Below are 230,686 nucleotides of genomic sequence, written 5' to 3'. Positions count from 1 at the left end.
GATCGAACGGCATTCCCGTAATTTTCTCAATAATGGCCGCCAATACGCAGTAGTTGGTGTTGCTGTAGCTGAACGTACGGCCCGGTACGTTGTAACGCTGGGGCGTCGGGTGGACATGGGCAAACCAGTGCATGATTTCGGCATTGGTCGGATACGGTTTTTCGAACTTGTAAAAGTTAGTCCGCATACTGTCTTCAAACGCATAGGCGTAATTGGGCAGACCGCTCCGGTGCGACAGCAGGTTTTCAATGGAAATACCGGGGTACGGAAAATCCGGAAAAAACTTCTGAACCGTATCTTTCAGACTCAGTTTTCCGGCTTCGATGAGCTTTAGCGTAGCAACAGCCGTGAAGGTTTTGGAAAGCGACGCCAGTTGAAACTTGGAATTTTCGTTGAGTGAATCGCGGGAAGAGCGTTCGAGATGCGCCAGACCAAACGAATTTTTGTAGAGGATAACACCCTTCTGCGCAATCAGTACATTGCCGTTGAAACCCGCCCGAACTTTGCCCCGGATGATGGCGTCGATTTTTCGGATCTTTTCGTCGGCACCAATTTCCTGTCGGATGGCCTGTTCTTCGGCAGCGGTCAACTTCTGTCCTTCGGCACAATTGTACATGGCCTTCGCCGAACGCTTCAATTTTCTGTCTTCACTCGAATCGCACCCGACGATGATCAAAATGGCAATGATTCCAGCCCAAATTCCCGAAACTCTCATTCCTGACGTTGATAGTACTAACTCAATATTACATACGGCTCTGCCGACAAAAATACATTTTTTATAACGCCACCAAAGGCTTTTTTAGCCAATCGTCAGTATTTGTAATTTGTCAGTTCTTCCCGTTCTACCTTCCCAAACGCTTTCTGCATCTTGGTCCGGTCGAACTCGTTTTCGTTATTGGCGATAAAAATCGTCGCCACGGTATTGCCGATGATGTTGGTAATCGAACGGGCTTCCGACATAAACCGATCCACGCCCAGCAGCAGCGCCAGCCCCTCAACCGGAATCACGTGAATAGCCGCCAGCGTGGATGCCAGCACAATAAAGCCGCTGCCCGTCACACCCGCGGCTCCTTTGGAGGTGATCATCAGAATACCGATAATCGTCAGTTCCTGCCCTATCGTCAGATCGATGTTGAACACCTGCGCCAGAAAGATCGTCGCCATCGACAGGTAGATGGTGGTGCCATCCAGGTTAAACGAATAACCCGCCGGAATCACCAGCCCCACCACCGAACGCGAGCAGCCCATGCTTTCGAGCTTGTCCATCACCTGCGGCAGAGCCGACTCGGAGGACGAGGTTCCGAGAACAATCAGCAACTCCTCCTTAATGTATTTCAAAACCGACCACAGACTAATCCGGTAATACCGCAGAATCAGGTTCAATACCACGAAAATGAACAGAAACATGGTCGCGTAAACCGTTCCCATCAGTTTCGCCAGCGGAAAAAGGGTAGCCAATCCGTATTTACCAATCGTGAAGGCCATACCGCCAAAAGCACCCAGCGGAGCCAGAACCATGACCACGTTCAGGATGTTGAAAAATACCCGCGACAGCTTCTCGAACGTCTGAATGAGCGAATGGCCCCGGTCGCCCATGCGCGTCAGGCCGATGCCAAACAGGACCGAAAACACCAGCACTTGCAGGATTTCGCCCTCGGCAAAAGACCGGATGGCGTTGTCGGGCACGATATGCAGAAAGAACTTGACCCAATCCATCTCTTTACCCTGGGAAGTATACGCCGACACATCCCCGCCCTGCACAGCCCCCGTCTGCACGCCCTCGCCGGGCTTGATAACATTGGCAATCACAATTCCGATAACCAAGGCCAGCGTCGTTACAATTTCAAAGTACAGCAGCGCCTTCCCCCCTACCCGGCCTACTTTTTTCAAATCACCCATATTACTGATTCCCAACACAATGGTCAGGAAAATAATGGGTGCGATCACCATCTTGATCAGGTTGATAAACAGGTCGCCGAGCGGTTTGAGCTTAGCCGCCGTTGCCGGAGAAAAATGACCAACGATAATACCGAGCGTAATAGCGACAAGTACGCGGAAGGTTAAATTATTCAGAAGTTTACGCACGGGTTAGGCGAGTTTCAGGATTACGAATTACGACTTAAAGCTGTTGTTTCTGAAGGACCGGTTCCAGCACTTTCCAGACGTTTTCGGCTACAATTTTGTGACCTTCTGCGGTGGGATGAATACCGTCGGGCTGGTTAAGTTTCCGGATGCCGCCCACGTTTTCAAGCAGAAAAGGAATCAGGGTAAGCTTGTTTTTATCGGCCAGATCAGTGTACATCGTCTTAAACTGCTCCGAGTAGTCGGGACCGAGGTTTGGCGGAATCTGCATACCGGCCAGCACAATCTGTGCCTGCGGACTTTTCTGCCGGACGGTATCAATAATGGCTTGCAGGTTCTTTTGTGAATCCTTGATGGGAATTCCGCGCAGACCGTCGTTTCCGCCGAGTTCGAGCACAAATACGTCAACGGGTTTGCGCAGCACCCAGCTAATCCGGCTTTTGCCCCCCGCCGTTGTCTCCCCGCTCGACCCCGCATTCACCACCTGATAATCATAACCCGCAGCTTTGGCTTTCTCACCAACCAGCGCCGGAAATGCCTCGGCGGGGTCCAGACCGTAGCCCGCCGTCAGGCTGTTGCCGAAGAACAAAATGGTCTTTTTCTTCTCACTGGCCGGTTTTTCCGATTGACTGGCTGTTGCCTCCGGTTTTTCTTCCTGCGCCTGATTGGTTTCCGTTTTGGAGTTACACCCCGCCATACTACTCACCAGCAGCCATGCGCCCAGCAAAACCTTGTGAGACAACTTATTTTTAAGTAAATTCATTGATTACCCAATTTTTATACTCGTAATAAAGTCTGTTTCAAACAAAAATAACGGTATTTTATCCATTTAGCCCCATTTCTGGCCCTTTATCAAATAAACCGTTCGTCGTGGTGAATAAAATGACAACGAATTGGTTATCTACTTATTCCGTTAAGCTATTCACTTATGAGCATTTTGCGTGCTGAGAACCTGACGAAAACCTACCAGAGCGCAGGTCGTACCCTAACCGTTTTAAATTCCGTCAGTTTTGATATCCAGGCCGGTGATACATTTTCCATCGTGGGACCGTCGGGAAGCGGCAAAACCACGCTGCTGGGCCTGTGTGCCGGGCTGGACCGGGCCTCGTCGGGCAGTATTTACCTCAATAACATCAAACTGGACACGCTCAGCGAAGACCAGCGGGCGGCTGTCCGGAACCAATACGTCGGTTTTATTTTTCAGAATTTCCAGTTGCTGCCTACCCTGACGGCCCTGGAAAATGTGATGGTACCGCTGGAGTTGCGGGGTGAAAGGCGCGTGGAAAAAACCGCGCAGGAGTTGCTGGAGCGCGTCGGTTTGGGGCAACGCGGGCACCACTACCCAACACAGCTTTCGGGTGGGGAGCAGCAACGGGTTTCGCTGGCGCGGGCCTTTGCCAACCGGCCCAAAATCCTGTTTGCCGACGAACCCACCGGAAACCTGGATGCCGACACCAGCGCCACCGTTGTTGATCTGATTTTTGAACTGAACCGCGAAGCCGGAACCACCCTCGTGCTGGTGACGCACGACCTTGAACTGGCCGCCCGAACACAACGCATCATTCGCATCAAAGGCGGAAATCTGGTTTCGGACACCCTCACCGAAAACCGCATCATTACCAACTAATGGACCGTGAACTTCCCCAACTAAAACCGCAAGCCGCATCGATTTTCGATTCGTGGCTGTGGAAAATGGCGTGGCGCGATAGCCGCCGGAGCCGGAAACGGCTTTTTCTGTTTATGTCGGCCATTGTGCTGGGCATTGCGGCTCTGGTTGCTATCAATTCGTTCGGCGATAACCTGTCGCGGAGCGTCGATGAGCAGGCCCGCGAGCTGATCGGTGCCGATCTGGTGCTGACCACCAACAAAGAAATCAGCAAAAAAACGGAAGCGTTTTTGGCGGGCATCAGTCCGGAACGCAGCCAGGAAGTGGCGTTTCCGTCGATGGTGATGTTTCCGCGCTCGGGCGGGGTCCGGCTGGCGCAGGTGAAAGCCCTACAGGGGAAATTCCCGTATTACGGCGACTGGGAAACCCAGCCAACCCAGGCCGTGGCACAGTTCCGGAAAGCAAATGAAAACCGTCAGCGCATTGCGCTGGTGGATGATGCGCTGCTGGTGCAGCTGAACGCCCGACCCGGTGATTCGGTAAAAGTTGGCAAACTGATGTTTTACGTGGCCGGTCGGGTCATGAAAATTCCGGGTCAGACAGCGGTGAGTACCACCGTAGCGCCGACGGTTTTTATTCCGCGCGTTTTTCTGGCGGAAACGGGTTTGCTAGAACGCGGCAGCCGGGTGACATACCGCTCCTACTACCAGTTTGAACCCGGAACGGACGTGGATAAATACGTCAAAAATATTTCGCCCCGACTCGACAAGTTAGGCATCAACTCGGATACAGTCACGGAACGCAAGCAGCAAACTGGCCGCGCTTTCGCTGACCTGACCAAGTTTCTGAATCTGGTTGCGTTTGTGGCCCTGCTGCTGGGCTGCGTGGGCGTGGCCAGCGCGGTCCATCTGTACGTGAAAGAGAAAATTGCTTCGGTGGCGGTGTTGCGGTGTCTGGGTGCCAGCGGTCAGCAGGCGTTTCTGATTTACCTCATTCAGACGTCGCTGATGGGCTTTATCGGCGCCCTGATCGGGGCCGCCCTGGGGACGGTTTTGCAGTTAGTCTTGCCCGCAGTTTTCGGCAGTTTCTTACCGGTCGAAGTGGTGACGACGGTTTCGTGGAAAGCCGTGGCGCAGGGCATCGGCGCAGGTTTGGTCATTGCCATTCTGTTTGCGTTGCTGCCGTTGCTGGTCATTCGGAAAATTGCTCCGCTTCGCACCCTCCGCAGCTCCTACGACGATGACGTGACGGGCCGTGATCCGCTTCAGTGGGCGGTCTATCTGGTCATTGCGGTTTCCATATTCGGTTTTGCCTACTGGCAGATTCGGGACTGGAAAACAGCGCTTGGTTTCACGGCGGGGCTGGCGTTTGCCTTCGGTGTTTTAACCGCGATGGGCCAGTTGCTGATGGTGCTGGTCCGGCGGTTTTTCCCGGTTTCGTGGAGCTACATCTGGCGGCAGAGTCTGGCCAATCTGTACCGTCCGCAGAATCAGACGCTTATTCTGGTTATTTCGATTGGTTTGGGCGCCTTTCTGATTGCGACGCTATACTTGACGCAAACGTTATTACTGAGTCGGGTGCAGCTTTCGGCCAGCGGTAATCAGGCCAACATGGTCTTGTTCGATATTCAGAATGAGCAGAAAGCGGGCGTTCAGCAACTGGCCCAGCAACACCGGCTGCCGGTTCTGCAAACTGTTCCGGTGGTAACGATGCGGCTGGCCGAAATCAACGGGCGAACCGTGGATGCTATTCAGAAAGACACCAGTGCCAACGTGCCCGACTGGGCGCTGACCCGCGAATACCGGGTGACATACCGCGATACGCTGATCAGTTCGGAAAAACTAACCGCCGGAAAAGCACCGTATCAGGCCGACGGCAACGTTTACATTTCAGTGGAGAAAGGGTATCTGGAACGAACAAAATTAAAGCTGGGCGATACGCTGACGTTCAATGTACAGGGGCTGCTCATTCCGACGATTGTAGCCGGAACCCGTGACGTAGACTGGAACCGTATTCAAACCAATTTCCTGATCGTGTTTCCTAACGGTGTGCTCGAACAGGCTCCGCAGTTTCACGTCCTGCTGACGCGGGTTGGCGACACGCAGCAATCCGCCCGGTTCCAGCGCGATCTGGTACTCCGGTATCCGAACGTATCGGCTATTGATCTCGGCCTGATTCTGCAAACCATCGACGAAGTACTGGAAAAAGTCTCGTTCGTCATTCAGTTTATGGCCTTATTCAGCATCATAACGGGTCTATTGGTCTTGAGCAGTTCGGTGATTATCAGCAAATACCAGCGGATTCAGGAAAGTGTGTTGCTGAGAACACTGGGCGCTAACCGCCGTCAGATTTTGCTCATTACGCTCATCGAATACTTATTTCTGGGGCTGATCGCGGCTTTTTCAGGGATTGTGCTGTCGCTGTTCGCGAGTTGGGGGCTGGCGTATTTCGTTTTTGAAATACCGTTTATGCCCAACTTTGCTCCGCTGCTGGCGGTTATCGGCGTAGTTACCGGCTTAACCATTCTCATCGGTCTGTTCAACAGCCGTGGGGTACTGGTACGCCCACCGCTGGAGGTGCTGCGTGCGGAAGCGTAAAATATGTCGAATAAAAAGGTTACTAAATCCCCGCCCAATCGCCATAAATACAAAGTCGGACACCTTACGGCATCCGGCTTTGTACTCAATAAACAGTGCGGATAGATTTAAATTATTTTGCAACCATAACTTTGACGGTTTTCTGAACCGCTTCGCCTTTCAGGGAGCAGAAGTACAGCCCTGCGGCCAGGTCCTGTAATGCTACTTTAAGGTAATATTTCCCAATAGGATGATGCCTACGCGGCACAATCGTCTGCACCGTCCGGCCCTGCTCATCCACCAGCTCAATACCGGCATTACCGGCCGTCAGCAATTGATACCGAACGACTAACTCGACCGTGGCCGGATTGGGGGTCACTACCAGTTGTTCCGCTCCCAGCAGGTCCGGATCATTGGAGTTGGTCATGCCTACGGTTTGGGCATTCGTGGGTGATTTGATCGCGGCAGTAGGGTCAACGAGGGTCGTTTTTTTAAACTCAATTTTTTTCTGAACGTCGTTTTTACAATAAAGCTGCTCGGCCCGCACAAAGGCTTTGACGGGCGACTGGATAGAGATTTCATTGCTGATGTTACCGCCGAATTTGCTCAAAATCTCCTTCTGAACCTTTTCTCCGGTATCGACAATTCTGACGGTTCCTTCCTTCGCCGTTGATGGAAACGAAAATAAAGGTACGGGTTCACCCGCCGTGACGGCCCCAATGTCAATTGCCTGCGGAGCCATACCCACCTGATGAACGGCAATCCCTTCGAGCGACGCCAGGGGCGACATGGCCTTTGAGGTAAACAGGTCATTATCAAAAACGAAATCCTGCCAGCTGCCGTTGATGTTCGTAATTTCCAGCTTCGAATCCTGACCCGAACCGGTTTCCGGCGCCGTGAAACCGTCGGGTGTCACGATGGTAAACTGGCCCGTTACCAACCGGTGTGTACTCGATATGGAAGGAACATACCAGGCCGTGATGCGTTGGCTGGCTTTATCATAGGTAAGACGAAAGTCAACGGCCTGATTCTTTACATTTTTCTGGGTGCATTGCGCCAGTGCAGCGCTGGTCACCCATAGTCCTGATCCCAGAACCAGAGAAACGTTTCGCAGAACCGCTGTCAGGCGCGTAGTGATTTTCATAGGCTGTCTCCCGTAAATAATATGATTGTACAAGCGTACTACTTTAGAAGAATTTCGTTTCTGAAAGTCACTTTCGGCAGCCAAAATGTCTCACCCGAAAATCTATACCTTGGGTAGGTTCCAGTTGCTGTGGTAGTGCGCTCTGGCCAGCTCAGCGGCTTTTTCGTTACCAATAATCCGGCGTTTTTCGGCATCCCAAACCAGTTTATCTCCCGTTCGGTACGCAATATTGCCCAGATGTGCGTGCAGGGCCACATCCCGGCCTGCCTCCGCCGGGCAGTTTGGCTTTTGCCGACTCCGGACGCAGGTAACGAAGTTGAGCGTATGATTATCCAGATCCCGGCCAGTGCCGAATTTCGGCGGCTGGGCCGGAACCAGGTAATTGCCCCCGTCCACTTCCGGAAACAATTCCCACTTGGAGCGATCAACCACCACCGTTCCCAGGTTGCCGATGAAAGCCACCCCGTGTTCGCGGTCGAAAGGACCACGGCCCGTGCCGAGAGACTGCTCCCAGAGAATCGTGAAATTACCGTAGTCGTACACCACCTGTAGGGTATCGGGTGTTTCACTGGCGTGATCCGGAAAACCGTATTTGCCCCCCAGCGCCACGACAGTTTTGGGAGCCGTCACGTTCATTCCCGCCAGGGCTATATCAATCATGTGGGCACCCCAGTCGGTCATCAAACCACCGGCATAATCCCAGAAATACCGGAAGCTACCGTGGAACCGGTTCGGGTTGAAGGGCCGTTTGGGAGCCGGACCCAGCCACATATCGTAGTCAACGCCCGCCGGAACGGCTGCGTCCGGCTTGGCCGGAAATGTTTTCCCGTAGGGCATAAACGCCCAGGTTTTCACCGAGCGAATCCGACCGATTTTGCCGGAGCGCACAAAATTCAGGGCCGCGTTCCAGTGCGGACCGCTGCGTTGCCACTGCCCGACCTGCACGATGCGGTTGTGTTTCCGGGCGGCTTCCACCATCAGATTGCACTCTTCGATAGAATTAGCCATCGGTTTTTCGACGTACACATCTTTTCCTGCCTGACAGGCGTAGACGGTTTGCAGGCAATGCCAGTGGTCGGGTGTGCCGATGATGACGGCGTCGATGTCTTTGTTTTCCAGCAATTTCCGGAAATCACTGTACAAAACCGGCTTCTTCCCGGACGTTTTCTCCAGCTCGGACGCCCGTTTGTTCAGCACATTGCTGTCGACATCGCAGAGGGCCAGGCAGCGGACGCCCGGATGTTTGAGCATGGAGTTCAGGTCGGTCCAGCCCATGCTGTTACAGCCAATCAAACCTACCCGGATCTCATCGCCGGGAGCGGTTGGGGGTTGAGAAGCCAGTAAATCAGCCGGGAGGGTCGTTGCCAAACCAACGCCGGTAGCCAATTGGGAAGATTGCCGGAGAAAATTTCTGCGGGAAGTTGTCATGAGGGTTCAGGAATAATCAGGATGATTTTGAATCGGCAGAATCCAAGATAATCCCGCCATAATTTCATACTAACTTACAACCTTCCGCCAGCTTTTCAATATCGAACTTCTTATAATATATACAACCGCCTAAGCGATATGATTGCATTTCTCCTCTACGAGTTTTATTCCACAGTTCTAAACGGCTAATATTTAGCAAGCTGATGACTTCACGGCGGGACAGATAAAGATCCTGCCAAGTTGTAACGGGTATATGGTGCTTCGCCATTTGAGGTGAATTTTGGTGAAGCACAAAAGAATATAAAGAATTTTTTGAAAAATAACTGTCGCGGTAACCGAGACACCATCACAACCAAAACGCTGACAATCAATATATTAGCTTATAGCCTAAATTATATTAAAACACAACATCCTAATAGTCAACCTATTAGTTAAAAAAAGGGGACTCGAACGGAAATCTATAAGGTGCACATTATCAGTTAATTACAATGATTTCCAACTTTTAGATGCTCAATAAAGATTTTTATGGGTTTAACTTTTTTAGAATAATATCCATCTTCTTCATTGTCTATAAGTTGACGAAAATATTGTTTCAACGTTCTTTTATTATATGCTTCTTGTTTTGCATTTTGAAAATAATATGCGATAGCCTCTACCATATTTCCTATGGTATCATAATATCTGTAAAGATAAAATTTTTCGAAGTTCAATTGATATACTAAAAATGCAAGTTCAGTTGCTGATTTAAGCCAAGTTATTTTTATATGTATATCATACCCATGCAAAAAATAATAAAATGGTATCAAATCAGAAGGTTTGAAGTAATTATTACTTAATAAATATAGAGATAGAATCCTATCCTGCTCCTCGGAAAGATAGGGGTCCCTAATAAAATTCATGGTACCATGAAAACCCTTTATATAGTTATAACAATCAAAAAAATATCGTTTTCGAGCTAGTAAAAATGTAAAAAGTTTTTCTTGAGTGTTCCATTGGCTTTTTCTTACAGGTAGAGTATCTGACCAATCAAGTTTAAAACTTACATCTTTGTTTGTAGCTTCTATCAGCACTTTTTTCATCGTATGGAAAGATGTTGAGAAAAACTCCATCGGTGGAGAAGAGTATATATACGTTCTAAAACAGCCCTCAGCCGTGCTCTTAAGCAGACCTTTCAAGCTTTCATACTCTACATATAGTCCTCGATAATTATCTAGATATCTCGAAATTTCATCGTGATTATTTAGCTGTTTTAGCTCCTCAAAAACACTATTACGTGTTGTATTAATAACTGAATATTTATCTAGACACAGATCAATTTGAGCCTTGAACCTTTGAAAAGCTTCTTTGGATAGACTCTTGGCTAATTTAATAATTCGACGACGTTGATGCGGCTTAAAAGTAAGTTTACACTGTACTCCCTGAAAATGATGTAGGTTTTCAATAAAGTCAAAATGAATTTCTGACTCATGTAATTGATAAGACATACTGTTTTACACTATATGATAAAGCCCCTATGAATGTACTATAAAAGGTGTTTCAACGTACAGTCTTACAAACTACTTTCTAGCAAAACCATCACACGGTCGGAAGCGTACGGATACTTCTCCCGAATTTTCCGGGCATCGGGCATTTTTATGAAAACCGGGTATTGGTCACCCACGGCTGCGGGCGGTTTCGGGAATACAGCCTGTGGCCGATCCCTTCTTGATGCCAGTACCGCGCATAAATACCTAATTTTGGCTTAGCTGGCAGGATTTTAATGGTAAGTTTTGGAGTCATTTCACAAAAAGTCAACCCCAAGAATGACGCTTTCTACCTGTATCTGGCCGTTTATCCAAAATCTGCGGGGCTTACGCAATGAAACTGATTCAGAAATTGTTACTATTCTATGGCGTAAACCCCTAATTTTGCAGAACTTTATTGAAACTTTCGTTTAATAGATATTTAGAATGATTAACCTCATAACCAAGGGCATTACCAAACTCTTCGGTACCAAGTCGGATCGGGATATTCGCGAATTGCTACCGTATGTCGATAAAGTAAACGCTGAGTTTCAAAAATTACAGTCTCTTTCCAACGATCAACTCCGGAATGCAACGCTTGAACTCAAGCAGGTTATTGCGCAACGGTTGCAGCCGATTGATACCCAGCTTGCCGATCTTCAGAAGCAGGTAGCCGATCAACCCGATCTGGACGTGGATGCTAAACAGCGCATCTTTAACCAGATCGATAAACTGGAGGCCGACCGGAACAAGGAACTGGAAGTGGTATTGCTCGATATTCTGCCGCAGGCCTTTGCCGTGGTGAAAGAAACAGCGAAACGTTTTAAAGAAAACGAACAGCTGGAGGTAACGGCCACTGACTTCGACCGCGAATTTGCCGTCCGCAAAAAACATATTACCATCACCGGCGACAAGGCCTACTGGGCCAATAGCTGGGATGCCGCCGGAAGCCAGATCAAGTGGGACATGGTCCACTACGATGTGCAGATTATCGGGGGTACGGTATTGCACCAGGGTAAGATTGCAGAGATGGCGACCGGGGAAGGTAAAACGCTGGTAGCGACCTTTCCGGCTTACCTGAACGCTCTGGCCGGCCGCGGAGTGCATATTGTAACCGTCAACGACTACCTGGCCAAACGGGACTCCGAGTGGATGGCGCCGTTGTTTGAATTCCACGGTATGCGGGTGGATTGTATTGATAAGCACCAGCCGAACTCCTTTTCGCGGAAACAGGCGTATCTGGCCGATATTACCTACGGTACCAACAACGAATTTGGTTTTGACTACCTGCGTGATAACATGTCGCGGGGCGTAGACGAACTGGTGCAGCGCAAGCACCACTACGCGATGGTCGATGAGGTTGACTCCGTCCTGATCGATGATGCCCGGACGCCGTTGATTATTTCCGGTCCGGTGCCGCGCGGTGACGAACAGGAGTTTGCCGAACTCAAACCGCGTATCGCCCGTGTGGCCGAAGTACAGCGGAAACTGGTTCAGGACCTGCTGAACGAAGCCAAAAAGAAAATTACCGCCGGAGACGAAAAAGAAGGCGGTCTGGCCCTGTTCCGGGCCCACCGGGGTCTGCCAAAATACAAGCCGTTGATCAAATACCTGAGCGAAACGGGTATTAAGGCCATCCTTCAGAAAACCGAGTCCATCTACCTGGCGGAAAACCAGAAGCTGATGCCCGAAGCCGATGCGCCGTTGTATTTTACCATCGACGAGCGGCACAACAGCATCGACCTGACGGAAAAAGGAATTGACTACATCACCGGCTCCGGCGAAGATCCCAACTTCTTTATCCTGCCCGACCTGTCAATCGATATGAACGCGATTGACAAAAGCACGGAGCTGGATGAGAAGGAGAAGATTCTCCATAAAGAAGCCCTGATCCGGGATTATTCAGTAAAAACCCAGCGGATCAATACCGTTAACCAATTGCTGAAAGCCTACTGTCTGTTTGAACTCAACGTCGATTACGTCATCATGGATGGCAAAATCAAAATCGTTGATGAGCAGACGGGCCGGATCATGGAAGGCCGCCGGTGGTCCGACGGTTTGCACCAGGCTGTTGAAGCGAAAGAAGGCGTCAAAGTAGAAGATGCCACGCAGACTTACGCAACGGTTACGCTGCAAAATTACTTCCGGATGTACCACAAGCTGGCCGGTATGACCGGTACTGCCGAAACGGAAGCATCGGAATTCTGGACGATTTACAAACTGGATGTAGTCGTCATTCCGACAAACCGGAGCATCGTTCGGAAAGATGAGGAAGATAAAGTATACCGTTCGGTACGGGAGAAATATAATGCCGTGGTTGATGAGATCGTCAGTCTCGTTGAGAAAGGCCGTCCGGTGCTGGTAGGTACCACCTCGGTGGAAAACTCCGAGTTATTAAGCCGGATGCTGTCGCTGCGGAAAATTGCGCACCAGGTTCTGAATGCCAAGCAACACCAGCGTGAGGCCGAAATTGTGGCCGAAGCCGGTAAGCCCGGAACCGTAACGATTGCCACGAACATGGCCGGTCGGGGTACGGACATCAAGCTGACGCCGGAGTCAAAGGCGGCTGGTGGTCTGGCCATCGTCGGTACCGAACGGCACGAATCCCGGCGCGTTGACCGCCAGTTACGTGGTCGGGCGGGTCGTCAGGGAGACCCCGGTACGACGCAGTTCTTCGTGTCGCTGGAAGACAGCCTGATGCGGCTTTTCGGTTCCGACCGGATTGCCAAAGTTATGGACCGCATGGGACTGGAAGAAGGCGAAGTGATTCAGCACTCGATGATTACCAAATCCATCGAACGGGCGCAGAAGAAAGTCGAAGAAAACAACTTCGGCATTCGGAAACGCCTGCTGGAATACGATGATGTGATGAACTATCAGCGGGAAGCCATTTACAAACGCCGTCGCAACGCCCTGTTCGGCGATCGTCTGGCTCTCGACATTGCCAACACAATGTACGACGTCTGTGAAGATCTGGCGAACAACAACGAAGGCAATTACGACGAATTTGCGCTCCAGACGCTGACAGCCCTCGGTTTCGAGACGGCCATCAGCCGCGAAGAATTCAGCCGTCACAAACCCAAGGAACTGGCGCAGAAACTGTACGAAGAAGCTGATCGGCATTACCACGATAAAAATAATGCCATCCGCGAGAAATCAGGTCCGGTTCTGCAATCGATCTTTGCCGAGCGGGGTGACACCATTCAGGACATTGTGGTTCCGTTCTCCGACGGTCTGCGTGAACTGACCGTCGTTGCCAACCTCCGTAAAACCGTTGAAACGGAAGGCCGCGAACTGATTACCGAAATGGAAAAAGCCGTTTCGCTGTCCGTAATCGACCAGGAGTGGAAGGAACACCTGCGCGAAATGGACGACCTGAAACAGTCGGTACAGAATGCCGTTTTTGAGCAGAAAGACCCGTTGCTGGTTTACAAATTCGAATCGGTAGAATTGTTTAAACGGTTTTTGAGCAAGGTCAATTTCGACACGATCAGCTTCCTGACCAAAACCGATATTCCCGGACAGGAAGCCGAGGAGGTACAACAGGAAGTTCGGCAGGCTCCGGCCCAGCGCCGTCCGGAACCACAGCCGGAGTTGCACACCAACAAAGAAGACCACGACGAACCCGTTGCCGGTGGACCCCAGGAGTACGCCCGTAAGATGGCAACCGCCGAGAAGCAAGCTCCGGTGCGATCGGTTAAAGTGGCAAACCGGAATGAGAAAGTGAGCGTTCAGTATATGGACGGCACCATCAAACGGGACGTTAAATACAAAGTGGTCGAAAACGACCTGCAAAGTGGCCGTGCGGTTTTGATTGACTAACCGGTTCTAGACAAGGGCAAAGAGTAAGAGCGTGGGATTCACTATTTTCAATCCACGTTCTTACTCTTCTGCCCTTTTGCTTATTACGCTAAAAGGCCCGACGCAGGTCTGCCCAGCCCAAACCGTAGTATACGGCGGAAACCTATCTGGAACCCGAGCGAAAAGCGAGTATTTCAAAGGCGAAATCTTCGCGATGACAGGCGCGTCCCGTAACCACAATTAAATTTCTGAAATTGCATTAACAACTAATCCATAAAGAAAGGAAGATGTTATGGTATTGTTCTAATTTTTAATACTATGCTTTCCCGGAAATACTTAATTTTCGGCGTGGAATCACGTAAGCGGATTCCTTTCTTTCATTCCGTATGATGTATATTCATGCAGTTAGCCACTACATTCCTAGCGAAGTAGTTGGCAACGAACACTTTACCAAGCTCAACGGTTTATCGAGCGATTGGATTATCGAACGGACCGGTATTCGCGAACGTCGCAAAGCAGCACCGGACGAAAATACAAACACGATGGCTCTGGAAGCCGTCCGGCGTCTGTTCGAGCAAACGACAATTGTTCCTTCTCAGATCGACCTCATCGTAGGTGCAACCTACACGCCATACGATACCATTGTTACACTGGCCCACGTTGTCCAGCACAACTTGGGCGTAGCCGATATTCCGGTCATTTCGATCTCAACGGCCTGCTCGTCGCTGATCAACGCCATCGAAGTCGTAGAAGGTTATTTTGCGATGAATAAAGCCTCGCTGGCAGTGGTGGTGGTTTCGGAGCACAATACGGCTTATAATAACGAATCAGATACCGTATCGGGCCATTTGTGGGGCGATGGAGCAGCCGCCCTGCTGATCTCGAAAGAACGCATCAGCGAGGATGACATGACGATTCATACAATCATTACGGGAGGGGCCGCCACCAGCGGAAAAGCCACCACCGGCGTGATGCTGAAACCGTTGGAGAAAGGCGTTATCATGCCCCACGGTCGCGACGTGTTTATTCATGCCTGCCAGTATATGCCCAAAGTAAGTTTGCAGGTGCTGGAAAAACACAACCTGACGATTGATGATGTGGCGTACCTGATTCCGCACCAGGCCAATCTGCGCATCAGCCTGAACGTGATCAATACGCTGAAACTGCCCGAATCGAAGCTGCTTTCCAACATTCAGAAGCTGGGTAATACAGGTTGCTCCGGTTGCGCCATTGCCCTCTCCGAAAACCGCTCCATGTTCAAAAAAGGCGAAAACATCGTCCTGACGGTATTTGGTGGCGGTTATTCGTTTGGTGCGATGCTTGTTGAAGCATAACCATAAAGAAAGAAGCGGGCAAGGTAGTCTTGCCCGCTTCTTTCTTTATCTAGTTAGCCGTCGAACTGGAAGGCGCATTGGTGTTCTTCCACGTATTGTTGCGCGGATTAATATCCGGCAGTTTCTCGTCGGGGTCGATGGTTACTGACCGGATTGGTGCCGTGGTCGGCTGTTTGAAGCTCCAGGAACCGCCCCGCTGCCAGATTTCAACCGGCAGGTTGACGCGTGTCTTTTTACCGCCCACTTCTTCCACCTCGACCGTTACCGGCATCGCCCATTTCTCCAGATTCTCAATGGTGATCACCGAGCCCTTCTGCGGGTCCTGCTCCACATACCGTACGTCTTTCACGGCCTGATCCAGCTTCCAGGTTTCAAAGAAGTACCCGCGCCAGAACCAGCCCAAATCCTCTCCGGCGGCATCTTCGATGGTCCGGAAAAAATCGTACGGTGTTGGGTGCTTGAAAGCCCAGCGTTGCACGTACGTTTTAAAAGCATAATCGAAGCGTTTCGGCCCCAGCACCACGTCGCGCAGCAGTTTCAGTCCCATGCCGGGTTTATAATATCCCATGATGCCCAGATGCAGCGGTTGCAATACGTCCGGAATCGTCATGATGGGTTCGTCGATGTTAAACAGGGCCGGAGCCAGGTCGTGCATCGTTCCTTTCGGACGGTTATATTCCCCATTGTTAAAGTTTTCTGTGGAAAGAATGTTGATGAACGTATTGAATCCCTCGTCCATCCAGGCGTATTTGCGTTCGTTGTTGCCCACGATCATCGGAAACCAGTTGTGGCCAAATTCGTGGTCCGTAACGCCCCAGAGCGATTCTTTTTTATCGCGCCGGTCACAAAACACAATACCGGGGTATTCCATCCCACCCACAATTCCGGCCACGTTCGTTGCCACCGGATAGGTGTACTCCGCCAGGTAATTGGAATAAAACTCGATACACCCCTTTACGTATTCCGTCGAGCGGTTCCAGGAGTCATCCGTGGCGCTTTCAATCGGGTAAGCCGACATGGCCAGGGCTTTTTTGCCGCTCGGCAGATTGATCCGGGCCGCATCCCACACAAACGCTTTGGAGGTGGCCCAGGCTACATCGCGGGCATTCTGGCAGCGAAACCGCCACGTCAGCCGACCCGATTGCTTCGGACGGCTTTGCGGGCTGTTCACCTCATCTTTGGAACGCAGCAATACCGTCTTATCGCTGGTTCGCGCCTGCGCAAGCCGCCGTTGCTGCTCGGCGGTCAGCACCTCCTGCGGGTTCAGCAGTTCGCCGGAGCCAACGACAATGTGATTCCAGGGTACATCAATGGCGTATTCGAAATCGCCGTATTCCAGATAAAACTCGCCCGCGCCCAGGTACGGCAGGACGTTCCAACCCTCAATGTCGTCGTACACGCACATCCGCGGATACCACTGTGCCATTTCGTAGATGAGTCCGTTGCGGGTCTGCGACGTTCCCATGCGGTCGGAACCGTAGCTGGGAATCTTAAACGAATACTCTACTTTCAGCTTAATTACGCCCCCCTCCGCTTTCAAGGGTTCGGCCAGCCGGACCTGCATCCGCGTATCCGTAATCAGATAATCGGCGGCCTTGCCTTTCCCCTGATCAACCGTTACCGCCTGAATTTCGAACCCTCCGGCAAATCCCGTATTTCCGTAACGGCCACCGCGCACGGGCGTCGTTTTGGCGGCTCGGGACGTATCCGAAAAAGCGTTCTGATCCAGTTGCAGCCACAGAAACGATAAGGCTTCGGGGCTGTTGTTTTTATACGTAATCTCCACATCCCCGCTCAGGACGTTTTTCTCTTCGTCCAGGTGAACATTGATTTTATAATCGGCCCGGTTTTGCCAGTAGCGCGGCCCCGGAGTACCACTGCTGGACCGATAGTCGTTGCCGGGCTGCATATTAAAAAGTGGATGAAAAAGCTCATGCGGGTCGAAGTTTGATGCGCTTCTTGACTGCGCCCGAACCTCTATCAGCGAAAAAAGGACACCAATAAAAAAAAGGAGTTTGTTCATGAAGTTGCCTATTGATACGCTTTATTATAACGTTTTAAACTCATCACTCGACTTGCTGGATACTACATTTTAAACCAGTCGCGCAGACTGCCGGGCCGCTGTCCGAGACAACTATACCCAACGGCCAGTACTATATTAACGCTTATTCCACTGCCAAGGGCTGCGATTCTGCCCCAGTAGTTCGATGAAAGAAAAAACACCACACCGGTCGTTAGCCAGGTAACAACCATCAACACCACCACCAGCACTTTCAGGGCTTTTACCATTTTACCGGAACAACGGAACGTCCGCTTGCTTCGACAACACTTCTGACCTCCGGCAGAAAAGCCGTAAAACACGATGACCAGCGAAATACCGTTGCCTATCGCTGGCCATCAGGATGACGTTGACATTCCGTTCTTTTAGATGAACGTCAGAAATCGGTATTTGGTTGGTACGATTCTCCCAGCGGTCCGATCCGTTCGTTTATCATTCCTGGGTAACCAACGCTTCGTAAAGAATTTCTGCCGGATGTTTGGCCTTGCGCCCGGTACCATCCTTAATCTGGTGGCGGCAACTGGTTCCGGCTGCGGCCACAATAACGTCGTCGGGCTGCTGCCGTACCGTGGGGAACAGCACCAGTTCGCCAATTTTCATCGAAACGTCGTAGTGTTCGGCTTCGTAGCCAAATGATCCGGCCATTCCGCAGCAACCCGACGGAATCAGCTGAACGGTATAGTTTTCGGGCAGTGACAGCATTTTTTTCGACGGAACCAGCGACGATACGGCTTTCTGCTGACAGTGACCGTGCAGCTTGATCAAGCGTTTCTCGGTTGTGAAAGCACTTTTCGGAATGGCTCCCTTGTCGATCTCCCGGGCGATGAACTCCTCAAAGGTCAGGGCACTTTCAGCAATCCGCCGGGCGTGGGGCAGCAACGACTCATCGACCAGATCGGGGTACTCATCCCGGAACGTCAGAATAGCCGACGGTTCAATGCCCACCAGCGGGGTTTCAATCGTGATCAGGTCTTTCAGCATCCGGACGTTCTTTTCCGCCAGCCGTTTGGCCTGCCGCAGCAAGCCCTTCGACAAAGCCGCCCGACCACTCTCGCCGTGCTCCGGAATAATTACCTCATAACCGAGCTTTTTCAGCAAGAGAACGGCTTTTTTGCCCACCTCTACGTCGTTGAAGTTTGTAAACTCATCGCAGAACAGGTAAACTTTAGAAGAATGGGCTTTCCCGCTTTTCACCGTCGCCCCCGACTCCAGACTCTTCACCCATTTCCGCAGGGTGGTCGAATGCAGTAGCGGCATGGTCCGGTCGGGGTGAAAACCGATCACGCGGTTGGCCACCCGCCGGAGCGATTCGGTACCCAAAACGGCGTTGTAAGCCCAGGGAACCCACGACGCCAGCCCGGACAGACTGGCAAAGTTTGCCACCAGCCGACTGCGGAACGGCACCCCGTTGGCATCCTGATAATGCTGCAAGAACTCCATTTTCAGCTTGGCCACATCCACATTCGACGGGCATTCGGCCTTACAGCCTTTGCAAGCCAGACAGAGGTCGTATACCTCCTTGATTTCCTTATTATCGAAACGGTTTTCTTTCGGCGAAAGCGTCAGCATTTCCCGCAGAATATTAGCCCGCCCCCGCGTCGTTTCTTTTTCGTTGCGGGTCGCCATGTAACTGGGGCACATCGTCCCGCCCGACAGGTGGGTTTTCCGGCAATCACCGGAGCCGTTACACTGTTCGGCATGTTGCAGGATGCTTTGGTCATGAAACCGGAAAAACGTCTTGAACTCCGGCGTCTGCTGCCCGGCCTGGTAGCGCAGAAACGTGTCCATCGGGGGCGTTTCCACGATTTTGCCGGGGTTGAAAATACCGTACGGGTCCCAGGTCTGCTTGACCTCCCGCATCAGTTCGTAATTTTTCGGCCCCACCATCTGCGGGATAAACTCACCCCGCAACCGGCCATCACCGTGTTCACCGGAAAGCGAACCGTCGTATTTTTTGACCAGCCTGGCAATTTCTTCCGCAATGATCCGGTATTGCTGGTGGCCCTCTTCCGTTTTCAGGTTGATGATGGGCCGCAGGTGCAGTTCACCCGAACCGGCGTGGGCGTAATGCACCGACGACATGCCGTATTTGTGCAGAATCTCGTTGAAATCCCGGATGTAATCGGGTAAATCATGTACGTCAACCGCCGTATCTTCAATAACCGCCACGGCTTTTTCGTCGCCCGGCATATTGCCTAAAAGACCCAGCCCGGCTTTGCGTAAGGCCCAGATTTTTTTGCCGTCCTCGCCATAAATGACGGGATAGTGATAGCCAAGACCAGCCTCGCGGAGTTCCACTTCCATAGCCGCAGCCCGCCCGGCAATTTCGTCGCGGTCATCGCTGCCCAGTTCGGCTACCAGAATAGCGCCCGGATCACCCTGCACAAAGAAGCGGTATTGACGGTAGAGAATGTTGTCTTTGGTACAATCCAGAATATAATGATCGATCAGTTCAACCGCTGTCGGCTGATACTTCAGGGCGATCAGGTTGGCGCGTAAGGCTTCGTCGACGCTGTGGCAGTGAATACAGACCTTGCCTGATTCTTTGGGCGGCAGGGGCACGACATTCAGCTTGATTTCGGTTAGAAAACAGAGCGTCCCTTCCGAACCGGCAATCAGTTTACAGAAGTTGAACGCATCAGCCCCTTCCGTAAACGGCGCGGTTTCCAGCAGTTCGTCCAGGGCATAACCGGTGTTGCGCCGTTCGATGCTTCGTTTGGGGAATTGCCGCCGGATTTCCGTCTGATTGTCCGGACTGGACAAAATTTCGTTGGTTTTCAGGTAGATTTTATCGAGGAGCGACGCGCTGCCGTTCTTCTGTGTCCCGGCGTCGATCAACCGGTCAAACTCGCTGGTTCTGACCTCTCCAAACTCCGCTTCACTGCCGTCGGACAGCAGGGCTTTCACCGATAGCAAATGTTCCCGGGTGGACCGGTAAACCACGGAGTTGGAACCGCAGGAATTGTTCCCGACCATCCCGCCGATCATCGCCCGGTTGGCCGTCGACGTTTCCGGACCAAAATACAGGCCGTAGGGTTTCAGAAACAGGTTCAGTTCGTCGCGTACCACACCGGGCTGAACACGAACCCAGCGTTCCTGTTCGTTCAGCTCCAGAATTTTCGTGAAGTACTTCGACACATCCACCACAATACCGCTCCCGACGACCTGCCCGGCCAGCGAAGTCCCGGCGGTCCGCGGAATGAGGGATGTACCGTGCTCACGGGCGAACGCAATCAACCGTTTTAAATCATTTACTGACTTAGGGACGGCAACCGCCAGCGGCATTTCGCGATAAGCCGATGCGTCCGTTGCATATAAAGTACGTTGAGTATTGTCGGTATGAAATTCGCCTTCTAATTGATTGGCGAGTTGTTGCAGCGTCTCCTGATTGACCATACGAGCCTTCGTCAAAGACCGAACCAAAACTGGTTCTGAAAAATTAATGTGTTGTGACCCCAAATGTACAAATTTATCCACTAATCGGCCCTAAAAAAAGTAAAGCTGAATGAAAAGCATATATCAAAAAAATACAATTTACCGGCAACCTTGTTTAACCAAAAACACGTTCGTTATTAACTGCTTATCATTTAGGCGTAGCCCTTATTTTACCCTCATGTACCTCCTTTATACCAAACCCCCTTTTCACACACCAAATTATTAATACGGTACAATAAATTCGACAAACAATTTTAGTATTCAACGGGTTGTATTATAAAGCCCAATTATTGTAATTTGCCAGATCAGAACAGTATTATGTTCTATTAAATCTTAAGAAGGTTCCAGGAAATACGACAAACTATTTATCACATGATTCTTAGCGACCCGATAGACAACAACCTGCTTGCCTTTCGGCTTTGTCATGTCCGAATTCAACTGAAGTTTTAGTATACATACCTGCTGATTCTGAAGTACGCGCTCATTTCACAAACTAATCTTATCTTGTTAACCTATGATGAATCCTTCTATTAGATTCAATCATGAACGTATGGTAAACCAACCGGGGCATGCCCGGGTAGCTCAAGGCCAGCATAAAGGCTTCATGGCTGCCTTTATGTTGGCTCTTACGTTTATTCTCTGCCTGACCCAATTGCAGGCATTTGCGCAGGGCCGGACCATATCCGGAACCGTCAGGTCTGCTGAAGACAATTCTGCGCTCCCGGGCGTAACCGTTCAGATTAAGGGCACCAATCGCGGGGGAACAACCGATGCCGAGGGAAAGTACACCTTGGCCAACGTCCCCGATAACGCTACGTTGGTGTTTAGTTTCATTGGTATGATCTCGCAGGAAACGGCGGTGGGCAATCGCTCAACGGTTGATGTTACCCTCAAAGGGGATCAGCAGCAATTGCAGGAAGTGGTTGTAGTGGGCTACGGTACGCAGCGGGTAAAAGACGCAACCGGTAGTGTGGTTGCACTGGGCACCCAGGACTTCAACAAAGGGGTTATTGCCTCGCCGGAGCAATTGCTTCAGGGTCGCGCTGCCGGTATTCAGGTCACACCAGCCAGTGGTGAACCCGGGGCTGGCGTTAACATCCGGATTCGGGGTACTACGTCGGTGCGCAGTAACAACAATCCGCTGTTTGTGATTGATGGGGTCCCGCTGGACGGGGGTGACGTATCGGACGGTGGGCGTGATTACGGCGCTGGAACCCAGGCCGCCCGCAACCCGCTGAACTTCCTGAACCCGGAAGATATCGAAAACATCTCCGTTCTGAAAGATGCCTCGGCGGCTGCTATCTACGGTGCCCGCGGTGCCAACGGTGTGGTGCTGATTACCACCAAAAAAGGAAAAGCCGGTCAGAAGTCGTTCAACATCAGTGCCAACACCAGCATCGGTTCTACACTGAGACGGTATGACCTGCTGTCTGCAGGTGAATACGCAAACGCTGTAAAAACAGCAGGTGGCGACCCCAGCTCACCGGCGGTAAATGCCGGGGCTTCAACCGACTGGCAGAAAGAAATTTTCCGCACCTCGATCTCGCAGAACTATAATCTGAGCTACGGCGGTGGTAATGATGATACCCGTTATTATATGTCGCTCGGTTATTCGGACATTCAGGGGGTTGTTAAAAAATCAGACCTGAGACGGATCACGGGCCGTATTAATGCCACGCACGAACTGTTCAACGATAAAGTTGTGCTTGACCTGCAACTGACTACTTCGGGCGTTAATGACGTTTACGTTCCTAACAGCGATAACGCCGGTTTTGAAGGAAACCTGATTGCCGCAGCTATTCAATCGAACCCAACCTATCCGGTACGCGATGCGCAGGGACGCTTCTTTACCCCGGAAGGCTATAATGCGCAGGGCCAGCCGCAGGGCAACGCGTTCCGTAACCCGGTTTCGCTGCTGGAGATGATCGACGACCAGGGCCGTACGCGTCGTACGCTGGGAAATCTTGGGGCAACCTGGCGCATTATCGAAGGGCTGTCGTACAAATTTAACCTCGGTCTCGACAACTCCGTATCGGAACGCCGGACCTCGATCCGCCGGAACATTCCGGGTTTTGATATTCCAAACAAAGCCGGACGGGCTATTATTCAGAACCGCGACCGGAGTTCAACGCTGCTGGAGCACACCCTGAATTATAACCGAAAACTGGGACCGGGTAACTTCGACGGTTTGGTGGGCTTTGCCTACCAGAAGTTTCAGAACCGGGGCGCTTTCATTCAGGCGGAGCAATTCCTGCCCGAAGCCGACGAATTTTTCCCGTATGCCAATAACATCGGCGCCGTTAACAACCAGGGAAGCACGAAAGCTTATTTTGCCGGATCAGACCGTAACCAGAGTGAATTGCAGTCGTATTTTGGTCGGGTCAATTATAATATCAACGACCGGTATTTGCTGACGGCTACGGTTCGGGTTGACGGATCATCAAAGTTTGGGCCTAACAACAAATACGGTGCGTTTCCGTCGTTTGCCGGAGCCTGGCGGGTGTCGGATGAATCGTTCTTGGCCGGTAAGGGGGTTGACCTGAAACTGCGCGCGAACTGGGGCCGGACCGGTAACCAGGAGTTTCCGCCGAACCTGACGCAGTTCCGCCGGGGCTTCGATCCGAACAACGCAGCTTCATCGCCCGATATTACGCCGAACCCCAACCTGCGCTGGGAATCAACCCGTCAGTGGGGCATTGGTGCAGACCTGGGCTTCCTGAAGGGCCGTCTGACTGCCACAATCGACTTCTTTAATAAGAACACGAGCGACCTGCTTTTCGAAGCACTGTATGCCCAACCCGCTCCGGCCCGTTCGCGCTGGATCAACCTTGACGCCAACGTCATCAACCGCGGTATCGAGTTAGGCATCAATTACGACGTTTTGACGGGTCAGGATTTCACCTGGTCGATCTCCGCGAACGGTACGTACCTGAAGAATGAGGTCACCAACTTCAGCGGTCTTTACAACACAGGTGCCATCAACGGACAGGGTCTGTCGGGAGCGTATGCACAGCGCATCGTTGGAGGCCGTCCGCTGTTCTCTTTCTTTATGCCGAGCTTCACCGGGTACGACGATCAGGGATTTGGTGCGTACACCGATCCGTCTCTGGGCCTGAGCTATCAGGGAACCGCGATTCCGAACTACAACTGGGGTCTGACCAACACCTTTGGCTATAAAAACTGGGGCCTGATGATGTTCTGGGCCGGAGCGGGCGGCAACTACATCTACAACAACACGGCGAACGCAATTTTCACGAAAGGAAACCTGCGCAACGGTCGTAACGTAACGAAGGATGCCGCTTCCAGCCCTGAAAATGCCGTCAACCCGCCCCTGGTCTCAACCCGTTTCCTGGAAAAAGGCGATTTTGGCCGTCTGTCCAATTTAGTAGTTAGCTATAACCTGCCCCTGCCCAAGAGCAGCGCAATCCGTTCACTGCGGTTCTCGCTAACGGGCCAGAACCTGCTGCTGATCACGGGTTATTCGGGCCTTGATCCGGAAGTAAACACCAATAAAGCAATTGACGGAATCCCGTCATTGGGAATTGACTACACGTCATATCCGTCTCAGCGCGTGTTTACGTTTGGCATCAATGCCGGGTTCTAAACCGTTAAACTGGCTGGTTTTTAACTCTTTAACATCTGACACAACCAATGAATATATCAATAAAAATACCTTTTGCCATAGTTTGTACAGGGACGATGCTGGTCATTGGCTGTACGAATCTGGAAGATAAGGTGCTGGACCGATCAACTTCGCTGCCATCGGCTGATGCAGGGAATCTGGAGAGCTTACTGAATGGGGTGTATGCACAGTTGAATTCCATTACGGATCAGGCCAATGCGTACGCACTGCTGGAACACCCGTCGGACGAAATGATGGGGCCAACCCGCGGAACCGACTGGGATGACTTTGGCCGCTGGCGCCGGCTACACCAGCACACCTGGGACGCTACGACGGTTGACGTAATCGGTTCGTGGAACCAGCTTAACTCGGGTGTGTTCCGGGCAACACAGGCGGCTGCGGCTGCCGGTTCCAATACCAACGTTCAGGCGCAGGCGCGTTTCCTGCGGGCGTTCTTCATGTACCACATTGTCGATTTGTATGGTCAGGTACCTTTCCGGGAAGCCGACGCCAGCTTCGACGACAATCCGCGCGTCATGACGCGTTCGGAAGCCACGGCTTACATGATTGATGACTTAAACTACGCCATTCAGAACCTGCCGGCAACACTGAACCCGGGTCGGGCCAACCGCGATGCCGCGCAATTCCTGATGGCCAAAATTTACCTGAACCGGGCGGTATTTACGCAGGACCCGGCTTCTCCGTCGGGACCCTTTACGTTTACCAAAGCGGACATGGATCAGGTGATTGCCAATTGCGATGCCATCATCAACTCGAACCGCTACGCACTGGAACCCAAAGGAGAATACTTCGATAACTTCCACTGGGACAACAGTACGCTGTCGAAAGAGCTGATTTTCGTTATTGCCAACGAAAAAGGCGCTGCGGTTGGTAACACGCAGAACCGCTACCGGATGTCGCTGCACTACAACCAGCGCCCCGACGGCTGGAACGGTTTTACGACCCTGGCGGATTTTTACAACAGCTTTGATGCCGCCGACGAACGGCGCGGAAAAGCCATTCCGGTCATGACCGACAGCCTGGGGCTTCGGGCGGGTTTCCTGGCGGGTCAGCAGTTCGGCCCCGGTGGTCGCCCCTTAACCGACCGCGCCGGTGCTCCGCTGACGTTTACCCCGCAGCTTAACCTGCTGTATTCGCGAGAAGCGGACGGCATCCGGGTTGTTAAATACCTGCCCGATCCAAGCCGTCTGGACAACGGTGGAAACGACTACGTTTTCTTCCGGTATGCCGACGTGCTGCTGATGAAAGCCGAAGCCATTCACCGGGGCGGAGCCGCAACCGGGGGCGCAACGGCTCTGTCGCTGGTAAATCAGCTTCGCACAACCCGTGGCACCACGGCTCTGGCGACCGTGAACGACGCGGCTTTGCTGGCCGAACGCGGTCGTGAGCTGTACTGGGAGGGCTGGCGCCGGAACGACATGATCCGGTTTGGTACGTTCCTGAATCCGATGGACCAGAAACCCAACCAGTCGGAAGCCTTCCGAACCGTTTTCCCGATTCCGCAGCAGGCACTGGATACCAACCCGAACCTGAAGCAGAATATTGGTTATTAGCCATAAATTTCATAATATTAATACCCGGAACAGCAGCCTACCACGGGCTGCTGTTCCGTTTGTTATGATAGGTCAGCAATGCAGTGTGGTTTTGCGCGAGGATTCTTTTTACATGAAATTCGGGTACCTTTTTATCCTTATCCTCAGTCTCGGGCTGAGCGCCTGCCAGTCCGACCAGCCGTTGTTTCAAAAGCTTGATGCTGGCCAAACCGGCGTTCACTTCATCAACCAGTTACAGGAAACCGAACAGGAAAATATTCTGGCCTTCGAGTATTTCTACAACGGGGGCGGCATTGCGGTCGGCGATCTGAACAACGATGGTCTGCCCGACCTCTTTTTTACCGGCAATCAGGTTGAAAACAGGCTTTACGTCAACAAAGGTGATTTTGCCTTTGAGGACGTCACCCGAAAGGCCGGTGTGGCTGGCCGTCCAAACGGCTGGAAAACCGGCGTGACACTGGTGGACATTAACGCCGACGGCTGGCTCGATATTTACGTCTGTTACTCCGGTCAGCGCCCCGATGCCCTGCGGAAAAATCAGCTTTTCATCAACAACCACGATCTGACTTTTTCGGATCAGGCCGAACGGTATGGACTGGCTGATTCCGGCTATTCGGTACAGGCCGGTTTCTTTGATTACGACCGCGACGGCGATCTGGATTGTTTTCTGATCAACCACAATCTGAAAGATTATCAGCGGAAAGAAGCCGCCGTTATGCGGACCGAGCGGGATTATAACGCCGGTGACAAACTGTTCCGCAACGATGGCAACGGGCATTTTACGGACGTTTCCGAGCCGGCCGGCATCAAAGGCAATCCGCTGGGCTTTGGGCTGGGCCTTTCCATCTCTGATCTGAATCAGGACGGCTATCCGGATATTTACGTGACCAACGATTTTGTGGAGGATGATTATCTCTACATCAACCAGCGTGACGGCACCTTCCGCGACGAAATGCGGGATCGCATTGAGCATACCTCCTACTCGTCGATGGGCGTCGATGTAGCGGATGTCAACAACGATGGGTTGCCCGATATTTTTACACTGGACATGCTGCCCGAAAGCAACGCCCGCCAGAAATTACTCCCCTGGCCCGATAGCTGGAACGTGTATCAAGCACAGCTTCTGAACGGTTTCTGGCATCAGAATATGCGTAACATGCTGCAAATCCAGCAATCCAACGGACAGTTTGCCGAGATTGGCCAACTGGCGGGCGTTTCGAATACCGACTGGAGTTGGGGCACACTGCTCGCGGATTTTGATCTGGACGGTTACAAGGATGTTTTTGTCAGCAACGGCATGGTGCGGGATTTTACGAACGGCGACTTTGTCAAGTATTCGGATGAAGCCGAAGCTGGCCAACGCTCCCCGATTGAACTGATCCGGCAAATGCCCTCAACCCGCACGAAAAACTATATTTTCAGGAACAACCGTAACCTGACTTTCAGCAACCAGCAACAGACCTGGGGATTCGACGAGACGGCTACCTCCAACGGCTGCGCCTATGCCGATCTGGACAACGATGGTGATCTGGACCTGATTACTAACAACCTAAACGAAACCGCACGAATTTATAAGAACCAGAGCCGTGAACAAACCCAATCGTCGTACATCGGCATCCGTTTCAACGGACCGGCGACCAACCCGTTCGGCATTGGCGCTACCGTAACCGTGCAAACCGATAGCCTGACGCAAACGCAGGAATGGCATCCCACACGCGGTTTTCAGTCGTGCAGCCACGGCGATCTGCGGTTTGGGCTGGGCCCGCAAGCGGCTACGGTTCGGGTAACGGTGCAGTGGCCGGACGGAAAACGGCAAGAGATCAATGGGGCAAATCTGAATCAGGTGTTGACGCTGGATTATCGTCAGGCATCTGAACGGAGTGAAACCCCAAAGCCCAGTGCCAAACCGTTCTTTGAGGAAGTAACGGCCCCGGCGTTTACCCACACCATCGAACCGACCAACAACTTCGACCGGCAGTTGCTGCTGCCCATGCAGTATTCGTATGCGGGTCCGCGCATGGCCGTGGGTGACATCAATGCCGACGGGCAGCCAGACGTTTTTGTGTGCGGTACAACCCAGCAACCCGGTCGTTTTTTCCGACAAACCTCCGCAGGGTTTACGCCCCTGCTGCTCACTGGCGCCGAAGCAGGAAAAAATACCGATGCCGTTCTGGCGGATTTCAACGGCGATCAGCGTCCCGACTTATACGTGGTCAACGGCGGTTACGAAGTGCGGGAAACGGCCCTTTTGCAGGATCAACTATGGCTGAACGACGGAAAAGGCGGCTTTACCCCCCAACCACTCCCCACCGAAACCGACAACGGTAGTTGTGTTACGGCGCTGGATTATGACCGCGACGGCGATCTGGACCTGTTTGTGGGTGGCCATATCAAACCGAGTCGTTTTCCGGCTGCCGACGAATCGTTTTTGTTGCGCAACGACGGCAAGGCCCATTTTACCCGCGTTTCGCTCGGCAAGCTGGGTCTGGTGACCGATGCCGTTCCGCTCGACCTCAACCACGACGGCTGGCCGGACCTGGTGCTGGTCGGCGAATGGATGCCGGTAACGGTTCTGATGAATCAGAAAGGCGTTTTCTCTGCTGAAAAGCCCCGGACGTACGAAACGCTGGCCGGTTGGTGGAACCGCATCGAAAAGGCGGATTTGGACGGTGATGGCGACGATGATCTGGTGATTGGCAACCTGGGTCTAAATTCCCAAATCCGGACCTCAACGGAGCAACCGGCGACGCTGGTATACGAAGATTTCGACCAGAACGGCACCATCGACTGCTTTATGAATTACTACATTCAGGGCAAGTCGTACCCGGCTTATTCACGCGATGAAATTGGCGAACAAATGCCTAGTCTGCGGAAAATTTTCACGAACTACCAGACGTATTCCGACGCCACCATCGACCAGTTTTTCGCACCGGACGTGCTGCAAAAAGCGCAGAAGAAAACCATCAACGAAGTCAAAACCCTGGTGCTGGAAAACCGCGACGGCGAATTAGTGCCCCGGCCCCTACCCTTGCAGGCTCAGTATGCGCCCGTATACGGTATCTTGGCCCACGATTTTGACCGGGATGGCCGACCCGATTTGCTCTTGATGGGCAACAACTCGACCATGCGTCTGCGGATTGGTAAAATCGATGCCAACCACGGCGTTTTGCTCAATAACCGCGGCAACTGGCAGTTTATGCCGGTTTCGTCCACCACATCCGGTATTTTTGTCAAAGGTGATGTCCGGGATGTAAAAATGGTGGGCGATTATGTGCTGGTGGGCGTCAACAACCGTCCGCTACGCGTTTTCCGCCGATCCCGTTAACCAAGTACTCGATCAATCATGGCACTCATAAAATGGATAGGAATTGCCAGTCTGCTGTTGCTGGCAACCTGCAAACCGGATTCAAAACCGTTGTTTGAGGAGCTTGCAGCTTCCCAAACCGGGATTGACTTCATCAACCGGAGCCTCGACAAAAAGGATTTTAATATTTTCAATTACCGCAACTTCTACAACGGTACGGGGGTAGCCATCGGCGACGTCAACAACGACGGCCTGCCGGACCTGTTTTTTACGTCCAACTTTGAAGAAAATAAACTTTACCTGAACAAAGGAAACTGGCAGTTTGAAGACGTTACGCAGCAGGCCGGTATTACGGGTAAGAAGTTCTGGTCGACGGGTGTGACAATGGCCGACGTCAACGGCGACGGTCTGCTGGATATTTACGTTTGTAACTCGGGTAGCCGCGACGCCCGCGGTAACCAGCTCTACATCAACCAGGGCGTTAAAAACCGTACGAACCTGCCGGGACTGCCAACCTACCGGGAACAGGCCAGCCGCTACGGGCTGGTCGACGGCGGTTTTTCGACCCACGCGGCTTTTTTTGATTACGACCGCGACGGCGACCTGGATATGTATCTGCTCAACAACAGCTTTACGCCGATGGACCGCCTGGGCTACCAGAACATGCGCGAAATTCGCGACCATCTGGGCGGGCAGAAACTGTTCCGGAACATGACCAAAGAGCGGGAACAGCCCGGCAAGACCGACCCAAACGCCCCCATTTTTGCTGATGTCAGCGCGGAAGCCGGGATTTACGGCAGCCTGATCGGTTTTGGGCTGGGCATTACTGTCGGCGATGTGAATAATGACAACTGGCTGGACATCTACATCTCCAATGATTTCTATGAGCGGGATTACCTGTATATCAATCAGAAAGACGGCACCTTTAAAGAGTCGATCAAGGATCATATGGGGCACATCAGCCTGACCTCGATGGGGGCCGATATTGCGGACATGAACAACGACGGTAATCTGGACATTTTTGTTACGGACATGATGCCCGACGATGATTACCGCCTGAAAACCACCGGTTCGTTTGAGAACTACGAGCTTTACCAGTTGAAGCTGTCGCGCGATTTTTACCACCAGGACCCGCGCAACATGCTTCAACTCAACAACGGCGCAGGCCCGACCGGGCAGGTAACGTTTTCGGAAATCGGGCGGCTTTCGGGCACCTTCGCTACCGACTGGAGCTGGGGCGCCCTGCTGTTCGATATGGATATGGACGGGCACAAAGACATTTTCGTGACCAACGGGATTCTGAAAGACCTCACCGATCAGGATTTTGTCAATTATCTTTCCGACAACCCGGATATCCAATTGATGATCGAAGGCAAAAAGAATTTTGATTACAAAGAATACGTCGATAAAATGCCGTCGACGCCTTTGTCAAACTACGCCTTCCAAAATAACGGCAACGGTTTGCAGTACACCAACAAGGCCGCCGACTGGGGACTGGCGACGCCGGGCTTTTCAAACGGGGCCGCATACGGCGATCTGGACAACGACGGCGATATGGATCTGGTCGTCAACAACAACAACGCCCCGGCTTCAATCTACCGAAATACGGCCGTGGAAGACCAAAAACAAGCTTTTCTGCGTGTGCAATTCCGCGGTTATCAGCAAAATCAGAACGCCATCGGGACCAAAGTGTACGTTCACCAGCAAGGCCACACGCAATATTTGCAGCAGATGCCCAACCGGGGTTTTCAGTCTTCGGTTGATCTGACACTGGTGTTTGGGCTCGGGAAAAATCCGGCAATCGACTCGCTGACGGTGATCTGGCCCGACGACCGCAAACAGGTAATTCGTCAACCGAAAGCCAATCAAACCGTGTTGCTCGACTACCGGAACGCCCATCAGACGGTTTCTACGCAGCCTATCCAAACTGCCAAACCGGTTTTGCTGGCTGATGTAACCCAGCAAGTTAAGCTGAGTTATCAACATACTGAAAACGATTTTGTGGATTACGACCGCGATGGCCTGCTGAAACAGATGCTCTCCCGCGAAGGTCCGGCGCTGGCGGCTGGCGATGTCAACGGCGACGGTCTGGATGATCTGTTCTTCGGTGGGGCCGCCAACATGCCGCGCTCGCTTTATTTTCAGCAAGCAGACGGCAGCTATGTTTTACAAAAACAGCCGTTTTTGCTCGACGCCATGTATACCGAAGACGTAGCGGCCACCTTTTTTGACGCCGACGGCGACCGGGATATGGACTTGTATGTAGCCACGGGTGGTAATGAATTTGATGACCGAACGTTATTATTCGACCGGTTTTATCGCAACGACGGCAAGGGCAATCTGGTTTGGGACAAAACCATGCCCCGCGTGCTGGAGAGCAGTTCGTGCGTGGCGGCCTGTGACTTTGACCGTGACGGCGATCTGGACCTGTTTGTGGGGGGGCGTCTGGTGCCGGGGCAATATGGCCGTAATCCGGAACAAACGATTTTGATCAACGACGGGAAAGGCAATTTTCGGAAAGCAACCCGTGAATTAATGCCGTTTTCGGGCGAAATTGGAATGGTTACTGACGCGGTCTGGACCGATGTGGACCAGGACCAATACCCCGATCTGGTGCTGGTTGGCGACTGGATGCCGATCACCGTCCTGAAAAATAAGCAGGGCAAGGGGTTTGAACGGCTGGAAGGCCCTACGCTCGCCAAAAGCGGGGGCTGGTGGAACACCATCCGAACCGCCGATCTGGATGGCGACGGTGATGCCGATTTTGTGGTTGGCAACCTGGGCCTAAACAGCCGTCTGACCGCATCGGAGCAGGAACCGGCGCACCTGTACGGCAACGACTTCGACCGCAACGGCTCCTACGACCCGATCATAACCTGTTACCGTCAGGGCCGCGAATGCGTGATGGTTCAGAAACCGGATTTGCAAAAGCGGATTCCGGCCATCAAAAAGAAGTATCTCAAGCATACGGATTACGCCAAAGCCGGTTTCGAAGATTTGTTTACCGAAGAACAGCGGGAAGGCACCGAAGTCAAAACCGTACAAACCGCCCAGACGGCGGTATTGCTCAATGAAGGTCCCGGTGCTGACGGCAAACCCCGGTTTACGCTTCGCTCGTTGCCCTTGCAGGCGCAACTATCCCCCGTTCGTAGTATTTTGATCGATGATTACAATGACGACGGCAAGGCCGATATTCTGCTGGCGGGCAATTTTTTCGATGTATTGAACGAAATTGGGCGCTATGACGCCAGTTATGGCCTGCTGCTGACGGGTAACGGACGCGGTCAGTTCACGGCGATCCCGTCTGCCCAATCGGGTTTTTCGGTATTGGGCCAAGTGCGTGCCATACGGGAAGTGCAGGGACCAAACGGCAGCAAACGAATTGTATTGGCCAAAAACAACGATCAGGCTCAGGTTTTTGAGGTCAAAAAAACAAAAACGGGCCGACAAAATGAACTGGTTCGGAAGTAACCTATGATCAAATACACTAGTCTTTTCCTGGTAGTCGGAATCCTGGCGGTTTGGGGCTGTCACTCAGGCTCACAGTCCGAAAAACCGCTCTTCCAGTCGCTGGACTCCACCCAAACCGGCGTTGGTTTTGTCAATCGGGTACAGAATACCGCACATTTTAACATCATCGATTACCTGTACTTCTACAACGGCGCGGGGGTGGCCGCCGGTGATATTAACAACGATGGCCTGACGGATTTGTATTTTGTCTCGAATCAGGGCAAAAATAAACTTTACCTCAACAAAGGCGGCTTCAAATTCGACGATATTACCCAGAAAGCGGGCGTTGAAGGGGCCGCCGACTGGCAGACGGGCGTGACGATGGCCGATGTCAACGGCGACGGCTGGCTGGACATTTACGTTTGCGCCGTCAGTAATTTCAAAGGTCAGCAGGGCGCCAACGAGCTGTACATCAATAACCAGGATGGCACATTTTCCGAAAAAGCCGCTGAATATGGTTTAAACTTCAGCGGTTTTTCGACCCAGGCGGCCTTTTTCGATTACGATCACGACGGCGATCTGGATATGTACCTGCTCAACCACGCCGTTCACACCTCCCGCAGTTACGACCGCGTTTCGGCCCGGAACCTTCGTCAGAATGAATCCGGTGATTACCTGTTTCGGAACGACATGGTACGAGGCCCTAAAAATTCCAGCCCTTCTCCTGCCGCCAAACCGCATTTTACCAACGTCAGCGAGCAAGCCGGAATCTATGGCGCGGCTATGGGCTACGGGTTGGGCATTTCGGTAGCCGATCTGAACAACGACGGCTGGGAAGATATTTACGTCTCCAACGACTTCCACGAGGACGATTATTATTACGTCAACAACGGCAAAGGCGGTTTTACGGAAAGCGTCCGCACGGCGTTTGCCCACGTCAGCCGGTTTTCGATGGGTAATGACATTGCCGATGTGAACAACGACGGTTTTCAGGATGTGATGACGCTGGATATGTATCCCGAAGACGAAACCGTCGAAAAAATGTCGTTGGGTGAAGAGCCGCTGGATATCTACATCTACAAGCTCACCTTCGGGTATATGAACCAGTACAGCCGCAACTGTTTACAGATCAACCAGTCGGGCCGAAAATTCATGGATGTAGGCGCGATGGCCGGGGTAGCGGCTACCGACTGGAGTTGGGCACCGCTGCTGGCCGACTACGACAACGACGGCATTAAAGACCTTTTTGTAGCCAACGGCATTGTCCGACGGCCCAATGATCTGGATTACGTCAAGTTCACCTCCGACAACTCGATGCGGTCGACCATCGAAACCTCGAATGTGCTGGACGAAAAAGCGATCGCCATGATGCCCGAGGGCAAGGTGCATAATTACCTGTTTCAAGGCTCGGCGGAGTTGAAATTTACGGATAAATCGCGGGCCTGGGGTTTTGAAAAGCCGACGTTTTCGAGCGGGGCAATTTATGCCGATCTGGACAACGACGGTGATCTGGACCTCGTCACCAACGACATCAACGACCCCGCCGGAATCCATCAGAATCAGGCAGATAGACTCTTCCCCACACGTCACTGGCTCAAAGTCAAGCTTCAGGGAGAGGCCGCTAACGGTTTTGGCATCGGTGCCAAAGTGGTGTTAAAAACTAAAAGCGGTTTGCAGCTTCAGCAACTCATCCCGACGCGCGGTTTTCAGTCGTCCGTAGAACCGGTTTTAACGTTCGGTCTGGGTGAACTCAATACCGTTGATTCGCTGATTGTGATCTGGCCCAACCAAAAAATGGAAATTCAGCAGGCGGTCAAATCCAACCAGACATTGACATTCAAACAAATAGGAGCCCAACAGGACGTCGGTGACTTTCGGTTTACCGCTCCCGATCCAGAACCGCTGCTGGAAGAACGAACCGGCCAGAACCCGATTGCCTACCAGCATCAGGAGAATACCTATTTCGATTTTGTGCGGGAGTCGATGATGCCGTTCAAGGTTTCAACGGAGGGGCCCAAACTGGCCGTTGGCGACGTCAACGGCGACGGTCTGGAGGACTTTTACGCGGCTGGCGCCAAATGGCAGGCTGGCAGTTTACAGATTCAGCAACCCAATGGCCGTTTTGCAGCGAGCCGTCAGCCCGCTTTCCGGGCCGATTCAACCTTTGAAGATGTGGATGCGGTTTTCTTTGATGCCGACGGCGACAAGGATCTGGATTTATACGTGGTGTCGGGTGGCAACGAGTTTTTCGAAAAGATGCCTGAACAATTCGACCGGCTTTATCTAAACGACGGCAAAGGTAATTTCACCCGCTCGAACGGGTTGCCACCGATGTACGATAACAAAAGCTGCGTTCGTCCGGTGGATTTCGACGGCGACGGCGATCTGGATTTGTTTGTGGGCGGCCGAGTGGTGGCGTTTGCCTACGGTAAAATTCCAAATTCGTATTTGCTCATTAACGACGGCAACGGACGGTTTACGGACCAAACCGACCGGCTAGCCCCGGAGCTTCGGAAAGCGGGGATGGTTACCGATGCCGTCTGGATGGACTACGATCAGGACAAAGACCTCGATCTGGTGGTTGCAGGCGACTGGATGCCTATTCGCGTTTTCGCTAAGCAAAACGGCAAACTGGCAGCCGTAAAAGACATTACAGACGAGAATACCGCCCTGAACGGTTTCTGGCAATGCCTGACAGCCGCCGACTTCGATGGTGACGGTGATGTGGATCTGGTAGCCGGAAATCTCGGCCTGAATACCAAGTTTATCAAGCAGCCCGATCCGCGGCTAAAAATGTGGGTGAAGGATTTCGACAAAAACGGCAGCACCGATCAGGTTCTGGCGTATCAGCGCAACGGAAAAGAATGGTATCCCGTCAATTTTAAGGATGAACTGGGAAAACAGATGCCCAGCATTATCAACAAACGGTTTACCAATTACACCACCTTCGCCGGAAAGCCGCTTGAAAAGGTATTTGAAGAGCAGGAACTGGAAGATGCCGCTGAATACGAAGTCAATCAGTTTGCGTCCGTATTTCTGGAAAACCGGGGTAACGGAAAATTCACCGTTCACCCGATGCCCATGCTGGCGCAGGTGTCCAAGTTATTTGCCCTGCGAACGGCGGATATTGACAACGACGGTTTTCCAGATGTCCTGGCGGGTGGTAACTTCTACGGGGTCAGTACGTATCAGGGGCGTTACGATGCCAATTATGGGCTGGTTCTCAAAAACCGGGGCCACAAAACCGATAACAAGGCTCGCTTTGCCGCGCTTTCGCCTTTTGACAGCGGTTTTCTGCTCGAAGGCGAAGTACGGGACATCAAGCCTATTCGTGTAGCCAATGTTCCTCTCTGGCTGGTTGCCCGGAACGATACGACGATTCAAATTTTTCAGAAGGCAAAGTCAACCGTACCGACTGGTTTAGCAAGGATGCCATAATTAATACAGACACGTACAAGATGTGCTTTTTTTAAGGTAAATTTGTAGTCCTCTTGTACTTATCTTGATCAGGATTACTCATGAAGAATCCAATAGCGTACCTCATCGTACTTGGCGGGCTATGGTTTCTGGCCAGTTGCCAACCGAAAGCCACTCCGGAAGAATACAACGCCAAAGCCGCCGAACCGGAGCGATACCATCAATGTGTTAAGCAATTAACGGATGTGATCATCCACGATATTTTTTCCCCACCGGTCGCCAGTCGAATTTACGGCTATGCTACGCTGGCGGGCTACGAAGCGCTGGTTCCCGGTCAGCCGGGTTACGAATCGCTGGCCGGGAAGCTCCGGAAATTCACGGCTCCCCCCAAACCCGAACCGGGTCAGGAATATTGCTTTCCACTGGCCAGTACCCGGGCTTTTCTAACCGTCAGCCGTAACCTGACCTTCTCCGGTGATATGTTCGATAAGTTTGAGAAAGACTTTTACGAGCAGTACAAGGAAATCGGCGTACCTGAGGAGGTCATCGAGCGTTCGATGGCTTATGGGGAAGCCGTTGCCAAGCATATCATGGAGTTTGCAGGGAAGGATTCGTATAAACAAACGCGCGGTTTCAAACATACCGTTACAAACGCGGAAGGAACGTGGGTGCCAACGCCCCCGGCCTATATGGAAGCTGCCGAGCCCAAATGGATGCAAATTCGCTGCTGGGTGATGGATACGTGTTCACAGTTTATGCCGCCCGAAGCCGCTCCTTATGACATGACCAAGGGCAGCCCATTCTATAAACTGGTTGATGAGGTTTATCAACTGGGCATTCACCAGACCGAGGAACAGCGCAGAACGGCTTTCTTCTGGGATGATAACGCCTTTGTGATGAACGTAGCGGGCCACGTTTCATACGCATCTAAAAAAATGACGCCCGGCGGCCACTGGCTGGCGATTGCGGCCACGATTGCCCGTCAGCAGAAAGCGGATTTTGCCAAAAGCGTTCAAGCCTATACATTGACTTCCTTTGCGGTAGCCGACGGTTTTATCAGTTGCTGGGACGAAAAATATCGGAGTAACCGCATCCGGCCCGAAACCGTCATCAATAAATACATTGATCCAAAGTGGACGCCTTATCTGCAAACCCCTCCATTTCCGGAGTATACCAGCGGACACAGTGTCATTTCGGCGGCTGCGGCTGAAGTGCTGACGTTGCTTTACGGCGATAACGTTGCCTTTACGGACTCAACGGAGCATCCGTATGGTCATGGTGTGCGGTCTTTTAAGTCCTTCCGGGATGCAGCCATCGAAGCATCCTACAGCCGCTTGTACGGCGGTATCCATTTCCGGGATGCGCTGGAGTTGGGTAACATTCAGGGCAGAAAAGTCGGCGAATACGTGATCGAGAAACTAGCGAAGAAGGATGCTGTTGTGGCTACCCGCTGATGCTTACTGTCCGGAATTTTCGAAAAGCTTATCAGGATCGGCTGGTGCTGGACATTTCCCGCGCCGATTTTCCGGCGGGTGTTCACTGGATAAAAGGCCGTAACGGTTCGGGCAAAACAACTTTCTTCCGTTCGGTAGCGGGCCTGTTACCATTCGGGGGGAATCTGATCCTGGAAAACCGGTATGATCTGCGAAAACATCCCGTCGAATACCGGCTTCGGGTTAATTACGGGGAAGCCGAGCCAATCTACCCGGCTTTTCTGACAGCCTGGGAACTGATCCGTTGGGTGGGTGCTACCAAGCAAGCCCCACTCGGGCAGGCGGATGAACTCATTGATCGGTTCGGGATTCGGGATTTTATGAAAGCGCCCCTTGGCACCTATTCAAGTGGGATGCTCAAAAAGACGTCTCTGGTGCTGGCCTTTCTGGGCAATCCAACGCTCATTCTGCTCGACGAGCCACTCATTACGCTCGATCAGGCAACCACCCGGACCGTGCTTGATTCCATTCGCCAAAGCCGCCAGCAGGGGATTAGCTTTCTGTTATCAACGCATCAGGATGTTGACCCTGTTGACTTACCCATTGATTTTACCTGGATGGTTGGACAACAGACTTTGGCGCCCTTTCCACAACCGGCTGACCAATGAAAGCCCTCTGGACCGTTCCGGAGAAAATAATCGTCCGGCAATTTTATCTGCAAAATACCGGGTTGTTTCTGGTTATCCTGTTGCTGGGCTTTGGCTTTTTAAGCTCGAACGAACACATTGCGCTGGCCACTTACGCGCTGCATGACGGCTTTTTTCTGGCTGGCTATGTCGCGCTTTGGCTCCTGTATACCCTTTATACGATTCGTTTCAACTCGCAGGTTATCCAAACCACCGATCTGCTCCAGTTTTTCAGGCTTATTCCGGCCGCCAAGCGTCTTTTAATCTTTTATCTGCTCAATTTGCAGTTACTGGCTCCCGTGCTTTTATACGCCGGTTTTATGCTTTGGGTAGGTACACAGCAGCACACGGTTTCAGCAAACGGCATCCTCGTCCTGGTGATTGGCTCGCTGTCTGTTTTGCCACTACCGTTTATTGAACGTGCTTTACAAAAACCGAATCCGGAACACGTTAGCAGTCGTCTAGGTAGCTGGCTCCGACACCATCTGACCACTCCCTATGGCTTTTTCTTTATCCGTTACCTGTTTCGCGAGCAACCCATTACCCTGTTTCTAACCAAAACAGGCTCGTGTCTGCTTACCATTGGTATAATCCTGCTTTATCCCACCGACGATTACGATATCCGGTTACTGTCTCTGGGCATCTTGTTATCGGCGGCTTTCCATGCCGGTGTTGTTTTCGAATTATACCAATTTGAAGCCACGCACTTGTTGCTGCTGCGTAATTTACCGGTATCCCTTTTCAGGCGCTGGCTATTGTATGGCGGAATTATAGCCCTATTAATGAGTCCGGAAATGCTATTGTTATTGTATAGACGGCCCGAGGCTGTTTCCACGCTGAACATTGCAGGCGTATGGCTTTTAGGCTTCAGTATTCTTTTGCTGGAATTCACGGCTTTGCTCACCCGCCACCAATCCCGCGACCGTTTTATGGCTACCTTATTCTGGCCTATTATTGCTTACTTTCTGCTGATTATGTACCGACTGCCCGCGTGGGGCCTGGCGTTTGCAGGTCTTACGATAGCTACTATGCTGTTCATTCGTAATTTTTACCGTTCCACCTGGGAGTCGGAGGAAGAGTAAAAGAACACCCACGGCCTGACCTTCCAGCAGTTCCAGAAAAAATCCGCTAACCATCTTTATCTAGCTAGCGGATTATGCATAAGAAGTAGATTTTTTACCAGTATCTGGAAGGCACTCCGGTTGAGTGTAAATCCAGCGATACATCAGCCGACTGAACCGCCATTCGGTTTAAACCCGTATAAATAACACGCACCGCTTCTTCAATCCGCTGCCAGCCTTCTTCGGTAGCCAGATCAATACCGACAAACGTACGATTGTTTTTTGATAGCAGGGTTAAATTAGCCATTGCACCAGCCATAATAGCCGATATAGCCTTGAAATCAGCGCCTTTTACAAATGAAAGCTGCTCAACCAGACGCGTAAGTTCCTCATCAAAGGCTTTGCTTACTTCATCAGCCAGGGGGCTATCCTCCGTAACGGTCGCTTTTACAATTTGATAAGCCGCTGGAAACTGGCGGAAGAAGCGAAAGGAATGAACCAATTGTTTATACCACAATTTGGCTAAGTCGTTTTCATGAACCGGCCGCAATTGTTCTAATGTAACCGGACTCAGTAATGGAAACAAACGCCCCATCTTAACGTAATAGCTTAGCAACCCGTCGAGTCCGCCGAAATAGCGGTAGATGAGCACTTTACTGACGCCAGCTTTCTCAGAGATACGGTTAATACCAATGCCGTCAATCCCTTTTTCCGCTATAACCTCTTCAAGAGCGTTGATGATTCTTTGTGAAGTCTGCGCGCGATTCCGTTTTACTTTTTCCATAGGTAGGATAAATAATTGTTAGTCATCAGTTACTAATCAGACGCAGAACGCAGGGAAAAGTCACATAGAGGTTACAATTATCTTCAATATTTCATTAAAAGAGGAATATAACTTATTTCTCGGCGGCCTTTATCACGGAGAAGGTGGCTGTAGCACAACAAAAAAAGGAACCCCGGTTGAGGTTCCTTTTTACTTATTGTTTATACCGGATTAAACCGTTTCTCGTTTTTTGGTCCGTGTAAACTTCTCACGGGTTTCAACAAACGACTCGTATTCTTCTTTCGAATTGACGATAATGTTGTTGTACCGCCGTGCTCCCGTACCAGCCGGGATCAGGTGTCCTACCAACACGTTTTCTTTCAATCCTTCCAGATAGTCAGCCTTACCGCGGATCGAAGCCTCGCTCAAGACCTTGGTCGTTTCCTGGAATGAAGCCGCCGACAGGAAGCTTTCCGTACCCAGTGAAGCCTGCGTAATACCCTGTAGGGTCGGTTGCGAAACCGCCGGCATGGCATCCCGCACTTCAACAAGCTTCATATCCCGGCGTTTCAGGCTTGAGTTTTCATCGCGCAGACGACGTACCGAAATAATCTGACCGGCTTTCAGGGTATCTGAATCGCCCGCATCCGTCACGACTTTCATGTTCATGATCTTGTCGTTTTCGTTCCGGAACGTCCATTTATCCACCGATTGCATATCCAGGAAGATAGTATCACCCGCATCCATGATCTCAACTTTCTGCATCATCTGGCGAACAATCGCTTCAATGTGCTTATCGTTGATTTTCACACCTTGCAGACGGTATACTTCCTGAATTTCGTTCACCAGGTATTCCTGCACTGCGGTCGGACCTTTGATCGACAGAATGTCTGACGGCGTAATGGCACCATCCGACAGCGGATCACCCGCCCGTACGAAGTCGTTATCCTGTACCAGAATGTGTTTCGACAGCGGTACCAGGTATTTTTTCTTCGTGCCGTCTTTCGACTCGATAAAGATTTCGCGGTTACCCCGTTTGATCGTACCGTACGTAACAACACCGTCGATTTCGCTGACAACCGCCGGGTTCGACGGGTTCCGCGCTTCGAACAATTCCGTTACCCGGGGCAGACCACCCGTAATATCGCGGGTTTTACCAACGTTACGCGGGATCTTCGCAACCGGCTGACCGGCTTTGATATCCTGACCGTTTTTCACAACCAGACGCGCACTCACCGGCAGGTTATACCCTTTCTCCGTGGTGTCTTCCAGCAGTGTGCTGGTTCCTTTGACAACAATGGCCGGGTTTTTGGTTTTATCACGGCTTTCGATGATCACCATTTCCTGGAAGCCGGTTTGTTCGTCAAACTCTTCGCGGTAGGTAATGGCTTCTTCGATCGCTTCAAATTCTACTTTACCCGTCAACTCGGACAAGATAACGGCGTTGTACGGATCCCAGGCGCAAAGTTCATCACCCTTCTTAACAGGTTGATTCTCTTTTACACGGAGGAAAGCACCGTACGGTACGTTGTTGCTGATCAGAACCAGATTCGGGTTGGCCGGATCAACGATCTTGACCTCACCGGAACGACCCATCACAACCGTAATCGGATTGCCTTCGTTATCAACGGATTCAACCGTCCGCATTTCTTCGAACTGAACAATACCGTCGAATTTAGCCCGGATTGAAGCATCAACTGCAATGTTGGAAGCCGTACCACCCACGTGGAAAGTACGAAGCGTCAACTGCGTTCCCGGCTCACCGATGGATTGCGAAGCAATTACACCCACAGCTTCACCGATGTCGACCATCCGGCCCGTTGCCAGGTTCCGACCGTAACATTTCGCACAAACCCCTTTCTTGGATTCACACGTCAGTACCGACCGGATTTCAACGGTTTCGATGCTGGTTTCGTCGATAGCGGCAGCAATCTCTTCGTTGATTTCGCTACCACCGGCAACAATCAGTTGTTTCGTCAGCGGATTGTATACATCGTGAACCGTTACCCGGCCCAGAATCCGCTCTGACAGCGGTTCAACGATATCTTCGTTGTCTTTCAGCGCCGAGATTTGCAGGCCCCGGAGCGTTCCGCAATCGTCTTCGGTAATAATTACATCCTGCGCAACGTCGTGCAGACGGCGGGTCAGGTAACCGGCATCGGCCGTTTTCAAAGCCGTATCGGCCAGACCTTTCCGGGCACCGTGCGTCGAGATGAAGTATTCCAATACGTCCAGACCTTCTTTAAAGTTCGACAGAATCGGGTTTTCGATGATCTCACCGACCGAACCTTGCAGGTTCTTCTGCGGCTTGGCCATCAGACCCCGCATACCGCCCAACTGACGAATCTGCTCACGTGAACCCCGTGCACCGGAGTGCATCATCATGAAGATCGAGTTAAAGCCTTGCTGATCGGCTTCCAGCTGCTTCATCAGGGTTTCCGTAATCCGGCTGTTTACGCGCGTCCAGATATCAATTACCTGGTTGTAGCGTTCGTTTTCCGTAATCAGACCCATCAGGTAGTTATTCCAAACGCCTTCTACTTCCTGCTTGGCCTCTTCGATCAGTTTTTCTTTTGCATCCGGGACTTTAACGTCGCTCAGACCAATTGACAAACCGCCTTTGAAAGCCATCTGGAAACCAAGTTCCTTGATATCGTCGAGGAACTGAGCCGTTTTGGAACCACCGGAAATTTTGAAAATATGGGCAATGATCTGCTGCAGTTTCTTTTTCGTCAGCAGTTCATTAATGTAACCAACTTCCGTCGGAACCGACTGGTTGAACAGCACCCGGCCCGCTACGGTTTCGATCAGTTTCGTTTCAAGCTCACCTTTCTCGTTCCGAACCTGCGTCCGAACTTTGATATTGGCGTGCTTCGAAACTTTCTTTTCGTTGATGGCAATAATGACTTCCTCCGGTCCGTAGAACGTCATGCCTTCGCCCACAATCGGATATTCCGGTGTGCTCCGGCGACCTTTCGTTACGTAGTATAAGCCCAACACCATGTCCTGCGACGGTACGGTAATTGGCGCTCCGTTGGCCGGGTTCAGAATGTTGTGCGACGCCAGCATCAGCATCGACGCTTCCAGGATGGCTTCCTGTCCCAGCGGAACGTGAACGGCCATCTGGTCACCGTCAAAGTCGGCGTTGAAAGCCGTACAGACGAGTGGGTGCAGCTGGATCGCTTTTCCTTCGATCAGTTTCGGCTGGAAAGCCTGAATACCCAAACGGTGCAGCGTTGGAGCCCGGTTCAGCAGAACGGGGTGGCCTTTCAAAACGTTTTCCAGAATATCCCAGATAATCGGGTCTTTCCGGTCAACGATTTTCTTCGCTGATTTGACGGTTTTAACAATACCGCGCTCGATCAACTTCCGGATAATAAACGGCTTGAACAACTCAGCCGCCATATCTTTTGGCAGACCGCACTCGTGCAGTTTCAATTCCGGACCTACTACGATTACCGAACGACCGGAGTAGTCAACCCGTTTACCGAGCAGGTTTTGACGGAAACGTCCCTGCTTTCCTTTCAGCATATCAGAAAGGGATTTCAGAGCCCGGTTTCCTTCCGAACGAACGGCGTTTACTTTCCGCGAGTTGTCAAACAATGAGTCGACAGCTTCCTGCAACATCCGTTTTTCGTTCCGCAGAATTACCTCCGGTGCTTTGATTTCGATCAGACGCTTCAGACGGTTATTCCGGATAATTACCCGGCGATACAGGTCGTTCAGGTCGGACGTTGCAAAACGGCCACCATCCAGGGGGACGAGCGGACGCAGTTCCGGCGGAATAACCGGCACCATCCGGATCACCATCCATTCCGGACGGTTTTCAACACGGGTGTTGGCATCCCGGAAGGCTTCAACCACTTTCAGCCGTTTCAGAGCCTCGGCTTTCCGTTGTTGTGAGGTATCCGTAGCCGCAGCGTGACGCAGGTTATACGACAATTCGTCGAGATCTACCCGTGACAGCAACAGTTCGAGTGCTTCAGCACCCATTTTAGCAATAAACTTCTGCGGATCAGAATCCGGCAGCAGTTGGTTGCCACTTGGCAGTTTATCAACAATATCCAGGTATTCGTCTTCCGTCAGGAAATCCAGTTCCTGAACACCGTCTTCTCCTTTAATACCGGGTTGAACGACAACATAGCGTTCGTAATAGATAATCTGATCGAGCTTCTTGGTAGAAAGACCGAGCAGGTATCCAATTTTATTGGGAAGGCTCCGGAAATACCAGATGTGTGCCACCGGAACAACCAGTTCAATGTGACCCATCCGTTCCCGACGCACTTTCTTCTCCGTCACTTCGACCCCACAGCGATCGCAGATAATGCCTTTGTAGCGAATACGTTTGTATTTACCGCAATGACACTCCCAGTCTTTAACCGGGCCGAAGATCCGCTCACAGAACAAACCGCCCATTTCAGGCTTGTATGTCCGGTAGTTGATCGTCTCCGGTTGCGTCACTTCACCATACGAACTCTCCAGAATGGACTCGGGCGAGGCCAGGCTGATCAGCACTCTGGAAAAGTCGCTGTTGAGCTTCTTATTCTTTTTGAATGACATTGGATGGAGTTTTATTGGGTGAAAATATTCTTGTAGCCGTTTTCCCCTGCCGGCCTGTTAACCCGCAGGGGAAATCGACTGTTTTTAATCCATTGTAACCTCAAGGGCCAGACCGCGCAATTCGTGTACCAACACGTTGAACGATTCCGGAATGTTAGGTTTCGGCAGGTTTTCGCCTTTTACAATGGCTTCGTAGGCTTTAGCCCGGCCCACTACGTCATCGGATTTTACGGTCAGGATCTCCTGGAGAATGTGTGAAGCACCAAAGGCTTCAAGCGCCCATACTTCCATTTCTCCGAATCGCTGACCACCGAACTGCGCCTTACCACCCAGCGGCTGTTGCGTAATGAGTGAGTACGGTCCAATTGAACGAGCGTGCATTTTATCGTCAACCAAGTGACCCAGCTTCAGCATGTAGATCACGCCGACGGTAACAGGTTGATCGAACCGCTCACCCGACAGACCGTCGTACAGGTACGTCCGGCCAAACGATGGCAAACCAGCCGCGTCCAGCTCAGCCACTACCTGTTCTTCGGTGGCTCCGTCAAAAATTGGCGTCGCATATTTGCGGCCCAATTTCAAACCGGCCCAGCCTAAAACGGTTTCGTAAATCTGACCGAGGTTCATCCGGGAAGGTACACCCAACGGGTTCAGTACGATATCAACCGGCGTTCCGTCTTCCAGGAATGGCATATCTTCATCCCGAACGATACGAGCCACGACCCCTTTGTTTCCGTGACGACCGGCCATTTTGTCACCCACTTTCAGCTTCCGCTTCTTGGCAACATATACCTTCGCCAGTTTCACAATACCCGCCGGCAGTTCATCACCGACTTCGAGGGTAAACCGTTCGCGTTTGAAACGGCCTGTGATTTCGTTCCGACGGTTGTTATAGTTCTTGACCATCTGGGTCAACAACTTGTTGGTATGCGGATCATCCGTCCAGCCTTCGATCAGCAGGTCGCCCAGCAGGTTGACTTCTTCTGATACAGAATAGCTACTTTCGTCGCGATACGGGTTTTTGTCCGGGAACAGGTTATCCGTAATATTTTTACGGGTAAACTTAACGCCCTTGCTCGTGATATTGTCGCCGAACTTGTGGTTGATGCCCTGAGAGGTTTTGCCTTCCAGCAGTGCCGTCATCTTGTTGATCATCTTCTCACGAACACCGATCAACTCCCGGCTATAGCGTTTCATCAACGCTTTGATCTCTTCTTTGTGTTTCGAACGCTCGTCTTTGTTCGGACGTGAGAACAGCTTCGTATCGATCACGACCCCTTTCAGCGACGGCGGTGCTTTTTTGGAAGCATCTTTCACGTCACCGGCTTTGTCACCAAAGATGGCGCGGAGCAGTTTTTCTTCCGGCGTCGGATCGCTTTCTCCCTTCGGCGTAATTTTACCGATCAGGATATCGCCTTCCTTCACCTCCGTACCGACACGGACAATACCGTTCTCATCCAGGTTACGGACGGTTTCTTCCGAAACGTTTGGAATTTCCGCCGTCAACTCCTCTTCACCACGCTTGGTATCCCGTACTTCGAGTTCAAACTCTTCAATGTGAATTGACGTAAAGATGTCTTCACGAACAACCCGCTCCGAGATCACAATGGCATCCTCAAAGTTATAACCCTGCCAGGGCATGAAAGCGACTTTCATGTTCCGACCCAGAGCCAGCTCACCACCTTCCGTTGCATATCCTTCGCAAAGCGGCTCACCTTTCTTCACTTTCTGACCTTTCAGCACCATCGGCTTCAGGTTGATGCACGTATCCTGGTTCGTCCGGCGGAACTTGATCAGGTCATAGGTTTTCAGATCGTCGTCGAAGCTCACCAGGCGTTGATCTTCCGCCAGGTCATAGCGAACAACAATCTTGGTTGAATCAACGAATTCGATTACACCGTCCTCTTCTGCAATCACCAGCGCCCGTGAGTCGATCGCAACACGTCCTTCCAGACCCGTTCCGACGATTGGAGCCTGTGGCCGCAGTAGCGGAACAGCCTGACGTTGCATGTTCGATCCCATCAAGGCCCGGTTAGCATCATCGTGTTCCAGGAACGGAATCATCGAAGCGGCCACCGAAACGATCTGGTTCGGCGCAATATCCATGTAGGTTACGCTCGTCGGCTCCGACATCGGGAAGTCCCCTTCAAAACGAGACTTGATGCGGTCGCCAATCAGGACACCACCATCGACCTGCGTATTAGCCTGTGCGATGTAGTGCGTATCTTCTTCTTCAGCCGTCAGGTACTTCACCGGCTGATCTTCGGCCACCTGTCCGCTTTCAATAATCCGGTATGGCGTTTCGATAAAGCCCATGCTGTTTACTTTCGCGTAAACGCAGAGGGAAGAAATCAAACCAATGTTCGGACCTTCCGGTGTTTCAATTGTACACAGACGCCCGTAGTGCGTGTAGTGAACGTCACGAACCTCAAAACCGGCCCGTTCGCGTGACAGACCACCGGGCCCGAGCGCCGACATCCGACGCTTGTGCGTCACCTCGGCCAACGGGTTCGTCTGGTCCATAAACTGCGACAACTGGTTTGTTCCGAAGAACGAATTGATTACCGAAGACAGCGTCCGGGCGTTAATCAGATCGACCGGTTTGAAATCTTCGTTATCACGAACGTTCATCCGTTCCTTGATGGTCCGGGCCATCCGCGCCAGACCGACACCAAACTGGGCATATAACTGCTCACCTACAGTCCGGACGCGCCGGTTGCTCAGGTGGTCAATATCATCGACAACGGCTTTAGAGTTGATCAGACCGATCAGGTACTTCACAATGGAAACGATATCTTCCGTTGTCAGAACCTTCGTGTCAGCCGCTACATCCAGACCCAATTTCTTGTTAATCCGGTAACGGCCTACATCACCCAGGTCATAGCGTTTGTCCGAGAAGAACAAGCTCTGAATAATTTCACGGGCGGTTTGCTCATCCGGTGCTTCCGTATTCCGAAGCTGACGATAGATCTGCTCAACAGCTTCCTTCTCTGAGTTGGAGCTATCTTTTTGCAGCGTATTATAAATGATATTATAATCCGCCACGTTCATATCTTCCTTATGCAGGATGATCGACTTCTGGCCGGAATCCGTAATCGTATCAATATGGTCGGACGTGACAACGGAGTCACGTTCCATCAGAACCTCGTTCCGGCTAATGGATACGACTTCACCCGTATCTTCGTCCACAAAGTCTTCCGTCCAGGTCCGCAGAACCCGTGCTGCCAACCGACGACCGACTATCTTCTTCAGGTTTGCCGGAGTGGCCGGTATTTCTTCGGATAAACCGAACAGGTCGAGAATTTCTTTATCGGAACCGAAGCCAATAGCACGTAGCAGCGTCGTTACCGGAAATTTTTTCTTCCGGTCAATGTACGCATACATGACATTGTTAACGTCGGTCGAGAACTCAATCCACGACCCTTTGAACGGAATGATCCGTGCTGAATACAGTTTCGTTCCATTGGTGTGCTTACTCATTGAGAAGAACACACCCGGTGAACGGTGCAATTGGGAAACAATTACCCGTTCTGCCCCGTTAATGACAAACGAGCCTTTCGCTGTCATGTACGGAATGTTGCCTAAAAATACTTCCTGCTCAATCGTCTCGAAGTCTTCGTTATCGGCATCGTTGCATGAAAGCCGTAATTTAGCTTTCAACGGGACAGAATAGGTCAGACCCCGATCGATACATTCATCGACGGAGTATTTAGGGGGGTCAACCGAATAATCAATAAATTCCAGCACGAAATTTTCGCGGGAATCCGATATCGGAAAATTTTCCTGAAAAACTTTAAACAAACCTTCTTTCGAACGATTATCAGAAGGGGTGTCTAACTGAAAAAAATCTTGGAAAGATTGTATCTGAACATCCAAAAAATCCGGATATTCGATCACTGGTTTGATTTTCGCAAAGCTTATACGCGCAGTTGTTTTCGTAGCCAAGACTTCGTTGCGTTTAGTTGTAGTGATCGATAATAACTCGTCCGCTTACATATATATTGAATATACAAAGAGGCATAAACGGACAACGTAATTTACGGGGAAATAGTTTGCTTCCCTGTCTGTACAGCGCAAAACTCCCCAAACAGGAAAAGACCTGACATATGCCAGGCCTATTCCCGGGGGAGAGAGTAAATCCCTAAGCAGGGTTATTTTACTTCAACTTCTGCTCCGGCCTCTTCCAATTGCTTCCGCAGGGCTTCAGCTTCGTCTTTAGCAACGCCTTCTTTTACCGGTTTCGGTGCGCCGTCAACCAGTTCTTTCGCTTCTTTCAGACCCAGACCTGTCAGATCTTTTACCAGCTTCACAACGGCCAGTTTGCTAGCACCAGCTGATTTCAGGATCACGTCGAATGACGTTTTTTCAGGAGCAGCAGCAGCATCATCGCCACCACCTGCTGCACCACCAGCTACCATTACCGGAGCGGCAGCAGCCGGCTCAATACCGTATTCGTCTTTCAGAATAGCAGCCAGTTCGTTAACTTCTTTTACCGTCAGGTTGACAAGCTGCTCTGCGAACGCTTTCAAATCTGCCATTTTCGTATTCTTGATTAGATTGTTACAAAATTGATTAAAAAATGTACTTGCAAGCCGGATAGCGAACGGTTAAGCCGCTTCGCGTTCCGACAGTGTTTTGAGGATACCGGCCAGTTTGTTGCCACCACCTTGCAGACCAGAAATAACATTCTTGGCGGGCGATTGCAACAGGGCGATAACGTCGGCAATAAGTTCGTTTTTGCTTTTCAGCGTCAACAGCGTATCCAGTTGGTCAGCACCAACGAACAGGCTATAATCAACCGAAGCGCCTTTCAGCTTCAGCTTATCATTACCCGCTTCTTTGCGGTAATCTTTGATGAGCTTCGCAGCAACTTTGCCGGATTCAGCATGAAACATCACGCCCGAGAATCCTTTTAATACCGTACCATCAAAAGCCGAATAATCGGTATCCAGCGTTTCCAGCGCTTTCCGGATCAGCGTGTTTTTTACGACCAGGTATTCAATACCACGGTCAAAACACATCCGGCGCAGCTGATTTACTTCGGCAACCGTCATGCCACTGGCATCGGTGATGTAGAAGTAGGGAACTGCTTTGAACTTCTCGCTCAGTTCCTCAATGATCGCTCCTTTTTCTTCCCGTGTCATGTTACAGTCCTGCTACCGTCGTTTTATCAATTACTACACTCGGACTCATTGTGCTCGACAAATGAATCGTTCTTACATAGGTACCTTTTGAAGACGAAGGTTTCAGCCGCAGCAGTGTCGCAATAATTTCCTGCGCGTTTTCAGCTAATTTATCCGGGCCAAACGATACTTTACCAATGCTAGTGTGGATGATACCGAATTTATCAACTTTGAAGTCGATTTTACCGGCTTTCACTTCACGAACCGCTTTGCCCACCTCTGGTGTTACCGTACCCGATTTCGGGTTTGGCATCAAACCACGTGGACCCAGCACCCGACCTAGCTTACCAACTTTTGCCATGACGTTCGGCATTGTGATAATTACATCAATGTCCGTCCAGCCTTGTTCAATTTTGGTAATGTATTCATCGAGACCTACATAATCAGCACCTGCTTCTTTTGCTTCGGCTTCTTTATCCGGTGTACATAGTACCAGCACCCGAACGGTTTTACCCGTACCGTGTGGCAAGGTAGCTACACCCCGTACCATTTGATCGGCTTTCCGCGGATCAACGCCCAAACGAACATCGATATCAACGGAAGCATCAAACTTCGTATAAGAGATTGTCTTTAAAATCTCGGCTGCCTGCGCCAATGAGTACTCTTTCGCAACGTCATATTTGCCCAGAGCCTCTTTCTGTTTTTTAGTCAGTTTTCCCATGATCTTCTCTGAATTTGACTGCTGAAATTAATTTTCCCAGGGAGCTTTCCCCGATACCGTGATCCCCATACTCCGGGCGGTACCGGCAATCATCTTCATTGCAGCTTCAACGGTGAAAGCGTTCAAATCCGGCATCTTCGTCTCAGCGATTTGCTGTACTTGATCCCAGGATACTGAACCAACTTTATTCCGGTTAGGCTGAGCCGATGCGGTTTTCACCTTAGCGGCTTCCATCAACAGGATGGGTGCAGGCGGTGTTTTGATGACAAAATCAAATGATTTGTCTTTGTAGTACGTGATCAGTACGGGGAGAACCATGCCCATCTTGTCCTGCGTCCGTCCATTGAACTGCTTGCAGAATTCCATGATATTTAAACCCTTGGAACCCAGCGCCGGTCCAATCGGAGGAGAGGGATTGGCTTGTCCACCCTTCACCTGCAATTTCACGTAGCCAGCTACTTCTTTTGCCATTGCTTCTGGTTTGTTACGCTAAGCCCTGCAAATGACTAGCCGTCCAGTGGGAAGCATACGACGGCATTGTCTCGGGCATAGCCAGTTTTTATATTTCCTTTTCTACTTGTGCGTAACTCAATTCTACAGGGGTATTTCTACCAAAAATTTTGACAACGACATTCAGCTTTTTCCGTTCGTCGAACACTTCCTCGACGGTTCCGATAAAGCCGCTGAATGGGCCATCAACTACTTTAACCGATTCTCCTTTCAGGAATGAAACTGTGGGTGTTGCTACTTCCTGCGCTACCTCATCAACTTTACCTAAAATGCGGTTCACTTCTGCCTGACGTAACGGTACGGGAATTTTCGTCGGCCCGTTGGCATTTCCCAGAAAGCCCAAAACGCCGGGCATACTGGTAATCAGGTGCGTCACTTCCCCGTTAGACAGATCAGCTGAAATTAAAATATAACCTGGAAAGAACGTTTTCTCACGAACCCGTTTCTTCCCATTGCGCATTTCGTATACCTTTTCAGAAGGAATCAGAATCTGTGGAACAAAGTCACCCAAACCTTGTCTGGCAATTTCATTTTCCAGATACGATTTGACTTTCTTTTCCTGACCAGAAACGGCCCGGACAACATACCATTTAATTCCGCTTTCCATCGTGAAATAATTACGATTTTAACTGCTACTGTATGATTATTACTACCCAATCACACAGGGGCAATTCTGACCTGGCATCAGAACGATTGATAAAAAAGAGTCAATGCGTTCTCAAATAAAAAGTCGATGCCTCCTACCAGCAATGCAAAGATCAATGAAGCTACCAGTACCAGCGTGGAGCTGGCTTGCAGATCAGTAAACTTTGGCCATGTAACATTATGCTGAACCTCCTCCCAGGAGTCTTTCAGAAATGAGGAAACCTTGTCCATCTGTGATGTGATTGGCACGGGTGGAGAGATTCGAACTCCCATCAACGGTTTTGGAGACCGCTATTCTACCCTTGAACTACACCCGTGTTTAGTAGAAGAAAGAGAAAAGAGGTAAGACAAAAGATTTGAAGTCCAGTCTTTTATCTTATTTCTTTTCTCTTCATCCTTTGTTGCCCGCCGAAACGGACTGCAAAGTTACTAGATATTTAGAAAAAAACAAGTGCATCCCCCGAAAGAAATGCACTTGTTTGCAGCGTTCGACTTAGTCGAGGATTTCGGTTACCTGACCAGCACCAACCGTCCGGCCGCCTTCGCGAATAGCGAAACGCAGACCTTTCTCCATGGCGATCTTGTTGATCAGTTGAACTTCAATCGTGATGTTATCACCCGGCATAACCATCTCAACGTTTTCTGGCAGAGAGATTTCGCCTGTTACGTCCGTCGTACGGAAGTAGAACTGCGGGCGGTATTTGTTAAAGAACGGCGTGTGACGGCCTCCTTCTTCTTTTGACAGAACGTAAACCTCAGCTTTGAATTTAGCGTGGGGTTTTACGGAGCCTGGCTTACAGATTACCATACCACGACGGATATCGGTTTTCTCAATACCACGCAACAGCAAACCTACGTTGTCACCAGCTTCGCCACGGTCCAGAATTTTCCGGAACATTTCAACACCCGTTACAACAGACTTCAGGTTTTCTGCACCCATACCCAGGATCTCAACCGGCTCACCAGAGTTGATGATACCCCGCTCGATACGACCCGTAGCTACCGTACCACGACCTGTGATCGAGAAAACGTCTTCTACCGGCATCAGGAACGGCAGATCCGTTTGACGCGGAGGCAGCGGAATGTAGCTGTCAACGCTTTCCATCAGATCTTCAATGGTTTTTACCCATTTAGCGTCGCCGTTCAGACCACCCAGAGCAGAACCCTGAATAACCGGAATATTGTCGCCGTCGTATTCATAGAAGCTCAACAGTTCGCGGATTTCCATTTCAACGAGTTCCAGCAATTCTGGATCGTCGACCATGTCCACTTTGTTCATGAACACCACCAGCTGAGGAACGCCTACCTGACGAGCCAGCAGGATGTGCTCACGAGTCTGAGGCATTGGGCCGTCAGTAGCAGCTACAACCAGGATAGCACCGTCCATCTGAGCAGCACCCGTAACCATGTTTTTCACATAGTCAGCGTGGCCCGGGCAGTCGACGTGTGCATAGTGACGGTTTGCCGTCTGATATTCTACGTGTGAGGTATTGATCGTAATACCCCGCTCTCTTTCTTCCGGTGCGTTGTCGATTGACGAGAAATCGCGTTTTTCAGCCAGACCTTTTTCTGACAACACTTTTGTGATGGCAGCGGTCAGCGTCGTTTTACCGTGGTCAACGTGACCAATCGTACCAATATTGACGTGCGGCTTGGAACGGTCAAAATTTTCTTTAGCCATTGTTGGAAAAGCTTAAATTGAACTGGTTATTAATTATTTGAAATTTAGCCGTTTCTGAGCCGTTGAGGGGATTTGAACCCCTGACCTCTTCCTTACCAAGGAAGTGCTCTACCCCTGAGCTACAACGGCTTTTGTACTGCTTTACTACGAAAATGAATAGTGTAAAAATGAAAATGATTGACTCGTCACATTCACCATACACTATTCATTATCTGGAGCGGGAGACGGGGCTCGAACCCGCCACCTGAAGCTTGGAAGGCTACCGCTCTACCAAATGAGCTACTCCCGCTTTTTTGCTTAAAGTATGTCGACTTATACCTTAAACTTTTTACTGTGGGGAGTGGAGGATTCGAACCTCCGAAGGCGTTCGCCAGCAGATTTACAGTCTGATCCATTTGGCCACTCTGGAAACTCCCCTTATTAGCCTAAAAACACACTTTTTATCGTGTCCCCGCTGGCACATCGGCCAATGGAGTTGCAAAATTACATCCTTTTTTTGCTAAGTCAACTATTACCTTAAAATAAATTTAGATTTCTATTCGAATTGACAAAAAAGAACCGCACCCGATTACTTCGGATGCGGCTAAAAATAGAGAGAAATTTATAAACCAATGCCAAAACTTAGCGCCCGAACGTCTGGACCTTTCCCAGCCTGAAATAATGGATTTAAATCGTATTTGAAGAAAAAGTTGGTACGGGCTATACCCAGATGGGCAATCAAACCATATCGAAAATCATTCAGGTAAAAATTAGAATGCTGCCGTTCCTTGTTGCCGTCCTGCTCCTTAATTTTTGTATAGCTATCGACCCGGTATCCACCATAGACCCCGAAGCCTAAATGTCCTAATTTACGCCCACTACTGTTATAAAAGCTGAGCCGAGGCACGACCGGTAGGTTTACAGAACAAACCGTCAGCTTGCTTTTTTGCAGGTTCCTTCCGGCATCGCTGAACTGCACCCCATCCGTGGCTTTCTGGACAATTACATCATTCTCAAACATGTAATTATTCCAGGATACCTCCACGCCATAAAACAGCTTGAAGGAAACGTGCTGGCTTCGGGCAATGGTTGGCGCCTGACTAAGAGCCAGACTGATATAACGGGATCCCAGCGGTCGAAGCTGATAATTTTCGGTTGGATAATTTGCCGTGGTTTTTTTCTGCACCAGCGTATTCAGCCCGAGCCCGTTCCCCCCTACTCCAATATCCCAACTGTCTTTTTTACGACGGCGACTCCGACTGCGGCTGGACCAATTTGAGTCTTCGTCATCATTGGAGCGATCATAATTTCTGCCTTCCGATTCTTTTATGGTTACCCGTACCTCGCCGTCTTTCTGCGTTACAACCAGTACGGTATCCTGCAAATACCGCTGCACCTTGTTTTCATCAATCACGATAAACGTTTCGCCTGCCCGTGCCGAATCCAGTTTCAGACCCATATCACGAATGATCTTGTTTATATCATAATTGGACAACTGCCGGATTCCTTCTTTATCGCTGGAGTGTATCACTAATCGGGTTTTATTACCAAATAAAATAACCAGCGAATCAGCTTTTAAACTTTCGGGCGCAGCCCAGGCCAGACTTCCGAACAGGATTAGTAGGGTGGTGAATACGGATTTCATCGTTCTATTTGTTGTTTGAGTTTTTTCGAAATGTGTTATACCGCAGGTTATCGTAGGAGTCGGAAAGTTTTTCTTTACCCTCCTGCACTTTTTCACTTGCCCGAGCCATCAATGTCCCCGGCTGAATACCTACTTCTCTCCACTCGACGGGTTCACCGGCTTTCAGCTTGTTTAATTGCCGCAGCACCCGTCCAATCCGGAAGCGCTTTTTCCTGGGTTGTTCTTCATCGGTTTCATTTAAATCGGAAGCCTGTGGCTCTGTTGTCGCTACTAGTTCATTCGCTTCAATTGCCGGCGTTGCAATTTTAACGACCAGTGTTCGCTCAGACTCCTTTTTGTCTACCTCCGCAATCTGTACGTCAGGCGTTGGCTGATCTTCTACTGCAACCGTTGGAACGGGTGCCTCTATTGCCTGAGGTCTTTCGATCGCTTGAATCGGCTGACGAGAGGCTTTTGTTGCTGTAGTTCTGCGAACAACGGGTTTATTAGAAGCGATAACGGGTTCTTCAGCCGGTTCGATGACCGCTGTTTGCGGAGCTGGCCCAATCGTTATTTTATCTGGTCTTGCCTTTTTAATTACCTGTTGCGCCATTTGGTTGGTACCCGTATTTGTTTCGACAGGCCCGTTTCCTGACCACATCCACCACGACACCAGCAGTACGGTAGCCACACTGGCAGCTGAAGCGTACCACCAGACAAACGACGAATGGCGTGCTTCTTTGGCATTCATGCGACGTTGCAACTCTTCCCACGTTGCTCTTTCCGGCTTTAAACCGTGCTCTCTTAGCTGCCTGGCAAACAGATCGTCAATAGGATGCTTGCTCATAACTTATCGATTTTTTTTTTACTTCTGCCTGCGCTACCAACCTTTGCAAAAGTGCCCGGGCGCGGTGCAGTTGTGACTTGGATGTGCTTTCCGTTATCCCCAGCACGTCGGCTATTTCGGCGTGGCTATAGCCTTCAATGGCATACAGGTTAAATACGGTTTTATAACCGGCTGGTAATTCTTCAAGCAGATTCAGGAGGTCTTCGGCCAATAAATTTTGATCGGCATATACAGGATCAGCATCGGCAGGCGCATCATCCAGCGCAACCTCGGCCCGCCATTGTTTGTTTCGGCGCAAATACATCAGAGACTCATTCACCATGACCCGTCGAATCCACCCCTCAAAACTACCTTCGTTCTTATATTGGCCTATTTTTTCAAAAACCCGCATAAAACCGTCCATTAGTATTTCTTCCGCTTCGTAGCGATTGGATACATACCGGACACATACCGTCAGCATCTTTGATGCATACCGATCATACAACGTCTTCTGCGCCCGGCTATCCGCCCGTTGCAGTGCCGCTACCAGCTGCGTTTCCGTTGTGTATCCCAGTAATCGTCGAATCATGCTGGTCAATAACCGTTTTCAATAACAAGATGCAAACCGGTCCTCCGCAGGTTGCACGGTCTCCAAAATTTTTCCAAAAAAATAAGCCCGACCAAATGGCCGGGCCTGAAACCGTTAAAATTCTGTTCGTTTTTCGGGATCGTATGAAATTCCGGATACATAGTGTAGCCAAAGAATTCGAGAAAGACGAAAGTTCATTGGCGTAATTAAGACCAGCAGAGGACAAATGATCAGCACGTATGTCCAGCCATCGGGGTCGTTGAGTCCATAAAAAATTAAGAAACCCGCTACCAGCGCAACTGCTCCCGATAACGCATAACTGACAAACATGGCTCCCCAGAAATATCCCGGCTCAATTTCGTAACGTAATCCGCAGTTTGGACAGTGCTCGTACATTTCATCGAAACGCCGGATGTTGTATAACGAATATTTGAAGATTTTACCCTGTCTACATCGAGGACATAGCCCGGCGGACACGGCTTGAGATTTCGAGACGTTTGCCATGTTCTTTTTTGCTGGTTCTAATCCATAAGAAAATAATAACGGCGACCAGCAGATACGGCGTTACAAATAAATACAGAATGCCTGTATTCAAACCGACAGCAACCTGATTTCGCCCGTTACTCATTGTGCTTTCTACCGTACCCCGGCACATGGCGCATTGAGCTAACGTATCTGCTATGGTTAAAAAATATACGATCCCGAGCGCCAGAAAACCTTTCCAACTTTTCATATCCCAGAGATTAATGTCGATAATAAGGGGCTATCATAAAGTAAACGATTACACCCGTAATACTGACATACAGCCAGATGGGGTATGCCCACCGTACAACGGCTTTGTGTTTTGCAATCTGGCCGCTCAACGCAAAATAAACCGCACGAAGTACAAACCAAACCACAACAACCGATAATATGATATGGCTAATTAGTAAAAAGTAATAAACCGGCCGAACGATCCCCTGCCCGCCAAAGGGCGTTGAGTCATTTGACAGGTGATAGAGAACATAGCTAACCAGAAACAAAGAGCCCAGCGTAAAGGCCAGCAGCATGGCATTCCGGTGTGCGCTGATGTTTTTCTGCTTAATAAAGTAAAGCCCGGCCAGCAGAAGCCCGGTCGTTAAGGAATTGATAACGGCATTAATATGCGGTAAATAGGTCGTCCACGCACCCAAATCTACTTTCTGCCTGATGCCCAGCAGGACCGCAACGACCACCGGAATGACAACGGCCAGCACGTTGATCAGCCGATTGTATTTTTTATTTTGTTCAATTTGCAAGGTTACCATGTACAGCTGAGCTTATCACTTTGAAATGATATCTAATAAAACCCGCGTTTCCAGTACCAACCGATCGATATCCTCTTTATCGGTACCGTTATAAAAACCCCGGATGTGCCCTTCGGGATCTATTAATACCAACCCCTCATATAACGTAAAAGTTTCGTTCTTCCGACCAGTCATCGGGCGTTGTTTGATCCGGTAATATTGCTCCGCAATAAATGTCGTTTCCAGGGTATCTGGTTTAGCAATCAGCCATTTATCAGGCTGCACTTCATACGACTTCCTAAGGTGCTCCGCTACCGAATCACGATCAACGTACGAAAGCAACATTACTTCGGGCCGTTCGGCGAAAATATCCTGAACGCGGTTTAATTGCGCAGCCACTTTTGAACAGGTCGTATCACAGTCTAATCCAATAAAGGACGCGATATACGGTTTACCCTTCAGTAGATTTGTGGAGAAACCCTTTTGATCCGGCAGGGTACCAGCAATCTCGGGTATGGCATAAAATACCGTATCCTGCGCCTTACTGCCAAAAAAAGTGTTCTGGGCAGGCCGGGTTTCAATCTTGCCCGTTTTTGCATCGATAACAGGAAAAAACGTTTGTAGCGTAAACTGGTTTTCCCCGAATATCTTCAGAAATAAAAAAATAAAAGCCGGAACCACCAACAGGAGCAGGAGGGTTCCGGCCTTTAAAAGACGCGCCATATTATTTTGCGATGTAGATGAAACCGCCCTCCATTAGCAGGGCAAGCATCAGCCAGACGACGAAAATGCAGGGCAGAATGATCGCCCAGATAAGTGACTTAGTTTCGTGCTTCAAGTGCATAAACTCTCCAACAATGTAGAAAGCTTTTACAATGGTCATCAAAACGAAAATCGACGTTTTTAAGAACCCGGCATTAAGGGTAAACGCAATTAAAAATTCAAAAGCCGTCAGCACAGAAAGAATAATGAACGTCTTCCAGATGCCTTTGGTTTGCGGCTCAGCAATGACGCCGTGTTCGTGATCGTGGTGATGTGAGCTATGATCTGCCATGACTTTATATCATTGAAAAGGTTAAACCAGATAGAAGAACGTAAAGACAAATACCCAGACCAGATCGACAAAGTGCCAGTACAGACCTACCTTCTCTACCATTTCATAATGGCCCCGACGCTCATACAAACCGAAAGAAGTCCGGTAGAAAATCAGAATGTTCAGGACAACACCACTCAATACGTGTGTTCCGTGGAAGCCGGTGATGAAAAAGAACAGATCCGCAAAAGCCGGCGGCCCATATTGGTTTTCAACCAGGTTGGCCCCAAAGATGGTACGCTCTACCCATTGCCCATTGACAATCTCCCGGATAACCGTTCCTTCATCTGTTCCATGAATAAAGTGTGACCATTCCCAGGCCTGGCTGCCTAAGAAAGTGATTCCACCCAAAATCGTCCAAAGCATGTACTTTTCAACAGCGGCCCGATCCATCCGGTGACCAGCCTCAACGGCTAATACCATCGTTACAGACGAGAAGATCAGGATAAACGTCATGATACCGACGAATACCAGCGGCAATTCCATGCCATGCAGGAAAGGAACGGCTTCATACACTTTTTCCGGAATAGGCCAGTAGAGGTTTGAGAAGTGGAACTCCCCATGAACAGCGGGGTCATACGCCGGATAACTGAAGCGAATTAGCCCGTAGGTAACCAATAAAGCCGAAAAAGTGAAAGTATCCGAAATCAGGAAGAACCACATCATGAGCTTACCGTAGCTCGCTTTCATCGGTTCTACCCCACCCATCCAGGTCTTCTTGTCAAATACTGGAGCGTCGGTTGTTGCAGTAGCAGCCATGCTTTACAGAAATTGAATCAATTAAAATACAATAAAAAGCCAAATAAATAAACCCACAGAACATCCAGAAAATGCCAGTAAGTCGCACAAATTTCAATCTGGTTCAGGTTTTTGGCATGGATTTTCAGCTTGAAAGCGGCCCGTAATGCAAATAAAATTATAATAAGACCGCTAATAAGGTGAAAAGCATGGAGACCGGTAAAAACGTACATAAACGATCCGGCAGGATTGCCGACAAAAAATACGTTTTGAGCTACCAGATCCTGCCAACCCAAGAATTGCATAACCAAAAAGGCCAATCCAAACGCAAAAGTAATAGAAATTGCTGTTCTCAATACCCCGAAATCATCTTTTTTTGCCGCTTTATATGCCCAATGCATAGAAACGCTGCTGATAAGGAGAACTACCGTGCTGTACCAAAAAATAGACGGTATTTCAAACTCCAGCCAGTTACCTTCCGCCCGTCGAACAAGGTAAGCACTTGTCATGGCCGCAAATAGCATTACAATACTCACAACGAAGAGCCATAGGATGAACTTTTTAGGGTTCATCGACAAGGTTTCCTCGGGCTCCTCCGCCACTGCCATAATTTTAACCGTTTCGCTCATAGTTTGTTATAATTTGTCCAACAGGAACGCAATCTGGACAATCGGCAAATACAGAAATGATCCAAACATAATCTGCAAAGCCGCTTTGTCCGTTCGCTTTCTCATTAAATAGAACGTCTGAGCTAAAAATAGAATTCCGCAAACTGTCGCTACCACCGCTGAATTTATACCGGTCATGCCCAGTTCGTAAGGCAGCCACCCCACGGGTAAGAGACATAACGTACAAATCATAATCTGTAACGCTGTACTCTCATCTTTACCTCCTACAGAGGGCAGCAGTTTAAAACCAGCTTTTTTATAATCATTGTCTGCAACCCAGGCAATAGCCCAGAAATGTGGAAACTGCCAGAAGAATTGGATTGCAAACAGGATGCCGGGCTCCAAACCGTAATGATTCGTTGCCGCAACCCAACCAATCATGGGAGGGAATGCTCCGGGCAAAGCTCCTACAAATACCGCAATAGGCCCCACACGCTTCAAGGGAGTATACACAAACCCATATAAAAGCAGCGACAGGACGGACAAGGCACAAGCCCGTAGGTTAAAGAAAGCGATGAATAAGTAACAGGCAATTACAAACAGCACAAAGGCGTAAATCGCAGCCTCCTGAACGCTCAAACGCCCCATTGGAAGCGGCCGCCCCGCCGTTCGTTTCATTAACTTATCATACTCTTTTTCAATAATCTGATTAATGATATTTGCGGCTCCTGTCATAGCCAGTGACGCAATGAACAGCATTCCTAATTTCAGCCAGTCGATGCGGTGTACAGCTAAGCTATAACCAAACATCCCGGATAGCGCTACGAAAGCCGACAAACGAAACTTTAATAATTCAAAATAGGCTTTGCTTTTTAAAGCAAATGAACCGATTCCAACGCTTTTAGTTTGTTGCATTCTATACTTTTGAATAATGAGGCAGATGAACCGCCTGATTCTTAATTAATCGATCGGCATTTAACAGTAGCAACGCCGTGAATTGTATCCCCAAAATAACAATCGCCAACGTCAAGTGAATCGGTTGTGCAATGGCTGGAACTGCAAAATAAGCCAACACCATGCCAGATAGAATCTCTATGACAACTAATGCAATTAGAGCGTTTGTCAGCCTAGACAGCAGCCCCGTCTCTCTCGAATGTTTCCTTAATTGGTAAATGGCGGCTAAATGAAAGGCTAAGATAATCAATGAGAAGGTGCGATGGATGTAGAAACGATAATCCAGGCTATCAATCCACCGATGCCGTTCAGTGTAACCAATCCGCTGAATGACTTCATCAATTGCTTCGCGAACCTGGGTTCCTATTAACACCTGAATTACTGACAGGATCATAGTCCAGAGCAAAATCTGATTGACCCATGCTTTGCTTCCGGTGATTGGCTCAATCTTAATATGTCCACCGTAAGAAACCGTCATGACATAGAGAAGAGCAAAAACAACCAGAATGGCCAGCAGCATGTGCAGTGTCACCAGATACGGAGCTAACTCCGTTGCGACAACACGCGACCCCAGCCAGCCATTTAAGCCGATCAATATAAAAGATAACAGGCTTCCATAGAAAACCCGTTTATCCTTCTTTAAATATGAAATGGACGTGATCAGCAGGGCAAACACCAGCAAGCCAGAAAACGCACCCACTAACCGGTTTACATATTCAATCCAGGTCTTGGCTGCGTTAAATTCTATTTCGCCCTTCAGTTTGGCTCCGTAGATTTCCTGATAATTAGGCGGCAACTGAGATGCTTCTGTGGGTGGTATCCATCTTCCAAAACATCTCGGCCAATCTGGACAGCCCATTCCGGAGCCCGTACTTCTAACAATACCACCTGCAATAATAACCAGATAGATGGTGATAACCGTTAGTAAGGCCAGACGCCGGAACAGGTGTTCACGTTTATTAGTGAGGCTGTTTGAACTGGTCATTATAGTTCTGTGCCTCGATCTCTTTTTCCAGGGCAATCAGAGCATTCTCATGCGGCAGATTGGATTCCGGAGTTTGAGAATAAGGAACGTTCTGCGGGATAAAATCGTCGTTTGCTCCCGGTTTGCTGTAATCATATGGCCAGCGATAAACTGCCGGAATTTCGCCCGGCCAGTTGCCGTGTCCCGGATTTACCGGAGTTGTCCACTCCAACGTATTTGAACGCCATGGATTCTGAGGAGCTTTTCTTCCACGGAAAATGCTGTAGAAGAAGTTCCAAAGAAATAGAAACTGCGCTGCGAAGGTAAAGATGGCCGCTATACTTACGAACATATTCAAATCTCCAAACGTCCGGAAGGCTTCATACGAGGTGAATGAATAATACCGACGAGGGAAACCGGCAATACCGATATAGTGCATTGGGAAGAACACCAGATAGATTCCGACGAAAGTGAACCAGAAGTGAATATAACCCAACGTTTTATTCATCATGCGTCCGAAGAACTTCGGGAACCAGTGGTATACCCCGGCCAGGAAGCCAAACGCTGATGCGGCTCCCATTACTAAGTGGAAGTGAGCCACAACGAAGTACGTATCGTGCAGCTGAATATCCAGTGCACTGTTTCCAAGGATAATACCCGTCAAACCACCAGAGATAAAGAAGGATACCAGACCGATGGAGAAAAGCATGGCGGGGGTAAACACAATGTTACCGCGCCATAGCGTCGTAATATAGTTGAACGCTTTCACCGCCGATGGAACAGCGATAATCAGCGTCAGGAACATAAAGATCGAGCCCAGGAACGGGTTCATACCGGTTACGAACATATGGTGCGCCCATACAATAAATGCCAGGAAGGCAATACCGATCATGGAGGCAATCATGGCCCGATAACCAAATATGGGTTTACGGGAGTTCGTAGCGATGATTTCAGACGTAATTCCCAGTGCTGGCAAAAGGACGATATACACTTCCGGGTGCCCCAGGAACCAGAATAAGTGCTGGAACAGGATTGGGCTACCACCTACGTTAGGCAGCGCTTCACCACCAATGTAAATTTCTGACAGGTAGAAGCTGGTTCCCATGCTCCGGTCAAAAATCAGCAAAAGAGCAGCTGACAAAAGAACCGGGAACGAAATCAACCCTAAAACAGCCGTCAGCAGGAACGCCCATATCGTCAGGGGCATCTTGCTAAATGACATCCCCCGGGTCCGCAGGTTGATAACGGTAGTAATGTAGTTAATACCGCCCAGCAATTGCGAAACAATAAACAAGGCCATAGAGATCAGCCACAGGCTCATCCCAAGCCCTGAACCGGACATAGCTTGTGGTAAAGCACTCAACGGAGGATAAATTACCCACCCTCCTGATGCCGGACCTGTTTCAATAAACAGTGACCCAAACATGATAACACTGGATAAGAAGAAGAACCAGTATGAAAGCATGTTTAAGAAGCCAGATGCCATATCGCGTGCACCAACTTGCAGAGGAATCAAGAAGTTACTGAATGTTCCACTCAACCCGGCTGTTAACACAAAAAATACCATGATGGTACCGTGCATGGTAACCAGTGCCAGATAGAATTCTTTATCCAGCTTTCCAGAGTCGTCAATCCAGTTTCCAAGGATTGGACGGAGCCATTCCAGGTTCAAATTGGGGAAACCCAATTGTAAACGGAACAGAATGGACAGCGAAGCTCCAATAATGGCCCAGAAAACACCTGAGAACATATATTGCTTCGCAATTACCTTGTGGTCCTCCGAGAAAATATATTTCCTGATAAAACTTAGCTCTTCGTGGTGATCATGTTCTTCAACATGAGCCGCGGCTGCTGCGTTCGTTTCAACGGATGCCATAATATCTAATTTTATAAGGTCGCTATGCTTGAGTTAATCGATTATCGCAGCGCTGCACTCGGTGCTGCTCCGGCACCTTCTTCAGCTGGTGCCGCTGTACTGTCGGACGGTGCTTGAGCCCCTGCGTCTGCCGGTATGTATTTAGCGGCTTTTGCTTTCAGCTTATCCGGAACCCGGGCCAGATAATCCGGGTTCTTTGTCAACCACGGTTTCTGTTGGGCCATCCATTTGTTATACGATTCTTCGTCTTCTACAACCAGTGTAGTCCGCATGGAGAAGTGCCCCTGTCCACAAACTTCTGTACAGGCAATTTCATATTTGAAATCTGGATTGCCGGTTTCGTTGCGCATCTCATCCGTCGTTTTATCGGCAATAAACCAGAACCGTGTTGGCATACCCGGTACCGCATCCATTTTTACGCGCATGTGCGGAATAAAAACGCTGTGCAGAACATCTCTGGCACGGATCTTTAATAACACAGGCCGGTTCACGGGAATATGCATCTCCGTTGATGTAGTAACATCATCAAAAGAGGCTTCGTCCTCCAGATCAAGACCTATAACATTGTTGGCATCAATCAATTTGTAATTGTAGTTACCCAACTTGTTATTATCGACGCCTGGATACCGCATTTCCCAGTTGAATTGTCTTCCAACAATTTCAATGTTCAATGCATTTTCGGGCGCTTCGCTTGTAATATCGCGCCATGCCCGCCAGCCTGTAAATACCAGCAACGCCATAACGACAGCCGGAATAACCGTCCAGATCAACTCCAGTTTATGGTTTTCCGGATAATACGTTGCTTTATGACCCTTACGGTATTGATATTTATAAGCAAAGAAGAACAAAAGCGCATTCGTTACAACAAAGGCAATCGTAATAATTGCCATTACCAGCCAGAACAGGCCATCGGTATGACGACCATGAGGAGAAGAGGCCTCGGGCAGGAAATACTGCCGAGCATGTAAAAACGACCAGGCAACAGCTATAGCTCCTACAACAAAAAAGCCAATAAACAAAAATGCGTTAACACGATTGCCAGTTCCTCCGATACGTTCAATTTCTTCGGTAGTATCACCAGCATTGACGCCTTTTAGAATAGAGGTCAATCGCGTCAGTACCAGAATAGCCAGTACCAGAAATACTAACGACAACAGTCCTACAACGTAAACCATAGTAATCTGAGAATGAATATGAATACAAAAAGTACTGGTTTCTAAATATCGTGGTGCAATGATTCTTCCAACATCGGGTGATTTTTCGGAATCAGGTTTGCCTTCGCTAATTGAGTTGAAACAGACCAGATAAAGGCACAGGCAAAAATCAGAATCATTCCGAACTCAATTGGCCCAAAGCCTCCATGCTCACCCACCGTACCCGGCATGATGTTCGTATAGAAGTCAAAATAGTGCCCCACAATAATCCCCCAACAGGCAATCTTCAGAATAATCGGCGTCCGTTTGGCATCGCGCGTCATCAGCACCAGGAAGGGGAACACAAAACATAGCAACAAATTAATAAAGAATGGAGCTTTGTAGATACCTCCATAACCACTAAAGCGTTCCCGGTAGTAAATAGTTTCTTCCGGAAGGTTAGCGTAATAAATGAGCATAAACTGAGCAAACCATACATAAGCCCAGAAAATACTGAAGGCAAACATGAATTTACCTAAATCATGTAAATGGCTCGCATTTACGGCTTTTAACAAGCCTTTTTCTTTTAGATTTACGATAATTAACGTAATAATCGCCAATCCCGTTACGTGCCAGCTTGCCAGCGTATACCAACCAAACATGGTACTGAACCAGTGGGTGTCAATCGACATCACCAGATCCCAGGCCGACGTTGATGAGGTTACGGCAAATACAACTAAAAAGGCCGTTCCGTACTTGATGCTCTTCTCATAGTACTCCGTTCCTCCTTCGAGGTCTTCCTTCAACGAGTAGTTACGGACAACACGCCATAACCAGTACCAGGCTACGAAGTATATAACCAATCGAATAACGAAAAACGGTGTATTTAAAAAGCCTTTCTTTCCTGCAATGATTGGATCATATTCTGGCCCGCCGACTTCGTATAGCCCTTCATGAGTCCAGTGGAATAGATCGTGTCCAGCCACAAAGAAAGTAATTAGCATAACAACGCCGATTACTGGTAAAAAGGCAGGCAGTGCTTCGGGCACCCGTTTGAATACAGCCGACCACCCAGCCTGAGCCAGGTAGTTGTAAGCAATAAAGAACATTCCAATGACAGATGCACCCAGGAAGTAAACGCTGTTTACCCAAACGTTTGCCCACAAACGGGTCGTCCATTTATAGTGATGTCCTTCGGCAGCAGCGGCCCCGTGGGCCGCTTCGTGACCATGAGCCGCAGCGCCATGAGTAGCTGCTGCGTGTTCATGTCCCCCCACGCCTTTTGCGGCCAGGAAAGCACCAATACCAACCAGCACGACGCCAGCAACGATGCCGATGGTCAGATTTCGCTTGCTTTCGGCTGTAAATTCAAATTGTTCGTCGACAGACGGGATTGAATGTGTATGAGCCATTCTTTTTTTGAACTATAATGATTCTTCCAATAGACTATTATCCGCCCGTTTGCAGTTTACGAACGTAATGCACAATTTTCCAGCGATCTTCTGGCGTTATCTGTGATCCATGAGGCCACATACGACCACGCCCATGAGTGATTACGTGAAAAATATGCCCTTCTTTCATGCCAGACATACCTCCATAATTGGGAACGCCTTTGTATTGAGCAGCTACCAGACCGTCGCCTTTACCCGTTTCGCCGTGGCAATGCTGGCAAAAACGCGTATAATATTCTTTACCTTCGGCCAGAGTCTTTTCGGTTAACGGAACTGGATTAACCAGAGCACGTTCTGAGATTTCAATACTATCCGCCGGGATGTTATAAATCATCAGGTCTTTAGTGGTGGTATCCCCTTCTCCGAACCCAGTATTATAATTACGACGGGATACGGTTCCTTTTACAGGTAACCATAAAGCCGTACCCTTAGTACCTTTGTCAGTATAAGGAGTTTTGAACCCTTCCTCTTGCTTGTATGGCTCGTAACCAACAGGCTCGTACATATTCGGGGCATATTGCGTACCCGGATTATCGTGCCCCCGCTTGCAGGCGGTTATCGTTAGCATGGCGGCTGCCATCAACAGAAGAGAGCGGTTCAGTCGCGTAAACTTCATGTGTCGTCAGTCGGATTAAAATTGTTTTACATTTACTTCAGCAGCGCCGGAAGCCCGCAAAACGCTAGCAATCTCTGTTTCGGACTGCTTGTTTTTGCTTAGGTCGATCGCCATCACAAACTTGTTATCCGTACTGCGAAGATCGAACATCAAGGGTTTCGTCGTGGGCCCTAAGCCGTTGGATATCAAAAACGTACCCACCATACCTAAAGCTGTAAACAGAACCGTGAACTCAAACATGACAGGGATATATGCTGGATAAGCATAGTGATCCTTACCGCCAATAATCATTGGCCAGTCATAGCCCATGGTATAATACGTTAACGCTACCATGCAAAGGAACCCTGTCAAACCAAACAGGAACGCGGCAATACCTATACGAGTCCGGGGATGGCCTAAGGCGACGTCAAGTCCGTGGATAGGAAATGGGGTGTAAACTTCGTGGATTCTCACCCCTGCGCTTTTAACCTCAGTAACAGCTTTCAGGACGACTTCATCATCATCGTAAACGCCGACTAGAAATTTTGCGCTATCGTTATGTTGAGACATGCTTATAGTGAAATTTTAAACCGGTTCTTTCGGGTAAGTGAGCTGATCAATTACTCGACGTCTTTGTTATAAGTCGGACTTGTCACATTTTCTCCTTTTGCCACACCTGATACAGACGCTGGCAGTCTTTCAGAAGCTGAACGGATGATGGCTTTCACCTCGAACATGTTGATTACCGGCAAGAACTTGGCAAACAGCAGGAACAGGGTAAAGAATAATCCGAAAGAGAAAATATAGTCACCAATGTCAAACATCGTCGGTGAGAACATGGCCCAGCTTGATGGGAGGTAGTCACGGTGCAGGGATGTTACGATAATAACAAACCGCTCGAACCACATACCAATGTTTACGATAACCGATAGCACAAACGTCCAGGTAATGCTCCGGCGAATCCGCCGTGACCAGAACAACTGTGGAGAAATTACGTTACAAGTCATCATCGCCCAGTATGCCCACCAGTATGGGCCAAACGCCCGGTTAATGAAGGCGTACCGCTCATAGTCAACCCCTGAATACCAGGCAATAAAGAACTCCGTAATGTAAGCAACACCAACAATTGAACCCGTCAGCGTGATGATTTTATTCATCGACTCGATGTGCTCAAAGGTAATGTAGTCTTCCAGTTTGAACACCACCCGTGTGATCAGCATTAGGTTCTGCACCATGGCAAAGCCCGAGAAGATTGCACCCGCAACAAAGTAAGGAGGGAAAATGGTGGTGTGCCAGCCCGGAATTACCGAGGTTGCAAAGTCAAATGATACAATTGTGTGAACGGAAAGTACGAGGGGTGTTGAGATACCGGCCAGAATCAAGCTGATGTATTCATAACGAGCCCAGGTTTTGGCTCCACCATTCCAGCCCAGCGAAAACGCACCGTAGATATACCGTGAAACTTTGCTGGTCGCCCGGTCGCGGATGGTTGCCAGGTCAGGCACCAGACCCATATACCAGAAAACAAGTGATACGGTAAAATATGTACTGATGGCAAATACGTCCCAAACCAGTGGAGAGTTGAAATTCACCCACAACGAACCGAATGTGTTTGGCAACGGCAGCGCCCAGTGAGCCAGCCAGGGACGGCCCATGTGCATCAGAATGAAACTGGCGGCACAAAGTACGGCGAAGATGGTCATGGCTTCAGCCGCCCGGTTGATGGATGTACGGTATTTCATCCGGAACAGCAGCAGAATGGCAGAGATCAGCGTACCAGCGTGACCGATACCAACCCACCACACGAAGTTGGTAATATCCCAGGCCCAACCGATGGTTTTATTCAAACCCCATACGCCCAGCCCTTCCCACCAGGTCCAGAAGACACAACAGGTACCGTAAATCAGGACGACAAACGAAATGACAAAGGCAATGGTCCAGGCCCGGGTTGGTTTCCCTTCAACCTGCTTGCAGATGTCTTCTGTCACGTCGGCATATGTCTTACCCCCGGTTACCAGTGGGGTTCTCACGGGTGATGTAACGTGCATGGTAGTTAATTTTGAATGCTAATAAGTTACGAACTAGAAATTACTCAGCGTGTTCCGCTGCGGCAGCGGCTGGTTTGGCGACTTCGTCTTTATTCCGAATCTTCGTCAGGTATGAAATCTGCGGTCTAACGTTGATTTCTTCCAGTACCTGGAAAGCCCGGGCATCGTGCTCTTCCTTCAGTATTTTTGAGATCGTGCTCTCTGGATCGTTCATGTCTCCAAAGATGATCCCACCTGTTGGGCAAGCCTGCGCACAAGCCACCTGAATCTCATCCGGTTTTGGTCTTCTGCGTTCTTTCTTGGCCGTCAACTTACCCTCCTGGATCCGTTGTACGCAGAAAGAGCATTTTTCAATAACACCCCGCGAACGAACGGTTACATCAGGATTGATGACCATTTTGCCGAGATCGTTGTTGAAATGATAATCGAAGTTGTCGTTATCAAAATACTTGAACCAGTTGAACCGCCGAACTTTATACGGACAGTTGTTGGCGCAATAACGCGTTCCAACACACCGGTTGTACGTCATCTGGTTCAATCCTTCCGTACTGTGCGTCGTTGCCAATACCGGACATACCGTTTCGCAAGGTGCATTCGTACAGTGCTGGCAAAGCATGGGTTGGAATACGACCTCCGGATTAGCGGCAGCCACTTCAAGCCCTTTCCGATCATCCGGTTCGGCATCGCTGCTGTAATAGCGGTCGATCCGAATCCAGTGCATCTCACGACGGTTGATCACTTCCTGACGGCCTACTACCGGAATGTTGTTTTCAGCCTGGCAGCTAACGACGCAGGCCGCACAACCCGTACAGGAGTTCAGGTCGATAACCATACCCCATGAATGGTTCGGCTTTTCGTAACCGTTCCAGAGCGTAAGGTCAGCAGCCGGAACCGGCCCTTCAGATGTTTCAACTTTCGGGAAGAACCGACCCGCTTTCGAATCTTTTTTATAAGCTGACAGAATCGTTTCCTGAATAACCGACCGACGCCCCATAACGGTATCATGAGTCTGCGTCTGAGCGATCGTACGGGATCCGCCTGCTTTATTAATTTTTACATCGGTAGCCGTAAACAAAACAGAATTGCCTGAAACGGTAGCCAGCGGGTAGACGTTTTTACCAACGCCATCGGCTGATTTACCAGCTTTTTCGCGACCGTATCCAATAGCAATGGAAACCGTTCCATCCGCCTGGCCGGGCTGGATGAGGACTGGCAACTCGATAGACGGTTTGCCAGCTACTTCAACAGTAACCAGATCATGCTGATTTACACCCAGTTCGCTAGCCGTTTTCTGCGATACACAAGCGTAATTGTCCCAGCAGGCTTTCGAAACCGGATCGGGCAATTCCTGTAACCAGGGGTTGTTGGCCAGAGAGCCTGTACCAATCCCTACTTTTTCGTAAAGTGCCAGTTCAAGACCCGTAGCATTGGGTTTATAGCGTTGGGCAATACCAGCGGCAGCCGTTGCAACCGCTCCGGCGTTGAACGTTCCGGCAGAACCGGTCGAAGCAGACCGCAGTTCGACCACGCCATCGTGCAGTGACTGAATCCAGAATTGTTCGAAGGATTTACCGCCACCTGCCTGCGGATAAATATTTGTGCGCCAGTAGCTCTTTATAAAAGCCTCGTAGTTTGAATTCAAACCTGCCCATTTCAACAGAGAAACCTGCGGTTGACGGGTTTTGAAAATCGTATTAATCGTAGGCTGCGTGAGGCTATAGAAACCGGCTTTGGGAGAAGCATCATCCCAAGACTCCAGATAGTGAGAGCCCGGACAGATATACTTACAGAGAGAAGCCGTTTCATCAGCCCGGTCGGCAAACGAAACCGATAAGCCAACGCGTGGCAAGGCTTCTTTCAATTCCGCTCCACGCGGGTGGTCATACACCGGGTTAGCAGCGTAGAAAATCACACCCTGAACCCGACCAGCCTTTACGTCACTAATGAAACCGTTCATAGCGGCATCATTTCCCTGACGGTAATTGGCAGGACGGCTTAAATCAATAGTTGTACCGTAGCTACCCAACAGGTTGTTCAGAGCATTAACCAAGACCTGAACATTGGCATCATTTGAACCAGATACAACGAGTGCCGCACCCCGTGAAGCAGCCAGTTCATTAGCGGCTTTGTCGAGGTAAGGAACATCAATAGAGGCCGTACTAACTGGGGTTCCGCCCAGTTTAGCCGCTACTTTATTGTATAAAGCCGCTACCACCAGTCCTTCCTGTGACGGTTTGATGGGCGTCCGGTAGTCGGCGTTGGAACCGGTCATCGACAAACCCGTCTCAAACTGGTAATGCCGTGACATCTCCTTTTTATTGCCACCATTGGCACCCACCTTACGCGTCGAAACGTATTGGTCTGTATATTCTAAGGGAGCAATCCAGCTACCCAGAAAATCAGCACCGATACTAACAATCGTTTTGGCTTTGCTAAAATCGTATGAAGGGACAACCGCTTGTCCAAACGACAATTGGTTTGCCTGAACTAATCCAGATGCTGAATTAGCATCGTATTGAATATGGGTAGCCCCTGGGTATTTGGCGGTGAAAGCCGCAATAACACTTTTGGTAGAAGGGCTCAGTAAGGTTGATGAAACAATCCGGACAGCACCGCCCCGTTGCAAGAGGCCCATGATTTCCTGATCAACCGTGCCCCACTCGGCATCCGCTTCTCCTTTTTTCGGCCCTTTTAATTTGTCGTTATCATACAGCGACAAAACCGAAGCCTGTACACGGGCGGACGTTCCTCCTTTGGTTATGCTTGATGACGTATTACCTTCAATTTTAATGGGCCGACCTTCGCGGGTTTTCACCAAAACCGGCACATAATCCCCTCCTTCGCTGAAGGTTGAAGCGTAATAATCGGCAATGCCCGGAAATGTACTTTCCGGCTTATTAATATAAGGTATTGCCTTGTGAACCGGCGTTTCGCAGGCTGCCAGTGAAACGGCTGCCATACCAAAACCCAAAACTTTTAAGAAATCCCGACGATCACTGCTAATACCGTCGACAATACTTCCTGATTCGGCAGGTGTAGCATCGGTAGGTTCTGAGAACTCTTTATACGCGTTTTTTACAAAGGATTCGTCGTTGCGTAGTTCTTCCAGCCCCCTCCAATACCGTTTATTTGTACTTTCCATACAGTCCTAGTAGTTCGTTAACTGTTAAGTAGGATTTGATGTGTGATTAAAAATGGCACTTTGAACATTCCAGACCACCAATATTAGCCACACGTAACGGCTCCTTACTTCCCTTTTTATGGAGGGCAACTAATTTATCGTAGTAAGCATTGTCTTTCGTAGCAACTTCCGTTTTCCGGTGGCAGTCAATACACCAACCCATGGTCAGTGACGACCGTTGTTCCATTACTTCCATTTTTTCAACTTCCCCGTGGCACGTTTGGCACTGAACCTGACCTACGTTAGTGTGTTGAGCATGGTTAAAATACGCCAGATCAGGCAGGTTATGAACCCGTACCCATTCAATTGGCGTATCAGTTTCAATGGCCTTATAGATCTTCTGAATTTCCGGTGACTCCCGTTTGATCTCACCGTGGCAATTCATACAGATGTTTGCCGAAGGAATGGTTGCCAGCTTTCCTTTGTAAACGGCCGTATGGCAGTAATTACAGTTAACCTGGTATTGACCGGCATGCAACTTATGAGAAAAAGCGATGGGTTGCTTCGGGGCATAACCCTGCGAAACACCAACGCTATACAGTCCGTCGAAGGTCTGTTTAATGACAACAAAGACAAATAGCCACAAGACAATGGACCGTAGGGCACTGTTTCCAGTGATGTCTTTCAGCCGTTGCGAGAATGATTTTGTCTGCTCCGTTGTCTCAACGCCCGGTGCCGGAGCAACCGCTTTCGACAGAATCGTTACCAGAACCAGCAAAACGCCCAGTACCAGCAGCATAACTACTAATAAGGCAACCAGTACGACCGTAAACAAGCCGGATGGACTTTCGCTGGCAGCAGCCTGAGCACCCCCACCCGCTTGAGCTCCTACCCCAGGTGCATCTCCTCCTGCCGGAGCAGCATTTGCGGCTTCTACGTGTGCCAGGATGTTTTTGATATCATCATCTGACAAATCCGGGAAGCTCTGCATCACCACCGGCTGGTATTTTGCATAAAGGGCGGTTGCGTAAGCATCACCGCTCGAGATCATCGCTTGTGGGTTCTTAATCCACTTGATAAGCCATGCCTCATCCCGACGCTGGTTGATACCTTTTAGGCCGGGGCCGATTACTTTTTCATCCGTGACGGCATGGCACTGCTGGCACAAAGTTGAGTACAACTCCTTTCCTTTTGCCGCATCCTGCGCCTGTGAGCGATAGCTTCCTAATAGGATGATTAGTACAATTACTACCCTATTTATTGCAGTTCGCGAGTACATTTTAAGCGATGAGAAACCAATAAAATCAGTATGCATACCTACTAATTATTTTCCATTAACGCACAAAAGTAGTACAGGAACGGTTTTAATCAAACACTTGCGGTTTGATATTTTGGAGCACTTTTTTATTTATACTTTGTCTAAGTAACCAATTTTTTGGCCACTTTTCAGGCAATAAAACCTCATTTAAATACAACAAAAAACCATCTGCCTAACAGGTCAGATGGTTTTTTGTTTTCTACTATGTAGATGTATTTAGGCAATACATCCGGGGAGGTCCCGAGCGGGTTCGAACCGCTGTAAAAGGTTTTGCAGACCTCTGCCTAGCCACTCGGCCACAGGACCATTTAGAAGTAAAGCTGAGAAACCGGCGTATGAAAAACTTTATTGAAACGAGCCTAACAAACACCAATTTCCCAACTCCTCTTCTTACTATGCTGCCACAAACTTACTACAAAATTTGTCGGCAATCTAACATTTTAGCGACTTATTCGCCTTTCGCACGGCCTTCCATCTGTTCTTTCAGGGCCGCCAGTGCATCCAGGTCTCCAAGAGTAGCACGCTCTGGCTCTTTGCTGGACGTCGGAGCTTTTGCAGTAGCTGCTTTTTTCTCCGGCTTCCGGTCTTCACCTTTCTCCTGCCACGTTTTAGTGTGCGACAGCATGATGCGTTTTTCCTCTTTCGAGAATTCGGTCACCTTGAACTCCAGCGTTTCGCCTACTTCAGCCCAGGAACTATCTTCTTTTTGCAGACTTTTCAGGGCAGCGAAGCCTTCAATACCGTAGGGTAATTCGAGCGTAGCCAGCTTGTCGTTTTTCGCCAGGATCGTGCAACGGTGAACTGAACCCGGTACGAATACGCTTTCGAACGTATCCCATGGGTTTTCTTCCAGTTGTTTGTGACCCAGCGCCAGACGACGGTTTTCAACATCAAGTTCCAGAACGATTACTTCCAGTTCATCGCCTACTTTAATAAAGTCAGACGGATGTTTGATTTTCTTCGTCCATGACAAGTCTGATACGTGTACCAGACCATCGATGCCTTCTTCCAGTTCAAGGAACAGACCAAAGTTGGTCAGGTTCCGAACAATACCTTTATGTTTGGTACCTACGGCATATTTTCCAACCAATTCCGCACGTGACCAGGGGTCAGCCGTCAGTTGTTTGATACCGAGGGACATCTTACGATCGTTGCGATCCAGCGTCAGCACAACGGCTTCTACCTCGTCACCCACTTTCAGGAAGTCCTGTGGGTTGCGCAGGTGCTGCGACCACGACATCTCAGATACGTGGATCAGCCCTTCAACACCCGGCATGATTTCCAGGAAGGCACCGTAATCAGCCACATTAACAATACGGCCTTTCACTTTCGAACCAACCTGAATATCTCCTTCCAGAGAATCCCACGGGTGTGCCTGCAGTTGCTTCATACCCAATGAAATCCGCTTTTTGTCTTCGTCGAAGTCAAGAACAACAACGTTGACTTTCTGGTCAAGGTGCAGCAATTCGGACGGGTGGCTGATGCGGCCCCACGAAATATCCGTAATGTGCAACAGACCATCAACACCACCGAGGTCGATAAACACCCCGAAGTTGGTCATGTTTTTGATCACACCTTCCAGCACCTGACCTTTTTGCAGGTTGTTCAGGATTTGCTGACGTTGTGCTTCCAGATCTTTTTCGATCAGGACTTTGTGTGAAACAACTACGTTATCGTTGGCGTAATTGATTTTCACCACTTTCACTTCCATTTTCTTGCCGACAAAAACGTCGAAATCACGGATCGGCTTCACGTCGATCTGCGAACCGGGCAAGAAAGCTTCAATGCTATAAATATCGACAATCAGACCACCTTTGGTCCGGCGTTTCACGAAACCTTCGATAACCAAATCTTCGTCCAGGGCACGCTGAATTTTCTGCCAAGCCGTAATGACTTTAGCTTTCTTGCGTGACAACACCAGTTGACCGTTAGGGTCTTCCTGATTCTCTACGTATACTTCTACTTCATCACCAATTTTCAAGTCGGGCAGATCGCGGAATTCCGATGCCGGAACCAGTCCATCCGATTTGAAACCAATGTTTAAGATAACTTCCCGGTCGGTAATGCCGACTACGGTTCCGGTCACTACTTCTTTCTCGTTTACTTGCGCCAGGGTATTATCGTACAGCTCGGCCAGGCGATCACGTTCTGCCGCTGAGTAGCCGCTGCCAAAACCCCGGTTGTCTGCCTTATCCCAATCAAAATCAGGCAGTGTTTGCGTTTTGCTCATAAAAGTTTAGTTGTGGCCCATGATACATCAGCCCCCGGGCCTTCCTGGCTGATTTTTAGTTGATATAAGGAGACACTGCTCCAAAAATAGAGGTGCAAAAATAGTAAGATTTTCTGAAAATACATTCGTTACACAAAAAAAGTGTTTTTTGCGTAGGCAGGCGCCCAAGAAGAAACTAAGTCAATATAATTTCTCACGTTTCGCCAGAAACGGCATCCACGTTTCTTCTACGGATCCCGAAAAATCCCGCAGAAAGACCAGAAAAGAAGGTTTAAATGGTTTTTGGTACGGTTTCATACCCGCTTCTTCCGGTGTCAGGTCGCCTTTTTGCGAATTACACCGTTTGCAGGCAGTAATGAGGTTATCCCAGTTGGTTTTCCCTCCGCGCGATTTGGGCATAACGTGGTCCAGCGTCAGATCCTCGTGCTTACCGCAGTACTGGCAACGGTTGCCATCGCGCTTGAAAATATTCTGCCGGTTAAGCATGACGCCCTTGTAGGGCAAATGAATGTAGCGGTGAAGACGGATGACAGTCGGAGATGGGTATTCGTCGTCTACTGTTCGCAGGACGAAGGCTTCGGATTGAGCAACCAGTTCCGCTTTGTTCAGGTAGACTAACAAGAACGCTTTTGGTACAGAACAGATGCCTAGTGCGCTATAATCTTGATTTAGTATCAGGACTTTCCTACCCATAAACAATGTATCAGACTCCTTTCTTTCCTAAGCAAGTTAATGAAATATCATTATAAATAACAGGTAATAGATGAATAATTCACATTTTTTAAAATTGGCTGACCCATTGAGAATCAGCTTTTCAGGCTAATATTGCTCGCGGCTCATCTCACGGGAAACATCACGCTCTTTAATAGAATCGCGTTTATCATACAGTTTTTTCCCTTTAGCCAGGGCAATTTCCAGCTTCGCAAACCCCCGGTCATTAATAAAGAGCTTGGTCGGAATGATGGTCAGCCCCTGATCGGTTAGTTTATTGACCAATCGTTTAAGTTCCCGCTTTTGCAATAGCAATTTCCGATCCCGCAGGGGTTCGTGGTTATTGTAGGTTCCTTCCGTATACTGAGAAATATGCATCTGCCGCACATACAGTTCTTCATTCAGGAATAGGCAATAAGCATCGCCCAGGTTTACCTTGCCCTGCCGCACCGACTTAATTTCCGTGCCCGTCAGCATAATACCGGCCACGAATGTTTCCAGAAAAAAATATTCAAAAGAGGCTCGCCGGTTCCGAATCTCAATGTGCTTTGCAAGTGTTGTATTCGCCATAAGTAATTTAGTACGCCTTCCGTCGGTAATAACACGGTTTTGCTACAAACATTCACGTCAAAAGTACCGAATTGTAAACAAAAATACCCCGAAGTGTTCTCCGGGGTATCAAACGGGTGGATATAGTCATTTCTGACTTTCCTGGCGAAGCCGGTGTTTTTACCCTACAACATGTAGAGAAGTACAGCCGAATCACAGCCTCACGACTCTTCTGTACACACCGACATTCTCCAGGATATTTTAAGCACTATCCTAACGGTATAGTGGATTCGTATTTCGGGAGTTTAACTTATTGATACAAACTGCAAAAATCATTATTTGTTTGGCTTAACAATTAATTCGTTCAATTTGCAAATTCTGTGCCGGAGTTGGCTTGTTCATAAAAAAACAGGATTCACCGCATTGAGCGGTGAATCCTGAAAACAGTATTAGAAACCGTATTATTTCTTAGGTTGCTGTTTCTGCTGATACTCCTTATTTAAACCGGCAATTACCGCTTTAGTAGCATCAAGCGTGCTATCCGCAAACAAAATACCGCCCCCTTTTGAGTAGCCCATTACAAAATCATACTGATTCTGCTTATTCACTTTTTTCAGATAATCATGAATCTGGTTGTACAGCTCCTCGTTTTTCTTTTGCTCTTCTTCCGCCAACTGCTGAACAACACGATCACGATAGGCCATCAGATCCTGCTGTTTTTTCTGTAGAGCTGCTTCGGTAGCCCGGCCCTGCTCCATCGTCATGGTTTGGGCCCGCTGCTGGAAAAAGGCCACTTCATTTTGCAGAGAGCGCCCTTTGTTGTTCAATTCGTTATCGAGTTGGAAGCGTTTGCTTTCGAGAACTTTCCGGGTATCCTTAAAGTATTCGTAATTGGTCAGTAACGAATCCACATTCACATAAACCGTCTTGCGGGCAGGTGTCGATTTGGTTGTACTGGCCGCTGCCGGTTCAGCGGTTTGTTTTTCCGAGAAGTGCAAATAATACAAGACCGCTACAGCTACCGCCAGTACAGCGTTCAAAACAAGAGATGCGTTTTTCACAAGAAACAGTTAATTAATAGTTTAATGATTCTACAAAGGTACGATTTACTGCTTACGTCGCAATTCAAACCCGCTTGAGAGTTGATGAACGGTTGGCTGCCAATACCGTTCTTACCTGCTGACCCGCCAAACCGGCGAATCCACCGACCAGACCGCCTACCAGGGGGGCCAGCAGAAGCAGGGGGATTGATGAGCGAGTTTTAAGAAGAAGACCGGCCATCCGGGCCGTCAAAATACCGTCGGTTTGCAGGTGGATAACCAGCGCATAAAAAAACCAGATGACGGCAACGCCCAGAAAACCGTTACCGAATGCCCGCCAACCCGTTTGGCTGCGCCAGAAACACACACCAAATGCAACGGCGGCAATGCTCCACCAGGGCAGAAAAAATTGTAGGACCGCGCTCAACAAAGCGATTACTATAAAAGGTAGCATAATTCTAACGCGTGAGTGTAAGCGTGGACTGAATACGCGGGTGTTTTTGGGGAACTGATTGAAGATACAGCAATTCGTACAACTCCCCCTTCCGCCAGGTTTCGAGCATATTCAGGTAATACGGGCTGCCCGGATTGCCGGACTGGCCCCCGGGCAGCACCCCGTAGGCCCGGACCTGCGGACCCGTTTGCACTACCATCCGCCACGACGGCCCGGCCCGCCGACCAGCCGCATTGACAATACCGCTTCCTCCACCAACCTGAACATTCAGGGCACTGAACGCGTCCAGACCGGGAATCAGGTGCCGTACTCCCGTCTTTTTATGGTCGGCCCACGCCCAGGTTTTTCCCAGCGGACCGTGCTGCTTCGCCAGTGAATCAACCGTATGCTGAAAACTGACTGTCACGGCATCCTGAATTGTTTCGTGGCGGTTTGCCGTCCGAACATCATCAAACCACCGGGAGTCAGGCTCCTCGGAGAGCAATTGCAGGGTTCGGCTGGCATTCGGAAACCGCATGGGCCTTCCGGGGCTTTCCGGAAGGTCGTCACCCCAGATAGCGCGCTCCAGATGCCCCATCCATTCCATAAAGATAGTACCCGCAACCGTGGCCGTATCCTGCTGGTAATTCCATTGACGAACGGTTTGGAGCGCCCGCTTCTGATTTTCCGACAGGTCATTTTCACGAATGCGGGGCAGCAAAACGGGCAGAAACGTGGATGCCTGGTGGTTGTATACATCGTTTTGCAACCGACGCATACTATCCACCGTTACCCGTTGCATGGCGGCCAGCCGCTGATTGATGCGCATTCCCCGGTCGGGCGTTTCAAACTCCCAATTAATATAATAAGGATAAGTAGGGTCGGTAGAAAACTGGTTGGCCGAACTGACAAAACCCCTCGGCGGATTTTTAACGCGCGGATTATGCCCGGCCGGAATCCAGCCCTGCCAGTCGTTGGCGGCTTTGGTACCATCCAGCAGAAACTTGCCCTGAGCACGCCATTTGAGCGGAAACCGTCCGTTGGGCGATATCGCAATATCTTTGGCGGCATTGGCAAAAACAAAATTCTGGGCTGGAGCCGCGTAAAACGACAAAGCCGTTACGTAATCGTCGTAGGTTTTGGCGCGGTTCAGCAGATAAAACGTTTTCAACCCATTGTCTACTTCGTGGGCAATCCAGCGCACGGCGTATCCCGTGGGAATGTTGGCCAGAAACGGTTTTTCGTCCGGCAGATACGCCACCGGACCGTGGTGGGTATACAAAACTGTATCCACTACATCGGGCTGTCCTTTCACTTTGATGCGTTCAATGCGCCGACGAACGGGTTTCCACTTGTCATCGTGCCAGTATTCCTGTTGCCGGTTATCCCGAAACCGGATTCTGTAAAAGTCCAGCACATCGGCCCCGACGTTGGTAACGCCCCAGGCGACCTCTTTATTAAAACCGATAACAACTCCCGGCGCACCCGGCAACGAAACGCCGTAAACGTTTAAAGTAGGCGTAACCAGTTGAATCTGATACCAGATAGAAGGCAAACTAAGCGTCAGGTGCGGGTCATTTGCCAGAATCGGATAGCCGGTCGCTGATTTCTCCGGCCCTACAGCCCAGTTGTTGCTGCCGATGGCCGGATCGTGCCGGGGCCAGTTCAAAGCAAAGCTGCTGTCTGTTTCCGTGCTGGCAGGCATCGACGGTATTTTAACGGGTTTAAAATCCCAGCGCGTACCGACCGGAATAATGGGGTCCTCTTTAAAAGGATAGTCGGGAAACAAATTAGCCGTCAGCTCCGCCCCCAGCTTCTGACGTACGTTGGTCATCAGCAGATCGTCGGCCCCGGCGGCCAGGGTCTGTGTCATTTGTTTGAGAAGAAAAGCGCATTTTAGCGGTGTCCACGGTTCGGGTGCATAACCCAGCAACTTGTATTCGATGGGGTAACGAGCCGGTTTCAATTGGGCGATGTAGGCGTTAATGCCCGCCGTGTACGCTTCCAGCACTAACCGGGTTGCAGAATCAGCCAGCATTCCGGCCAGTGATTTCTCGGCCCCATACGCCATGCCAAGGCGTCGTTTATCGCGGTCGAGTTCGAGAGCACGTTCCCCAATCACCTCCGACAGACGTCCGGCGGCTGCGTGGGTCTGAAACTCCATTTGCCACAGCCGGTCTTGGGCCGTTACGTAGCCCTGGGCAAAATAAGCATCGTAATCGTTCCGGGCGAAAATATGCGGTACGTGCAGGTCATCGAACAAAACCGTCACCTCGTCCCGCGTACCTTTAATTGATATATGTTGTTCGGAAGCGGCATCTTTCGTTTCAGCGTTTTGCCAGAAGCCTTCAAACGGACTGAGCAACCGCCCAAACGCCGGAACAACCCCCCACTGCCGATTCAACGAAACCGTTAACCCAATAGAAATGAGACAACAAAGAAAGGCTATTGCTATTTTCATATTGGCATCAGTGGTTTTCGGGACTTTTACAAAGAAAATTTATTCTCGCTTTTATACCAATTTTAGGCACAAAAAGCATTAGAATGGTATTATTTTTCATTTTTACGGAAAATAATGTCAACGAACAATATCGTTGTTCCTCAGGTTATGAAACAAAGCCTCTTCTAAATACAACATTTTTAGTAAGTTTGACCTGGATTTAGCTCTCCTCGTATGACCCTGCTGAATACGACACTGAAATGGCTGCTGCAACGACGTGTACCACGCATCGAAGCGATGATGGCGCGGCCCGGTGAAATGCAGCAGCGCGTTTTTCAACAATTGATCAGCAAAGGGCGGCATACCCACTGGGGGCAGCAGCACCGGTACGATTCAATTCGTAGTGTGCGTGACTTTCAGGAGCGCGTACCGGTTTCGTCGTACGAGGATCTGTTTCCCTACATTGAACGCACGATGAAAGGCGAGCAAAAACTGCTCTGGCCCTCCCGTATTCACTGGTTTTCCAAGTCGTCGGGCACCACCAACGCCCGTAGTAAGTTTATTCCCATCTCGCAGGAATCGCTGGACGAAAGCCATTTCAAAGGCGGGAAAGATATGATGGCGCTCTACATCGCCAACCGCCCGGAAAGCAAAGCCTTTGAAGGCAAGGGGTTGTCGATTGGCGGCAGCTTACACGAAAACCCGTATAGCCAGCACGGTTTTGCAGGCGACGTATCGGCGGTTGTCATGAAAAATCTGCCTTCCTGGGCGCAGTATATCCGGACACCGGCCATCGAGGTGGCGCTCATGGATAAATGGGAGGCTAAAATTGACCGGATGGCCGAAATCACCTCCCGCGAGAATGTGACGAGCATCCTGGGCGTGCCAACCTGGGCGCTGGTGCTGCTGGAAAAAGTTCTGGCCTTAACGGGCAAACAAAACATTCTGGAGGTATGGCCGAATTTTGAGGTCTTTATCCACGGAGCGGTGGCGTTCCAGCCTTATCGGGAATTGTTTGCCAACGAAGTTTTCCCGTCGGCCAACATCAACTACCTCGAAATCTACAACGCATCGGAGGGCTTTTTCGCCATTCAGGACGACCTGAAACGGGTTGGCGAAATGCTGCTTATGCTGGATTACGGTATATTTTACGAGTTTGTACCCATCGAAGAAGCCGATAAGCCGTTCCCGAAAGCACTCACCATCGAGGAGGTGGAACTAAATAAAAATTATGCCCTCGTTATCTCAACAAATGGCGGGCTGTGGCGCTACCGGATTGGCGATACCGTCCGGTTTACCTCATGCTATCCATTCCGGTTGCGCGTAAGCGGACGAACCAAGCATTTCATCAATGCATTCGGCGAGGAAGTAATCATTGAAAATGCTGAAACGGCCATTACGCGGGCTTGTGAAGCAACCGGCGCCACCGTAAGCGACTATACCGCCGGGCCGGTGTACATGGGCAGCGGAACCAACGGCTGCCACGAATGGATCATCGAGTTTTCCAGCGAACCGGATAACTTCGCGGCCTTCTGCACTACACTTGATCAGACGCTCCGGCACGTAAATTCCGATTACGACGCCAAACGGTATAACGATATGGTGTTGCAGCCCCCCATCGTCCATGCCGTTCCACGCGGGACGTTTTATGAATGGATGAAAACCCGTGGTAAACTGGGTGGACAGCATAAAGTGCCGCGCCTGAGCAACAGCCGGGAATACCTCGATGATATTCTGGGCCGGTTAACCACCTTCTCCTGAACAACAACGGTATTTTACCGAACGAAGCCCTTCTGTCCATTGTTCTACAAAGGAAGTCCGTTTAATTTTGCTCAATGAAATCCTTCAATATTCCGGAGTATTACCGTAGCCACATCATCAGTCCGCTGAAAGAACTTCGGCGGAAGCGTGATAAACTCAAACGGGATTTTACGCCCACACTGCTTGATTTTGGTCCGGTCCGGTTTTTGGTCGCCCGGCATTTTGGTTTTTGCTACGGGGTTGAAAACGCCATTGAGATTGCCTACAAAGCCATCTCCGAAAATCCCGACAAACGCATTTTCCTCCTGAGTGAAATGATCCATAACCCGGATGTAAACCGGGATTTGCAGGAACGTGGGGTTCGGTTTCTGATGGAAACGTCGGGTAAGCAAATCGTTCCGTGGGAGGAGTTGCGGCCCGACGATGTGGTCGTGATTCCGGCTTTTGGAACCACCATCGAGATTCAGCAGAAACTGGCCGAAATCGGTTTAAACGTCGAACAGTACGATACGACCTGCCCCTTCGTCGAAAAGGTCTGGAACAAAGCCACGCAGATTGGTCAGAAGGATTATACCGTGGTGGTTCACGGCAAACCGTCGCATGAAGAAACCCGGGCTACGTTTTCGCACAGCAAGGAGTCGGCCCCAACCGTGGTGGTAAAAGATATGGCCCAGGCGCAGCGTCTGGCTACTTACCTTACCGGCGAGTCGGCCAAAGAGCCGTTTTATACAGAATTTAAAGGGCAGTTTTCGGAAGGTTTCGATCCTGAACGCGATTTGCAGCGCATCGGCGTCGTAAACCAGACGACCATGCTTGCGTCGGATACGCAGCAGATTGCCGACTTCCTGAAAACCGTCATGATCCGGCATCACCACCTCATGCCGGACGAAGTGGAAACGCGTTTCGCCAACACCCGCGACACCCTTTGCTACGCAACCAACGATAACCAGGATTCGACCTACGCCCTGCTGAAAAACCCCGCCGATTTTGCCCTGGTGGCCGGTGGTTACAACAGTTCCAACACCCTGCACCTGGTGGAATTATGCCAGGTGAAACTACCGACGTACTTTATTGAAACCGAGCAGAAGATTTTGTCGCGGGAGTTGATTCGGCACTTCGCTATTCACACCAAAGAGGAGGTTGTCACGGAACATTTTCTGCCCGATCACGAACCGGTAACGGTTTTGCTGACGTGTGGAGCCTCCTGCCCCGATGCGGTGGTAGAAGGCATTCTCCTCAAAATTGTTTCCTTCTTTCCGGCGGCCCGGCCTGTAGATGAGGTAATGGCGGAAGTGGGTCAGCGGTTTGGCTCCTGAAATTCGGTAGGAAAACTTCATAAATGTCACCCCCTGGCAGTAAAAAGTCGGGTCAGGGTTCTTTGTTTCCTCGGAAAGCACAAGCTGCGAGCGGTTCCTTTTAACGAGTAGAGTAAAAAAACTGCCGCAGCCAAGACTGGACTTAACACAATCTATACGCATGTACACCATCGGGATTAACACGTTTCTGTTTACGTCGCCCTTCACGAACGAGAGTGTGAAGTGGTTTTCAAAATTTGCTGAATGGGGTTTCGATACCGTAGAGATCGGGCTGGAAGATCCCGCGAACATTGATCCGCAGGTGGTTAAACAAGCCCTGGCTGATGCCAAGCTGGGCTGTAAGACGGTTTGCGCAGCCATGAGTCTCGACCGCGACTTCCGGGGCGATGAAGAACAGCAGCAAAATGCCATGACGTACCTGAAAGGCCTGCTGGATGTAATGGAGATAATTGGAGCTGAAATGCTGGTTGGCCCGCTGTATTCGAGCGTTGGCCGGGCCGAAGCAACCCCCAAAGACGTTTATGCCGAACAACAGAAAGCCGTTGTCAAGAACTTAAAAGAACTGGCCGACTACGCTGCCAGCAAAGGCTTGAAAATTGCCCTCGAACCGCTGAACCGCTTCGAAACCGACTTCATCAATACCGTCGATCAGGCGATTGAACTGGCCGATCTGGTGGGCAACGATGCGGTCCGGCTGCACCTGGATACGTTCCACATGAACATCGAACAGAAGTCTCAGGCCGACGCCATTCGTAAAGCCGGATCGCGGCTGGAACTGCTGCACACCTGCGGCTGCGACCGGGGTATTCCCGGCAATGACCACATCGACTGGGATTCCATCCGGCAGGCGCTGAAAGACATTGATTTTAAAGGTCAGTTGGTGATCGAATCGTTTACACCCGACGTAAAAGCTATTGCCAAAGCCGCAGCCATCTGGCGCGACATCGAATCTTCCGGTGAAGACATTGCCGTAAAAGGACTCGCTTTTTTAAAGACGGTGTAAGAGTATAAAGACAAGAGAGGTTAGACAAGAGATGAAAGACTTATACTAAAGTCTATTGTCTTCTGTCTAACCTCTCTTGTCTTTTATCACTGCTCCGGCACCCGGACATGGACCTGAATAGGAACGCTTTCGTTATGCAGCCGGTCAAAAGAGCTAACGGCATACACATACCGTTTATCCGGCTCGGCTGTGCGGTCGATGAAGCGGGTTGTATGTTCTCCCACGCAAATGGCGACGATATGGGTTGGGTCGTCCATTGATATCTTATCTTTCCGGTCAAAACGGTACACAACGTAATATTGGGCCTTATCGCCATCCGGTGCGGGGGCGGGTTCCTGCCAGAACAGCTCCACTCCCTCTGGCGTTGGCGTGGCCTTCAAATCTTTCGGCGAAAGCGGTGGCTCAGGATCTTTCCAGGGCATCGGCGGTATGAGGGCCGGATAGCGATAAAAATTCGTCAGCAGTGTATCCCGCACCCCATTGAGGTTAGCCGTCAGCGATTTGGAACTAAAGAAAATACTGCCGTGAATCTGACTAAACTGCCGGTTGTAGATTAGCTGGGTTGACATTTCGTTCGGGTCGTTCCAGGCCCGGTCGCGGGGAGTTGAGCGGTTGATTCGAAACGCACCCTGTCCAATGTAGAGATGCCGATTAAAACCGTTTTTGACCCACCAATCGACCAGCAATCGATACGGTACTTTCTGAAAATCCGTACTGAAATAGACCTGCGGGGCGATGTAATCAATCCAGCCTTCCCGAATCCACTTGCGCGTATCGGCGTATAAATCAAAATACGATGTCAGGCCCCCCGTTGTTTCCGACCCATCCGGATCCTGGCTACGGTTTTTCCAGACCCCGAACGGACTCACGCCAAATTTCACATACGGTTTGATGGTCTGAATCGAATCGTGTAATTGGCGAATCAGTTGATTGACGTTTTCCCGGCGCCAGTTATCCCGGTTCATACCGTTGCCGTAGGTTTTGAACGTCACCTCATCCCGAACCACCTGCCCGGCAATACCGTACGGATAAAAGTAGTCGTCGAAGTGAATACCGTCCACGTCATAATTCCGGATAATATTGGTAACAACGCCGGTTACATAATTGCGCACTTCGGGCAACCCCAGGTTAAAAAGTTTGCGGCCACCATAGTGCAGCATCCATTCCGGCCGAAGATTGCTGATGTGATCAGGGGTTACACTGGATAGTTTACTAAACGTGGCGCGGTCGAGGTTAAACCAGGCGTGAAATTCCATGCCGCGGTCGTGGGCTTCCCGGATCATAAACTCCAGCGGATCGTAGAACGGCTCCGGCGCACGGCCCTGCTGCCCCGTCAGCCAGAACGACCAGGGTTCCGAACCTTTGGCATAGAACGCATCAGCAGCCGCCCGAATCTGTACGACTACGGCATTGATGCCCGCCCGCTGGTGCTGATCAAGTAGATTAATAAACTCCGCCCGCTGATTATCGGACGATAGACCCCGCACGCTTGGCCAATCAATGTTATCGACTGTTGCAATCCAAACCGCCCGAAATTCGCGTTTGGGAGGAGTTTGGGCACTGACAACTCCCGTTATCCGGAGAAAGAGCAAGAAACTAAAAAGAAGCCGGTAAGGACAGCGCATGCGCAAACGGTTGATCAACAAAAAGAATAGCCAAAGATACAGAAGATTCCTGTCACCTTTTCAACTGTCTTAGGCTACGGTTTATTGTATTTCTCCAATTGGCCTTGTTCGCACTCTTCAAGCAAGTTTTTGTACTTTATGAAGGATTGCAATCTTCCATCCGGGCTAATCCAGCCAAATAAGCCGCTTTAATACAGAATTTTATTTGGAAAAAAATTAAGAAAGGAAAATTTCAATGGTAAACGGTGTTTGGTATAACTATTGTTTACAGTAATTTTGAGCCAACTATTACGCCGTAAAACCAATCATTATTTTACTTTTTAGTAAAAAATCCATATTTTTTTATAAAAATGTAAGGATTATGTTTAGTTTTGCGCGATCTTCTATTGGTTGGATGAAGCTTTTAAGTTAACACTATCATGTCAGGAATCAAGCTCGATCAAATTGATCGTAAAGTATTAGAAATTTTACAGACGAACGCTAAAATTACAAACGCACAATTATCGAAAGAAATTGGCTTATCACCCGCTCCGACACTGGAGCGTGTAAAAAAATTAGAAACTTCGGGAATCATTCAAAGCTACCACGCACAACTGAATCGGGATCGTGTTGGCCTGGGTGTTACCACGTTCGTACAGGTATCGCTGGTCGGTCACAAAAAGCAGGTAACCGAGTCGTTTGTCAACGCCGTGAAAAATATTCCGGAGATTATTGAGTGCCATCACATTACCGGCTCTGGCGATTTTCTGCTGAAAGTCATTGCCAAGGATATTTCCTCTTACCAGGTTCTGATGCTGGAAAAAATCAACGAAATTGAAGAAGTTGCCAGCACGCAGACGATGGTAATTCTCTCAACATTCAAGGAAAGCAAAGTGCTGCCTATTCCCTGAAGCCGTTAAGAATGAAGAGTTGCGCTGCCTCAATTAATGCGTCAGCCAACTCTTCACTCTTAATTCATCACTCCTACTTCTTCCGCGCTTTCCGGCGCTCTTCACGCCGTAATTTTTTCAGGTTGTCCAGCCCTTCTTTGGCTTCCTTGTGCTGGCTGGATTTGCGGTCGGCTTTGTCGATTACTTCCTTATAATAGGTCTGCGCCTGATCGTAGTTCTTCTCGGCCGCAGCAATTTTTCCCAGATTTAGTACCGACGCCCAATAATAAGCCGCATCGAACGAATTGGTTTGTTTGGCAAAGTCGATGGTTTTCTGATAATACTGCTTGGCTTTCGCCATATCGCGGGTATAATGGTGGTTGGCATAAGCCAGTATATAAGCCGCTGTTCGCCCACCAACGCCTTCGTAACCGTCCATTCCCCGTTCAATTTTACCTAAAATGCTGTTGGAAGCCGCGATTGCTTCGTTGTTGTACCCACGCACAAAAGCCGTTCGGGCGTAATACCGTTCGAAGTACGGGTTATCCGGATATTGCTGCCACATATACTTGGCCAGATCGTACGCTTTGTCGTACTGATTTTCCATGCTGTAAATCTGGAGCAGAAAATACCGGGCTTCCGTACGGGTGTAAAAGGCATTGTTGGCGGTTAGCTCCAACTGCCGGATTCCTTCCGCTTTATTACCCTTGGGGAAGAACATCAGAATGGGTTTCAGGGCCGGATAATTCTTGGGAATCCACTGCGCGTAGTAATTATACAACCCATCACCAAACAGCAATTCGGGTGTCAGATCGCCGTTGCCTTTGCACTTCTCGAAGTATTTCAGTGCATTCTTGCCAGCCCAGGTCGCTTTGGCCCATTTTTTTCGCTCCGAAAACAGTCTCCCTTTAAAACCGTAACCAGCCGCCAGAAAAAATGACGGTTCTACTTTATTGTCTTTGCTGTCGTAGAGCTTTTCGGCCTTGGTGATTGTCGTGTCCAGGTACGCGTGGCACTTATCGTCGAAATCGGTATTTTCGGTATTCGGCACGATTTTCCACCACTCGGCCAGTGCCATCAGAAAGTACGGCATCGGATGCTCCGGATAACGCATCCGCAGCCACCGGAACTCTTTGTCCGCTTCGTAAAATTTGTAATTATACAAGTTGTTGATAGCCTCCGCCGACTCAATCTGTACGCCGGGATGCTTCAGCAACATATCGTATTTCTTGTCAAATTCCGCCAGTGAATAGACCTGAGCCCGCACCGTAAAGGTCACCAACAAGCCTATTACAACAAGAATATTTTTTTTCATTTTTACAGGACACTAGTATCGTCTCCTATCAACGAAGTTTTTCAAATTCCAGTTTACGCAACGAAAAGTTTTTAGAACCCGCCGGATGCCGTACCTTTGGGTTTTGCGTCAACTAGCCCCATATGCTGACCATCAAAGACAAGAACTTTGTCCCCTTCATCGATCAAAACAAGCTGAAAAACCGCATTGTTCAGCTCGCCGACCAAATCAACCACGACTATCGGGATAAAGAACCCCTGCTTGTTGTGGTGTTGAATGGCGCCTTTATCTTTGCCGCCGAGCTGATGACCCACCTGACCATTCCGTGCCGGGTTACGTTTATTCGGGTAAGCTCGTACCAGCAAACGGCTTCAACGGGCGTTGTCCGCGAGTTGCTTGGGTTAAGTGAGTCCATCGCCGGTCAGGATGTCATTCTGATCGAGGATATTATTGATACGGGTTTGACCATTCAGGAAGTTTCGCGGCAACTGATGCAGCAACAACCGACTTCGCTCGAAATTGCCACGATGCTGTTCAAGCCGGAAGCCCTGAAAGTTGAGGTGGATATTAAGTACATCGGTTTTGAAATCGAAAATCAGTTTGTCGTCGGCTACGGGCTGGATTACGACGGTTTTGGCCGAAACGCGAAGGAAATATTCGTGCTGGCCTAACGGTCCACTTCGCCCATTACCACATCGATTGAGCCGATAATGGCCACCAAATCCGCAATCATGGCGCCTTTGGATATCTCGCTGATGACGGACAGGTTGTGATACGAACACGAACGCGCCCGGCAGCGGAATGGTACATCCGACCGGCCATCGGCCCGGAAAAAGAAGCCCAGTTCACCCTTCGAAATTTCGCCCCGAATGTAAAACTCCTGCGCTTTTGGCCGGATTTTCTTCGGCACCATCGCCTGCGGATCAAAATCGCGGGTACGCTTCAGATCGCCCGTTAGTTGCACCAGACACTGCTCGGCAATCTTGACCGATTCCCAGCATTCCAGCACCCGCACGTAGTTCCGGTCCCAGCAATCACCCAATTTGCCGACCGATCCTTCGCCAATCGGAATAGTAAAGTCCAGTTCGGGATAAACGGAATAGCCATCGACCCGGCGCAGGTCATACCGCAGACCCGACGCCCGTAAAATGGGCCCTGAGCAGCCATAATTAATAGCAACCGACAGCGGCAATACGCCGACGCCCGCCGTGCGTTTGACAAAAATCTTGTTTTCGGCTACCAACTGCTGCATTTCCAGCAGCTTCGGTTTCAGGTATTTCAGAAACTCCTGACACCGTTCTTCAAAACCAACCGGCAGATCGTAATAAAGGCCGCCAATCCAGATGTAATTATACAGCATCCGCGCTCCGCTAACCCATTCCAGCAGCCGTTGCAGGTGTTCGCGGTCGCGCATCATCCACAGGAAGGGCGTGTAGGCCCCAATATCCAGCGCATAAGTCCCGATTGCTACAAAGTGGGACGCCAGCCGGTTCAGTTCGGACACCAGAACCCGGATGTATTCAATCCGTCGCCCGTCGGGGCGGTTCAGCAGTTCCTGGTCAATGCCCAGCATCCGTTCAACGCCCATGCAGAAAACGTGTTCGCTGTTCATGGCAGCCAGGTAGTCCAGCCGATCCACAAACGGCAACGTCTGGTTATAGGGCAGCGATTCGGCGTGTTTTTCAAAGCAGCGGTGCAGATAGCCCAGGTGCGGCACAACATCCACAATGATTTCACCATCAGTGACGATTTCCATCCGCAGAACGCCGTGCGTCGAGGGGTGCTGCGGTCCCATGTTCAGAATCATCTGACCGGCCTCCAGGTCGTCGGTTTTATATTTATTTGGCTCGGATGCCTGAAACAGCCCGGGCTGGTATTCGTATTGTATGGTTTGCGTGGTCATTGCTATCAAAGGTCGGCAGCGGATACCCAAAAATCAAAAATTGGTTTAAACCGCTAGGAATTAAGCAGTTTTTCGAAATTATTCATAAGCAACCGTTTTTCTTATTACGAGTTTTTCTTACCTTTGCGTTCCTGTTTGAGAAAATATTTACAGCAATGGCTAAGAAAGGCAATAGAATTCAGGTGATTTTGGAGTGTACGGAGCAGAAGGATACCAACATTCCAGGTACTTCGCGTTACATCACCACCAAAAACCGCAAGAATACGCCCAGCCGGATCGAACTGAAAAAGTACAATCCGAACTTGAAACGCGTAACGGTACACAAAGAAATTAAATAATTGTAACCGCGGGACTATTCCCGCCTATCGAAAATGGCAAAGAAAGTTGTTGCAACCCTGAAGAAGGAAGGTGGCGGTAAGAACTTCGCAAAGATTATCAAAGCCGTAAAATCACCGAAAACCGGTGCTTACACCTTTAGAGAAGAAATGGTCCCGCTGGAAGAAGTACAGGCCGCTCTGAAAGGCTAGTCTTCTGGTTTTATGACACATTCTAAGTCCCCTCGGTAATCGGTGGGACTTTTTTGTTTTTATTTTTGTTGCTAAAGACACCAAATGAGCCAATCCACACCAAGGTATTGGTTTTCATATACGACCATCAAAGTTAGAACGTCTACCAATGGGCCTGTTTGATTTCTTCTCGAAGGAAAAAAAAGAATCACTCGATAAAGGGCTGGAAAAGTCCAAAGAAAATTTTTTCTCGAAACTTAACCGCGCCGTTGTCGGTAAATCAACCGTCGACGATCAGGTACTGGACGAACTGGAGGAAGTTCTGGTCACATCCGATGTAGGCGTTGATACCACCGTTAAAATCATTCGGCGCATTGAAGCGCGCGTTGCCAAGGACAAATACGTTAATACCAGCGAACTCGACCGGATTCTGCGGGAAGAAATTGCCGCCCTTCTGGCCGAAAACAAATCCGTGGATATTGACGATAATTTTTCACTTCCCGCTGACAAAAAACCGTACGTTATTATGGTTGTGGGCGTCAACGGCGTGGGCAAAACCACTACCATCGGTAAGCTGGCAGCTCAATACCACAAACGTGGGTATAAAGTGGTTCTGGGGGCGGGCGATACTTTTCGGGCCGCTGCGGTTTCCCAACTGAAACTCTGGGGAGAACGGGTCGGTGTGCCGGTTATCGACCATGGCATGAATACCGATCCTTCAGCGGTGGCTTTCGACGCCGTTAAAAAAGCCGTGGATATGAACGCCGATGTGGTGATTATCGACACGGCAGGCCGTCTGCACACGAAAGTAAACCTGATGAACGAGTTGTCGAAAATCAAACGGGTGGTGCAGAAATTCCTGCCGGAAGCACCGCACGAAGTCCTGCTGGTGCTCGACGGTTCGACGGGTCAGAACGCGTTTATTCAGGCGACGGAATTTACCAAAGCCACGGATGTAACGGCTCTGGCGATTACAAAGCTGGACGGCACGGCCAAAGGCGGGGTAGTCATCGGTATTTCCGATCAGTTCAGAATTCCGGTGAAATACATTGGCGTTGGCGAAAAAATCGACGATTTGCAGACCTTCAGCAAGATGGAGTTTGTGGATTCGTTTTTTAAGAAAGCCTGATTATGGCCGTCGTAACCGATTTGGAAGCTGTCAACCGTAAAGTGACCGATATAATGAAACGGCACTATGGAGATCGGCTTGCTCGAATTCTACTATTTGGATCGTATGCCCGGGGAGATTTTCATGAAGACTCGGATGTCGATTACCTGGTGTTATTGGATGAAGAGAATGTCTCACCCTTCAAAGAGGTTGCTACCACCGCTTTAGATCGTAACGCTTACTACCTTGAAACGTTTATTACCATATCTGCCGTTGTGGTTTCGATGAATGAATTCCTCAAGTCGAATCGCATTTTTTTTAGAGAAGTCGGGAAAGACGGTATATGTATTTATGAGCGAGGATTTGAAGCAATACTTGCGTAAAGCGCAGGATTATCTGACTATTGCGAAGAACGCACTTCATTCTGAGCTTCCGATCGGTGCAATCACACCTTCTTACTATTGTTTTTTCTGGCTCGTACGCGGTCTTCTATATGAGAAAGGCATAGTAACCAAACGTCATTCTGGTGCCCGTGAGATGTTTTCCCTCCACTACATAAAAACCGGCGAAATTCCTCAGTCATTTAGTAATGACTTTGGTCTTCTATTCGATCGGCGCCAAATTGCCGACTACGATTTAGAGGGTGATTTTCCGAAAGATGAGATTGAGCGTCTGGTTGATATAGCCGAAAACTTTCTGATCTATGTCAAAGAGAAATACCCATAACGCTCTCGCTTTTTTGCTTTCCTTTGTATTAGGGACTTTTATTGCCTGCAAGCCTAGCCAGGGCCAGAAGCAGCCGCAGGGCATCTGCGGGACGGTGATCTTTAAATCCGGCAACCATATGCCCGGCCCCGGACGACCGCAGCCCAAAGGCCAGCCGGTGGCGCGTGAGGTGCTTATTTATGAACTGACCCAAATCGGTCAGACGCAAACGACAGACGACGGTTTTTACTCCAAAGTCAATACACGGCTCATCAAAAAAGTCCAGTCCGATCAAGACGGCCAGTTCTGCGTTGATCTGGCTCCGGGCACCTACTCGGTATTTGTGCAGGAGGAAAAAGGGCTGTATGCCAACCTGTTTGACAGCCAAAACCATATTTTTCCGGTAACGGTCGAGAAAAACCGTCAGTCAACCATCACGTTTGAAATCACGTATCAGGCGGTATATTAACCGTTATGAACGTATTGAACGCACTTCTGATCACCACGGCAGTTCTGTTTCCCTTCGGATGGGTTATCTACCGATTGATCCGGTACCCGGCGAAAGCATGGGGAGCCGAATCCCCGCTATCGATCAAGATTGAATACGAAGTCACGAAACAGGAATACTTCACTCGTTTCGATTTTCTGTTTTTGATCTTTTTCGTACCGATGAATGTACTCGGTCTGTATGCCTGCCTATTCGTACTGTTACCGGCGGTCCAGATCTACTGGCAGGGAATTATTGCAGCCGGCGGCCTGGCTGTTTTTATCTACACCTTATGGTGGTGCGTCCGCCTTTTCGAACTGGAATCACAATACTGGCTGATTACCAAAGGAAAGACAATAACGCTGGACCCAACCGACAAAAGTGTAGAAATTAAGACAGAAGACGGAAGCATGCGAATTACAGCGGATCATCTCGAGAGAATTGAAGAACATACGTCCGGTCTATCGTCGGGAAAAATGGTTGCTGGTTATGCGTATTTCATCTTCCGATTAAAAAACGGACAGACCGTTTACCTCAATAACAACAAAAGTTATCTTCCGTATGCGCTTCAGGAGTATTTCAAATCCGTTCCGACCCGCAATGTTCCGCATAAAATTCCGTGGATAATTGCGCCATAACTTTCTCCTGAATTGTACTTTTCCGAACTTTGTAAAAAGTAGCGGTGTTCTGCTAAGACGGTTACCGCCTGCGCTATATTATTTAATCCTGTCGGGCATACCGTCCGTTCTCCGACATAAGGGCAATCCTGTCAATCAGGGCAATCCGTTTAATCTTAGTCTGTTTTGAAAACAAAAGGCTTACGTTCGAATAAAATTAATATTGTCACGCTGGGTTGCTCCAAAAACCTGGTAGATTCTGAAGTGCTTTATACCCAACTGAAAGGCAACGGTTACAACGTTTCGCACGAATCGAAGAAAGACGATGCCAACATTGTGGTCATTAACACCTGCGGTTTTATTGATAATGCGAAAGAAGAATCGATCAACACCATTCTGCGGTATGTCGATGCCAAAGACGCGGGCGTGGTCGATAAAGTATATGTAACCGGCTGCCTGTCGCACCGCTACAAGGACGAACTGGAAGTTGAAATTCCGACCGTTGACGCTTGGTTTGGCACCAACGAACTACCTCGGCTGCTCAAAACGCTGAAAGCCGATTACAAACACGAACTGGTGGGCGAACGGCTTTTGACCACACCGGCCCATTTTGCGTACCTCAAAATTGCCGAGGGTTGCGACCGCCCCTGCTCCTTCTGCGCCATTCCGCTCATGCGCGGCCACCACGTCTCGCGTCCGGCGGAGGAACTGGTGAAAGAGGCCCAGTCGCTGGCCCGGCGCGGCACCAAAGAACTGATTCTGATTGCCCAAGATCTGACCTATTACGGGCTGGACCTCGAAAGAAAACGTACCCTGTCGGAGCTGATCAACCGCCTGGCCGACGTAGAAGGCATTGACTGGATTCGTTTGCAGTATGCCTATCCGTCTGGCTTCCCGATGGATGTGCTGGACGTGATGCGTGAACGGTCGAACGTCTGCAAATACCTGGATATGCCGCTGCAAACCGGCTCCACCGAACTGCTTAAAATCATGCGCCGGGGTATCACGCGCGAAAAAACCGAAGCCCTGATTTACAGCATTCGCGAGAAAGTCCCCGACATTGCCCTTCGGACTACCCTGATCGTCGGCCATCCCGGTGAAACGGAAGCCATGTTTGAGGAGACCTACGACTTTGTTGAACGGATGCGCTTCGACCGGCTGGGTGCCTTTACGTATTCCCACGAAGACAATACGCATTCCTACACCATGCCCGACGAGATTCCGGCCGACATCAAGCAGGAACGCGCCGATGCCATCATGGAATTACAGCAAGGTATTTCTTCGGAACTGAATCAGAAAAAACTCGGTAAGACCTATAAAGTCTTGTTCGATCGGAAAGAAGGCGGCTTTTTCATCGGTCGTACGGAGTTCGACTCGCCCGAAGTGGATAACGAAGTGCTGGTTCCGGCGGGTCAGTATGTACGGCTGGGCGACTTTGCCAATGTACGGATTACGGAAGCCCACGAATTCGACCTGTATGGCGAGGTGGTTTTGTAATTAAAAACGGCTAACTCCCTCGCAGCCAAGCTCGTTTTTTTCGTTATCTTTGAAGCCCAACCTTTCAACGGTATGGCTTCTTTTTGCCGGTTTATCGTTTTCCTGTGGCTGCTGTCTCCGGTGTTTGCCGGGGCAGCTCAACCGGTTATACCTATTCCGCCCGATGCTCAAGCCGTTGCTGTCGATCATGACATCTGGTTTATTCAGGATTCGAGTCACCGGCTGACGATCCATGAAGTGTTGCGGGCGGAAGGGGCCTTCCGCCCAAATCCATCGCCCGTTCCGAACTTTGGTTATACCAGCGGCAATCAGCACACCAACCCCGTATGGCTGCGATTTCGGCTGAAAAACACGTCCGGACAACCCCAAGCCCTCTTCTGCGAGGTTGACTTCCTTGCTTTTGACGAGTTACAACTATTTATTGCCGACGGCCAAAACCTGCTCTACACCTCGCCTGTGTACGGCTGGCAAAGCCCCGTTACCCAAAAACCGGTTTACCACCGAAATTACTGGTTTCCGTTTACGCTGCCGGCCAGCAAGGAAGTAACCTGCTACGTCCGGGTGTTCAAAAGCCGGGGGGTTCAGGTGGTGCCGATCACAATTCGTCCGCAAAACATCCTCAACACCTATATTCTGAAAGATTACGGTTTTTGGGGCGGTATTTTTGCGGTATTCATTTTCGTCATCGTCATTAGTTTCTTCTTTTACTTAACCACATTCGACTGGATTTACGGAAAATATATTCTGTGTATTCTGGGACTGGGCGGTTACTTTTTCATCAACGACGGTTTTCTGTATCAGTTCTTTTTTGACAGCCAGTTCTGGATGCCCAACCGAAACGTTTATTTCGTGTTTCCGCTCCTGCTTTTTTTCTTTCAACTGCTGTTTGTCCGATCCTTTCTGTCGCTCGAAAACACGCCCAGTCGTCTATGGCATCGGGTGGCAACGGTGGCCTTACTCGGCGGTATTTTCTGCCTGATTTCCCTGCTGGCCGAATGGGTACTGTATGTTCCGCCAGCCGTTGAGTTGATTCTGATGCGGCTGTTTATTCTTTTTTACTGGTTACCAATGCCCCTGATCTGGGCCTTTATTGTTATCAACCTGATTCAACGGTATCGCGTTCAGGAAGCCTGGTTGTATCTGGTAGCGGTTAGTCCGTTTTATGTACTCAACTTCATGGTTATTCTTTGTAACCTTCAGATCTTACCTACCTATACCTTTCTAGAAAGTTACGAGAATTTCGCGCTGGCGGCTTTGTTTGAAGTAATGATCCTGACGTTTGGATTAGCCTACCGCTATAAACTCATCCGCGATTACAACGAACAACTCAACGATGAACGCACCCAACAGCAGCGGCTGACGTATGAAGCCCACGTCGAGAGCTTACAGCTTAAAAACGAATCGTTGCAGGAAAAAGAACGTATTGCCCGCGACCTCCACGACAACGTGGGCGCTCAACTGTCGTTCATTGTCAACAGTTTGCAGCAGATTGGCCGACAAGCCGACAAACAGAATGGAGCCAACGCCCTTCAATTGTCGTCGCAACTCCGCTCCATCGTTGATTACACGCGGGAAGCTATTCAGATGCTCCGCGATACCATCTGGGCTATTCATCAGGAAAGCTTCACCCTGGAGGAATTTGAAGAGCGAATTTCCCACTACGTCAGCCGGTATTTCCAGCAGATGGAAGCCCTTCAGATTACCATCCAGACCGAAGGACGGCTCAATCAGCCGCTTACCTCGGTTCAGGCCCTGAATATGTTCCGGATTATGCAGGAAGCCTTACACAACGTGGTCAAACACGCCCAGGCCACCGAAGTAACGGTATTGCTCAGCGCCCGGGAAGACGGCACCTTCCAGCTTAGTGTTAGTGACAACGGCAACGGTTTGTCCTGGGTGCAGGGCGATTCGCTCGATCATCACTACGGTTTGCAGAACATGAAGAAGCGGGCCGAAGAACTGGGCGGCCAGTTCCGGATTTATTCCAACCACGGCACGGTCGTGGAAGTTGCCGTCTAACGCACCCACGGACCGCGCCGGGCTGGTCGGTTATTCCACCCAGACGGTTTTGATGTTTAAAAACTCTTTCATGCCCACTTCCGACAGTTCCCGGCCAAAACCCGATAGTTTAACACCCCCAAACGGTACGCGCGGATCGGAGCGCATCAGGGAATTGACAAATACCGACCCGGCCTGAATCTGGCGCGCCAGCCGGTCGGCCCGCTCCAGATCCTGCGTCCAGAGCGCCGAACCCAGGCCGTAGTTTGACTGGTTAGCGAGCTTTATGGCATCGCGCTCGTCTTTGGCTTCCACGATAACGGCCAGCGGACCAAACGTTTCTTCATCAAAAGCCGTCATACCGGGTTTGACGTTATCGAGCAGAATCGGCTGAACATTGCAGCCATCGCGCTGCCCGCCATGTAGGATACGGGCGCCCTGCTGAACGGTATCGGCGCACTGTTTATCAATGGCTTCGGCCAGATCAAGCCGGGCCACTGGCCCCATCGTGGTGGATTCGCTCATCGGATCGCCCTGCTGAATAAGCCCGATGTGGTGCAGAACCCGGTCGGTAAACTCTTTTTTAACGGCTTTTTCGACGATAAACCGTTTGGCCGCAATGCAGCTTTGCCCCGCGTTCTGCATCCGCGAATGAGCCGCTACCTCGGCGGCTTTTTCCAGATCGGCATCGGCCAGCACAATCAGGGCGTCGCTCCCGCCCAATTCGAGCACGGATTTTTTGATCTGGCTTCCGGCAATCGACGCTACCGAAGCCCCGGCTTTTTCGCTGCCAGTCAGCGTTACGGCTTTCACGCGCGAATCTTTCAGCACGGTTTCAACGGTTTTCGACTCAATAAGCAACGACTGAAACACGCCCGCCGGAAAATCACAGGCCCGAAAAATCTCCTCAATCGCCAGCGAACAGCCACTGACATTGGCGGCATGTTTCAGCAAACCGACGTTACCTGCCAGCAGGGACGGTATGGCAAACCGGAATACCTGCCAGAACGGAAAATTCCAGGGCATTACCGCCAGCACAATCCCAAGCGGCTGGTAGGCAACAAAACTCTTTTTAGCCTCCGTCTCAATTGTCAGATCCGCCAGAAACCTGGGCGCGTTGGCCAGGTAATAATCGCAGCCAACGGCGCACTTCTCGATTTCCGCCATTGCTTCCTTCAGCGTTTTGCCCATCTCGGCGGTCATCAGTTCGGCGTAACGCTGTTTTTCACTGCGCAGGTGGGCGGCTATTTTCTGAAAATAAGCCATTCGGTCCTCCAGCGACAGTTCAGACCAACCGTTAAAAGCCTGATCGGCCTGTTTGATTTTCTGGTCAAGGGCCTGAGAACTCAAAGCCGGGTACGACTTGAGTTTTTTCTGAGTATAGGGGTTAACGGACGTAAAATTCATAGGTAGTATTTTTACCAGTAACCAAAAAATCACCCCAACCGATTCGATTGGGGTGAAAATTCAATGGGAAAAGTTAGACCCGCACGGAAACCCCGGCAACGGTATCACTCCGGTATCCTTCTCAATTTCACGGACCAGCAAGACCATCGTATCGAGCATCTGCTCCACCCGGTCCCGGCCAGCTATGGTGGAAAATTTATCCTTCAGTTCCTCCATGCAGTTGAAAACAGCCGCCAGTAACAGCTTGCCGCGTTCGTTGATAAAAATCTGACTGGAACGGGAATCACGCTCACACTTAACGATATAGATGTAACCGTCATCCTCCAGCAGCTTCACGATTTTGCTCATGGCCTGTTTCGTAACGCCTGCCCGTCGGGCCAGTTCATTATTGGTAATACCGTCTTGCTCCAGGTTAGACAGAAAGCCAATATAGCTTGCTTTGAAGTTTAGAAACCCCAGTTCCGCAAGCCGTTGCTCCACATATCGCCCCATGAATCGCTTCATTTTGGCCATCACTCCGCCCAGCGCTCGCTCCCGCTCCTGGTAAAAGACCTGAAAATCAAAAGGTTTTTCGACTGATACAGACTCAGTATTCATAGATAAACACACGTATTTACGGGACAACTAAGTTACAATTTTTTCACAAACCAGTGATATTGTAGTGTTTGAACCGACAATTCTTTCCTTTACGCCCCTCTATTAAAATTCTATTAAAGCTGCTCAAAGGTTAGTAAACCAAGTTGACTATTCGATTTTGAACATTTACTTTTGCCCAAAATTAGTCAACTAAGTTTACCAAAAAAAGATTCATCTGCACTAAAATGGCAACAGAACAAACCACACCCGTAAAAAAATACCTTCCGCGTCTGATTGTGCTGGTCATCGTCGTAGCGGCTGCATTTTACGGGTTTCAGTCCTATCGATATAATCAGCAGTATGAAACGACGGACAACGCCCAGATTGAAGGCAACACCGCACCGGTTCTCGCCCGGGTAGCCGGTTATGTTCAGCAGGTTTCTATCGAAGATTATACGACCGTAAAACGCGGAGAGCCCCTGATTACCATCGATCCGCAGGAATACGAACTCGCTCTGCAACAGGCCGAGGCTGATTACCAGCAGACGCTAGCCGATATTCAGACCGCCAAAGCCGATCTGCAAAATGCCCAGGCCAGTTTGCGCAATGTCCAGCAGAATTTAAAGGTTACGCAGTCGAACGCTAATGTGCAGGCGGTTCGGGTTTCAAAGGCCAACAGCGACCTCAAGCGTGACGAAAACCTCTACAAAGGCCAGTCGTTGACGCAGAAGCAACTGGAAGACTCGCGTAATAACGCCGAAGTGCAAAGCCGCCAGTACGAAGCCAGCGTGCAACAGGTTGGCCTGGCAAAAACCTCGGAAAATGTAGCCCGGGCCGCTATTACCCGCGCGCAGGCTACTATTCTGAAAGCGCAGGCCCTGCTGAAAGTAAAACAGGCCGCCATCGACAATGCCAAACTGCGGCTGGGGTATGCCAAAATTACCGCACCGATCTCCGGCAAAATCGGGAAGAAAAATGTGGTTGTCGGCCAGTACGTCCAGCCCGGCCAGAATCTGTTCACGATTGTGAACGACTCGACATTCTGGGTCGTCGCCAACTTCAAGGAAACGCAACTGGAACATATGCGCGTCGGGCAGCCGGTAGACGTAAAAATTGATGCGTATCCCGATCTGGACGTGAAAGGCAAAGTGGTTTCGCTCTCGGAAGCAACGGGTGCCAAATTCGCACTGCTGCCCGCCGATAATGCTTCGGGCAACTTCGTTAAGGTTACGCAGCGCGTACCGGTAAAAATTGAAATTGAAAATCCAGCAAAATACAAAGGACTGCTTCGCGCGGGTTTGAGCACAGACATCGCCGTGAAAGTTCAGTAACGTATGGCAACCACAGGCTTTAGACGATGGATTGTCGTGATCACAACGGTTTCGGCAGCCATCCTGGAATTGATTGACACCTCGATTGTAAACGTCGGTTTGACCCAGATGGCGGGCAACCTGGGCGTTACCATTGAAGACATTTCGTGGGTGGTTACGGCTTATGCCATTGCCAACGTCATCATCATTCCGATGACCGGCTTTTTACAGCAGTATTTCGGTCGGAAAACGTATTACATCGGCTCCATCATCCTCTTTACCATCGCTTCGTATTTCTGCGGGATTGCCGACGATCTGTGGACCCTGGTGGCATTCCGGTTTTTGCAGGGCATTGGCGGGGGTGCGTTGTTATCGACCTCGCAGGGCATCATGTACGATTCGTTTCCGCCCAACCAGCGGGCCATTGCTTCGGCGGTTTTCGGGATGGGAATTGTGCTCGGGCCAACAATCGGCCCCACGCTGGGGGGTTATATCATCGACAACTACCACTGGAGCTGGATGTTTTTCATCAACGTTCCCATCGGTATTCTGGCCATGTTCCTGTGTATGACGTTTGTTGAAAAACAGCCCAATGAGTTTAACATCGACCGTAGCCGGATTAAAATCGACCAGATCGGTATTCTGTTGCTGGCGGTGGGCATCGGGAGTTTGCAGTACGTGCTGGAACGGGGCGAAGCCGACGACTGGTTCGACGACCGCGCGATTCTCTATTTAACGGTTGTAGCCGTTATCAGCATCCCGCTGTTTCTGTGGTGGGAACTGAAAACCGACAGCCCGGTGATGGATCTGCGGGTGGTAAAAAACCAGAATCTGGCAGTGGGTTCCATTCTGGTGTTCATCATCGGTTACGGTTTGTTCACGTCCATTCTGCTGTTTCCGCTGTTTGCCCAACGGATTGTCGGCTATACGGCCACCAAAACCGGCAATATCCTGATTCCGGGCGGAGCCATCTCGCTATTGATGTTTCCGCTTGTCGGGCGGTCGCTGGCAAATGGGGTTTCCCCACGCCTTTTCGGTGTGCTTGGGTACCTGTCGTTTATTCTGTTCTGCTATATGATGTCGAACCTGAATGCCGATGCGGGCGAGAGCGATTTTACGTGGGCCCTGCTGGTGCGCGGGGCCGGTATGGCCATGATTAACGCCCCCCTGATCAATCAGTCGATTTCGACGCTCAAACCGCAGGAACTGCCAACCGGCATTGCGTTTACGAACATGGTGCGGCAACTGGGGGGCGCTTTCGGCGTGGCCATTACAAACACCTACATTGCCCAGCGCACCGCCGTTCACCGCAACGATCTGGTTTCGAATCTGCAAGCCGGTGATCCCCTGACTACGGACCGGCTGAACGCCCTGGCACAGGGACTGGCCGCCCGCGGCATGAATGCGATGGATGCGGTGACGGGAGCTTACAAGAGCCTGGACGGCATCATTAGCAAACAGGCGCTGATGATTTCTTACCTGGATACATTCCGGCTGGCGGGACTCTTTTTCGTGGTGACGCTGCCGCTGCTGTTTTTCATGAAAAATAAGAAAATGGATCCGGCAGCCGCCAAAGCCGCAGCGGATGCGGCCCACTAATCTGCAAATCCATCAGAAGCCGGATAGTCCTTATCCACAATATTTCTAGAAAATGAAACATCTAAGCTTATCAATACTTATTGCTTTGGCGACGACCGTGGCCCGGGCTCAGTCCGTCCCGGAAGACTTACGAAGTTTGATTAACGAAGCCAATACGAATTTTCCCCGCCTGAAAGAACAGGAACAACAACTCCGGGCGGGTGAAGTGCGGATTGATATTGCCCGGTCGGCCTACCAGCCCAACATTGCCGGCAACGGAAGTTACCAATACCTTACGCCCGTTGCGAAAGCGACGTTGCCCGTCAACGGGAATGAGACGACGATTCAGTTTCAGCCCAACCATAATTTCAATGCAAACATTGGTATTGGGCAGACGCTGTATGATTTCGGGCGTACCGATGCCAGCATTCGGCAGGCCGTTGACCATGTTCAGATTCTGAAACGAAATCTGGAACTGACCCAGCAGAACCTCGCCTATCAGGTGGCGGCTGCCTATTACGGCGTCGGGTTCCTGCAAAAAAGCATTATCGTGCAGGACTCGGTTATTCAGGTGGCTCAACGAAATATACAGATTTTCGCCAACCGGTTACAGAATGGTGAAGCATTGCAGTTCGATCTGCTGACGCAGCAAGTGCGCCTGAAAGCCGCACAGAATCGAAAAATCGACCTGCAAAACAATCTGGAGCGCCAGCGGGCGTTATTGACGTACCTGACCGGAAATCTAAATCCGGCCATCAGTCCCGCTGCCGCTCAGTTTGATGTACCCGTGCAGCCATTCACAACCGAAGGGAGCCTGCAAACGGCTCAGTCCAGTAACAAAGACATACAATTAGCGCAGGACCGGGTCCGGGCGGCCCAAACCGATGTACTGGCGTATAGCCGCAGCGGTCGCCCCAACCTGAGTTTTAGTGGTGCCGCGGGTTATCGTAACGGTTATCTGCCGGACATCGCTTCGATGAAGTTCAACATTGCCGCCGGAGTTAATCTTACCGTACCCATTTATTCCGGCAAACGGTATGCCCTGCAAAACCAGGAGGCCCGGCTTACTCTGGATGCCAGCCGGTATGCCGTCGAAAATGCTAATGCGCAGCTACGACAAAGCCTGTCGCAGTTGAATACCGATATCCAGAGTAATCGGCAGCGCCTGCAAAATCTGGAAACGCAGGTTCTGCAAGCCCGGAAGGCGCTGGAAATTGCCCAGGTTCGATTGCAATCCGGGGTCATTACCCCCGTTGAATTGCAAAGTGCCGAGACGGGCGTTGAAGAAGCGGAACTGGCTCGTTTGAACTACCAATACCAACTAGTACTCAATCAATTAGAATACAAAAGACTGATGGGCGAAAATTTGTTGTAACCACTAACGAAAAGTTTACAGTCTGGAAAACTAAAAAAGTGAGCAGACGGTTCTCTAATCGTGGTCTGTTAGGACAAACAGCCGCTCTCACACACCAGCAGATGCTCGTCTGCGTTATTTCGACAACCTGCAAACAGCTACGACTATGAAAGATCGCGTAACCAACATTCTCAAAAACTTTGGCATTAAAGAATCGGCCATTCATCCTTCCGTTCACTTTACGCGCGACCTGGGTCTGGACAGTCTGGACACGGTTGATCTGATTATGCAACTGGAGCAGGAATTCGGTATCCGGATCCCCGACGAAGATTACTCAAAACTGACGACTTTTGAGGAAGTCGTTAATTATCTGCAAACGGAACAGCACGTTGCCATGCAGGCGTAGGCCGTTACCATACATACCGTTATAAAGCCGGAATGGACCCTAAAGGAGCCTTCCGGCTTTATTATTTTTTAACGCTATCTCTACTTATTTCACAAACAATTACAAAGAAATTTAATTTGTATTAAAAAAGGTTACATTCGTCATGCCCCTAACCGTTGTTCGCTAACTGTCCGACAAGTTTTACCGCACTACTCATAAAATGGCAGGTTTAAAGGCTGTAAGGTACTTTATCTCTTCTCTCATCGGCATAATGTGTCTTGGTGTCAGCCCGGCAAAGGGACAGGTTTCCGAAATCAGAACGTTACAGAGGGAGCTTGCCACCACCACGGATAGTACTTCCTATCTCGATAAATATAATCTCATCGGCTTCATGATGCACATGAAGAGCGCCGATAGTTGTTTGTTATACGGTATACGGGCTAAAGCCATCGCCGACCGGCAACAGTATGCAAAAGGCAAAGCCGATGCCCTGTGCAATATTGCAACCGCACTTTTTTTGAAAGGCGTATACAGTCAGGCGCTGGAATCCTACACGGAGGCCATGCTCGAATATAAAAGCATCCCTGACACCATCGGAACGACTCAAATGCTGATGAATTCGGCTATTGTTTATGAAGTACTAGGCGACACCCTAAACGCGGTGAAATTTTCGAGGAGGGCTTTAAACCGGGCCTCAGCACTCCGTTCGGATTCCATCAAGTGCATGTTATACGCAAACTATAATTTCCTCCGGCCCAAATCCGAGCCCGATTCATCAGACTATTATCTGAATAAAGCGGAGGAAATTGCCATCCGGTTTAAAGACCAGCGCGCCCAGCTTTTTATCCAGCAGCTAAAAAGCGACAAACTGATAAGAAACGGACACCTCACCAAAGCACGGGAACTGATTTTGCAATCCCTGCAAATTGCCCGGACTCATCAGTGGGAATACCATGAAATCGCGGGTCTGGATTATTATGCAAAGTATTTTCTTAAACGAAATCAGATTGATAGCGCCATAATCTGCTACAACAGAAGTTACGAGTTAGCCAGCCGAAGTGGTTTTATTACGTTTAAAACGGAGATTTTAAAATCATTACGAAACTGTTATCAATTAAAAGGAGACGAAAAAAACCGGGCGATAACAAACGAGCGTCTGGTGCAGGCGCTGGAAGAAGAAAAGAACAGCAATAACGGTTTTATTGGTGACTATATCGCTTATCATAACACACAGCAAAAAGTAGAACGGCTGGAGCTTCAAGCAAAAAATAACCGACAAACGATTGGGCTGCTACTGGGTTTATCCTTACTGGCAATCGGCGGCATTATTTTTATTTCTGTCCTCTATAAAAAGCTGCGGGAACAGGCTCGTTTACAAAACCAGCTTAATGAGAAAATAACGGAACAAAACCACTTACTGAAGCATTCGGATGAATTTAAGGCCAAACTGGTTTCCATGCTGGCCCATGACTTCAGATCCCCGCTTAATTCTACATTAAGTATGGTAAGCCTGCTTAAAGACGAATATGTTTTTTCGAAAGAAGAACTGGAACGGTTTTATACCGCCCTGCAATCGGAAATAGATACGGTTTTAAAAACGTTTGACAACATTCTGCAATGGGTAAAAAAACAATATTCCGGATTTGTGGCGACGCCAGATACCATACTCGTCTACACGGCTATCGAAGAAGCCGCTTCGCTTCATCATACGCTTATGCAGGATAAAAACCTATCGCTCGTAAACTGCGTTAGCAAGAATTTATCAATCACGACCGACCGGGAAATTATTCAGTTTATCAACAGAAACCTAATTCATAACGCCATCAAGTTTTCGCCGACAGGCAGTTCAATAATCGTTGATGCCAGCTATACGCATCAGGAAGTTATTGTTTCGGTAAAAGACAAAGGGGCCGGCATGACTCAGGAGCAACTGGATAAGCTATTTGCCTTTACGGCTTCCAGTCACAGCGCCATTGATCGCAGCGCTGGCGTGGCCTTAACCATCTGCAAAGATTTCATCACCAAACTAAACGGTCGGATTTGGGCAGAAAGCGAGCCGGGCCGGGGCACCACGTTTTTTTACGCGTTACCGCAGCCCGTGTTCCCCGCCGTTCAGATTCAATAACCAAACCGGGCTTTACACTTCCATACTGACCAGCGTGCTACCCCGCAGCACCGGAATAACATCGTACAGATCGTGCTGCAAACAGTAAATAATATCCTTGTGAATGCTCAACCGGTGGAGACGCCGAACGTGGGAAGAAGTAGCCAGAAAACCCGGTAGGTCGTTTTTTCCCTGCGTGTAAAGCCGCCAGGCCATCAAGCCGCTATCTTCCGGAACCATGTATTCATCCTTGAGCCGCTCGATCAGGGCGCCCGCAAAGAGCGTATCTTCCAGGTTAACCCGTCCTTTCCAGCCCGCGCACAGAATCATGACATCATACCGTTCGCCCTGCAAAAACCGCACAATTGCTTCCAGATTCAGAAAAGAGCCCACCAGCACTTTTACGGCATTCCGTGAACGCGTGATGGCGTATGTTCCGTTGGTGGTCGTCATGGCGATGTTGGCGCCAATCAGCCGCTCGTCCATGTAGCTAAACGGCGAATTGTCCAGGTCAAAGCCTTCAATCATTTTGGCGTTTCGTTCGGCCGCGGCCAGATACCCCCGGCTTTGCAACTGGCTGCATTCCTCAACGGTAGCCACCGGAATAATGCTGTTGACACCGTGGGCAAAAGCCGTTACCATGCACGACGTAGCCCGAAATACGTCGGCTACAATGACAATGGAATTTTCGAGAGAATCGGAATGAAGGTGAAGTAAATCAGGTGTCAGACAGACGTCTATGGTTTTCATGCTATGGAGTAATGACAGGAACGCGGCTGGAACAACGCGGTTGATTCACCAAAAATCAGCGCGAATCTGCTCCAGCCGTATTACCCTCGAATTTATTTTTTCACAAACGGTAATTTCACGACTTCCGCCTTCAGAAGCCGATCGCGGACTTTCACAAAAAGGGTTGAACCGGGTTTGCTGTATTCGGTCGGTACATACCCCATACCGATTCCTTTGCCCAACGTGGGCGACTGCGTACCTGACGTTACCTCACCAATGCGGTTTCCGTCGGCGTCGCAGAGTTCATAATGGCTGCGCGGAATGCCCCGGTCGATGAGTTCAAAACCGACCAGCTTCCGTGTAAGACCTTGATTTTTCTGCTGTTGCAGATTTTCGGAATTGATAAACGGTTTGGTAAACTTGGTCACCCAGCCCAGACCGGCCTCCAGCGGAGAAACCGTTTCGTCCATATCGTTGCCGTAGAGACAATAGCCCATTTCCAGCCGCAGCGTATCCCGCGCCCCCAAACCGATGGGCTTAATACCGTACGGTTCCCCGGCTTTCATAATGGCGTTCCACACGGCTTCGGCCTGCTCGTTGGCAACGTAAATTTCAAAACCGCCCGCGCCGGTGTAGCCCGTTGCCGAAACAATGACATTCGGGAACCCCGCAAAATCCGTTTTTTCGAATGTATAATACGACATCGAATCCAGCTTGGCGTTGGTCAGCGGCTGCAGCGCCTGAGCAGCCAGCGGCCCCTGCACGGCAAACAGACAGGTTCCGTCGGAAATATTGACCATTTCAACGCCATCGTCGAACTCGTTCTGGCTTTGAATCCAGTTCCAGTCTTTTTCGATGTTCGATGCGTTGACCACCAGCATAAATTCAATGGGGCTGATCTGGTAAATCAGCAGATCATCCACCACCCCACCCTGGTCGTTGGGTAAATAACTGTATTGCACTTTGCCGTCGTGAAGCACGGAGGCATCGTTGGCCGATACTTTTTGAATTAAATCAATGGCTTTTTCGCCTTTTAGAATAAATTCGCCCATGTGTGACACATCAAAAATACCGACGCCCTTGCGAACGGTCTGATGTTCTTCCATATCGGACGAATACCGCACCGGCATCAGGAATCCGGCAAAAGGCACCATCTTTGCCCCAAGTTGTTCGTGAATTTTTTCGAGCGGTATGTGCTTTACATCCATAGTAGGGAACAATTGAAATGCGTTCGGATTCCGGCTTGACGCACCGATGGTACATCGTATCATTAACCCGACTTACAAAACTACCTAATTGTTGACGGTTTTCCATGTATTATACTATCACCCGCAGTCGGTTTCTCCTCCTCTTTGTCAGTTTATTTGGCAGCCCATACGTGCTTGCTCAAACGACTATCAATGGACGTGTACTGATTCAGACCACTGAACAACCGGTTTCCTACGCGCTCATCAGTGAACCCCAACACCGTTTCGGTACGTATGCCGATGCGCAGGGACGGTTTACGGCCCGGATTCCGCAGCAGGTGGACACGCTGCTCATTAGCTGCGTCGGTTTTGAAAGTTTGCTCATACCGCTGACCAGCTTGACCGACTCGACGGTTTTCCGGCTACAACCGAAATCCAACGTCCTGACCGAAGTGGTCGTTCGGGGCCGAAAACCGCGTCTGACGACGGTTGGAGCCACCCGAAAGCGGGCGCCGATTGTCTGGGGCAACTGCTCCGGCCGGAACATCGAATTTGCCCTTTACGTACGGAATGCTAACGGAATCCGGGGTTATCTGCACCGCGTTTCGTACCTGATTGCGCGTGGGGGCATACCAACCGCGCCGTTTCGTGTGCGGGTTTACGCCAATACCGAGGGCGAACCCGGCGAAGATCTGTTGCCCCAGAGCCTAGTCATAGCGGCCCGGCGGGGTAATACCTGGTGTGAGGTCGATCTGTCGCGGTTCCAGATCCGGTTTCCGAAAGAGGGTCTGTTCATTGCGATGGAATGGCTGCCGACCGACGAAGCACGCTATCGGTTTTCGACCTCGTTTAAAATGCCGGATGGACAGAAAAATGAACGGGAGTGTTTCGGGCAGTATCTGGCGTTCAATCGGGAACTGCGGCCCGTTACCTACTGGGAACGCATCAACGGCGGCACCTGGCGACGCAACGCCCCGCTGTCACGCGTCGGTCTGACCGAACACCCGGTTATTCAGGCCAAAATTGCACTGGAATAAAGGCGTCGATTGATAACTTAACCCGGTTTTCTGAAAATAAATACCCTACATCTCAGCTATACACGGTTAAATCCGGTTGTATGAATAAGAACGAAAATATGCTTTAAATCAGTACGTATTAATTTTTCATCCGGATGCGCCTGACCGTCACGCCAGAAAACCTCCTCGAATGGATTGCTCTCAGAATCAATCTGGTTCCCCTTCCCCTCCTGCATGCCCAGCTCTTTCCCATTATCGGAAAAGCCGTACTCGAAGCCGCTGACAAAGGCGTTTTTGAAGCCGTTCATCGGGGTCGGCAAACCGTTGATGCTATTGCTTCCGAATGCCGGTTACACCCCAAAGCCTTGCAGGAACTGTTGAGCCTCTTGGTGGTTCTGGGATACTTACGGTATCAGGAAAATGCGTACACGTTGACGCGCATCAGTCGGCGGTGGGTGCTCCAGGACAATCAGGAGTCGGTATTTGGCATGATGCGGTTTAACAACCGGGTGGTCTGGCCGTGGCTGGAGCAATTGGGGAATTATCTGCAAACCGGCGAAGGGATTCAGTACCACGATCACCTGACCACGGAACAATGGCTGCATTACCAGCACGCGATGCTGGCAGCAACTGGTACGGAAGCTAAAGAGTTTGGCCGTAAAGCGCGGGTGCCCAAACACGCAACCCTCATGCTTGACATTGGCGGAGCACACGGGCAGCATTCGGTGGCGTTGTGTCGAAAGTTACCGAATCTGCGGGCGGTTATTCTGGACCTGCCGCCCGCTATCGAACAGGCGGCTCCCCTATTGGCCCAGGCCGGTATGGGCGACCGGGTATACCACCAGCCGGGCAACGCCCTGACGGATGATTTCGGTGAGTCGCAGTACGATATTGTGTTGATGTCGAGTCTGGCGCACCATTTTTCGGACGAGCAAAACCGTGCCGTCGCTCAGAAAGTGGCCAAAGCCCTGAAACCCGAGGGCGTGTACATCATCAATGAATTTATCCGGCCCGAGATGGGCGGAAAATCCGATGGCGTCGGCACCAACCTGGTCGGCAGCAGCATGGATTTGTTCTACGGATTGACCAGCACGGCGGGAAACTATACCGTTCGTGAAATCCAGCAGTGGCAGCGCGATGCCGGTCTGAAACCCCAGAAAGTAACCACCTACCTGTCCATTCCGGGCCGGGCAATGGTTGCGGCCCAAAAATAAGCTGGCCTTCAACTCCGCCTTTACGGAGAACGTTTTGCCCGTCTTTTACCGGGCTGTGTTCCGCTGCCGGTCTAACCGATGACCAGTTTTTCGATGAGCAGAATAAACAGGTGAATGACCTTGATATGCACTTCCTGAATACGGTCGGCGTACCCAAAGTGAGGTACCCGAATTTCTACGTCGGCGGTTCCGGCGAGTCGGCCACCGTCTTTACCCGTCAGCAAGACCACCTTCATGCCGCGTTGCCGGGCGGTTTCAACGGCCCTGATGATATTGCCCGAATTACCACTGGTGCTGATGCCAAGCAGTACGTCGCCGTCATTGCCCAGCCCTTCGAGAAACCGCGAAAAGACAAATTCGTAACCGTAGTCATTGCCGACGCAGGAAAGATGGCTGGGGTCCGAAATGGCAATGGCGGCCATGGCCCGCCGGTCGTTGCGGTAACGGCCTGACAGCTCTTCGGCAAAGTGCATGGCGTCACAGTGCGAACCGCCGTTACCACAGGAGATGATTTTACGGCCACTCTGCAACGCTTCGGCCATTAAGCGGGCCGCCTGTTCAATGGCAGCAAGCTGATTGGAATCGCTTAAAAAGGTATCGAGAACTGAGCGGGCCTCGGTCAATTCCTGATGGATAAGTTGGTCAAGCATCATATGGGTTATGAATTCTCGGCAGAGAATCAGAGAACCAAGGTACGGTATGGCAGATTCCAGCGCAAGGCGAAAGAAGTGGATGAGGTATTGTATTTCAGCCGCTCGGTCTGGCTATCGCTCTTACGCATCATTTGTTGCAGGTCGATAAACAGGTTATGTTTTAGCATAAACGATAACCGGATATCGCCGTAAGAAACCAGCGTTTTACGGCCCTGTCCGATGTAGTGGCCGGTATCGGGCGCCTTCCCGGGCCAGTTGTAACGGCTTTCGTAGCTTTTCAGCAGGTCTCCGCCAAAATTATAGTTTTCACCCAGCGGGTCCGCTCCATACATCATCAGCCCGAATGTTCCGGTCAGATTCCAGCGGTTGAGGGGTTGATACCGTATGATGGCCAGTCCTTCTCTAAAGTTGGCGCCGAGTGGGTGAGCCAGCGGCTGGTTGTAATTCACATAATTGGTTTGGCCCGTACGGTGGGAGTACGTATAGGGCCGGGCCAGATTCATTTCGGCCTGTAAGTCCAGATTAGGAATACCAAAAGCGTCGATATATTTCATACCGACCTGAACGGCGAACTTATTTACCCAGGAGCCCTTTCCGGCCCGCAATTCACTGATTTTAAATTCATCCAGCATCAATTGACTATACGCCATAAAATGACCGGCAAAATTGGCCTTAAAATCAAGCCCAATCAGGGCATTATCCACACTACCCCGGTAGGACTCAACAAACCGGTAGAAAATAATGGGGTTGAAATAATTTAGCTCCAGCTGGCTGCGGCTAAAAACCTCCGCTTCAAATAAGCCTATATTGATGTGTTTGCCAATGTTGACACTCAGGTGGTGAATAGCGGTATATTTCTGAGCGATGGGTACTGTTGTGCTGAACGCCCGCTGATTGTTTTGAAGCTCCGTCAGCAAATTGGTGTATAGAAAACGACCCAGCCGGGTGCTGATTTTCAGGAACAGGTACGGAGAGCTATTATCTGAAAACAGCAGGGATCGGTAGCCGTTGCCAAAGAAATTACGGTCGTGCCCAAACTGAATGTTGATAATTTTCAGCGCATTGAAAGAAATATAACCTCGTGCGGAGAGAAAATCAGCCCCACCCAATGGCGCATCGCCGGTCGGAATTCGCTTGACAAACCCTTCAGACGGTGCAAACCCCATATTGGACGCACCGGAATACTGACTACCGTACTCCCAGATGTAGCGGGGATACAAAATCTGGTTATCCGTCAAAAACGTGTAAAAACTCAGCCGTTTGCGAATGCTCCCCCGGATTTCGAGGCCCCGCGAGTTGATATAAGGATTGAAAGATTTACCCAGATCGCCCGAATTAAACTCAGCGCCGTAGCTGAAATTGGCTACCGGATTGACGTGAATGTCAAAATCGGGGTTTTCGTAACTATACAGGTCGCTTTTTTTGTTGTAGAATGGCCCCCAGGAACGCTGGCTATCGCCCGGATGTTTCTGCCCCGCGTGCAGTTCCGAGGTGCGTAATTGCAGCAACGGTACGGTATCTGCGTACACTTTAGGAACCCATTCCCAGCTATCGTCGCGCAGGTAACGAACCGTAAAGCGGTCAACGGGTGATAAGCGTACAAAAGGATCGCTCAGAATGCTGTCGGTTAATTGAACGACTCCCTGGCGGCTATAAGGTTTTACTGAACTATGGAAACCGCTTGCCCATTGACCCTGCTTAATTTCCAGCCGGTCAATCAGATGATAGTAATCGCTGTTTAGAGGTATCTTCTGACTTTGAGCCCACGTCAATCCGGACGTCAGCAAAACCAAAGCTAAAGCGACCCTACTCGTAAACATATTCCCCATAGGAATCTTCACTTTGACCACCGCCGGAACGGCGCTTCTGCTTAACGTTGTTGTGTATTCATGCACAAATTAGGGAAAGCGTTTGGATTATCCGACACATTCACTTTAAATTAGGCTGAAAAAGCCTCTATGTTTGTTTTTGCCGATCACCCATCTATCGCCGACCAGTTTATTGCCGAACTCCGTGATGTCACCATTCAGAAAGATTCGATGCGCTTTCGGCGCAACCTGGAGCGTCTGGGTGAACTTATGGCCTACGAAATATCGAAGTCGATGTTGTTCCAGATGGTAAAGGTGCAAACACCGCTAGGGGTAGCTCCTACACCGTTGATCAAGCATCCGCCCGTGCTGGCCACTATCCTGCGGGCCAGTCTGCCGTTTCATCAGGGTTTTTTAAATTATTTCGACCGGGCCGAGAACGCGTTTATTGGGGCCTACCGTGGGTATCCATCCGTTAATGAAGAGTTTGAGGTGGCAATGGATTACATTTCCAGTCCGGATCTGAGCGGGAAAACCGTTATTCTGATGGACCCCATGCTGGCAACGGGCCGGTCGCTGGAAAAGGTCTATCACGCGCTGTTACGGTTTGGCACACCGGCCAGAACCCACATTGCCGCCGTGCTCGCCAGTCCCGAAGGCGTCCGGTACGTTCAGGAAAAAATGCCGCAGTGCCATCTCTGGCTAGGCGCTGTCGATGAGCGTCTGGACTCACATTACTACATCGTTCCGGGCCTGGGCGATGCCGGTGATCTGGCATTCGGCGAAAAGATCTGATCAGAAGCCTTCTTTCTTGTCGTCTTCTTTTTCTTTCTCTTTTTTCTTCTCAACCACCTTTTTCGGTGCTTCCTTGGGTCCGGCGGTTTTCGGCTGCGGTTTGGGCTTTTCCTTGGTCTTGTACTGGTCTAAATACCGGTTCGTAAACTGTTCTTTCTCAAAAACATCGGCAGCCATAATAGCCATATTCTTACTTCCGCCTTTGCTGCCGGCCATAATCCGATCGTTCAGCTCCTGATCGGAGGTCAGCAGGGCCAGTTGCGCCGTGGCTCCTCCGCCGGACTTATAATCCCAGTAAAACCAGATATCGGGCGAAGACTCCAGGTAAATGGTCGCTTCGTCACCGCCATCGGTTTTCCGAATTTCCACAAACCCTTCCATCTGGGCATTCACATCCACATTCTCGATGTTTGACACGCCGATGGAGCCCACACTGTACAAGGTGTTGTGTTTGTCCGACCAGCGCAGGTTCACGTTCGAAAGCACCAGCGAAGCCACAAACTTGGGGGCAGCCTGCGTAATCGAAACGTGCTGGTTCTGGGCTTTGGTACGGTATACATCCGTGGCTTTCTGACCAATAAGAGCGGCCAGTTTGGCGGTTAACCGATCAAGATCCTCATCGGCGGCTTCGTCGTTTTTTTCGTCCAGATTCGCCTTCACCATTTTGTCGGCAATGGCCGCATTGATCGGCTGGGGAATCGGCAGCGCGAACCCGACCAGTGCATTCAGGCGCAGGGTGCTGCTGTCTACGTTAGCCCGACCCGTCCCGGCGGCAAAGACTAGATTATTGGCTGATGAACCGGTATTCATGAGGTTAACCGGGCCTTTAAAATTCATGACGCCCGTAACATCGTTGAACGTGAACGCTCCTTCCCCATCGTCCAGCCCGGTCTCGTCCTTCTTCACAATCCGGAAAACCTTCTCTTTTTCTTCGTAGGTCATCACGCCCCTAGCCCTGAACAGATCGTCGTCCTTATCGCTTTCTTTGGTGGATAAAAACGTGGGATAAAGGCCAACAGCGCCCCCGCCCCGGAAGTGCAAACCGGCCGTTAACAATTGATTTCCGTCGTTCTTGAGCGCTTCATCCACTTTTATACTGAATGTTTCGCCAATTTTCTCCTTCATCGGAATCCAGTCGCTGACCAGCTTGGCCCGTTTTTTCAAGGCCATCTTAATAGCTCCTTCCAGTTTTAAATCCTGCTCAGGGGCCATCATTGTAACGCTTCCTTTGAATTGTACTTTAGGCGCCAGCATCACATTATCCCGCTCGTCGACATCGGCGCGGGCCACGGTATAGTAGGTTTTCGCCAGTTCATTACCGTTTTTGCCCTTCCGGCCCGCATTCCGGTTATTCGACGCCAGGGCCACCGGAGCGGCTTCTTTCAACTCAAAACTGCCCATTTTAATGCTGGCCGTATCGCCTTTAGCAGCCGCAAACTGATAAACGGCATCTCCGGCAAACCGCGTTCGTGACTGAATCTGGATGTTTCCGCCTTTGAGTTTATGAAAAAGACTGGTGGTATCCAGTTCCAGCCGGGCGTTTTTGAGTGGCAGCATTTCACCGTTTCGCTTGATGGTAATCAAGCCTTTATCCGGGTAAATCCGGGCGTCGGCGGAGGTAATATACGGCACTCCGCTGACATTCAACGTCGCTTTTTCCACATCATAAACCGCCGAAGCACCGTTAAAAGCCAGTCCTTCCTGCTCCTCCGCCGTAGACGTAAAAGTGGAGGTCTTAGCGGATTTCATCGTAATGGTTTTGGCCGCAATATTCCACTGGGCTTTGCTGATCGACGTTTTGTAAGCGGCATTCGGAAATTCAAGACTTGACGCCAGCGTATCGTCAATTGACGTCGCCGATTTGGCATCCGTGGCAATCGTCACGACGCCTTTGACCTGATTGAAATCTACGTCAACCCGGGTTCCGAGCAACATGGGCTTTGTAGCGCTGCCCTGCTTATCGGCCACAACCCGGAACTGGGCGTTCCCCGCCGTAAAGCCTTCCTTGTTAAACTTGATGTTATCCGATTGCGCTTCCGAATCCGACCGTTTGACGGTTCCTTTCCCGAATAAACCGCCCGAGCGCACCAGCAAATCACCTTTCAGGTTCGTAGTGCCGTTGTAAAAGCTAAAATGATCGGCTTTGGTGGAAATCTTCATGCTATCGGCTTTCGGATACCACTTCATGGTGTAGTTCTTGATATCGACCGCCGGGAAATACGCTTTCCCCACCAATCCCTCCTTGATCTGCCCCGATTCGCCGGACGCCAGCATTGAGTCGGGGGTCATTAGAATGTCCTTAGCGGGCAGCGATGCGTTCATGTGCGAAATAACCCCTTCGGCCCGAAGCCCTTTGCGGTCCATAACCAGTTTGCCGGTAAACTTCAGGTTTCCTTTGCCACCGTAGAGCGGGTAGCCAGCCGCCGGAGCCGTGTGTTCGAAGCCCAGCGAATTGTCGGGCATGGACTTCAGGGTTGTTTTGATCGGCGGAAAAATACCATCGGAATGGAAGGTGCCATCGAACGCAATATCACCTTTCCCCAGACTATCGTTATCCACCGCTGGAACTTTGAAATAGACGTTTTTACTGTACGCCAAAGCCCCCCGGTTCGGCTGGTTGAAATAAACCGTCATCCCTTCCGGCATCATCAGCCGTTGGGTGTTCTTCTTGCCTTTCTGCTGACCGGATTTATTAGCTTTATCGGCCAGGAAAACCGTTCCAGGCTTTTCGTACTGAATATCACCACCGATCTCCTGATTCTTGCCCTGGGGCGTAAACGTAATGGAGTCGATTTTAGTCATGTTCATCGAAAACTGGTCGTAATCGAATCCCAGGTCACGGCCCGTATACCGCATATTACCGGACCTTAATTGTCCCGTCAACGTAAATGCCCGGTTTTTGCCAATCCGTAATGTTTTATCGGTTGGTACGGCGGTAATTTTCAGGGAATCACTAAGGCTGAACTTCTCAACGCCCCGGATGGTCAGAAACTTGTCGTTCAGGTTGATCGTGGCGTTGGTCGTGCTGTCGTTGGACGGATACGTCGAACGAATCAGGAAGTTGTCGTAATCCTTTTTTTTGGCGTTGGCCAGCACATACAGGACCCCTTTGCGGCTCAGGCGCATTTCTTCCGACCGGGGGTCCATATCCACATACCCCAGCGCCACCATCCGTTGCAGCACGTTCCGCATGATGGGCGGGTTAATTTTGGCGAAGTTTGCCAGATCATCGGCAAAAAATGTCTGCGTTTTCTTAACCGTGACGTAATTAGCGGCTATTTGCAGCGGATGAAACCCGAAGTCGGCCGACATACCGGCGTACCGTTCCGGGTAGAAAAAGTCGAACGACTCAAACCGTACCGGCACTTCTTTTTTAGCCGCCAGCTGGTAGAAATCCACTTTCTGGCGCGGTAAATCCCAGCGAACCACCTCGGGCTGAATGTAAAACTTGTGGTAACTGTCGCTGAAATACGTATCCGAATAACCCGACTTTTCGGCCTTGCTCAGTCGGGCAATACCGGCAGCGTGGTCATACCGGAAAACAACACCCGGGTGGTAGAGTGTGTCGGTGGCGTCAATGTATCCGGTAAACGCGGCCAGTGGACTCGAAATCACCGAATCGGCAAACTCAAACCGTTGGCTACTGGCTTTAAAGGCAGGTTTGCCTTTAAAGGTTACGTGTAACAACGACGGCTGACCGCTGGCCGACGAGCCATAAAGCCGGGTTCCGTAGAGTGCGATACCGCCCCGGTACGTAATGCCGTTGCCCAGATTCGTCAGCGTCACATCGTTCGCCCACGAAATAAACCGCGGGTAGGCAGGCGGCTGGTTGGACGCGCGTTTCTTGCTGTCGAACTCGAATTTTCCTTTGACGGGTTTGGAAAGCGGCTTAAACGTCAGGGTCACATCGTCGGCGTTGATTCTGGGATTCGCCACGGCAAACGAATAATCGGCCAGCGTCACAAACGTTTCGGGTTGCCCCGCCGACTCCCACGAAAACGAACCGCCTTTTCCGACCCAGATACCGTCTTTCAGCATCAGAGCGCCATCGGTTTTCTTTACAGCTACCGAATCATTCGCCGTCGTTACAACCAGATCAACGCCTTTGATTTCCAGTACGGGCCCGGTCAGCGCCGGAATCGGTTTGCGGACACCCGACGACGCAATCGGAATAACTTTCCCGGTTGAATCCAGCGGCAAATCCCAGCCGTCGGATTCAACCGGTTTAGCGGCCTGCGGCTTTTTGCCCCCTGTCTCACTGTCGGTGGCTGACGTAGCCGCATTAACGGCCTGGTCAGCTAAACGCAGCGTGAAAGTTCCGCCGTTGGCATAAAGCTTATTGTAATTGCTGGTGTACAAAAACCGCTTTTCGGCAAACAGCCGCACGGTTTCCAGTATTTTCGCCAGCGTTTTGGCATCGTATTTTTCAAAGGATTTTTCGGCAATCGTCAGGAAGTTGTCCACTTCGGCCGGGCTGACCTGCTGCGTAACGAGCAACTGATACAACGATTCGTAAAACGGCGCAAACTGCTGCCCGGGCTGATACCGTTTGGCGTTCATTTTCCGGCTCAGCGCCATCACGCGCTCTTTCTGCGGAGCCGACAAGCGGTTTTCCGTAAACAGCGTTTCGAGGTTTTTTTCCGCTTTTTGCGCGTAAGCCCCGCCCGAATTCATTAATTTCTGCAAATCCGTCAGAAACTGCTCCGGATTATCCGACAGCTTAACGGTTTGCGCCGTCACCACGGTTGCCAACAGCAGCAAACTGACCAGAATACTGTATATCTTGCTCATAGTGTCCTGAACGTATCCATAAACCGAAGCCTATGTTTTTCAATCCAGTGCAATGGAGAGCAAAAACACAGACTAAACGGTAGTGCCCGACGGTCCGTCGGTATATTGATCAAATCGTAATGAAACCCACCTATTCTGGGATAACTGACCGGTTTTTGTCAATCCTTCAGCTCTCCCCTTTTCTTCAATGTCCGGCGCATCCTGTTCGTAGAAACCGCTCACCAACAGGGTGCCGCCGGGTTTTATCAGCCGGACGTAAACCGGTATATCTGCCAACAACACATTTCGGTTAATGTTAGCCAGCACGATGTCAAACCGCTCATCCGGATTCACGTCATGAATCGTGCCCTGAAACACTTCGATGGGCGAACAGCCGTTTAGCTCGGCGTTTTCGCGGGCATTTTCAACGGCCCACTCTTCAATATCAAAAGCCACCACCCGTTCAGCACCCTGCAAAGCCGCCAGAACCGCCAGAATACCGGTTCCGGAGCCTACATCCAGCACGGTTTTTCCGGCGGCATCAACGCTCAACTGGTGTTCCAGCATCATAGCCGTGGTTTCGTGGTGGCCCGTTCCAAACGACATTTTCGGATTAATGACAATATCGTACTGAAACCCGGCATCCGGCTCGTGAAACGAAGCCCGAACGCGAATCCGGCCTTGCACCTCAATGGGCTGGTAGTTCCGCTCCCATTCTTCGTTCCAATTCTTTTTCTCTAACGAATTGATCTGGTAGGCTATTGCGGTTTGCCCGGCGTATTTATCGACAATGGACTGGATAGCAGCTTCATCAAAATCGGGTTCTAAAATATAAGCGTTCAGCCCTTCGTCGGTTTCCACAAAGGACTCAAAGCCCAGATTAGCCAGTTCGGCCATCAGAATATCGGTAAAATCGGGCGAAATGGTGAGTTGTATTTCCGTGTAGTTCATGCTGTAAAGAAACGAAAAAAGGACAAGCTTACGCCCGTCCTTTGGATTCGTATCTATTTTTAAAAGCCGTCGGGCCGGTAGACCTGACGGTATTCCGATTAGCGGATCAACTCCATCAAATCTTTATCATTCACTTCCTTACGAACATCGGCCATGTCCAGAAAGCGTTTGTAGAGCGTATCCAGCGTGGGTTTGTCGTAGCGATAGCCCAGCAGTTCGAGCCGGTGTTTCAACGCGTGGCGACCGCTGCGGGCCGTCAGTACAATCGACGACTTGGGCACGCCCACTTCCTGCGGGGTCATGATTTCGTAGTTCTCGGCGTGTTTCAGGAAACCGTCCTGGTGAATACCCGATGAGTGTGCAAACGCATTCCGGCCCACGATGGCTTTGTTGGCCTGCACCGGCATCCGCATCATTTCAGACACCAGCTGGCTGATCGGGTACAGACGTTTGGCATCAATACCGGTTTCAAAACCGAGTTCTTTATGCACTTTCAGGGCCATCACCACTTCTTCCAGTGAGGTATTGCCGGCGCGTTCGCCAATACCGTTGATGGTTACTTCCACCTGACGCGCGCCGTTCTGAATACCGGCCAGTGTGTTGGCGGTTGCCAGCCCAAGGTCGTTGTGGCAGTGGATGGATATAATGGCCTGATGAACGTTGGAAACGTTCTCGTAAATGTACTTGATTTTCTTACCGTATTCGTCGGGCAGGCAGTAACCGGTTGTATCGGGCAGGTTAACAACCGTTGCACCAGCGGCAATCACGGCTTCGGTCAGCTGGGCCAGAAACTGAAGGTCGGCCCGACCGGCATCTTCGGCGTAAAACTCCACATCCTCCACGTAGCTGCGGGCGTGTTTGACGGCGGCAACAGCCTGCTCCAGAATCTGCTCGCGGGTGCTGTTGAATTTGTTCCGGATATGAATATCCGACGAACCGATTCCGGTGTGAATCCGCCCCCGCTTGGCATATTTCAACGCTTCGCCAGCGGCATCAATGTCTTCTTTTTTAGCCCGTGAAAGCGCACAGATAACCGGTTCGGAAACGGCTTTCGAAATGGCAACGACCGACTGAAAGTCACCGGGGCTGGAAATCGGAAAGCCCGCTTCGATGATGTCAACACCGAGACGTTCCAGTTCTTTCGCCACCACAATTTTTTCATCCGTGGTTAGCTGGCTACCCGGCACTTGCTCGCCGTCGCGCAGGGTGGTGTCGAAAATATAAATCCGTTGGCTCATGGTTGATAAAGAATAAATTGAGTAGAATGTTCTCGCTTGATCAAAGTTTGGAAAGCAACTGCTGTCCCATTTCTCCTGTACCTAAAATCAGGTGTGCGGGTGTGGTCGCATCGGCAATATCACGGGTCCGGAAACCGGCTTTCAAAACCTGGTCAACGGCGTTGACAACGGCCTCGGCTTCGGCTTTCATACCAAACGAAATATCGAGCATCAGAGCCGCCGACAGTACCGACGCCAGCGGATTAGCAACGCCTTTGCCCGTAATGTCGTGGGCCGACCCGTGAATAGGCTCATACAACCCCGTGGTGTCGCCGATGGAAGCCGACGCCAGCATTCCCATCGAACCCGCAATCTGCGAAGCTTCGTCCGTCAGAATATCGCCGAACAGGTTGCCCGTCACCACGACATCAAACCGACGCGGATCTTTAATGAGCAGCATGGCAGCGGCATCGATAAACTGGTGTTCTACTTCCACTTCGGGATACCGTTTGGCCACTTCCTGCACCACTTCGCGCCAGAGCCGGGACGATTCCAGTACGTTGGCTTTATCCACCGAGCACAGTTTTTTCCGGCGGGTCATGGCGGCTTCAAACGCTTTGACGGCAATCCGTTCTACTTCGTAACGGCTGTAGATCATCTGGTCATAAGCCGTATCACCCTCGTCTTTGCGGCCTTTTTCGCCAAAATAGACGTCGCCCGTCAGCTCACGGAAGAATAGAATATCGGCACCTTGCAGAAATTCCGGCTTGATGCTCGAAGCCTGCAAAAGCTCGTCGAACAGCTTGATGGGTCTTAGGTTGGCATACAGGCCCAGGGCTTTCCGGATTCCCAGTAATCCCTGCTCGGGCCGAACTTTGGCCGATGGGTCGTTGTCGTATTTCGGATGACCAACGGCACCGAACAGAATGGCGTCCGACTGCTTGGATTTGGTAATGGTTTCTTCCGGCAGCGGATTTCCCGTCGCTTCGATAGCCGCGTGACCAATCAGGGCTTCGTCGTACGTAAACTCGTGACCAAATTTCTCCGCGATGCGGTCCAGAACCTGTTTCCCAACGGTTGTTACTTCCTGACCAATGCCGTCGCCGGCGATGACTACAATGTGTTTCTTCATTCCTCTTCAATGAGCGAATGAGTGAATGAGCGAATGAGTGAATAAGGTGCTAAAAATCCGGCAGTTATTCACTCATTCGCTCATTCGCTCATTCAAAAATTTGTATGGGCTAGATCGTATTGTTTGATTTCTTCTTTTAAGCTCAACAGGTAATCAATGTCATCGTATCCGTTCATCAAACACTGCTTTTTGTAGGCGTTGATGGCGAATGATTCTTTCAACCCGTTTTCCAGAATAATCTCCTGATTAACCAGATCAACCGTGATTTGTGTCTGGGGATTGGCTTCAACGGCTTTGAAAATTTCGGCCAGAAACGCATCCGATACCTGAGCGGGCAACACAAAGTTGTTCAGGGCATTGTTTCGGAAGATGTCGGCGAAGAAGCTGGAAATAACCACCTTAAAGCCATAGTCGTGCAACGCCCAGGCGGCATGTTCCCGGCTGGAACCCATTCCGAAATTTTTACCCGCAACCAGTATCCGGGCACCCGCATACGTCGGGTCGTTCAGGACGAAATCGGCTTTGGGCGTATCGTCGCTTGTATAACGCCAGTCACGAAACAGGTTATCGCCGAAGCCTTCGCGCGTAGTGGCTTTGAGAAACCGCGCCGGGATGATCTGATCGGTGTCAATATTCTCAATCGGTAGCGGAGCTGCCGTTGAGACAAGTTTATCCAAAGTTTCTTTGCTCATTCTGAATGTCTGTTTACACCAATTGCCGTACGTCGGTTACTTTGCCGGTCACGGCAGCGGCTGCCGCCATAATCGGGCTGGCCAGGAACGTCCGTGCGCCGGGGCCCTGACGGCCTTCGAAGTTGCGGTTAGACGTAGAAATACAGTATTTACCCGCCGGAACCTTGTCTTCGTTCATGCCCAGACAAGCCGAACAGCCCGGTTCGCGGAGTTCAAAACCGGCTTCGAGAAACACCTGATCCAGCCCCTCGGCTTTGGCCTGATTGGAAACCTGAACGGAACCCGGTACAATCCAGACCTCGACACCTTCAGCTTTTCGCTTTCCTTTGACAAAATCGGCAACCGTCCGCAAATCTTCAATCCGGGCGTTCGTACACGAACCGATAAAGACGTAATCAACCGGTTTTCCCACCAGTTCCGTACCCGGCTCCAGACCCATATACGCCAGCGACTTGGTGTAGGAAGCCAGTTCGCTCTGCGGTATTTCGCTCAGGTTCGGAACGTGGCTGTCGACACTGATACCCATACCGGGGTTAGTACCGTAGGTAATCATCGGACCGATGTCTTCGGCTTTATAATTCAGTTCCACATCAAACTCGGCGCCTTCGTCGGTTTTCAGCGTCCGCCAGTGTTCAACGGCCTGGTCAAACGCTTCGCCCTGGGGCGCAAACCGACGACCGCGAATGTATTCAAACGTGGTTTCATCCGGAGCAATCAGACCGCCACGGGCACCCATTTCGATGCTCATGTTGCAGATCGTCATCCGCGCTTCCATCGACAAACCCCGAATGGTATCTCCGGCGTATTCAACGAAATAGCCCGTTGCCCCGCTGGCCGAGATCTGGGAAATGATGTACAGAATAATATCTTTCGAGCTGACGCCTTTCGTCAGTTGCCCGTTGATGTTGATGCGCATCCGCTTCGGCTTGTATTGCAGAATGCACTGGGTTGCCAGCACCTGCTCTACCTCGCTGGTTCCGATACCGAATGCAATGTTGCCGAGTGCGCCGTGGGTACTGGTGTGGCTGTCACCGCAAACGATGGTCATGCCCGGCAGGGTCAGGCCCAGTTCAGGGCCGATAATGTGGACAATGCCCTGAAACGGGTGTCCCAGATCGTAGAGTTCAACACCAAATTCGGCGCAGTTTTTTCGGAGAGTTTCTACCTGATGCCGCGAAAGGGCTTCTTTGATGGGCAAATGCTGATCTTTCGTTGGTACGTTGTGATCAGCCGTCGCCGTGGTACGCGCAACGTTGAAAACACCGATGCCCCGCTTCCGCAACCCGTCAAAAGCCTGCGGACTGGTCACTTCGTGAATAAAATGGCGATCGATAAAGACGGCATCCGGTCCGCCGTCCATCGCCTTGACGACGTGGGCATCCCAGATTTTATCGAAAAGTGTTTTAGGCTGACTCATGGCTATAGTTCTTACTTATTTTCTATTTCCCCGTGATCAGACCGATGGCGGAGGAAACTCTTAATTCTGCACTACGAAACGTCCGCAACGGTCTAAATTAAAAACTCAAACAGATCCGGCTTGTCGTTCAGGTATTCAAAATGGATTTTGGCTTCACGCATGCGTTGCAGCAACGGTTCAAAATCCGCTTTGGTTTTTAACTCGATACCGACCAGAGCCGGACCGCGCTCCCGATTGGTTTTCTTGGAATATTCAAACAGGGTAATATCGTCGGTTTCGCCCAGCACACCGCTCAGGAACTCACGCATGGCACCGGCCCGCTGCGGAAACCGGATGATAAAGTAATGCTTTAGTCCTTCGTACAGCAGTGACCGCTCCTTGATTTCTTCCGTACGGGTAATGTCGTTATTTCCTCCGCTGACCAGGCAAACCACGTTTTTGCCTTTGATCTCGTCTTTCAGAAAATCCAGAGCCGCAATGGTCAGCGCACCCGCCGGTTCGGCCACAATGGCATCTTCATTGTAAAGTTGCAGAATGGTCGTGCATACCTTGCCTTCGGGGATCAGAATCACCTGATCGAGATTTTGGCGACAGACTTCGAACGTCGTATCGCCGGGGCGTTTCACGGCAGCCCCATCAACAAATTTATCAATTTCATCCAGGGCAACAATATGCCCTTCGTCCATCGACACTTTCATGGTGGGCGCCCCCAGCGGCTCGACACCGATCAGCTTCGTTCGGGGGCTTAATTGCCGGAATACCGTCGAAACACCCGATGCCAGACCGCCCCCACCAATGGCCATCAGCAGGTAATCAATCTTGAAGTTAGAATCTTTGAAGATTTCCAGCCCAACGGTTCCCTGACCTTCAATAACCTGCAAGTCATCGAACGGATGAACAAACGTGCTATCGTGGCTATTTACGTAATCAATGGCCGAATGATACGCATCGTCGTAGGTGTCGCCGGTTAAAACAACCTCCACAAACTCTTTCCCAAACAGTTTAACCTGTTTGACTTTTTGATTGGGTGTGGTGGTCGGCATGAAAATAATCCCCTTGACAGCCATTTTACGGCAGGCATAGGCCAGCCCCTGTGCGTGATTACCGGCACTGGCGCAAACCACCCCTTTGGCTAACGCTTCGGCAGACAAACTCGCCATCTTGTTGTAAGCGCCCCGAATTTTATAGGACCGTACCACCTGCATATCTTCCCGTTTCAGGAAGATATTGGCCGCATACTTATCCGAAAGGTTCAGATTTTCCTGCAACGGTGTATGCACGGCAACGCCCCGCAACCGATCAGCCGCCAGATAGATGTTGTCTACGTCCGGAAAGGTGATTTTTTTCTCCGCTTCTACCACGTTTTTAAAGTTTTGAAGTTTAAGGATCGGGGAGTTCAGGAGCCCTAATGGGATGTTAAAGTTACTCAAATTACAGCAAACTTTAACAACGAGTTCCTAAACTCCCACGATCATGCAGGGAGCCCTGCCTTAAACATTAGTTGCGCTCCGGACGCAGGCTGCGAACGGCTGAACCGGCCCGCCACATTTCTGATTCGCGGAGTTCTTTCAGTTCTTCCTCCAGTTTTTCGCGGTAATCGGCCTGTGAGTTGCGGGTAATCGAGATGTTGGCCTGCTCACCCGCTTTCACCGAATTATACAATTGTTCGAAAACCGGCTTGGTGGCATCCCGGAACGGTTTCCACCAGTCGAGCGCACCGCGTTGGGCCGTGGTCGAGCAGTTGGCATACATCCAGTCCATTCCGTTTTCGGCAACGAGCGGCATCAGCGACTGCGTCAGTTCTTCGACGGTTTCGTTGAAGGCTTCTGACGGCGAGTGACCGTTGGCGCGCAGTACTTCATACTGAGCGGCAAAAATTCCCTGGATGGCGCCCATCAGTGTACCGCGTTCGCCAGTCAGGTCAGATGTTACTTCTTTGTAGAAATCAGTTTCGAACAGGTAACCTGAACCTACGCCAATTCCCATCGCAATGGCTTTTTCGCGGGCTTTACCGGTGGCATCCTGATAGATTGCAAAGCTCGAGTTCAAGCCTTTGCCTTCTACGAACAACCGGCGTAGAGAGGTTCCGGAGCCTTTCGGAGCCACCAGGAATACGTCTACATCGGTCGGCGGTACAATACCGGTCTGGTCTTTGTACGTTACCCCGAAACCGTGCGAGAAATACAGCGATTTGCCGGGAGTCAGGTATTTTTTCACGGTCGGCCACAGTTCAATCTGAGCGGCATCCGACAGCAGGAAGCAAATAATGGTTCCTTTTTCGAGGGCTTCTTCAATTTCAAACAAGGTTTCGCCCGACACCCATCCATCGCTCACGGCTTTGTCGTAGGTTTTGCCTTTGCGTTGGCCAACGATTACATTGAAACCATTGTCGCGCATATTCAGCGACTGGCCGGGGCCCTGTACACCGTAACCGATGACGGCGATGACTTCATCTTTGAGAGTTTCTCTGGCTTTCTCGAGAGGAAATTCTTCGCGGGTCACGACTTCTTCTTCAACTCCGCCGAAGTTAATTTTTGCCATTGTTTGACTAGTTTATTTGAACTGAAATTGATTACAGATTTATGGAAAATGAATGGAATACATCAGCGAAGCTACGGCTTCAGCATAGCGAGCGCACTTAGCCTGACTTTTCCGGAACCGATGCGCAACCTGCTAAATGGGTGCGGCTAAAAACGGCTGGCGTATAGACGTATTAGAATCCGGCCGCAAATATCGTTTTTACAAATAATATTCCCACTCATATTCAGGCAAGTATTCAACCAGACCCTTTTCGGTTTTGCCAACCGCCACCCGGCCCGAACGAACGAATTCCAGGATTCCGTGGGGTTTGATGTAACTGAAAAACTCGAAAATCTCCTTCTCCGAACCGGTTTTCTCGATCACCACGTAATCCAGTTGCCAATATACTACCCAGGCATTGAAATGCTTATTAATGTATTCAATATCCAGCGGCTTGGAGCCCAGCGGAGTGGCGATCTTGAACAGGGCGATTTCGTTCGAAACGATTTCGTCGTTCAGATACCCAAAAACCGCCATTACCTCAATGATCTTCCGAATCTGGCGAACCAGTTTTTCGACGGTTTCCCGCGACTCGTGTTTGATCACAATGGTAAACCGTGAAACCCCCTTCCGTTCGGTTTCCGAAACCGTCAGGCTTTCGATGTTGATGCGCCGACGCGTGAAAATAATCGTGATCCGATTGAGCAGACCAATCGTATTTTCGGTGAATATGCAAATGGTGTATGTATTCATCTTTGTATTCGTACCCAGGAACCGAGCCGCGTAGGTTGCGCTACGCAGGCTTCAGTCCGTGTCTTCTATAACTTTTATGTAAACCGCTCACGGAATTAAGTCCGCAGGTACGCTATTCGAGCCGAATGGAGGCCACGCTGGTACCGGCCGGAACCATCGGGAAAACGTTTTCTTCTTTCTCGACGATAATTTCCAGCAGATACGGTTTGTCGGATGCCAGTAACGTATCGAGCGACGCCGAAAGATCTTCCCGGTTGGCGCAGGTATGGCCGTCGATTCCGAAGCCCTTCCCAATGGTAATAAAGTCGGGGTTCTGCAATTCGACAAACGAATACCGACGGTCGAAGAACAGTTGCTGCCACTGGCGAACCATCCCTAAGAAGTTGTTATTCAGGATGATAATTTTCACCGGAAGTTTGCTTTGCGCGATGGTTCCCAACTCCTGAATCGTCATCTGGAAACAGCCGTCGCCGATGATGGCAATTACCTCACGGCTTGGATCGCCCACTTTGGCCCCGAAAGCCGCCGGTAAAGCGAAGCCCATCGTGCCTAAACCACCCGATGTAACCAGACTATGCGGTTTCTTGAATTCGTAGTACGCCGACGTCATCATCTGGTGCTGGCCTACATCCGCCACCATGACGGCTTCCCCGCGCGTTTTTTTCGACAGCAAATCGATGGCTTCCGCCATTTTGATTTTCTCGGTCGTCGGTGCAATGGCGGGATGCGTTACCTTCTGGTCCTCAATGTCGTCGTATTTCCGGAATTCGTTGCGCCAAGCCGTATGATCGTTCTGATGAACCAGCGGCATCAAGCGCGTTAAAACCTCCTTGGCATCACCGATTACCGGGGCATCGGCTTTAATAATCTTATCGATTTCTGCCGGATCAATTTCAATATGAACCACTTTGGCCTGCCGGGCAAACAGATCGGGATTGCCCGTTACGCGGTCGTCAAACCGCATTCCCACGCCAATCAGCAGATCGCACTGATCCGTCATAACGTTAGGGCCGTAGTTGCCGTGCATACCGAGCCAACCCATGTACAACGGGTGGTCAACCGAAATGGCTGATTGGCCCAGCAGCGTGGTTGCCACCGGAATACCGGTTTTTTCGACAAAAGCCAGTAGTTCCTGCTCGGCTTTGGCGATCAATACGCCATGCCCAACCAGCATGTATGGTTTTTTGGCTTTATTAATCAGTTCAGCCGCTTTCTCGAGTTGATCCTGCTTCGGCACCAGACGCGGGCGGTAGCTGATTACCTTCTCGCACTTTTGGTACTCAAACGGTTTGGTCATCAACTCCTGCTGCGCATTCTTGGTAATATCAATCACGACCGGTCCCGGACGACCCGTTTGTGCCAGGTAAAATGCCTTGGCCACGATCTCCGGAATTTCGTCGGCGCTTGTCACCTGATAATTCCACTTCGTAATCGGCATCGTAACGCCAATTACATCGGTTTCCTGAAAGGCGTCAGTTCCTAACAGCTTCACGCCAACCTGACCCACCAGACACACCATCGGCGTGGAGTCGATCATGGCATCGGCAATTCCCGTCACCAGGTTGGTCGCGCCCGGCCCCGAAGTCACCAGACAAACCCCGGCCCGGCCCGTCACCCGGGCGTACCCTTCGGCTGCGTGGGCCGCGCCCTGCTCGTGGCGCACCAGAATGTGATTCAGACGGTCCTGATAGTCGTACAGTGCGTCATAGACGGGCATAATGGCCCCACCGGGGTAGCCAAAAATGGTATCTACACCTTCTGCCACCAAAGACTGCATAAGTGCTTCGGCTCCCGTCAGGGGTTTGATTAGCTTGGCAGCCGGAACAGCCGGCTGCGGTTCTTCTGCCGTTATTTCACTGACTGTTGTATTCATTGTATTGTTTGTTTTAACGCGATCAGTACCGTTGATTCGGCGTTTGTAGATTTTCTTCTTTCCTAAGCATCTGTCACACAACCTTCACTGGCCGAACTCACCAGTTTTACGTATTTCCGCAGAATACCGTGATCGGCGGCTTTCTCCAGAGGAGGCATCGTCCAGTTGGCCCGGCGCTCGGCCAGCTCTTCGTCCGACACGTGCATGTGAATCACGTTGTTGACGGCATCAATCGTAATTTTATCCCCGTCACGAACCAGAGCGATGTTGCCACCTTCCTGCGCTTCCGGCGTGATGTGACCCACCACAAAACCGTGTGTTCCGCCCGAAAACCGTCCGTCCGTAATCAGGGCCACTTTGTCGCCCAGACCCAGCCCCATAATGGCCGAGGTTGGTTTCAGCATTTCCGGCATACCCGGTCCGCCTTTGGGCCCTTCGTAGCGGATAACGACTACGTGACCCTCCTTGATTTCCCGGTTCTGGATAAACTCCAGCAATTGTTCTTCACGATCGCAGACTTTGGCGATCCCTTCAAACCGCTCACCTTCCTTGCCCGTAATTTTGGCAACAGCGCCCTGGGTTGCCAGGTTACCGTACAGAATCTGGATGTGACCGCTTTTCTTGATCGGATTCGTCAGCGGACGAATAATGTTCTGGGCTTCAAAATCCAGATCCGGCGCTTCTTCCAGATTTTCGGCCACGGTTTTGCCGGTAACGGTCAGGCAATCCCCATGAATATAGCCTTCTTTGTAGAGGTACTTCATCACCGCCGGAACTCCGCCAATGGCCAGCATATCTTCCATGTAATATTTTCCGCTGGGTTTCAGATCACCCAGGTACGGCGTCCGGTCGCTGATGTCCTGAATATCTTTCAGCGTCAGCGAAACCCCAACCGATTTGGCAATGGCAATGTAGTGCAACACGGCATTGGTCGAGCCACCCAGGGCCATTACCACCGTCATCGCATTCTCAAACGCCTTCTTGGTCATGATCTCGCGCGGCAGAATGTTTTTCTCCAACAGGTTCATCATGGCCGCACCGATTTTCCGGCATTCGGCCTGCTTGCCTTCGTGCGTTGCCGGGAAGCTCGAACTATAAGGCAAGCTCAACCCCAATGCCTCCATTGAGGATGCCATCGTGTTGGCCGTGTACATTCCACCACAAGCCCCCGCGCCGGGAATCGAATTCTGGATAACGCCTTTATAATCTTCGTCGCTGATGCTGTTGGCTACTTTCTTGCCATACGCTTCAAACGCCGACACAATATCTAATTTCTGTCCTTTGTAACTTCCTGATCGAATCGTACCACCGTATACCAGAATGGAAGGACGGTTTAAGCGACCCACCGCCATCAGCGCACCGGGCATATTTTTATCACAACCGACTACGGCAATCACACCGTCGTACCACTGAGCGTGGACGACTGTTTCAATCGAATCAGCAATGATATCCCGCGACGGCAATGAGTACGACATCCCATCGTTTCCGTTGGTCATCCCGTCCGAAACACCGATGGTATTGAACACCAGCCCGACCAACCCGCTTTCATTAACTCCTTTTTTCACATAAGCCGCCAAACCATTCAGGTGAATGTTGCAAGGGTTTCCGTCGTAACCAGCACTGGCAATTCCAATCTGAGGTTTGCTCATATCCTCTTCCTTCAGGCCAATGCCGTAGAGCATGGCCTGAGCGGCCGGGTTACTGACTTCCTGCGTAAGGGTAGAACTGTACCGGTTTAGTTGATTTTTTTCGGTTGCTGTCGTTGTCATAAATTCAGTTAGCGAAAATTCGCTGAAAGCGTAATTTGATTCAAAGGAAAAAAATTGAAATAAATTACGCAAGAATCTGGCCCGGATTTTTTAGTATTTTTTTCACTATGCGTAGTTCGTATAGAATACATTGTACTTTTGATGTATCAGAAATAGCATTATACGATGATTACCGAAAACTCGTCCCATTACGACCACCTTGAGCAGATGTCTGTTCATGAGTTACTGACCAATATTAATAACGAGGACAAAACCGTTCCGCTGGCTGTTGAGAAAGCCATCCCGCAGATGGAAGCGCTGGTGACCGAAATTGTCAAGCGAATGAAAGAAGGCGGTCGGCTGTTTTACATCGGCGCCGGAACCAGCGGTCGGCTGGGAGTGGTCGATGCCTCGGAGTGCCCGCCCACCTACGGGGTGTCGCCTGATTTAGTCGTAGGCATCATTGCCGGAGGAGACCGCGCGATCCGCAGTGCCGTCGAAAACGCGGAGGATGATTCCGAGCAGGCCTGGAAAGACTTGCAGGTGTATCACATCGACCCACTGGATACGCTCATCGGCATTGCCGCATCGGGCCGGACGCCTTACGTGATCGGCGGTTTGCAGAAAGCCCGCGAAGCCAGTATTCTGACGGGTTGTATCGTTTGTAATCCCGGTTCGGCGGTGGCTCAGGCGGCTGAATTCCCGGTCGAGGTGGTGGTGGGTCCGGAATTTGTAACGGGCAGCACGCGCATGAAGTCCGGAACCGCCCAGAAACTGGTCCTCAATATGATTTCGACCTCGGTGATGATTCAGTTGGGCCGGGTAAAAGGCAACAAAATGGTCGATATGCAATTAACTAATCATAAACTTAAAATCCGGGCGACCAACATGGTGATGAGTGAAACGGGGGTTTCGCAGCAGCGAGCCGAGGAGCTACTCGCCAAGTTTGGCAACGTACGGAGTGCCATCCTGAACGTTAATTACAATCCGGAAGAATGAAAGCAATACGCCAGTTAGCCGTACACCAGCCCGCTCAATACCTTGATACTGAGGAACCCGTCGCTGGGCCGGGTGAGGTCGTTGTGCAGATCAAAGCTGCGGCCATTAACCACCGGGATATCTTCGTTCAACAGGGCTTATACCCCCGAATGAAATTACCGGTTATCCTGGGTTCTGATGGAGCCGGTGTGGTGGTAGAAGCGGGTGAGGGTGTGGATAATGTGTGGAAAAACCAGGAAGTCATTCTGAATCCGGGGCTTAACTGGGGGCCAAATCCTAATTTTTACGGTCCGGATTTTAAAATCCTGGGAATGCCCGATGACGGAACGTTTGCCGAGTACGTAAAAATTGAAGCCCGATACCTGCACCACAAACCTAACCATCTTTCTTTCGAACAGGCAGCCGCCCTGCCGCTGACGGGTTTAACCGCCTGGCGCGCCCTGATGACCCGGGCCAGACTGCAAACCAGCCATCCGGAACGGGTTCTGATTACCGGTATTGGCGGAGGAGCCGCCCTGATCGCCCTGCAAATCGCGCGGGCCGCCGGGGCAGAGGTGTGGGTAACGTCCGGTTCGGACGAAAAACTGCAACGCGCCAAAGAGTTGGGCGCGACCGGCGGGGTTATCTACCGGGATGCCGATTGGCCCAAAACGCTGCTGGCTCAAACCGGGGGTAACAAAGGGGGCTATTTCGACATTATCATCGATAGTGCGGCCGGACCGGGATTCGCAAAACTGGTCGATGTGGCGGCTCCGGGCGGACGGATTGTTTTCTACGGCGGCACCACCGGTAACATCACGGATGTCCCCCCTTCCAAAGTCTTTTTCAAGCAACTAAACATTCACGGCACAACGATGGGGACCGATCCGGAATTTGCGGATATGGTTCGCTTTGTGGAAGAAAATCAACTTGTTCCGGTCGTTGATGAGGTGATGCCGCTGGCAGAAACCGAGCAGGCGCTACGAAAAGTCCAAAGCGGGAAACAGTTTGGCAAAGTGGTTTTGAGCGTTTCGTAAGCGGTTTTCTTTTGCGTCGGGGTTGCTTTTTCCGGAAAACCAAGCGAGTTTCGAATCCTAAATCCGAAACCCATGAATACGAAACGCCGAGATTTTTTGAAACTAACCGGCCTGGCCGGTGCCGGACTAAGTACCGCACACTTAAGTTATGGTTTACCCGCCGAAACCCAGGCCCCACGTCCTCCCAGACAGACATTCAATATGTGCGGCTACAGTGCGCCCCGCATCGATACCGTTCGGATCGGCTACATTGGGGTTGGCAACCGCGGAACCGGAGCATTGAAACGCATCGTTTACCTCGATAATGTGACGGTTCAGGCCATTTGCGACGTGCGGCCCGAGCGTATTGATGAGGCCAAGAAGGTGCTGGAAAAAACCGCTCACAAACCTACCTACTACACCGGAAAAACCGATTCCTGGAAGGCCCTCTGCGACCGGAAAGACATTGACCTGATTTACATTTGTACGCCCTGGAACCTCCACACGCCAATGGCCCTGTATGCGATGGAACAGGGGAAACACGTTGCCTGTGAGATTCCCATTGCTACTACCGTCGACGATTGCTGGAAACTAGTCGAAACGTCGGAGCGCACGAAGAAGCACTGCATGATGCTGGAAAACTGCTGCTACGATTTCTTTGAATTGCTGACGCTGAACATGGCGCGTCAGGGCTTTTTCGGCGAACTCGTCCACGCAGAAGGCGCTTACATTCACGACATTTTTGACTCCCTATTCGACAAAAGCAAACGGCATGACCTGTGGCGGTTGAAAGAAAATCAGCGCAACGGCAACCTGTATCCGACCCACGGCCTGGGCCCCGTTGCCCAGGTGCTCGACATCAACCGGGGTGATCAGATGGATTACCTGGTGGCGATGTCCAGCAATGATTTCATGCTGGCCAAAAAAGCCGAGGAACTGGCCCAGACCGACGATTATTTCAAACAGTTTAAAGGAAAATCGTTCCGGGGAAATATGAATACAACCACCATCCGGACTAAAAAAGGCCGGACCATCATGCTGCAACACGACGTTAGTTCGCACCGGCCTTACTCCCGGATTCACATCGTCAGCGGAACGAAAGCCACGGCCCAGAAGTATCCGCTGCCGGGCCGGATATCCAAAGGTCACGAATGGATGTCGGAGCAGGAGTACCAGGAACTCGAAAAGAAATACCAACCCGAAATTGTCAAACGGGTGGGCGAACTGGCCAAACAGGTCGGCGGCCACGGCGGTATGGATTTTCTGATGGACTGGCGACTCATCGACTGCCTGCGCAACGGTTTACCGCTCGATCAGGATGTGTACGATGCGGCCTTGTGGAGCAGCATTGGCCCGCTCAGCGAGTGGTCGGTTGCCCATCGCTCCAACTCCATCGACGTCCCGGATTTTACCAACGGTTCCTGGAAAACCAACAAGCCGGTAGACATCAGCCTGGCAACCGGCGGCACCACCCGAATCAAGAACCTATAAAAAACCTTCTTATCCGCCCTTATTCCTCTCATTACGAACCCTACTTATGACAATTCTGATTTCAAAAACCGCTGAGCAACTCGGCCAGAGTGCGGGTCAGGCAACCGCTGCCCTTATCCAGCAAGCCATTGCCGAGCGCGGACAAGCCAACATTATTTTAGCCACCGGAACCAGCCAGTTTGCCACATTGCAGCAGCTTATTCAGGAAGATATCGACTGGAGCCGGGTGGTGATGTTCCACCTGGACGAGTACATTGGTCTGCCGCTTTCTCATCCGGCCAGCTTCCGCAAATACCTTCAGGAACGTTTTCTAAATCAGGTTTCACCCCTGAAAGCCAGTTATCTGATCAACGGCGAGGTGGACGCACAGGAAGAAACCCGGCGGCTTGGAGCCCTCATTCAGGCCCATCCCATCGACGTTGCACTGGTCGGCATTGGCGAAAACGGGCACCTGGCGTTCAACGACCCCCCGGCTGATTTCGATACTGAGGAACCTTACCTGATTGTTGACCTGGATGCGGCCTGTCGGCGTCAGCAGTTTAATGAAGGCTGGTTTCCAACACTGGACGATGTTCCGACGCAGGCCATCAGTATGTCGGTTCGGCAAATTATGAAATCGCGTCATATCATCTGCTCGGTGCCCGATCAACGCAAGGCGCAAGCCGTTAAAGACACGCTGGAGGAGCCCATTAGTAACTTGTTCCCGGCCAGTATTCTACGGTCACATCCCAATTGCCAGCTGTATCTGGACGAACCCGCGGCCAGCCTGCTATCGACCGAAACGATTTCTACTAGTAATGGGCTAACCTAAAAGTGATGAAGTAATTGACCGACAGCCAATTGCTTCATGTGTGGACATACGTAAGTGCTCTTGCGAAGGCCAAAGACCGTTTACTAACTTTTTAAACTATAAAAAAGCTAAAACAGAGTGAGTTATCCACATTACTATGTGGATAACTCCTTATTTTAATACTATTTTTCCACATTTTGTGCTATGACCGGCTCCTCAAACGGCCTTGCCAATAAGCCAACAGGAAGGTGATAAAAGCTGATAATACCATCCAGACATTACTGGATAAACGCCGGTCGGCGGGACTACTCCGGTCGTTAAAAAAGCCGACCGATCTAATTGATTTTTGCTCCAATGATTACTTGGGCCTGGCCCGTTCCCCTATCGTGCGGCAACAGATCGGGCAGGCCGTTGCGCACCATCCCGCCCTGCTGAACGGATCGACCGGTTCGCGATTGCTGGCCGGAAATTCTACCCTGGCCGAAGAACTGGAAACCGAAATTGCCCTTTTCCACAAGGCCAAAGCGGCCCTGATTTTTAATTCCGGCTACGACGCCAACGTTGGCCTGCTGGCCAGCTTACCGCAACGGGGGGATACCCTGCTCACTGATGAACTGATTCACGCCAGCATGATCGACGGCGCGCGGTTGAGCCTGGCAAACCGTTTTAAATTCCGTCACAACGATCTGGCTGATCTGGAAAACCGGCTGAAAAGCGCGACCGGTACGGTTTACGTGGCCATTGAATCAGTTTACTCAATGGACGGCGATCTGGCTCCGTTACCCGAAATGGTTGAACTCTGCGAACGCTACGAAGCCGCTTTGATCGTGGATGAAGCCCACGCAACGGGCGTTTTCGGAGCAAACGGCGAAGGACTGGTTCAGGCGCTCGGGTTACAGAAGCAGGTGTTTGCGCGGGTGCATACGTTTGGGAAAGCGCTCGGCATTCACGGCGCGACGGTTGTGGGATCGGCGGCCTTACGGGAGTTTCTGATTAATTTTGCCCGTTCGTTCGTGTACTCGACGGCTTTGCCTCCGCATAGTTTGCTGGCAATTCGGAGCGTTTACGGTTTTTTGCCGCAATGCCAGGCGCTTATTCAGCGTTTGCATACGTTACGCGCCTATTTCCAGCAGCAGATTGAAACGCACTTGCCCCAAACGGAGTGGACGTCCGCCGAAAGTCCGATTTTAGGGTTAGTCGTTCCGGGAAATGACGTCTGCCGGGCAACTGCCACAAGGCTTCAGCAAGCCGGTTTTGACATCCGGCCCATCCTGAGCCCGACGGTTCCGGCGGGTCGCGAACGGCTGCGAATCTGTCTGCACGCGTTTAATTCGGAAAACGAAATTGATCGGCTGGTGCAGACGTTACAGGAAATTATAGATGTTCATGAGTAACCCCTTGCAATTTATTCTGGCCGGTGTCGGTACCGAAATCGGTAAAACCGTGGTGTCGTCCGTCGTCGTGGAAGCCCTACAGGCCGATTACTGGAAACCGGTGCAGTCCGGCGCTCTGGAAGATTCCGATACCGAAACCGTTCGGCGGCTGATTTCCAATACCGTCACCCGGTTTCATTCCGAAGCCTACCGCCTGCGGGAACCGTTATCGCCCCACGCGGCCGCAGCCATCGACGGTGTGCAAATCACCCTTTCCGCATTTTCCGTTCCCAAAACCGACAACCACCTGGTAATCGAATTGGCGGGCGGCTTGATGGTTCCGCTGAACGACCGCGATCTAAACATTGATCTGGTCCAGCAACTTCAGCTACCGGTTTTACTGGTTTCCAAACATTATCTGGGCAGCATCAACCATACCCTCCTTTCGGTGGAAGCCCTGCAACAGCGCGGCATCCCTATTCTAGGACTGATTTTCAACGGTCCTGAAACCCCGGCGTCGGAAGATTTTATTGTCAATTATACCGGTTTGAAGAGCTTTGGACGAATTGAGTGGGGCGGAGAAATCAACCGGGAATTTGTCAGCCGGAATGCGGCCAGCGTAAAACCTCTATTGGAAGAACATCATGGAAGCTTATAATAATCATAACTCGGACAAACCGACTGGCGCGGAACTCCCTCTGGGTGAGCGGGATCAGGCCGTCATCTGGCACCCGTTTACGCAAATGCAGACGGCCCCGCTGCCCATCCCGATTGTCCGGGGCGACGGTGCGTTGCTGTTCGGCGAAGACGGCAAAGCTTACATCGACGCGGTTTCGTCGTGGTGGGTTACCATTCACGGCCATAGCCATCCGTACATTGCCGAGCGGATTTACAAGCAGCTTCAGACACTCGAGCACGTCATTTTTGCCGGTTTTACCCACCAGCCCGCCGTTGAACTGGCCGAACGGCTGCTGCCGATTTTACCGAATAACCAGAATAAGGTTTTTTATTCGGACAATGGCTCGACGGCGGTGGAAGTCGCCCTTAAAATGGCGTTCCAGTACTGGCACAACATCGGCCAGCCCCGCCGGAAAGTGATTGCGCTGGAAGGCGCTTACCACGGTGATACGTTCGGGGCGATGGCGGTGAGCGGTCGGAGTGCGTTTACGGCTCCGTTTGTGCCGTTTCTGTTCGATGTTGAATACATTCCGGCGCCCGTTGCCGGACAGGAACAAACGGCTCTGGACCAACTGCAAGCCCTATTGAGCGATGACGTAGCGGCTTTAATCGTAGAACCGCTGGTGCAGGGATCGGGTGGTATGGTCATGTACGAACCGGACGTGCTGGACCAATTCATCCGTCTGGCCCGCCGTCACGGTGCTTTGATCATTACCGATGAAGTCATGACGGGTTTTGGCCGTACCGGAAAACTGTTTGCCTCGCATTACCTGCACGAACAACCCGACCTGATGAGCCTGTCGAAAGGCTTAACCGGCGGAACGATGGCGCTGGGCGTTACAACCTGTACGCAAGAAATTTACGACGCCTTTCTGTCGGAAGACCGCTATAAAACCCTGTTTCACGGCCACTCGTTTACGGCCAATCCGCTGGCCTGTACAGCCGCACTCGCCAGCCTTGACCTGCTGCTTACCGACGAAACACAGGCATCGATTCAGCGCATCGGCCAGCGTCACGCAGCGTTTGCGGAACAGCTAAAGCAGAAACCGGGGGTCAAAAACGTTCGACAGCGCGGTACCATCCTGGCGTTCGATCTGGATGTGGATGGGCAGGCTAGCTCCTACTTCAGCAACATTCGGGATATTGCCTATAACTTCCTGCTGAATGAACGTGTCCTGATGCGGCCGCTGGGCAATGTGCTGTATGTTTTTCCGCCCTACTGCATCACCGACGAGCAACTGGATACGGTGTATGCCGCTATCGAAAAATTATTAAAACACCTGCACGAAGACTTATAGCAGGTGTTTCTGATGAAATGATTTCGATACCGTTCAATCCGGCCACAGCGGGGTGTCCTTACCAGATTCAGGATGACCCGCCGGGGTTTAGAGGTATAGCTCCACGTTGAATTACAACGCGTACCATTTGATGAGCAGTCCGCCCACAACGGCCCCGATAATCGGCCCGACGATGGGGACCCAGGCATAGTTCCAGTCCGACGAACCTTTGCCCGGAATGGGAAGTAAGGCATGGGCAATCCGTGGCCCCAGATCGCGGGCGGGGTTGATGGCGTAACCGGTCGTACCGCCCAGTGAAAGGCCGATGCTCCAGACCAGCACCCCAACCAGATACGGCCCTAAACCGATGGCAATGGTCCCGAGAGATTTGGCTGAAATACCCGCAATTCCGATGATGAGCGCCAGCGTCCCAATCATTTCACTGACCACATTGCTTGCAGGCTGGCGAATGGCCGGGCCTGTGGAGAAAACGGCGAGCTTGGTCCCCGCATCGGGTGTAGCGGCCCAGTGCGGCAAATACTGAAGCCAGACCAATACCGCCCCCAGAAAAGCCCCAATCATCTGCGCCGGAATGTAGCTGGCCAGCTTGCTGTAGTCGCTCGTTGCCACGGCAAAGGCGATGGTGACGGCCGGATTCAGATGCCCGTCAATACTGCCGAAGGCTTTGGCAATGAAAACACCCATGGTGACGGCAAAAGCCCAACCCGTGGTAATCACAATCCATCCGGACGCTTCGCCCTTGGTTTGTTTCAATATAACATTCGCGACAACACCGTCGCCTAACAGAATAACGACCAACGTTCCTACCAGTTCACCGAGGAAGGGAGACAGTTGCATAGAAAAAGGTGGGTTTAGGGATAAGCCAATAAAATATACGTTCTGTTACAAAGCCGCCAATATAAAGCAATATTTATTACCATTTATACGCAAAGTGAATATTCGCATTAGATATAAAATATTCGCTTAGTATCTAATTTATAAAGAGCGGATTCGGGCGGTTCCATTACCTTTGCGTTTTCGTTTTTAAGCCTATGCAACTTTCTGCGCTTTCCGCAATTTCGCCGATTGATGGCCGCTACCGCCGTCAAGTCCAGTCACTGGCCTCTTATTTTTCGGAATGGGGATTGATCCGGTACCGTATCCGGGTTGAGATTGAGTATTTTATCGACCTCTGTGAACTGCCGCTCCCTCAGTTGAAAGACATTGACCGGGAGGTTTTTCCGAAGCTGCGGACTCTGTACGAAAACTTTTCAGAAGCCGATGCGCTGCGCATCAAGGAAATTGAGCGGGAAACCAACCACGACGTGAAGGCCGTCGAATATTTCATCAAGGAAAAACTGGCCGATCTGAATATTGCCGATTACCTGGAATTTATCCACTTCGGTCTGACCTCGCAGGACGTCAACAATACCGCTACGCCGTTGCTTCTGAGCGATGCGCTGGAAATGGAGGTTGAGCCGCAATACCGGGAAGTGTTCATCAAATTGCAGGAACTGGCCGAGCAATGGAAAACCGTGCCCATGCTGGCCCGAACCCACGGCCAACCCGCTTCACCGACCCGGCTGGGCAAGGAAATCCTGGTTTTCTGCGAACGGATTGAAAAGCAGCTCTACTTGCTGACCGACATTCCGGCAGCGGCCAAATTTGGGGGAGCCACCGGCAATTTCAACGCCCACAACATCGCCTATCCGGATATTGACTGGAACGGGTTCGGAAATAAATTTGTGCAAAAGCTCGGCCTGGAACGCAGCCAGCATACAACGCAAATTGAACACTACGATATGCTGGCGGCCACACTCGACACCTTCAAGCGCCTGAATACGATTCTGATTGATCTCAACCGGGATATATGGACGTATATTTCGATGAACTACTTCAAACAGCAGATCAAGGCGGGCGAAGTGGGCTCATCGGCCATGCCGCACAAAGTCAACCCGATTGATTTTGAAAATTCGGAGGGAAATCTGGGCATTGCCAACGCCCTGTTCGAACACCTGTCCGCCAAACTGCCCATCTCACGGCTGCAACGCGACCTGACCGACTCCACGGTTCTGCGCAACCTGGGCGTACCGTTTGCCCATTCGATCATCGCGTTGAAATCACTGCTGAAAGGGCTGGGCAAACTTCAGCTCAACGAAGCCGCTATTCAGGCCGATCTGGAAGAGAACTGGGCGGTTGTTGCCGAAGGGATTCAGACCATTCTCCGGCGCGAGGGTTATCCGAAACCGTACGAAGCTCTGAAAGACCTGACCCGCACAAACGAGAAAATCACCGCCGACACCATCGCCCGGTTTATCGACGGTCTGAACGTTTCCGAGAACGTCAAAGCCGAGTTGCGGGCGATTACACCGTATTCGTATACGGGAATCTAAAGCATAATCAGTAACATATCTTACAAGCCGAATAGCCCCTGTGTTTTGCCGCAGACACTGTTATTCGGCTTATTTTATGACTGCATCGCTTTAGTCCCCGGCATTCGTAAGAATGATACGCGTAGGCACTTCGGCTCTCACAAATCAGGACCTTGGATTCGGTCCTGTAGGATAAGGTGCTGGCCGATAACAGGAGGATTGATAGAAGTTTTCTCATTTCACGATTTTTAGCCGTTAAATCGGATGATGTAAAACGAAAAAACCGTCAGTGGTATGTTGACGGTTTTTTCATTTATAAGAGGTTAGCTTATGACTTCGACAACTCCGTGGCCCTGGTCTGGGCGGCTTTTATACCGGCGATGAGCGTATCGGCCAATCCACCTTCTTCAAACCGTTTCAGAGCCGCTTCGGTCGTACCGCCTTTAGACGCTACGGCTTTGATTAGATCGTCCAGCGATTTGTCGGCATTATTAATGAGATGGAACGACCCCAACATGGTTTGTTTCACCAGCAATGCCGCAACGGACTCATCGAACCCCATTTGCTTACCGGCTTCGACCATCGCTTTGACAAGGTAATAGAAATAAGCCGGGCCGCTGCCGCTGAGCGCCGTAACGGCATCGAGCAGGGCTTCATCTTCCAGAAAAATCGACCGGCCCGTGGCATTGATCAGGTTTTCTACCTTCCGTAAATTGGTCAGGTCAACTTCTTTGGCCGCCGTAAAACCGGTGATACCCATGCCCAGCATGGCGGGCGTATTGGGCATGGCGCGGATGACCAGCCGATGGTCTAATTTTTCCTGAATAGTGGCAATCGGAATACCGGCCATGATCGACAGAATGACCTGCTGCGGCTGAATGGTTTCCCGCAAAGCATCCTGTAAACTGTTAAAATCCTGCGGCTTAACCGAAAGAATAATTAAATCGACTTCCGAAATCCGGGGGCTGATGGTATCAACCACGACGCCCGTTTTCTCAGCTTTTAAGGCTTCGCAACGATTGGCGCTTTTTTCGATGAGCAACAGGTTTTCTTTTTTTACCAGATCATACTGTAAAAACGACTTGGCAAACGCCATTCCCATGTTGCCGCAACCGACAATAGCAATTTTCATAAGAAACAGTTGGTGAGTTTACGGTTAAAAGTCTTCAATACTAACCAAAAACTCTAAACTCTACACCATTAACCATAAACGGTTATTTATCCAGAATTTCGCTTAACTTTTGCTCCAGCGCCTGCCCCCGCAGATTTTTGGCAATAATTTTACCTTCCTTATCCAGCAGGTAGGTTGTAGGAATCACCTGAATCGAATATTGCTGAGCCACCGGCGCACTTCCGTTCTTCTTGCCCAGCACGTTCGTCCAGATCATTCCGTCGGCCTGCACGGCTTTCAGCCACTTATCCCGGCTGTCGTCGAGCGAGATGCTGTATACTTCAAAGCCTTTGTCTTTATATTTGTTATACACCCGCACGACATTCGGATTCTCCTGCCGGCAGGGGCCGCACCACGACGCCCAGAAGTCGATCAGCACATATTTACCCCGCAACGACGACAGACTAACTGGCTGGCCCTGGGCATTTTCCAGCGTAACATCCGGCGCCAGGGCTCCTTCCACAATGGCGACCTGATTGGCCTGGGCCGTCGTTTCGGCCTTCGTCATGTTTACAAAGTTGATAAACGCCTGTGCCTGTTTGCTCTTGATACCCGCCTGCTGCATCTTCTGCGCCAGCGATTCATACATATCAAAATGCTCTTTTGGGTCCAGGTACTTGAGCGAGATCATGGCAACCGTCGAAGTCCCCATCTGCGGAATCATCGCCTTGACGGTTTCGATCACCTTCTGGTTTTCGGTAACTACTTCCTGGTCAATGGCCTGCCCGGCTTTGAAATCGTTTTTGGAAGCTGCCGCTGCCGCCCGTTTCTGCCACGCCTTGTGTTTTTCCCGCATCATGACATCAATCTCCACGATTTTCGGGTAAAACTCCATGTTGACGGATCCCTTAACCTGTAGCTTACTTTTGTCTTTCGCGTCGGCCGTAACCGTCAGGTTTTCACCGCCATCAACGAGCAGGCTCGAAACCTGCTCGTTGGCCAGATTGAGCTTGTAGAAACTCCCGCCGTTGAGTTCGCGCCCTTTGAGGGTAAATTTCCCTTCAGCGTCGATCTGCGTCGAATCCAGCTTTCTGGAAAGCTGCTCATTTGTTTCCAGATACGCCTTGCTGCCCGGCTTAAAGTTCTGCACCGTACCGCTGACCGTAAATTCTTTGCCTGCACTCTGCGCCAAAGCCGTCCACGGCAAGGCCAAAGCCATCAAAACGGCGAAACCAATCCGATTTTTTTTCATCTTACCTGTACAGTTATAACGGAGAAGACAACGATTTTTGAAGCAACTCATTGGTTAGCTTGGGGTCGGCGCTGCCTTTTGATTTTTTCATCACCTCGCCCACAAACAAACCCAGCAGCCCTTTCTTGCCCTTTTTGTATTCCTTCACTTTATCGGGCCAGGCTGCCAGCACCTCATCTACCAACGTTTGTAACGTATCGGTATTGCTGTTTTGTAATAAATTCTGCTCCTGCGCCACCTGCTCCGCCGACTTTCCGGGTTGTTCAATCAAAACCGGGAAAATCCGCTGGCTGGCCGTCGAGAAGCTTACTTTTCCGGAATCCACCAGATTAATCAGCCCGGCCAGCGTTTCGGCCGAAACCGGAAACTGGCCGTCGCGCAGTGCTTTTTCGGTCAACTGCGCTTTAACCGGCCCCATAATCCAGTTGGAAACGGCTTTGTAATGCGTTGTTTTCTGACTGACGGCTTCAAAATAATCGGCCAGTTCTTTCACATCGGCCAGCAGAGCAGCATCGTATTCGGGCAGCCCGTACTGATTCAGCAGCGTTTCATACCGTTCTTTCGGCAAGGCGGGCATGTTGGCGCGAATACCGGCCAGCCATTCGTCGGAAATGACGACCGGGCTCAGGTCCGGATCGGGAAAATACCGGTAATCGTTCATAGTTTCCTTCACCCGCATCCCGTGCGTCAGGCCCGTGTTGGCATCAAACATCCGGGTTTCCTGGATGATGGTTCCGCCTTTTTCAATCGTCTCAATCTGCCGCCGTAACTCACTTTCGATGGCCCGCTGCACGTTCCGGATCGAGTTCATATTTTTGATCTCGACCTTCGTACCGAATTCTTTCTGCCCCCACGGACGCACCGAAATATTCACATCGCAGCGCAGCGAGCCTTCTTCCATGTTGCCGTCGCAGATGTCCAGATACCGCACCAGCCGCCGAACTTCGGTCAGGTACGCTGCGGCTTCTTCGGCGCTCTGAATCACGGGCTCGGTTACCATCTCGATCAGGGGCGTTCCGGCGCGGTTATAATCCAGCAGGGTGTTCCAGTCGCTGTCGTGAATGCTTTTTCCGGCATCTTCTTCCAGGTGAATGTGGTGCAGCTGAACGGCTTTTTCAACGGTTTGCCCATTGGCATCCTTGAACTTGACGGGTATTTCGCCCCCAACACAGATCGGCGTTTTGTCCTGCGAAAGCTGGTAGCCTTTGGGCAGGTCGGGATAAAAATAGTTTTTACGGGCAAAAACCGTGTACTGCGTGATGGCCGAACGGCAGGCCAGCCCCATCCGAACCGCCAGTTCAACGGCTTTGCGGTTGAGTTTGGGTAAGGTGCCCGGATGCCCCAGCGTGATGACACTGATATTCGTATTTGGTTCGCTGCCGAACTGATTGGAGTCGGCGGCAAAAATCTTCGTCGCCGTCAGGAGTTGGCAATGTACTTCCAGACCAATCACCAGCTCGTATTTGGCCAGCACCTCTGCGGATACCGTCTTTTCAGCCGTTTCAGAAACCATGAACCTGTATTGTATTATAAATGAAGTTACTAAGCGGCAAAGATACGGTTAAAATCTCATTTCACTATTTAGGGGAGCCTTTGTAAAAAATGGCTTTCGCCGAACAACCCGGCTAGAAACCGTAACAAGAAAAGCAGTTTTCGGGAGGCTTGAAAACAGGTAACGATATGTCTGTAAACAGGTTATAAGGTTAATTATTGAAATGACCTGTAACCAAAAGCCAAAAAACGGCAACTACTAAATCGAATTTCGCTTATCTAACCCGATTTAGTCCACCTGTGAAAAGGGAAATATATATGCCCATAAATCGGGAATCAGGATGATACGGATAGCTTTTCCGCCCGCTCAAGCCAGGATGTGGGTAGCGCAGTAGGACCAGATGAAAACGGGTATTTCTGGCCCGAAAGTAAAACCCGTTTGTAAGCAGACAGTTGGCCGTTCATTTTTGAACGGTTCGGGTTCCCGACATTTTACGAGCTTTCATTTATAAAAACCCATAAACTCAGACCAGCAAACCCGTTCAATTCGAGCTTCGGGCGAATAGGCGAATAAAAGAAAAGGGGGATGATCTCCTCCAAAAAACGGGTGGTAGTACTGCGATTGGCGTATTGAAGTATAAAAACAGGTATTGGTCGACGGCCCCGCTCTCCATTGGGAACGGGCAATTACCGGCGGGGTTCAACAATTTTAAATACTGCTCCAGCGAAACCGTACGTAGGTTTGGGCCAGTAAGGCAATCTTTTTCATGTCCGGTACCCGCACCCGCTCTTCCTGAATCCGCGAAGCAGGCACCTGCTTGATTTTGTTAAACAGGGTCCGGTAGTACGTATAAGCCAGATGCACGCCCATCCGGGCACCGCGCGGCAGGTTCATGATCCCCACGTAGGCATCGTCGAAATCACGCTGGATATCGTCTTCAATCAGCTGTTTGGCGTCCCGGCTAAAGTCGGTGAAATCAACGCCCGGGAAATAGACCCGGCCCCGGTCAACAAAATCGCTTTTCAGATCACGCAGGAAATTCACTTTCTGGAAAGCCGCCCCCAGCTTTCGGGCCGGTTCTTTCAGCCGGTCGAACATGGCCATATCCCCTTCGCAAAACACCCGCAGACACATCAGCCCCACCACTTCCGCCGAACCGTAGATGTACTCCTGGTAGCGGTTTTCGCTGTATTCGTTGAAATACAGGTCCATTTCCATGCTTTTCAGAAACGAATCGATCAGTTTCCGCTCGATACGGTATTCTTTTACCACCCGCTGAAAGGCGTGCAGAATCGGGTTTAAACTGATTCCCTGTTCGAGTGCCTCGTACGTGTCGGCTTTAAACTTTTCAAGCAAATATTTCTGGTCGTAGTCGTAAAACGTGTCCACGATCTCGTCGGCGTAGCGAACAAAACCGTAGATGGCGTAAATTGGATAATGGAATTTCCGGTCTAACGTTTTAATACCCAGCGTAAATGAGGTGCTGTAGTGTTCGGTGACCAGTTTGCTGCATTCTACCGAGGTGCGATTGAATAGTTCGATCATTGGGTTAGTGGCTGGGCTGCTCCTTCCCGACCCGGTCTGAAACAGCAATTAATAATTCCATTTATACGACACATTTCTTATCCAAATTCTTTCTTTACTTCGTCGGCCACTACCAGTCCAGAAATCAGGGAGGGCGGTACACCCGGACCCGGAACCGTCAATTGGCCCGTGTAAAACAAGTTGTTGACCCTTTTGTTCTTCAGACCCGGCTTTAAAATAGCCGTTTGCCGCAGGGTATTCGCCAGCCCGTAGGCATTTCCCCGGAAAGCATGGTAATCCGCAATGAAATTGCTGTGGGCGTAACTCCTTTTGAAAATCACGTGATTCCGGACATTTTCACCCACGTAAGCTTCCAGCCGGTCCATCACGAGGTTGTAATAATGCTCCCGGGTTTCCTCCGGGTCGTTCAGATCCGGCGCTACCGGAATCAGAATAAACAGGTTTTCCATACCGGCCGGGGCCACTGTCGGGTCGGTTTTCGACGGGGCCGACACATAAAACAACGGTTTGGTGGGCCACTGCGGTTTTTCGTAAATCTCAATTGCGTGCTGCCCAAAATCCTCGTCGAAAAATAAGTTATGGTGCTGCAAACGGGGCACCCGCTTTCTAACGCCGAGATAAAATAGCAACGACGACGGAGCCAGAACCCGGCTATTCCAGTAACGATCGTCGTAGTTACGGTATTCAGGGGCCAGTAATTTGCTGTCAACGTGCTGGTAATCGGCTCCGGCCACCACCACATCGGCTTCAAAAGTGCCCTGATACGTCTCTACCTTGTTGGCTATACCATTTGTTACACCTATTTGTTTGACCGGATGATTCAATACTATTTTTACCCCCTTCTCTTCCGCAAGCTTCACCATCGCTTTCACAATCTCGTGCATTCCCCCCATCGGATACCAGGTTCCCATCGAAATTTCGGCGTAGTTCATCAGGCTATACAGCGCCGGGGTATTCTGGGGCGTAGCGCCAAGAAACAAAATCGGAAATTCCATCAACTGTAACAGCCGCTCATTGCTGAAATATTTACGAATGTGGCTCGCAAACGATTGAAACACATCCAGCCGCATTGCATCCTGAAGCAGTTTTAAACTCATGAACTCAGTCACCCGCCGACTGGGCTTCCAGACAAACTGGTTGATACCCACATCGTATTTATAAGCCGCCTGTTTCAGAAAATCGAGCAGGCGCCGACTGGCCCCCGGTTCCATCGCTTCAAAAACCGCCTGCAACTTGTCAAGACCGGCGGGCAGGCTTACGGCGTCGCCGGGACCAAAAATGACGTTATACGATGGGTCAAGGCGAACGAGCTTGTAATAGTCTGACGGCTTTTTGCCAAAACGACCAAAATAGGTTTCAAAAACGTCGGGCATCCAGTACCAGCTCGGCCCCATATCGAACGTGAAGCCGTTCTGCCGAAACACCCGGGCGCGCCCCCCGGCCTGATCATTTTTCTCCAGAACCGTAACATCGAACCCCTTGTCGGCCAAACTGGTAGCGGCCGATAAGCCCGCGAATCCGGCTCCAATAACAATAACTTTTTTTGCCATAACTGCCCCTAACCTCTTAGAGGATTTTAAGTGATGGTTTCTAATCCCTCCGTAGAGTCGGAACTGAGAAATACCGGTTGACAAGCCAATAGACACAAAAAAGACGGATTGAAAAAATCCGTCTCCTCCCCAAACCAAAAAAGTTAGACGGAAACCATCTAACTTTTCGGAACCTTCCTCTTTTTTAACCAAAAACTACTCAATCAAATGTCTTTCAAGATGGTAGACGAGAGATAAGAGATAAAAGATGGGTACTTTAATTATGTCTTTTATCTCTCGTCTATCCTCTACTATCTATTTATAATTAACCCTGATAAGCGTAGACTTTCAATTTGTCTTTCAGCTCTTTACGGGCAATGTGAATGCGGTTTTTCACCGTTCCGATGGGGATATCCAGCCGGGCTGCAATTTCGTGGTATTTAAAGCCCCGGAAGTGCATCATAAACGGTGTGCGGTACGTATCGTCCAGTGCATTAACAGCCCGGTTGATGTCGTCCTGAGCGAATGATGAATAAGCCAGGTTGTCGGTGCTGCTTTCCGTCGAGTTAATGTAATGCAGGTTGTCTGTTGTATCGATGAAGGTATTTTTTCTCACCATCCGCTGGTAGTTGGTGATGAAGGTATTTTTCATGATGGTATACAACCACGCTTTGAGATTCGTACCATCCGTATATTTATCGCGGTTTGTGAACGCTTTCAGTAAAGTATCTTGTAACAAGTCGTTTGCATCTTCTACGTCTTTCGTTAAACGAAGCGCAAATGGCTTCAGCGACTTAGAAACTTTGCCGATGTTGTAGGTAAATTCAAGAGCTGTCATGATCTATAAGTCGTTAAGTCGTTATTGTTGAACCAAGTCTGCTTACCTATTAGACAACAATGCAACCAAAATCGCAACTCGATTAATTAGCTCGAACTCAATCCCGCATAAACCCCTGAATTACAGCCGATTGAAATATTATAAATGAGAAAGTGGGCCGAGTGTGCCAAAGGATATCAAAGAACGATTTGTGGCCTTTTTTCTACAATGTGTGGAACCACACACCACACTTTGTTTAAGTTTTGACCAAATTTAGTTAAACAAAGCTCCAAAACAAGCTTTTTGGCCGCTTTATTCCGGATGCCAACGCCTGTTTTCGTCGAATAAAAAGAAATTTATATGCAACTAGGTTGCAAAATAATGTAACTTTGCCCATTCAGAATTTCTGTAACTACCTGAAAGTGAAGCCTGGTCATTTATTATTTCTTTTATTTGTTCCCCTACTGCTAACAGTGGGAATCTTGTTCCCCACTTTTGCACAACATCCCTGCGATTGTTTTATAAAAGGAGTGGTGCTCGACCGGGATAGCCGCCAGCCCATTCCCGGTGCGGCCGTTTTTATTAAAGAATTACAAAAAGGAACCCTGACCGATGCCGAAGGGCATTACCGGATCGACCAGCTGTGCCAGGGACAATACACGGTGGTTAGCAGCATTTTAGGGTATAAGCAGGTGGCCCAGTCCGTGACGCTGGTTCATACGTCCGAGCAAAACGTGCTGCTGACGGAAGACGATATTCATTTGCAGGATGTGAATGTAACGGCGCAGCGGGCCACGGCGCTCAGCAGTCAGACGGTTTCGCAACTGGAAGGCAAGGCGCTCGACCAAACCCGCGGCCAGTCGCTGGGTGATGCCCTGCGGACTGTTACGGGCGTAACCACCCTGCAAACCGGCTCGTCGATTGCCAAACCTGTTATCCACGGTATGCACAGCAACCGCATCCTGATTCTGAACAACGGTATCCGGCAGGAAGGCCAGCAGTGGGGCTCCGAACACGCACCCGAAATTGATCCCTTCGTGGCTAACCGCCTTACCGTCATTAAGGGAGCTGCGGGCGTTCGCTTTGGCTCCGATGCCATTGGCGGGGTGATTCTCGTCGAACCGGCTCCGCTACCCACCACCAAAACCGTTCACGGCGAACTGAATCTGGCCGGTTTTACCAACGGGCGGCAGGGTGTGGCTTCGCTGCAAACAGAAGGCGGCTTTGGCAAGAGGTTCGGCTGGCGGGTGCAGGGAACGCTCAAACGGGGCGGCAACATCCGCACACCCCGGTATTTTCTGGACAATACCGGCATTTCGGAGCAGAACGTTTCGGCTGCGCTGGGTTACCGCTCGGCCCGGCTTCGTTCCGAGCTTTATTACAGCCGGTTTGCAACCCGACTGGGTATCTTTTCGGGTTCGCACATTGGCAGCCTGAGCGACCTTCAGGCCGTGCTTGAGAAGGGGGAACCCATCGTCAAATCCGGTTTTTCGTACGCCATCAATCGGCCCTACCAACAAATTGTCCACGACTTGCTGAAGTGGAAAACCGACTGGAAACTGGCGTCGGGGGGCACCTGGAGTCTGACACTGGCCCGGCAGCTTGACGACCGGATGGAATACGACCTGCACCGCCCCCGGAACGATTCGCTGGCGGCCCTCAACCGCCCGGAGCTCCGCTTTCGGCTGACAACCTACACCGGTGATTTGATTTTTGAGCACAAGCCCCTCGCCAACAAATTGACCGGCAGCGTGGGTATCAGCGGTTTTTATCAGTTTAATATCATGAACGGCCGCCCGTTGATTCCGAATTTCCGGACGTATAATGCCGGTATTTTCTGGATTGAAAAACTAAAGCTGAACCGCTGGGAATACGAAGCCGGGCTTCGCTATGACTACCGGCATATGCAGGTGTTCCGGTATGAAAACCGGGTGCTGGAAAAACCGCTGTTCGTGTTCCGGAATTTTTCGGGAACCGTCGGGGCGACGTATTCAATAAATGATCAATGGACGGCGCGGTTCAACGCCGGAACCTCCTGGCGCGCCCCGAACGTAAGCGAACTGTTCAGCGACGGTGTTCACCACGGCGCAGCGGCTTACGAACTCGGCGACCGAACCCTGCAACCCGAAGTGGCTTACAACCTGAATCTAAGCACGGAGTATACGGGCAAAAAAGTGCAGGCCGAAGTGGGTCTGTTTTACAACACCATTCGGGATTACATCTACCTGAAACCGCAGGCCGAACCGGTTCTGACCATCCGGGGGGCTTTTCCGGCTTTCAAATACACGCAAACCGACGCCCTTTATGCAGGACTGGATGCCAGCCTGACGACAGTTTTGTTACCGAAACTGAGCGGAACATCCAAGTTATCGCTGCTGCGGGTGCAGGATGTTGTTCTTGATCAGCCCATTGTCATGACTCCGCCAAACCGTTGGGAAAACAGTCTGCGTTATGACCTCGGCAAGTGGGCCGGGCTCCAGGACGTTTTTGTGGGTGCGGGTAATTTGTGGGTAGCCCGGCAAAACCGGGTTCCGGGCGGGCCGCGTTCAGCCACCAGCGATTTTATTCCACCCCCGCCCGCCTATTCACTCTGGAATCTGACCGCCGGTTTTGCCATTCCGGTATCAGAAAAACGTCAGCTTGACGTCGGAATTACGGTTACCAATCTATTCAATACCGTATACCGCGATTACATGAACCGCTTCCGGTATTATGCCGACGACCCGGGCCGTAATGCGTCCGTACGACTGAAGTGGAAATTTTAAGGTGTGTAATAAAACGCCAGCGGATCGGCGTATTGAAACGGGTAACCGATGGTTTTGATTAATTTTTCGGGACTGACAATTTTATAAGGAGCGGGTTCCGATGGTTCGGCAAACGTCGGGGTTTCGTAGCCGAAATCGGCGCAGTTTTGCCGGTAAACGGCTTCACGCGTCGGATGTTCGGGCGCTACCACGTTGAAAATCTGCCCCGGCTGCGGATTGTTCAGAAAAGCCGTGATGATTTGAATACCGTCGTCGCGGTGAATGTAATTGACCGGAACGGACCCCGTGGTTAAGCCCTGCTTACCGGCTACATAACGGCCTGGAATCCGGTTGTAACCCAACAACCCGCCAAACCGTAACACCGTCGAATGGCCCAGCCCCAGAACGGTTTGTTCGGCTTCAACAAACGCCGGAGAAAGGGATTGATTGGGAGTCATCACATCGTCTTCAACAACCATCCGGTTTAAATCCGGATAAATAGACGTAGAACTGACGTAAAGGATGTACGGTATTTTCGCCCCGGTTTGCCGCAGGGCATCGGCCACGGCCCGGATTTGCTGAGGATGAAAAACATCGCCCTGCTGTCCGGCTTTGGGCGGAATGTTGATGATCAGGGCATCGGTATCGAGGAAGTCGGCCAGATCATCCCCTTCCGGCGTTGGCGTCAGGCGAAGCTCATACGGTTTAATGCCCCGTTTCCAGAAAATTGGCAGTTTTTCCTTCGAGGTAGTGCTTCCTTTGACTACGTAGCCGCTATCCAGCAACCGCTCGGCCAGCGGAAAGCCCAGCCAGCCGCACCCTAAAATACTGACGGTTTCGATTTTCATTTGGTGTTGGTTTCAGCGAGTTTATGAGCGCCAGCCACAAGTTCATCAATTGGGCTCTGGCTATTGGTCAGCAGGATAACTGCAATCTGGCGTGACGGATTGAAAGCCACGTAGGTAACAAAACCGCCGGTGCCACCCTGATGCCAGAACCAGGGCCGCGCGTCCTCCGAACGGCGGTGCCAGCCCAGCCCGACAGCGGTGTTTCCGTTCGTAAATGTCGTTTGCTGGGTCGCTTTCATGGCTTCAACCAGTTTTTTCGGTCCTTTGCCCAATTCGGCTTTCAGATACGGAACCAGATCATTGACCGAAGACCGGAGTGCGCCCGCACCCGCCAGCGCCTGAAACTCCCACGACGACGCCGGGTTGCCTTTGGCATCATTTCCCTGCGCAAACCGCTTTTTATCCGGCTCATTCAGGGTCAGCACGGTATGCGCCATACCTAACGGTTTGGCAATGCGCTCTTTTACAAGCTCCTCGTACGTTTTTTTGTTTACCGTTTCCAGAACAGTACCCAACAGCCCCACCGCCAGATTGGAATATTCGTATTCCTTCCCCGGCTGACGCGATAGGGTGGCCGTTTTGAGGTAGGTATAAAGTAATTTCTGGTCGTAGTGTTTGTACGGGTTATTCATGTCCGTAGCGGTTGAAAAGAGATTAGTCGGGAGCCGGGGCAAACCGGAGGTATGATTGGCCAGCGTTTTCAGCGTAACAGGAATGCCGTCTTTCTGCAACTTCGGGATGGAGTCGGGTAGGTACTTGTTCACGGGATCATCCAGTTTAACCAGCCCACGCTGGACGGCATCAGCCAGTAGCGTCGCCGTAAACGTTTTGCTGATCGAGCCAATTTCAAACAGCGTATTTGCATCCGGAAGCTGGCCATTTCCTTTGGCAGTTTCTCCGTAATTGTACGTAAACAGACTGTCATTGCGAAGAATACCAATGCTCAGCCCGACGGTATTTGCTTTTTTGATGTATGCCCGAGCCACCGCATCGACCTGTTGATCAAAATTTGTTTTGAGCAGATTGCTGGTCGGCACGGCCGACGTTTTATCGGCAACATCAGCTTCATAGGGTTTGAATAGAAAGGTATGAATTTTGCCGGCTTTATCACGACTGATGTAAAAATCGATCAGCCCCTTGTCGAACGTCGCCTTGTAGCGGGCCACCCCGTCTTTGACACTCCGGCGCTCGGCGGATTGCCAGGTTCCTAACTGCGCTTTCAGGCCCTGAGAGATCTGGGAAAACTGAGCCGCTGAAATCTGGCCATGAAACGCATCGCCCATCAGGGCATAGAGCGAATCGGGTTGCTGGCGGTTGTAATACCGTCTGGACGTTTCCGTCAGCGAATCAAGCGGGGCGGTTTCCGGCGTTTGGGCAGCTGACGAAAGTGTAATCAGCAAAAGAAGGAAGAAGGAATAGTTCATCGGGGCGGAGCTGGATTTCTCAAAAATAACTTTTCGCCTTCATTAATACCACTCTTGTTTGATTAACCGGTTGCCTATCAACACAACCTCAATAAAATACTATTCCTGCAAAAAATAATTTTATTGCACCTGCCAAACGTTTAGTAAAAATAAATCCATCAAACAGAATATAAATTCATAAAAATGGCCTGGAATTTGTATTTTATACCAAGAATCGTAAATTCACAAATAGATATGAACCGACTCGTTTTTCCTGATGTCTTAGCATATTCACAAATAACCGTAACTACCTGTAAATCATGAAAGAGGAAGTGGAGCTGATACCGAACATTTACAATTATTGCGATTCTTGGTGTGAACGCTGCCCGTTTACCAAGCGGTGCCAGAATTTTGCAAAGCAACATCCGGAAGGGTTAAAACAGTCGAGTATGGATGCGGAAACGCTGGTGAGCCGGTTGATGGAAACCCTTGAACTAACCAAAAACTATGTCGAAAAAGCCCGCCAGCAACGTGTCCTGCCGGAACACCGGGCCATCGAAGAAGAAACAAAAGCCGTTGCTCCCGCCAAAGAGTCAGCCGGAAACCCGCTGACTGCGTTGTGCGACGATTATCTTCGTCAAACGGCGGCCTGGTTGAAGCAGGAAAAAAACCTGCTGGAGCAAGCCGGTCATCAACAGGCTTTTGAAACAAATCTGGGCCTACGGACAGAACAGGAAGCCATCGATTTGCTGAATAAACTAAAAGACGCCTGGGAAATCATCAAATGGTACCGTACGCTGATCCCGGTCAAGGTTGTATCGGCGCTACAGGTCAATAGCGGCCTGAATCGTACACCCACTCTTCAGGCTTATTTCAACGGCAAAGCCAAACTGGTGCTGGTGAGCGTTGATCAGTCATTACTGGCCTGGCACACGCTGCTGGAAAATTATCCGGAGAAAACCGATGATGTGCTGGATATGCTGGTGCTGCTCGGCCGCATCCGGCAACAGATGGAAGAAGCCTTCCCGGAAGCACGGAATTTTCAGCGGCCCGGACTGGATTAATTTCCATACCTACCTTCTTTAGAAATGAAATGGCCCGGCATATAACCGGGCCATTTCATTTTCGATAAAGTCTTTTAGAGCTATTTTTTCTTAATCACAAATTCTACGCGCCGGTTCGTCTGCCGCCCTTCTTCCGTATCGTTGGTGGCCACCGGCCGTGCTTCGCCGTACCCTTTGCTGCCAACCCGGTCGGGTTCGATGCCCTTGCCGATAAAGTATTCACGGACGGCATCGGCGCGGTCCTGCGACAGTTTCAGGTTTATTTCGTTCGATCCGGTATTATCCGTATGCCCACCCACTTCGACGATTAGCTTCGGATTCTCGTTAAATGTGTTCACCATCCGGTCCAGTTCCGGGAACGACTCGTCGCGCAGGGTGGCTTTCCCCACATCGAAGAAAATGTTGTTCAGCCGCACGGCCCGCCCAACCTCAATCGGAATCAGGTTCAGTTCCTTGCCTTTGATTTCCTGAAAGCCTTTGGCCTCGGTCAGGTCGATATTGCCTCCCTCGGCAATGAAATTGGGCGCTACGGCCCGCATACTGTATTTCTTGCCATAGGGCAACACAATTTTATACTCGCCCGTCACCGGGTCGGACGTGGCTTCACCGGCTTCCGATCCATCGGGCAAGGTTTGGTAAACCACCCGGGCTTCAACAGGTTTGCCGGTTTTCTGGTCGATCACTTTACCGCTCACCAACACCACCGGATCGGGACGAACCTCTTCCGGAACGGTTTTGTCTTCGGGATTCGATTCATCGCGGAGCTTGATCCGTACAATATCGCCTTTGCCGAGCGTATTTTTGAAACTGGTCATGTAGGCATATTCGCCCGAAGCGGCCACGGAGTAATAGGCATCATACCCGTCGGTGTTGATTGCCGGGCCCAGATTCACCGGTTTTGACCAGTGCTTCCAGGTCTTATCGACCCGCTTGCAGACGTAAATGTCGTTGCTGCCGGACCCTCCCGGACGATCACTCGAAAAATACAGGGTGGCTCCGTCGGCTGCCAGAAAAGGCGTTGTTTCGGTTCCATCGGTATTTACTTCCGGACCCAGGTTCAGCGGTTTACTCCAGGAACCGTCTTTCTGGCGAAAGCTGACGTAAATGTCATCTTCCTTGCTGTTCTTTTTCTCACTGAACGCCATGACCAGCACTTTCCCATCGGCCGAAAGATAGCCGCAGTCGTACTGCCCTTTGCTCATGCGCTCGTAATTGGGAATGTTTAGTTTTTGCGGGGGCGACCAGCCACTCGCGGTTCGTTTGCTGGTCGAAAAGCCGCGGGTTTCATAATTGCCGTTTGTATAAGCCCCCTTGATGAGCATCGTATTGCCGTCGGGCGTGATGCTGTAGGCGCAGTTGTACTCATCTTTATTAAGGGGAGCAGCCATCCGGCGCGCCGGACTCCAGCGATCGCCCTCCAGCAACTCCGCATACCAGATATCCTGGCTGCCTTTGTTACCGTGGGTATTCTGCGGATGGCTAATGCGGGCGAAATATAAAGTCCGCCCGTCAGGTGAAATAACGGGATTGACTTCGTTGTATTCCGAATTAATCTGATTACCCAGATTTTCGACTTTTAACGGAGCGTTCTGCTGAGCAAAGGCTAACGGCATGATTAGCCCCAAAATTCCAGTCAGCGTACAAATCCGAAGGTTCATTGACAACGGCGTAGAGGTTAATAGAATAAGAACGTAGAAGTACTACGGATTATTTACCAGCAATCCGTTCAATTCGGATGCCACACTCGTAAAGCGGCCTATTTTTTGCTATAAAATATTTCTAAAATCGATTGCACGGCCCCTTATATATAAAAATAATTTCACCAAATTTATATCCGTAATTTTTGCTACAGATGGACCCTTTCAGAAAAAGGAAAAAGAAGCAGATGCCGTTTCCTGCCGTGTCGTCCTACCGTGATCTCATTCACCGGATCGTCAACGTGCTTTTGTGTCTGCTTGGGCTTACTGTTGGGTTTGATTATTTAACCAAAGGGCTGATGCTGGGGTGGTTATTTTTAGCCGTTTTCCTCTTTTTCCTGTTTGCACAGTTTGCCAGCCCAACCGATTACGACATTTAAACTTCCTGCTCCCAGACGGCTTCTATCTTCGCCAGCAACTCTTCGGCCGTTTCCGCGACAATAAGTAATTCCCGATTTTCGGCTTTCAGGAAACCATCATCCACCATTCGATCCAGTTGCTGGAGCAACAGGTCATAAAAACCGTTGATATTAAGGAGACCGATAGGTCCCTCGTAAAGCTTGAGCTGACGCCAGGTCAGGATCTCAAATAACTCATCAAATGTGCCATACCCACCCGGTAGTGCAATAACGGCTTTAGCCAGTTGCACCATTTTGAACTTCCGTTCGTGCATGGTTTCGACGAAGTGCAGTTCAGTGAGTGTGTTGTGGGCCACCTCCAGAGCGGCCAGAAAATTCGGGATAACACCGGTTACCTCCCCGCCGTTCGACAGGACGGTATCGGCGATAGCACCCATCAAACCGATGTTACCGCCCCCGTAAATAAGCCGGATTTCCTTTTCCGCAAATTGTTCGCCCAGCTTCCGAGCAGCTTCTCTATAAGCCGGATTTACACCCGGGTTAGAACCGCAATAAACGACAATACTTTTCATGCCGCAAAATACAATGGCAAATCGTCATTTCAATTCATCTACTTTGTGAGCGTTGCACTGATTGCTTTCCAGTCGACTTGCTTCACGATTTCGCTGGCAACGTCAAAGGGCGCTTTTATGGTTACAACCAGGTTTTCGATCAGCGTACCGCCCTTTTTGTACGAGTAATGATACAATTTATCTCCTTTCGGGTTTTTCTGTAAATTATTCTTCCAGTTGCCAAGCAGCACTACGGTTTCGGGCCGGGCGGCAATACCGCTTTCGTTGGGTTTCAGCGTAATCTGAAGCGCAAGCGGTGCGCCATTGACGGCAATTGTTTTGTACGACTCCACAAACCGGTTGCTAAGGGGTTCTTCCAAGCGGTAGTTGCCTGCATTCATTTCTACGTTTATATCAACGGTTGATTTTGCCAGATCGGTGGCCCGGTTTGGATCGGCTTCGCGGTAAACCGAATCCGTATTCATCACCAGCGAATGCTGCTGCTGTGTGGTGGTATCTCCAATGGCCTTGGCGCTGTCGGCCCGGGCTTTCTGCCGGTTAGCCGCCGAAGTTTGCAGGAAAGTCAAGTCATAGCGATCACCACAAATCCGGAAGATTTTACCGTATTCGTCGCTCAATTCCAGTTTGCCCAGCGAACTCCGTTCATCAAATACCTGCCAATCGCCCGCGGGCGGATTATTCCGAAATTGATTTTGCAGTTCTTTCACCACCTTTTCGTAAGCGGCATTCTGCGCGGGAGTTGGCGGATTACACTGCCCGAAAGCGGCTGTAATGCCAAGAGATAAAGCCAGTATCGGAAGAATAAGACGTTTCATGGGAAGAACGGTTTTATGAGAAATAACCCGCTGCCCTCTAAAAGGTTATTAAAATACCGTTTCCGTCGAACGCAAAAAAGCCAGACCACACGGGTCTGGCCTGTTTATTTTCTACCGCGTTAATTAATCAACAATGGAGCCGATGATGCTGCTGACCACCGACACGATGATACTGAATAACAACGCCCCGATAAAGTTGTCGACGCGGAAACCACCCACCAGCGAAGCCGCCAGATAGACCATCAGAACGTTAATGACGAGGTAAAATAATCCCAGCGTCAGGATCGTAATGGGAATGGTCAGGATGACTAAAATTGGTTTGAGAACGGCGTTTAACAAACCCAGTACAATGGCGACAATGACCGCCGTACCAAAACCGTCGACGTACACGCCGAATGATCTTAATACATAACTGGCAATCAATACCGCAACGGCACTGATCAGAATGCGTATGATAAGGCCCATAATGCGTTTTGTGTTTAATATTTGAGGACTAAAGTTGTATGAAAAAACAGGCAACTCCAATCTTCAAACCGGAAACGTTTGCGCATTGTTTAACGTCCTATTTTGCGTGTCGCTGCTGCAATACCGCAATGATGTCGTCCAGATCAATATTTTTTTGTTCGAGCAGGATCAGGTAGTGGTACAGCAGGTCAGCGGCTTCGCCCTTGAACAGATCGTCGTTGGCGTCTTTAGCTTCAATGACCAGTTCAACGGCCTCCTCCCCTACTTTCTGAGCAATTTTATTAACGCCTTTTTTGAAAAGCGAAGCCGTATAAGACCCTTCGGTCGGGTTTTGCTTCCGGTCACGAATCACGGCTTGCAGGTAATTGAGAAACAACCCTTTGCCCTGATTGACTTCGTTAAAGCAGGTATCGGCTCCGGTATGACAGGTCGGACCGGCGGGTTGCGCTTTAATCAGGAGCGTGTCGCCGTCGCAATCCACCCTGATTTCCCTGACGTGCAGGAAGTTATTGGAGGTTTCGCCCTTGGTCCAGAGCCGTTGTTTGCTACGGCTGTAAAACGTCACCACGCCTTCCTGCTGCGTTTTGTCGTACGCTTCCTGGTTCATGTAGCCGAGCATCAGCACTTTGCCCGTTTCGGCATCCTGAATGACGGCGGGGACCAGGCCATCGGTATTTTTAGTAAAATCAATCTTCATATTGCTGCCAGATGCAAACTGTTACGGTATTGACTACCGCCAGCTAAGCAGATTTTTTTGCAAAAGTACCACTATTTCTGAGGTTCAACGCCATAAAAAACGCCCGACCTGAGGGGCCGGGCGTCTATTTATTGTTACGCCGAAAAACCTATACGTTGTTCGACGTTAATTTAGCCCCCAGATACTCGCGATTCAGACGGGCGATGTGATCCAGCGAAATTGATTTAGGACATTCAACCGCGCAGGCACCGGTGAACGAACAGGCGCCAAATCCTTCGGCATCCATCTGAGCCACCATCCGCTCGGCCCGCAGTTTGTGTTCGGCCTTTCCTTGCGGCAATACCGCCAGGTGAGAAACTTTAGCCGCCGTGAACAGCATTGCCGAGGCATTTTTACAAGCCGCAACGCAGGCTCCGCAGGCAATACACTGGGCAGCGTCCATGGCTTCTTCAGCGATTTCACGCGGAATCAGCATTTCGTTGGCATCCGGTGCAGAACCCGTATTGACCGAAACATAACCACCGGCCTGTACAATACGGTCCAGCGCGTCCCGATCCACCACCAGGTCCTTAATGACCGGGAAAGCCAGCGCCCGCCAGGGTTCTACCACGATGGTATCGCCATCGTTGAAATTCCGCATGTGCAACTGGCAGGTGGTGGTACCCGTTTGCGGACCATGTGGCCGACCGTTGATGTACATCGAGCACATGCCGCAGATACCCTCCCGACAGTCGTGGTCGAACGCAACGGGTTCGTCGCCTTTGTGCGCCAGTTGTTCGTTCAACACGTCGAACATTTCCAGGAAAGACATATCCGGGGAGATATCCGACAATTTATATTCCACCATTTTGCCCGGTGTTTGGCTATTTTTTTGTCTCCAGACTTTCAGTGTAACATCCATTTCGTTTGGCGTCTAAGTGGACAGCACAACCTACTTACACCGTCCACTTTACCTTTAACCTTATTTATAACTCCGCTGCGTCAGCTTAACGGTTTCGAAAACCAGATTTTCCTTGTGCAGTTTTTCCGGCTGATTCGGGCCTTTGTATTGCCAGGCGGCTACGTACGTGTAGTGTTCGTCGTCACGTCTGGCTTCACCGTCTTCAGTCGAGTATTCTTCCCGGAAGTGACCTCCACAGGATTCGTTGCGGTTCAGCGCATCTTCAACCATCAGCGCGCCCAGCTCGATAAAGTCGGCCACGCGGGATGCCTGCTCCAGCGCCGGGTTCAGTTCTTGGTCAGTACCCGTAATCCGCAGATTGCTCCAGAACTCTTCCTTCAACTCCTGAATCAGTTTCCGGGCCTTAATCAGTCCTTCCTCATTACGGGCCATACCGCAGTACTCCCACATAATGTGGCCGAGTTGCCGGTGCAGTTCTTCGGCGGTTTTCTCGCCTTTGATCGACAGCATCCGGTTGATGGTCTCCTTAACCCCGTTTTCGGCTTCCTTAAAGACGGCATGATCGACCGGCAGTTTATCCGCCGGACCAATGGTAGCGAGGTAATCACCCAGCGTATAAGGAATCACGAAATAGCCGTCGGCCAGCCCCTGCATCAGCGCCGAAGCGCCCAGCCGGTTGGCTCCGTGATCGGAGAAGTTGGCTTCACCCAGGGCGTACAGGCCCGGAATGTTCGTCATCAGGTTATAATCGACCCACAAACCACCCATCGTGTAGTGAACAGCGGGGTAAATTTTCATCGGCGTTTCGTACGGATCGTCGTCCACGATTTTCTCGTACATCTCGAAGAGGTTACCGTATTTGGCTTCGATGACCTTCCGACCGTCGCGTTTGATGGCATCAGCAAAATCAAGATAAACCGCCAGACCCGTCGGTGCTACCCCCCGGCCTTCGTCGCACACCATTTTGGCGTTCCGCGAAGCTACGTCACGCGGCACCAGGTTACCGAAGGATGGATACCGGCGTTCCAGGAAGTAATCGCGGTCTTCTTCTTTGATATCTTTCGCCTTGAGTTCGCCCTTGCGGACTTTCTCGGCCATTTCCTTTGTTTTCGGGACCCACACCCGTCCGTCGTTCCGCAGCGATTCCGACATCAGGGTCAGTTTCGACTGGTAGTTACCTTTTACCGGAATACAGGTCGGGTGAATCTGGGTGAAACACGGGTTTCCAAACAGAGCGCCTTTTTTGTGCGCCCGCCAGATGGCCGTCGTGTTCGAGCCCATCGCGTTGGTCGACAGATAGAATACGTTTCCGTAGCCACCCGTACAAAGCAGCACCGCATGAGCGGAATGGGCTTCTATTTTACCGGTGATGAGATTCCGGGTAATGATTCCGCGGGCTTTTCCGCCTTCCACCACCAGGTCAAGCATTTCGGTCCGTGGGAACAGTTTCACTTTCCCGTTGGCAACCTGCCGGCTCAGAGCGCTGTAGGCCCCCAACAACAACTGCTGCCCCGTCTGGCCCCGTGCGTAGAACGTCCGGGAAACCTGCGCCCCCCCGAAGGAACGGTTGGCCAGCGCCCCGCCGTACTCGCGGGCAAACGGTACACCCTGCGCCACACACTGGTCGATGATGCTCACACTCACTTCAGCCAGACGGTGAACGTTGGCTTCGCGGGCCCGGTAGTCACCCCCTTTAATGGTATCGTAGAACAGCCGGAAAACGCTGTCGCCGTCGTTCTGGTAATTTTTTGCTGCGTTAATACCGCCCTGGGCCGCAATACTATGTGCCCGGCGGGGGCTGTCCTGGAAGCAGAATGCTTTTACATTATACCCCAACTCCGCCAGTGTAGCAGCCGCCGAAGCGCCAGCCAGACCCGTTCCAACAACGATAATCTCGTATTTCCGCTTGTTAGCCGGGTTTACCAGCTTTAGGTTAAATTTATGTTTGGTCCACTTGTCAGCCAGTGGGCCTTCCGGAATTTTGGACTCCAGTTTGGTTCCGGTTTCTTGTTCTTCTAATACGTCGATCATAGACAGATACGGTTCAATACTCAATGATAAACCCTGTTCTAATTAAAAAAGAATATGGTTCACTTTCAGGTAAATGTATACCGGCATAGCCGCAAACAGCGCCGGAATAAGAATACCAAACACGTACGTCCCGATCCCTTCGATCAGCGGAGAGTACTTTTTGTGACGCAGACCCAGGCTTTGGAAACCGCTCTGAAAACCGTGTACCAGGTGGAACGCCAAAGCCGCCATTGACAACACATACAGAATCACATACCAGAGGTAGGAAAAGGCAAAGGTCGTAACGGCGTAAAGATCTTTGATGGGCTCCCCATCGTACGTAACCTGCGGAATGGATCCGGCCTGGATTTCTTCCCCCGCCAGTGTGATCGGGCCAAAGTGCATCGTGTACCAGAAGGTCCGCATGTGGATCACGATGAAAATCAGAAGGATCGTTCCCAGGATACCCATGTTTCGTGATGTCCAGTGGCTATTGTCTTCCGGTCTGGCGTACGCGTATTTGATGGGACGCGAAGCCTGATTCTGACGGGTTAAGACCAGTGCCATCACAGCATGAATAATAATGGAAGCATACAGCAGATAGGAAATTGTCTTTATGAGCGGGTTGTGGGTCATAAAGTAGCTGTACTCATTGAAGGCCCGGCCTTCATCGCCTTTGAACAATTGCAGGTTTCCAACTAAATGGACAACGAGAAACGTGCACAAAAACAGCCCCGTCAGCGACATGACAACCTTGCGGCCAAGGCTGCTGGAAAGTGTTGTTGTTACCCAAGACATATTCTAAAATCAGAAATTTTTGTTTAGTAAACCGGCTTGAAAATTAACCGATTCGTAGAGGTCAAAACTACTGCACAAAGCGATTCGAACCAAAAAAACCCTGTTTTTTTACGCTTATTTGGAATCAATAAAAGGTGAAGGATTATCTCTATTAGGCAACATACTGCTCAGGAGTTTTGTTCTGTTTTCTAACTATATAATGGTATTATTTTAAGTAAAAATAAATTCGTGTTACTCGCTCCCGTTTCAGGGTTCAAAGCGTGTTTTTGGAATAAATACGAGTAGCCCGTTACTTTGCCCGGAAGTGAGTTTAACCAGGGCCTATCGGCTTTATGAATTCCGGGGTAATCGTCAGACCCGGTAATGCCGGCCGAAGCCCGTTTTAAGACAACATCTTGACCATGAAAAAAGCCTATATCTTCCCCGGTCAGGGGGCACAGTTTACCGGCATGGGACTGGGACTGTATCAGCAATCCGAAAAAGCCCGATACCTCTTCGAGCAGGCCAACCACATTCTGGGCTTCGAAATCACGAAGGTGATGTTTGAAGGCACCGACGAGGAACTGAAGCAAACGAACGTTACGCAACCTGCCATCTTTTTACACTCCGTCATTCTGGCCCAAACCGTCGAGGACTTTACACCGGATCGGTTCGATGTTTCGATGGTGGCCGGTCACTCACTCGGCGAATTTTCGGCCCTGGTGGCGGCTGGAGCCTTATCCTTTGAAGACGGCTTGCGGCTGGTGGCACAACGCGCCAGCGCCATGCAGAAAGCCTGCGAACTGAACCCTTCGACAATGGCCGCCGTGCTGGGCCTGCCCGATGAAACCATCGAACGGATTTGTCTTCAGGTAGCCGCTGAATCCAATTTTAAAGAAGTGATTATTCCGGCCAATTATAATTGTCCCGGTCAGGTTGTGATTTCGGGTTCGCTCGAAGGTGTCCGGCTGGCGGGTGAAAAACTAAAAGAAGCCGGTGCCAAGCGGGTATTGCCCTTGCAGGTAGGTGGGGCGTTCCACTCTCCTCTGATGGAGCCAGCCCGGGCCGAACTGGCGCAGGCTATCTCCACAACGCCGTTTAGCCAGCCGCGCTGCCCGATCTACCAGAACGTAAACGCCAAACCGGCCACGGATGTCGATACCATTAAAGCTAATCTGATCGCGCAACTTACCGCTCCGGTCCGCTGGACACAGTCCGTCGAGGCTATGGGAGCCGACGGCGCAACGGTATTTATTGAATGCGGCCCCGGAAAAGTGCTGCAAGGGCTGGTCAAAAAAATACTTCCCACCGCCGAAACGCAAGGCGTAACTAGTTAAGAATTAAGAATTAAGAGTTAAGAGTTAGCTGACGCAGTGTTTTCAATTCTTAACTCTTAATTCTTAATTCTTAATTTTTTTCAAGGTTTCTTGCTTTTTTGTGTGCAAACCCGCTACCTTTGCACTCGCAATTGCCGGATCGTCTAAGGGTAGGACGACAGATTTTGGTTCTGTTTGTGAGGGTTCGAATCCTTCTCCGGCAACTGACAACACATAAGCCCGCTGATTCAGGATGAATCAGCGGGCTTTCTTTTTGCGGACAATTTCGTCGATGAATCGATTACCTTGACAGCATGTAACGATAACGGCCCGGCAGTTTTATTGCCGGGCCGTTATCGTTAACCAGTCCATTCACATTCAATTAAATTCGTCCGGTTGTTCACCAGACATTCTTTGTTACGGTGGGTAAATATTCGTTACGGTGAGTTTGATACCGCCTTTGGGTTAAGCAACCGTTCAGCGGATTTATCTACTTAATAACAATCTTGGTGCCAATCCTTTACCGAACTGGCTTTTAATCCAAAAACTGACTTTTATCAGTTTTTTGGACGCTTCATGGTTGGGCCGTTCATCCAGTAACCGGTACGGTCCTTTTTTAAATCGACTTCGCCAGTGTTCCGAGTGTTTTCAGGGCCTGATCCAGCTTTTCGTTCCAGGGAAGACCGTAGCTTAGGCGCATACAGTTATCAAACTGATTCTGCACGGTAAACATACGTCCGGGGGCTATGCTGATTCCGTGTTTAAGCGCCCTGTTGTAAAGCTCTACGGTATTCATCCGGCGGTCAAGCTCTACCCAGAGGAAAAATCCGCCCTGTGGCTGGCTGATGCGGGTTCCTTCCGGAAAATAATCCGCAATGGCCCGGCTGTATTGCAAACTGTTGGTGTGTAAGGTCCGGCGCAACTTCCGCAGGTGGTTTTCGTACCGGCCATTCTCCAGAAAATTGGCGATAACTTCCTGCGTTAACGTCGTAGAAGAAACGGAGTGCATCAGTTTCATTCGGGTAATTTGCTCGGTGAACCGGCCCGGCGCCACCCACCCAACCCGGTAACCGGGAGCCAGCGTTTTGGATACCGAACCGCACCACAAAACAAGTCCGCTCTCGTCGTAGGTCTTGCAGGATTTCGGACGGCTTTCAGAAAAATACACATCACCGTATAAATCGTCTTCGATAAGCGGGATGTTATAGTGCTGCAACCAGCGTACGATCTGCCGTTTGTGCTCATCGGGCATACAGCTTCCCATCGGATTGTTGAAATTGCTGACCAGGATCGCCAGTTTAATGTTAGGCAACGCCTTTTGAAACGCTTCCATTTCCACACCGGTCTGCGGATGGGTCGGCAGTTCCAGAATGTGTAGTCCCAAACTTTTGGCCAGTTGCAATACCGCAAAATACACGGGGCTTTCCACAGCAATGGTATCTCCGCGCTGGGTTAATGCCAGTAAGCAGAACGACAACGCGCTCATGCATCCGGCCGTTGTTACAATGTCTTTATCCGATAAGCGGCCATCCCATGTAAACGACCAGTGAGCAATCTGACGCCGGAGCTTTTCGTTGCCCTGAATTTCCTCATATGCCGTTCCGCTGGCGGGCAGTTCACGCATGGCCTGCACCAGCCCCTTGTTCAGTTTGGCAATGGGCAATAGCTCGTCGGCGGGTACACCCAGCGAAAGCCGAATAACATGCTTGTTGTTGATATTGCTGTAAACCCGCTGGATAATACCGTCCTGGTTATCCGGATTGGCTTCTCCCGAAGGCTGGCTGGTCTGCGGAACGGCGAGTTGTTTGCGGGGAGAGCGGCTGACGTAATAACCCGACTGGGGCCTGGATTCGATCAACGACCGGCTTTCCAGTTCAAAATAAGCCTGGGTAGCTGTACTCATGCTGACTCCCTGTTCGCGGCAGATCGTCCGGATCGACGGAAGTTTGTCGCCGACCCGTAACACTTCATCCCGGATCTGCTGCTCAATTCCCCGGGCAATCCGGAGGTACAAATGCTCAGGCGATTGAGCCGTCAACTGATTTTGCTTGACTGTATCCATCGAATTTGGCAGAACTGTATCTGTATGGCTATCAAATTTACACCGATACTTGTAAAAGAGCGGATTCTAACGGAGCTTATGAACGGGCTACTTCAGGACCTTATGGTATTAATAAGTTAATAAGAAATGCAAAAGACTATTTTAATTACCGGCTCCAGCCGGGGCATTGGCGCTTCGACTGCCCGTCTGGCCGCCCTTCAGGGCTATCAGGTCATGGTTAATTATATAACCAACCAGCAGGCAGCGTTGAAAATAGTTGACGACATTAATCAAAACGGCGGAAAAGCCAGCTGTCAGCAGGCCGATGTCTCCTCCGAATCCGATGTGGTTGCCCTCTTTCAGACCATCGACCGGCAACTGGGGCCGCTGACGGCGCTGGTAAACAACGCCGGTATTCTCGAACACCAGATGCGTGTGGAACAAATGGATGTCGAGCGGTGGCAACGCGTATTGGCCAGTAACGTCCTCAGTTGTTTTCTGTGTAGCCGGGAGGCTATTCACCGGATGTCGCAGAAACGGGGCGGAGCCGGTGGCAGCATTGTCAATGTGTCGTCGATTGCCGCCCGAACGGGTTCGCCGGGTGAATACGTTGATTATGCCGCTTCAAAAGGGGCGGTCGATGCCTTTACACTCGGTCTGGCGAAAGAAGTGGCCGATGAAGGCATCCGGGTGAATGCCGTCCGACCCGGCTTTATTTATACCGACATTCACGCCAGTGGTGGAGAACCTAACCGGGTGGATCGCCTGAAGGACAGCCTGCCCATGAAACGGGGCGGCACACCGGATGAAGTGGCCCATGCCATTCTCTGGCTATTATCCGATGAAGCGTCTTATTGCACCGGTACCTTCCTGGACCTGACGGGTGGACGATAACACGCTGCCCTACTGTACTCCTCCATTTAAACAAAATTGTATCTGTATTGCCCACGAGTTTAAATAGAACTTTGTGCGCCGATCGGGCCTCGCAGGGCTACCTGATACCGGGAAGCCAAACAGTAACAACTTTACTTCAATACAATGCAAATCGTCACCTGTACAGAGGAGGACATTCCGGTTTTATTTCAACTTTACGACGTAGCAACCGCCTACCAAAAGCAAATGGGGGTCAGACACTGGCTAGGCTTTGAACGCAGTCTGGTCGAAACGGAAATCCGGGAAAACCGCCAGTGGAAAATTCTTGAGAACGGTCAGATCGCCTGTGTCTTTGTGGTTACCTGGCAGGATCCGCTCATCTGGAAGGAAAAAGACCGCGACCCGGCGATTTATCTTCACCGCATTGCCACCAACCCGCAATTCCGGGGAGGGCAGTACGTCAAACACATTGTGGCCTGGGCGCAGCAATACGCCAAAGCAAACGGCAAACAATTTGTTCGGCTGGATACCCATAGCGGTAATGAGAAGCTCAATACCTATTACGTCAGTTGCGGCTTTACGTATCTGGGTGTGTTCCCGTTGGACAACGTCCGCGAACTGCCTGCCCACTACCATCAGGGTTCGTTTAGTCTGTTTGAATTAAAAATTCCGTAAACCATGCACCAACCGGCTGAACAGGCGTTGCGCCAATTGCAGGAGTCCGGAAAAGAATTTCTGGAGCTATTCGGGTACGGCACGCTTTCGCTTGAGGTCTACAAACCCGTGGGGCACGACCGGCAACTGCCCCATGAGCGGGACGAAGTTTATTTTATTATTGCCGGTTCGGGCGTTTTTAATCTGGAAGGAAAAACGTACCCGTTCCAGCCGGGCGACTTCTTTTTTGTACCCGCCCGCGCCGAACACCGGTTTCAGCAATTTACCGACGATTTTGCAACCTGGGTAATTTTCTACGGCCCCAAAGGCGGAGAAGCTTCCGGTCGTCCGCAGGAATTGATATCTTGATTTTTCGACTACTAACCACCGATAACAATGAGAAAAACAGCGATTAACCCCATGCCTGAGTTCTTTGACCGGTATATTAACCTGGTCGATGACGTTCCCCTTGCAGAAGCACTTGCACAAAGCACAGAGCTGCTTGAGCCGGTTCTGCCTCAACTGGAAGCCCTCGGTGATACGGTTTATGCGCCCGGCAAATGGACGGTTCGGGATATTCTGCAACACTGCATCGACACAGAGCGGATTCTGGCATACCGGGCCTTGCGGTTTGCGCGGAATGATCAGACCGTTCTGCCCGGCTTCGATGAAGAATTGTTTGCCCGAAATACAACCGCAGCCGACCGATCCCTGCCGGATTTGCTGGACGAATTTTCGCTGGTACGCGCCACAACGGTACGGCTTTTTAAGGGGTTTACGGACGAAATGCTCCGTCGGAACGGCACGTGTTTTGGCCGACAAATTTCCGTCCTGGCGTTGGGCTTTGTCATCGCTGGCCACCCTATTCACCATTTGAATGTCCTCCGGGAGCGGTATTTCCCTTTGATTTCGCTAAAAAGTGTCAGTTAGTGGTTGATGAAAAATACGATTTATATCATTGGCGCGGGGGCCATTGGAAAAGTACTAGCGGTTGCACTCAAACGGGCTAACAAAAACGTTATTCTCCTGCGCGGGAGCGTCGATGATCAGGCCAGCGATACCCAAAAAATCAACGTCATCGTCGATCAAAAAACCGAACTGGAAGCGGAGATTGAGGTCAGTAGCCTGCGCAATTTCCCGACGCTGGACGGTATTATCGTTTTAACCAGCAAATCGTATGGTAACCAAAAGCTGGCCCAGCGTCTGAAAAATAAAGCCGGACATTCGCCCGTGGTCATTCTGCAAAACGGCCTGGGCGTTGAACAGCCTTTTATAGACAACGCCTTTCCCGAAATTTACCGGTGCGTCCTTTTTGTTACCAGCCAACCGGTTTCTGCCCATACCGTCCGGTTCAAACCCGTCTCGGTTTCGCCCATTGGCGTTATTCAAGGAAATAACACCCGCCTGATTTCACTGGTCGATTCCCTCAACACTCCCCTCTTTCCATTCCGCGCCGAAACGGATATTCAACCCATTATCTGGAAGAAAACCGTTATCAACTGTATTTTCAATGCCATCTGTCCGCTGCTGGAAATAGATAACGGTATTTTCCACCGCGATGAAAGTGCGCTTGAAATAGCCAGACGGGTGATTGGTGAATGCACCGCCGTTGCCCGGGAAAAAGCGATATTTCTGGATGCGGATGACGTGCTGGAGAGCCTTTTATTGATCAGCCGCTCGTCCGACGGGCAACTCATATCAACCTTACAGGATATGCGCAACGGGCGGCAAACCGAAATGGATACATTAAATGCCGAAATTGTTCGGATTGCCAGCAGCCTGCACAAAGAGGATTTAGTCCCGGAAACGCGCTTACTGGGGGAATTGGTGAATTTAAAATCAGCGTTGGGCCGAAGCAATTCGTAACTACAACTACCTTATTGGAGCCACGAAATAGATTTACCAAAAATACGCTTCCCCCGGTGGCTCCGGCCTAAACTCTTGACTTCCTAAAAGGTTATAGCTTTCGTTCAACCCATTCTCTGCGGGGAATGGGTTGTTACGCGTTATTCACATCGCTATCTAAATTTTATTCATGAAAACTCTACGAAGGATGTACCTGCTGGCGGGTCTGGCTGCACTAAGTTCGTGCGCGAAAGACCATCTTCCGGGCGCCAAAATTCCCGAAACCAACAAAGAGCCGACATCCGCCAGCATTCAGGGCAATGTATTCGAACCCGCACTCGTCGACGCTACCGACGAGCGGGTGGCCCAACTCCGACTCCCGGCGGGTTTTCGGATTGCCAAGTTCGCCGATCAGCTCCGAAAGCCCCGGATGCTGACGGTCAGTGCATCGGGGAATGTGTACGTAACCAGCCGCGAAGCGGGCACCGTGACGCTGCTGCGTGACACCAATGGCGACGGAAAAGCCGACGTGAACCAGGTAGTGGCTACCATCAAAGCCGTACACGGTCTGACGATTCATCAGGATAAAATGTACCTGGTGGCCGTAAAAGAAGTGTATCGGGCCGACATTAACCCGGACGGTACGCTCGGAACCCCGCAGCAACTGATCAACAACCTGCCCGACGGCGGTCAGCACCCCAACCGGACCATCGGCTTCGGCCCCGACGGCCTGATGTACCTTACCGTGGGCAGCACCTGCAACGCCTGCGCCGAACCCAATGCCGAAAACGCCACCATTCTGCGGGCGAATCCCGACGGCAGTAACCGGGTTATCTTCGCCAGCGGTCTGCGCAACACCATCGGTTTTGGCTGGCATCCGGAAACCAAAGAACTCTGGGGACTCGACCACGGTATCGACTGGCTGGGCGATGATCAGCAGAAAGAAGAACTAAACCAGATCAAACAGGGGGCTTTTTACGGCTGGCCGTATATCTATGGAGACGGTAGCTACTCCCCTCACCCCCGCCCGATGGGAGACACCACCTACGCGGATGTTCTGGCTAAAACCACCCTCCCCAGCCTGTCGTACGATCCGCACGCGGCCCCGATAGGTATGGTATTTTACACGGGTTCCGGAGCCGCCAACGGTTTTCCGGCGGAGTACCAGAACGACGCCTTTGCCGCTATGCGCGGCTCCTGGAACCGGGCACAACCCACGGGTTATAAGGTGGTTCGGATTCATTATGAGAACGGCAAACCGACACGCGTTGACGATTTTGTGACCGGTTTTCTGGTGAACAACAATCAGGCGCAGTTTGGTCGGCCCGTTGGGATCACCACCATGCCCGACGGTTCGCTGCTGTTTACCGATGACAACAACGGCGTTATTTACCGGGTGACGTATCAGAAATAAGCTGTGAATCCGCCCTAAATCAGAAGGCCGTCGTCTGTTTCAAGTCAGACGACGGCCTTCTGATTTTTAACCGTTACCGCGCAACAGAATTTCCGGTTTCTTTGACCGTTTTCCAGGCTGTTTTCCGCAATTGGGCAGCAAAGTCGGCAGGTACCTCTTCGGGAGCAAACGTCAGCCTGACCGGAGATTCGTTGAACAGAAAACCGTACCAGACCAGCGCCCCGAGGTAACAACCAGCCTTATTGGCGTGATGGGAATCAAACGCCAGTTTATTGTCCTTCCACTGGTAGCCAACGTGTAGGGAATTCTTTTCATTCGGCAAACGGGGCGGTTGTGCGGTAGCCGCGTTGAAGCCATTCTCTTTCTGAAAACCCCAGTTCCGGTCGGAACTCATCCGCCAGAACGCATCGCCGGTCGGAATGATCGACACGCCCAGCTCGCGCGCAACGGTATGGTAAGCCGCCCGCGATTTTTCCCACATTTCTTTTTCGGTCTGCGCCACGGTTTTCCCGGCGATTTTACCAAAACCGTCGGCATCGGCGCGGTAGGCCCACGTTTGGTGAAAGACAATTTTAGCGGCAGGCTGTATCTTTTTAATGTACTCATACAGCTTCCGGGCGTAGGGCTGGTAGGTTTCCACATCGCCGGACAGCATGGAATATTGTTGCAGGGTAACCACATCCCAGGTGCCTTCCGACAGCAGCATTTTCAGTGATTTCCCGTTGTATGCTTTTCCCTTCGGATCATCCGGATTGGCCTCGGCGGCTTCGGCAATTTCCCAATGGCGTTGCAGGGAACACCCACCCAGTTCGGCCCGGCCAATGAGTAGTTCATGACCGCCCTCTTTGCTTAACTCCGGCAAATACCGGGTTGCATTGCCGGAAAAACTGTTTCCGATGATGAAAAGCCGTAGCGGTTTGCCGCTGGTTTTTGCTCCGGAACCCGTTTGTGAAAAAACGAACGGACGGGTAACCACCAGCAGCAGAAACAGGAGAACAGCAATGCGCCCGCGAAACGGAAAAACCCCGGTTTTGAAATCCATAAGTCGATTGTATCGGTATAGCCAATTTCCGGGAAAGAGCAAAAACGGCTTTTTATACTGGCAGAACAGTCAAAACCGCTATTTCCCCGGAAACAGATACTTCGTTACAATGACGAAAAAAGCCGTCACGTTGACTGTTGTTGAACCGATCAGGGCGATGGTCACGGCCTGGGGAATATCCAGCAGATGCAGCCCTTCGGCAATGATGATGCCCAGAATCACCACCAGCCACATGACCACCATCCAGAAAATCCACTGCGCGAATTTCTTCCGCTCCTGAATGTCCTGCGCCAGTCCCTGCAACCGGGTTCGGCGTTCCTCCTGATCGTACTGATCGAACTCGTTGCGGGAAAGACTGCTGTTACGCGGGTCCGTCGAAGACGCTTCAATCAGCTTGCGGAAATTTTCTTTCGCTTTTTCGCTGTCTTCACTCTCCGACATCGCGCCTGATAATTTCGGTGAAATATTCTTTGATTATTTCATTGTCAATCGGTTCCTGATCGATGGCCCCGCTGTCGCTGCGGCTCACCGACTGATACCAGGGCGATCCTTCAATGTGCGTCCAGTTGGAAAGCTGGATGGCGCTGTAATCTTTGGCAATATCCCAGGCAAAATTGATCGAGTCCTGCGCCTGCGAATCCAGGTCCTCTTCCCAGTCCAGCGTCGGAATCGGGGTAGTAATGGGATGGTTACCAAATCGTTTGAAACGGGTATATACATCAGGAATAACCGGGCCATACGACCAGGCCTGTACTTTTTCGGCAATCAGTGGTTTTTCGTGCCGGGCCAGGTGTAATCCATGCGCCATATAAATAAGCTTTTGCAGCTTCATCGGCGTGATGGGACGGCCTTCGGAGATGCCTTTGTTAATAAACTGTCTGGCAATTAGCAATGCCGGGTACATACATTCGTATCTATTGTTTACGTATTCAGCCAGGTCGGCGCAGCAATCTGTTTTACGGGCTTCATTGGCTGTGAAATAATTCTCACCTACTGAAAATCAATAGGTAAAGATACAACGAACCGGCTTAATTTCCATTCTTTTGTGTCCTGAATCAATGCGGCTCCGGATGTTCGAGCGTCAGTGTACCAACCGTTTTGCGACCGGTTTTCGCGGCACGGGCCAATGTATACGCCCGGGTGAGGTAGGGCACAATATCGTTCCCGTCGTCACTCGGAAAATACCCCCGGGTGCCGTGCAGGGCGTTGACAAATAAAACCGCCGTAACATTGTCCGGAAACTGTATCCAGACCGTCCGCACGCCCTGATACTGAGCCAGTCTGAGATACCACCACCCGTCATGATAGCGAATGGAGCCGTCCGGCATTATACCGGAAAAAAGAGCCAGACCGTTGGTCAGCAGCGTATCTTTCCAGGCCGTTGTCAAGATGCGCTGGTCGGTGGTCGAAAAAACCGTGGCAAATAATTTTCCGGTTTCTCTGGGCGTCAGGTGCCAGCCATAAGCCCCCACGGTATTGGTAAAATCACCGGCATTCCAGCCGGATTCCAGGCCCGACGGATAGGTATAGGCATACGTCGGATCGCCCGGCGGCTGATCGGCCACGGCGCTGGTGATGCCCACTTTCTCGAAGACATTTTGCTGGACATACGCCATGTACCGTTGCTGGGTCTGCTCATCGTCCATCTGGTCGTCTCCGGTAAACGAATATCCCAGAATGGCCGGAATCAGAATTCGGAATAGACTAAAATTGGCATTCTGGTAGCAATATTTGCCCCGGTTTGACGCCCGGATGCCTTTCTGGACGAGTTGCTGCAAACCCCACCAGATATTTTCAGAATAAGCGCCATTGGTGCAGGTATTGGCCAGACCAATAAGGCCGCTTTCGTGCGTCATCAGATCCCGGAACGTAATCTGATTGATATTTTGGCCTTTCACCCAGGCTGGCGGCAGATAGGGCGCTATTTTATCGGTGATTTTAATGCCTTTCTGGGCGGCCAGATGCAGGAATGCCATCGCTGTGATGGTTTTGCTTATGCTGGCGACGTGCAATTTGGTATCGAGCGTAAACGCTTTCTCACCTTCCGCTTCGTTGGTCCGCGATTTTAAACCGCCACTTCCCGAGGCCCGCACTTCGGCGCCTTCCAGTATCACATAAGCGTAGCCAATTTTCTTGGGCTTCAGCGAATCGTCGAGCATTTTGCCAAACGAATCAAACCAGGTGACGGGCTGATCGGGCGCAGGATTTTCGGGGTCTTTCTGGCAGCTATTGGTTATCCACGCCAGCAGCATCAGCAGGCCAATAACCGTCGACCGATGAACCTTATTACTGAACATGACCTTATCCGTTTTTGAAAAGCCGTTTGTTAAAATCAGGCCGTAATGTGAATCCGTTTCTGAAAAGTAATGATTTATGACGACGCTTACCAAACCGGCCACTCGATTTGCGCAGTGAGTTGATTCTCAAAACGGTGTTTCGTGCTATCTTTGCAACTTTTACTGACTTACCGTATTTTCATTTTATGTTCCTCGCCGTCGACGCAGGCAATTCTAATACCGTTTTTGGGTTACATGATCACCAGCAATGGCGGCACGTCTGGCGGACGCGCACCCTGCTCGAAGAACCGATGGCTTTTCACATCACCGACCGACCGGTTGGCGATATAGCTGCTTTTCCGGCGGAGCAGGACCGGTACGAAAAACTCCTTCGGTTGTGGTTTCTGGAATCCGCTATTCCACTGAGTGCCGTTGAGTCCGTTGTCATTAGCAGCGTCGTTCCGGAAGTGACCCATACCCTGCGGTCTACCCTGATGCGGCTTTTTAACGTGGAGCCGGTTGTGATTGGCCCCGCCGTTTATCCGGCTTTACCGATGCAGATCCTGCGGCCCTACGCTATCGGTACCGATCTGGTTGCCAATGCCCTGGCCGCTTACCTACGGTATAAGCAGAACTGTGTCATCGTCGATTTCGGAACAGCTCTGACGTTTACCACCGTAACCGGTGACGGCAAAATTGCCGGTGTTGCCATCGCGCCGGGCCTGAAAACCGCCGTCCGTTCGCTGTTTTCCAATACGGCCCAATTGCCGGAAGTTCCGCTTGTCCTGCCCGAGTCGGCGCTGGGCACCAGCACCGCCCATGCCATTCAGGCCGGGGTTGTCATGGGCTATGAGGGATTGGTTCGTTCGTTGATTCACCGCATCCGGACCGAGCTAAACGGCGACTGCATTGCCATCGCCACGGGCGGCATGGTATCGGTTATTCCATCCCTACAGGCTGATTTTGTAGAAATTATTCCGAACCTGACCCTCGACGGCATTCGCGAAATTGGATTGCGGGTTTAACGTTCCTGCGGCTTTAATCCGCCAATCCATTACTCAGGCTGGTCGGGTGGGGAGGTTTTCTTTCTTTTTTTTAAGGCTTCATGAAGGATAAACTCAATCTGCCCATTGACGCTGCGAAACTCTTCCTGCGCCCAGCGTTCGAGTTCCTTCAGCGTTTCGGGATTGATACGTAATACAAATGCTTTCTTCTCCGCAGCCATCTTTTGAGTTACGAGTTAAGAATGAAGAGTTAAGAGTTTAACACATCGGCTCACTCTTCATTCTTAACGCTTCATTTTTAACTATACAGGGTTCCGGCGTTGACGACGGGGTTGACGGATTTTTCTCCACAGAGAACCACCAGCAGGTTGCTGACCATCGCGGCTTTTCGTTCCTCATCCAGTGCCACAACGTCTTTTTCGGCCAGTCGCGCCAGGGCCATTTCGACCATACCGACGGCACCTTCCACGATCTGTTTGCGGGCCGACACTACAGCCGTGGCCTGTTGACGTTGCAGCATGGCCCCCGCAATTTCAGGTGCATAGGCCAGGTGGCTGATCCGGGCTTCGATAACATCCACCCCGGCGCGGGCCAGCCGTTCGTTCAATTCCTTTTCCAGCAGGACGTTGATCTGGCCGGTGCTGTCACGGAGCGTAACCGTAGCGTCTTCGTCTTCCATCGTATCGTAGGCACAGGTGCTGGCCAGATGCCGGACAGCCGCTTCCGACTGAATCTGCACAAACAGCGTGTAATCATCCACTTCAAACAGGGCTTTGGCGGTATCGGCCACCTGCCAGACCACCACGGCGGCAATTTCGATGGGGTTGCCCATCTTGTCGTTTACCTTGAGCGTCTGGCCGTTGAGGTTGCGAGCGCGGAGGCTGATTTTTTTCTTGCGGTAAAGGGGATTTACCCAGCGAAGGCCGGTTTGTCGCATCGTGCCCATGTAGTCGCCGAAAAAGGTGGTAACAACGCCTTCTTTGGGATTAATAACGACCAGCCCGCTCATGATAATAATCGCAACAAAGCCGGAAATAAGGGCCAGCGCCATCGCTTCGGTAATAAAACCGTATACCGATACACCCAGTAGAATCAAAGCAATCAGCAACAGGACGTAGCCGGAAAGGGAGGTAAGGTTCTTTTCGTTCATGGCATTTGTGATAGTATTTTGATATCACAATACTATCACAAATCTGGCTATTTTGCCAACTATTTTTGGATGTACGGCTGTTTTTTGCTGACAAGATGTTTACTACCGGGAGGACCGCTTTATTTCAATTTGATGTAAATACCGGTAGCATTGGTGTTAAAGCCCTAACCGGATCCCCTATATTTGCAACTCTTTTTTACAATAAGATGATACTGAGCGAACAGGAGATCAACCGGCGCAACAAGCGCGAGGAACTGATGCGGATGGGCATTGACCCCTACCCCGCCGACTTATTCGAGGTCAACGTTACGGCGGCCGACATCCATAAAAATTACGAGCGCAACAAAACCGATTACAAAAACATCGCCATTGCGGGCCGTCTGATGAGCTTCCGCATTATGGGGTCGGCTTCGTTTGCGGAACTACAGGACGCCACGGGCCGGATTCAGCTTTATTTCCGACGCGACGATCTGTGCCCCGGCGATGACAAAACGCTCTACAACACGGTTTTCAAGAAATTGCTGGACATCGGTGACATTATCGGTGTCAAGGGCTACGTGTTTACAACCCAAACCGGCGAAATCTCCATCCATGTTACCGAATTCAAGCTGCTGACGAAATCATTGCGGCCCTTACCCATCGTGAAGGAAGTAGTGGATGAACAGGGCAACAAGCAAACCTACGATGCCTTCTCGGACCCCGAACAACGGTATCGCCAGCGGTATGTGGACCTGATCGTGAATCCGGAAGTCCGCAAGACGTTCGTGCAGCGGACCCAACTGGTCAATTCCATCCGGACGTTTCTGGGCAACCGGGGATACCTGGAAGTCGAAACGCCGATTCTGCAACCGATTCACGGGGGAGCGGCCGCCCGGCCTTTCCGCACCCACCACAATACGCTCGACATGACGCTGTACCTGCGGATTGCCAACGAGCTGTACCTCAAGCGCCTGATCGTGGGCGGTTACGACGGCGTTTTTGAGTTTGCCAAAGATTTCCGCAACGAGGGCATGAGCCGGTTCCACAACCCGGAATTTACGCAGGTGGAGCTGTATGTTGCCTACAAGGATTATAACTGGATGATGGATCTGATCGAGGAGATGGTCGAGAAGATTGCGCTGGATCTGCACGGCAAAACCGAAGTACCCGTAGGCGACAACATTATCAACTTCCAGCGCCCCTGGAAACGGTTTACCATGTTCGAAGCCATTCAGGAATATACCGGCGTGGATGTGTCGGCGATGGGTGAAGACGAACTACGGCAGGTGGCCGAAAGCCGGGGCATTAAGACCGACAGCACGATGGGTAAATCAAAACTCATCGACGAACTGTTTGGTGAAGCCGTGGAAGGCAACCTGATTCAGCCGACGTTCATCACGGATTACCCGGTTGAAATGTCGCCCCTGACCAAAAAGCACCGGAACAAACCGGGTCTGGTGGAACGGTTTGAGGCCATTTGTAACGGAAAGGAAATTGCCAATGCCTATTCCGAGCTAAACGATCCGCTCGACCAGCGCGCCCGGTTTGAAGAACAACTGGAACTGGCTAAACGGGGCGACGAGGAAGCGATGGCAATGGACGAAGACTTCCTTCGGGCGCTGGAATACGGTATGCCGCCGACGGCGGGTGTGGGTCTGGGCATCGACCGGCTGTCGATGATTATGACGAATCAGCCGTCGATTCAGGATGTGCTGTTTTTCCCGCAGATGCGTCCGGAGAAGAAACTGGAGCTTTCGACCGAAGCGGATTTCGAGCAGTTGGGCATTCCGGCGGGCTGGGTTCCGGCCTTGCAGAAAATGGGCTATCAACACGTCAACCAACTGAGCGGGGCCAACGCCAATAAGATTTTCAACGATCTGGGCGGGATGCGGAAGAAACTGAAGCTGGATGTACCCATGCCGACGCTGGATCAGGTCAAAAGCTGGACCGGCCAATAAGACGATCATGATCGACTACGCGACGGTTAAACAGGCGCTTTTCGAGCGTTGCCAGCAGTATGTTGCGCAACGCATCGAAACCGCCAAAACCGCGATGGAAGCCGCACAGGCTGCCGCCAACGAAGAATCGAAAAGCAGCGCGGGCGACAAATACGAAACCGGGCGGGCCATGGCGCAGATCGAACGCGACCGTCACGCCCAGCAACTGGCCGAAGCCCGCAAGCTTCAGCAGGAACTGGCCCGGATTGATAGCGGCAAGATTTACACGAGCGGACAGCCGGGGAGTATAGTAATGACGAGTCAGGGTAATTTTTTTATCGCCATTAGCGCCGGGAAAATCACCCTCGATCAGACCGATTACTTTGCGGTTTCGGCCGCTTCGCCCATAGGTGTCCGGCTGAACCACGTAAAAGCAAACGACGAAGTGGTGTTTAATGGAAAACCAATTCGCATTCTGGCGGTAGTGTAGACAAAAGATGTGAGACAATAGAGCAAAGACGTTGCCTGATATAACCCCGGCTCTCCGATCTTACGTCTCTTGTTTGATTCCGAAAAGCCATAAAAAAACCCCGGTCATGTGGCCGGGGTTTTTATGTTCATGAAGGATCGTAGGTTAGTAAGACCCTTCCAGTTTTTTCACCTTAACGGCATTAAGGCCTTTTTTGCCTTCGATTACTTCGAAAGAGACACGGTCTGTTTCCCGAATAGTCGTGCCATTCAGGCCAGTAATGTGGACAAAAATGTCACGGTTCGTATCATCTTCGACGATGAACCCGTAGCCTTTGCTCTCGTTGAAAAATTTGACAACACCTGTTTGCATAAAACTTAAAAAATTAAAAATAAAACATTACTAAACGGGAGTATTCTTAACAAAAGTCTCCAAACAGGTTCCAGGTTAACACACGAAATGGGCGATACGGATGGAACTGGCCGTCTATGCACTGACTTTGTTGAATAGCAAAAATATCTTAAAATTTATAAGACAACGCCTTAGTAAACACAAAGTAACAAAATTTGTTACGAATATATAAACTATTTGCCTGAATTTAATTATCCAATTCCAACACTTAATTGTGCCTAACTAATCTACCATTAAATAATAAGCCAAAACTTTTCGTTGCCGGAATTGTTGTACCTGCACATTCAATGTATATTTGGTAGCTTATACTATTGCTTTCAAACGGATTTGCATTAAATATACAACTTTTTCTGTTGCGCACTGATTATCAGGACCGTTACTATTATGAACAAACTCAGGTATTTTGTCGAAAGTCAGGCCTTTGGCGTCTGTACTCGCCTGGGCGAGATGATGAATATTCCGGCCAGCAGCATCCGGCTTTATTTTATTTATACGTCCTGTCTGACGCTGGGATCCCCGGTAGTGCTGTATCTAATCATGGCGTTCTGGATGGAGATGAATAAACACCTCCGCCGGCATAATCACCCTACCATCTGGGACCTTTAGCATCGGTTATAATTCCGTACTATTGGGAAGATCCCGAAACGTTTTGTTTCCTTTTATAAAATACTGCCCCACAATACTGTGCGGATATATCTGCTTGTGAGTAATCCGGTTTTTACGCAGATCTGTTAAACTCCGTCGTTGTTTTCGCAGAAAAGACAGCCAGCTATAAAATGCAAAGTGCGCCCGTATAATCGCCATCGTATCTTGCCAATTCCCCTTCAGAAGCAACTGACCACCCGCTATACCGTCTAGCACCAACCGGATAAAAATCGTACGAAATACCAAGCCCGTCGGCAGGTTTTTGTAGAGCATGGCGAGGCTATTGCGGTAATTCAGAAACGTTTTGCGCGAATTGGATTTGGGCAGCGTGCCGCCCCCGACGTGGAAAACCGTCGAGTCGGGGCAATACCAGATTTGATAACCGGCATTTTTAGCCCGCCAGCACCAGTCTATTTCTTCCATGTGGGCGAAAAACCGCGGATCGAACCCATCCAGCTGGTGAAAAACCTCAGCACGTACCAACATACACGCCCCCGTAGCCCAGAAAATCTCCCGGGCGTCGTCGTACTGATGCTGGTCTTCTTCGACGGTATCGAAAAGCCGTCCCCGGCAGAACGGATAACCCAGGTAATCGATGTACCCCCCGGCCGCTCCGGCGTATTCAAATCGGTGAGCTTCTTTGTATGACCGGATTTTGGGCTGACAGGCCGCTATCTGCGGATTGGTGTCGGCTAGCTTCAACAGGGGCGACAACCAGCCCGGACTTACTTCAACGTCGGAATTCAGCAGCAGGAAATACCGGGCTTCGATCTGTTTCAAAGCCGCGTTGTAGCCGCCCGCATACCCAAAATTAAGCGGTAACTGCACCAGCCGTACAGTCGGGAATTTCTCCCGAAGCAGACCAACCGAATCATCCGTAGAATCATTGTCGGCAACATAAACCGGGTACCCCTCCGAGTGCGCCAACACAGACGGCAGAAACCGTTCCAGATACGCCCTTCCGTTGTAATTCAGGATTACAATAGCAACCTGATCCATGCCTTACGACATCATGCTGCCCAGGTCGAAACCGGGAATGTTGGGCAACAGCCCTTCGGTGGCTTTCTGAAGATGCGCCTTGATTTTGGGTTCTACGTTTTCGAGGGCCTTGTTGGTAGCGGCCACCACCAGGTCCTGCAACATTTCGCGGTCATCGGGCCGGACCAAATCCGGATCAATTTCCAGCCGAACAACCTGTTTCAGGCCGTTGACGGTCACCCGGACCATGCCAGCGCCCGATTCTCCCGATTCGGTAATGGTACTCAGACTCCCCTGGGCTTCTTTCATCCGGGCCTGAAATTCCTTTACCTTACCAAACATATCCATCATGTTGAACATAGCGTATCAAAAAAGAAGTGAAACAAAAGAGATGAGAAAGACCAGTACGCTTACCATCGTTCAAACAAAGGTAGCAACGAATAGCGCACGGCCCGAACGTCGGTCCGCTTTTGTCGCCCGGCAGTGTTCCCGTGTCTATCGAATCAGTAACACCGAGCCGGTCTTTTCTGTTTTCTTGCCCTCCAGATTGACGACGTTGATGCGGTACGCGTAGGTTCCGGGCTGGGCGGGCTGCCCATTGATGGTACCATCCCAGCCTTCCCGGTTTTCGGTGCTGAAAACCACTTCGCCCCAGCGGTTGTAAACCGTCAATTGAAGGGATTGAAAATTGGTGCTGCCTTTTACTTCCAGCAGGTCATTCAACCCGTCGCCGTTGGGCGTGAAGGCGTCCGGAACAAAAAGCCGTTGCGCCTGGGGGAACAGATACGTATAGAAGTTGGAATAGCTGATGGCGCCGGATTTGGATACGGCTTTTACGCGAAAACGGGCTTCCAGCGCGTTCGGATCATCCTGAACGGGTTCGTAAGACGTGTTCAGGTCAACGGTAATTTCTTCCAGAACCGTTCCGTTGCCGTCCACCTTCTCGATAATATACCGGTCAATTACTTCATCGGCGAAAGGCGACTCCCCCGTCCAGTTTATGGTGGAAGCAGAACGGGAGTTCAGGTAAATCGTGCAAACGGTTTTGGAAGGCTCCGACGACCCGCCACAGGCATTCTGGTAAACCACCTGGTAGCAGTAGGATTGCTGATCGGGCTGCACACCGCCGTCCTGATGGATATTCCGATCGACCTCCATACTGGTCTGGGCGAACGCTCCACCCGGCTGATCCTGACGAAAAATAACCATTCGGTAACTCGGACTCTGGGACGTCGGAATGGGCGGTATACTCCGCAGATCGACGCGGTTGTCGCTGTTGACCGACACCTGAACCGTCGAAAAAGGCGGGGGCGGGGTTGACGAACCGGCCGTTATGCACAACTGATCGGACACGATCTCGACCGAACCGACCAGCGCCGTAATCTGATAACAATAGCTTTCGTTGCAGGTGATGCCGTCGGAATCGACCACGGACGTAGTTGTCAGACCGTTGAGCGTACGAAGTGTGGCATCGTTTTTTGTAACGGTATACTGCTGAAAATTGGCCGGATTGCCCGGCGCATTCCAGATCACCTCGTTTTCCTTTTCGCGCGCTTCTACTCGCAGCCCAATGCTGCACACTTCGTCGGATTCGAATTTTTCTCCGCAGGCATTCTGCGAAACAACTTTAAAACAGGTGGGATGGGCGGTTATATCGGTAGCCACCAGCGAACCGTTGCCAACGCGGGAGATCGGCCTGGCGATATACGCGCCGGATGCGTCCTTCTGGTACAAGGTAACGGATTGCTGGGCACCGGCTTGTACTTGCAGGGTAGCAGTGGTTCCGGTGGTTGTCAGTTTGGTAATAACCGGTTTGGTAAACTCGGTATCGAGAAGTGGCGTAACCTGCTGAAACGAACCACCTCCACAGTTGATACTTTGGTAGTTACCTGATACTTTAATTTGATAAGTAGCCTTATTCTGGTAGGTATGGATGGCGGTTATAGCCCCTGCACCAGTTTTCGAAACGGTTTCCACCGGACTGCCATCATTCCAGTCTATTTTAAAGTCGTCATATTGCTCAGTAACCGCATCACGGGGAATATCGACTACCACTTTCATATTGGCGCAACTGTAAGCCCGGAAATTCGGCGGAGTTGCATCGAGTACTTCAATTTCCTGACAAGCTACCGAACCGGTACTGACATTTCCGATTTGCAGAATTTTATATTTTCCGGGCTTGGTATAGACGTGCGTAATGTCTGCAACGCCAGCTTTGGCGGCAACGGGATCGCCCCCCTGGTAATCATATACATACAGAAACAGGTTGTCGGGACTGTTGGTTGTGTTTTTTACCGTAACCGTGAATGGCGCACACCCTTTCTGAGCCGATACACTAAAACTCCCTGCTGCGGCATTTGGTGGCCGATTGGCACACCAGTCATCCGCTAACACTACATGCGCCCAAGCCACATTTGTTTGAACAAGCGTGTTTAAACCCAAACTAATACACATGCTGGTCAGGAAAAACCGGACTTGCTGCCGGACTGCCCTTGATAAACCGGCTGACCACTTCCTGAAAACGCCCACGGGAGGTAAAGTTTTACGTAGCTATAACTCGTTTTTTGATAAAAACGTCCGAAACCCAAATTTAGCATATCGAACGTATCTTTGCGGAAGAATGTTCTTGAAGACGTGAGAGAAAAGACAAGAGACAAAAGAATTTAACGTATCAAACGTAAGCACGGCCACTGGTCTTTTATCTCACAGCTCTTGTCCAGTATCTCAAGTCATTACTCTTTATGATGAGCAATAATAATACCAATACCGGTATTCGTCTGGACCGCATCGAAGACGCGATTCAGGACATCCGCGACGGCAAAATCATTATCGTTGTCGATGATGAAGACCGGGAAAATGAGGGCGATATGATCTGCGCTGCGGAGAAAATCACGCCCGAAATGGTCAATTTCATGATCAAGGAAGGTCGGGGCCTCATGTGCGCTCCGCTTACCGACGCCCGCTGCCAGGAACTGGGGCTGGAAATGATGGTTGGCAACAACACCTCGGTTCATACCACGCCGTTTACGGTTTCGGTCGATCTGCTGGGCCACGGCTGTACCACGGGTATCTCGGCCAGCGACCGCGCCAAGACCATCCAGGCGCTGGTTAATCCGGAAACGAGCCCCGAAGATCTGGGTCGTCCGGGCCATATTTTTCCGCTGCGGGCTGTCGACGGCGGTGTTATTCGCCGGGCTGGTCATACCGAAGCGGCCGTTGATTTTGCGAAACTGGCGGGTCTGCAACCCGTCGGTGTCCTGATCGAAATTCTGAGCGAAGACGGCACGATGGCGCGGCTGCCGCAACTGCGCGAAATGGCCGACAAATTCGGGATGAAGCTCGTCAGTATTCAGGATTTGATTGAATACCGTCTGCGGCAGGAAAGCCTGATCCGGCGCGAAATCGGCGTTCAGATGCCGACGGAATACGGCGACTTTGAATTAATTGCCTACAAGCAGATCAATACCGACGATACGCACCTGGCCCTGATCAAAGGTACGTGGGACAAAAACGAACCCGTGCTGGTGCGCGTCCACTCGTCCTGCGTAACGGGCGATATTTTCGGCTCGTGCCGCTGCGACTGCGGGGAACAGCTTCATGCGGCTATGAAAATGGTGGAGCAGGAGGGCAAAGGCGTGATTCTTTATATGTTCCAGGAAGGCCGGGGCATCGGGCTGATCAATAAACTGAAAGCCTACAAATTGCAGGAAATGGGCCGCGATACCGTCGAAGCCAATCTGGAACTCGGTCTGCCGATGGACGCCCGGGATTACGGCGTCGGTGCGCAGATTCTGCGGGATCTGGGTATTACCAAACTCCGCCTGATTTCCAACAATCCCAAAAAACGGGCGGGGCTGATGGGCTACGGCCTGGAAATTGTCGAAACCGTTCCGATTGACATCCATCCCAATCCGCACAACGAAGTGTACCTGCGCACCAAGCGGGATAAAATGGGACACATTCTCAAGCACTTTACCGATCAGGTTGGTTAAACCATCCTGCCCTACTACAAGCCCGTCCGTCAGGTCGGGCTTTTTTTTTGCACTTTTTTGCCAGACACGCAACCTTTTTTGCCGCTTCTCCGTACTGGCAACGAATCGATTCAACAGGACGCGTTCGTAATTCTAACCTTTTTTTCTATCTATTCGCTATGAACACGAAGAGGATTGCGACTCCCGTAGTCGCCCTGTTGCTTATTGTTTCCTGTCTGACCCAATCCTGCGACAAGGATTCAGACGATACGCCTACGCCCCCCGACCCGGCTATCAACCTCACCAACACCTCACTCGGAAACGTGATGACGGACGAAACAGGTCGGACGCTCTATTTCTTTTCCAACGATTACGACAGCACGGGAGCCTCCACCTGCACCGGTAACTGTCTGACGAACTGGCCCGTTTTTTACCGCGAAAATCCGAAACTGGCCGCTGGCCTGAACGCTTCCGATTTCGGAACCATTACCCGCGCCGATGGCAACAAACAGAGTACCTATAAAGGCTGGCCGTTGTATTATTACAAAGACGATGTGGCGCAGGGCGACGTAAAAGGCGAAAACGTGGGAAACATGTGGTTTGTGGCCAAACCGAATTACTCCATCATGTTCGCCAATGCCCAGTTAGTAGGCCACAATGGCAAATCATACACGTCTGATTATAAGGAAGGAACCGGAAAAACGCTTTACTTTACCGACGGGCAGGGCCGAACGCTGTATGCCTTTGATCGCGACAAGAAAAATGTGAATAACTTTACCAAAGCCGACCTCAGCAACAACGCCGTCTGGCCGATGTTCGAAGAAACGCTGAAGGAAGTCCCGTCAACCGTCAACAAGGCGCTTTTTGGGACCATTACGGTGGCGGGTCGGCAGCAACTGACGTTTAAAGGCTGGCCGCTGTATTATTTTCAGCAGGACAATGGCAAACGCGGCCTCAACAAAGGCATCAGTTTTCCGCAGCCGGGCGTCTGGCCGATTGTGAACAACAGCACGCCGGAAGCGCCCACACCCTGAGTGGTTTACGGGCTTCGGTGAGCTGGTTCTCAGCAGTTCGATTTAGTAGTTCTACCAATCTATGTTTAGAATGAGAGCCGCTCACCGAATACCGTAACCTACTTTTTGCTGATTGACGCAACCTATCCGCGCCAATTCACGTATTGACGATTGAAACCCGACGTATGACCGTTCCCTCCCCTGATATCGCCGGACTGCTACAGGAATGCCAGAATGGCAACCGCCGAAGCCAGGAGCTGCTTTACCGGCAGTTCTATGGGTACGCGATGGGAATTTGTCTGCGTTATTCGCACAACCGGGACGAAGCCGTGGAGATTCTGAACGACGGCTTTATGAAAGTGTTCACCCGCTCGAACCTCTACCGGTCGGAAGTACCGTTTAAGCTCTGGTTGCGCCGGATCATGATCAATACCGCCCTTGATTATTACCGGCAAAACCTGAAACACCGTTACCACGAAGATATTGATCAGGCCAGTCAGTTACCCGGCGTTGATGCCAGCGCCCTCGACCAGCTGAGCCATGAGGAATTAATGGAAGTCGTGCAGCTTCTGACGCCCGCCTACCGAATGGTATTCAACCTGTACGCCATCGACGGCTACAGCCACGAAGAAATCGCCGGACAGTTGAATATTTCGGTAGGCACCTCCAAGTCGAATCTGGCCCGCGCCCGTGAACAATTGAAACAATTATTAATCCGTAGATACCATGGCGAGTTTGCAAGAACTTCCCGATGACGAACTGGACAAGCTCTTCCGGTCGTCAGCCGAGGAGTTTGAGCCGCCTTACAATCCAGACGACTGGAACAGCCTGCGCCGACGTCTCGACGATGACGACCGGCTGCGGTTCCTCGACCGGTTTATTTACTGGGGCCTGCCGCTGTTGCTGCTCCTGCTGACCACGACCTCTCTGCTCATGTCACCAGACGACGGTCCAGCGGTAGCGCGAACCGTTGCCAAACAATCGAAGACGGCTCTGGCCGAAGCAACCGCCCCAACAGCAAGGCCGCAGAATGATTCGCCAGACCGTTCCGTACCCACCGAAACAAAACGCTCTGAACCAACGGCTGCCGAAACAAACGCACCAACGGTTTTGAATGCAGAGTCTGGCCCGCCAGATGCTGTGAGCAAAGCCGCCACCCGCGAAAAACCGGCAGGAATCAAGGCTCCGGCGAACCGGCCAACACCGGAAACCGCGTCGGATGCGACAGCGCGGCTGGTAAAACCGACGAACCAGCCGGGTAATCAGCCGGACATTTCATCAGCAAACGAAAGGAGTGCGCCCGGCCCGGTGACCGGAAACCGTTTAGCCCGGTCAAAACCGCTGACCGGCCAAACCACCAACCGCACGGTTTCCGGTCAGCGGAGAGTGAAACCGGCCCGTCGGGCGTTGTTCACCACGAACGGCGAGACAAGACTGGCCCAAAACCGTCCGAACCGATCAGGGCTGAACACTTATGGACAAGCCGGTACGGAGAAAAACCGCGTTGAGGTACAGGGAAATTCGGGTACCGGCGGCACGAATACCGGAAATACGGCTTCGGAAACCCTACCGTTCGACTTATCGGGCAATCTGGCCTATATACCCGCCCGACCACACCAACAGCCGCCTTTACCCGCCCTGCCCGAACCGGATCTGGAGCCAATGCGGCCACCCGTTGTTCCCAGAATCGCACCGCCTGCGGTTCCGGTCATTGGCTACCCGGCCCTGTCGATTCGGGTAGTAGCCGCTCCGGATCTGAATTTTGTCGGAAAAAGTCACCGGGCTGCCCGGGACTTTCAGGCGGGTATTCTGGCTGAATACCGGTTTTTACGGCGATTTACCGTCCAGGGCGGCATTTTACGATCGGTCAAAACCTACCGGGCTGCGGCTTCCGACTATACCAAACCGGATCACTGGTACGGGCCGATGTACGAAAGCGTCGATGCGGTTTGTACCGTTCTGGACATTCCGGTTAATCTCCGGTTCGACTTTTTACTGAATGATCGCCGTCGATGGTTTATCAGTTCCGGTGTTTCGTCGTATATTATGCAGGAAGAAAAGTACAGATACAATTACCCCTATGGTGTCTACCCACAGCCAAGGTACAAGGAATGGAACGGCAAAACCGGTTTTCATGAATGGAGTCACCTGAATTTCTCGTTTGGGTACGAACGTAACTTCCGTTCGGAAGGCCCACTGCGCCGGCTTTCCTGGCAGGTTGAGCCTTTCCTGAAAAATCCCCGACGAACCACGCTGGGGTATGGCAAAATCCGGCTCCTGAGCACCGGCGTATTTTTCTCACTGCGTTACCGGCTTTGACCAACACTTTTCGGTGTAGGCCATCCGTTTAGCGTAAATAATGTAGGTACATTTATTCACAACCAACTTACTATTTTCTATGGAAACCAATCAACAGCAACCGATCAAACGAGGTGAATTTCTGCGGAGTCTAGGTTTGAGCAGTGCCGCCCTGATGGCATTCTACTGCATGGGAACGCTTACCTCCTGTTCCAAAGGATCAGATGATCCGGAGCCGGAGCCCACACCCGGCAACCTGGACGTAACGCTGGACCTGACCCAGCCCGATTTCAAAGCTCTGCAAACCCCCGGCGGCTATGCTTACCACGAAGACATTCTGATTGCACGGGTGAAAAACGGGAATTACGTGGCATTGTCGAAAGTTTGTACGCATCAGTCTTCGACCGTTTTCTACCGGCCCGCTACCGACGACATCTTTTGTGCAACCCACGGATCGGAATACACCACGGCGGGCGTCGTAAAGGTCCCGGCAGAATCCGGCCAGAAAAATCTGACCCAGTATAAAACCTCCGTCTCGGGTAACAACTTACGCATAACCGGTTAATCCATGAAATACCTTTCAATCGCTTTCGTACTCCTGCTTGGTTACCTGCCCCTGCGGGCGCAGGACACCACCCGCGTACAAACGACGGCTCCGGCTGATACCAGTATCAATGCTCCTTCCAACGCCGATGATCTGCTGGCTGAACTGGCCGACAGTTCGGCGGATGCTCAGGAGCTGCTGCCCAAAAAAATCCTTTTCACGCAGCGGGCTTTCTGGGGTCCCAAGGGCTTGCTGCGGGTGACCAATCTAGCCCCACTAACGCCCGAAGGCCGTGAAAAGGAGCTGAAGATTCGCCGGACAATGCTGGTCAGCCACCAGGTGCTGGGTTTTGCTACGGTGGCCGGTTTTGTGGTGCAGGGCATTCTGGGCTCCCGGCTGTACAACGCCAAGGGCCGGGATTACATCCGCATCAAGGAGCAGCACGCGACAACGGCGACGATCATCAACTATACGTACGGCGCCACGGCTTTGCTGTCGCTGACGGCCCCGCCCAAATTACCGACCAGCAGCACCCGACGCGGTTTCAGTTCCATTCAATTGCACAAGTACCTGGCGGTGGCACACCTGGCCGGGATGGTAGCCACCAATATTCTGGCACGCCGGGTCGATGAGAACGCCAACCTGAAACCGTACCACCGGGCGGCCGCCTTTACCACGTTCGCATCGTTTGCGGCTGCCATTGTAATCATCAAGTTTTAGTCATCAACCAAACGACACCTTCTTGCCATGAAGACGTTTTTAAACCCCCGGCTGACGGGCTGGCTATTGCTCGTCAGTGCAGGACTAATGGCTTTTCATCCGCCGAATTCGACACCCGAACTCGCCAAACGGAAGCTGATGGCCGATCGGACCAAATCGACGATTACCTACGCGATGAGCCACCCCATGCACAGTTTTGAGGGTGTCAGCCGCGATGTGGCCTGCGTGATGGTGGTCGACGACGCCAACAAGATTGAAAGTGTAGCCGCAGCCGCCAAACTTTCGAGCTTCGATAGCGACAACACCAACCGCGACTCACACGCGCTGGAAACGATGGAGGCCCTGAAATACCCGAAAGTCACCTTCACCAGCAACGATATTCAGCAGGACGGCAATAATCTGACGATTAAAGGCAACCTGACGTTCCACGGTGTTACCAAACCTGTTGTTATTCAGGCCAACCGGCAGGACGGCAATGCACAGATCACCGTCAAGGGAGATTTTGACATCAAACTATCCGACTACAAAATTGAACGACCGTCGCTGATGATGGTACCGGTGGAGGAGACGGTGAAATTGAAGATTCATATGGTTTTCAAGGATACCGCTTCCTGAAAACCGTTGTTCACGGGAGTGTTCCGCCAGCGTGCGCTTCCGTGAACTTACAAACCGTGGTGGTACAGCAGAAATAGAAAGACGTACACCCAGAGTACGTCAACAAAATGCCAGTACAGCGTAAAGAGTGTAATTTTCAGCCGGTTCGGCGGATTGACGCTGTACACAAATGACTCCACGTACGAAATCCGGCGTATCGCTTCCATAAAAGCCACGCCCAGAAAAAACAACCCCAGCAGAATATGCAGCAAATGAAGGCCGGACAGCAGAAACAGAAAACTGCTCGACGGGTTGGTCTGCATATAAAAGCCCTTCAGCATCAACTCCCGCCAGCCCAGCACCTGTAAAATAACAAACAGTGTCCCCAGAAAAAGAGTCGTGCCCAGATAAAGCCGGTATTGCGTAAACCGGTCGTGCCGAAAAGCCGCGTTGGCAATGTGCAGTGTCAGGCTGCTGGCCAGGATAACACCGGTGCTGGCCAGAAATACCGTCGGCATCGGAACATTCCGCCAGTCGGCCCCTATTTTCCGCACGACATAGGCAATCAGCAGAATGGTAAAAATAAGCCCGCTCCCGGCCATACATAGCCAGAGCATGAAGCGTTTTGGCTCCCGACGACGCGTCATAAAGTTGTTTTTTCGACGGGTTTCCATCAGGTGGTGCAACCAGCAGTTTTTAGAGTATGTTTGCCAAACGTCAGCCAGTCAAAAATGGTTTGACCGGATAAACGCCGGTAAGAAAAAACAGCATTCGTACGGCCCGTAATGTGTAAACGGACCAGCATCAGCAGCCTGCCGCCTGTCTACCGGCCGCTCATTCGTGCGCTTCCAACAAGATATTAAATTCTCCCGGTAAATCCCGACCTAATAGAATATTCTGCCGGGCACCAAAATGGGAACGATTTAGGCTGCCAAACCGGATACGAATATAAAACTAGTTCTGGTTTTGCGACCCAATTTTTGTTGGCTATCTTTCCAAACGATCAAGATTCTTTGATTCCTTGTTGTTTCTGGCCGAGGTGCCTTCCTTTTCACTAACTCTTCTTTTCTATGCTCAACTCCTCTACTTCACGTTTTTGTGTGGTATTGATGCTTGCTATGTGCCTGTCGCTGATAGGATTCGGGCAAGTTGGCGTCAATATGGAAGACAAAGACTACATTAACGCTGTTGATCCTAAACCTAATCCAGCGGTTACATTTAAAGCCGCGACCAGCCTTGTTTTTGATAACGCAGGCAACCTCTACATTGCCTGCCGCTACGGTCTGGTTTACCGCATCAAACGAGGTGAAACCAAGGCAACGGTCATTCTGGATATTCAGGAAGAAGTAGCGGGTTACGGCGACCACGGTTTGCTGGGCCTCACCCTGGACCGCGACTTTCTGTCCAACAACCGGTTTTACGTATACTACATAGTCGATATGTACTACTACGAGAATTTCGGTCAGCCGGGTTACGATAAGAACAAATCGACCGAAGATGTGCCGACCATCGGACGACTGACGCGGTATACCGCCAATCCGGCCAACGAATACAAAGTGGACCCCGCCAGCCGCAAAATCCTGATCGGCGAAACCCTCTCGACCGGTATTCCCATCGTAACCCTCTCACACGGAGGGGGCGGGCTGGCCACCGGCGCCGACGGCAGCATTCTGCTGGGTACGGGCGATGCGTCCAGCTTTATTGAAGTCGATGTAGGCTGTAACAATAACATGACCTGGGCCCAGCAGGCCATTGACAAAGGAATTCTTAAATCCATCCCCGGCGAATCGTTCAATAGCTGCGGTACCTACAGCCCCAGCCGGATTACGGAAAACATTGGCGCCTACAAAGCCCAGGCTCTTTTTTCGCTTTGCGGCAAAGTTCTTCGGATCAATCCGGAAAACGGCGACGGTTATCCCTCCAACCCGTTCTACCTGGGCAGCGGCTCGAACCTGAGAGAAGCCCAAAACCGTATTTATGCGGTGGGACTCCGGCAGGCGTTCCGGCTTTCGGTACGGCCTAATACCGGCGATGCCAATCCGGCCAACGGAAATCCGGGCGTTCTGTACGTGGGCGATGTGGGTTTTTCGTACTGGGAAGAACTCGACGTGGTATCGGCTCCGGGTCAGAACTTTGGCTGGCCCTATTATGAAGGCCACGAAAGAGGTCGGGAAGGTTACTGGAGAACCCGGGCCTTTGAACCGGCCAACCCAATCAAACCCCGGATTCAATACCGCGAAAACCGCAACACGCAGATTATTCAGGGAAATTCGGTGGTCAGTTCGGACAAACGGCCGCTGGAAGGCAACTGCATCGTTGGCGGAGCCTGGCATGGCGGGGGCGGTAATTACCCGAAAGAATTTCAGGACACCTACTACTTTGCCGACTACGGCAGCGGCTGGATTGCCGGAGCCAAATTTGGCCACGACCAGAATCCCGAGTCAAACAGCCTCTTCAAAATGGCCACGAAACTAACCGTTACCGAAGGCTCCGACCGGATTGTGGGCATGGCGTTCAACCCCTACGACCGGAACATTTACTACGTGACGCTGGGAGAAAAATCGCTGGTTCGGCAACTGGCCTTTACAACCAACCAACCCCCAACGGCCGTTATCTCGAAAGATAAAGAATACGGCAACAGCCCCGTCACGGTCAACTTTTCGGCCAGGGACTCATACGATCCGGAGGGAAGCCCCCTGACGTACGAATGGACGTTCGGCGACGGCAGTTCTGTAGACCGAACCCAGACCCCGCCCGCCAAAACGTTTACGGCTAACGGTCCGCGAACCTTCACCGTGAGCCTGAAGGTCACTGATGCGCAGGGAAAAAGCCATACCGTGCAGACGCCCATTTCAATCAATAATACGCCCCCAACCATTCAATCCACCAGTGTAGACGGCTACAATCAGGTTTCGCTGCCGCAGACGATCAACCTGGATGCTTCGGCAACGGACGCCCAAACGCCCGGTGATCAATTGAAATACCAGTGGACGGTTTATTTGTATCACAATGACCACCGGCACGCCATCTCGATCATCAACGGCCGCACCGGCACGGTAAACCTGACCGAAGGAACCTGCGACGGCGAAGCGAGTTACTGGTACGGTATGGTACTGGATGTTACCGACGGCAATGGTCTGACCACCACCTACACCAAATACATTTACCTGAGTTGCGGAGGAGAGCAGCAAACCATCGCGTTTGAACCGATTCCGGACAAATCGCCCACGGCACCGGCCTTCCGCCCGGCGGTTTCGGCTTCGTCGGGTTTGCAGGTTACGTTGTTTTCAGTCGATGGCCCGGCGACGATTGAAAACGGTCAGGTGAAACTGACGGGCGGTATGGGCCGGGTCACCATCCGGGCTACGCAGCACGGAAACGGCCAGTACAGGTACGCCCAGCCGGTCGAACGGTCGTTCATGGTCACCAACACCGTACCGAGTACGCCGGATACGCAGGCTCCCACCGTCCCCACAGGCTTGACGGTTTCTAACATAACCCCCACATCCCTGCAACTGAGCTGGAATGCTTCTTCCGACAACGTTGGGGTAGCGGGTTACGATGTGTATCAGGGCGGCACCAAAATCAACCCAACCCTCGTCAACGGAACCACCTTTGCCGTTGCGGGTCTGACGCCCAACACCGCGTATTCCTTTGTTGTTGCGGCCCGGGATGCCGCTCTGAATACCTCCGGCAACAGCAACACGGTTACGGCCAAAACGCTGGAAGCTCCGGCGGGTAATCAGGCTCCCGTCGCACCAACGATTTCGGCCCTGTCAGCTACGGTTAACACGGCTTATACGTCGGCTCAACTTCCGGCTTTTACCGATAGCGACCCGCTAACATACACGCTGACGGGCTTGCCATCAGGGCTGAGCTTCAACGCCAGCACCCGCGTGATTTCAGGCACCCCCACGCAGCAGGGCACCTTTACGCTGGTGTATGCCGCTTTCGATGGTCAACTGAGAACTGACCTCTCGATAACGCTAACCATCGCAACGGGGGGCGGCCCGGTCGTAACTGGCAACTTTGAAGGCTATCTGGACGTGGTCAACTGCGGCTTAATTTCGGGCTGGGTGTGGGATCGCGACAAACCCAATACGCCCATTACCGTCGAATTTTTAGCCGCTACCGGCCCCAATCCCACACTCGCATCCGCCACCGTATTCGGAACTTTACCGGCTGACGTTTTCCGGCAGGATCTGCAAAATGCGGGGAAAGGCAACGGCGCCCATGGCTATACGCTCCCTGTACCCGAAAGCATCAAAACCAGTCAGGAACAAACCATCTGGGGGCGCGTCGTCGGCTCGACGTACCTTCTAAGCTGGTCGCCCAAGAAGTTAACGTGCGAAGGTACCGGCACACCCCCGGTCAATCAGCCACCGGTCCCACCGTCGGTTTCTTCGTTGTCGGCTTCGGTCAATACGGGTTTTACCTCCGCTCCCCTGACGGCCTTTACCGATCCGGAGAACACCGCCTTAACGTATTCGCTGACGGGTTTGCCAACGGGTTTGTCGTTTAATCCCAGCACGCGCGTCATCAGTGGAACTCCCACGGTTACGGGTACCTTTAGTCTGACCTACGCGGCCACCGATCAACCGGGTGCCAGGAGTACCGTGATCTTTCCGTTGATTGTCAACCCGGTTAACACCCCAGTCAACCAGCCGCCGGTAGCGCCCGTACTTGCGCCCTTATCAGCTACGGTGAATGTGGGCTTCACCGCCAGCTTACCAGTCTTTACCGATGCCGAGAATGATGCCCTGACCTACACACTGACGGGCTTGCCAACCGGTCTGTCGTTTAACGCCAGTACGCGCGTCATATCGGGTATGCCCACAGCCAGCGGCACATTTACGCTGACGTATGCGGCCACCGATGGCAAGAGCAACCCCGTCAATGCCAGCTTCAATCTGGTGGTAGCCCCGGGCGGTGGTAACCCGGTCATAACCGGCAACTTTGAAGGCTATCTGGACGGAGTTAACTGCAACACCCTTTCGGGCTGGGTATGGGATCGCGACAAGCCTAATACGCCCATTACCATCGAATTTCTGGATGGCGCGACCCTGGAAACAGCCGTTCCGATGGGTTCCGTGGTGGCCGATATTTTCCGGCAGGATCTGCAAAACGCGGGCAAGGGCAACGGCGCCCACGGCTACAGCTATTTCACGCCCGAAAGCATCAAGAATAATCAGGAACACACGATCTGGGCGCGCGTCCAGGGATCAACCTATCTGTTGAAATGGTCGCCCAAAAAGCTGACGTGCGAAGGTACCGGCACCCCACCGGTCAATCAGCCACCCGTTGCGCCCACGATTTCGGCTTTGTCGGCCACCGTCAATGTGGCTTACACCTCAGCGGCTTTGCCGGTTTTTACCGATCCAGACAACGATGCGCTGACTTACTCACTGACGGGTTTGCCCGCCGGTCTGTCCTTCAACACCAATACGCGGGTGATCTCAGGAACGCCAACGGCTTCGGGCATCTTCCTGCTGGTGTATTCCGCCCATGACGGGAAGGCCAAAACCGATGTAAACGTTACACTCAACGTGGCAACGGGTGGTCTGGCCCCCGCCGGAAACTTCGACGGGTATCTGACTCAGGAAGCCAGTTGCAGCACACTCTCGGGCTGGGCTTTTGATCGTACGAGTGTAAACCGGGCCGTTACGATCGAATTTTTCGATGGACCTTCTATCAACGCAGGTACTCCGCTGGGCTTGGTTCTGGCCAATAGCTTCCGGCAACATCTGAAAGACGCGGGCAAAGGCAACGGCGAACACTGGTTTGATTTCCCCATTCCCGAAAGCATCAAAAATGGACAAAATCATACGATCTGGGCGCGCGTTCAGGGATCGGAGTTTATTCTGAAATGGGCCCCCAAAACCATCAATTGCGCCGGAACCGGAACGCCCCCGCCAACCGGCAATGCGGCCCCGGTCGCTCCGGCCAGTATTGCGCCCTTATCAGCCACAGCGAATGTGGGCTTTACAGCCAGCGCCTTACCAGCTTTTACCGATGCCGAGAACGACGCCCTGACCTACACGCTGACGGGTTTGCCCGCCGGTTTATCGTTTAACGCCAGCACCCGCGTGATTTCGGGCACGCCAGCTACTTCGGGTATCTTTACGCTGACCTACGCGGCCAAGGATGCCAGCCACGCTCCCGTCCATACGACCCTGACCCTGACGGTCAGCAACGGCACAACCACGCCACCTCCCACCAGCGGTGGTAGCGGTCCGGGCAATTATGAAGGTTACCTTGATGTGGTCGACTGCGGCAGCATTCAGGGCTGGATCTGGGATCGTGACCGGCCCAATACGCCGATTACCGTCGAATTTGTCGATGGCACTACGGTAATTGGCCGCATTGATGCCACTATTTTCCGGCAGGATCTGCAAAATGCGGGGAAAGGAAACGGTGTACACGGCTATGCCTTCGAGGTACCTGCTTCGTTGAAAGACGGTCGGCCCCACTCAATCAGTGGCCGCGTGCCGGGTAGTACGTACACCTTAAAATGGTCGCCTAAAACCCTGACCTGCCCCAGCGGCAGTCGGCAGGGCACGGGCGAACGTGCCGAGGTCAGCCTGGAACTGAGCGTTAGTCCGAACCCAAGCCGGGGCCAGGTCGAAATTAAATACCGGGCCAGAGCCGGGCAGCGGGCCGATTTGCAGGTAATCGATATGACCGGCCGTTCCATCTGGCAGAAAGCCACGACCGGTACGGGCCAGGTGGAACGCGAGAGCGTAGATTTAAGCGGAGCCGGTTCTACGGTATACGTGATTCAATTGCAGACCGCTCAGCAGATCGTCACCAGACGCCTACTGCTGAACCGCTGATCTGGGCAAAACGGTTGTAGAGAGAAAAACCGCAGGCCAATCACCTGCGGTTTTTCTCTCAGCGATCACCACTTAAAGTGTTTTCTGCCAGACCTGATACGTGTCAAAATGAGCCGGTAATTCTACGGGTTGAGCAAAGATGCCGTAGATGGTAGAACCCGAACCGCTCATACTCGCATACAAAGCGCCCAGATCGTATAACTCCTGTTTAAGAGAACCCAAAATTGGGTACTTGCTGAAAAGACTTTTCTCAAAATCATTCAGAATGGTGCCTTTCCAGGTTTCGAGGGGTGCCTGCAACAACGCACGGAGGGAGGCAGCAGGTTGATGGGGCCGGACACCCGCGTATGCTTCCGCCGTTGAAATGGCCAGATTCGGGTAAATCAGCACAAGGGTATAGCCGTTCAACGACACCTCAATCTCCGCAAACTGGTCACCTTTTTCAAAGCAGTACATCGGACGGTTCTGGATGAAAAAAGCACAATCGCTCCCCAACTCCCGGGCATAGTTTTCCAGTTGCTCTACGGATAGGCCCAGCATAAACTGCTCATTTAAAAGCCGAAGCGTAAAGGCAGCGTCGGCCGACCCTCCGCCTAAACCCGCACCGATCGGGATTAATTTATGCAGATGAATCCGGACGGGCGGCAGGCCAAAATCCTGTTTTAACCGTTCGTAAGCCCGCACACACAAATTGGTGGAGATGTCACCGGGAATAGCCATACCGCCCAGGGTAAACGATGTATAGGAAGCCGGGATAATTTCCAGCAGATCGTTTAGGGGTACCGGATAAAAGCAGGATTCAAGGTTATGAAACCCATCCGGGCGCTTCGCGGTGATTTGTAAACCAATATTAATTTTGGCGTTAGGAAAAAAAACCATTGATCGTTAATGTAACCTTTAAATAAAAAATTTGAACAAATGATGGTTTATTTTGCCATTCAAGTTATTAATAATCAATCTATTAACCCAGCCACTTCATGGAGTCATATTTTCACTAAAATTGTGGACATTTGTATTTTTTTTATTTTCCCCTCAAAATCTCTATTAATAATCAGACTGGCGAATAAAGATACAGCCGTTATGTTTTTTTCGGCTGGTTTTTCACCTGAAGCCTATTTCTTTTCTGTTCTTTATCCCATCTGTTCTGTGACGTGTGGTTCTGCGAGTGGTAACTTAAAGTAAATCTTATGGTAAATCTTTGTACTAAACTTAAGTTTCTAGCCCTTCTTTTCGTCTTATTCGCATGGTATGTACCGGATGCCCACAGCCAGTTTAAGCCCGGTTTCTCGGAAGAAGTGTTTATCGACGAAGCCGGTGCCGTTGGATTTACGTTCGACAAAAACGGCGTCATGTACATCTGGACGATTGATGGCCGGGTTGTTCAGGTCGATCCGCAGACGAAGAAAAAAACTACTTTATTGGATATATCCGGGGAAGTGGGCCGGTATGACGATTTCGGTTTGCTGGGTATGGCCCTGGATAACAACTTTCTCAACAATGGTCGGTTTTATCTGTACTACGTCATCAAGTATGCCCCGGTAAAATACCAGGGCACCTATGCCCGGGTGACGCGGTATGAAGCTAACAAAGACGACGGTTTTCGATCCATCAAGCCCAACAGCCGCCAGATTCTGATTGGTGCTCCCGACCCCAACAACCCCAGCAAAGGCGTACCGGGCGACTGCATTGTACTAACTTCCAGCTCCCACGCCGGGGGCGGTATTGCGATGGGGGCCGACGGGTCACTGCTGGTTCCGACCGGCGACGGCGCGGCTCCGGCCTTCGACGAGGGCAACTACTCCGAAACGTATCACAGTCAATCCATTCAGAACGGTTTTATGACGGCTGCGGAGAACATCGGCAGCTACCGTTCGCAGGTGGACTTTTCGCTCTCCGGCAAGGTTCTTCGGATTAACCCCGACAACGGAAACGGTTTGCCCGGCAACCCCGGCTATGACCCCGGCAACCCCCGCTCCCCGAAAAGCCGGATTTTTGCGTCGGGCTTCCGGCAGCCTTTCCGCACGTCCCTGCGTCCCAACACGGGTAGCGCCGACATGAATGCGGGAGACCCGGGCACCTTGTACGTAGGGGAAGTAGGTCTAACGGACTGGGAAGAAATCAACGTCGTCAAAAAAGGCGCTAACTACGGCTGGCCTTTTGAAGAGGGGCAGTTTACATCAACCCGTCCTTTCAACAAAACGCAGTATAAGCCATCCATTCCGTTTACAAAACCGGTTATTTCCTGGCGGTCGGGACCGGGGCAGATCAACCGCAACGGAACCATCACCGAGATTAAAAACACGCCCGCCCAAACGCTTCCCGGCTACTGTGTCGTGGGCGGAGCCTGGCATCCGGGCGGAGGCAATTACCCGGCGGAATACCAGAATACTTATTATTTTGCGGACTTCAACGGGGGCTGGATTTCCAAAATGTTGTTCGATAGTGATAACCAGCCGCAGCCCGCAACCCTTACCAAACTTCTGGATGGGGGCTCTTCCTATCAGTACATCACGTGCATCGCGTTTAACCCAATTGACAAAAACCTGTACTACCTGCGCTACCCCGAAAACGGCGGGGAGCGCGTTCGGCGGGTAACGTACAGCGGAGGTGCGGAAGGGACCCCGCCGGTTGCCATTATTCTGTCGGATAAAACCAACGGCCCGAGTCCGTTAACCGTTAAATTTACCGGCAACACGTCGTACGATCCGGACGGAAAAACCTTGACATATGCCTGGGATTTTGGTGACAATACGAGCAGCACAGCCGCCAATCCGGAACATACCTTTTCCACCACATCCACTTCGAAGACCTATACCGTGAAGTTGACGGTAACCGATCCGGAAGGGAAAACCAGCCAGGCCGAGAAAGCGATCACCGTCAGCAGTGCCTCCAATGCCGCGCCGGTGATTGTCAGCACCAGCATCGACGATAAAGAGCAGATGGACCTGAGTGAAATCCGGAACATCAACCTCTCGGCGGTTATCAATGATGAGACGCCCGCCAACCAGCTGAGCTACAAATGGACGGTTTCGCTTTTTCACAACGACCACCAGCACGATGATTTTATCACCACCGCCCAAACGGCCACAGCCTCCCTCCCGCCCATTGGCTGCGACGGCACGCTGACGTTCTGGTACGGGGTTAAGCTGGAAGTAACCGATGCGGGCGGCCTGAAAACGGAAGCCATGCGCTACATTTACCCCAACTGCGCCGGTAATACCCAGACCATCGCGTTCAACGCCATTGCCGACCGGGCTCCTAATTCAGCCGCCTTTACGCCCCAGGCCACGGCCTCGTCCGGCAAACCCGTTGTTTTCTATGTCATTGAAGGACCGGCCGTGATTGCCGAGGGCAAAGTATTCCTGACCGGACGGCTGGGAAAAGTAACTGTTCGGGCGGCTCAACACGGTGGTGATGGTTTTCAGCCCGCTCGCCCGGTCGAACGGTCATTCAACGTAGTTTCCAACGCTTCGGATCAGCAACCGCCTACGTTGCCAGCCAATCTGGCCATTTCCAACGTCACCCAGAACTCCATGCGGTTAACCTGGAACGCATCGACGGATAATGTCAGCGTAGCGGGTTATGAGGTGTATCAAAACAACGTTAAAATTGCCGACGTTACATCCGGAACGACCTATACCGCCACCGGTTTGGCAGCGGGGACCGAGTATTATTTCTTTGTGCGGGCTGTCGATCCAACCGGCAACGTATCGGGCAACAGCAACACCGCCACGGAAACCACGACAGCACCACCAGCCAACCAGCCGCCCGTGGCCCCTACGGTATCCAACCTAACAGCCACCGTCAATGTGGCCTATACCTCGGCGGCTTTACCAGCCTTCACCGATGCCAACAACGATCCGCTGACCTACACGCTCACAGGCTTGCCGGCGGGATTGTCTTTCAACGCCAGCACCCGCGTGATCTCAGGCACACCCACCACCAAAGGCACTTCCACGCTGACCTACTCGGCCACCGATGGCAAGAGCAATCCCGTCTCCAGGACGTTTACTTTAACAATCAACGATACCGATACGCCCCCGACCAACCGCCCCCCGGTGGCCCCGACCGTTGCACCGCTGTCAGCCACGGTGAATGTCGCCTACACGGCAGCGCCTTTGCCGGTTTTCACCGATGCGGATAATGATGCATTGACCTATACCTTGACGGGTCTGCCCACAGGCTTGTCCTTCAATGCCAGCACCCGTGTGATTTCGGGTACACCCACCGCGAAAGGTACCTTCTCGCTGGTGTATTCCGCTAATGACGGCAAAGCAAAAACTGATCTGACGATTACACTAAACGTTGCGACAGCAGGCACTGTCCTTGTCGGCAATTTTGAAGGCTATCTGGATCAGGTGAATTGCAACACCATCTCCGGCTGGGCTTTTAACAACGATAACCCGAACGCAACCTATACGGTTGAATTTCTGGCCGCAACCGGCCCTAATCCAACGGTTGAATCGGCTACGGTTATTGGTACCACAGTCGCCAACATTTTCCGGGCGGATCTGCAAAACGCGGGCAAAGGCAACGGTGTTCATGGCTACAGCTTTACGGTACCCGAAAGCATCAAGACCAACCAGCAACAAACCATCTGGGGCCGCGTGGAAGGCTCAACCTATGTGCTGATGTGGTCGCCCAAAACCCTGACCTGTCAGGGAACGGGTACGCCAGCCAACCAGCCGCCGGTAGCTCCCACGGTGTCCAACCTGACCGCTACGGTCAATGTGGCCTATACCTCGGCGGCTTTACCGGCCTTCACCGATGCCAACAACGACCCGCTGACCTACACGCTCACAGGCTTGCCAGCGGGATTGTCTTTCAACGCCAGCACCCGCATAATCTCGGGAACGCCCACCACCAAAGGCACTTCCACGCTGACCTACTCGGCTACCGATGGCAAGAGCAATCCGGTATCGACCTCCTTCACCCTGACGGTTACCGAGGCTGATACGCCACCGACCAACCGCCCCCCCGTGGCCCCCACGGTTTCGGCTTTGTCGGCCACGGTCAATGTCGCTTACACGGCAGCGGCTTTGCCGGTCTTCACTGATCCCGACAACGATGCGCTGACTTACTCGCTCACAGGCTTGCCGACGGGTTTATCCTTCAACGCCAGCAGTCGTGTAATATCGGGCACACCCACCGCTTCGGGCACTTTCTCACTGGTGTATTCCGCTAACGACGGTAAAACCAAGACAAATGTGACCGTCACGCTCAACGTGGCAACGGGTGGTCTGGCTCCGGCTGCTAATTTCGACGGCTATCTGACGCAGGAGCCTAACTGTAATACGCTCTCAGGCTGGGCTTTTGATCGCACGGATGTGAACCGAGTTGTTATCATTGAGTTCTTCGACGGCCCGTCCATTGCCGCAGGAACCCCCATCGGGACCATTGCCGCTGACGTCTTCAAGCAGCACCTTCTGGATGCGGGGAAAGGTAACGGCGTACACTGGTACGATTTCCCGATTCCCGAAAGCCTGAAGGATGGGCAAAATCATACCATCTGGGCCCGCGTACAGGGATCCGAGTTTGTTCTGAAGTGGGCTCCGAAAGTCATCAATTGCGCTGGTACCGGTACACCACCGACCAACCAGCCGCCGGTGGCCCCCACGGTTTCGGCTTTATCGGCCACGGTCAATGTCGCCTACACTTCAGCGGCTTTGCCTGCCTTCACCGACGCCAACAATGATGCGCTGACGTATAGCTTAACGGGCTTGCCATCAGGACTAAGCTTCAACGCCAGCACCCGCGTAATTTCCGGTACGCCCACCACTCAGGGTACGTCCACACTGACCTACTCAGCAACCGATGGCAAGAGCAATCCGGTATCGACCTCCTTCACCCTGACAGTTTCCGGTAGCGGAGGCCCCGTTGATCCTTTCCCGACGACAGGCGTTACGGGTCCGGGCAATTACGAAGGCTATCTGGACGTAGTCAATTGTGATGCCATTCAGGGCTGGATTTGGGATCGCGACAAACCCAATTCCGTGATTACCGTGGAGTTTCTGGATGGTACAACCGTGATTGGTAAAACCGATGCGGGTAACTACCGTCAGGACCTGAAGGATGCGGGAAAAGGCAACGGCGCCCACGGTTATTCCTTTACGGTTCCGGCTTCGCTCAAAGATGGTCAGCCGCACGTGATCAGTGGCCGGGTGCCCAACAGCGGTTACGTGCTGATGTGGTCGCCCAAAACCCTGACCTGCCCCAACGGTGGCCGTGAAGCCGCTCCCAACGCGGAGTTGACTACCAATCTGACCATAAGCCCCAACCCCAGCACCGGGCGGTTCGTGATCAGCTACCGACTGGCAAACCAGCAGAAAGCCCAGTTGCAGGTGGTCGACGTACTGGGCCGGACCCTGTGGCAACAAGGTGTAATTGGCAGTGGCCAACCACAGCAACAAACCGTTGAGCTGACTGGCGGGGGCGTCGGGATTCATTTTGTACAGATGAAAACCGACGGTCAGCAAGTCATCAGGCGCCTGCTGATTAACCGATAAAACCGTATCCTACCAAAACAAAAAGCCGCAGACGACCCATCTGCGGCTTTTTAAGTTCTACGGCGCTGTCGCCTATTTGACTGATAACACTTTAAATTCCGTCCGGCGGTTGCGCTGGTGTTCGGCATCCGTACAATCGGCGTCGTCATCACAATTATTGAGTAAGACCGACTCCCCATATCCGGCGGCAATCATGCGTTTGCGGCTAATGCCTTTGGAGGCCAGGTAATTAACTACGGAACTGGCGCGCTGGGCCGACAGATACCGGTTTCGGGCCGCATCGCCCCGGCTGTCGGTATGCGACCGGACCTCAACGGTTAATGTTGAATATTTTTGCAGGGTTGCCACCCATTTATCCAGTTCCCGGTAAGCCTCGGGCCGGATGGTCCACTGATCCAGATCGTAATCAATGTTCTTCAACGGAAGGATGTCACCAACCCGGAGCATGGAGAGATCTGCCGATACTATTTTCGGAGCCGACCTGGGAGCTATTTTCTGAATCCGGCCGGTGTTGGTTCCATACTGTGCTTTAGATGCGCTCAAGGTGTAGCTGCACCCTTCTACCAACTCAAACTCATACCGTCCGTCGGGCCCGGTGAGGACTTGCCGTGTTGCGCCGTTGCAGTCATTTTTCAGGACAACCGTTACGCCCGTAATCGGCCTGTGGTCTTTTTCGCTCATTACAACGCCCTGCACCCGGGACTTTTGCAGGTCAACCGCATCCCAGCCATCATCCGGTGGCCCGGAGACATACTGAACCGTATCGATCACTTTAGGCGGCTGATTCAGGGCAATTTCCAGCTGGGAAGGCGAATCATCCGTTAGCGCCCGGGTTGAAAAACCAACCGTACTGGTTACATAACCATCCCGCGAAGCTCGAAACACAAAATCGTTGTTAGACTCCAGACACAATTGCACCAGCCCGTCCTTTTTTGTTACTACGGTTTGATCCTTGCGGCCCTCGGCCCGGGCTTTAATGGTAATATGAACACTGTCGATGGGCTGCTGGGTTAGCTCGTCATAAAACCGTAGCGTCAGATTCCGGCATCCATAGAGCGCGCTTTCCCGTACAAACCGAAAAATATCGTCATCGCCCTTTCGGCGGTTGGTACTGAAATAACCGCCTTTCCGATTGCCGTCGGTAATCAGCCCGAAATCGTCCATCTCGGAATTGATGGGAGCTTCCAGGTGTTCGACCGGTCCCGCTGGTACGCCATCGGCCAGGGGTACGTAATAAACATCCAGCCCACCCAGCCCTTTCCGGCCATCGGAGGCAAAATACAGATTACCCCGTTCATCGATAAACGGGAACAGATCGTTGCCTTTCGTATTGATTTCTTTTCCGAGATTAACCGGTTTGGTCCACTTCCCGTTTTCATTCCGGGATACGTATAGATCCGTCCCGCCCAGGCCGCCGGGCATATCGGAAGCAAAGAACAATAGCCGGTCGTCGCTACTCAGGGCCGGATGCCCTACGGAGTAATCATCGCTGTTGAACGGTAATTCTTCGATGTTAACCCATGTACCGTTTTGCTGGGTAGCCGTATAAAGTTTGAGGTTGGTAACTCCTTCAGCACTCTGGCGCACCCGCCGACCATCGTAATTGTTGCGGGTAAAAATCATCCGGTAGCCATCCTGAAAAAATGTAACGGGGCCTTCGTGATACCGGCTGTTGATGGAACGGCTGAACGGCTGAACGGTTTTTGAATACCGTAGTCCCTCCGAAATCACAATACCGTCGTTATAGCCGCCCAGGGTGCGGGAGTCGTTGGCCGTTGCCCGGCTGCGTGCGGCTCCCACCATCTGCCGGTCTTTACGGCCCCGCTTCTGTACCGGCTTCGAAACCGTGCCGTCGGCTTTAATAATCTGACTGGTTTTCAGTTGCTGACGATCCTGAATATAAAAAAGGTCGAGGTAGCTGCCGCCCCCGCCTTTTCCGGCGGTTTCTATCGCGGCACTGGCCTTTTTACCCGATACAAATACGAGTCCATCGCGGTAATACATCGGGCTGAATTCAGCATTTGACGTATTGAGCCCGAGCACTTCCAGCCGGTAGCGGGTTGGAGCGGATTTGCCGATCACCCGGGTGGCGGAGGTCAAAAACGGGGCGGATTCTGCTTTGACAGCCCTCTTTTTCAACTGGTCGTATTTCTCATACATACGTTGTGACTCCTCGTATTTTCCGGTTTCGGCCAGAAGCTGGGCATACTGCCGGTAGCTCTCGGCCTGGCTGCCGGGCAATTCGGCGGCCGCAGTTAGGGTCTGGTATGTCTGCTCGGCCTTTTTTACGTCACCAACCAGCTTGTAGGAATGGGCCAGTTGGGCCTGCGTTTTCATGTGCTGCTCCGCATTGAGTTTAGCCGACGAATCGGCCAGTAACTGCGTGTACAATTCAATAGCGCGTCCGTAGGCTTTCAGACTGTATTGACGGTTGGCCTGTTGCAGCAACGTATCGGACTGCGCCCGGCAGAGACTTATGCCTCCCACCAGTAAGCTGTAGGTGATCAGTAACGCACGCCAATGATGAACGATAAAAGTGCCCATAATAAAATGGTGTCAGTGGCTGGAAACCCAACATACCGGGTTCAGTCGTTTTTACGAAAACGAATATATTGCTTGCATAAGCAATTATACTAATAAATTTTGCTATTTGTTCTCCCCGGTGGGGCCGTTCTCTTTAAAAAATACCAGATTCTTGCAGCCGACCGGCGCTAAAAGCGCAAAGCTGGCTGTCAATAGCGGTCTTTACAATCACAAAAAAGCCGCCGTAATACACAGATTACGACGGCTTTACCCCTACTTGTTACACTCAACTTACTCTATAACAACTTTGATTTTGTTGTAATACAAGGTTGTCACTCCTTCAAATCCTGAATCCGTGCCAACCAGCAGCCACAGTTCCCCGGCGTCGTTGGCCTTAACCGTAATGGGTTTCTCCGTTTTTCGCTGAATGAGTTTATACTGCGTTACATCGTCCCCAGCTCCAATCGTGCCCAACACGGGCACGGTGTCACTATCTTCGGCCTGGTTTCCTTTCGGGATGTTCAACCGATATTCATTGTCCTCCTTCACCGATTTCGGTTCAATGGTGGATGCACCGGCTTTCAGAAACACACTGTTGCCCGGCGAACCGCCGATTCCCGCACTGTTGTTGGCATACTTCGACGCCAGTTCTACCTCGAAACTTACTTTGTAGGTCTGATTTGGCCGCAAACCCGTCACTTTCTTCTTCAGGAACATGAACAGATCGTCAGGGCGATTATGGCTGGAAACCATAAATGCTTTCTTAGACGAATCCAGGGGAGCTGGCAAAGCCTTATGTCCCGACTGAAATTCGAGGATATCCTTCTGATCAAGTGGGTAATCGGTTATTTCGGCAGCCCAGCCGTCGGTGTTCGTCTTAAAATCAGAGTTGATTGTTACCGGCCCATCGGGGGCAACGTCGTCATTCTGGCAAGCTGCGCCAATCAGTAAACAGAAGGCGGCAACAGCCCATTTCACTTGCTTCATCGTTGTATTTTTACGCTTAACTTAGTTAGGTTGGTAGCTACCGTTTAAAATGACCCCGCTTCTGAAAATACCGTTGGAACCGCTCTTCACTTTCTGTCTGATTTTTTTACCAGCGTACCTTCATCTGACAGATACTGAGCCAGTTTCACCAACCGAATAAATTCGCTCCGGTAGCCCTCCGGATCGCGGCCCAGGGCCTGTCGGGCTCGTGTTGCAACCTGCGAATAGTGCGCCCTGCCCTTAAATTCAGAATCGCGGAGCAGCAGACCGAACTCCGCAACGGCAGCCGCAAACCGGAAATCATCGGAGGTGTTAGCCCACTTTTGCGGCTGGAATTTCACCGCCTGCGTGCGTTGCTGACTGGTTTCACTGTCTGGTTTTTTATACCGAATCTTCAACGTCAGCAGTTCGTTTGAAGCCCCGGCTGGTGCGGCCTGCCGTTGGTATTTCAGGGGATCGACTTGGGGCAGATAGCGGCTTTTGACTCCAGCCGGAATAATTTCATACAAAGCCGTGACGGTATGGCCTGGCCCCATCTCACCCGCATCTTTCTGATCGTTGTGAAAGTCCTCATTGTTCAGTGTCCGATTTTCGTAGCCAATCAGCCGATACGCCCGCACCCGCCTGGGGTTGAATTCCAGTTGCAGTTTTACGTCCTTGGCTACCGTAAAAAGCGTACCGCCGAACTCCTTACCGAATACCTTCTGCGCTTCGGGCAAGTTGTCGATGTAAGCGTAGTTGCCGTTGCCTTTATCGGCCAGAATCTCCAGTTTGTTGTCTTTATAATTACCCATCCCAAACCCCAGCACGCTCAGGAAAACGCCCGATTTACGTTTTTCTTCAATCAGCCGCTGCAAATCGCCGTCGCTGGAAACGCCTACGTTGAAATCGCCGTCCGTTGCCAGAATCACCCGGTTATTACCATCTTTCCGAAAATTTTCCTGAGCAATCTGGTACGCCAGCCGGATGCCCTCGCCCCCCGCCGTCGAACCTTCGGCGGTTAACTGATTAATGGCGTCCTTGATTTTTTGCCGCTCACTTCCCGGCGTGGAAGGCAGCACCAGACCGGCGGCTCCGGCATAAACGACCAGCGCAACCCGGTCCTGCGAACGAAGCTGATCGACCAGCAGATTCAGGGCGGCTTTAACGAGCGGCAGTTTGTTTTCGGCCCGCATGGAACCCGATACGTCGATCAGAAAAACCAGGTTCGATGCAGGCAGGTTGTCGGTCGGAATGGTTTTGGCCTGTAAACCGATGCGCAACAGGTGCAAGCCCGGATTCCAGGGCGATTCGGAGAGTTCGGTTTTGACCGCTACAGGATCATTTCCGCCTGGCTGTGGATCGTCGTAGTCAAAATAATTGACCATTTCCTCAATCCGAACGGCATCTTTGGGCGGCAGATTTCCTCCGGTTAAATACCGCCGGATATTGCCATAAGCCGCCCGGTCAACATCCACCGAAAAGGTTGTAACGGGCTGAATCTGAGCATCCCGAAAACCGGTTTCCGATATGGCGTTATAGTCTTCGGTGTTTGGTATCAGTATCTGTTCCGACGATATGCTTATGTACTGCATCGGCCGACCCGAAGCCAAACGTTCGGATCGCATTGGCGCAGTAAGCAGTTCATACATCACTTTTTGCGCCCCAACTAATTTCACATCAACGGTTTTCTGCTCTGCCACGTCTACTTCCTTCGCCTGATAACCCGTTCGAAAAAAGACCAGGCGTTGGGCGTCATCCGGTAGGGGTAGTTTATAATAGCCCCGAGCGTCCGTTACGGTTATGGTTTCAACCCTGCCCGCCATCACGGAGACTCCCTCCAGCGGCTGAAGCGTCAGGGAATCGGTTACAAAACCGCTGATGGTCCGGGTATATTTTACCGTCGATCCCACCAGCAGGCCGAAAATCAGAAGTGAAAAAATAGTGCGCATGGTCGTATGGAATTAGCGTGGCTTTTTTCTCTTATGGATGCAGACCCGATTTGAATTCCATACGGCGCCGGACAATTTTTTGTATGTTCGCCAGGACGCCCAACCCGATTGTATGTTTTTTAAACGATTCCGTCAACCCAGACCCGTTACCGATGCCGAATACCTTTCGGCCTATAAGGCTACGGGCGATCTGGACGTTTTGGGCACCTTATACGAACGGTATATGGAACTGGTGTATGCGGTCTGTTTCAAGTATTTGCGGGATGAAGAAGAAAGCAAGGATGCCGTGATGCACTTATTCGAACAGTTGATTACCGATTTGCGGAAATACGAAATTCAGAATTTTAAAAGCTGGCTCTATTCTACCGCCCGCAACCACTGTCTGATGCACCTGCGCCAACGGAAAATGATAGCCGGTGAAGCAAATGAAGATGCCGAAACGGAAACCCTGCCGATACCGCTGACCATCTGGCCGGAAGCCGATGGGCCAGAACTGGACACGAAGCTGGATCAACTGAATGGCTGTTTACAAACGCTGTCGGAAGAACAACGCACCAGCATCACCCTGTTTTACCTGAATCAGAAAACCTACGCCGACATTGCCGAACTGACGGGCTATGAGTTGAAACACGTAAAAAGCCATCTGCAAAATGGCCGACGCAACCTGAAAATCTGCATGGACAAAAGGCATGACTGAGAACAACCGACCTACTAATCACCTGACCGCCGACGACCTGCGCAACTACCGGGCCGGGGTTCTTTCCGCTGCCGAACAGCACCGGGTCGAACGGCTGTTGCTCGAAAATCCGCTGTATGCCGATGCGCTGGAAGGTCTGGAAGCCGCTGAACAGGAAAAAATTGACCTGAATCGGGTGTCGGGCGAGCTGCGCCAACGCTTGCAAAACCGGATACCGTATCAACCAAAAAGCCGACGGATGCCGCTTTGGGTTCCGGCAGCCGCAGCTTCTGTAGCCCTGGCGCTCGGTGTTAGCGTATACTTTTATCGGCAGGGGAAACCGGCCTTTGTTTCCCCGACTGAGTTGCCAGCCTCACCAATTACCCAACACCGAAAGGCGGTTCCGGCCCCAGACACGATTGCGGCTTTACAAGCCGGCCCTGTTCTGAAGAAATCTGTTCAAACCAAACGCCCAATTGTCGTCGGGAAAACAGGAGCTTCCACCGATAGCCTGCACATTCCGATGGATCTACTGATGGCTAATTCCGCTGGATTGAGCGAAAACCGGATTTATGAAAGGTCGTCGGAACCGGCTTTAGCACCCAATTTAAACAGTAAGAAAGTCGTAATTGGGATTGATTCAGTAGGAAATTCCGCCGTGAGCGGTCGCATTGTCGATGTACAGAATCGACCCCTGCCTGACGTAGTGGTACTGCTCAAGAAGTCATTGCAAAAAACCGTTACGGATACGGCGGGCCGGTTTACACTGAATCATCTACAGGCAAACGACTCGTTGCTGATTAGCCATAAAGGCTATGAAACCCGAACCGTTCCCGTTCGTCATTTTTATACCAACGATTTGAAGCTGACCCCCGACTTCAAGGCCATGAGTGAGCTTTTGTCGAAACATCATCAGATACCGTCGCCTTCTCCTTCCTTTGTAAAACCAGCCGCAGCCGGCACTGCTCCGCCGATGGCTCCCAGGAACTTTCAAACCTATCTTGGTGAAAACCGCCGGATGCCGCCCGAAGCGAAAAGAAAAGGCATATCCGGAACGGTGCGTGTCCGGTTTCAGGTTGGGCCCGACGGGTCGGTCAGCCAGTTATCCGTTGTGCAATCGCTGGGGTATGGCTGCGACGAAGAAGCCATACGTTTGATTCAGGAAGGACCACGCTGGCAGCCCGCCCTTCACAACGGCAAATGGTTTGCCGGATTTACCGAACAGGAAATTGTATTTTGAAGACCTGTGCGTTGTCTTAATTGATGGCATTTCTCTACCTCATTTCCTATACCGCCCCAAGGTAACGGTATTTTAAACGTCGTGATTTGGTCGGAAACATTATCTTTGCGCCGTTCCGGACGTTAAAAAAACATTTAACAGCCGGATCAGTTGTAATGAAGCAAATCAAACCCACGTCACAAGAATGATCCAATTAAATTGCATTATGAGAAGAGGAATAGTAGTTGGAGTGTTTTTTCTGCTGACCAGCGCATCGACTTTATTTGCGCAGCAACGCTGGAGTGCCGGCCCCCGCATTGGTGTCAATGTATCAAGCCTTTACGGAAAAAGTAGTTACTACAATGCCAAGGCCGGTTTAGTAGCCGGGGCCTTTGTTAGTTACAGCGCCATTAATCATTTTGGCATCTCGGCAGATGTGCTGTACTCACAACGGGGCGGTAAATACAATAATCCCGGCGACCGCAGCAGCCATGTTCAGCACCTGAATTACCTGGAGATTCCGGTTGTTGCGCGTTACTACCTGACGTTAAGCGGAAACTTCCGACCCAACCTCTTTATTGGACCTTCTCTGGGTGTGCTTCTGAACTCCAAGCGAACCGATGCAATCAACCAGGGACAGTCTTATCCGGATTCCAAAACGAATGAAGAATTCGAACCCCTTGATCTGGGAGCAACCGGCGGATTTCAGGCCAATTTCAAAGTTAAAAACAAGCAGCGGTTCCTGATCGACGCCCGGTATAACCTGGGTTTGACCAACGTTCGGGTTAATTCATCACCCTGGTTAGGCAATTCGACTTTCTCGTTTACACTCGGCTACAGCTTCGGCATCGGTCGGAGGTACTAAAATTTTATCATAAGAAAAACCGTCGGAAGAGTAAGACATTTGGCTCTCCCGACGGTTTTTTGTTGTTAGTTAGTGCCGTATAACGCTTTGGCAGCGGCTTCGTATTTATCACCCGCCACCCACTGCGGACGCGTCGGTTTGTCGGCAATCAGCCGGGCCGTGTAGGCAAACGCCTTACAAAACTTAAGCAAATAACCGTAGTCAATGGTGTCCGGGTTATCGGCGGCCTGGTGGTAGTACTTGAACAAATCAGCGTCAAACGTTTTGAAACCGGCCGAAAACGTAGGTGCCGGAATCCCTTTCACCGCAAAATTGACGTTATCAGAACGGTCGAACAGATTTTGTTCGGGAGCCGGATCAGCAAATACACCCAGCCCAAACGCTTTGCTGGCGGTTTCAATTTCCGTCTTTGCCCCCGTCCGGTTCAGGCCGATCACCGACACGATGGTTGTATCGTTATAACCCGCTCCATCGCTATTCAGGTTAAACACGGTTTGCTTTAACGGAACCAACGGGTGCTCGGCGTAATAGCGGCTGCCCAACAAGCCCAGTTCTTCACCGGTTAAAGCCAGAAATAAAATGGACCGTTTGGGGCGCTGGGCCTGCAATGCTTTGGCCGACGCCAGCAACGCAACCGTCCCGAAAGCATTGTCCCGCGCACCGTTAAAAATACTATCGGCAGCCGTATAGGGCTGACCACCCTGTTTGCCGACACCGACGTGGTCGAAATGGGCCGACAGCAAAACGTATTCGTTTTTCAGTTTGGGGTCTGTGCCTTCAATGACACCCGCCACATTCACGGCCTCCACAATCCGCTGCTCCCGGCCCGATGTCCGAATGCTAACGGTCTGGCTGGCGTCTTTCAGACTGGCAAGCTGGTTTTTCCCGTTATCAACCCAGATGTGCAACAGAGTCGGTACGTCTGTCGAGGACGCCAGCGACAATTGTTCTCCCTGAAAAGAACGCGTCACGATGGGCCAGGGATACGTACCACTCGTGTACAGTTCGACCAGTCCGACGGCTCCTTTCTCGGCCGCTAGCTTGCGTTTTTGTTCGGAAGCCGCCAGCAGACCGCGGTTGGTTGTGGCATCCGGCGAACCGACCTGCGCAACGACCAGTTTTCCCCGAACGTTACGACCGTTATACCCGTCGGCGCCGTCTGTCAGTCCGTAGCCGATGTACACGGTTTCAGCTTTGATATCCGATTGCGGACCGCTGATCACGACAAAATGCCTGCCTAGTTTCAGAGAATCCATCCCTCCGATCTGAAGACTGGCGTACGTTGCGGGCCGGGCTTTCAGGAACGGTATTTTCTGGAAATAATCCGATTGACCCGACACTGGTTTCAGACCCAGCGCCCGAAACTGTTCGGCAATGTAGCGGGCGGCCACCATATTTCCGGGTTCACCGGTACGACGGCCTTGAAGTTCGTCAGCCGCCAGAAAACGCATTTGCGCTTCGAGTTCGCTCCGGTTTAGCTTTGATTCGGGGAGTTTGGAAACGGGCTGCGCAACGGCACCCGAAACCAGCAAAAGGCTGGCAAATAATAAAGAACTGGTTTTCAGCATAGTAGTTGATGGTCGTTTTTTGCTAATTGTGTTCAAATCGGCTTTGGCCCCGTCCGGCCAGTTCACGCAGCCACGGAGTCGGACGGAAGCGTTCTCCATTCACATCGGCCAGCCGGTCGCATTCCTGCACGAAGTTCGCGATTCCGACAAAATGAACAAACGACAAAGCCCCACCCGTGTATGCCGGAAAACCCCAGGCCAGAATGGAACCGATGTCGGCATCCAGTTGCGTTTGGATCACACCCTCCTCGAAGCAGCGCACGGCTTCAAGCGCCTGCCGGTACAAAAATCGTTTTTTGAGTTCATCAATGGGGGGTTGGTCAGCGGCCAGCGGGAACATTTCGGCTAATCCCGGCCAAAGGTATTTCATTTCACCTTCCGGATACGCGTAGAATCCGGCTTTTGCTTTTTTTCCCAGCCGTCCCAAGGCCACGAATTTTCCGGCTACCTGATAAGCCGTATCGTCTTCGGTCAGCCTACCGTCCTGAATACCCTGTGCCGAAATCCTGTTGATTAACTCCAGCGATATTTCGTCGGAAACGGCTAACGGCCCTACCGGGAACCCGGCATTTTTGCCTCCATTTTCGATCAGGACGGGATCTATGCCTTCTTTCAGCATTTCCATGCCTTCCGCCGTGTAGGTACTGAAGACCCGGGAGGTGTAAAATCCAGGCGAATCGTTGACGACAATCGGCGTTTTGCGCAGCTTCTTCACGAAATCCAGCGCCACTGCCAGTGTATAGTCCGACGTTTTTGCCCCGCGAATGATCTCAACCAACGGCATTTTATCAACCGGCGAAAAGAAATGCATTCCAACGAAATTTTCGGGCCGGGTCGATGCGTTGGCTAAACCGCTGATCGGCAAGGTTGAGGTATTCGAGGCAAAAACGCCCTGATCGGTGAGCAACGGTTCGATTTCCTGCGTTACCTGCGCTTTCAGTTCACGGTTTTCAAAAACAGCTTCAATAATCAGGTCGCAACCGTTTAAGTCCGCAACATCGGCGGTTGTTTGAATCCGGTTCAGGGTTGCTTCGGTTTTTTCCGGCGTCCCTTTGCCCCGCTCAACGGCTTTTTGCAATACCATACGCGAGTACGCTTTCCCTTTTTCAGCCACTTCCACGGAAACGTCCTTTAGGACCACCTCAACCCCGGCAGTGGCCGCTGCATAGGCGATGCCCGAACCCATCATTCCAGCACCCACCACCCCAAGTTTTTTAACCTCCGTCGGTGGGACTGCTTTCGGGCGATGGATGCCTTTATTGGCTTCATTCAAACCCAAAAACATCGTCTGAATCAAACTTTTAGCGACTTTCGAGGTAGCTACCTTCACAAAATACCGTGCTTCGATCATCAGCCCCCGGTCGATGTTTACCTGCAAGCCTTCATAAACGCACGACAGGATGACGAGTGGCGCCGGATAATTTCCGCCTGTTTTTGCCATCACTATTGCCGTTGCCGTACCGAAAACGCGCATTCCAACCGGGCTTTGGACGGTTCCGCCCGGTACGTTAACGTTTTCCCTTCCGACGATTCGGCCCGTCGTTCGATCGCGTTCGTCCCACGGTTGCAACGGGTCAGGATGGGCCTCGATCCACGTCAACGCTTTTTCCATCAACTCCTCCCGCGAAGTCACCAGCTCATCAACCATCCCCAACGCCAAAGCCTCACGGGGACTCACCCGTTTGCCTTCCAGCAGCAATGGCAAGGCGGCTTCCATACCGAGTAGTCGGGGTAAGCGTTGCGTACCGCCCCCGCCGGGCAGCAAGCCCAGTGTTACTTCAGGCAGACCGATAATGGCTTTGGGATTGTCGAGCGCGATGCGGTGGTGACAGGCCAGACAGGCTTCGTAGCCTCCGCCCAGGGCTGTACCGTTGATGGCGGCCACAACCGGTTTTCCCGCCGTTTCGATACCCCGGAAAATCCGGTTTAGCTCCGTCGAAATTTTCAGCATTTCGGTCGGTTCTTTATCGTTGTTGCGAAGAATCATCTTCAAATCGGCCCCGGCAATAAACTCGTTCTTCTCCGACGTAATGACAATTCCTTTCACCTCCGTGTCATCATACGCCCGTTGCAACGCCCGCTCAAACGCCGGAATCGAATCATCGTTCAGCACGTTCATCGGAGCGCTGCTCATGTTCCAGCTCAGTATGGCAACGTGACGGTTTTTCGTGTAGTTGATCATGGTTAGCGGCTTAGTTTACCCGTTCAAAAACCGTAGCAATCCCCATACCTCCGCCCACGCAGAGTGTCGCCAGCCCCGTTTGTTTGCCCGTGCGCTCGAGCTCATCCAGGAGTGTTGCCGAAATTATGGCTCCGGTTGCGCCCAGCGGATGGCCCAGCGCAATGGCTCCGCCGTTCACATTGAGCCGGTGATGATCGACACCAAGTTGGTCCATGTAAAACAACGGCACGGCAGCAAAGGCTTCGTTGACTTCGAACAGGTCAATGTCACCCAACTGCATACCGGCTTTTTTGAGAACTTTCTGCGTAGCCGGAACAATGCCGGTAAGCATAATAGTCGGCTCGGTTCCAATTACGGCAAAGGCTTTGATTCGGGCGCGGGGTTTTAGCCCGGCTTTTTCGCCAAATTCTTTCGAGCCAATCAACATTCCGGCGGCTCCATCGACAATCCGGGACGAATTGCCGGCATGATGGACGTGATTAATCCGAGCCAGATGGCTGTATTTGAGCAGAGCCAGCGCATCAAAGCCCACCTTTCCGGCGGTTTCGAAGGCCGGTTTGAGTTTGGCCAAACTTTCGACAGTCGTGTCGGGCCGGACGCCTTCGTCGTGGTCGAGCAGGGTAATGCCGAGTTCGTCCTTGATTGAAATGAGGGTTCGGGAGAAACGATGCTCCTGCTGAGCTAATACCGCCCGGCGGTACGATTCGGCGGCAAAGGCGTCAACATCCGCGCGGCTATAACCGTATTTGGTGGCAATTAAATCCGCCGAAATACCCTGGGGAACAATGTGATGACGGGCCACGATCTCAGGATTCATCATCAGCGCCCCACCATCCGACCCTATGGGTACGCGTGACATGGATTCTACACCACCGGCAATAACGGCATCAAACTGCCCCGACATTATGTAGGCAGCCGCCATGTTGATGGCTTCGAGGCCCGATGAGCAGAAGCGGTTAAGCTGCACACCGGCAACGGTTTGGGCGTAACCGGCTTCGAGCACAGCCGTCCGGGCAATGTCAGCCCCCTGTTCACCAATGGGCGTTACGCAGCCCATGATGACGTCATCGATAAGCGAGGTATCTAGCTGATTGCGGTTTTTGAGTTCACGCAACACCGCGCTCAGTAACTGAACGGGCTGTACGTCGTGGAGGGAGCCGTCGCTTTTGCCCCGGCCACGGGGTGTTCGGACAGCGTCGTATATGAAGGCCTGGGGCATTGGGTACCTGCTTGTTTTAAACCGTGACCGAACGCATCCAGCACGCACGGGAAAACAAACTTACCGGTATGGTCTGTAGGTCGCAAGCCCCTGGACTAAAATTGAATGGGTATTTGCTGGCAGATAAGCTTCGATAGAAAGTTACACTTCAACTGGTCCCGATTCCTGTGTATCCAGTAAGGTATAGATGGAATTGTTGCTGATGTATTCGGGAATCATCTGCTTAATGACCCGTACCAGTTTATTAGCGTCGGACTGGGTGGATAAATACCGTAATTCTCGTAAGGTCGCGCTTATTTCGTCCCGTTCCGGTGTGATGACCCGAGCGATCATAATTTTCGGGTGGTGGGTAGGCAAGGTTTGCTCGTTCGTACTCAGTAGTTCCTCATACAGTTTTTCACCGGGCCGCAAACCGGTATAGATCAGATTGATGTCTTTACCGGGAATGTAGCCGGACAGATGAATCATTTTACGGGCCAGATCGGCAATGCGCACGGGTTCGCCCATGTCAAAGACAAACACCTCGCCCCCTTTTCCCATGGTTCCGGCTTCCAGCACCAGTTGACAGGCTTCCGGAATGGTCATGAAATACCGGATAATATCGGGATGCGTCACCGTCACGGGGCCACCCGCCTGTATCTGCTGACGGAAAACCGTCACGACAGAACCGTTGGAGCCCAGGACATTACCAAAACGGGTAGCAATAAACCGCGTTTGTTGCAGCTTTTCATCCGGATGATTCAGGCTCTGTACATACATTTCGGCCAGCCGCTTGGTTGCGCCCATCACATTGGTAGGATTGACGGCCTTGTCGGTCGAAATCATGACAAATTTACGAATGCCGTAGCGCACCGATAAGTCGGCAACAATCTGCGTACCGAGCACATTGACCCGAACCGCTTCGTAAGGATGCTGCTCCATCAGCGGAACGTGCTTGTAAGCGGCTGCGTGAAAAACAAAATCGGGTCGGATTTCCTGGAAAATATGCTGCATCCGGGTTTGGTCGGCCACATCACCAATCTTGATGATCAGACGCGTGTACCCTAATACGGATTTGTACTCCCGACGCAGGTTGAATTCCAGATCAAACAAAGCCGACTCGGCCTGATCCAGCAGTACAATGGTACGCGGCAGATGCGATAATACCTGCCGGACCAGTTCACTACCAATGGAGCCAGCGGCTCCGGTAACAAGGACCACCTGATCGCGCAATTGTTCACTAACGGCCGGATTCGTTACCTCAATGGGATCGCGCTCCAGTAAGTCCTCAATACGAATGGCACGAATTTGCGAAGGTTTCAGTTCACCGTCAATCCATTGCCCGATTGTCGGCACGGTTTTGACGCTGACATGATATTGCAGAAAAAACTCGGTTATTTCATTTTTTTGTCGCACATCGACCGACCCCATCGCCAGAACTACCTGAGGGAGAACGGTTTGGTCCCGGATGTACCGTTCATAGGCTTCCTGCCGGGAGATTACTTTTACCCCCTGAATGACTTTCTGGATTTTATAGGGATTGTCATCAATAAAAGCGATAACGCTATACCGCCGGTTGGCGTCCTGCGCCAGCACCTTCCGGGTTAACAAGCCGATTTCTCCGGCCCCATAAATCAAAACCGGCTGCCGACTACCCGTATGATCAGCTCGCAGCGCCCAATAGACGGTTTTGGCCATGAGTCGGAGTGCCGACAACATAACCAGGCAGCAAAAATAATCGATCAGCAAAATTGAGACGGGAACGTAGTAATAAACCTGCCCCGATAGCTGCCAGGTCAGAAACGAACCCAATGCCGTTACGGCTCCGCTCAGGGTAACGGCGTACACCAGCAGACTGACATCCTCTAAACTGGTATGGCGGATAATTCCCTGATACGATCGAAAAAGAACAAAAAAGAAGACACGGGCACTGACTATCACACTCAGATAGTATATAAAATCCCCCTGCTGGATGCCGCTCACTTCAAAATTAAACCGCAATAAGGAAGCCATCACGAACGATATAATACAAATGATTACATCGAGACACAACACCAGGTAACTGGACACAAAACGCGTGGCGCTTGTTTTTAGTAGCTGTTCGATCATCTGCTTACCGTTCAATGATGTGGTTACGCTCAGCTATCGTTCATTCCTGTCTGCTTTTGTTTGAATACCTGGGTTAAGCTATGAGGCCATACCGTCATGGCCAGGCTAATTATGTTCCTAACAGATTGGTAAGCGCGTCTGAAATATTCGCAAATCTGTACTGGAAACGGCTTTCTTCCTCGATCCGTCTATTAAGTACATAATTGCCTCCTAACACCACGATAGCCATTTCCCCAAAGAGCAAGCGAATTGCAAAAGCAGGTATATTCGGCAAAAATGAGGGTTTACGAAGCTGTTCATTAATTAGACGTACAAATATGGAATTGGTCACAGGTTCGGGCGCAACGGCGTTATAAATTCCCTGCCATTCCTTATCAAGAAGCGCTTGAGTAAACATCCGGCAGAGATCGTCAATATGAATCCAGGAGATGTACTGCTGTCCTGAACCCAGGGGAGCGCCCAGGCCGAATCGGGCGGGTTGAACGAGCTTCGACAAGGCTCCACCCTGCATGGACAGCACAATTCCAATGCGAAGCGTAACGGTCCGGATGCCCAGGCTGGCGACGTCATCAACCGAGCGCTCCCAGGCCCGAACCACCTGGGCCATGAAATCGGTCCCTCCGTCGCTGGTTTCGGTCAGAGGGCGGTCGCCGGTATCTCCTCCGTAGTAGCCAATGGCAGAAGCCGCCACGAACGATTCGACGTTGTGCCGGGTCGAACGCAGTGCGTTCGTGAGTAATTGAGTGGATTGCGTCCGGCTTTCGATGATGAGCCGCTTACGCTCATCCGTCCAGCGCTGCTCGGCAATACCGGCCCCCGCCAGATGAATGATGTGCTGGGCTGTCAGAATAGCCTGCGGATCAATATGGCCTTTCTCGACATTCCACTGGTAAACCGTAACGCCTGGAAGGTTTTTTTTAGCCGCCGAACGACTAAGGAGCGAAACCTGAAAGCCCTGCTGGAGAAGCAGTTCGGTAAGCCGGCGGCCAATGACGCCGGTACCGCCGGTGATTAAAACAGTCTTTGCCATACATGAAATGGGATAAGCCTGTTTAACCCGCGGTGAAAGGGTAATGTTACCCACCAACCTGAAGGATTAAGCTATCCCTAACCATTCAGATTGGTGAGATAAACTTATTTTAAAGCTGATAACTCCGTGCTGTTTTGGGCCGACGAACCGCCCCGCGCCGTTGCAGACATAGCAAATGCCCGCTTACCTTCGTCCAGAAAACCGGCGAAGTTATCCACATTCAGATCGTAGTTCTTTGGCTGCACCAGCAGCTTCCCGTCGTGATCGACCAGACAATAGTGGGGCTGTGCATTGTTGTTATAGCGAACAATCTGCAAATCGGCATTCTGAGCGCCGATGGTTTTCTTTTGCTTTTTGTCGTACGTTGACGTATACCATTCTGATTCGGGCAACTCGGTTTTGTCATCCACATACAGCGCCAGAATCACATATTCGTTTTGTAACCGGCGCAAAACCGGCTCTTCCGACCAGACCCGTGCTTCCATTTCACGGCAATTGACGCAGCCGTGGCCGGTAAAGTCTATAAAGATGGGTTTGTTTACTTTCTGGGCATAAGCCAGCGCCTGTTCGTAGTCGAAAAAACCCTGTAAACCGTGCGGCAGCCGAAACAGCTCGCTGTATTTTGGCTTTTCGGTCAGTGCATTTTGGGCGGGCACGGTATTGGATTCGGTTCGGAAACCAAAATCCTGCGTGGTTTCGGGCGGCAGATAACCCGCCAGCGCCTTCAGGGGGGCGCCCCACAAACCGGGAATCATGTACACAACAAAGGCGAACGTAACAATGGCCAGCAGCAGGCGCGGCACACTGACGGTTTTGGTTTCACTATCGTGCGGCAACCGGACTTTTCCGAGCAGATAAAAACCGATGAGGGAAAAAATAACAATCCAGAACGACAGGTAAACCTCGCGGTCGAGCAGGTTCCAGTGATAAACCTGATCGGCAACGCTCAGAAATTTCAGCGCCAGGGCCAGTTCCAGAAAACCCAGAACGACCTTCACCGAATTCAGCCAGCCGCCCGATTTGGGCAAACTTTTGAGCCACTGCGGGAAAGCCGCAAACAGTGTAAACGGTATGGCGAAAGCCGCCGAAAAAGCCGCCATACCAACAATCGGTTTTAACACTTCACCGCCCGCCGACGCTACCAGCAAACTACCGACAATTGGACCCGTACAGGAAAACGACACGAGCACCAGCGTGAAGGCCATAAACAAAATGCCCGGAATACCGCCTTTTTCGGCTTTAGCATCCATCGAGTTCACCAAAGAACTCGGCAGAACAATTTCAAATAACCCTAAAAACGATAAACCGAAGGCGAAGAAAATAGCGAAGAACAGGACGTTAGGCAGCCAGTGAGTGCTGACAAAATTGGCAAATGCCGGTCCATTGATGCGGGAGACGACCGTGCCGACCAGTACGTAGATTCCGATAATCGATAAACCGTACAGAACGGCTTTCCATAAACCGTTGTCCTGTTTGGTAAAATAGCTGACTGTCATCGGGATAATCGGAAACACGCAGGGTGTCAGCAGGGCCAGTAAGCCCGACAGAAAAGCGGCCACCATAAAACCCAGTAGCGACTCCTCGGTCTTCTCCGGCTGGCTGATCGTTTCCGAAACGGTTTCTGGCGTTGTATCCGGTTTTATCGTTTGGGTGCTGGCAACGGCCGTGTCAGCCGAGGGAGCAGCGGCAATTTGGGAAACCGTATCACGACCGGGACTGACTGCGGCCGGAGCGGGTTGTTCGGCAACAACGGCTTCCGTTGCGGGTGTCGTGGAAGCAGAAGCCGCGGCAGTGGCGGCAGTTTTAACCTGGACGGTAAATTCCTGTTCTGCGGGTGGCAGACAGCTATTGCCCGAGCAAGTCTGGTATTCCAGCGTCCCCTGAATAACGGGATTGGGTTTCAGAATTTTAATTTTCTGCACCAGCGAAGCTTTCTTTTCGAAAAACCGGACTTTACTACTCCAGATCTCTTCGAATTCTTCTTTTGGATTGAGCGAAGCAAACGGGCCAACTTTTTCAAAGCTGCCGTTTTCCTTCATCTTTAGCGTCGTTGGAATAGGACCGATATCCGGATTGAGATCCGATGAATACATGTGCCAGCCCGCGTCGATGGTGGCATTCATGCGAATTTCGATCACATCGCCTACGTTGGCTTCGGTTTTCGACGCGCTGAACGTCCAGTGAGTCGGGTCCGGCTGAATCTGCGCCGATGATTTCAGCGCGACGAAAAAAGCCGTCAGAAAGAGAAAAATAGTACTAACTGGTTTCATAACAATGGCTTACTGAACTGCCTGTCCTAACAACACGAATTTTGCAAAAATATCTCCAATCGGCTCAGAAATCATTCAGAACCCAAAAAAAACACCCTGCCGGAGCTCCAGCGGGGTGTTCTGCACAACCAACCTATGTTTATTAAGAGAGGATAAGGGTTTATAAAGGGCTTTGTTGTAATACGTTCATTGCTTCCTAAAAAGAAGCGGGTTTAGGGCACTCTCGGGTTTGCTGCCAATCGGATAGCTTTCCAGCCAAGTTGTCCAGTCGGCTTCCTGATAAGTATTGATCGGTCTGGTTATGGTTTGCTCCTGATCCATGTAAATCATCGTCATCACTTTCCGCGGCACATCGGATGTATTCGGCCCGGCCCGGTGAAACGTCCAGCCAGCATGGTAACTGACTTCCCCGAGTTCAAACGGCGTGTCGTTCACGTGGAAATTACGGCTGGTCAATTCTTCCTGAAGCACTTGCTCGCTTTCGTCGCTGATTTCCATGTTGCGGCCAATTTCTACGCTCTGGCTCTGCTCGGCAAACGCCAGCGGCCCCATTTCCATCGGTGTGTCCTGCAATGGAATCCAGACGGTGGTTGTCTTGGGCGATGATAAAGGCCAGTAAAACTGATCGGCGTGCCAGGGTGTAAAGCCGCCCGACGGTTCTTTGTAGAGGGCCTGATCGTGGTAAAGCCGTACACCGTCTACCCCCATCAGATCGGCGGCAATTTTGGCCAGTCGGCGCGAAAAGACGAACTCTCTGGCGGTTGAATCTTCCCGCCAGAGGTTCATGATTTGCAGAAAAGCCCGTTCGTAGGTGGTCCGCTCCTCCATTGACTTGGTCAGGGTATTGAGCTTAAGAACCAGTTGAGTAATTACGTCACCGTAATACTGAAGAACGTCCGGACTAAGTACATTTTTTAACTTGACGTATCCGTTTTTACGGTAAAAGGCAATAGCTTCCGGGCTGACGGTATACTCCTCGTCCAATTCCCGCAACAGAGAAGCTTTGTCAACGGTTACGTGCATATACTCAATGGGTTTAGGAAAAATCAGTGGTACAAAATTGATTCAATTGTTTCTTGTAAAAATTTAATTATTATCCCGATTACTGTATAATTTTGACTTTTTGTTCCCCAACGTACTCCTGGAGAGTAAAAATACTGCATGTTGTGAAAGCCTTATTTGAAAAAATTGAATTAGGTGACCATAATTCCCTGCGGGTAATCCATCTGGACCTGCCTTATTTCGACGCTCCCTGGCACTTTCATCCCGAATACGAACTGACGTATATCGTAAACAGCCACGGAAAACGTTTTGTGGGCGATCATATCGAACCATTTGATGCGGGTGATCTGGTACTCCTGGGGCCGAATCTGCCGCACTTCTGGCGGAATGATGACGATTATTACCGCCCCGATTCCGGACGCCGGGCCGAGGCCATTGTCGTGCAGTTCGCGCAGCTACTCGGCACAACATTACTCCCACAGCTCCCTGAAGCACAGCCACTGATGGACTTATTGAACCGCGCCCGGTATGGTTTGCGGTTCAGTACCAGAAAGGTTAAGGAGGTGCAGTACGCTATGGAAAACCTCTTGCATTGCGACGGTCTGCAACGGCTGCTGAACCTACTGGGCCTGCTCCAGCAACTGGCCGACGATCCGAATGCGCTGATGCTGGCCAGCGACAACTACGAGTTAAAAGCCAGTCAGGCCGAAACCGAGCGCATGAAACGGGTGCTGGACTTCATGCTGACGCATTTTCGGGAAGAAATCCGGGTCGATGACATTGCCTCCGTGGCGGGTATGGCACCGGCGGCTTTCTGCCGGTATTTCCGGAAGCGAACCCGCAAATCGTTTATCGAATACCTGAACGAACTCCGGATCAGTCACGCCCGGAAGTTGCTGGTACATTCCGACCTCAGTATCAGTCAGGTGGGGCTGGAGTGCGGATTCAATAATATCTCTCATTTTCACCGGCAATTCAAGCTCCACAACGGCACCACTCCCCTGAAATACCAATCCCTTCAACATAATAAGTAGAAGAGAACGAGATTGCTGTTTTTCTCCTTACTTTTGTATCTGTTTGTTAAATCGTTATCCATTCATTGACCGCCAATCGTTTTGGCGAACCGTTACTTATGTCGACTACAGCCACCTCCGTTGCCCGTGATACGCAGGTATTTGACCTCATCGCTAAAGAGCAACACCGTCAGGAGTCCGGTCTTGAACTGATTGCTTCCGAAAATTTTGTTTCCAAGCAGGTAATGGAAGCAGCCGGAACCGTCTTAACGAATAAATACGCCGAAGGCTTGCCCGGCAAACGGTATTACGGCGGATGCGAAGTGGTCGACGAAATCGAACAGATCGCCATCAACCGCGTCAAAGACCTTTTTGGAGCATCGTGGGCCAACGTGCAGCCGCATTCGGGCGCTCAGGCTAACACGGCGGTATTTGTGGCCTGCCTGAAACCGGGTGATACCATTCTGGGCTTCGATCTGTCGCACGGCGGTCACCTGACGCATGGTTCGGCGGTTAATATTTCCGGAAAATATTTCCGGCCTACGTTCTACGGCGTCGAAAAAGAAACGGGCGTGATCAACTACGACAAAGTGGAAGAAACCGCCCAGCGCGAACGTCCGAAGCTGTTAATCTGCGGAGCATCGGCCTACAGCCGCGATTGGGATTACGCCCGTCTGCGGGCCATTGCCGATTCGGTAGGGGCTCTTCTGCTGGCGGACATTTCGCACCCGGCGGGCCTGATTGCCAAAGGATTGCTGAACGACCCGATGGATCATTGCCACATTGTAACCACAACAACCCATAAAACGCTGCGTGGTCCCCGGGGTGGGATGATCATGATGCGGAATGATTTCGAAAACCCGTTCGGCATCACCACGCCCAAAGGCGACCTGCGCCTGATGTCGTCGCTGCTCGATTCGGGTGTATTCCCCGGCACGCAGGGCGGTCCGCTGGAACACATCATTGCCGCCAAAGCAGTTGCGTTCGGTGAGGCTCTATCCGATGATTTCGCGGAGTATGCCGACCAGGTTAAGAAAAATGCGCAGGCGATGGCTGCGGCTTTCCTGGCGCGGGGCTACCAGATCATTTCGGGCGGTACGGATAACCACCTGATGCTGATCGACCTGCGTTCGAAAGGATTGTCGGGTAAACTGGCGGAAAATACGCTCATCAAAGCCGACATTACCATCAACAAGAATATGGTTCCGTTTGATGATAAATCACCGATGGTAACCTCCGGTATGCGGGTTGGTACGGCCGCCGTCACAACGCGTGGCATGAAAGAATCTGACATGGAGCAAATTGTCGTATATATCGACGAAGTGTTGATGAACCACGACAACGAAGCCAAACTTCAGGTAGTGCGCGAAGAAATCAACTCCTGGATGAAAGCGTTTCCACTTTATAGTTAATTAATTTTGAATGAGTGAATGATAGAATGACCGGGCCGTTGGTGCGGCAGGTCAGCAGTGTTTGAAAATAGCAGCACGATTCTATCATTCACTCATTCGCTCATTCAAAATTAAATGAAGCCCATAGACCAAGAGTTTGATAGCGAAAATGAAGTTGATGATGGGTCAGAAATGACCTTTCTCGAGCATTTAGAGGAGCTTCGGTGGCACCTTGTCCGGGCGGTGGCATCCATTGCCGTGTTTGCTATTCTAGCTTTTATCTACATTCGCGAAATATACGATCTGGTCATTCTGGGACCGTCAACTCCCAGTTTCTGGACGTACCGGATGATGTGCAAGCTGTCGGAGAAAACCGGTTTCACCGATCTGTGTATTGAGAAATTGAATTTCACGCTCCAGAGCCGGGAGATGGCGGGCCAATTTACCATGGCTTTAACGGCCTCCCTGATGATTGGATTGCTGTTTGCTTTTCCGTACGCTTTCTGGGAAATGTGGCGGTTTATCATGCCGGGCCTGAAAGCTTCGGAGCGCCGGGCCGCGCGGGGAGCCGTATTTTTTGTAACAACGCTGTTTTTTGCGGGCGTTCTGTTCGGCTACTACATCGTTTCACCGCTGGCTATTAACTTCCTGGCTAATTTCCAGCTCGATCCGCGTATTGTCAACGAGTTTGATATCACTTCCTACATTTCTACCCTGGCTACGCTAACGCTGGGTTGCGGTCTGACCTTCCAGATGCCGATTGCCGCTTTTGTGTTATCGAAAATTGGTATTTTATCACCGCAGTTCATGCGCGAATACCGTCGTCATGCGCTGGTGGTGATCCTGATTGTGGCGGCTGTGATTACGCCCTCACCGGATATTTACAGCCAGATTCTGGTGGCAATTCCGCTGGTTCTGCTCTACGAAGTCAGTATCTGGGTTTCTGGCTATGTTCAGCGCATGCGGCTGAAAGACGAGCAGGAACTGATGAAGAGTGACGGTTACGAAGATTAAGGAAGAGAGGGCAGCTTAGGTTGCCCTTTTTTAGTTTAAAACTTTCCGGTCACGCCCAAGCGGAGAGCGGCTATACCCCGGCCCATTTCGGCAAAGCCGCCAATCTTTTGACTGAAATGATAAAAACTACCCACGTGTACACCCGGAATAAACCCTTTTAATCGCGGAATAAACCAGTCTTCCTGTTCAAATTCAGTGCGGTGAATGACCGTGCGCGTACCCACCGATAAGCCCACGTAAGGATCGAACTTATCATTTCCAACGCCCAGCGCATCGGCTAAATGAAAGGAACCACGAACGCCAAAACTGGCGTATTGCGACTTCCAGCGACGATCGCCAAATTTAGTGCCGTATAAAGCGTAGTCAAAAAAGCCCCCAACGCTGATGTTGTTAGGAAAGCCCAGTTCAAAGGAAGCCCCGTTGCACAACCCACCCAGGGCATATGACTGCATACCCAAGCCCAGATTAAGCATCTTCTCAATTTTCTGAGATGCCTGCGGGAAACCGGGTGTCAGGGCCGTATAGGCAACCAGCACAAGACAAAGTAGTAGGGTCTTCACAAGGGTTTGGTATGACGGCCTTTGTTGTTTACTGTTCAGGAAAGAGGACGTTTGCAGCCATCTAACTGACAAGACAAAGGTGAGAGCGAAACCAGGCAAATTCAATCGCAACAAGAATCAACTGTGAAAAGCACAAACTGAAGCGTTAAAAATCACACTTAAGCAGTAGGACCTTTTTAGTTGGAACAATAACCCTACAACGGGAAAACCGGACGTAAATTTCAATTTTAGAGAAAATAAATTGGACAAGGGCAGAAAGAACTACAGCGTTTTACGGCTAAAACACAATATCCAGATCAAATAGATCCCGGCTAGAATCAGTTTGACTCCCAACTAAATTACCGGTTTGACCCTTATTTTCTAGGTACCATTTACATAAACAAAACCCCGACAAACGCCGGGGCCTGTAATTCTAACCTTTTTATCTATATTCTGAAGATACACAACGGCACCGAAAAGTGTTGCAGGCGAAGTATTCAAAGAGAAGTTTACGGTTAATTTTGCGGTGAAACCTACGTGTTGACTTAGCGATTCTTTATGAAACCTGTTATACCGATTTATCTGCTGGTAGTAACACTCTTTCTGGTCGAGTGTAAAACCAGCCGCCCAACCACCGGAAAAGCCGTACACGCTCTGAGTGCTTCCATTGACACCCAGAACTTTCTGTCCTGCTGCGACTTCGGCACGAAGATGCCCGATGGCAACCCGGTTTGGTGCGAAGCGTCGGCGGTCTTATACGATAACGGAACGGTTTTCTTTGCCAACGACAAGGATATGCCTGCGGGCCTTAGCCCGGTGATGACCAAGCCCTGGAAAAGTCTGGCCGACTCCACCGCCCGACCAACGCCCCTACTGGCCGAAGCCTTTCGGACGGCGCGGAAATACGAGGATTTTGCAAGCAACAAAGAGTATGTTTTTCTGACCACGGCGTTCGACCGGGTAAAGCCGGGTTCATCGGACTGGGACAGCTACAACACCATTCTGTACTGGAAAAAAGGTCAGGAGGCTAATCCACAGGTGCTGGCTCCGGAGCGGGGCGCTAAAACGTCGGTGGCTTTTCGCGACCAGTTAGGGAAAGTGCTGGCACAGAACCGTCCCGCTTTTCCGAACGGAATGCCGTACTTTAAAGTGGAAGGTCTGGCCGTAATGGATACGCTGCTGCTGTTTGGCATCCGGGAAGAAGGCGAGAAATTCGACAAGTTCGATTACCGGGTTCGTGTTGTCGCCGTGCCGTTCTTTGTCGAAAAAACCGGAAGCAGCGAGCGGATTGTGCTAAAAAACAACTGGCGGATTGTCGCCGATTTTGATCCGTCAACGGTTACCGAACTGCCCAAACCGCTCGCGCTATCGAGTCTTGAATACGACCGTAACCGCAACCTATTCTGGATGCTCACTTCCATTGAAAGCAACGGCCAGCTGGATGCCTACGTCTGGACGATCAAGCCCGAAGACCTCCTGAACAACCGCCCGCCGACGCTGCTGCGGGACGCGAACGGTCAGCCTGTGCATTTCAATCACAAAGCCGAGGATCTGACGTTCCCGGACGCGCATCATGTGCTGGTCATTCACGACGACGACCGCACCAATACCACGGTAGGCACGCAGACTCGTCAGCCCAACCAGGCCGCTTATACGGTTCTGAGAATTAATCCGTGAGCGTTCCCATACGGCCGCTCTGGTAGTCCATCACGGCCTGCCGGATTTCCTGCTCGGTATTCATTACAAACGGGCCGTAGGAAACCACCGGCTCGTTGATGGGTTCGGCCGAACCAAGTAAAATACGGGAATCGCTGGTGGCCCGGACGTGCAGTTCGTCGCCATCGTTTTGAAAAACAACCAGCGTCCGCCCGGTTACTTCGCGCTCACTGACAATTACCGACCCGTTCAGGAGATAGAACAAAACGGTACGGGAAGCTTCAATTCGACGGATGAAAGAACCGCCCTCCAACATGGTTACGTTTGCCAGTTCAACGTCGTAAACCGGCTGAACCGGCCCGGTGGTTTCATTCCAGACTCCGGATGTAACGGCCACCGTTACGTTGCCGCCATCGAGCGTTACGCTGGGAATTTCGTCCTTTTGTAAGCCCACATAATGCGGGTCAACTCCTTTAAAACGGGCCGGCAAATTCGTCCAGAGCTGGATGAGTTCAACCGGTCCGCCCTTTTCCCGAAACTCTTCGGACGAGCTTTCGGAATGCACCAGGCCCCGGCCCGTGGTCATCCACTGAACACCGCCGGTTCGGATGGTGCTGGAAAAACCGCTGCTGTCGCGGTGCCGAACATCGCCCTCATAAATAAACGTTACGGTTTCGAATCCCCGATGGGGGTGTGGGCCAAACGGCAAACCGCTGTTGTGGGCCGGAAACGTGGTAGGTCCGTGGTGGTGCAGCAACAAAAAAGGGTCGAGTTGGTCAAGACCGTTGGCCGGAAGCGGCTGATGCATGGTTAGCGGGCCCAGTTTCTGAGCCTGAGGTTTAATAACGGTCCGAATAGTACGTTGACTCATGGCGTTGCCAGACCGAAGTCCGATCAGTTTTTGATGTAATCTTCTTTTCGTAAACCAGCCCTTACAGCTTCAGCCAGCTAGCCCGAACGGGTTCTCCCCAGAATAACGTGGCTTTCTGTTCAAATTCTTCTGCCGAATCGGTTGTGTAGAATTTCAGGCTCTGGCCTTTGGTACACTGGGCGTCAATTTCCGGATGGCGTTGCAGATAATCCGCCAGGCTGTGAGCGACGATATCGCCCTGGCTCAGAATAGTCAGGTGTTCGGGCGTAAACTGGCGAATTTTGGGCAGCAGCAACGGATAATGCGTACAGGCCAGCAAGAGCGTATCAATCTCCGACGAGCGTTCGAGAAGGTGCTCCAGGTGCTTTTGGACGAAGTAATCCGCGCCGGGGCCGTCGTGCTCACCGTTTTCAACCAGCGGAACCCACATTGGACACGCTTCCTGGTAGACGTTCAGGTCCGGGAAAAATTTCTCAATCTCAACCGTATACGATTCTGACGTAACCGTGCCGCGCGTGGCCAGAATCCCGATGTGACCGGTTTTTGAATACCGGCCAATTACCTCCGTTGTAGGTCGGATAACGCCCAACACCCGCCGGTCGGGCGCGATAACGGGCAAATCAAGCTGCTGAATGTTCCGTAACGCCTTGGCTGAAGCCGTGTTGCAGGCCAGAATCACCAGACGGCATCCCAGTTGAAACAAATGCTGAACGCATTCGAGCGTGTACTGATAAACCGTCTCAAACGAACGGGTGCCGTAGGGCGTGCGGGCATTGTCGCCCAGGTAAACGTAATCATACTGCGGCAACTGCCGAACAATGGATTTCAAGACCGTCAGACCGCCGTAGCCGGAGTCGAACACGCCAATGGGTTGAGTGGGGGTCATGCCGCAAATATACGGCTTTTACTTCCGCACACTCGTGTCGGTCGGAGCGGTGGCCGCCGTGGCGCTTTTTTGTTTAGCCTGCTCCTTGGCCCGGCGCCGGAAGAAGCCCCGAAACAGGAAGTTATGCTGTAGGGCTTCCATGTTTTCATCCAGTTTCTGGCTGCTCGTTTCCAGATTATGAATTGTGCTT

General features: G+C 51.1%; 181 protein-coding genes and 6 tRNA genes (2 of these 187 running past the window's edge). 73 read left to right on the top strand and 114 right to left on the bottom strand.

The features are described from left to right. The 3 genes from LX87_RS01675 to LX87_RS01665 form a co-directional block, all read right to left on the bottom strand. Positions 1–715, bottom strand: the 5' portion of a protein-coding gene (locus tag LX87_RS01675) for a serine hydrolase domain-containing protein (protein ID WP_229310509.1). It extends 527 nt beyond the left edge of the window; only the first 715 of its 1,242 coding nucleotides appear in the window; the start codon lies at positions 713–715; the stop codon falls past the left edge of the window. Positions 716–810: 95 nt separating this feature from the next. Next, positions 811–2,085, bottom strand: a complete 1,275-nt coding sequence (locus LX87_RS01670; protein WP_111626433.1) for a dicarboxylate/amino acid:cation symporter — start codon at positions 2,083–2,085, stop codon at positions 811–813. A 34-nt stretch (positions 2,086–2,119) separates the two neighbouring features. Next, positions 2,120–2,845, bottom strand: a complete 726-nt coding sequence (locus LX87_RS01665) for an arylesterase (RefSeq protein ID WP_111626432.1) — start codon at positions 2,843–2,845, stop codon at positions 2,120–2,122. 165 nt (positions 2,846–3,010) lie between these two features. Between LX87_RS01665 and LX87_RS01660 the strand changes: the two genes are divergently transcribed. Together LX87_RS01660 and LX87_RS01655 are read left to right on the top strand one after the other, a co-directional pair. Then, entirely contained in the window at positions 3,011–3,709 is a 699-nt protein-coding gene (locus tag LX87_RS01660; protein WP_111626431.1) for an ABC transporter ATP-binding protein, read from the top strand. Positions 3,710–3,774: 65 nt separating this feature from the next. Continuing rightward, positions 3,775–6,285 carry an ABC transporter permease gene (locus LX87_RS01655; protein ID WP_111627439.1) on the top strand — a complete coding sequence of 837 codons (2,511 nt, stop codon included), beginning with the start codon at positions 3,775–3,777 and terminating at the stop codon, positions 6,283–6,285. A 112-nt stretch (positions 6,286–6,397) separates the two neighbouring features. Here LX87_RS01655 and LX87_RS01650 read toward each other — a convergent pair whose 3' ends face one another. The 3 genes from LX87_RS01650 to LX87_RS01640 form a co-directional block, all read right to left on the bottom strand. Beyond that, on the bottom strand, positions 6,398–7,408 hold the full coding sequence (locus tag LX87_RS01650) for a T9SS type A sorting domain-containing protein (protein ID WP_111626430.1): 1,011 nt from the start codon (positions 7,406–7,408) through the stop codon (positions 6,398–6,400). 102 nt (positions 7,409–7,510) lie between these two features. Beyond that, entirely contained in the window at positions 7,511–8,836 is a 1,326-nt protein-coding gene (locus LX87_RS01645) for a Gfo/Idh/MocA family protein (protein ID WP_111626429.1), read from the bottom strand. Between the two features lie 479 nt (positions 8,837–9,315). Further along, on the bottom strand, positions 9,316–10,320 hold the full coding sequence (locus tag LX87_RS01640) for a hypothetical protein (protein ID WP_111626428.1): 1,005 nt from the start codon (positions 10,318–10,320) through the stop codon (positions 9,316–9,318). Between the two features lie 465 nt (positions 10,321–10,785). On the opposite strand from LX87_RS01640, the gene secA reads away from it, so the two are divergent. Both secA and LX87_RS01630 read left to right on the top strand, forming a co-directional pair. Next, on the top strand, positions 10,786–14,160 hold the full coding sequence (gene secA / locus LX87_RS01635; protein WP_111626427.1) for a preprotein translocase subunit SecA: 3,375 nt from the start codon (positions 10,786–10,788) through the stop codon (positions 14,158–14,160). A gap of 368 nt (positions 14,161–14,528) precedes the next feature. Then, the gene (locus LX87_RS01630; RefSeq protein ID WP_111626426.1) at positions 14,529–15,473 is read left to right on the top strand and encodes a 3-oxoacyl-ACP synthase III family protein; all 945 of its coding nucleotides are present in this window, start codon (positions 14,529–14,531) and stop codon (positions 15,471–15,473) included. A 49-nt stretch (positions 15,474–15,522) separates the two neighbouring features. On the opposite strand, the gene LX87_RS01625 is transcribed toward LX87_RS01630, so the two are convergent. The 3 genes from LX87_RS01625 to LX87_RS01615 all read right to left on the bottom strand — a co-directional run bounded on the left by LX87_RS01625 (position 15,523) and on the right by LX87_RS01615 (position 20,928). Continuing rightward, positions 15,523–17,496, bottom strand: coding sequence for a M1 family metallopeptidase (locus LX87_RS01625; protein ID WP_111626425.1), 1,974 nt, complete (start codon positions 17,494–17,496; stop codon positions 15,523–15,525). Positions 17,497–17,558: 62 nt separating this feature from the next. Next, positions 17,559–17,762: a hypothetical protein gene (locus LX87_RS01620; RefSeq protein WP_111626424.1), complete on the bottom strand. Its 204-nt coding sequence runs from the start codon at positions 17,760–17,762 to the stop codon at positions 17,559–17,561. Between the two features lie 202 nt (positions 17,763–17,964). Further along, the gene (locus LX87_RS01615) at positions 17,965–20,928 is read right to left on the bottom strand and encodes an FAD-binding and (Fe-S)-binding domain-containing protein (RefSeq protein WP_111626423.1); all 2,964 of its coding nucleotides are present in this window, start codon (positions 20,926–20,928) and stop codon (positions 17,965–17,967) included. Positions 20,929–21,517: 589 nt separating this feature from the next. Between LX87_RS01615 and LX87_RS01610 the strand changes: the two genes are divergently transcribed. From LX87_RS01610 to LX87_RS01575, 8 genes are all read left to right on the top strand, one after another. Next, positions 21,518–24,571, top strand: a complete 3,054-nt coding sequence (locus LX87_RS01610) for a SusC/RagA family TonB-linked outer membrane protein (RefSeq protein WP_111626422.1) — start codon at positions 21,518–21,520, stop codon at positions 24,569–24,571. 47 nt (positions 24,572–24,618) lie between these two features. Continuing rightward, the gene (locus LX87_RS01605) at positions 24,619–26,163 is read left to right on the top strand and encodes a RagB/SusD family nutrient uptake outer membrane protein (protein ID WP_111626421.1); all 1,545 of its coding nucleotides are present in this window, start codon (positions 24,619–24,621) and stop codon (positions 26,161–26,163) included. A gap of 112 nt (positions 26,164–26,275) precedes the next feature. After that, a complete protein-coding gene (locus LX87_RS01600; RefSeq protein WP_111627438.1) occupies positions 26,276–29,488 on the top strand; it encodes a VCBS repeat-containing protein in 3,213 nt (1,070 codons plus the stop codon). Positions 29,489–29,506: 18 nt separating this feature from the next. Beyond that, positions 29,507–32,938 (top strand): VCBS repeat-containing protein, encoded by a 3,432-nt coding sequence (locus tag LX87_RS01595; RefSeq protein ID WP_111626420.1) that lies wholly within the window; start codon positions 29,507–29,509, stop codon positions 32,936–32,938. A gap of 3 nt (positions 32,939–32,941) precedes the next feature. Next, positions 32,942–36,355: a VCBS repeat-containing protein gene (locus tag LX87_RS01590; RefSeq protein WP_111626419.1), complete on the top strand. Its 3,414-nt coding sequence runs from the start codon at positions 32,942–32,944 to the stop codon at positions 36,353–36,355. An 80-nt stretch (positions 36,356–36,435) separates the two neighbouring features. After that, positions 36,436–37,788: a vanadium-dependent haloperoxidase gene (locus LX87_RS01585; protein WP_111626418.1), complete on the top strand. Its 1,353-nt coding sequence runs from the start codon at positions 36,436–36,438 to the stop codon at positions 37,786–37,788. After that, the gene (locus tag LX87_RS01580) at positions 37,788–38,435 is read left to right on the top strand and encodes an ABC transporter ATP-binding protein (RefSeq protein WP_111626417.1); all 648 of its coding nucleotides are present in this window, start codon (positions 37,788–37,790) and stop codon (positions 38,433–38,435) included. Before LX87_RS01585 ends, LX87_RS01580 begins: the two co-directional genes overlap by 1 nt. Beyond that, on the top strand, positions 38,432–39,535 hold the full coding sequence (locus LX87_RS01575) for a hypothetical protein (protein ID WP_111626416.1): 1,104 nt from the start codon (positions 38,432–38,434) through the stop codon (positions 39,533–39,535). The genes LX87_RS01580 and LX87_RS01575 overlap by 4 nt, the downstream gene beginning before the upstream one ends. Positions 39,536–39,629: 94 nt before the next feature. On the opposite strand, the gene LX87_RS01570 is transcribed toward LX87_RS01575, so the two are convergent. The 41 genes from LX87_RS01570 to LX87_RS01370 all read right to left on the bottom strand — a co-directional run bounded on the left by LX87_RS01570 (position 39,630) and on the right by LX87_RS01370 (position 81,123). Continuing rightward, positions 39,630–40,298 carry a TetR/AcrR family transcriptional regulator gene (locus LX87_RS01570; protein ID WP_111626415.1) on the bottom strand — a complete coding sequence of 223 codons (669 nt, stop codon included), beginning with the start codon at positions 40,296–40,298 and terminating at the stop codon, positions 39,630–39,632. A 210-nt stretch (positions 40,299–40,508) separates the two neighbouring features. Then, positions 40,509–44,837 (bottom strand): DNA-directed RNA polymerase subunit beta', encoded by a 4,329-nt coding sequence (gene rpoC, locus LX87_RS01565; RefSeq protein WP_111626414.1) that lies wholly within the window; start codon positions 44,835–44,837, stop codon positions 40,509–40,511. Positions 44,838–44,921: 84 nt separating this feature from the next. Continuing rightward, entirely contained in the window at positions 44,922–48,782 is a 3,861-nt protein-coding gene (gene rpoB / locus LX87_RS01560) for a DNA-directed RNA polymerase subunit beta (protein ID WP_111626413.1), read from the bottom strand. A 206-nt stretch (positions 48,783–48,988) separates the two neighbouring features. Further along, a complete protein-coding gene (gene rplL, locus LX87_RS01555; RefSeq protein ID WP_111626412.1) occupies positions 48,989–49,375 on the bottom strand; it encodes a 50S ribosomal protein L7/L12 in 387 nt (128 codons plus the stop codon). A gap of 69 nt (positions 49,376–49,444) precedes the next feature. Further along, the gene (rplJ, locus tag LX87_RS01550; RefSeq protein ID WP_111626411.1) at positions 49,445–49,981 is read right to left on the bottom strand and encodes a 50S ribosomal protein L10; all 537 of its coding nucleotides are present in this window, start codon (positions 49,979–49,981) and stop codon (positions 49,445–49,447) included. A gap of 1 nt (position 49,982) precedes the next feature. Then, positions 49,983–50,681 (bottom strand): 50S ribosomal protein L1, encoded by a 699-nt coding sequence (gene rplA, locus LX87_RS01545; RefSeq protein ID WP_111626410.1) that lies wholly within the window; start codon positions 50,679–50,681, stop codon positions 49,983–49,985. A 27-nt stretch (positions 50,682–50,708) separates the two neighbouring features. Next, entirely contained in the window at positions 50,709–51,152 is a 444-nt protein-coding gene (gene rplK / locus LX87_RS01540) for a 50S ribosomal protein L11 (protein ID WP_111626409.1), read from the bottom strand. An 88-nt stretch (positions 51,153–51,240) separates the two neighbouring features. Beyond that, positions 51,241–51,798, bottom strand: coding sequence for a transcription termination/antitermination protein NusG (gene nusG / locus LX87_RS01535; RefSeq protein ID WP_111626408.1), 558 nt, complete (start codon positions 51,796–51,798; stop codon positions 51,241–51,243). A gap of 77 nt (positions 51,799–51,875) precedes the next feature. Beyond that, a complete protein-coding gene (gene secE / locus LX87_RS01530; protein WP_111626407.1) occupies positions 51,876–52,067 on the bottom strand; it encodes a preprotein translocase subunit SecE in 192 nt (63 codons plus the stop codon). 12 nt (positions 52,068–52,079) lie between these two features. Further along, positions 52,080–52,153 (bottom strand) — tRNA-Trp (locus tag LX87_RS01525). Between the two features lie 176 nt (positions 52,154–52,329). Next, positions 52,330–53,517, bottom strand: a complete 1,188-nt coding sequence (gene tuf / locus LX87_RS01520) for an elongation factor Tu (protein ID WP_111626406.1) — start codon at positions 53,515–53,517, stop codon at positions 52,330–52,332. Positions 53,518–53,574: 57 nt separating this feature from the next. Further along, positions 53,575–53,646 (bottom strand) — tRNA-Thr (locus tag LX87_RS01515). A gap of 84 nt (positions 53,647–53,730) precedes the next feature. Next, positions 53,731–53,806 (bottom strand) — tRNA-Gly (locus LX87_RS01510). 45 nt (positions 53,807–53,851) lie between these two features. After that, positions 53,852–53,934: transfer RNA gene (locus tag LX87_RS01505), tRNA-Tyr, on the bottom strand. Between the two features lie 184 nt (positions 53,935–54,118). Next, positions 54,119–55,141, bottom strand: a complete 1,023-nt coding sequence (locus tag LX87_RS01500) for an outer membrane beta-barrel protein (RefSeq protein ID WP_111626405.1) — start codon at positions 55,139–55,141, stop codon at positions 54,119–54,121. Between the two features lie 4 nt (positions 55,142–55,145). Then, a complete protein-coding gene (locus tag LX87_RS01495) occupies positions 55,146–55,967 on the bottom strand; it encodes a hypothetical protein (protein WP_111626404.1) in 822 nt (273 codons plus the stop codon). Further along, positions 55,948–56,535: an RNA polymerase sigma factor gene (locus LX87_RS01490; RefSeq protein WP_111626403.1), complete on the bottom strand. Its 588-nt coding sequence runs from the start codon at positions 56,533–56,535 to the stop codon at positions 55,948–55,950. Before LX87_RS01490 ends, LX87_RS01495 begins: the two co-directional genes overlap by 20 nt. Positions 56,536–56,649: 114 nt before the next feature. Continuing rightward, entirely contained in the window at positions 56,650–56,931 is a 282-nt protein-coding gene (locus LX87_RS01485; protein WP_229310508.1) for a DUF983 domain-containing protein, read from the bottom strand. A 52-nt stretch (positions 56,932–56,983) separates the two neighbouring features. Next, on the bottom strand, positions 56,984–57,268 hold the full coding sequence (locus LX87_RS01480) for a CAMCR motif-containing small membrane protein (protein WP_111626401.1): 285 nt from the start codon (positions 57,266–57,268) through the stop codon (positions 56,984–56,986). A gap of 10 nt (positions 57,269–57,278) precedes the next feature. After that, complete coding sequence (locus LX87_RS01475; RefSeq protein WP_111626400.1) at positions 57,279–57,821, bottom strand: DUF420 domain-containing protein; 543 nt, start codon at positions 57,819–57,821, stop codon at positions 57,279–57,281. Positions 57,822–57,836: 15 nt separating this feature from the next. Next, positions 57,837–58,523: an SCO family protein gene (locus tag LX87_RS01470; RefSeq protein ID WP_111626399.1), complete on the bottom strand. Its 687-nt coding sequence runs from the start codon at positions 58,521–58,523 to the stop codon at positions 57,837–57,839. A 1-nt stretch (position 58,524) separates the two neighbouring features. Continuing rightward, positions 58,525–58,854, bottom strand: coding sequence for a cytochrome C oxidase subunit IV family protein (locus LX87_RS01465; protein WP_111626398.1), 330 nt, complete (start codon positions 58,852–58,854; stop codon positions 58,525–58,527). Between the two features lie 21 nt (positions 58,855–58,875). Then, positions 58,876–59,652 carry a cytochrome c oxidase subunit 3 gene (locus tag LX87_RS01460; protein ID WP_111626397.1) on the bottom strand — a complete coding sequence of 259 codons (777 nt, stop codon included), beginning with the start codon at positions 59,650–59,652 and terminating at the stop codon, positions 58,876–58,878. Between the two features lie 17 nt (positions 59,653–59,669). Next, positions 59,670–60,260, bottom strand: coding sequence for a cytochrome c oxidase subunit 3 (locus LX87_RS01455; protein WP_111626396.1), 591 nt, complete (start codon positions 60,258–60,260; stop codon positions 59,670–59,672). A 6-nt stretch (positions 60,261–60,266) separates the two neighbouring features. Further along, positions 60,267–61,154 carry a heme o synthase gene (gene cyoE, locus LX87_RS01450; RefSeq protein ID WP_111626395.1) on the bottom strand — a complete coding sequence of 296 codons (888 nt, stop codon included), beginning with the start codon at positions 61,152–61,154 and terminating at the stop codon, positions 60,267–60,269. Between the two features lies 1 nt (position 61,155). Further along, positions 61,156–62,178: a COX15/CtaA family protein gene (locus tag LX87_RS01445; protein WP_111626394.1), complete on the bottom strand. Its 1,023-nt coding sequence runs from the start codon at positions 62,176–62,178 to the stop codon at positions 61,156–61,158. Further along, complete coding sequence (locus tag LX87_RS01440) at positions 62,153–64,033, bottom strand: cytochrome c oxidase subunit I (protein ID WP_111626393.1); 1,881 nt, start codon at positions 64,031–64,033, stop codon at positions 62,153–62,155. The genes LX87_RS01445 and LX87_RS01440 overlap by 26 nt, the downstream gene beginning before the upstream one ends. 41 nt (positions 64,034–64,074) lie before the next feature. Then, the gene (gene coxB, locus LX87_RS01435) at positions 64,075–65,208 is read right to left on the bottom strand and encodes a cytochrome c oxidase subunit II (protein ID WP_111626392.1); all 1,134 of its coding nucleotides are present in this window, start codon (positions 65,206–65,208) and stop codon (positions 64,075–64,077) included. A gap of 41 nt (positions 65,209–65,249) precedes the next feature. Next, positions 65,250–66,578 (bottom strand): quinol:cytochrome C oxidoreductase, encoded by a 1,329-nt coding sequence (locus LX87_RS01430; protein WP_111626391.1) that lies wholly within the window; start codon positions 66,576–66,578, stop codon positions 65,250–65,252. A 37-nt stretch (positions 66,579–66,615) separates the two neighbouring features. Then, positions 66,616–67,233, bottom strand: coding sequence for a c-type cytochrome (locus tag LX87_RS01425; protein WP_111626390.1), 618 nt, complete (start codon positions 67,231–67,233; stop codon positions 66,616–66,618). 15 nt (positions 67,234–67,248) lie between these two features. After that, the gene (locus tag LX87_RS01420; protein ID WP_111626389.1) at positions 67,249–67,782 is read right to left on the bottom strand and encodes a DUF3341 domain-containing protein; all 534 of its coding nucleotides are present in this window, start codon (positions 67,780–67,782) and stop codon (positions 67,249–67,251) included. Positions 67,783–67,832: 50 nt separating this feature from the next. Beyond that, on the bottom strand, positions 67,833–69,260 hold the full coding sequence (gene nrfD, locus LX87_RS01415) for an NrfD/PsrC family molybdoenzyme membrane anchor subunit (protein WP_111626388.1): 1,428 nt from the start codon (positions 69,258–69,260) through the stop codon (positions 67,833–67,835). A 40-nt stretch (positions 69,261–69,300) separates the two neighbouring features. Continuing rightward, a complete protein-coding gene (locus LX87_RS01410) occupies positions 69,301–72,402 on the bottom strand; it encodes a TAT-variant-translocated molybdopterin oxidoreductase (protein ID WP_111626387.1) in 3,102 nt (1,033 codons plus the stop codon). Between the two features lie 46 nt (positions 72,403–72,448). Beyond that, positions 72,449–73,696, bottom strand: a complete 1,248-nt coding sequence (locus LX87_RS01405) for a c-type cytochrome (protein WP_111626386.1) — start codon at positions 73,694–73,696, stop codon at positions 72,449–72,451. A 238-nt stretch (positions 73,697–73,934) separates the two neighbouring features. Beyond that, positions 73,935–74,005: transfer RNA gene (locus tag LX87_RS01400), tRNA-Cys, on the bottom strand. A 142-nt stretch (positions 74,006–74,147) separates the two neighbouring features. Next, entirely contained in the window at positions 74,148–75,929 is a 1,782-nt protein-coding gene (rpsA, locus tag LX87_RS01395) for a 30S ribosomal protein S1 (RefSeq protein ID WP_111626385.1), read from the bottom strand. A 180-nt stretch (positions 75,930–76,109) separates the two neighbouring features. Beyond that, complete coding sequence (locus LX87_RS01390) at positions 76,110–76,622, bottom strand: HNH endonuclease (protein ID WP_111626384.1); 513 nt, start codon at positions 76,620–76,622, stop codon at positions 76,110–76,112. Positions 76,623–76,748: 126 nt separating this feature from the next. Next, on the bottom strand, positions 76,749–77,210 hold the full coding sequence (gene smpB, locus LX87_RS01385) for an SsrA-binding protein SmpB (protein ID WP_111626383.1): 462 nt from the start codon (positions 77,208–77,210) through the stop codon (positions 76,749–76,751). Between the two features lie 440 nt (positions 77,211–77,650). Then, positions 77,651–78,250: an OmpH/Skp family outer membrane protein gene (locus tag LX87_RS01380; protein ID WP_111626382.1), complete on the bottom strand. Its 600-nt coding sequence runs from the start codon at positions 78,248–78,250 to the stop codon at positions 77,651–77,653. A 64-nt stretch (positions 78,251–78,314) separates the two neighbouring features. Next, complete coding sequence (locus tag LX87_RS01375) at positions 78,315–78,683, bottom strand: hypothetical protein (protein WP_111626381.1); 369 nt, start codon at positions 78,681–78,683, stop codon at positions 78,315–78,317. A 4-nt stretch (positions 78,684–78,687) separates the two neighbouring features. Continuing rightward, positions 78,688–81,123 (bottom strand): penicillin acylase family protein, encoded by a 2,436-nt coding sequence (locus tag LX87_RS01370; RefSeq protein ID WP_111626380.1) that lies wholly within the window; start codon positions 81,121–81,123, stop codon positions 78,688–78,690. 213 nt (positions 81,124–81,336) lie between these two features. On the opposite strand from LX87_RS01370, the gene LX87_RS01365 reads away from it, so the two are divergent. The 3 genes from LX87_RS01365 (at position 81,337) to LX87_RS01355 (ending at position 85,182) form a co-directional block, all read left to right on the top strand. Next, a complete protein-coding gene (locus LX87_RS01365) occupies positions 81,337–82,863 on the top strand; it encodes a GH3 auxin-responsive promoter family protein (protein WP_111626379.1) in 1,527 nt (508 codons plus the stop codon). A 74-nt stretch (positions 82,864–82,937) separates the two neighbouring features. Next, complete coding sequence (locus tag LX87_RS01360) at positions 82,938–84,179, top strand: 4-hydroxy-3-methylbut-2-enyl diphosphate reductase (protein ID WP_111626378.1); 1,242 nt, start codon at positions 82,938–82,940, stop codon at positions 84,177–84,179. A 160-nt stretch (positions 84,180–84,339) separates the two neighbouring features. After that, complete coding sequence (locus LX87_RS01355) at positions 84,340–85,182, top strand: sugar phosphate isomerase/epimerase family protein (RefSeq protein WP_111626377.1); 843 nt, start codon at positions 84,340–84,342, stop codon at positions 85,180–85,182. A gap of 86 nt (positions 85,183–85,268) precedes the next feature. Here the strand turns inward: LX87_RS01355 and LX87_RS01350 are convergent, their stop codons facing one another. Beyond that, positions 85,269–86,807 (bottom strand): glycoside hydrolase family 10-like protein, encoded by a 1,539-nt coding sequence (locus tag LX87_RS01350; RefSeq protein WP_111626376.1) that lies wholly within the window; start codon positions 86,805–86,807, stop codon positions 85,269–85,271. Between the two features lie 419 nt (positions 86,808–87,226). Here LX87_RS01350 and LX87_RS01345 point away from each other — a divergent pair, with 419 nt between their 5' ends. Continuing rightward, the gene (locus LX87_RS01345; protein WP_111626375.1) at positions 87,227–87,697 is read left to right on the top strand and encodes an Lrp/AsnC family transcriptional regulator; all 471 of its coding nucleotides are present in this window, start codon (positions 87,227–87,229) and stop codon (positions 87,695–87,697) included. A 73-nt stretch (positions 87,698–87,770) separates the two neighbouring features. On the opposite strand, the gene LX87_RS01340 is transcribed toward LX87_RS01345, so the two are convergent. Continuing rightward, positions 87,771–88,991 (bottom strand): tetratricopeptide repeat protein, encoded by a 1,221-nt coding sequence (locus LX87_RS01340; RefSeq protein WP_111626374.1) that lies wholly within the window; start codon positions 88,989–88,991, stop codon positions 87,771–87,773. A 122-nt stretch (positions 88,992–89,113) separates the two neighbouring features. Between LX87_RS01340 and hpt the strand changes: the two genes are divergently transcribed. Further along, the gene (hpt, locus tag LX87_RS01335; RefSeq protein WP_111626373.1) at positions 89,114–89,641 is read left to right on the top strand and encodes a hypoxanthine phosphoribosyltransferase; all 528 of its coding nucleotides are present in this window, start codon (positions 89,114–89,116) and stop codon (positions 89,639–89,641) included. On the opposite strand, the gene LX87_RS01330 is transcribed toward hpt, so the two are convergent. Beyond that, positions 89,638–90,873 (bottom strand): NADH-quinone oxidoreductase subunit D, encoded by a 1,236-nt coding sequence (locus LX87_RS01330; RefSeq protein WP_111626372.1) that lies wholly within the window; start codon positions 90,871–90,873, stop codon positions 89,638–89,640. The two genes, hpt and LX87_RS01330, sit on opposite strands and share 4 nt — an antisense overlap. A gap of 155 nt (positions 90,874–91,028) precedes the next feature. On the opposite strand from LX87_RS01330, the gene rpmG reads away from it, so the two are divergent. The 9 genes from rpmG to LX87_RS01285 all read left to right on the top strand — a co-directional run bounded on the left by rpmG (position 91,029) and on the right by LX87_RS01285 (position 97,812). Beyond that, positions 91,029–91,211 carry a 50S ribosomal protein L33 gene (rpmG, locus tag LX87_RS01325; protein ID WP_111627437.1) on the top strand — a complete coding sequence of 61 codons (183 nt, stop codon included), beginning with the start codon at positions 91,029–91,031 and terminating at the stop codon, positions 91,209–91,211. A 33-nt stretch (positions 91,212–91,244) separates the two neighbouring features. Then, positions 91,245–91,400 carry a DUF4295 domain-containing protein gene (locus LX87_RS01320; protein WP_111626371.1) on the top strand — a complete coding sequence of 52 codons (156 nt, stop codon included), beginning with the start codon at positions 91,245–91,247 and terminating at the stop codon, positions 91,398–91,400. A gap of 148 nt (positions 91,401–91,548) precedes the next feature. Next, positions 91,549–92,508 carry a signal recognition particle-docking protein FtsY gene (gene ftsY, locus LX87_RS01315; RefSeq protein ID WP_111626370.1) on the top strand — a complete coding sequence of 320 codons (960 nt, stop codon included), beginning with the start codon at positions 91,549–91,551 and terminating at the stop codon, positions 92,506–92,508. A gap of 2 nt (positions 92,509–92,510) precedes the next feature. After that, positions 92,511–92,870 (top strand): nucleotidyltransferase domain-containing protein, encoded by a 360-nt coding sequence (locus LX87_RS01310; RefSeq protein WP_111626369.1) that lies wholly within the window; start codon positions 92,511–92,513, stop codon positions 92,868–92,870. Then, positions 92,839–93,213, top strand: coding sequence for a HEPN domain-containing protein (locus tag LX87_RS01305; protein WP_170139288.1), 375 nt, complete (start codon positions 92,839–92,841; stop codon positions 93,211–93,213). The genes LX87_RS01310 and LX87_RS01305 overlap by 32 nt, the downstream gene beginning before the upstream one ends. After that, positions 93,191–93,661, top strand: coding sequence for a hypothetical protein (locus LX87_RS01300; RefSeq protein WP_146624410.1), 471 nt, complete (start codon positions 93,191–93,193; stop codon positions 93,659–93,661). Before LX87_RS01305 ends, LX87_RS01300 begins: the two co-directional genes overlap by 23 nt. 5 nt (positions 93,662–93,666) lie before the next feature. Further along, entirely contained in the window at positions 93,667–94,317 is a 651-nt protein-coding gene (locus tag LX87_RS01295; RefSeq protein ID WP_111626366.1) for a PH domain-containing protein, read from the top strand. Positions 94,318–94,482: 165 nt separating this feature from the next. Next, positions 94,483–95,793: a 30S ribosomal protein S12 methylthiotransferase RimO gene (rimO, locus tag LX87_RS01290; protein WP_111626365.1), complete on the top strand. Its 1,311-nt coding sequence runs from the start codon at positions 94,483–94,485 to the stop codon at positions 95,791–95,793. A gap of 72 nt (positions 95,794–95,865) precedes the next feature. Further along, positions 95,866–97,812, top strand: a complete 1,947-nt coding sequence (locus LX87_RS01285; RefSeq protein ID WP_111626364.1) for a sensor histidine kinase — start codon at positions 95,866–95,868, stop codon at positions 97,810–97,812. 30 nt (positions 97,813–97,842) lie between these two features. Here LX87_RS01285 and LX87_RS01280 read toward each other — a convergent pair whose 3' ends face one another. Then, complete coding sequence (locus LX87_RS01280; protein ID WP_111626363.1) at positions 97,843–99,198, bottom strand: NAD-dependent succinate-semialdehyde dehydrogenase; 1,356 nt, start codon at positions 99,196–99,198, stop codon at positions 97,843–97,845. Positions 99,199–99,258: 60 nt separating this feature from the next. Continuing rightward, positions 99,259–99,795 carry a MarR family winged helix-turn-helix transcriptional regulator gene (locus LX87_RS01275; RefSeq protein ID WP_111626362.1) on the bottom strand — a complete coding sequence of 179 codons (537 nt, stop codon included), beginning with the start codon at positions 99,793–99,795 and terminating at the stop codon, positions 99,259–99,261. A gap of 224 nt (positions 99,796–100,019) precedes the next feature. On the opposite strand from LX87_RS01275, the gene LX87_RS01270 reads away from it, so the two are divergent. The 5 genes from LX87_RS01270 to LX87_RS01250 all read left to right on the top strand — a co-directional run bounded on the left by LX87_RS01270 (position 100,020) and on the right by LX87_RS01250 (position 106,526). Continuing rightward, entirely contained in the window at positions 100,020–101,105 is a 1,086-nt protein-coding gene (locus LX87_RS01270) for an HlyD family secretion protein (protein WP_111626361.1), read from the top strand. 3 nt (positions 101,106–101,108) lie between these two features. Continuing rightward, positions 101,109–102,683, top strand: coding sequence for a DHA2 family efflux MFS transporter permease subunit (locus LX87_RS01265; RefSeq protein WP_111626360.1), 1,575 nt, complete (start codon positions 101,109–101,111; stop codon positions 102,681–102,683). An 85-nt stretch (positions 102,684–102,768) separates the two neighbouring features. Then, on the top strand, positions 102,769–104,037 hold the full coding sequence (locus tag LX87_RS01260; RefSeq protein WP_310587872.1) for a TolC family protein: 1,269 nt from the start codon (positions 102,769–102,771) through the stop codon (positions 104,035–104,037). 145 nt (positions 104,038–104,182) lie between these two features. Next, positions 104,183–104,422 carry an acyl carrier protein gene (gene acpP / locus LX87_RS01255; protein ID WP_111626358.1) on the top strand — a complete coding sequence of 80 codons (240 nt, stop codon included), beginning with the start codon at positions 104,183–104,185 and terminating at the stop codon, positions 104,420–104,422. A gap of 370 nt (positions 104,423–104,792) precedes the next feature. Then, on the top strand, positions 104,793–106,526 hold the full coding sequence (locus LX87_RS01250) for a sensor histidine kinase (protein ID WP_170139287.1): 1,734 nt from the start codon (positions 104,793–104,795) through the stop codon (positions 106,524–106,526). A gap of 12 nt (positions 106,527–106,538) precedes the next feature. Here LX87_RS01250 and LX87_RS01245 read toward each other — a convergent pair whose 3' ends face one another. Both LX87_RS01245 and gcvT read right to left on the bottom strand, forming a co-directional pair. Further along, on the bottom strand, positions 106,539–107,255 hold the full coding sequence (locus LX87_RS01245) for a 2-phosphosulfolactate phosphatase (protein ID WP_111626356.1): 717 nt from the start codon (positions 107,253–107,255) through the stop codon (positions 106,539–106,541). A gap of 92 nt (positions 107,256–107,347) precedes the next feature. Continuing rightward, positions 107,348–108,442: a glycine cleavage system aminomethyltransferase GcvT gene (gene gcvT, locus LX87_RS01240; RefSeq protein ID WP_111626355.1), complete on the bottom strand. Its 1,095-nt coding sequence runs from the start codon at positions 108,440–108,442 to the stop codon at positions 107,348–107,350. 104 nt (positions 108,443–108,546) lie between these two features. Here gcvT and LX87_RS01235 point away from each other — a divergent pair, with 104 nt between their 5' ends. Beyond that, the gene (locus LX87_RS01235; RefSeq protein ID WP_111626354.1) at positions 108,547–109,458 is read left to right on the top strand and encodes a carboxypeptidase-like regulatory domain-containing protein; all 912 of its coding nucleotides are present in this window, start codon (positions 108,547–108,549) and stop codon (positions 109,456–109,458) included. 134 nt (positions 109,459–109,592) lie between these two features. Further along, positions 109,593–110,651: a class I SAM-dependent methyltransferase gene (locus LX87_RS01230; RefSeq protein WP_111626353.1), complete on the top strand. Its 1,059-nt coding sequence runs from the start codon at positions 109,593–109,595 to the stop codon at positions 110,649–110,651. 71 nt (positions 110,652–110,722) lie between these two features. Here LX87_RS01230 and lpcA read toward each other — a convergent pair whose 3' ends face one another. Both lpcA and LX87_RS01220 read right to left on the bottom strand, forming a co-directional pair. Beyond that, on the bottom strand, positions 110,723–111,301 hold the full coding sequence (gene lpcA, locus LX87_RS01225; RefSeq protein ID WP_111627436.1) for a D-sedoheptulose 7-phosphate isomerase: 579 nt from the start codon (positions 111,299–111,301) through the stop codon (positions 110,723–110,725). A gap of 29 nt (positions 111,302–111,330) precedes the next feature. After that, positions 111,331–113,076, bottom strand: coding sequence for a hypothetical protein (locus LX87_RS01220; protein WP_310587871.1), 1,746 nt, complete (start codon positions 113,074–113,076; stop codon positions 111,331–111,333). A gap of 186 nt (positions 113,077–113,262) precedes the next feature. Here LX87_RS01220 and upp point away from each other — a divergent pair, with 186 nt between their 5' ends. Further along, positions 113,263–113,907 carry a uracil phosphoribosyltransferase gene (gene upp / locus LX87_RS01215; protein ID WP_111626352.1) on the top strand — a complete coding sequence of 215 codons (645 nt, stop codon included), beginning with the start codon at positions 113,263–113,265 and terminating at the stop codon, positions 113,905–113,907. On the opposite strand, the gene LX87_RS01210 is transcribed toward upp, so the two are convergent. The 11 genes from LX87_RS01210 to ilvD all read right to left on the bottom strand — a co-directional run bounded on the left by LX87_RS01210 (position 113,908) and on the right by ilvD (position 131,001). Continuing rightward, positions 113,908–118,698, bottom strand: a complete 4,791-nt coding sequence (locus LX87_RS01210) for a hypothetical protein (protein ID WP_111626351.1) — start codon at positions 118,696–118,698, stop codon at positions 113,908–113,910. 72 nt (positions 118,699–118,770) lie between these two features. Continuing rightward, positions 118,771–119,628, bottom strand: a complete 858-nt coding sequence (gene prmA, locus LX87_RS01205) for a 50S ribosomal protein L11 methyltransferase (RefSeq protein ID WP_111626350.1) — start codon at positions 119,626–119,628, stop codon at positions 118,771–118,773. A gap of 98 nt (positions 119,629–119,726) precedes the next feature. After that, positions 119,727–120,866, bottom strand: coding sequence for a 2-isopropylmalate synthase (locus LX87_RS01200; protein WP_111626349.1), 1,140 nt, complete (start codon positions 120,864–120,866; stop codon positions 119,727–119,729). A 40-nt stretch (positions 120,867–120,906) separates the two neighbouring features. Further along, entirely contained in the window at positions 120,907–121,977 is a 1,071-nt protein-coding gene (gene leuB / locus LX87_RS01195; RefSeq protein WP_111626348.1) for a 3-isopropylmalate dehydrogenase, read from the bottom strand. Positions 121,978–122,069: 92 nt separating this feature from the next. After that, a complete protein-coding gene (leuD, locus tag LX87_RS01190) occupies positions 122,070–122,669 on the bottom strand; it encodes a 3-isopropylmalate dehydratase small subunit (RefSeq protein ID WP_111626347.1) in 600 nt (199 codons plus the stop codon). Between the two features lie 13 nt (positions 122,670–122,682). After that, positions 122,683–124,086 carry a 3-isopropylmalate dehydratase large subunit gene (leuC, locus tag LX87_RS01185; RefSeq protein ID WP_111626346.1) on the bottom strand — a complete coding sequence of 468 codons (1,404 nt, stop codon included), beginning with the start codon at positions 124,084–124,086 and terminating at the stop codon, positions 122,683–122,685. 92 nt (positions 124,087–124,178) lie between these two features. Continuing rightward, positions 124,179–125,447 (bottom strand): threonine ammonia-lyase IlvA, encoded by a 1,269-nt coding sequence (gene ilvA / locus LX87_RS01180; RefSeq protein WP_211325261.1) that lies wholly within the window; start codon positions 125,445–125,447, stop codon positions 124,179–124,181. A gap of 136 nt (positions 125,448–125,583) precedes the next feature. Beyond that, the gene (gene ilvC / locus LX87_RS01175) at positions 125,584–126,627 is read right to left on the bottom strand and encodes a ketol-acid reductoisomerase (RefSeq protein ID WP_111626345.1); all 1,044 of its coding nucleotides are present in this window, start codon (positions 126,625–126,627) and stop codon (positions 125,584–125,586) included. A gap of 198 nt (positions 126,628–126,825) precedes the next feature. Further along, the gene (gene ilvN / locus LX87_RS01170; RefSeq protein ID WP_111626344.1) at positions 126,826–127,359 is read right to left on the bottom strand and encodes an acetolactate synthase small subunit; all 534 of its coding nucleotides are present in this window, start codon (positions 127,357–127,359) and stop codon (positions 126,826–126,828) included. A 112-nt stretch (positions 127,360–127,471) separates the two neighbouring features. Then, positions 127,472–129,232 carry a biosynthetic-type acetolactate synthase large subunit gene (gene ilvB / locus LX87_RS01165; RefSeq protein WP_111626343.1) on the bottom strand — a complete coding sequence of 587 codons (1,761 nt, stop codon included), beginning with the start codon at positions 129,230–129,232 and terminating at the stop codon, positions 127,472–127,474. Between the two features lie 62 nt (positions 129,233–129,294). Then, complete coding sequence (ilvD, locus tag LX87_RS01160; protein WP_111627433.1) at positions 129,295–131,001, bottom strand: dihydroxy-acid dehydratase; 1,707 nt, start codon at positions 130,999–131,001, stop codon at positions 129,295–129,297. A 165-nt stretch (positions 131,002–131,166) separates the two neighbouring features. On the opposite strand from ilvD, the gene murQ reads away from it, so the two are divergent. From murQ to bioA, 7 genes are all read left to right on the top strand, one after another. Beyond that, complete coding sequence (murQ, locus tag LX87_RS01155; RefSeq protein WP_111626342.1) at positions 131,167–131,979, top strand: N-acetylmuramic acid 6-phosphate etherase; 813 nt, start codon at positions 131,167–131,169, stop codon at positions 131,977–131,979. Next, the gene (locus LX87_RS01150; protein WP_111626341.1) at positions 131,976–132,995 is read left to right on the top strand and encodes a zinc-binding dehydrogenase; all 1,020 of its coding nucleotides are present in this window, start codon (positions 131,976–131,978) and stop codon (positions 132,993–132,995) included. Before murQ ends, LX87_RS01150 begins: the two co-directional genes overlap by 4 nt. Positions 132,996–133,067: 72 nt before the next feature. Continuing rightward, a complete protein-coding gene (locus LX87_RS01145) occupies positions 133,068–134,465 on the top strand; it encodes a Gfo/Idh/MocA family protein (protein WP_111626340.1) in 1,398 nt (465 codons plus the stop codon). Positions 134,466–134,511: 46 nt separating this feature from the next. Next, positions 134,512–135,276, top strand: a complete 765-nt coding sequence (locus tag LX87_RS01140) for a glucosamine-6-phosphate deaminase (RefSeq protein ID WP_111626339.1) — start codon at positions 134,512–134,514, stop codon at positions 135,274–135,276. A gap of 227 nt (positions 135,277–135,503) precedes the next feature. Then, positions 135,504–136,649 carry an aminotransferase class I/II-fold pyridoxal phosphate-dependent enzyme gene (locus tag LX87_RS01135; RefSeq protein ID WP_111626338.1) on the top strand — a complete coding sequence of 382 codons (1,146 nt, stop codon included), beginning with the start codon at positions 135,504–135,506 and terminating at the stop codon, positions 136,647–136,649. Further along, positions 136,642–137,286, top strand: coding sequence for a dethiobiotin synthase (gene bioD, locus LX87_RS01130; RefSeq protein ID WP_111626337.1), 645 nt, complete (start codon positions 136,642–136,644; stop codon positions 137,284–137,286). Before LX87_RS01135 ends, bioD begins: the two co-directional genes overlap by 8 nt. Further along, complete coding sequence (gene bioA / locus LX87_RS01125) at positions 137,273–138,604, top strand: adenosylmethionine--8-amino-7-oxononanoate transaminase (RefSeq protein WP_111626336.1); 1,332 nt, start codon at positions 137,273–137,275, stop codon at positions 138,602–138,604. The genes bioD and bioA overlap by 14 nt, the downstream gene beginning before the upstream one ends. 111 nt (positions 138,605–138,715) lie before the next feature. Here the strand turns inward: bioA and LX87_RS01120 are convergent, their stop codons facing one another. After that, positions 138,716–139,441: an MIP/aquaporin family protein gene (locus tag LX87_RS01120; protein WP_111626335.1), complete on the bottom strand. Its 726-nt coding sequence runs from the start codon at positions 139,439–139,441 to the stop codon at positions 138,716–138,718. Positions 139,442–139,635: 194 nt separating this feature from the next. Between LX87_RS01120 and purB the strand changes: the two genes are divergently transcribed. Further along, positions 139,636–140,976 carry an adenylosuccinate lyase gene (purB, locus tag LX87_RS01115; RefSeq protein WP_111626334.1) on the top strand — a complete coding sequence of 447 codons (1,341 nt, stop codon included), beginning with the start codon at positions 139,636–139,638 and terminating at the stop codon, positions 140,974–140,976. Between the two features lie 307 nt (positions 140,977–141,283). Here purB and proC read toward each other — a convergent pair whose 3' ends face one another. The 6 genes from proC to LX87_RS01085 all read right to left on the bottom strand — a co-directional run bounded on the left by proC (position 141,284) and on the right by LX87_RS01085 (position 148,722). Next, positions 141,284–142,087, bottom strand: a complete 804-nt coding sequence (proC, locus tag LX87_RS01110) for a pyrroline-5-carboxylate reductase (protein ID WP_111626333.1) — start codon at positions 142,085–142,087, stop codon at positions 141,284–141,286. Between the two features lie 82 nt (positions 142,088–142,169). Beyond that, positions 142,170–143,318, bottom strand: a complete 1,149-nt coding sequence (locus tag LX87_RS01105) for a TlpA disulfide reductase family protein (RefSeq protein WP_111626332.1) — start codon at positions 143,316–143,318, stop codon at positions 142,170–142,172. Between the two features lie 13 nt (positions 143,319–143,331). After that, entirely contained in the window at positions 143,332–144,831 is a 1,500-nt protein-coding gene (gatB, locus tag LX87_RS01100; protein WP_111626331.1) for an Asp-tRNA(Asn)/Glu-tRNA(Gln) amidotransferase subunit GatB, read from the bottom strand. A gap of 687 nt (positions 144,832–145,518) precedes the next feature. Then, a complete protein-coding gene (locus LX87_RS01095; protein ID WP_111626330.1) occupies positions 145,519–146,355 on the bottom strand; it encodes a phytoene/squalene synthase family protein in 837 nt (278 codons plus the stop codon). Positions 146,356–146,432: 77 nt separating this feature from the next. Further along, on the bottom strand, positions 146,433–147,905 hold the full coding sequence (crtID, locus tag LX87_RS01090; RefSeq protein ID WP_111626329.1) for a bifunctional phytoene desaturase/3,4-desaturase: 1,473 nt from the start codon (positions 147,903–147,905) through the stop codon (positions 146,433–146,435). Positions 147,906–148,209: 304 nt separating this feature from the next. Continuing rightward, positions 148,210–148,722: an RNA polymerase sigma factor gene (locus LX87_RS01085; RefSeq protein ID WP_111626328.1), complete on the bottom strand. Its 513-nt coding sequence runs from the start codon at positions 148,720–148,722 to the stop codon at positions 148,210–148,212. A 452-nt stretch (positions 148,723–149,174) separates the two neighbouring features. Between LX87_RS01085 and LX87_RS01080 the strand changes: the two genes are divergently transcribed. Beyond that, positions 149,175–151,466, top strand: a complete 2,292-nt coding sequence (locus LX87_RS01080) for a TonB-dependent receptor (protein WP_229310507.1) — start codon at positions 149,175–149,177, stop codon at positions 151,464–151,466. On the opposite strand, the gene LX87_RS01075 is transcribed toward LX87_RS01080, so the two are convergent. Together LX87_RS01075 and LX87_RS01070 are read right to left on the bottom strand one after the other, a co-directional pair. After that, positions 151,463–152,293: an SDR family oxidoreductase gene (locus tag LX87_RS01075; protein ID WP_111626327.1), complete on the bottom strand. Its 831-nt coding sequence runs from the start codon at positions 152,291–152,293 to the stop codon at positions 151,463–151,465. The genes LX87_RS01080 and LX87_RS01075 overlap by 4 nt on opposite strands. Then, positions 152,290–153,717: a serine hydrolase domain-containing protein gene (locus LX87_RS01070; protein ID WP_111626326.1), complete on the bottom strand. Its 1,428-nt coding sequence runs from the start codon at positions 153,715–153,717 to the stop codon at positions 152,290–152,292. Before LX87_RS01070 ends, LX87_RS01075 begins: the two co-directional genes overlap by 4 nt. Before the next feature lie 428 nt (positions 153,718–154,145). Here LX87_RS01070 and LX87_RS01065 point away from each other — a divergent pair, with 428 nt between their 5' ends. Beyond that, a complete protein-coding gene (locus LX87_RS01065) occupies positions 154,146–154,760 on the top strand; it encodes a hypothetical protein (RefSeq protein ID WP_229310506.1) in 615 nt (204 codons plus the stop codon). Positions 154,761–154,840: 80 nt separating this feature from the next. Here the strand turns inward: LX87_RS01065 and LX87_RS01060 are convergent, their stop codons facing one another. Next, on the bottom strand, positions 154,841–156,373 hold the full coding sequence (locus LX87_RS01060; protein WP_229310570.1) for an OmpA family protein: 1,533 nt from the start codon (positions 156,371–156,373) through the stop codon (positions 154,841–154,843). Between the two features lie 272 nt (positions 156,374–156,645). On the opposite strand from LX87_RS01060, the gene LX87_RS01055 reads away from it, so the two are divergent. Further along, positions 156,646–156,837: a hypothetical protein gene (locus LX87_RS01055; protein ID WP_111626323.1), complete on the top strand. Its 192-nt coding sequence runs from the start codon at positions 156,646–156,648 to the stop codon at positions 156,835–156,837. Here LX87_RS01055 and LX87_RS01050 read toward each other — a convergent pair. The 7 genes from LX87_RS01050 to LX87_RS01020 all read right to left on the bottom strand — a co-directional run bounded on the left by LX87_RS01050 (position 156,834) and on the right by LX87_RS01020 (position 163,074). Further along, positions 156,834–157,388, bottom strand: coding sequence for an LOG family protein (locus tag LX87_RS01050; protein WP_111626322.1), 555 nt, complete (start codon positions 157,386–157,388; stop codon positions 156,834–156,836). The two genes, LX87_RS01055 and LX87_RS01050, sit on opposite strands and share 4 nt — an antisense overlap. Positions 157,389–157,426: 38 nt before the next feature. Further along, positions 157,427–158,203: a hypothetical protein gene (locus LX87_RS01045; RefSeq protein WP_111626321.1), complete on the bottom strand. Its 777-nt coding sequence runs from the start codon at positions 158,201–158,203 to the stop codon at positions 157,427–157,429. A gap of 123 nt (positions 158,204–158,326) precedes the next feature. Further along, positions 158,327–158,668, bottom strand: a complete 342-nt coding sequence (locus LX87_RS01040; RefSeq protein ID WP_111626320.1) for a phage holin family protein — start codon at positions 158,666–158,668, stop codon at positions 158,327–158,329. A 97-nt stretch (positions 158,669–158,765) separates the two neighbouring features. Further along, a complete protein-coding gene (hisIE, locus tag LX87_RS01035; RefSeq protein WP_111626319.1) occupies positions 158,766–159,365 on the bottom strand; it encodes a bifunctional phosphoribosyl-AMP cyclohydrolase/phosphoribosyl-ATP diphosphatase HisIE in 600 nt (199 codons plus the stop codon). Between the two features lie 148 nt (positions 159,366–159,513). Next, positions 159,514–160,266 (bottom strand): succinate dehydrogenase/fumarate reductase iron-sulfur subunit, encoded by a 753-nt coding sequence (locus tag LX87_RS01030; RefSeq protein ID WP_111626318.1) that lies wholly within the window; start codon positions 160,264–160,266, stop codon positions 159,514–159,516. A gap of 60 nt (positions 160,267–160,326) precedes the next feature. Beyond that, entirely contained in the window at positions 160,327–162,297 is a 1,971-nt protein-coding gene (locus LX87_RS01025) for a fumarate reductase/succinate dehydrogenase flavoprotein subunit (protein ID WP_111626317.1), read from the bottom strand. A 42-nt stretch (positions 162,298–162,339) separates the two neighbouring features. Beyond that, positions 162,340–163,074 (bottom strand): succinate dehydrogenase cytochrome b subunit, encoded by a 735-nt coding sequence (locus tag LX87_RS01020; protein WP_111626316.1) that lies wholly within the window; start codon positions 163,072–163,074, stop codon positions 162,340–162,342. 401 nt (positions 163,075–163,475) lie between these two features. On the opposite strand from LX87_RS01020, the gene fabD reads away from it, so the two are divergent. Continuing rightward, entirely contained in the window at positions 163,476–164,390 is a 915-nt protein-coding gene (gene fabD, locus LX87_RS01015; protein WP_111626315.1) for an ACP S-malonyltransferase, read from the top strand. A 132-nt stretch (positions 164,391–164,522) separates the two neighbouring features. After that, a tRNA-Gln gene (locus LX87_RS01010) sits at positions 164,523–164,593 on the top strand. 392 nt (positions 164,594–164,985) lie between these two features. Here LX87_RS01010 and LX87_RS01005 read toward each other — a convergent pair. Continuing rightward, positions 164,986–166,431 carry an aminotransferase-like domain-containing protein gene (locus tag LX87_RS01005; protein WP_111626314.1) on the bottom strand — a complete coding sequence of 482 codons (1,446 nt, stop codon included), beginning with the start codon at positions 166,429–166,431 and terminating at the stop codon, positions 164,986–164,988. 126 nt (positions 166,432–166,557) lie between these two features. On the opposite strand from LX87_RS01005, the gene LX87_RS01000 reads away from it, so the two are divergent. The 6 genes from LX87_RS01000 to LX87_RS00975 all read left to right on the top strand — a co-directional run bounded on the left by LX87_RS01000 (position 166,558) and on the right by LX87_RS00975 (position 171,196). Next, positions 166,558–167,304 carry an SDR family oxidoreductase gene (locus LX87_RS01000; RefSeq protein ID WP_111626313.1) on the top strand — a complete coding sequence of 249 codons (747 nt, stop codon included), beginning with the start codon at positions 166,558–166,560 and terminating at the stop codon, positions 167,302–167,304. A gap of 144 nt (positions 167,305–167,448) precedes the next feature. Next, the gene (locus tag LX87_RS00995) at positions 167,449–167,958 is read left to right on the top strand and encodes a GNAT family N-acetyltransferase (protein WP_111626312.1); all 510 of its coding nucleotides are present in this window, start codon (positions 167,449–167,451) and stop codon (positions 167,956–167,958) included. Between the two features lie 3 nt (positions 167,959–167,961). Then, positions 167,962–168,306 (top strand): cupin domain-containing protein, encoded by a 345-nt coding sequence (locus tag LX87_RS00990; RefSeq protein WP_111626311.1) that lies wholly within the window; start codon positions 167,962–167,964, stop codon positions 168,304–168,306. 51 nt (positions 168,307–168,357) lie between these two features. Beyond that, on the top strand, positions 168,358–168,867 hold the full coding sequence (locus tag LX87_RS00985; RefSeq protein WP_229310505.1) for a DinB family protein: 510 nt from the start codon (positions 168,358–168,360) through the stop codon (positions 168,865–168,867). A 6-nt stretch (positions 168,868–168,873) separates the two neighbouring features. Further along, a complete protein-coding gene (locus tag LX87_RS00980; protein ID WP_111626309.1) occupies positions 168,874–169,803 on the top strand; it encodes a ketopantoate reductase family protein in 930 nt (309 codons plus the stop codon). Positions 169,804–169,972: 169 nt separating this feature from the next. Then, positions 169,973–171,196: a PQQ-dependent sugar dehydrogenase gene (locus LX87_RS00975; protein WP_111626308.1), complete on the top strand. Its 1,224-nt coding sequence runs from the start codon at positions 169,973–169,975 to the stop codon at positions 171,194–171,196. A 73-nt stretch (positions 171,197–171,269) separates the two neighbouring features. Here LX87_RS00975 and LX87_RS00970 read toward each other — a convergent pair whose 3' ends face one another. From LX87_RS00970 to LX87_RS00955, 4 genes are all read right to left on the bottom strand, one after another. Continuing rightward, complete coding sequence (locus tag LX87_RS00970) at positions 171,270–172,238, bottom strand: DUF4886 domain-containing protein (protein ID WP_111626307.1); 969 nt, start codon at positions 172,236–172,238, stop codon at positions 171,270–171,272. Between the two features lie 78 nt (positions 172,239–172,316). Beyond that, the gene (locus tag LX87_RS00965) at positions 172,317–172,679 is read right to left on the bottom strand and encodes a hypothetical protein (protein WP_111626306.1); all 363 of its coding nucleotides are present in this window, start codon (positions 172,677–172,679) and stop codon (positions 172,317–172,319) included. After that, entirely contained in the window at positions 172,666–173,142 is a 477-nt protein-coding gene (locus LX87_RS00960; RefSeq protein WP_111626305.1) for a Panacea domain-containing protein, read from the bottom strand. Before LX87_RS00960 ends, LX87_RS00965 begins: the two co-directional genes overlap by 14 nt. 151 nt (positions 173,143–173,293) lie before the next feature. Next, a complete protein-coding gene (locus LX87_RS00955) occupies positions 173,294–174,535 on the bottom strand; it encodes a serine hydrolase domain-containing protein (RefSeq protein ID WP_111627431.1) in 1,242 nt (413 codons plus the stop codon). 185 nt (positions 174,536–174,720) lie between these two features. On the opposite strand from LX87_RS00955, the gene LX87_RS00950 reads away from it, so the two are divergent. After that, positions 174,721–175,539, top strand: a complete 819-nt coding sequence (locus LX87_RS00950; protein WP_111627430.1) for a type III pantothenate kinase — start codon at positions 174,721–174,723, stop codon at positions 175,537–175,539. 29 nt (positions 175,540–175,568) lie between these two features. Here LX87_RS00950 and LX87_RS00945 read toward each other — a convergent pair whose 3' ends face one another. Together LX87_RS00945 and LX87_RS00940 are read right to left on the bottom strand one after the other, a co-directional pair. Continuing rightward, positions 175,569–175,739: a type II toxin-antitoxin system antitoxin gene (locus LX87_RS00945; protein ID WP_111626304.1), complete on the bottom strand. Its 171-nt coding sequence runs from the start codon at positions 175,737–175,739 to the stop codon at positions 175,569–175,571. 77 nt (positions 175,740–175,816) lie between these two features. Further along, on the bottom strand, positions 175,817–176,569 hold the full coding sequence (locus LX87_RS00940; protein WP_374755110.1) for an SPFH domain-containing protein: 753 nt from the start codon (positions 176,567–176,569) through the stop codon (positions 175,817–175,819). A gap of 305 nt (positions 176,570–176,874) precedes the next feature. Between LX87_RS00940 and lysS the strand changes: the two genes are divergently transcribed. Both lysS and LX87_RS00930 read left to right on the top strand, forming a co-directional pair. Next, a complete protein-coding gene (gene lysS, locus LX87_RS00935) occupies positions 176,875–178,605 on the top strand; it encodes a lysine--tRNA ligase (RefSeq protein WP_111626302.1) in 1,731 nt (576 codons plus the stop codon). A 7-nt stretch (positions 178,606–178,612) separates the two neighbouring features. Next, a complete protein-coding gene (locus tag LX87_RS00930) occupies positions 178,613–179,074 on the top strand; it encodes a 3-oxoacyl-ACP synthase (protein WP_111626301.1) in 462 nt (153 codons plus the stop codon). A gap of 144 nt (positions 179,075–179,218) precedes the next feature. Here the strand turns inward: LX87_RS00930 and LX87_RS00925 are convergent, their stop codons facing one another. Beyond that, on the bottom strand, positions 179,219–179,425 hold the full coding sequence (locus tag LX87_RS00925; RefSeq protein WP_111626300.1) for a cold-shock protein: 207 nt from the start codon (positions 179,423–179,425) through the stop codon (positions 179,219–179,221). 423 nt (positions 179,426–179,848) lie between these two features. On the opposite strand from LX87_RS00925, the gene LX87_RS00920 reads away from it, so the two are divergent. Continuing rightward, a complete protein-coding gene (locus tag LX87_RS00920; protein ID WP_111626299.1) occupies positions 179,849–180,070 on the top strand; it encodes a PspC domain-containing protein in 222 nt (73 codons plus the stop codon). A 6-nt stretch (positions 180,071–180,076) separates the two neighbouring features. Here LX87_RS00920 and LX87_RS00915 read toward each other — a convergent pair whose 3' ends face one another. The 3 genes from LX87_RS00915 to LX87_RS00905 form a co-directional block, all read right to left on the bottom strand. Then, positions 180,077–181,108, bottom strand: a complete 1,032-nt coding sequence (locus LX87_RS00915; protein WP_111626298.1) for a glycosyltransferase family 2 protein — start codon at positions 181,106–181,108, stop codon at positions 180,077–180,079. 3 nt (positions 181,109–181,111) lie between these two features. Then, positions 181,112–181,447: a YbaB/EbfC family nucleoid-associated protein gene (locus tag LX87_RS00910; protein ID WP_111626297.1), complete on the bottom strand. Its 336-nt coding sequence runs from the start codon at positions 181,445–181,447 to the stop codon at positions 181,112–181,114. Positions 181,448–181,582: 135 nt separating this feature from the next. Further along, entirely contained in the window at positions 181,583–183,499 is a 1,917-nt protein-coding gene (locus LX87_RS00905; RefSeq protein ID WP_170139286.1) for a T9SS type B sorting domain-containing protein, read from the bottom strand. Between the two features lie 332 nt (positions 183,500–183,831). Here LX87_RS00905 and LX87_RS00900 point away from each other — a divergent pair, with 332 nt between their 5' ends. The 7 genes from LX87_RS00900 to LX87_RS00870 all read left to right on the top strand — a co-directional run bounded on the left by LX87_RS00900 (position 183,832) and on the right by LX87_RS00870 (position 190,248). Beyond that, positions 183,832–185,079, top strand: coding sequence for a bifunctional 3,4-dihydroxy-2-butanone-4-phosphate synthase/GTP cyclohydrolase II (locus LX87_RS00900; RefSeq protein WP_111626295.1), 1,248 nt, complete (start codon positions 183,832–183,834; stop codon positions 185,077–185,079). A 158-nt stretch (positions 185,080–185,237) separates the two neighbouring features. Next, positions 185,238–186,092, top strand: coding sequence for a hypothetical protein (locus tag LX87_RS00895; protein ID WP_111626294.1), 855 nt, complete (start codon positions 185,238–185,240; stop codon positions 186,090–186,092). A gap of 164 nt (positions 186,093–186,256) precedes the next feature. Continuing rightward, positions 186,257–186,826: an RNA polymerase sigma factor gene (locus tag LX87_RS00890; RefSeq protein WP_111626293.1), complete on the top strand. Its 570-nt coding sequence runs from the start codon at positions 186,257–186,259 to the stop codon at positions 186,824–186,826. After that, entirely contained in the window at positions 186,798–188,390 is a 1,593-nt protein-coding gene (locus LX87_RS00885) for a porin family protein (RefSeq protein ID WP_111626292.1), read from the top strand. The genes LX87_RS00890 and LX87_RS00885 overlap by 29 nt, the downstream gene beginning before the upstream one ends. A 79-nt stretch (positions 188,391–188,469) precedes the next feature. Beyond that, positions 188,470–188,934: a QcrA and Rieske domain-containing protein gene (locus LX87_RS00880; RefSeq protein ID WP_111626291.1), complete on the top strand. Its 465-nt coding sequence runs from the start codon at positions 188,470–188,472 to the stop codon at positions 188,932–188,934. A 3-nt stretch (positions 188,935–188,937) separates the two neighbouring features. Next, a complete protein-coding gene (locus tag LX87_RS00875; RefSeq protein ID WP_111626290.1) occupies positions 188,938–189,633 on the top strand; it encodes a hypothetical protein in 696 nt (231 codons plus the stop codon). Between the two features lie 27 nt (positions 189,634–189,660). Beyond that, positions 189,661–190,248 carry a YceI family protein gene (locus LX87_RS00870; RefSeq protein WP_229310504.1) on the top strand — a complete coding sequence of 196 codons (588 nt, stop codon included), beginning with the start codon at positions 189,661–189,663 and terminating at the stop codon, positions 190,246–190,248. A gap of 47 nt (positions 190,249–190,295) precedes the next feature. Here the strand turns inward: LX87_RS00870 and LX87_RS00865 are convergent, their stop codons facing one another. Further along, positions 190,296–190,901, bottom strand: coding sequence for a cytochrome c oxidase subunit 3 (locus tag LX87_RS00865; protein ID WP_229310503.1), 606 nt, complete (start codon positions 190,899–190,901; stop codon positions 190,296–190,298). Between the two features lie 396 nt (positions 190,902–191,297). On the opposite strand from LX87_RS00865, the gene LX87_RS00860 reads away from it, so the two are divergent. Further along, the gene (locus LX87_RS00860; protein ID WP_111626289.1) at positions 191,298–197,060 is read left to right on the top strand and encodes a putative Ig domain-containing protein; all 5,763 of its coding nucleotides are present in this window, start codon (positions 191,298–191,300) and stop codon (positions 197,058–197,060) included. A 72-nt stretch (positions 197,061–197,132) separates the two neighbouring features. Here the strand turns inward: LX87_RS00860 and ispE are convergent, their stop codons facing one another. Then, a complete protein-coding gene (ispE, locus tag LX87_RS00855; protein ID WP_111626288.1) occupies positions 197,133–197,939 on the bottom strand; it encodes a 4-(cytidine 5'-diphospho)-2-C-methyl-D-erythritol kinase in 807 nt (268 codons plus the stop codon). 308 nt (positions 197,940–198,247) lie between these two features. Here ispE and LX87_RS00850 point away from each other — a divergent pair, with 308 nt between their 5' ends. After that, positions 198,248–203,566 carry a putative Ig domain-containing protein gene (locus LX87_RS00850; RefSeq protein WP_111626287.1) on the top strand — a complete coding sequence of 1,773 codons (5,319 nt, stop codon included), beginning with the start codon at positions 198,248–198,250 and terminating at the stop codon, positions 203,564–203,566. 72 nt (positions 203,567–203,638) lie between these two features. On the opposite strand, the gene LX87_RS00845 is transcribed toward LX87_RS00850, so the two are convergent. The 3 genes from LX87_RS00845 to LX87_RS00835 form a co-directional block, all read right to left on the bottom strand. Continuing rightward, positions 203,639–206,110 carry a carboxypeptidase regulatory-like domain-containing protein gene (locus tag LX87_RS00845; protein ID WP_111626286.1) on the bottom strand — a complete coding sequence of 824 codons (2,472 nt, stop codon included), beginning with the start codon at positions 206,108–206,110 and terminating at the stop codon, positions 203,639–203,641. A 270-nt stretch (positions 206,111–206,380) separates the two neighbouring features. Beyond that, positions 206,381–207,076 (bottom strand): hypothetical protein, encoded by a 696-nt coding sequence (locus LX87_RS00840; RefSeq protein ID WP_111626285.1) that lies wholly within the window; start codon positions 207,074–207,076, stop codon positions 206,381–206,383. Positions 207,077–207,162: 86 nt separating this feature from the next. Then, the gene (locus LX87_RS00835; RefSeq protein ID WP_111626284.1) at positions 207,163–209,007 is read right to left on the bottom strand and encodes a YfbK domain-containing protein; all 1,845 of its coding nucleotides are present in this window, start codon (positions 209,005–209,007) and stop codon (positions 207,163–207,165) included. A gap of 112 nt (positions 209,008–209,119) precedes the next feature. On the opposite strand from LX87_RS00835, the gene LX87_RS00830 reads away from it, so the two are divergent. From LX87_RS00830 to LX87_RS00820, 3 genes are all read left to right on the top strand, one after another. Next, positions 209,120–209,704, top strand: a complete 585-nt coding sequence (locus LX87_RS00830) for an RNA polymerase sigma factor (RefSeq protein ID WP_111626283.1) — start codon at positions 209,120–209,122, stop codon at positions 209,702–209,704. Beyond that, positions 209,697–210,923 (top strand): TonB family protein, encoded by a 1,227-nt coding sequence (locus tag LX87_RS00825; protein ID WP_111626282.1) that lies wholly within the window; start codon positions 209,697–209,699, stop codon positions 210,921–210,923. The genes LX87_RS00830 and LX87_RS00825 overlap by 8 nt, the downstream gene beginning before the upstream one ends. 205 nt (positions 210,924–211,128) lie before the next feature. After that, complete coding sequence (locus tag LX87_RS00820) at positions 211,129–211,767, top strand: porin family protein (RefSeq protein ID WP_111626281.1); 639 nt, start codon at positions 211,129–211,131, stop codon at positions 211,765–211,767. A gap of 65 nt (positions 211,768–211,832) precedes the next feature. On the opposite strand, the gene LX87_RS00815 is transcribed toward LX87_RS00820, so the two are convergent. From LX87_RS00815 to LX87_RS00785, 7 genes are all read right to left on the bottom strand, one after another. Beyond that, a complete protein-coding gene (locus tag LX87_RS00815) occupies positions 211,833–213,335 on the bottom strand; it encodes a M28 family peptidase (protein ID WP_111626280.1) in 1,503 nt (500 codons plus the stop codon). 22 nt (positions 213,336–213,357) lie between these two features. Further along, the gene (locus tag LX87_RS00810; RefSeq protein ID WP_111626279.1) at positions 213,358–215,517 is read right to left on the bottom strand and encodes a 3-hydroxyacyl-CoA dehydrogenase NAD-binding domain-containing protein; all 2,160 of its coding nucleotides are present in this window, start codon (positions 215,515–215,517) and stop codon (positions 213,358–213,360) included. Between the two features lie 10 nt (positions 215,518–215,527). Then, positions 215,528–216,736 carry an acetyl-CoA C-acetyltransferase gene (locus LX87_RS00805; protein WP_111626278.1) on the bottom strand — a complete coding sequence of 403 codons (1,209 nt, stop codon included), beginning with the start codon at positions 216,734–216,736 and terminating at the stop codon, positions 215,528–215,530. Positions 216,737–216,877: 141 nt separating this feature from the next. Beyond that, positions 216,878–218,824 carry a polysaccharide biosynthesis protein gene (locus tag LX87_RS00800; RefSeq protein ID WP_111626277.1) on the bottom strand — a complete coding sequence of 649 codons (1,947 nt, stop codon included), beginning with the start codon at positions 218,822–218,824 and terminating at the stop codon, positions 216,878–216,880. A 109-nt stretch (positions 218,825–218,933) separates the two neighbouring features. Further along, positions 218,934–219,854, bottom strand: a complete 921-nt coding sequence (locus LX87_RS00795; RefSeq protein WP_111626276.1) for a TIGR01777 family oxidoreductase — start codon at positions 219,852–219,854, stop codon at positions 218,934–218,936. Between the two features lie 104 nt (positions 219,855–219,958). Further along, a complete protein-coding gene (locus tag LX87_RS00790) occupies positions 219,959–222,124 on the bottom strand; it encodes a protein-disulfide reductase DsbD family protein (protein WP_111626275.1) in 2,166 nt (721 codons plus the stop codon). A 186-nt stretch (positions 222,125–222,310) separates the two neighbouring features. Then, positions 222,311–223,147, bottom strand: a complete 837-nt coding sequence (locus tag LX87_RS00785) for a phytanoyl-CoA dioxygenase family protein (protein ID WP_111626274.1) — start codon at positions 223,145–223,147, stop codon at positions 222,311–222,313. 143 nt (positions 223,148–223,290) lie between these two features. Here LX87_RS00785 and LX87_RS00780 point away from each other — a divergent pair, with 143 nt between their 5' ends. The 3 genes from LX87_RS00780 (at position 223,291) to tatC (ending at position 226,544) form a co-directional block, all read left to right on the top strand. Further along, the gene (locus LX87_RS00780) at positions 223,291–224,160 is read left to right on the top strand and encodes a helix-turn-helix domain-containing protein (RefSeq protein WP_111626273.1); all 870 of its coding nucleotides are present in this window, start codon (positions 223,291–223,293) and stop codon (positions 224,158–224,160) included. Between the two features lie 98 nt (positions 224,161–224,258). Beyond that, positions 224,259–225,551: a serine hydroxymethyltransferase gene (gene glyA / locus LX87_RS00775; RefSeq protein ID WP_111626272.1), complete on the top strand. Its 1,293-nt coding sequence runs from the start codon at positions 224,259–224,261 to the stop codon at positions 225,549–225,551. A gap of 114 nt (positions 225,552–225,665) precedes the next feature. After that, complete coding sequence (gene tatC, locus LX87_RS00770; protein WP_111626271.1) at positions 225,666–226,544, top strand: twin-arginine translocase subunit TatC; 879 nt, start codon at positions 225,666–225,668, stop codon at positions 226,542–226,544. Between the two features lie 35 nt (positions 226,545–226,579). Here the strand turns inward: tatC and LX87_RS00765 are convergent, their stop codons facing one another. Then, positions 226,580–227,104 (bottom strand): hypothetical protein, encoded by a 525-nt coding sequence (locus LX87_RS00765; protein WP_146624409.1) that lies wholly within the window; start codon positions 227,102–227,104, stop codon positions 226,580–226,582. A 537-nt stretch (positions 227,105–227,641) separates the two neighbouring features. On the opposite strand from LX87_RS00765, the gene LX87_RS00760 reads away from it, so the two are divergent. Continuing rightward, positions 227,642–228,760: a hypothetical protein gene (locus tag LX87_RS00760; protein WP_111626269.1), complete on the top strand. Its 1,119-nt coding sequence runs from the start codon at positions 227,642–227,644 to the stop codon at positions 228,758–228,760. On the opposite strand, the gene LX87_RS00755 is transcribed toward LX87_RS00760, so the two are convergent. The 3 genes from LX87_RS00755 to LX87_RS00745 form a co-directional block, all read right to left on the bottom strand. Beyond that, positions 228,750–229,610 carry a pirin family protein gene (locus tag LX87_RS00755; protein ID WP_111626268.1) on the bottom strand — a complete coding sequence of 287 codons (861 nt, stop codon included), beginning with the start codon at positions 229,608–229,610 and terminating at the stop codon, positions 228,750–228,752. The genes LX87_RS00760 and LX87_RS00755 overlap by 11 nt on opposite strands. A 61-nt stretch (positions 229,611–229,671) precedes the next feature. Next, complete coding sequence (murI, locus tag LX87_RS00750) at positions 229,672–230,496, bottom strand: glutamate racemase (RefSeq protein WP_111626267.1); 825 nt, start codon at positions 230,494–230,496, stop codon at positions 229,672–229,674. Positions 230,497–230,514: 18 nt separating this feature from the next. Next, positions 230,515–230,686: the final stretch of an MlaD family protein gene (locus LX87_RS00745; RefSeq protein ID WP_111626266.1), read on the bottom strand. Its footprint extends 872 nt past the window's final position; 172 of the gene's 1,044 nt are visible here — the last part of the coding sequence; the start codon falls outside the window, past its right edge — the gene reads right to left on this strand; its stop codon occupies positions 230,515–230,517.

This window comes from Larkinella arboricola (assembly GCF_003259745.1).
GTDB classification, from domain to species: Bacteria; Bacteroidota; Bacteroidia; order Cytophagales; family Spirosomataceae; genus Larkinella; species Larkinella arboricola.
This window is presented reverse-complemented; position numbering and strand designations above follow the sequence as displayed.

Coding starts and splice junctions, on each gene's coding strand:
- LX87_RS01665 (WP_111626432.1), bottom strand. CDS start 2,845: ATGAATTTACTTAAAAATAAGTTGTCTCACAAGGTTTTGCTGGGCGCA.
- LX87_RS01660 (WP_111626431.1), top strand. CDS start 3,011: ATGAGCATTTTGCGTGCTGAGAACCTGACGAAAACCTACCAGAGCGCA.
- LX87_RS01655 (WP_111627439.1), top strand. CDS start 3,775: ATGGCGTGGCGCGATAGCCGCCGGAGCCGGAAACGGCTTTTTCTGTTT.
- LX87_RS01650 (WP_111626430.1), bottom strand. CDS start 7,408: ATGAAAATCACTACGCGCCTGACAGCGGTTCTGCGAAACGTTTCTCTG.
- LX87_RS01645 (WP_111626429.1), bottom strand. CDS start 8,836: ATGACAACTTCCCGCAGAAATTTTCTCCGGCAATCTTCCCAATTGGCT.
- LX87_RS01640 (WP_111626428.1), bottom strand. CDS start 10,320: ATGTCTTATCAATTACATGAGTCAGAAATTCATTTTGACTTTATTGAA.
- secA (WP_111626427.1), top strand. CDS start 10,786: ATGATTAACCTCATAACCAAGGGCATTACCAAACTCTTCGGTACCAAG.
- LX87_RS01630 (WP_111626426.1), top strand. CDS start 14,529: ATGTATATTCATGCAGTTAGCCACTACATTCCTAGCGAAGTAGTTGGC.
- LX87_RS01625 (WP_111626425.1), bottom strand. CDS start 17,496: ATGAACAAACTCCTTTTTTTTATTGGTGTCCTTTTTTCGCTGATAGAG.
- LX87_RS01620 (WP_111626424.1), bottom strand. CDS start 17,762: ATGGTAAAAGCCCTGAAAGTGCTGGTGGTGGTGTTGATGGTTGTTACC.
- LX87_RS01615 (WP_111626423.1), bottom strand. CDS start 20,928: ATGGTCAATCAGGAGACGCTGCAACAACTCGCCAATCAATTAGAAGGC.
- LX87_RS01610 (WP_111626422.1), top strand. CDS start 21,518: ATGGTAAACCAACCGGGGCATGCCCGGGTAGCTCAAGGCCAGCATAAA.
- LX87_RS01605 (WP_111626421.1), top strand. CDS start 24,619: ATGAATATATCAATAAAAATACCTTTTGCCATAGTTTGTACAGGGACG.
- LX87_RS01600 (WP_111627438.1), top strand. CDS start 26,276: ATGAAATTCGGGTACCTTTTTATCCTTATCCTCAGTCTCGGGCTGAGC.
- LX87_RS01595 (WP_111626420.1), top strand. CDS start 29,507: ATGGCACTCATAAAATGGATAGGAATTGCCAGTCTGCTGTTGCTGGCA.
- LX87_RS01590 (WP_111626419.1), top strand. CDS start 32,942: ATGATCAAATACACTAGTCTTTTCCTGGTAGTCGGAATCCTGGCGGTT.
- LX87_RS01585 (WP_111626418.1), top strand. CDS start 36,436: ATGAAGAATCCAATAGCGTACCTCATCGTACTTGGCGGGCTATGGTTT.
- LX87_RS01580 (WP_111626417.1), top strand. CDS start 37,788: ATGCTTACTGTCCGGAATTTTCGAAAAGCTTATCAGGATCGGCTGGTG.
- LX87_RS01575 (WP_111626416.1), top strand. CDS start 38,432: ATGAAAGCCCTCTGGACCGTTCCGGAGAAAATAATCGTCCGGCAATTT.
- LX87_RS01570 (WP_111626415.1), bottom strand. CDS start 40,298: ATGGAAAAAGTAAAACGGAATCGCGCGCAGACTTCACAAAGAATCATC.
- rpoC (WP_111626414.1), bottom strand. CDS start 44,837: ATGTCATTCAAAAAGAATAAGAAGCTCAACAGCGACTTTTCCAGAGTG.
- rplL (WP_111626412.1), bottom strand. CDS start 49,375: ATGGCAGATTTGAAAGCGTTCGCAGAGCAGCTTGTCAACCTGACGGTA.
- rplJ (WP_111626411.1), bottom strand. CDS start 49,981: ATGACACGGGAAGAAAAAGGAGCGATCATTGAGGAACTGAGCGAGAAG.
- rplA (WP_111626410.1), bottom strand. CDS start 50,681: ATGGGAAAACTGACTAAAAAACAGAAAGAGGCTCTGGGCAAATATGAC.
- rplK (WP_111626409.1), bottom strand. CDS start 51,152: ATGGCAAAAGAAGTAGCTGGCTACGTGAAATTGCAGGTGAAGGGTGGA.
- nusG (WP_111626408.1), bottom strand. CDS start 51,798: ATGGAAAGCGGAATTAAATGGTATGTTGTCCGGGCCGTTTCTGGTCAG.
- secE (WP_111626407.1), bottom strand. CDS start 52,067: ATGGACAAGGTTTCCTCATTTCTGAAAGACTCCTGGGAGGAGGTTCAG.
- tuf (WP_111626406.1), bottom strand. CDS start 53,517: ATGGCTAAAGAAAATTTTGACCGTTCCAAGCCGCACGTCAATATTGGT.
- LX87_RS01500 (WP_111626405.1), bottom strand. CDS start 55,141: ATGAAATCCGTATTCACCACCCTACTAATCCTGTTCGGAAGTCTGGCC.
- LX87_RS01495 (WP_111626404.1), bottom strand. CDS start 55,967: ATGAGCAAGCATCCTATTGACGATCTGTTTGCCAGGCAGCTAAGAGAG.
- LX87_RS01490 (WP_111626403.1), bottom strand. CDS start 56,535: ATGATTCGACGATTACTGGGATACACAACGGAAACGCAGCTGGTAGCG.
- LX87_RS01485 (WP_229310508.1), bottom strand. CDS start 56,931: ATGTACGAGCACTGTCCAAACTGCGGATTACGTTACGAAATTGAGCCG.
- LX87_RS01480 (WP_111626401.1), bottom strand. CDS start 57,268: ATGAAAAGTTGGAAAGGTTTTCTGGCGCTCGGGATCGTATATTTTTTA.
- LX87_RS01475 (WP_111626400.1), bottom strand. CDS start 57,821: ATGGTAACCTTGCAAATTGAACAAAATAAAAAATACAATCGGCTGATC.
- LX87_RS01470 (WP_111626399.1), bottom strand. CDS start 58,523: ATGGCGCGTCTTTTAAAGGCCGGAACCCTCCTGCTCCTGTTGGTGGTT.
- LX87_RS01465 (WP_111626398.1), bottom strand. CDS start 58,854: ATGGCAGATCATAGCTCACATCACCACGATCACGAACACGGCGTCATT.
- LX87_RS01460 (WP_111626397.1), bottom strand. CDS start 59,652: ATGGCTGCTACTGCAACAACCGACGCTCCAGTATTTGACAAGAAGACC.
- LX87_RS01455 (WP_111626396.1), bottom strand. CDS start 60,260: ATGAGCGAAACGGTTAAAATTATGGCAGTGGCGGAGGAGCCCGAGGAA.
- cyoE (WP_111626395.1), bottom strand. CDS start 61,154: ATGCAACAAACTAAAAGCGTTGGAATCGGTTCATTTGCTTTAAAAAGC.
- LX87_RS01445 (WP_111626394.1), bottom strand. CDS start 62,178: ATGACCAGTTCAAACAGCCTCACTAATAAACGTGAACACCTGTTCCGG.
- LX87_RS01440 (WP_111626393.1), bottom strand. CDS start 64,033: ATGGCATCCGTTGAAACGAACGCAGCAGCCGCGGCTCATGTTGAAGAA.
- coxB (WP_111626392.1), bottom strand. CDS start 65,208: ATGGTTTACGTTGTAGGACTGTTGTCGTTAGTATTTCTGGTACTGGCT.
- LX87_RS01430 (WP_111626391.1), bottom strand. CDS start 66,578: ATGGCTCATACACATTCAATCCCGTCTGTCGACGAACAATTTGAATTT.
- LX87_RS01425 (WP_111626390.1), bottom strand. CDS start 67,233: ATGAAGTTTACGCGACTGAACCGCTCTCTTCTGTTGATGGCAGCCGCC.
- LX87_RS01420 (WP_111626389.1), bottom strand. CDS start 67,782: ATGTCTCAACATAACGATAGCGCAAAATTTCTAGTCGGCGTTTACGAT.
- nrfD (WP_111626388.1), bottom strand. CDS start 69,260: ATGCACGTTACATCACCCGTGAGAACCCCACTGGTAACCGGGGGTAAG.
- LX87_RS01410 (WP_111626387.1), bottom strand. CDS start 72,402: ATGGAAAGTACAAATAAACGGTATTGGAGGGGGCTGGAAGAACTACGC.
- LX87_RS01405 (WP_111626386.1), bottom strand. CDS start 73,696: ATGCATACTGATTTTATTGGTTTCTCATCGCTTAAAATGTACTCGCGA.
- rpsA (WP_111626385.1), bottom strand. CDS start 75,929: ATGAGCAAAACGCAAACACTGCCTGATTTTGATTGGGATAAGGCAGAC.
- LX87_RS01390 (WP_111626384.1), bottom strand. CDS start 76,622: ATGGGTAGGAAAGTCCTGATACTAAATCAAGATTATAGCGCACTAGGC.
- smpB (WP_111626383.1), bottom strand. CDS start 77,210: ATGGCGAATACAACACTTGCAAAGCACATTGAGATTCGGAACCGGCGA.
- LX87_RS01375 (WP_111626381.1), bottom strand. CDS start 78,683: ATGCTACCTTTTATAGTAATCGCTTTGTTGAGCGCGGTCCTACAATTT.
- LX87_RS01370 (WP_111626380.1), bottom strand. CDS start 81,123: ATGAAAATAGCAATAGCCTTTCTTTGTTGTCTCATTTCTATTGGGTTA.
- LX87_RS01365 (WP_111626379.1), top strand. CDS start 81,337: ATGACCCTGCTGAATACGACACTGAAATGGCTGCTGCAACGACGTGTA.
- LX87_RS01360 (WP_111626378.1), top strand. CDS start 82,938: ATGAAATCCTTCAATATTCCGGAGTATTACCGTAGCCACATCATCAGT.
- LX87_RS01355 (WP_111626377.1), top strand. CDS start 84,340: ATGTACACCATCGGGATTAACACGTTTCTGTTTACGTCGCCCTTCACG.
- LX87_RS01350 (WP_111626376.1), bottom strand. CDS start 86,807: ATGCGCTGTCCTTACCGGCTTCTTTTTAGTTTCTTGCTCTTTCTCCGG.
- LX87_RS01345 (WP_111626375.1), top strand. CDS start 87,227: ATGTCAGGAATCAAGCTCGATCAAATTGATCGTAAAGTATTAGAAATT.
- LX87_RS01340 (WP_111626374.1), bottom strand. CDS start 88,991: ATGAAAAAAAATATTCTTGTTGTAATAGGCTTGTTGGTGACCTTTACG.
- hpt (WP_111626373.1), top strand. CDS start 89,114: ATGCTGACCATCAAAGACAAGAACTTTGTCCCCTTCATCGATCAAAAC.
- LX87_RS01330 (WP_111626372.1), bottom strand. CDS start 90,873: ATGACCACGCAAACCATACAATACGAATACCAGCCCGGGCTGTTTCAG.
- rpmG (WP_111627437.1), top strand. CDS start 91,029: ATGGCTAAGAAAGGCAATAGAATTCAGGTGATTTTGGAGTGTACGGAG.
- LX87_RS01320 (WP_111626371.1), top strand. CDS start 91,245: ATGGCAAAGAAAGTTGTTGCAACCCTGAAGAAGGAAGGTGGCGGTAAG.
- ftsY (WP_111626370.1), top strand. CDS start 91,549: ATGGGCCTGTTTGATTTCTTCTCGAAGGAAAAAAAAGAATCACTCGAT.
- LX87_RS01310 (WP_111626369.1), top strand. CDS start 92,511: ATGGCCGTCGTAACCGATTTGGAAGCTGTCAACCGTAAAGTGACCGAT.
- LX87_RS01305 (WP_170139288.1), top strand. CDS start 92,839: ATGAGCGAGGATTTGAAGCAATACTTGCGTAAAGCGCAGGATTATCTG.
- LX87_RS01300 (WP_146624410.1), top strand. CDS start 93,191: ATGTCAAAGAGAAATACCCATAACGCTCTCGCTTTTTTGCTTTCCTTT.
- LX87_RS01295 (WP_111626366.1), top strand. CDS start 93,667: ATGAACGTATTGAACGCACTTCTGATCACCACGGCAGTTCTGTTTCCC.
- LX87_RS01285 (WP_111626364.1), top strand. CDS start 95,866: ATGGCTTCTTTTTGCCGGTTTATCGTTTTCCTGTGGCTGCTGTCTCCG.
- LX87_RS01280 (WP_111626363.1), bottom strand. CDS start 99,198: ATGAATTTTACGTCCGTTAACCCCTATACTCAGAAAAAACTCAAGTCG.
- LX87_RS01275 (WP_111626362.1), bottom strand. CDS start 99,795: ATGAATACTGAGTCTGTATCAGTCGAAAAACCTTTTGATTTTCAGGTC.
- LX87_RS01270 (WP_111626361.1), top strand. CDS start 100,020: ATGGCAACAGAACAAACCACACCCGTAAAAAAATACCTTCCGCGTCTG.
- LX87_RS01265 (WP_111626360.1), top strand. CDS start 101,109: ATGGCAACCACAGGCTTTAGACGATGGATTGTCGTGATCACAACGGTT.
- acpP (WP_111626358.1), top strand. CDS start 104,183: ATGAAAGATCGCGTAACCAACATTCTCAAAAACTTTGGCATTAAAGAA.
- LX87_RS01250 (WP_170139287.1), top strand. CDS start 104,793: ATGATGCACATGAAGAGCGCCGATAGTTGTTTGTTATACGGTATACGG.
- LX87_RS01245 (WP_111626356.1), bottom strand. CDS start 107,255: ATGAAAACCATAGACGTCTGTCTGACACCTGATTTACTTCACCTTCAT.
- gcvT (WP_111626355.1), bottom strand. CDS start 108,442: ATGGATGTAAAGCACATACCGCTCGAAAAAATTCACGAACAACTTGGG.
- LX87_RS01235 (WP_111626354.1), top strand. CDS start 108,547: ATGTATTATACTATCACCCGCAGTCGGTTTCTCCTCCTCTTTGTCAGT.
- LX87_RS01230 (WP_111626353.1), top strand. CDS start 109,593: ATGCGCCTGACCGTCACGCCAGAAAACCTCCTCGAATGGATTGCTCTC.
- lpcA (WP_111627436.1), bottom strand. CDS start 111,301: ATGCTTGACCAACTTATCCATCAGGAATTGACCGAGGCCCGCTCAGTT.
- upp (WP_111626352.1), top strand. CDS start 113,263: ATGTTTGTTTTTGCCGATCACCCATCTATCGCCGACCAGTTTATTGCC.
- LX87_RS01210 (WP_111626351.1), bottom strand. CDS start 118,698: ATGAGCAAGATATACAGTATTCTGGTCAGTTTGCTGCTGTTGGCAACC.
- prmA (WP_111626350.1), bottom strand. CDS start 119,628: ATGAACTACACGGAAATACAACTCACCATTTCGCCCGATTTTACCGAT.
- LX87_RS01200 (WP_111626349.1), bottom strand. CDS start 120,866: ATGAGCCAACGGATTTATATTTTCGACACCACCCTGCGCGACGGCGAG.
- leuB (WP_111626348.1), bottom strand. CDS start 121,977: ATGAAGAAACACATTGTAGTCATCGCCGGCGACGGCATTGGTCAGGAA.
- leuD (WP_111626347.1), bottom strand. CDS start 122,669: ATGAGCAAAGAAACTTTGGATAAACTTGTCTCAACGGCAGCTCCGCTA.
- leuC (WP_111626346.1), bottom strand. CDS start 124,086: ATGAGTCAGCCTAAAACACTTTTCGATAAAATCTGGGATGCCCACGTC.
- ilvC (WP_111626345.1), bottom strand. CDS start 126,627: ATGGCAAAAATTAACTTCGGCGGAGTTGAAGAAGAAGTCGTGACCCGC.
- ilvN (WP_111626344.1), bottom strand. CDS start 127,359: ATGAATACATACACCATTTGCATATTCACCGAAAATACGATTGGTCTG.
- ilvB (WP_111626343.1), bottom strand. CDS start 129,232: ATGAATACAACAGTCAGTGAAATAACGGCAGAAGAACCGCAGCCGGCT.
- ilvD (WP_111627433.1), bottom strand. CDS start 131,001: ATGACAACGACAGCAACCGAAAAAAATCAACTAAACCGGTACAGTTCT.
- murQ (WP_111626342.1), top strand. CDS start 131,167: ATGATTACCGAAAACTCGTCCCATTACGACCACCTTGAGCAGATGTCT.
- LX87_RS01150 (WP_111626341.1), top strand. CDS start 131,976: ATGAAAGCAATACGCCAGTTAGCCGTACACCAGCCCGCTCAATACCTT.
- LX87_RS01145 (WP_111626340.1), top strand. CDS start 133,068: ATGAATACGAAACGCCGAGATTTTTTGAAACTAACCGGCCTGGCCGGT.
- LX87_RS01140 (WP_111626339.1), top strand. CDS start 134,512: ATGACAATTCTGATTTCAAAAACCGCTGAGCAACTCGGCCAGAGTGCG.
- bioD (WP_111626337.1), top strand. CDS start 136,642: ATGAGTAACCCCTTGCAATTTATTCTGGCCGGTGTCGGTACCGAAATC.
- bioA (WP_111626336.1), top strand. CDS start 137,273: ATGGAAGCTTATAATAATCATAACTCGGACAAACCGACTGGCGCGGAA.
- LX87_RS01120 (WP_111626335.1), bottom strand. CDS start 139,441: ATGCAACTGTCTCCCTTCCTCGGTGAACTGGTAGGAACGTTGGTCGTT.
- purB (WP_111626334.1), top strand. CDS start 139,636: ATGCAACTTTCTGCGCTTTCCGCAATTTCGCCGATTGATGGCCGCTAC.
- proC (WP_111626333.1), bottom strand. CDS start 142,087: ATGAAAATTGCTATTGTCGGTTGCGGCAACATGGGAATGGCGTTTGCC.
- LX87_RS01105 (WP_111626332.1), bottom strand. CDS start 143,318: ATGAAAAAAAATCGGATTGGTTTCGCCGTTTTGATGGCTTTGGCCTTG.
- gatB (WP_111626331.1), bottom strand. CDS start 144,831: ATGGTTTCTGAAACGGCTGAAAAGACGGTATCCGCAGAGGTGCTGGCC.
- LX87_RS01095 (WP_111626330.1), bottom strand. CDS start 146,355: ATGATCGAACTATTCAATCGCACCTCGGTAGAATGCAGCAAACTGGTC.
- crtID (WP_111626329.1), bottom strand. CDS start 147,905: ATGGCAAAAAAAGTTATTGTTATTGGAGCCGGATTCGCGGGCTTATCG.
- LX87_RS01085 (WP_111626328.1), bottom strand. CDS start 148,722: ATGACAGCTCTTGAATTTACCTACAACATCGGCAAAGTTTCTAAGTCG.
- LX87_RS01075 (WP_111626327.1), bottom strand. CDS start 152,293: ATGAAAATCGAAACCGTCAGTATTTTAGGGTGCGGCTGGCTGGGCTTT.
- LX87_RS01070 (WP_111626326.1), bottom strand. CDS start 153,717: ATGAACTATTCCTTCTTCCTTCTTTTGCTGATTACACTTTCGTCAGCT.
- LX87_RS01065 (WP_229310506.1), top strand. CDS start 154,146: ATGGATGCGGAAACGCTGGTGAGCCGGTTGATGGAAACCCTTGAACTA.
- LX87_RS01060 (WP_229310570.1), bottom strand. CDS start 156,373: ATGCCGTTAGCCTTTGCTCAGCAGAACGCTCCGTTAAAAGTCGAAAAT.
- LX87_RS01055 (WP_111626323.1), top strand. CDS start 156,646: ATGCCGTTTCCTGCCGTGTCGTCCTACCGTGATCTCATTCACCGGATC.
- LX87_RS01050 (WP_111626322.1), bottom strand. CDS start 157,388: ATGAAAAGTATTGTCGTTTATTGCGGTTCTAACCCGGGTGTAAATCCG.
- LX87_RS01045 (WP_111626321.1), bottom strand. CDS start 158,203: ATGAAACGTCTTATTCTTCCGATACTGGCTTTATCTCTTGGCATTACA.
- LX87_RS01040 (WP_111626320.1), bottom strand. CDS start 158,668: ATGGGCCTTATCATACGCATTCTGATCAGTGCCGTTGCGGTATTGATT.
- hisIE (WP_111626319.1), bottom strand. CDS start 159,365: ATGAAGATTGATTTTACTAAAAATACCGATGGCCTGGTCCCCGCCGTC.
- LX87_RS01030 (WP_111626318.1), bottom strand. CDS start 160,266: ATGGATGTTACACTGAAAGTCTGGAGACAAAAAAATAGCCAAACACCG.
- LX87_RS01025 (WP_111626317.1), bottom strand. CDS start 162,297: ATGATCGACGTATTAGAAGAACAAGAAACCGGAACCAAACTGGAGTCC.
- LX87_RS01020 (WP_111626316.1), bottom strand. CDS start 163,074: ATGTCTTGGGTAACAACAACACTTTCCAGCAGCCTTGGCCGCAAGGTT.
- fabD (WP_111626315.1), top strand. CDS start 163,476: ATGAAAAAAGCCTATATCTTCCCCGGTCAGGGGGCACAGTTTACCGGC.
- LX87_RS01005 (WP_111626314.1), bottom strand. CDS start 166,431: ATGGATACAGTCAAGCAAAATCAGTTGACGGCTCAATCGCCTGAGCAT.
- LX87_RS01000 (WP_111626313.1), top strand. CDS start 166,558: ATGCAAAAGACTATTTTAATTACCGGCTCCAGCCGGGGCATTGGCGCT.
- LX87_RS00995 (WP_111626312.1), top strand. CDS start 167,449: ATGCAAATCGTCACCTGTACAGAGGAGGACATTCCGGTTTTATTTCAA.
- LX87_RS00990 (WP_111626311.1), top strand. CDS start 167,962: ATGCACCAACCGGCTGAACAGGCGTTGCGCCAATTGCAGGAGTCCGGA.
- LX87_RS00985 (WP_229310505.1), top strand. CDS start 168,358: ATGCCTGAGTTCTTTGACCGGTATATTAACCTGGTCGATGACGTTCCC.
- LX87_RS00980 (WP_111626309.1), top strand. CDS start 168,874: ATGAAAAATACGATTTATATCATTGGCGCGGGGGCCATTGGAAAAGTA.
- LX87_RS00975 (WP_111626308.1), top strand. CDS start 169,973: ATGAAAACTCTACGAAGGATGTACCTGCTGGCGGGTCTGGCTGCACTA.
- LX87_RS00970 (WP_111626307.1), bottom strand. CDS start 172,238: ATGGATTTCAAAACCGGGGTTTTTCCGTTTCGCGGGCGCATTGCTGTT.
- LX87_RS00965 (WP_111626306.1), bottom strand. CDS start 172,679: ATGTCGGAGAGTGAAGACAGCGAAAAAGCGAAAGAAAATTTCCGCAAG.
- LX87_RS00960 (WP_111626305.1), bottom strand. CDS start 173,142: ATGTACCCGGCATTGCTAATTGCCAGACAGTTTATTAACAAAGGCATC.
- LX87_RS00955 (WP_111627431.1), bottom strand. CDS start 174,535: ATGTTCAGTAATAAGGTTCATCGGTCGACGGTTATTGGCCTGCTGATG.
- LX87_RS00950 (WP_111627430.1), top strand. CDS start 174,721: ATGTTCCTCGCCGTCGACGCAGGCAATTCTAATACCGTTTTTGGGTTA.
- LX87_RS00945 (WP_111626304.1), bottom strand. CDS start 175,739: ATGGCTGCGGAGAAGAAAGCATTTGTATTACGTATCAATCCCGAAACG.
- LX87_RS00940 (WP_374755110.1), bottom strand. CDS start 176,569: ATGGCGCTGGCCCTTATTTCCGGCTTTGTTGCGATTATTATCATGAGC.
- lysS (WP_111626302.1), top strand. CDS start 176,875: ATGATACTGAGCGAACAGGAGATCAACCGGCGCAACAAGCGCGAGGAA.
- LX87_RS00930 (WP_111626301.1), top strand. CDS start 178,613: ATGATCGACTACGCGACGGTTAAACAGGCGCTTTTCGAGCGTTGCCAG.
- LX87_RS00925 (WP_111626300.1), bottom strand. CDS start 179,425: ATGCAAACAGGTGTTGTCAAATTTTTCAACGAGAGCAAAGGCTACGGG.
- LX87_RS00920 (WP_111626299.1), top strand. CDS start 179,849: ATGAACAAACTCAGGTATTTTGTCGAAAGTCAGGCCTTTGGCGTCTGT.
- LX87_RS00915 (WP_111626298.1), bottom strand. CDS start 181,108: ATGGATCAGGTTGCTATTGTAATCCTGAATTACAACGGAAGGGCGTAT.
- LX87_RS00910 (WP_111626297.1), bottom strand. CDS start 181,447: ATGTTCAACATGATGGATATGTTTGGTAAGGTAAAGGAATTTCAGGCC.
- LX87_RS00900 (WP_111626295.1), top strand. CDS start 183,832: ATGAGCAATAATAATACCAATACCGGTATTCGTCTGGACCGCATCGAA.
- LX87_RS00895 (WP_111626294.1), top strand. CDS start 185,238: ATGAACACGAAGAGGATTGCGACTCCCGTAGTCGCCCTGTTGCTTATT.
- LX87_RS00890 (WP_111626293.1), top strand. CDS start 186,257: ATGACCGTTCCCTCCCCTGATATCGCCGGACTGCTACAGGAATGCCAG.
- LX87_RS00885 (WP_111626292.1), top strand. CDS start 186,798: ATGGCGAGTTTGCAAGAACTTCCCGATGACGAACTGGACAAGCTCTTC.
- LX87_RS00880 (WP_111626291.1), top strand. CDS start 188,470: ATGGAAACCAATCAACAGCAACCGATCAAACGAGGTGAATTTCTGCGG.
- LX87_RS00875 (WP_111626290.1), top strand. CDS start 188,938: ATGAAATACCTTTCAATCGCTTTCGTACTCCTGCTTGGTTACCTGCCC.
- LX87_RS00870 (WP_229310504.1), top strand. CDS start 189,661: ATGAAGACGTTTTTAAACCCCCGGCTGACGGGCTGGCTATTGCTCGTC.
- LX87_RS00865 (WP_229310503.1), bottom strand. CDS start 190,901: ATGGAAACCCGTCGAAAAAACAACTTTATGACGCGTCGTCGGGAGCCA.
- LX87_RS00860 (WP_111626289.1), top strand. CDS start 191,298: ATGCTCAACTCCTCTACTTCACGTTTTTGTGTGGTATTGATGCTTGCT.
- ispE (WP_111626288.1), bottom strand. CDS start 197,939: ATGGTTTTTTTTCCTAACGCCAAAATTAATATTGGTTTACAAATCACC.
- LX87_RS00850 (WP_111626287.1), top strand. CDS start 198,248: ATGGTAAATCTTTGTACTAAACTTAAGTTTCTAGCCCTTCTTTTCGTC.
- LX87_RS00845 (WP_111626286.1), bottom strand. CDS start 206,110: ATGGGCACTTTTATCGTTCATCATTGGCGTGCGTTACTGATCACCTAC.
- LX87_RS00840 (WP_111626285.1), bottom strand. CDS start 207,076: ATGAAGCAAGTGAAATGGGCTGTTGCCGCCTTCTGTTTACTGATTGGC.
- LX87_RS00835 (WP_111626284.1), bottom strand. CDS start 209,007: ATGCGCACTATTTTTTCACTTCTGATTTTCGGCCTGCTGGTGGGATCG.
- LX87_RS00830 (WP_111626283.1), top strand. CDS start 209,120: ATGTTTTTTAAACGATTCCGTCAACCCAGACCCGTTACCGATGCCGAA.
- LX87_RS00825 (WP_111626282.1), top strand. CDS start 209,697: ATGACTGAGAACAACCGACCTACTAATCACCTGACCGCCGACGACCTG.
- LX87_RS00820 (WP_111626281.1), top strand. CDS start 211,129: ATGAGAAGAGGAATAGTAGTTGGAGTGTTTTTTCTGCTGACCAGCGCA.
- LX87_RS00815 (WP_111626280.1), bottom strand. CDS start 213,335: ATGCTGAAAACCAGTTCTTTATTATTTGCCAGCCTTTTGCTGGTTTCG.
- LX87_RS00810 (WP_111626279.1), bottom strand. CDS start 215,517: ATGATCAACTACACGAAAAACCGTCACGTTGCCATACTGAGCTGGAAC.
- LX87_RS00805 (WP_111626278.1), bottom strand. CDS start 216,736: ATGCCCCAGGCCTTCATATACGACGCTGTCCGAACACCCCGTGGCCGG.
- LX87_RS00800 (WP_111626277.1), bottom strand. CDS start 218,824: ATGATCGAACAGCTACTAAAAACAAGCGCCACGCGTTTTGTGTCCAGT.
- LX87_RS00795 (WP_111626276.1), bottom strand. CDS start 219,854: ATGGCAAAGACTGTTTTAATCACCGGCGGTACCGGCGTCATTGGCCGC.
- LX87_RS00790 (WP_111626275.1), bottom strand. CDS start 222,124: ATGAAACCAGTTAGTACTATTTTTCTCTTTCTGACGGCTTTTTTCGTC.
- LX87_RS00785 (WP_111626274.1), bottom strand. CDS start 223,147: ATGCACGTAACCGTTGACAAAGCTTCTCTGTTGCGGGAATTGGACGAG.
- glyA (WP_111626272.1), top strand. CDS start 224,259: ATGTCGACTACAGCCACCTCCGTTGCCCGTGATACGCAGGTATTTGAC.
- tatC (WP_111626271.1), top strand. CDS start 225,666: ATGAAGCCCATAGACCAAGAGTTTGATAGCGAAAATGAAGTTGATGAT.
- LX87_RS00760 (WP_111626269.1), top strand. CDS start 227,642: ATGAAACCTGTTATACCGATTTATCTGCTGGTAGTAACACTCTTTCTG.
- LX87_RS00755 (WP_111626268.1), bottom strand. CDS start 229,610: ATGAGTCAACGTACTATTCGGACCGTTATTAAACCTCAGGCTCAGAAA.
- murI (WP_111626267.1), bottom strand. CDS start 230,496: ATGACCCCCACTCAACCCATTGGCGTGTTCGACTCCGGCTACGGCGGT.